The organism is Nocardioides sp. Soil_C_8 (assembly GCF_057656315.1).
Map to the genome: position 1 here is coordinate 111,042 of NZ_JBDGKQ010000003.1, position 227,443 is coordinate 338,484.

The window sequence follows — 227,443 nt, forward strand, 5'->3', positions numbered from 1 at the left end:
AGCTGCGCGACGTCGTCAACTGCCACTGCGACCGGTGCCGTCAGTTCACCGGGCACCACATGGCCGCGACGTCGGCGGCGGTGGCGGACCTCGCGCTCACCGGCGAGGAGGAGCTGAGGTGGTTCGCGGTCCCCGGTGCGGAGTACGGCTCCTGCCGCGCGTGCGGCTCGTCGCTCTTCTGGCGGTCGACCGAGGCGCCCGAACGCTGGTCGATCTGCGCCGGCACCCTCGACCCGCCGACCCGACTGAGGACGGTCGAGGCGTGGTGGGTGTCGCACGCGAGCGACTACGCGACCCGCCCCGATCTACCGGAGCGCGACACCGAATGAGTCAGGCGCCGCCTGCGGGAAGCGCCTCGAGCATGATGTCGGGGTTGTCGCGGGCGGTGACCTGGGCGCGCCACTGGTCGACGAAGAGCGCAAGACGGGTGCCGTCGCTGCGCTCGAGCACCTCGACACCCCGCTTGCCGGCGAGGGCGGCCGCGCCGTCGGCGTCGGTGCGGCGGGCGACCTGGTAGTCGAGCCGCGAGAAGCGGATCGGCGCGTTGAACTCGTTGGTCATGCGGTCCTCGACGACCTCGAACTGCATCGGGCCGACGGCGGCGAGGACCGGGTTCTGGTCGCCGCGGAGGTCGGAGCGCAGCACCTGCACCACGCCCTCCTGGTCGAGCTGCTCGATGCCCCGGCGGAACTGCTTGTAGCGGCCGATGTCGCCGGCGCTGGCGGTGACGAAGTGCTCGGGCGCGAAGCTCGGGACGGGCGGGTACTCGATCGGGTCCCCGACGTAGACCGTGTCGCCGACGCGCAGGGCCTGGGCGTTGACGAAGCCGATGATGTCGCCGGGCTGGGCGCTCTCCACGGCGGCGGTGTCGCGGCCGAAGACCGACTGCGCGAACTTCGTCGCGAACGGCCGCCCGCTGCCGGCATGGGTCACGACCATGCCGCGCTCGAAGGTTCCCGACACGACCCGGGCGTAGGCCAGCCGGTCGCGGTGGGCGTTGTTCATCCCCGACTGCACCTTGAAGACGAAGGCGCTGAAGTCGTCGCTGGTCTGGCGCACCGACCCGTCGACGCCCTCGGTGGCGCTGGGGTCCGGCGCGATGTCGAGCAGCAGGTCCAGCAGCTGGGCGACGCCGAAGTTCTGCAGGGCCGAGGCGAACATCACCGGCGTGGTCTCGCCGGCCAGGAAGCGCTCCTGGTCGTGGTCGGCCTCGTCGAGGGTGAGCAGCTCGTGCTCCTCGAACGCCGCGTTCCACTGGAAGGCGTCGTCGTCCTCGACCTCGTCGGCGGTCATCCGCCGCTCGGGGGCGCGGGTCGCGCCACCAGCGGTGCGGGTGTACTTCACGAACTCGCCCGTGCGCCGGTCCAGCACGCCGCGGAAGTCGCCTGCCTCGCCCACCGGCCAGGTCAGGGGAGTGGGACGGAGCCTGATCTTCTCCTGGATGAGGTCCATCAGCTCGAGCGCCGACAGCCCGGGCCGGTCCCACTTGTTGATGACCGTCAGGACCGGGATCCCGCGCAGGGCGCAGACCTTGAAGAGCTTGAGCGTCTGCGGCTCGAGCCCCTTGCCGGCGTCGACCAGCATCACCGCGGAGTCGACGGCCGAGAGCACCCGGTAGGTGTCCTCGGAGAAGTCGCTGTGGCCGGGGGTGTCGACGAGGTTGATGACGTGGTCGCGGTAGACGAACTGCAGCGCTGCCGACGTGATCGAGATGCCGCGTGCCTTCTCCATCGCCATCCAGTCGGACACGGTGGCGCGCCGGTCGCCCTTGCCGTGCACCGCGCCGGCCTCGGTGATCACCCGCGCGTGGAGGGCGAGGGCCTCGGTGAGGGTGGACTTGCCGGCGTCCGGGTGGCTGATGACGGCGAAGGTACGGCGGGGGCGGGTGTCGGGCACCGCGGCAACCTACCCGGAGGACCGGGCGAGGACTCACTCCTCGTGAAGGCCGACGATCACACGTGCCAGCCGGACGACGGGTACGCCGGCCCGGCAGGCGGCGTCCTCGAGCTGCCGCTGGGCCTCGCGGACCGGGATGTCCCGGGCCTCGGCGATGATGGCGGTGGCCCCGTCGAGCAGCGCGAGCTCCTCGAGCTGGACCGGCGCCTGCTCGGCAGCGTCGCGCGTCGAGAAGGGCAGGTCGGCGTTGGTGACCGCACCGGGAGCCCAGGCGCCGAACACCTCCGCCAGCTGCTGGTGCCGACCCTCGAACGTCTCGGGGCTGCTGCCGTAGAGGTCGACCGTGGCCACGACGCCGCCGTCCGGTCCGACGACCGGGAGGGTGAGGGTGCTGTGCACGCCCCGGGCCGCGCTGGCCCGGGCGAGCTCCTGCCACAGCTCCTCGCTCAGCAGCCCGTCGGGCGAGGCGGTGGTGCCGTGGCCGACGGGGGGCACCGCGTCAAGGGTCGCGATCTCGTCGTCGGTGGCGACGACGGTGAAGGTGACGTCGAGCTGACGCAGCGCGAGGCTGACCGCGACCAGTCCGGGAGCGACCGATCGCGCCCGCTCCGCCGTCCCGACCAGGCTGCCGGCCCAGGCGGCGGCGCCGACGTCGGCGTCGATCTCCTCCAGCGCCTCGAGCGTCTCGGGAATGGGTTCCACAGGCCGTCGGTACCCGCCCCGGCCTCGTCGCATGCCGTCCCGGGGGCTACCTCGCCAGGGCCGCGTCGACGGCGCGTGGGGAGAGCACGGAGTCGAGGGCGAGCCGCACGCAGCCGACCAGCCCGGCCCGGTCGCCGTACGCCGCCGGGACGACCTGCAGGTCCCGGCCGGCCAGCGCCGTGGTGGCGCTGAAGACGCCCTCGCGCAGGCCGGCGGAGAAGGTGTCGAAGGCGCCGGCCATGTCGCCGCCCACCACGACGGTCCGCGGGTTGAGCACGGTGACGGTGGCAGCGAGCGCCTCGCCGATGTGGCGGCCGGACTCGCGCACGACCGCGCGGGCCCGCCCGTTGCCACGGCCCGCGGCGGCGACCAGGTCGCGCACGTGGTGGACGTCGTCGCCCGCGGCCCGCAGCTGCTCGACGAGCGCCCAGCCGCTCGCGACCGTCTCCAGGCACCCGGTCTCGCCACAGCGACAGCGCAGCCCGTCGGCCGCCGGGACCTTGACGTGGCCGAGCTGGCCGGCGGCGTTGCGGTGCCCGCGGACCAGCTGCCCGTCGGCCACGATCGCGAGACCGACGCCCGTCGACGCCTTGAGCACCAGCGCCTCGTCGTGCTCCTGCACGGTCGGCTCGACGTCGGCCCGTGCGGTCGGCATCTGCGACCGCGCCATGACCCGCATGTCGTTGTCGAGGGTGAGGGGGGCGTCGGTGACGTCCCGCAGGTAGGGGGCCAGCGGGACGCCGTCCCAGCCGGCGAGGGCGGGGGAGTCCACGCTCATCGCCCGGGACGGGTCGACCGTGCCGGCCAGCGACATGCCCACCCCACGTACGTCGTCGCCGTCGCGGCCCAGCTCCCCGAGCATCCGGTCGAGGTGCTCGACGAGGAGGGGCATGAGCGCGTCAGGTCCTTGGCCGGTCTCCTGGTCCAGGCTCACCGCGGCGAGCTCCGTGCCGTCCAGCGAGCACACCGAGAGCTGCGAGCGGCTGCGACCCACCGCGATCCCGAGGACCAGGCCGGCCGCACTGTTGAGGACGAGCGTCGTGGCGGGTCGTCCGCCCGTCGCGGACTCCTCCTCGCCCTCCAGCACGAGACCCGCGTCGGCCAGCGCGGTGAGGCGGGCGTTGACCGCGGTGCGGGAGAGGCCGGTCGCCCGGCCGAGGGCGCCGCGGGTGGCTGCCTGGCCGGAGCGGATCAGCGCGAGCACCTCGCCGGCGGTGGCCGCGGGCAGGGCCGGCGGCACGGGGGGCGGGGTCTGCGTCATGGTGCGCCGATTGTGGCATCAGCAAATATGTCTTGAAAAGACGTAAGTTCCGTTGCATCGGGACTGAACGGTCCGTACGGTGGTGCGCCATGGACTCGATCACCCCCGTCGACGCCTGCGACTTCACCGTCTTCGGTGGCACCGGCGACCTCGCCCTGCGCAAGCTCCTCCCGGCCCTGTACCTGCGCGACCGCGACGGGCAGCTGCCCGACGGGTTCCGCGTCATCGGCGTGTCCCGCGCCGACATCGACGACGACGGCTACCGCTCGCTGGTGGCCGGCGCGCTGACCGAGCACGTCCCCGCCGAGGACCTCGACGCGCCGGTCGTCGAGCGGCTGCTCGCTCGGCTGCACCACGTGCAGCTCGACGTCGCCGACATGGCGGCCTGGCACCAGCTGCACGACCGGCTCAAGGACGGCGCCGCCTCCGACGACGTCATCCGGGTCTTCTACCTCGCGGTCGCGCCGGGCCTCTTCGGGACCATCTGCGAGCACCTCGACGAGGCCGGACTGGTGACCGAGCGCTCGCGCGTGGTGCTGGAGAAGCCGATGGGCACCGACCTCGCCACCGCCCAGCAGGTCAACGCCGCCGTGGGTCGCGTGTTCGAGGAGTCGAGCATCTTCCGCATCGACCACTACCTCGGCAAGGAGAGCGTGCAGAACCTGCTGGTCACGCGCTTCGCCAACACGTTCCTCGAGCCGCTCTGGAACAGCCGGTGGGTCGACCACGTGCAGATCACCGTGTCCGAGTCGATCGGCGTCGGCGACCGCGGCTCCTACTACGACCGCTCGGGCGCGCTGCGCGACATGGTGCAGAACCACCTCCTCCAGCTGCTGTGCCTCGTGGCGATGGAGCCGCCGACCTACGTCGACCGCGAGACCGTGCGCGACGAGAAGCTCAAGGTGCTCCAGGCGCTCCGACCGATGACGCCCGAGCTCGTCGACCGCGACACCGTCGCCGGGCAGTACGCCGCGGGGCTGTGCGAGGGCAGCCCCGCGTCGTCGTACGCCGACGAGGTGGGCCACGCCAGCAGCACCGAGACGTTCGTGGCGCTGCGCACCGAGGTGCAGAACTGGCGCTGGGCCGGCGTGCCGTTCTACCTGCGCACCGGCAAGCGGATGCCCGAGCGGTTCTCGGAGATCGTGGTGGTCTTCAAGGAGCCGCCCCACCCGATGTTCCCGCACAGCGAGGGGCCCACCGAGCCCAACCGGCTGCACATCCGCGTCCAGCCCGACGAGGGCATGCGGCTGCACATGACGGCCAAGGAACCCGGCCCCGGCGGCATCCGGCTGCGCCCCGTGTCGCTGGACCTCAGCTATGCCACCGCCTTCGGCGGCCGCTCGCCCGACGCCTACGAGCGGCTGCTCATGGACGTCGTGCGCGGCAACACCACCCTCTTCATGCGCCGCGACGAGGTCGAGGCCGCGTGGACCTGGGTGGCCCCCATCCTCGAGCGCTGGTCCCAGCCCTCGCACCGGCCGCGGACGTACCCGGCCGGCACGCACGGTCCCGTCGCCGCCGTCACGCTCCTCGAGCGCGACGGCCGATCCTGGCAGGAGGCAGAATGAGCACCAGCGCACCCAAGGTCCCCGTCCACCCGGCGGTGGGGGAGGTCACCGAACGCATCGCGCGGCGCAGCGCCGCGACCCGGTCCGCCTACCTCGCCCGCGTCGACGCGGCGACCGACAAGGGGCCGGCGCGCGGCAAGCTCGCCTGCGCCAACCTCGCGCACGGCTTCGCCGCGGCCGACGAGCCGGTGAAGTCGGGCCTGAAGTCCGGTCGCAAGCCCAACGTCGCGATCGTCTCGTCCTACAACGACATGCTCTCGGCGCACCAGCCCTTCCGCGACGTGCCCGAGGTGCTGAAGAAGTCGATCATCCGCGCCGGCGGCCTCGCGCAGTTCGCCGGGGGAGTGCCCGCCATGTGCGACGGCATCACCCAGGGCCGCGCGGGCATGGAGCTCTCGCTCTTCAGCCGCGACCTGATCGCGATGTCGACCGCGGTCGCGCTCTCCCACGACATGTTCGACGCCGCGATGATGCTCGGCGTCTGCGACAAGATCGTGCCGGGCCTGCTCATCGGCGCCCTGTCGTTCGGCCACCTGCCGACCGTCTTCGTGCCGGCCGGCCCGATGACGTCCGGGCTGCCCAACGGCGAGAAGGCCCGCGTGCGCCAGCTCTACGCCGAGGGCAAGGTCGGGCGCGAGGAGCTGCTCGAGGCCGAGTCCGCGTCGTACCACTCCAAGGGCACGTGCACGTTCTACGGCACCGCCAACAGCAACCAGATGCTGATGGAGGTGATGGGGCTGCACCTGCCGGACGCGACGTTCGCCAACCCCGAGACCCCGTTGCGCGCGGCGCTCGACCGCGCGGCCGGGGCGCGTGCCGTCGCCATCACCCATGCCGGCGGCGAGCCCACCCCCGTCGGGCACCTCGTCGACGAGAAGGCGGTCGTCAACGCCTGCGTCGCCCTGCTCGCGACCGGCGGGTCGACCAACCACACCATGCACCTCGTCGCGATCGCCGCGGCCGCCGGCATCACCCTCACCTGGGACGACCTGTCGGACCTCTCGGCGGCCGTCCCGCTGCTCACCCGGATCTACCCCAACGGCTCGGCCGACATCAACCACTTCGTCGCCGCCGGTGGTACGCCGTTCCTCGTCCACACGCTGCTCAAGCACGGCTACCTCCACGACGACGTCCTGACCGTCTCGGGTCGCGGGCTGTGGCGGCACACCCGCGAGGCACGGTTGGACGGTGAGCAGGTCACCTGGGAGGAGGGCCCGAAGCGGTCGCTCGACACCGACGTGCTGCGCCCGGCCGACGACCCGTTCGCCCCCGACGGTGGGCTGCGCATGCTCTCGGGACGCCTCGGCCGCGCGGTCGTGAAGACCTCCGCGGTCACGCCGGAGCACCGCGTGGTCACCGCGCCGGCGATGGTCTTCGACGACCAGGCCGACTTCCTCGCCGCCTTCGCCGAGGGCCGGCTCGACGGGCGCGACCTCGTGGCCGTCGTCCGCTACCAGGGACCCGCGGCGAACGGGATGCCCGAGCTGCACAAGCTGATGCCCGCCCTCGGCGTGCTGCAGGACCGCGGCCAGCGGGTCGCGGTCGTCACCGACGGCCGGATGTCCGGCGCCTCGGGCAAGGTGCCCGCGGCCATCCACGTCACCCCCGAGGCCGCCCTCGGCGGTCCGCTCGCACGCGTCCGCGACGGCGACCTCGTGACCGTCGACGCCGACGCGGGGGTGCTCGAGGTCGAGCTCCCCGACGCCGAGTTCGAGCACCGCGAGACCACCGGCCGCGCGCCCCGCGACGTCGAGTGGGCCGGCACCGGCCGGGAGCTGTTCTCCGGCTTCCGCGCCATCGTCGGCACCGCCGAGACCGGCGCCAGCGTCATCCGTCCCCTGCCCGCCCCCACCGAGGAGGCCCCACTTGTCCAGCCCGTCTGACGTCCAGCCCGCTAGCGACCTGCTCCGCGACGGCTCGGGGTCGCTCCTCTCGCTGGTGCCCGTCGTGCCGGTCGTCGTGCTCGACGACCTCGACCACGCCGTGCCGGTCGCGCGGGCGCTCGTCGCCGGTGGCCTGCCCGTCATCGAGCTGACCCTCCGCACGCCGGTCGCGCTCGACGCCATCGCCGCGATCGCCGCGGAGGTGCCCGAGATCCTCGTGGGCGCCGGCACCATCACCTCACCCGAGCTCGTCTCGCGTGCGGTGGAGGCCGGGGCGCAGTTCCTCGTCTCGCCGGGCACGACTCCCGGGCTGCTGCGGGAGATGGCCGGGTCCGGGGTCCCGTTCCTCCCGGGTACCGCCACCGTCTCCGAGGCGATGGCCGTGCTCGAGGCGGGCTTCTCGGAGATGAAGTTCTTCCCCGCGGAGGCCTCGGGCGGGGCCGCGTACCTGAAGTCGCTGGCCTCGCCGCTCCCCGCCGCCCGGTTCTGCCCGACAGGTGGCATCTCCGCTGCCACCGCGCCGTCGTACCTCGCCCTGCCCAACGTCGGCTGCGTCGGCGGCTCGTGGCTGACCCCGGCCGACGCGCTGCGCGCCGGTGACTGGGACCGGGTCGCCGCCCTCGCCCGGGAGGCAGCCGCGCTGGGGTCCTGAGCCCCGACAACCAACCGGGGCCGGTCAGCGTCCCAGTCGCGTGCCGAACCGACTCCGCCTCTGCGCCGCGACCGCGCTGCTGCTGCCCGCCTCCCTGCTCGCCTGGGCGCAGCCCGGGGCCGCCACCGGGTCGGTGCCCGCCAGCACCCAGGTGGTCGCCGACGAGGTGCCCGCGCACGTGTCCGTGCGCGCCACCCGCCACCAGCGGATCCGGCTCGAGGCCCTCCCGCAGGTCGTGCAGCAGGGCCGGGCCGTCGCCGGCGCCGACGCCGCTCGCTCCGCGGTCGTCGCCACCCTTCGCCCGGTCCGACCCGGTCGCCGGGTGCAGCTCCAGGTGCAGGAGGGCGAGTCGTGGCGGGCCGTCGCGTCACGGCGCCAGGACGGCCTGGGTCGGGTCCAGTTCGCCACCGCGGCCGCTGTGGACGGCAGGCCGCTGACCTACCGGGTCAAGGCGATGCCGTCGGCGTCGACGAGTCCCTTCACGAGCGCGCCGGTCAGCACCGCCCGCTGGCTGGAGGCGACCTGGACCGACGAGTTCGACGGCTCGCACCTCGCGCCGGTCTGGAGCAACCGGGGGCTGGAGTACGCCCACGAGAGCCGCCGCTCGTGCGCGAAGGGCGACTCCCGGGCGGTCCGCGTGGGCGGCGGCGCCGTACGGCTCAGCGTCATCACCGACCCGGACGCCACGACGCGGTGCCGGATCCAGGGCCGCGACGCGCGTGCCGGTCGGTTCGCCTACCGGCTCAACGGCCACATCGGCACCCAGCACGCCTTCTCGTTCCGCTACGGCGTCGCCGCCGCGCGGGTGAGGTTCCACCGCCTGCGCGGGCAGCACGGTGCCTTCTGGCTGCAGCCCGTCGGCGGCATGACGGCCGGTGCGGTCGGCAACGAGATCGACGTCGTCGAGTACTTCGGCGACCACCACCCGCAGGGCGGCCTCGCCTCCTTCATGCACCGCTACGAGGGCAAGCGCCGGATCGCGTCGGGCGGCTGGATCCCGAACTCACGGTCCTTCCTCGCGAGCCGGAACGACGGCTGGTCGAGGAACTACCACGTGTTCTCGGTGGAGTGGACGCCCCGCATGCTCGTGTTCCGCATCGACGGCAAGGAGACCGGCCGGCTGCGCGGGCGGATCTCGGCCGTGCCGCAGTTCCCCATCCTGAGCCTGATCGCCGCCAACTACGAGATCCCGAAGATCGAGGAGAAGCGGCTGCCCCAGCACATGTACGTCGACTGGGTGCGGGTCTGGGAGACCGGGGCGCCCGGCTCGGAGTAGGCGGCGCTAGACGGCCGCGGGCGTCCGGGAGTCGACGGGCGCCGGCGGCTGCTCCGCCGCCGTGCGCAGCCGACGCTGCTGGGTGGACATCAGCGCGACCGCGAGCACCGTCGCGCCGACGGTCACACCGAAGGCCGCCGTCGCTCCGGAGGCGTCGGCGAGGCGCCCGGCGAGGCTCGAGCCCAGCGCGTAGCCGAGGCCGGTCGCGCTGGCCAGCGTCGTCATCGCCGCACCGACCCGGGCGGCGGGCACCGCGCGCTCGGCGAGGGAGAAGACGGCGATCATGTAGGGGGCGACCGCGAGCCCGAGGACCAGCACGGTGGCGGCGGTGCCGGCGAGGGAGCCGACCACGAGGAGGGGCAGCGACAGCACGAGGAGCGCCCACGCGGCCACCAAGGCGCGGCGCTCGTGCCCGACGCGTTCGGGGACGTACGCCGTGGCGAGACCCGCGAGCGCGCTGCCGACCCCCAGGGTCGCATGCACCAGGCCGGCCACGCCCGGCGTGCCGGCGTCGGTGGCGAGCACCGTCGCACCGGTCTGGGTAGCGCCGAAGAGCATCCCGATGGAGACCTGGGCGCCGACCAGGACCACGAACGCGGCACCCAGGAGGCGCCCCGCGCCGACCGGGTGGTCGGTGTCGTGGGCGAGCCGGGCGGACGGGTCGAGGGCGAACGCCGACCCGAAGACCGCCAGCAGCGCCGCCGCGAGGAGGAGCGCCCCGGAGGGGGAGACGAGCGCGACGGACAGGCCGACCAGCGCCGGACCGATCGCGAACGAGGCCTCGTCGGCCGCGCCCTCGTAGGAGAACGCCGCGTCCACCAGCCGACGCTGGTGCGCGCCGGTCGCCCGGGTCAGCGGCCGCCACCGCACGCGGGCGAGCGGCCCCACCTGCGGGAGGACCAGACCGGTGGCTGCCGCGGTGAGCACGACCAGGGCGTCCGCCGACCCGCTTCCCACGACCGCGACGAGGGTGGCCAGCCCCGCCGCACCCAGCAGCGACTGGACCAGGACGACGGGGCGCTGGCCGACCCGGTCGGCGAGCGAGCCGGCGACCGGCGCGCCGACGGCGTTCGCGACGGCGAGCGCGCCGGCGCTGAGGCCGCCGAGGCCGTAGCTCCCCGTTGCGGTGGAGACGAGGAGGAGCGTGCCGAGCTGGCTCATCGCCAGCGGGAGGCGTCCGACGAACGCCACGAGGACGTAGGTGGGGCCGGCGATCGACAGGAGGCGTCGGTAGGAGGCGAGCGGAGTCACGAGGGTCCTTCGGGTGCGTCGGTACGACGCGCCGAACCCACCTCCAAGGACGCGTTGAACCCTCTGCGACGCCCATCCTAGGAGAGCCCGCGACTCCCTGCGGAATCGCGGCCGGCGGGGTTCCGGCGCGAGCGGTCCCGGGACTACGCTCGAGGAGCCGCGGGTCGGAACGTCGGGGGAGGACGAGTGCACGCGAGCGACGAGGGCGGCGACGAGCCGTCCGACCAGGGATTGGCGGCGGTCGACTTCGATCGGCTCCTCCGGGAGGTCCTGACGCGCGTGCAGGGCGTCCTCGACGAGCAGGCCAGGCTCCGGCTCCTCCTCGACGCGGTCGTCACCATCGCCTCCGAGCTCACCCTCGACGGGGTGCCGACGCGCATCGTCCGGTCCGCCAGCACCCTCCTGGGCGCGGGGTACGCCGCACTCGGTGTCCTGACCGAGGGGCCCGAGCACGTGATGCGCACCGTCGTGCACCGGGGGCCGGACAGCGAGGTGGCCGAGCACGTCGGCGAGCTGCCGACCGGTCACGGCCTGTTCGACCAGCTCCTCGCCGAGCCGCGCGTCCTCCGCCGGCAGGACGTCGCCGAGCACCCGGAGTCCTACGGGTTCTCCGGGCACCACCCGGCACTGACGTCGTTCCTGGGCGTCCCCGTCCGGACGCGGGAGCGCCTGTTCGGCTACCTCTACCTCACCGAGAAGGTGGGCGGACAGGACTTCACGGAGGTGGACGCGTCGGTCGCCGTGGCGCTGGCGGCAGCCGCCGGCGTCGCGATCGAGAACGCCGCCCTCTACGAGGAGGCCGAGCGGCGCCAGGCCTGGCTGAGCGCGACTGTCGAGATCACCTCCCTGCTCTCCGAGGACACGCCCACCGACCGCGCGCTGCAGGCCGTGGCGGACCGGGCCCGGTCGGTGTCGGGCGCCGACGTGGCCTGGGTCGTCAGCGGCTCCGACGCTCGCGAGCTGCACCTCGAGGTGGTGGCGGGCGCACCGGTCGACCGGGAGGCCATGCACGCCCTGCCGATGGAGAAGTCGCTGGCGAGCCTGGTGGTGCGCACGGGCGTGCCGGTCTCCGTGGACGACCTCGCCACCGATCCGCGCGCCGTCGACCCGTCGTCCCTGGACGGCTGGCCGCATCTCGGTCCGATGATGGCCCTGCCGCTGCGGTCCGGCTCCGGGATCGAGGGCGTCATCTCGCTGGCGTGGACGCCCGAGCGCATCGACGCGTTCCGGCGCGTCGACCCCGGCCTGCCCACCAGCTTCGCCGAGCAGGCAGCCCTGGCCCTGCAGGTCGCCAGGAGCCGCGAGGACCGGAAGCGGATGTCGCTGCTGGAGGACCGCGACCGCATCGGGCGGGACCTGCACGACCTCGTCATCCAGCGGCTCTTCGGCGTGGGTCTCGGGCTGGAGGCGACGGCGCGGATCGTGCCGGACGAGGAGTCGGCGCGACGCGTGCGGCAGGCCATCGTGGAGATCGACGACACGATCAAGGACATCCGTCGGGCGATCTTCGCGCTCGGGACGCTCGAGGGCTCGACGGACCTGCAGTCCGAGGTCGAGAAGCTCGTCGACCGGGCCGCCGCGACGATGAAGCTGCGCCCCAAGCTGCGTCTCGAGGGGCCGATCCGCACCACCGTGCCGGCCGCCTTCGCCCCGGACCTCCTCGCGGTGGTGGGCGAGGCGCTGACCAACGTCAGCCGGCACGCGCATGCCTCCTCGGTGGAGGTGAGGGTGGTCGTCGACCACGACGCGCTCGACGTGAGCGTCGCCGACGACGGTGTCGGGATGCCGTCGGACGTCCTGGAGAGCGGGCTGCACAACATGCGCGAGCGGGCCGCTGGGCACGGCGGCGAGCTGAGGGTGGACTCCGAGGCCGGTGCGGGCACCACGGTCACCTGGCGGGTCCCGCTCGTCGAGCCTGACTGACCCACGCGACCGCCGTCCCGGGACGAGGTCCCGAACGCACTGGGACCTTGGTCCGTTGCGCACCTCACAGCGCGGCACCGCTAATGGAGGCGCACCGGGGGTCGCCCCGGGTGCCCCGCCCCACCGGCGCTCAGCAGCCGTACGCCGCGCTGCCGCACACGAGGGTCGGACGGGGCACCCGGGCGGGGGTGCAGCTGACCAGGAGGGAAGAGCATGGTTCCGCAGCAGGGCGAGGAGCAGGGATGACCAACGCGACGGTGGGAGTGGCCGACCTGACGTGGACGCCCGGCCTGACCAACCAGGACCTCAGGGAGGCGGCCGACCGGCTCGTGCACGACCGCCGGGACGTGCCACCGGGCTCGGTCCTGCGCACGTTCTCGCGCTCGGTGCGCGCTGCCCTGCTCGACGGGTTCCTGACCTCGGAGGTCGTCGCGGAGGCCGAGCGCAGGACCAGGGACCTGCTGGCACAGCGTCCGGCGACGGGCGGGCACGTCCCGCTCCGCGCCTGGGCGGGCGTCCAGGGTCCCGAGGTGCCCCGGCCTCGGAGGTCGCGGTGAGCGCCCGCGAGAGGCGGCGGGGCGGCAGCCACGCCGGTCCCCACACCGACCGACGCTCGTGGCGGACGTGGCGCGCCCGGTCGGCCGTGCGGGCCGCCCGCATCGTCGCCGGCACGGGGAGGCACCGCCTGCCCCCCAGGAGCGTGACCTAGGACCCCCGGAACGCGGACAAATATGGGCAACAAGTCCCGGGCCATGCGGTCCGGGGCGGAGTACCGTTGTCCCCATGGACGGACCAGCTCACGTCCCGGTCGCAGACGACCCGATCACGGTGTTCCTGCTCGACGACCACGAGCTCGTCCGGCGAGGAGTGCGGACCCTCCTGGAGTCCGAGCCCGGCATCGAGGTGATCGGTGAGAGCGGGTCGGCCGTGGAGGGCGAGGAGCACATCACGACCCTGCATCCGCGCGTCGCCATCGTGGACGGTCGGCTGCCCGACGGCTCGGGCATCGAGGTGTGCCGCCAGGTCCGGTCCGCGGACCCCGGCGTCGCGGTACTGGTGCTGACGTCGTACGACGACGACGACGCGCTGTTCGCCGCCATCCTGGCCGGCGCCTCCGGCTACGTGCTGAAGCAGATCAGCGGCGGCGACCTCGTCACGGCCGTGAGGCGGGTGGCGGCGGGCCAGTCGATGCTCGACCCGACGGTGACGACCCGGGTGCTGCACCGGCTGCGGCAGGGGTCCGACAAGGACGCGCTCACCAAGCACCTGACGCCGAAGGAGGAGCAGGTGCTCGGCCTGGTGGCCGAGGGGCTGACGAACCGCCAGATCGCCGAGCGCCTCGGCGTCGCCGAGAAGACCGTGAAGAACTACGTCTCGACGCTGCTGGCGAAGCTGGGGGTCGAGAGCAGGACCCAGGCCGCGGTGATGGCGACCCGCCGCCCGATGACCGACGACCGCCGACCGGGACACCCTGCCTCCTAGCCGCACCGGCACTCCGTAGGGTGTCCGCGTGCCCCCTCGCCCCGACCGGTCCGACGGTGACCGACCCGGCGGGGTCTCGCGGCTGCGGGCCATCGACCCGCTGGTGCCCGTGGTGGCGCTGGTGTCCTTGGTCGTCTACGTGCTGCACGGCTCCCACGGGATGCTGACGCGCGACCTCGGTCTCTACGCGTACGCCGGCCAGCAGGTGGCCGACGGCGTCCCGCCCTACCTCGGGGTGCTCAACCGGGCCGGGCCGCTCGCGCACGTGCTGCCGGGCGTCGGTGCGCTCGTCGCACGCGTCGGCGGCCTCGACGACGTCGTCACCATGCGGGTGCTCTTCATGCTGGTCGCCGTCGCCGCCGTGTGCGTGTCCTACCTGCTCGGGCGCGACCTGTTCCGCTCCCGGGGCGCCGGTCTGGTGACCGCGAGCACGATGCTCGCCATCCACGGCTTCATCCAGTACGCCTCCAACGGGCCGCGCGAGAAGACCCCGATGGCGCTCTTCGTGATCGGCGCCCTCTGGGCGGTGACGCACCGACGGTGGTTCACCGCGGGCGTCCTGACGAGCCTGGCCACCCTGTGCCTGCAGACGGCGTTCTTCAGCACCGTCACGGCCGTCGTGGTGGGCGCGCTCCTGCTCGCGGACGGGATCGGCGGCCGGCTCCGCGCGCTGGGTCGCATCGCCCTCGGCGGTCTGGTCCCGGTGGCGGTGCTCGGCACCTGGTTCGCCCTCTCCGGGTCGTTGGGTGCCGCCTGGGACGGCTTCTACGCCATCAACCGGCGCTACACCGTCCCCAACCCGCTCGACGGCGCCCGCGAGCTGGTGTGGGACGACCTGTACGCCGCCTACGGCGTGACGACCTGGCTGCTCCTGGCCGGGACCGTGCTGCTCCTCGTGGTCTCCCTGGCCGCCGTCTCCCGCCGCGCCCGCGCCGCCGTGCCGGGTCTGCTCGCGCTGCCCGCCATGGCGGCGGGCCTCCTCGCCGGTCTCGCCTGGATCCGCGAGGAGTACGACGCCTGGGCCGACCTGTTCCCGGTGCTGCCCTTCGCCGCCCTCGGCCTGGGTGCCGCCTTCGCGGTCGCCACGCACGGGCTCGCCCGCCGGGGCCGGGGCGTTGTGGCGGGGGCCCTCGCCGTCGCCGCGGTGGTCGTCGCCCTGACGTACTCGGTCTCCACCCGTGACGACTCGCTGGAGGAGCAGCGCGCGTCCACGGACGCGGTGCTGTCGGTCCTCCCGGACGGCGCGACCATCACGTCGATCGAGGCGCCGCAGCCGCTCGTGCTGACGGAACGGACCAACCCCACGCGCTACCAGATGTTCCGCAGCGGGCTGCAGGACTACATGGAGGACACCTGGCCGGGCGGCCTCGACGGCTTCAAGCGCGACCTCGTCGCAGACGGCCCCGACCTGGTCGCCGTGGGGGAGACGGTCTCCCAGCGCTGGCGGGCGTCGATCCAGCCCGACTACGTCTACGTCGGCAGCGCGCCGCTGTGGGACTGGTACGCCCGCGCGTCGCTGGGGGACGAGACGATCGCCGAGCTGCGCGACGCAGCGGGCTACGACGCCGACGACCCGCTGGCCGAGCCGCTCGTGCCATGACCGGCCGCCGCGCCCCGCTCCTGCTCGCCGCCGGCTCCGTGGTCAGCGGGGTGCTGGCCTACGTCCTGTTCGCCCTCGTCACCCGTGGGCTGGGCGCCACCGCCGCCGCGCCGGTCTCGGTGCTCTGGACGGTGTGGGCCCTCGCTGGCGCTGCGTTCACCTTCCCCCTCCAGCACTGGATCACGCGGTGCCTCGTGGCCGGCCGTGAGGGCGACGTCCGCAGCTCGGCCGGGCGGGTGACCGTCGTGGTGGCGATCGCCGCCCTCGCCACCGGCGGTATGGCCTGGGTCTTCCGCGACCGGCTCTTCCACCGCGACGACGCGTGGTTCCCCGTCCTCGTCGTGCTCGTCGTGCTCGGTTCAGCGGCGGTCGGCGTGCTGCGGGGCGCGCTGGCGGGACGCGGGCGGATGGGGGCCGTGGCCGGGAGCCTGGTGGCGGAGAACGCCGTGCGGTGCGTCCTCGTGGCCCTGCTGCTCGTGGCGCAGGTGCACGACCCGGTGGCCCACGGCCTGTGTCTGGTGGCCGGGTCGCTGATCGCGCTGTGGCCGGGCGCCTGGCGGTTCGGTGGGGTCGGCGCGGGCGGTGCCGGCTCGCTGTCGTTCCTGGGGGGTGCCGCCTCGGGACAGCTGCTCGCGCAGGGGGTGCTGACCGGGGGAGCGGTGGTGGTGGCGCTGCTCGACGGCTCGCCCGCGGAGGTCACGGCGATGTTCGCCACGCTGGCGCTGTTCCGAGCGCCGTACATGGTCGTGCTGGGCACGCTGCCGCAGGTCACCCACCACGTCACCGGCCTCGTGGTGGCGGGCGACCAGCCGGCCCTCCGCTCGCTCGCGGTGCGCCTCGCGGTCCTGGGGGTCGCGGTCGTGGCGCTCGGCGCCGCCATCGGCGGCACAGCCGGTCCGGCGCTCGTCCGTGCGGTCTTCGGCGACACCGTCGACATCGGCCACGGCGACGCCGGAGTGATCGCGGCGGGCTGCGCACTGGCCCTGGTCAACGTCGTGCTGATGGTGGGCGCCCTCGCCCTCGATCGTCCGGGACGCGTGGCCGTGGCGTGGGGGCTGGCCGTCCTCGCGGGGGCGGCCGTGCTGCTGCCGACGACCTGGTGGCTGCCCGTCGAGCGCGTCGCCTTCGCGTTCGTCGCGTCCGAGGCCGTCGCCACGCTGCTCCTCGCCGTGGTCGCCTCGTCTGTGCTCAGCGCTGCGCGGACGACGGCTTGAGGGCCGCGACGAACACCGACGAGCCGAACGGCAGGTCGCGCCCGCGCAGGAGGCGTGACTCCGCCCGGCAGACGCCCATGAGGGCGCGGTCGACGGTCGGCGAGACCTCGGGCAGGCGCGAGTCGGTGCCGGTGGCCGGGCGCACCCGCCGTCGGATCCGCTCGGCGGCGAAGAGCGGGAACACCCCGCCGAATGCGTACGTCGCCCGCAGCACCTCCATCCCGGCGCCCTCGACCACCCCGACGATGCCTCCTCGCGTGTAGCGGCGGTGGTGTCCGGCCTGGACGTCGTGGTCGCTCCACGCCCACTGGTAGGCCGGGACCGAGAGCAGCATCCGACCGCCGGGCACCAGCACCCGCCGCAGCTCCGACACCGCGCGCGCGTCGTCCGCGCAGTGCTCGACGACGTCGAACGCCGAGACGACGTCGAAGCTCGCGTCCGCGAAGGGCAGCTCGGTCGCCGACCCGACGACACCTTCGCCGGGACGCAGGCCGTCAGGGAACAGGTCCAGGCTCACGTGCTGCTGCTCGCCCCGCATCCACCCCACGCTGGGCGCGTCCGCACTGCCGACGTCGAGGGTGCGGCCCGGGGTGGCGAGGTGCGGCGCCATCACGGCGGCGAGCAGGTCGGTGCGGGCACGGTGCCACCAGTAGCCCTCGCGCCCCAGTGACGACGAGCCCGGCTGGGCGAGGCTCACCGCGACGGGAGGGTGGCGGTGCTCGCCTCGAGGAAGGCGGCCACCACGCGGTCGAGCTCGGCGTCGGACAGGTTGTTGTGGAAGGGCAGGCGGAGCAGCCGCTCGCTGACGTCCTGCGAGACCGGGCACTCGGTGACCCGCACCGCGAAGGCGCGACCGGCGTCGGAAGCGTGCAGCGGCTGGTAGTGGAAGGTCGCCTGCACCCCGGCCTTCCGCATCAGCTCGAGCACGTCGTTGCGCCGGTCGCGGTGCGACAGCAGGACGTAGAACATGTGGTGGGCCGGGCCCCGGTCGTCGGGCACCCGCATCACCTCGAAGCCCAGCTCGTCGGCGTACGGCGCCAGCGCGGCGGCGTAGCGCTCACTGACGCGCTGCCGCTTGGCCTGCACCGCCTCGCGCTGCTCCAGCTGGCCGAGGAGGTAGGCGGCCAGCACGTCGGAGAGGCCGAACGAGGAGCCGGTGTCCTTCCAGGTGTACTTGTCGACCTGGCCGAGCATGAAGGCGTGGCGGTTCGTGCCCTTGTCGTAGAGCACGCGGGCGCGGTCGACGTCCTCGGGGTCGTTGAGCAGGAGCGCGCCGCCCTCGCCGCACACGAAGTTCTTGGTCTCGTGGAAGCTGAGGGTGGCGAAGCGTCCCAAGCTGCCCAGCGGCTCACCGCGCCACGTTCCGAAGAGCCCGTGCGCGTTGTCCTCGACCAGCTGCACGTCCGGCCAGTCGGCGAGGACGTCGCGGATGCCCTGCACGTCGCAGGCGACACCGGCGTAGTGCACGATCACGACCGCTCGCACGTGCTCGTCGAGCAGGGTGGCGAGGTGCGCGGGGTCGAGGCCCAGCGTGTCCGGCTCGACGTCGCAGAACAGCAGGCCGGCGCCCTGCCGCGCGAACGCCAGCCCCGTGCTGGTGAAGGTGAACGACGGGACGATGACCGTGTCGCCCTCCTGCAGGTCCATCAGCATCGCCGACAGCTCGAGGGCTGCGGTGCACGAGGTGGTCATCAGCACCTCGGCGGAGCCGGTGTCGGCGGCGAGCAGCTCGGCCGTGCGCCGCGCGAAGTCACCCCCGGACGACAGGTGACCGCCCCGCACCACCTCCTGGACGTAGTCGAGCTCGCGTCCCTCCACCGACGGGACGTTGAACAGGACGTCCGGCAGCTCAGCCGCGGGTACGTCCTCGAGCTGCTGTGCCTGTGCCATGGCGGGCACCTCCCTCTCGTCGTTCGTCTCCTCGTGGGTCACCACGGCAGCCTCCGGCCGAGCCGGTCGGCCAGGCGTGCGTTGCTGTCCTGGAAGTACCCCTCCAGCATGCGCGTCAGTCCCACGTCGAGCACCGGCGCCTCGACCGGCGCCGCGTTGACCACCGCGCCGTCCGGCACCGGCGTGCGCGCCGGGTCGAGGCCGAGGTCGGCCACGAGCCCGCGCAGCACCGCGGGGTCGGACAGCAGCTCCTCGGTGAAGAGCACGTGCGTGGTGGTGGGGAACGTCGCGGACCAGTGCTCGACCTGCTCGTCGTAGCGGCCACGCCGCAGATAGGCGAAGGGCGACACGGACGAGCGCCCGGGGTCCCACTGCTGGTCGTCGTCGAGGTCTGCGAGGAGGGCGTCCTCGAGGGCACGGGTCTCGAAGCCGTTGGCGGTGCTGAACCGCCAGTTCGACACGGCACGGCGCACGGGGTCGCGCAGCAGCACGACGACCTCCGGCTCACCGAGCACCTCGGCCGCGCGTCCCGGCGCCAGCGGGTCCTCGAGGTAGCTGGTGCTCTTGTCGCCGAGCAGCTCCTCGTCGCGGGCGTGGGCGAACCAGGTGCGGTGGTAGGACTCCAGTCCTCGGGCGGTGAGCTCGGGGTCGCAGAAGACCTTCGGCTCGGGGGACGAGGGCCGCGCCATGGTGATGTCGGGGTGCGCGTCGAGCGCGTGGTGGAGGTAGGTGGTGCCGCTCCGCTGCGCCCCCACGACCAGCAGGTGCCGGTGCTCGCAGCCGCCGCTCACGACGACACCCGGCGCGCGACGTGGTAGGTGGTGACCGCGCTGACGGCGTTGAGCGTGCGGACGACGTACTCGCCCAGCATGGACAGCAGCATGATGACGAAGCCGTTCATCAGCGCCAGGAGCACGGCGATCGTCGTCCAGCCGGGCACGGTCGAGTCCACGAACAGCGCCCGCACCAGGTAGAAGAGGCCGAGCAGGAAGCTGCCCCCGGCGACCGCGAACCCCACGCCAGCGGCCAGCCGCAGCGGGAAGACCGAGTAGCTGAAGAGGATGGCCAGGACGAGCGAGGCGATGCGGCGCAGGCCGTAGTTGCTGCTGCCGACCGGGCGCGGGTCGTGGCGCACCAGCACGTCGGCGGGGTCGCTCGAGAACATCAGCGCCTGGCCGGTGATGTAGGGGTGGGCGGTGCGGGAGCTGCAGATGCGGTCCACCACGTCGCGCCGCAGGATGCGGAAGTTGGACACGGCCAGGCCGGGAGGCTGGTCGAAGACCCGCCGGTTGATCATGCTGATCGCCTTGCTGCCCAACCTCCGGTAGCGCCGCGCCTGCTTGCGCTCGAAGCGGCCGAAGACCACGTCGTGGCCCTCCATCGCCTTGTCGATGAGCAGCAGGGCCTGGTCGGGAGGGTTCTGCAGGTCGTCGTCGAGGGTGATCACGTAGTCACCGGTGGCCTCGCGCATGCCGGCGACGTTGGCGTGGTGCTGGCCGTAGTTGCGCAGCAGGTCGAGGGCGACGACGTGGGGGGAGGTGCGCGCGCGCTCGGCGATCACGTCCCAGCTGCCGTCCCTGCTCCCGTCGTTGACCAGCACGACCTGGTAGCGCAGCCCGGCTGACTCGAAGACCTCGACGACGCGGTCGATCGTCGCTCCCACGACGTCCTGGCTGTTGTAGACAGGGATCACCAGGGAGTACGAGCTGGCTGACCGGTCGGCGGCCGACGGCACGGGAGCGCTGTGGTCGTCGCCCACCATGCCTCCCGATCGTCGTCCGGTCGTCGCCGCAGGGCGGCTCGCGTCGAGCATATGGCCCATCGACCTACCGGGGGGAAGGGCGGCCCTGTCGTCCCACCCGCGCGGGCGACCGGGGATATCCTCCCCGCACCCATCCGCAGCGGGGCGACGACAGGAAGTGGCCATGACGGGCTCGCGATCCCCGCGCGCGCACGCGTGGTCGCCCGTCCGGCACGCGTGGCGATCGGCCTGGCGCCACCGGCGCGGCCAGGCCCTGGCGCTGGTTGCGATCTCCGCGCTGATCACCGCCTGCACCGCCTTCGCCCCCGTGTACGACCGGGCGATGCAGCAGTCCCTGGTGGACACGCTCCTGGCGCGGGCGACGCCCGCCGACGCGTCGGTCGCCGTCGTGTCAGAGGGCAGCGACTTCGCCGGTGGGACGGACCCGCGCGACCCGCGTGAGCTCGCGGCGCTGGTCCCCGACGACCTGGCCGCGCGTCTCGGGCCGGTCGTGCTCGGCCGGACCTCGATCGTCGTGCCGACGACGGGCGAGGTCCCGCCGTCCGGGCTGCTCCTGTGGCGGGACGGTGCCTGCGAGCACGTTCGCGTCCTGAGCGGCTCATGCCCGGAGGCGCCCGGTGAGGTCCTGGTGAGCGAGGCGGACGTCGACAACTTCGGACTGCGGCCCGGCTCGGTCCGCACGGTCGGCTCCTCGGTCACCGACCAGCCCGACGTCCGCCTCGAGGTCGTCGGGACGTACGCCCCGCTTCCGGACGACGCGTGGTGGCAGGGCCAGCGCACCGTCGGCGTCTCGAGCATCGTGCGCGGGACCGACCCCTCGGCCAGCCACGACGCGTGGCTGACGAGCGAGGCGACCTTCACCGACGGCTCCATCATGACGGCGGAGACGTCGCAGGCGGGTGCCCCCGTGCGCACCGACGACGCCGACGTCGACGGCGTGCTCGCGCTGGGCGACGGCGTCCGGCGGGTGGGCGACGACCTCGACGTGCATGGCGACGATCTGGCGCTCCGCACCGGCATGGACGAGCTGGCCGATGCCTTGCGCGCCCAGGTCGACCGGGCCCACCGCACCGTGCCGCTGCTCCTGGCGCCGTTGGGCGTGCTGTCGCTCTTCGTGCTCTGGTTGGTGCTCAGCGCCGCCACCTCCTCGCGGCGCGGCGAGGTCGCGGTTGCGCGCCTGCGCGGACACGGCCCGGCCGGGGCCGCCGGAGTCCTCCTGCTGGAGCTGCTCCCGGCGCTCCTGCTCGGCGTCGTGCCGGGCGCCCTCCTGGCGCTGACCGGTGGGCTGGTCGTGCGACGAGTGCTGCCGGGGTCCGCTCCGACCGAGGCCGGGCCCGGGTTCGGCGCCGCGCTCCTGGTCGCGGTGGCGGTGATCGTGCTGACCACTGTCGCCGCCGCCGTACGCACGGCTCGGGAGCCCCTGCACGACGTGGTGCGCAGCGGCCCGACAGCGACCGGTGGGTGGGCGCTGGGTGCCGTCGAGGCGTTCGTCGTCGCATGCGTCGCCACGGCGGTGGTCGCCTTCGTCACGGGAAGCCTCCAGGGTCCCCTCGCCCTCGCCGGTCCTGCGCTGCTGGCGCTGCTGGCGGGCCTGCTGCTGGCGCACCTGGCCGGCCCGGCCGGCCGGCTGCTCGGCCGTCGCCTGCTGGCGCGCGGCCGCCTGGTCCGTGGCACGAGCCTGCTGGAGCTCGGGCGCCGGTCGGAGGGGCAGACGGTGATCGTCGTGCTCACCGTCGCGTGCGCCCTCGCGGTCTTCTCGATGGACGCGCTCGCCGTCGGCGAGCGCATCCGCGCCAACGCCAGTGAGCACGAGGCCGGCGCCCCGGTCGTGCTCCGGGTGGCGGGCGGCGACCTCGACGGCGTGCGTTCGGCGTTGACGGCGGCCGGCGCCGAGGGCCGGGCGACGGCAGTCCTGGTCGGACGCGACACCCTCGCCGTGGAGCCGGACGAGTTCCGTCGGATCGCGTTCTTCCCGCGCGGTGGTCCCACGCCCGAGGAGTGGCAGGCGCTCACCCCGCCCGACGATGAGCCGACGGAGATCGCCGGGACGCGCGTCTCGCTCGACGTCGATCCCGGCGCCGGGATCACCTCCGGGGACATCTTCGGCAGCGAGGTCGACGTGCGGCTCGGGCTGGTCGTCACCTCCGCCACCGGCGTGCGCCGCACCATCCCGCTCGGGACCCTGCCGCTGGACGGCTCGCGCCGGCGACTGACCGGCCGGGCCGATGCTTGCGCCGGCGGCTGCCGACTGGCGGCGCTGCAGCTGACGGCCGCCCAGGGCGCGCTCGTCCGGGGGGAGCTCGCGCTGTCCGGCCTGCGCGTGGACGGCCGGGAGGTCGCCTGGCCGACCGCGACCTCGGACTGGAACACCACTGACGACGAGGACACCCTCGTCACGCCGGTGGGCGGCGGCGACGGCACGCTGCGGCTCGCGATCGATGCCGGCGGCTTCTACCCGGTCGAGGTCTCCCCGGCGTGGGTGCCGAGGTCGCTCCCGGCGCTGCTGACCGAGGAGCCCCCGGACGCTTCCGCGGAGCCGCTGGTGCTCGAGGGCGTCGACGGCACCGACCGGTCGGCGGCGGACGCCGGTTCGCTCGTCCTCGTGCCGGCCATGCCCGACGGATCCAAGATGGTCGACCTCGACGCCGCCACCCGCGGTGCGGCGATCACCCGCGACACCGGCGTCGAGGTCTGGACGGAGGACGACGCGGACCTGGTGGCGGACGTGCAGGCGGAGCTGCGCGAGCGGGCGATCGCGGTGACCGACGTACGCCGCCACGCGAGCATCCGTCAGTCGTACGACGACAGCGTCGCGAGCTGGAGCCTGGCGCTCGGCGCCGCGGTGGCGCCGGCGGTGGTGGTCCTCGCGCTGCTCGTCCTCCTGGTGCTCGCGGCGATCGGCTGGCGGACCCGCGCCCGTGACCTCGCCGTGCTGCGGCTCAACGGCGTGGACAGGCGGACGACCCGCCGCCTCGCGGTGTGGGCCCGGCTGCCGGCCGTCGCGCTCGCCGTCGTCGCCGGGGTCGCAGCCGGCCTCGCGGGTGCTGCGCTGGCGATGCCGGACGTGGCGTTCCTCCCCGGACCACCGGAGGTGCCGGTGATCGACACGTCGACCTCGTGGCCGGCCGTCCTCGCGGTCACCGCGACCTGCGCCGTGGTGCTGCTCGCGGTGGCCGCCGTCGCGGGCCTCGTGGTGGCCCGCCGAGCCCATGTCGAGCGCGTGAGGGAGGGCGACTGATGCACGGACTCGCGATCCGCACCCGCGGCCTGGTGCACATCTACCACGCCGAGGGCCACGACGTCGCGGCGCTGTCGGGGGTCGACCTCGACGTCGCGGCGGGGGAGGTGGTCGGGCTGCTGGGCCCGTCGGGGTCGGGCAAGTCGACCCTGATGAGCCTGCTGGCGGGGATCTTCCGACCGAGCGCCGGCAAGGTGTTCGTCGGGGGGACTGAGATGTCGACGGCACCGCCCCGCGCGCTCGACCGGCTCCGGGCGACCGAGGTCGGCCTGGTGCTCCAGGGCGCGGGCCGCAACCTGCTGCCCCACGCCACCCCGGCCGACAACGTCCGCTTCGCCCAACGCCTGGCCCGTCGGGCCGGTCGCCCGCTCCCCGACCCGGCCGAGGTGCTCACGGAGCTCGGGCTCGTCGACCACGCGGACGAGCCGCTGACCGGGCTGACCCTCGGCGACCTGCAGGTCACTGCGGTCGCCGTCGCGGTCTCCACCCGCCCCGGCCTCCTGCTGTGCGACGAGCCCACCAGCCAGCTCGACCATGCCGCGCGCGACCGGGTCCTCGACGCGCTGACGCACGTGAGCGCCACCCACGGGACCACCGTCGTCCTGGTCACCCACGACCCCGACGTCGCCCGCGTGCTGCCCCGCACGGTCACGATCCGCGACGGCAGGATCGGTGGCGAGGGGCGCAGCGGCGACGAGTACGCCGTCGTCACCGCCGACGGCTTCCTGCCACTCCCCGGCCACGTCCGCGACATGCTGCCGCCGGGCACTCTCGTGCGGCTCGACGAGGTCGGTGACCACATCGAGCTCAGGGCGCAGGCCGATCAGGAGGACGGATGAGCGACCTCCGGTGCACCGGTCTCGAAGTCGCCTACGGCGAGCTCGTCGCCGTACGCCGCCTCGACCTGCAGGTGCCCGCCGGGCGGATGCTGGCGGTCACCGGTCCGTCGGGTGCGGGCAAGTCGTCGCTGCTGTGGGCGCTGGCGCGTGCCCTGCGCCCGGCAGCCGCGACGGTCGTCGGCGCGGTGGAGGTCGGCGGCCGCGCGCTCGGCGACCGGGACGACGCCGCGCGGGCGGGGGTGGTGCTGGTGCCGCAGGGCAACGGCCTCAGTGCGACCCTCTCGGCCGAGGAGAGCATCCTCGTGCCGCTGCTCGGGACCGGCGTGCCGGCCCGCGAGGCATCGAGACGCGTGGCCGAGCAGCTCGACCGCGTCGGGCTGGCGGAGTTCGGCCGCCACCTCGTCGACCAGCTCTCCGGCGGCCAGCAGCAGCGTGTCGCGCTCGCGCGTGCCTTCGCCCTGCGGCCGCGGGTGCTGCTCGCCGACGAGTCCACGAGCGACCTCGACGCCGGCAACCGCGAGCTGATGCTCGCCGCCCTCCGCGAGGAGGCCGCAGGCGGGGCGGCCGTGGTCCTGGCGACGCACGATCCCGAGGCCGCCGACCGGACCGACGCGGTGCTCGCCCTCGACGAGGGGGCGGCGATTTGGGTACGCCGGCTCACCTGAAGTCGCGTGACGACGCCCGCGCCTGCAGCACCGCTCCCGCGCCCGGCACCACGACGTCGATCGCCTCGACCCGGTCGGCGATCAGGTTGGTGACGCCCTCGTTGCGCTCGAGCTTGCCGCGGACCACGACGGCGACCCGGTTGCGGGCGGCCTGCCGGTGGGCCTTCATCACCCCGACCGAGCAGACGACGTTGAGCATGCCGGTCTCGTCCTCGAGGTTGAGGAAGGTGACCCCCATGGCAGTTCCGGGGCGCTGCCGGTGGGTGATGAGGCCACCGACGTGGACGCGCCGGTTGGGCTCGGCGGTGGCGAGCTCCTCGACCGATCGGATCCCGGCGCGGCGGAGCTCCTCGCGGAGGTGCTCGACCGGGTGTCGTTCGGGGGAGACGCCGGTGGCCCACAGGTCGGCGAGGGTCAGCTCGGGCTCGCTCATCCCCGGCAGGGCCGGCGCAGCGGGCGCCGGCGTCGTGCCGGGGAGGTGGTCGGACCCCTCGGCGAAGCCGGCCGCCCAGAGCGCGGAGCGCCGGTCGAGCCCCCACCCGTCGAAGGCACCGGCGGTGGCGAGCGCCTCCAGCTGCGCGGACGTCAGCCCGGCGCGGCGCGACAGGTCGGTGATCCCGGTGAACGGCGCCTCGTCGCGCGCGGCGACGATCCGGCGCGCCACCTCGAGCCCGATGCCGCGCACCGAGTCCAGCCCGAGGCGTACGGCGAGCGCGCCGTCGCGGCGGTGCGCGGGCACCGGGTCGGGGGTGCCCGGCACCCACTCGACGCGGTCGAAGCGAGGCCGGCAGCACTCCTCGAGCCCGGTCGCGACGACCGGACCGTCGACGGCTGCGTCGACCGGCTCGAGGTCGGCCTGGGCCGCGGACCGCGTCACGTCGGGACGGCGTACGTCGACGTCGTGCCGTCGGGCGTCGTGGACCAGCGACTGCGGAGAGTAGAAGCCCATCGGCTGGTTGCGCAGCAGCCCGGCCAGGAACGCCGCCGGGTAGTGCAGCTTGAACCACGAGGAGGCGTAGACGAGGAGCGCGAAGGACAGTGCGTGGGACTCGGCGAAGCCGAAGTTGGCGAAGGACAGGATCTTGACGTAGATCGAGTCGGCGAGGTCGCCCGTGATGCCCCGGCGCTCCATGCCGGTGTAGAGCTTCTGCTTGACCGACTCGATGCGCTCGACGCCCCGCTTGGAGCCCATCGCACGGCGCAGCAGGTCGGCGTCGTCGCGGCTGCAGTCACCGAGGGTGACCGCCATCGCCATCAGCTGCTCCTGGAACAGCGGCACGCCCTTGGTGCGCTCCAGCACCGGCACCAGCTCTGGGTGGTCGTAGGTCACCGGCTCCTGGCCGGTCGCGCGCCGGACGTAGGGGTGGACCGCACCTCCCTGGATCGGGCCGGGACGGATCAGGGCGATCTCGATGGCCAGGTCGTAGAACTCTCGGGGGCGCAGCCGGGGGAGCGTGCCGATCTGGGCGCGGCTCTCCACCTGGAACACACCGATGGAGTCGGCGCGACACAGCATGTCGTAGACCGCCGGCTCCTCCTTGGGCATCGTGGCGAGGTCCCACTGCTCGCCGAGGTGGTCGGCGACCAGGCGCATCATGTGGTCGAGCGCGCCGAGCATGCCCAGGCCGAGCAGGTCGAACTTGACCAGCCCCATGGACTCGCAGCCGTCCTTGTCCCACTGCAGGACGGTGCGCCGGTCCATCCGCGCGCGCTCGATGGGGCAGACCTCACCGATGGGCCGCTCGGTGAGCACCATCCCGCCGGAGTGGATGCCGAGGTGGCGGGGGGCGCCCATCAGCTCCTCGGCGAGCGCCACGACCGCTGCCGGCACGTCGTGGGCCGCCGGGTCGCCCATGTCACCGGCCACGACCGACTTCCAGCCGTCGATCTGCTTGGACCAGGCGTCCTGCTGGCCGGGGGAGAAGCCCAGAGCCTTGGCGGCGTCGCGCACCGCCATCCGCGGCCGGTAGGCGATCACGTTGGCCACCTGGGCGGCGTTGCGGCGCCCGTAGGTGTCGTAGACCCACTGGATCACCTCCTCGCGCCGGTCGGAGTCGAAGTCGACGTCGATGTCGGGCTCCTCGTCGCGGTGGGCAGAGATGAACCGCTCGAAGGGCAGCTTGTAGAAGACGGCGTCGACCGCGGTGATGCCGAGGGCGTAGCAGACCGCCGAGCTGGCGGCCGAGCCCCGGCCCTGGCACAGGATCCGGCGCTCGCGGGCGAAGGCCACGATGTCGTGGACGATGACGAAGTAGCCCGCGAAGTCCTTCTCGGCGATGATCCGCAGCTCGTGCTCCAGCCGCTCGCGCGCCTCGCGCTCGTGGGGGACGCCGGCGTACCTCTCGGCGAACCCGCGCTCCGCGAGCACCCGCAGCCACGAGTCGGCGGTGTGGCCCTCGGGGATCTGCCGCTTGGGCAGCGCGGGTGAGGCCTTGCGCAGGTCGAAGGCCAGCTCGTCGGCCAAGGTGACGCTCCTGGCCACGGCGTGGGGGTACGACGGCAGCGCTGCGGCCGTCTCCGCCCCGCTGCGCAGGTGGGCCGAGCCCGACAGGTCGAGCCACCCGTCGAGCTCGGCCAGGCTGCGGCGCGCCCGCACGGCCGCCATCGCCGAGGCGAGCCGGTGCCGCTGCGGGGTGGCGTGGTGGACGTTGCCGGCGGCGACCACGTCGAGCCCGTGGACGGCGGCCAGAGCGGCCAGCGCGGTGTTGGTGACGTCGGCGCCGGGGCGCGGGGAGAGCTCGACGAGCACGTGCTCGAGCCCGAACAGCGACGTCAGCCGGTCGAGGGCCTCGGCTGCCGCCGACTCACCGCCCGTGGCGAGCGCCTGCCGCACCGCGCCCTTGCGGCAGCCGGTGAGGACCGCCCAGTGGCCACGCCCCTGCTCGGCCAGCTCGTCGAGGTCGTAGACGGGCCTGCCCTTCTCGTCGCCGCGCAGGTGGGCCTCGGTCATCGCCGCGGCGAGGCGGTGGTAGCCCTCGACGCCACGCGCCAGCACGAGCAGGTGGCTGCCCTCCGGGTCGGGGACGCCGTTCTGGGGACCGGTCAGGCCGAGCGAGAGCTCGGCGCCGAAGACGGTGGGCAGGCCGTAGGCGGCCGCCGCCTCCGCCAGCATCGGCGCGCCGTAGAAGCCGTCGTGGTCGGTGACCGCCAGCGCGTGCAGGCCCAGCCGCACCGCCTCCTCGACGAGCTCGGCCGGAGAGGACGCGCCGTCGAGGAAGCTGAAGTGGCTGTGGCAGTGCAGCTCGGCATAGGGGGTGACCACCGCGGGTCGCTCGATCTCTCGGGCCTCGGTCGAGGCGCGCTTGCGACGCGACACCGGGGCGTCGTCGGCGCCGGGCAGGCCGCTCAGCCGGCGCTCGAGCTCCTTCCACCGCATGGCGGGGTTGTTCCAGCCCATCAGGGCCCCCACTCAGTCATAGCCCGCCTCCAGGGACCAGCCCCCCGGCGCCCGCAGCAGCAGCCAGGCCCGGCCGTCGGCGCCGACGACCTGGAACCGCGCGCTCGGCCCTGCCCCGCCCGACCACCAGCCCTCGTCGGTGGGCCACGGGCCCGCCCACGCCGTCACGGGCTGCCACGGCAGGCCCTCGGCCTGGCCGGTGACCCGGAAGTGCCGCGGCTCGCCGCTGACCACGCCGCGGTCGGTGACGCACACCTCCCGGCCGCTGTCGTCGACCACCTCGGCGATCCGGGGAGGGGCGAACACCCGCACCGGCGCCGGTCCGGGAACGCGACCCGGCCACGGGCGGTCCACCGGGCGGAGGTCGACCGCCCGCTCTCCCCACGGCACCAGCGCCTGCCGGGCCGCCGGGCTGCGGCCGCCCTGCAGGACCGGGCGGCGTACGGCGTCGAAGCCGACCATGCCCTGCACCCTGGCCACACCCCGCTCGACGAGGTCGTCGGAGGCCGAGCCCCAGAGTGCCTCGCCGTGCGCGGCCGCCGGCTCGACCAGCTCGGGCACGAAGCGGACCCGGTCGATCGGGGCCCGCACGACGCCCACCTGCTTGCGGGCCCGCAGCGAGCCGCCGGACCCGCTCGTCGACCCGGCCGACTGGAGCTGCCAGTGGACCCGGTCCACGAGGTCGCGCGCGTTGAAGTGGCGTGGGTGCAGCCAGGCGCGCGAGGAGCACACGACCCCGTCGGACTCGGCCTCCACCCGCACGCCGGTGGCGACGAGCTGGTGGTGGGCGAGCTGGGCGACGAACCGCTCGGCCGTCGTGCGCACGCTGAAGGTGATCGCCTCGACGGAGTCGAGCGGCGGCTCGAAGGGGACCTCCGCGTGGAGCTCGGGTGGCGGTGTGCGCGCCGCGAACAGGGTGGGGTCCTCGCCCCGGGCCCGTCGGCGCACGGTGGCGCCGTAGGCGCCGAGCCGGTGCTCGACCGCGTCGCCCGGCAGGTCGGCGAGGTCGCCCAGGGTGCGCATGCCGAGGCGCTGCAGCAGGCCGACGAGCTCGCGACCGCGGGCGCCGTCGTCCTGCAGCACCTGGACGGGGAGGCCGCGCAGGAACGACGGCGACCCACCAGGAGGGACGACCGTCCACGACTGCACCTCCGCCACCCGCGCGGCCTGCTCGGCGGTGAACAGGTCGTCGGCGATGCCGACCCGCACGTCCCACACGCCGGTCTCGACCAGGGCCTGGCAGGCGGTCGCCGCCGCCGCGGTCTCGCTGCCGTACCAGCTGCCGGGCGCCCGCACCGCGAGCAACCCGGGGCGGAGGGCGGCCACGCCCGGGCGGAGCTCCTCGACGACCGCGAGCACCGGCTCGAAGGCGCGGGCGTCGCGGTCGGGGTTGGCCGGGAGCAGCAGCAGGTCGGGGCACCGCGCCTGTGCGTCGCGGCGGCGCTGACCACGGCGTACGCCCTCGGCGCGGGCGGGGCCGTTGCACACCTCGACGATGTTGGCCGACAGCACGGCGGCAGGGGAGCGGAGCGACCGGTCGGCCTCCTCGAGGGCGGCGACCACCGACCAGTCGGGGCACCACACGACCATCACCCTCATGCGCGGCGGACCTCACGGACCGCGTGGACCCCACGGTCGGGATCGACCCGTTGCACGCCCGGCCAGGCCAGGTCGGCACGCAGGGGCGGCCGCGCGCCCCGGTGGACCGCGACCCGGGCCCGCCGCTCCCGCAGCTCGCCGGCACCCGCCGTGGGGCCGGTCCACGTGGACTCCTCGATGCTCAGCCGGGCCGACGCGCGCGGCCACTGGCCCTGGACGACCAGCACGGCCGACCTGGTGCGCAGCCGGGAGTCGAGGATCCCCGCCGTGCGCTCGTCGACGGAGGCCGGCGGGCGGAGCACGACCACGCGCAGCACGTCGACGAGCGCAGCAGTCACCTCCAGCCAGTGCTCGCCGGGATCCGGCACCAGCACCGTGCGGGAGAGCTCGATCCCGAGCTCCGCGGCCGCCTCGGCGCCGAAGTCGGCACAGCCCGCGAAGCCGACCCACTCGCCGGCCTGCGAGGCTCCCGCCGCGAGCGCGAGCGCCAGCGACGCCGAGTCGACGGCATAGGACGAGCCCGCGTGGAGGGGGACCAGGTCGGCCAGCCCGGGGAGCGTTGCCACGGGCTCGCCGGCGGGCCTGCGCTCCATCGCGGCGACCCGCTCGCGCAGCTGCTCGACCACGGACCGACCCGGGTCGAGCGCGGTGACGGAGCGGGCGGACGACATGCCCCCATGATCGAACACGTGTTCGAACCAGTCAAGCGAGAGGTCACGCACTCCGCCCTGTGGGTGGGACATCAGACCACGCCGCTCGACTCGCTGCGAGACGCGGTCCGATGCGCGGCCCGGAACGGCGCGGGTCTGCTTATGCTGGCCGGACGCGTTCGACGGAAGGTGGGGGTTCGTGTCCAAGATCTCGAGGCTCGTGGGGGGCCTGTGCCTGGTCCTGGTGGTGTCGCTGGGCCTGGTGGCTCCGGGGCAGGCAAGCGGTGTCGTGTCGTCCACCGCCCCAGTCGCTGCCAAGCCGAAGCCGAACAAGTGGGAGGCGTTCAGCGGGCCGTTCTTCAACGACCCCCACCTCGCCAAGGGGCACTTCCAGATCGAGCGCCGGGTGATCAAGACGATCAACAACACCCCCAAGGGCTCGTCCATCAGGATCGCGATCTACTCCTTCGACCGGCTGCCGGTCGCGCACGCGCTGGTGGCCGCCCACCGTCGCGGGGTGCAGGTGCAGATGCTCCTCAACGACCACTGGGAGACGCCTGCAATGAAGGTGGTGCGCGCCGAGATCGGCAAGAACCGCAAGAAGGGCAGCTTCATCTACAAGTGCAAGCAGAGCTGTCGGGGCGCGGCCAACGAGTTCAACAACCTGCACTCGAAGTTCTACCTCTTCAGCCAGGCCGGGAAGTCCGAGGACGTCATCGCGGTCGGCTCGGCCAACATGACCCGCAACGCGGCGATCCACCAGTGGAACGACCTCTACTTCACCGATGGCGACCACGAGCTCTTCCGGCAGTTCGTCACGCTCTTCAAGGACATGAGCAAGGACTACGACACCCGCCAGGAGCCCCTCGTCTTCTGCGGGATCCCGGACAACGGCGTCGCGTGCGACGACTCGGTCGACAAGCACACGGCAGTCGCGTTCCCCCGCGTCTCGCGGCCGAAGGACGACCTGGTCGTGCAGATGCTCGACCGCATCCAGTGCCTGACGCCCGACCCCGTCACCGGCAAGGTCAAGCGCACGCGCCTGGCCCTGTCGATGCACACGATGCGCGGCGCCCGGGGTGACTACCTCGCCGAGGCGATCCGCCAGAAGTGGGTCCAGGGGTGCGACGTGCGGGTCACCTACGGCCTCATCGGCTACCACACGAAGGGGGTCATCGCCGCCCCGACCAAGCGCGGCCGGATCCCGCTGCGCTCGACGGGCATGGACTACAACCTCGACGACAACTTCGACCTCAACAACGACGGCATCGACGACCTGATCCTCGACTACTACAGCCACCAGAAGTACTTCATCATCCAGGGCACCTACAACGGGGTCCCCGACACCAACATGGTGATCACCGGGTCGGTGAACTGGTCGAGCCTCAGCACCGCCAACGACGAGGTGTGGTTCACCGTCAAGGGCGCGGTGGTGGCGAAGAAGTACCTCCGGAACTTCGACTACCAGTGGAACAACACCCGCAACACCCGCAACGCCTATACGACGACGTACGCCAACTTCCGGGTCCGTCGCGAGGTCCGTCAGCCGGACGGCTCGACGCGGACGGTCTGGCGCACGGTGCGCCGGCCCGTCACCACCGTGGAGCCGGACCACTACCGGAAGGGTCCCTACTGGGAGGGCGACTGACCGGAGCGCCCGTGCTCGACGGCGATGACGGCGAGCGCCACGGCGACGCCGAGCAGGGTCTCGACGCCGCGGTCGACGAGGAGGCCGGCCGCGTCCTGTGACGACCCGAGCTGCCCCATGAGCAGCGCCATCGGGGTGATGAAGAGCATCGCGATGCCGTAGTTGCGGCCCACCACCAGCTCGGTGACGACCTGGAGGACGACGACCACGAGCACCAGGGGCACGGGATCGAGCCCGAGCAGGAGCAGCGGCGCGGCGGTGAGCAGCCCGAGCACGGTGCCGACGCTGCGGTGGGCGGCGCGCAGTGCCTGGTGGTCACGACCGCTGACGCTCAGCGGAGCCACCGCTGCGACCATCGCCCACCACGGGTGGCCGATCCCCGCCGCGGTCGCCGCTCCGCCGGCCAGGAGCGTGACGAGGAGGTAGCGCAACGGGTCGACGTACCCCGGCACGCCCTGCAGCGGCGGGGAGGGGTCCACGGCGTACGACGTGTGAGGGCGCCGACGTTGCCGATGACGACGGCGACGGCGGCGCTCGCCGCCGACACGGCGACGGCGACCGGGACGTCGGCCGTCGTCGCCGGTACGGCGGACACGGTGCCGAACGCGAAGAGCAGGAACAGCGGGCCCGAAGGGTGCCAGTCGAAGACCGTGGATGCCACCGAGCCGGAGGCGGCCACGAGGGCGCTGAGCAGCACGAGCGTCCACGGGCCGACCCCGACTGCCGACGCCAGCGCACCCAGACCGACGGCGGTGACGAGCGACAGGCCCGCGGTGCACTGCATGACGGCGCGGGGGAGGTGGACCCGGCTGCGGCCGTAGAGCGCGGTGAACGCGCCGAACGCCGCGTAGACCGCCCACGCGGTCCGGTCCGTGGCGACCAGGGTGAGCAGGGGCACGGCGACGCTGAGCCCGGCGCGCAGGGCCACCCGGTGCTGCCCGGGCGGGACCGGGTTCAGTCGGAACAGGTCGCGGACGAGCGCGCGCGGACGGACCCGGGAACCACTGGTCCCGGGTCCGTCCGCGCCGTGGGTGCTGGTGCTCGGCGAGGTGATCAGGCGTTCTTGATCGCGGAGATGTCGAGCTCGAGCTTGATCTTCTCCGAGACGAGCACGCCGCCGGTCTCGAGAGCCGCGTTCCAGGACAGGTCCCAGTCCTTGCGGTTGATCGTGGTCGCGCCCTCGAAGCCCACGCGGGTGTTGCCGAACGGGTCGATCGCGGTGCCGGTCTCCTCGAAGGGGATGGTGACCGATCGGGTCGTGCCCTTGATCGTCAGGTCGCCGGTGATGGTCCACTCCGTGCCGTCGCGCTCGACGGAGGTCGAGGCGAAGGTGATCGCGTCGTGGTTCTCGACGTCGAAGAAGTCCGCGGAGACGAGGTGGCCGTCGCGGTCGGCGGTGCCGGTCGAGATGCTGGCGGGGCGGATGTTGATCGACACGCTCGAGGCGGCGGGGTTCTCGGCGTCGACGTGGGCGGTGCCGTCGAAGTCGGCGAACTGGCCGCGGACGGTGGTGACCATCGCGTGGCGGGCCGAGAAGCCGAGGCGCGAGTGGCTGGCGTCGATGGTGTAGTCACCGGTGAGCGCGTCGCGCTCGGCCACGGCGACGGGGGCGGAGGACTGGTCGGCGGCCGCGGGGGCGGCGACGTGGCTGGCGGGCTTGGACTTGCGGCGGAAGAACGACATCGGGGCTCCTGAGGACTTTTTGGTTGAGGTTTCAACCAATCCAACCAGCGCGACGTCCCCTCCATTCCCCTCCGGGTGTGATCCGCGCCTCACGCTTCCGTGGCGCGCCGGATCGGCGCATCCTGAGCCCATGGCCGACCAGCCGGCAGCCCGGACCTCCGCGAGCATGACGGTCCCGCTCGCGGCGTTCGCGGCGGGTGCCGTGGTGGCGGTCCTGCTGGGCGTGTTCGGCCGGGTGCACGACCCCACCCTCAGCGGGACCACCGACCTCGGGTTCCGCACGGTGATCGAGATGAAGGTCGTGCTCGCGACGGTCGTCGGCCTGCTGGTCCTGCTGCAGCTGCTGAGCGCGCTCTGGCTCTACGGTCACCTCGGCGGCCGGCCGCCGTCCTGGCTCGGCACGGCGCACCGGGTGTCGGGGGCGGCCGCGCTGCTGCTGACGGTGTTCGTCGGCTACAGCTGCCTGTGGGCGCTCGGGCTGGAGGTGGGCACCCTCCCTCACGGTGAGGCGGTCCCGCTGCGCGCCGTCGTCCACGGGGTGCTCGGCTGCGCGGTGTTCGGCGCCGTCGTGGTGAAGGTCGTCGCGGTGCGCGCCCGCCGCGCCCCCGGCTGGTTCCTGCCGGTGGCGGGCGGGCTGCTCTTCACCCTGCTGCTCGTCGTGGTGCTGACGTCGGCGGCCTGGTACGTCGCTGCGCGCGGCTGGCCAGGCGCCGGCGGCGGCTACTGACCCCGGCGGGCCGGGATCACCAGGCGCGCCACCACTCCGGCGTGGTCGGAGGGCCACAGGCCCGAGGCGGTCATGTCAGCGGGGTCGTCCCCGACGATGTGCGCGCGCGCCGCCTTGATGTCCGGGCTGTGCAGGACCAGGTCGATCCGCGAGGTGAGCGGGTTGTCGGGATCCGTCAGCGTCGCACCGAGGCAGCACGTGAAGCCCGGGTCGCCCGGGTGGTTGCGCGGCCACGCGTCGGCGCCCACGCCGGCGAGGAGGCGCCGGTACGCCGGCGCGTCGGGGGCGTCGGAGTTGTAGTCGCCGACGTAGACGATCGGCAGGCTGCCGACCTGGGCGGCGATCGCGGCCTGGGCTGCGAGGAGCTCGCCGACCTGGGCGACGCGCACCTGCTCGCCGTCGACGCCGGGGATGCCGAAGGCCTCGAGGTGGGAGTTGACGAAGCGGAACCTCGCCTTGCCCACCGTCAGGTCGGCCGAGCCCCAGCCCCGGGCCACGGGCAGCTGGGCGCCGCCGATCGGGAAGCTGATGATGTTCTGGTAGGTGCCGGTGCGTGCGTTCGTCGTCGCGACGTCGTCGCGGACGATGATCACGTCACGGTCGGCGAGACGGACCGCCCGCGTCGGGACGGTGGCGGTCGGGCTGGCCAGGTAGGGGATCGGCGGCGAGGAGAAGTTGTGCGCCGTGGCGCCGGTGACCTCGTGGTAGCCCGCACCGCGCTCGGCGAGGGCGTCGAGCAGCAGGTCGAGGAAGTCGTACGCGACGGTCGGGTTGCTCGTCGTCCCGTTCGCAGGGTTGTAGGCGAAGGTCGTCCAGGTGGTGACCTCCTGCAGGCCGACGGCGTCGGCGTCGGCGGCCACGATCTCGTCGGCGATCGCCCCCATCCGCTCCGCGGGCCGGGTTGCCTGGACGGCGGCCCACGTCTGCGTCGCCGCTCCCACGATGGCGGCCTGGTTGCCGCTCGCGAGGGCCACCAGCATCGGCGTGAGGTCCGCGCCGAGGTAGAGGTTGCGGGTCATCACCGTGGCCGTACGGGCCGGTGTGCCCGCTCCGGCGCCCGGTGGTGGACTCGCATGCGCGCCCGCGCCGGGCGCGAGCGCGGCGCCCAGCGCGAGGGTCGAGGCGAGGAGGCCGGTGAGGACCCGGCGGAGGGCGCGGTGGCGGGGGGCTCTGGTCATCCTCGGACCGTCGCACCCCGCTCGCGGTGCGGCAACCCCCAATTCAGGGCAAAGGCAGACGGCGCCGCAGCGGGTTCACGAGGCGACGCGCTCGAAGACGGCCGCGAGGCCCTGGCCGCCGCCGATGCACATGGTCTCGAGGCCGTAGCGCGACCCGCGACGCTGCATCTCGTGGGCCAGGGTGGCGAGGATGCGCGCACCGGTGGCGCCGACCGGGTGGCCGAGCGAGATGCCGGAGCCGTTGGGGTTGAGCCGCTCGTCGGTCGGGTCGACCTTCCACTCGCGCAGGCACGCCAGCACCTGGGCGGCGAACGCCTCGTTGAGCTCGATGAGGTCGAGGTCGTCGAGGGTGAGGCCAGCGCGGTCGAGGGCGGCAGCGGTCGCAGGCACGGGGCCGATGCCCATCACCTCGGGCCCCACTCCGGCGACCGCCCAGGACCGGAGCGCGAGCAGCGGGCGCAGGCCGCGGCGCTCGGCCTCCTCGCGCGTGGTGACGACGCACATGGCGGCGCCGTCGTTCTGCCCACTGGCGTTCCCGGCGGTCACCGTGGACGCGGGGTCGAGCTTCTCGCGGACGGGCCGCAGCGCAGCAAGCTGGTCGAGGGTGGTGTCGGGTCGCGGGTGCTCGTCGCGGTCCACGACCACGTCCGGCCCGCCGCGGCGGCCCGGGACGGTGACGGGCACGAGCTCGGCGTCGAACCGGCCGGCTTCGTGGGCGGCGCCGGCCCGCTGCTGCGAGCGGACCGACAGCTCGTCCTGCTCCTCGCGCGAGATGTCATACAGCTCGCGGAGGTTCTCGGCGGTCTCCAACATCCCGCCGGGGACCGGGTGGTCCTTGCCGCCGGCGGTCTCGCGGGCGCGCACCAAGCGGTCCATCAGCTCGACGCTGCCGCTGCGCACACCCGTGCGCAGGCCGAGGGCGTAGTGCTCGACGTTGGACATCGACTCGGCGCCGCCGGCGACTATCAGCGTGCCCCCGCCGCTGGCGACCTGCGAGGCGGCGTGGAGCACGGCCTGCAGCCCGGAGCCGCAGCGGCGGTCGAGCTGGAGCCCGGGCACCCCGGTCCCCAGGCCGGCGTCGAGGGCCGCGATGCGGCCGATGGCGGGGTTCTCCCCGCTGGGGTAGCAGTTGCCCAGGATGACGTCGTCGACGTCGCCCTCCTGGAGGCCCGTCCGACGGACCAGCTCGGCAAGGGTGGTCGACGCCAGGTCGACGGCTGACAGCGAGGCGAACGCGCCGCCGTAGCGGCCGACCGGGGTGCGTACGGGCTCGCAGATGACGATGTCGGGCATGGAGCGAACCTAGTCGTGTGGTCGATACGCTACGATAAGTGTATCGAAATTCGAGGGCCGGTTGCCGGCCCGGGAAGAGGTGGCACATGGGTGTCGAAGTGGTTGTCTTCATCGTCGCGGCGTCGATCGCGGGCGGGCTCTCGATGGGCGCCGTCACCTGGATCTACTTCCTCGACAAGTGGCGCAAGGATCCGGAGGAGTCGTCGGCCGCCCCGCCGCGCTCCGTGTTCGAGGAGCCCGGCGACCGCCGGCTCGACGAGGCGGCGTGAGCGAGATGCACCCGCTGCTCGTCCTGCTCGCGTTCACCCTCGCCGGGATCCTGACGTACGTCCTCGTGCTCGGGCTGCTCACGGCGCTGTCGATCCCGAGCAAGGACCAGACCGAGCCGTCCTCCGACCCGGCCGCGCGGGGTGAGCATGCCCGCCGGTGAGGGGGCAGCCCGTCGCCCCGGGCGTCCACGCGAGGCCTCGGTCGACCAGCGCCTCCACGCCGCCGTCCTCGCGTTGCTCCGCGAGGGCGGCCCCGGGGCCGTGACGATGGACCGGGTGGCCGCCACCTCGGGCGTCGCCAAGACGTCCATCTACCGCCGCCACCCTCACCGCGGGCACCTGCTGACGACCGTGCTGTCCGCGGCCATCGGCCTGCCGGACGTGCCCGAGGAGGGCGAGGTCCGCGACAAGATCCGCTTCGCGCTCGAGCAGGCGTGGCACCAGATGGGCGTCGTGCTGGGGCCGGGTGGTCTCGCTGCCATCGTGGGCGACAGCGACCCGGAGTTCACCGGGCTCTTCCGCGCCGCGCTCGAGCCCTACGTCGACGCGCTCGTCCAGCGGATCCGTGACGACGTCGAAGCCGGGCTCCTGCGCGGCGGCCTGGACGCGGACGGCGTGGTCAGCCTGATGGTCGGCGCCTACCTCGGCGAGCTGGTCCGGCACGGCGAGGTGGGGGAGGAGTGGATGGACCGGGTGCTCGAGCTCCTCTGGGTGCTCATGGCGCGCGGCTGAGCGCAGCACGCCGGTCTGTCCGATGCGTGCGCGAGACTGCGGGCATGGCCGACCTCGGGTACGACCCCCGCTTCCTCGACACCGACCTGGCACCCCCGCAGGCGCCCGCTCCCGGTGCCGGCGACGACCCCGCGCTGGCGACGCCGCTCGACTACGCGCACTTCACGGTCCGCATGCACCCGCAGCGCCGGCTGGCGTGGTGGGTGGCGTGGAACATCGACGGCCTGCGCCTGTTCCCCAGCGAGAGCATCAGCCGTTCGGGCGAGCGGTTCCGGCTCGACCCCCGCATCCCGGCCGACGCGCAGACCGGTGAGGAGGTCTACGCCGACAACGACCTCGACCGCGGACACGTCGCGCGCCGCTCCGACCTGCTCTGGGGCACGCTCGACGAGGCGAGGCTCGCCAACTCCCACTCGTTCTGCTTCACCAACATCACGCCGCAGCACCAGGACTTCAACCAGTCCGGCCGGGGCGGGGTGTGGGGCCTGCTCGAGAACGCCGTGCTGGCGCTCGACGGCCTGGTCGACCGGCGGCTGACCCTGTTCGCCGGGCCCGTCCTCGACGCGGACGACCCTCCCTACCGCGGCGTCCAGCTGCCGGTCGAGCACTGGAAGGTCGTCGTCTACCGGCTCGAGGGACGGCTGAGGGCCAAGGCGTTCGTGCTGACCCAGGACCTCGACGGCCTCGAGGGCGCGGTCCCCGACTTCCTGGACGACTTCGACACCTGGCTCGTGCCCCTCGACCTGGTCGAGGAGCGCACCGGCCTCGCGTTCCCCAGCCTGCGGGAGGCGGTGGAGCCCGACGAGCTCCGGCCCGCCGGTCCCGTCCTGGTGACCGACCCCGAGCAGGTCGACTGGTAGTCGACGGGCTCGCCCTTGCCTCGCGGGTCCAGTGGGGCCACAGTGGGCTGACAGTTCTCGGAGCGTCGTACGAGTGAGCGGGAGCCGTCACGGTGAGCAGAGATTCCGGTGGTGGTGCCGGGCAGGCGGGCCCTCCGGTCGCGACCCGGCCCGACGCGATCCGCAACGTGGTGGTCGTGGGCGCGGCCGGTTCGGGGAAGACCACCCTCGTCGAGCGGCTGCTGGTCGCGGCCGGGGTGCTCAACAGGGCCGGCAGCACCGAGGACGGCACGACCGTGTGCGACTTCGAGGAGGTCGAGCACCGCCAACGGCGCTCCGTCGCGCTCGCGCTCGCCCCCCTGGTGCACGACGGAGTGAAGATCAACCTGCTGGACGCCCCCGGGTACGTCGACTTCGTGGGCGAGGTACGAGCCGGCCTGCGGGCCGCGGACTGCGCGCTCTTCGTCGTCGCCGCCAACGAGGGCGTCGACGAGGCGACACGGGCGCTGTGGCGCGAGTGCGCGGACGTGGCGATGCCCCGCGCCGTGGTCGTCACCAAGCTCGACCACGCGCGCGCGGACGTCGACGGGGTGGTGGCGCAGGCGCAGGACGCCTTCGGCGAGCGGGTCCTGCCGGTCTACCTGCACGAGGGTGGACGCCTGGTCGGCCTGATCACCGGCGACCACGGGCACGACGCGCAGCGATCGGCGCTGGTCGAGGGCATCATCGAGGAGTCCGAGGACGAGACGCTGATGGAGCGCTACGTCGGCGGCGAGGAGATCGATGCCGGACTCCTCCTGCGCGACCTCGAGCTCGCGGTCGCGCGGGGCTCGCTGCACCCTGTCGTCCCGGTCGACTCCACGTCCGGCGCCGGAGCCTCCGAGCTCCTCGACCTGGTCGCGGCGGCCTTCCCCTCACCGCTCGAGCACCCGATGCCGAAGGCCTGGACGCCGACGGGAGGACCTGGCCCGGAGCTCACGTGCGACCCCGCCGGACCGCTGGTCGCGGAGGTCGTCAAGACGACGACCGACCCCTACCTCGGTCGGGTCAGCTTGGTGCGTGTCTTCTCGGGGACCGTGCTGCCGGACGCGACCGTGCACGTGTCCGGCCACCGCTCGGCGTGGACAGCGGGCGGCGACCCGGCCTCCAGCCACCCGGACCACGACGAGGACGAACGGATCGGCTCCCTCTCCGTGCCGCTGGGGAAGTCGCAGCGCACCGCCCCGGCCGTGGTCGCGGGCGACCTGTGCGCGATCGGACGGCTCAGCCGCGCCGAGACCAGCGACACCCTCACCGACGTCGACACGCCGCTCGTGCTGGAGCCCTGGCGGGTCCCCGACCCGCAGCTCCCGGTGGCGATCCAGGTCCGGACGAAGAGCGACGAGGACAAGCTGGGCTCGGGACTCCAGCGGCTCGCTGCCGAGGACCCCACCCTGCGCGTCGAGCAGGACGACGAGACCCACCAGGTCGTGCTGTGGACGATGGGCGAGGCCCACGCGGACGTGCTGCTCGACCGGCTCGCCGGTCGCTACGGCGTGGACGTCGACGAGGTCGAGGTCCAGGTGCCGCTGCGGGAGACGTTCGCCGGCCCGGCCACCGGCCACGGCCGGCACGTCAAGCAGAGTGGTGGGCACGGGCAGTACGCCGTGTGCAGCATCGAGGTCGAGCCCCTCCCGCAGGGCGGCGGGTTCGAGTTCGTCGACCGGGTCGTCGGAGGTGCGGTGCCGCGGCAGTTCATCCCCTCGGTCGAGAAGGGGATCCGGTCGCAGATGATGCGCGGCGTCGTGAACGGCTGTCCGACGGTCGACCTCAGGGTGACCCTGACCGACGGCAAGGCCCACAGCGTCGACTCGTCCGACATGGCGTTCCAGACCGCGGGCGGACTCGCCCTGCGCGACGCCGCCACGCGAGCGGGGACCTGCCTCCTCGAGCCGGTCGACGAGGTGGAGGTGCTCGTCGCCGACGCCCTGGTCGGCACCATCATGGGGGACCTCTCCGCACGCCGGGGGAAGGTGCTCGGCAGCGAGCCGGCCGGCGAGCCGGGCAGGGTCGTCGTCCGGGCGCACGTCCCCCAGCTGGAGCTCCGTCGCTACGCCACCGAGCTGCGCTCCCTCGCCCACGGGTCGGCATCGTTCACCCGGGCGTTCGCGCACTACGACCGGGTGCCGGACCAGGTCGCCGTCACGGCAGGTCGTGGCTCCCCTTGATGACGAAGTAGCTGCCTCGGACGGTGCCGGCGAGCTTGGACTTCTGCCGGACCCACTTGAAGGCGCCCAGCTCGCTCGGCGGCTCCATCCCCTCGGAGAGCTTGAACCCGACGGCGCGCTTGCCGCCCTCGGCACGGGTCCAGAGGACGTTGACCGCCAGGCCGGACTCGTAGAACACGTGGGCCCAGGAGATGCCGTCGACGTCGCAGAGGGTCGCCTCCAGCGGTCGCGACGAGATCACGATGCCGCGCTCGTCCGCGAGGATGCCGTGCACCCATGCGACCAGGTCCGCCGACGCGTCGGCCGGCTCGGTGACGAAGTCGTGGTCGTACTTGTTCTTGTAGTAGCGAGCCTCGTTGGCCCGCAGCCCGGCGAGGGCCTCGGCGACGGGCGAGGACTCCAGGCCGGTCGTGGAGACCTCGGTGAAGTCGACTGCGTAGGTCATGGCTGACACCTTCCGTTGGCCGCACGCGCTGAGTTCGGTGCGTCATGGTGACGACGGACCAGCTCACGGAAGTGTGACGCTCCCGGCCCCCCTCCACGCCGCGTCGGTGCCCTTTGCGATGCTTGCGCACCGCACACAGGCGGGGACGAGGCAGCTGGGACGAGGCGGGAGACCGAGTGGTGAGCGAGATCGCCGGCGAGCTCGCGCGCGTGCAGGGCGCGTTCGCCCAGCCCACGCTGACCCTGCTCCACCAGCGACAGGCGCCCGTGGTGATCACCATCTTCCGCGCGGCGTTCGGTCGCAACAACAACCCGATCCCGACGGCCCGGCTGCACACGCAGGTTGACGAGCACCTGGCGCAGATGCGGCTGGCGGGGGAGCAGGACGTCCCGACCGGCACGGGCAGGGAGGTCTGCCAGCGCTGGATGCGGGGGCAGTGGCTGGTGCGGTCGCTCGACGAGGCGGGCAACGAGGTCTACGCGCTCACCTCGCACGCGCAGCAGGCGCTGGAGCTGGTGAAGAACCTCGCCCGCGACCGGGCCACCCTCAGCGAGCACCGGGTCGCCACCATCCTCGGCACCGTCCGCCGCTTCAACTCCGAGGCCAACCCGGACCGTACGGCCCGCGTGACGATCCTCAACGAGGAGATCGCACGGCTGCAGGCCGAACGCGACCGGCTGGTCGACGGCGGCGAGCTGGAGGGAGCGACCGAGGACTACATGCTCGAGGGGTTCACCGAGCTGCTGTCGCTGATCTCGGCGCTGCCCAGCGACTTCGCCCGGGTCGAGGAGCGGTTCGCGACCATCCGGGCGGAGATCCTGTCCGCGTTCCGGGCGGAGGACCGTCCGGCCGGCGAGGTGATCGACGACTACCTCGCCCGTGCCGACGCGCTGATGACCGCGACGCACGAGGGCCGGGCGTTCGAGGGCGCGTTCGCGCTGCTGCGCGACGACGCCCTGGTGACCCAGCTGCGCGAGGACCTGACCGACCTGCTCGAGCACCCGCTCTCGGACCGGCTCCTCAGCGACGCCGACCGTGCCGAGCTGCGCGGCACCGTGCGGCTGGTGCGCGACGGTCTCGACCGGGTGCTCGCGCAGCGCTCCCGGGTGACGGCCACCCTGAAGGAGTACATCGTCTCCCACGACGCGGCCCGCGACCGCGAGCTCGAGCAGACGCTGCGCCAGGTGGAGTCCGAGCTGATGACGTGGATGGCGACCACCGGACCGCGCGCGTCCCACGACGTCGCGCTCCTGCCCGCCCGGACGAGCGTCGACCACCTGCGCGAGCGCTTCCACGACCCCGCCGACGACGTGCTGCCCGAGCGCATCAGCACCCCCGACCCCGACCTCGCGCCGCCGGTCTCGCTGGCCGACCTCGTGATGCAGGGTGGACCCAAGCTGGCGAGCCTGCGCGAGCGCCTCGACGCGGCGATGGCCTCCCTGTCCCCGGTGGCGTCCCTCGGAGCCCTGTTCGACGAGCTGGAGCCGTCGCTCCGGCGACCGGTCGAGATCTTCGGGCTGCTCCACCTCGCAGCCGACCGCGAGTGGCGCGCCGAGGACGCCCTCGAGCACTACGAGGCAGTCCGACCCGACGGCAGCAGGCGGGCCTTCGCCGTGCCGCGGACACCGCTGCCCGACCCCGACCTGGACGAGACCCACCCGACGGAGGCTCCCGCATGAGCGTCGACACGCATCCCGAGACCGAGCTCGACGCGATCGACGAGATCGACGACGACGAGCTGCTCGACACCGGCTCCGTCTCGCTGTTCGAGGGCGACGAGGGCGGGCTCGAGTACGCCCAGCGCCGCGCGCTGGTGACGTTGCTCAAGCAGCGTTTCATCAGTGCCCGCACGCACCCGCGTGACTGGACGGTGCTCGTCGAGCACGAGCGCCTCCTGCGCTCACGTCTCAACGACCTGTTCCTGGACCTGGCGGTCGACCGTGTCCGCGAGGTCGCGTGGAAACGGCAGGCGACCTCGGAGACAGGGACCCGCTTCCCGACGATGCTCTACGACGCCGCGTGGTCACGGGAGGAGACGCTGGTGCTGGTGCACCTGCGCGACCGGTTGCGAGCCGGTGTCGCGAGCGGGGACACCCGCGTCTTCGTCGACCGGGAGGACATCGTCGGCTACGTCTCGAGCTTCCGGCCGTCGCACGCGACCGATGTCGCGGGCGACGAGAAGAGGGCCCGCAACGCGATCACCAGCCTCGTGAAGTCGGGTCTGCTGATCGCCACCGCCTCGGAGGAGCGCTTCGAGATCAGCGACGCCGTGGAGCCGCTGATCCCGCTGGAGGTCCTGCAGGAGCTCCTCGAGGCGCTGGTGACCGCCAACGAGAGCGGGGCCGCGTCCGAGCCCGACGACGCGGCCGACCTGTTCGACGACGAGGTCGATCCCGCCGTCGCCGACGACCCAGCAGAGGAGCAGTGAGCATGTCCATCGACGAGATCGAGCACCCGACGGTCGACGGACTGTTCGAGCGCAGGGACGTGGCCACACCCTCCGACGACACGATGCAGTGGCGAGCGGCGCTGCTCCAGCTGGTCAACTGGGGCGGCTTCGGCGGCCTCACCGTCGTACCCCTCCGCGGTGACGCGACGATGATCTCCGGCGCCTCGGGCGTCGGGAAGAGCACCATCCTCGACGCCTACACGGCGCTGATGATGCCGTCGGACACCAAGTTCAACGGTGCCTCGAACGACGCCGTCGCGGGCCGGGCCCGCGGTGCCGGGCAGCGCAACCTGTTGTCCTACCTGCGCGGTGCCGTCGACGTCGTCGACGACCCCCGCACCGGCAGACCGGTCGAGAAGCTGCTCCGCGGCAAGGGTTCCGACACGTGGGGCGCCATCGCGATGACGTTCGTCAACGACCAGGGTGGCCGCTTCACGGTGCTCCGCACCTACTACGTCCCGCGGCGCGCGACCCGGTCGGCCGACGTGCAGATGCAGCTGGCCACCCAGGACGGCGCACTGCCGCTCGACACGCTCGAGGTCGCCGTGCCCGAGCGGTTCCACGCCACCACCCTCAAGAAGCTGTTCCCCGGCATCCGGGTGCACCGGACCTATGCCGAGTTCGCCGCCGTCCTGCACGCACGGCTCGGCATCGGCGCCAACGGCGACGGCGCCAAGGCGCTCCGGCTGCTCGCCCGCATCCAGGCCGGCAACCAGGTGCGCAGCGTCGACGAGCTCTACAAGGACATGGTCCTCGAGCGCCCCTCGACCTTCGCCGCCGCCGACCGGGCCATCGAGCACTTCGACGACCTCGACACCGCCCACACGGCCATGCGCACCGAGGAGCAGAAGCTCGAGCTCCTCGCGCCGATCACCGACCTCCACGACCGCAAGGTGACCGCCACCCGCCGGCTCGCGGAGCTCGACTCCTACGGCGTGACGCTCGACGGCGACACCCCGCTGCGGATGTGGCTGCTGCGCACCCACCTCCGCCTCGTCGAGTCGGCGGTGGTGGACAACCGTGCCGAGCGTGCGTCGGCCGCGGACGAGCTCGGCACGACGACGTCCGCGGAGCGCACCCACCTCGCGGACCTCGAGGCCGCCAAGGAGTCCCACCGCGCTGCGGGAGGATCGACGCTCCAGTCGCTCGCGCTGTCGCTGGAGCAGGAGCAGGTCGTCCGCGACGACCGGCTCCAGCGCCGGGAGGTCCTGCAGGAGCGGCTGCTCCCGCTCATCGACGCCACCGACGCCCAGGCGCCCGACGTCGACTCCGCGCTGCTGTCGAGCGAGTCGTTCGCCGTGCTGCAGATGCACGCCCAGCAGTGGCTGTCCGGCTTCCAGCGGGAGCAGGAGCGCATCCGGCGCGATCGCGACGCCGCGCTTCGCGACCAGTTCCCGCTCAGCCAGCGGCAGGCCGAGCTGCGCCGTGAGCGGGCGTCGCTGGAGAGCCGGGCCGGCCGGGTGCCGGCCCGGATGGACGAGCTGCGCGCCGAGGTCGCGCGGGCGAGCGGGCTCGGCGTCGACGAGCTGCCCTTCGTCGCAGAGCTGGTCGACGTCGCGCCCGACGAGGCACGGTGGCGCTCGGCGATCGAGACGGTGCTCGGTGCCAGCGCCCGCACGATGCTCGTCCCGCTCGACCGGCTGGACGACTTCTCCTCGGCGATCGACGGGCTGCGGCTCCGTGGCCGGCTGACCTTCGAGGGCGTCGAGCTCGACCTGCCCGACCTCGGCCCCGCCGACCCGGAGCGGGTCGCCGGCAAGCTGGTCTTCCAGGACTCGCCCTTCTCGGGCTGGGTGCAGGCACACGTCAGCGAGCCGTCCCGCAACGCGCTGTGCGTGGAGACCGCCGACGGGCTCGCCGGCGCAGGGTTCCGCGTCACCGTCGCGGGCCAGACGCGCAACGGGCGCCGCGGTGCCCACGGCCGCAACGACACCCGCAACATCATCGGCTTCTCCAACGCCGACGCGATCGCCGAGGTCGACGCCGAGCTGGCCGAGCTCGAGGAGCGGCTCGACGGCGTCGGCGCCGAGGTGGCCTCGCTCGACCGGAGGTCACGCGTGCTGGAGCAGCAGCGCACCTCCTACGACGTCGTGGCCGCCGCGCGCTTCGACGACCTCGACGTCGACGGGAGCGACCGACGCATCGCCGACCTCGAGCGTCGTCGCGCCGAGATCCTCGAGTCCGACGACGGGCTCCAGGCGCTGGAGGCGCAGATCGCCGACCTCACCGCGCGCCTGGAGGAGACGCGGCGGGCGCGCTACGCCGTGGAGCAGCGCCAGCGCGAGCTCAATGCCGCCCACGGCGAGCTCGTCGACGCCGAGGACGTCGTCAAGGACCGGCTCCAGGCGATGGAGGACGCCGGTCGGGTCGTGCTGACCCCGGAGCAGGAGACCGCGCTCGCCGTCGACTTCGCGGCCGCCGCCGCGCCCGCCGATCCCGACGACCTCGACCGCTTCGCCGAGTCGTCGCAGCGCCTTGCCGAGCGGCTCCGCACCGCGGTCGGTGACGCGGAGGCCGAGGTGCGCCGGGTCGACGACGACCTGGCCCAGGTGTTCCGGCTCTACAAGCTCCAGTGGGACTCGCCCAACCTGGGTGCGACCGCCGACTCCTACCCCGACTACGCGCGCATCCTCGACGACATCCGGGGTGAGGGGCTTGCCGCCCGGCGGGCTGAGTGGCGTCGCCGGCTCACGGAGTGGAGCGGGCAGGACCTGGTGCCGCTCGTCGGCGCCATGGCCGCATCCGTCGAGGAGATCGAGGACCGGCTCGAGCCGATCAACGCGATCCTGCGGCGCCTGGAGTTCGGCGCGTCGGGCGACCGGCTGCGCATCCGCCTGCGCCGCCTGGCCCCGGCCCACGTGCAGACGTTCATGAAGGACCTGCGCAGCCTCTCGTCCGGCTCCGCGACCGACCTGGACGAGGACGCGCTCGAGAAGCGCTTCGCCGAGCTCAGCCGCTTCATGCAGCAGCTGCGCAGGCCGAGCCAGGTCGGCGACGCGGCGACGTCGCTGACCGACCGCGAGCGCCTCCTCGACGTACGCCGCCACGTGGAGATCAGCGCCGAGCGCTACGACCACACCACCGGCGAGCTCCGCGCGACCTACCGGACGCTGGGCGAGAAGAGCGGCGGAGAGAGCCAGGAGCTGGTCGCCTTCATCGTCGGCTCCGCGCTCCGCTTCCGGCTCGGTGACGAGATGCGGTCGCGGCCGCGGTTCGCCCCGGTGTTCCTCGACGAGGGTTTCGTGAAGGCCGACTCCGAGTTCGCCGGACGTGCCGTCCAGGCGTGGCGCGGCCTCGGGTTCCAGCTGATCGTCGGCGTCCCGCTCGACAAGGTCACGGGTCTGGAGCCCCACATGGACGAGCTGCTGGCCATCACCAAGAACAGCGCCACCCACGAGTCGTGGATCACGCCCATCTCCGACGCCGCACGGTCGGGTTCCTAGGTGCTGCTCGCGCCCGTTGCGCGGGGGTCGGGTCCGGGCGCGAGCAGCGTGTCGTAGCCGACCAGACGGACCACACGCTGGTGCCTGTGGGAGGCGGCCACGACGTCCAGGGCGCCACCGGTGGCGAGCAGCCGGCGCTGCTGCTGGCGCAGCACGCCGAGGTTCGACGCGTCGATGAAGCTCACCGCGGCGAGGTCCAGCTCGATGCGCTCGTAGCCCGTGTCGCGCAGGTCCTCGATGACCTCACGGAGCCGGTCGCGCGTGGCCAGGTCGAGGTCGCCCATGATGCGCAGGCGTGCGGACGGAGGGCTGCCGGAGATCAGGAAGGCCGTGTGCACGCGCGACCTCCTTGCTCGTCGAACGTCGGTGCTTCCCAGTGTCCTCCGCGGACCTGCGCCCGGCGCACCTGTGAGCGAAGCGCTGCGGACAGAAAACGAAGCCGTGGGCTCGCGATGCGCCGCTCAGGAGGCCGTGCGCTCGCGCAGGACCTTCTCCATCTGCGCGGCGGCGGAGTCGCCGAGCACCTTGAGCGCCGCGGGCAGCAGGGGAGTGGCGAGCTTGAGCGCGCCCTGCGGGTGGAAGTCAGCGCGGTAGGTGACGCGCACGAGGTCGCCGTCCTGCTCGACGCGGATGGTGTCGTGCATCTCCATCGACGACGTCGTCCCGTCGAGCTCGAGGCGACGCGGAGGCTCGTGCACCACGACGGTGTAGAGGATCTCGGTGTCGCTGCCGAGCACGCTCGACACGTTGCGGTAGCGGGTGCCGACGCCACCGTCGCCGGCGATGCGCTCGGTGGTGCGGGTCGGCGGGTCCCACTCCATGGTCGTGGTGAAGTCGGCCAGGAAGGCGAAGACGTCCTCCTGACGGCCGGGAACCGTGACGGTGCGTTCGACGTGCGGCATGTCAGGCAGCCGAGAGGGGGTCGGAGAGGTCGGTGCGCAGCCGGCCCAGGATCCGGGTGAGGGTACGCGACACCTGGGCCTGCGTCAGCCCGACCAGGTCGGCGATCTCCTGCTGGGTGCGCTCGTCCTCGAACCGCCAGCGGAGGATCTGCTGCTCCCGCTCGGTGAGGCCCTTGAGGGCGGAGTCGAGCACGAGCCTGGCCTCGAGCGACGCGAGCCCGCGGTCCTCGTGACCCAGGACGTCGGCAATGGTGCCGCGCTCCTGCTCCTCGCCCTTGCTGTCGAGGGAGGCGGGACGGAAGCACCCGTCGGCCGCGAGCGCCTCGACGACGTCGTCGATGTCGACGCCCAGGCGGGCTGCGATCTGCGACGGGCGGGGGGAGGACCCGAGCTCCGCCTCGAGCTCGTGCTGGACGTCCCTGATCCGCGCCTGCATCTGCTGCACCCGGCGGGGGACCCGGATCATCCAGCCGGAGTCGCGGAAGTGCCGGCGCAGCTCGCCCCGCACGGTGGGGACGGCGTACGACATGAAGTCGTGGCCGGCAGTGGCGTCGAAGCGGCGGGCGGCCTTGACGAGCCCGATGAGCGCGACCTGTTCGAGGTCGTCGATGTCGATGCCGCGGTTGCGGTAGCGCGCCGCCATCGAGCGCGCCGCGGCGGCGTTGACCTCGATCAGCTGGTCCACCAGCTCGCGGCGCCGCGACTCCGGGACCCCCGCACGCAGCTCCTCGACGACGAGGCTCGTGCGGCGGGCGCGCTCCTCGCGGTCGCGATGGCTGCGGGTGCTGATCGGGGCAGGGGGCTGCGGGGGCATCGCGAGGGTGGTCACGAGCGTCTCCTTCGGGCCATGGGCGGTCACTGGTCGGCGGCGCGGCTGCGGGCCTGACCAGATCCTCTCCGCGCGGCACGGGGGCCCGACAGCCGAAATGCGAAACGTTGGACAAACCATGGACAGCGTGCAGCCACCGCTAGGGTTCGGGGCATGGCACGCAGCGTCTACGTGGCCGGCGTCGAGGGGTTCACCGGCAAGTCCGCCGTCGCGCTCGGAGTGCTCGAGCAGCTGTCGCGCCGGGTGGCGCGGGTCGCGGTGTTCCGACCGGTGGTCAGGGCGGAGGCGTCGACCGGTGAGGTCCACGACTACGTCCTCGACCTGCTCGTCTCGCACGACGCGGTCTCGTTGTCGTACGACGAGTGCGCCGGGGTCAGCTACGACGACGTGCACGCCGACCCGGACGGTGCGATGGACCGCATCGTCGCGCGCTACCACCAGGTCGCCGAGCAGAGCGACGCCGTGGTCGTCGTGGGCAGTGACTACACCGACGTCGGCGCCCCGGCGGAGTTCGCCTTCAACGCCCGCGTGGCCGCCAACCTCGGCGCCCCCGTGCTGCTGGTGCTCAACGGCCACGGGCGGGCCGTCGACCAGCTCGGCGCAGCGGCGGCGATGGCGCAGGCCGAGCTCGCCGCCAACCACGCGACGCTCTTCGCCGTCATCGCCAACCGGGTCGACCCGGAGGCCGTCGAGCGGACGGCGACCGCGCTGCGCCGCGACGGTGTGCCCGCCTTCGCGCTGCCCGAGCAGCCCCTGCTCAGCGCGCCGTCGGTGGGTGACCTGATGGCCGCCTGCGAAGGCCGCCTCGTGCGAGGCGACGAGTCCCAGCTCGCGCGCGAGGTGCCGGGGCTGGTGGTCGCGGCGATGACGCTGCCCAACGTGCTCGACCGGCTCTTCGACGGCGCTCTCGTCGTCACGCCGGGCGACCGCCCTGAGGTGGTGCTGGGCGTCCTCACCGCCCACCAGTCGGCCAGCTTCCCGCAGATCTCCGGCATCGTGCTCAACGGCGGGCTCGACCTGCCCGAGCAGGTGGACCGGCTCCTCGACGGGCTCTCGGTGGCGCTGCCCATCATCGCCACCGACCTCGGCACCCACGCCACCTCGACCACCCTGACCAACCGTCGCGGACGCCTCGACAAGGACTCACCCCGCAAGATCGCCACGGCCCTGACGCTCTTCGCCGAGCACGTCGACGGCGACGAGCTGATGAGCGGCCTCGAGGTGGCCCGCACCTCGGTCGTCACGCCGTTGATGTTCGAGCACCAGGTCCTCGACGACGCGATCGCCGACCGCCGGCACATCGTGCTCCCGGAGGGGGAGGAGGAGCGGATCCTGCGCGCCGCCGACGTCCTGCTGCGACGCAACGTGGCCGACCTGACGCTGCTCGGCGACCCGATGATCGTCCGGGCCAAGGCGGCCCACCTGGGCATCGACGTCTCCGCCGCCCGGGTGCTCAGCCCCTACGACGCGGAGCTGCGTGAGCGGTTCGCGCAGGAGTACCACCAGCGCCGCGCGCACAAGGGCGTCGACCTCGAGGCGGCGCGCGACATCGTCGTCGACGTGTCCTACTTCGGCACGATGATGGTCGAGCTCGGCCTCGCCGACGGGATGGTGTCGGGCTCGGTGCACACCACCGCGCACACCATCCGGCCGGCCCTCGAGGTGATCCGCACGGTGCCCGAGGTGTCGGTGGTGTCGTCGGTCTTCTTCATGTGCCTGAGGGACCAGGTGCTGGTCTACGGCGACTGCGCCGTCAACCCGGACCCCACGGCCACCCAGCTGGCGGACATCGCGATCGCGTCCGCCCGCACCGCTGCCGCCTTCGGCGTCGAGCCGCGCGTCGCGATGCTGTCGTACTCCACCGGCACCTCCGGCAGCGGCACCGACGTCGAGAAGGTCACCGAGGCGACCGCCATGGTCCGCGAGCGCGCGCCGGACCTGCTGGTCGAGGGCCCGATCCAGTACGACGCCGCGATCGACGTCGCGGTCGCGCGGACCAAGCTGCCCGACTCCGCCGTCGCCGGGCGGGCGACGGTGTTCGTCTTCCCGGACCTCAACACGGGCAACAACACCTACAAGGCCGTGCAGCGCTCGGCCGGCGCGCTCGCGGTTGGCCCCGTCCTGCAGGGCCTCCGCAAGCCGGTCAACGACCTCTCCCGGGGCGCGTTGGTGCGCGACATCGTCAACACCGTGGCCATCACCGCGATCCAGGCGCAGGGGCAGTCGTGACCGCGCGGGTGCTGGTCCTCAACGCGGGCTCGTCGTCGCTGAAGTACCGCCTGCTCGACGGCAGCACCGGTGCGGCCGAGGCGTCCGGCACGGTGGAGCGGATCGGGGAGGACAGCGGCGCGCTGACGCACTCGGTCGGCGGCGAGGACCACACCGAGGAGCGCCGCTTCGCGGACTTCGAGGACGCGCTGCGCTCGGCCCTCGACGCGTTCGACCGGCACGGTCCGGCGATCGACGAGGGCGCGCTCGCGGCGGTGGGGCACCGTGTCGTGCACGGCGGCGACCTCTTCGCGGAGCCGGTGGTCGTCGACGACCGCGTGCTCGCCACCGTCGAGGAGCTCGTCCCGCTCGCGCCGCTGCACAACCCGGCCAACCTCGAGGGGCTGAGGGTCGCCCGGCGGCTCTTCCCCGACGTGCCGCAGGTGGCGGTCTTCGACACGGCCTTCCACCAGACGATGCCCGAGCACGCCTACACCTACGCCGTGCCGGTGGCCTGGCGCGAGGAGCACCGGATCCGCCGCTACGGCTTCCACGGCACGTCGTACGCCTTCGTGTCCCGCCGCGCGGCCGAGCTGCTCGGCCGCCCGGCTGAGGACACCAACCTCGTCGTGCTGCACCTCGGCAACGGAGCCTCCGCGGCCGCGATCCGGGGCGGGCGCTCGGTCGACACGTCGATGGGGCTCACGCCGCTCGAGGGGCTGGTGATGGGCACCCGGTCCGGCGACCTGGACCCGGCGATCCACGGCCACCTGCACCGCGAGCTCGGCTGGTCGCTGGACGACATCGACCGGGCGCTCTACCGCGACTCCGGCCTGCGCGGGCTGTCAGGCGTCAACGACTTCCGCGAGGTCACCGAGCGGCGCGCGGCGGACGACGAGGCCGCCACCCTCGCCTTCGACGTCTACGCCTACCGCGTGCGCAAGTACGTCGGGGCGTACTACGCCGCGCTAGGCGAGCTGCACGCCGTGGTGTTCACGGGCGGGGTCGGCCAGCACAGCGCGGTGCTCCGGGACGCCGCCCTCGGCGGCCTGTCCCGGCTCGGGATCGAGCTGGACGCCTCGCGCAACGAGGCGAACCGCAACGACGCGCGGGTGATCTCGGTGGACGGGTCGGAGGTCGCTGTCCTCGTGGTCCCCACCGACGAGGAGTGGGAGATCGCCCGCCAGGCGCTCGACGTCGTGCGCGGCTCATCTCCCGCGTGATCGGCGGGGGACCAGGGCGTCATCGCCACCCGGGGCGCCGACGTCCCGGATGGTCCGGACGGACTACTCCGGCGCACTCCGCCGTGGGCAGGTCGGGTCATTTCGCGGCCCAGGGAGACCATCGATCAGGCGAGGTCTAGACCAGTGGTCCACGCTTCTCGCAGCGTTCGGGTCGCACGATCCGGTGCACCCCGCCCCTCTGGGCGATGACTCAGCATCCTCTTCTCGGTTGGAGACCACACCCATGCGCAAGCCCACCCGGCGTACCCAGAAGCTCCTCGCCGCCGCCACCACCCCGATCGCGGTCGTCGCCGCCGGCGCGATCGTCTACCAGGCGTCGTACGCCGCGTTCACCGGCCAGACCCGCAACTCGGGCAACGAGTGGTCGACCGGCTCGGTGAACCTCACCGACGACGACAACGGCCAGGCGCGCTTCCGCGTCAACAACATGCTCCCGGGCCAGACAGAGAGCAAGTGCATCACGGTCACCGCCAACGCGAGCGTCCCCAGCACCGTCAAGGGCTTCGCGATCAACCCGGTGACCTCGGTCCAGGGCCTCGAGAACCGCATCCTCATGTCGATCGAGGCGGGCACCGACGGCAGCTTCGCCGACTGCGCCGGCTTCACGCCGCTGCAGGACGGCGCCAACGGCGTGATCGTGGCCAACGCGCCGCTGTCCGCGATCGCGCAGAAGAACTCCTTCGAGACCGCCTTCGGCGGCTGGGACGTACCGAAGGGCACGAACTCACGCACCTACCGCCTCACCTGGAAGTTCGACACCACCGGGATGACCCAGTCGCAGATCGACCAGCTGCAGGGGGCGAAGACCGGTGTCGACATGCAGTGGGAGATGCGGACCGCCGAGCCCACCTCCTGACACCTCCCCTGATCACCCCTCCTCACTCTCGGGAGCAGCGCGTGAGCGAGCGCGACGACGTAGCCGGGTCCGGGTGGACCCGGCTGCTCGTCGTGCTCGGGTGCCGGGCCTACCGGGCGGTGCTGCTCACGCTCGCCGCGACCGCGGCGCTGCCCGTCGTCGCGGGATGGGGCTCGTACGTCGTGTCCTCGGACTCGATGCGTCCCTCGATCGCCGTGGGCGACGTCGTCCTGGCCCGTCCCACGTCGGACGACCACGAGGTCCGCGTGGGCCGTGTGTACGTGTTCGACGACCCGGCGGTGGACGGCCGGCTGCTCGTCCACCGCATCGTCGAGCGGCGTGACGACGGAGAGTTCACCACGGCAGGCGACGCCAACGACGTGACCGACCTGGCGCCCCTCGAGGCCTCCGGCATCCGGGCGCAGGCGATCCTGCTCGCCCCCACGGTCGGCCTGCCCGTCCACTGGGCCCGCACGGACCAGTGGCTTCGCCTGGGCCTCTGGCTGGTCCTCAGCGGTGCAGCCTTCGCCCTGGCCGCCGCCCGGCTCGACGGCGAGCGGCCGCGCCGTCGGCGCCGTCGGCGGGCGGCGGTCGCGACCGCCGTCGCGGTGGGTGCGGTCGCTGCCGGGACCAGCGGTGCGGCAGGTGCGGCGTTCACCGCGCGCACGCTCTCGTCCGGGTGGACCTGGACGGCCGGCGCATGGGTCCAGCCCTACGTCGGCGCCGTGCTGGCCGACCAGCCGCACGGTCTCTGGCTGCTCGACGAGCCTGCCGGCAGGCAGTACGCGACCGACCGGTCCGGCAACAACCGCACCGGGGAGTACCTCGGCTCCCTCACCACCGGCGGCGCAGGCGGGCTGCCCAAGAACCCGGGCACTTCCGTCCGCGCGACCGGAGGCAGGGTCGTGCTCGGCACGCAGGCCGTCAGCGCGCCGTCGGCGTACTCCATCGAGCTGTGGTTCCGCACGACGTCCACCGCACGTGCCTACCTAGCGGGCTTCGAGGACGACCGTGACGCCAGCTACTCGCTTCTCGGCAGCGAGGCCGACCGATCGGTGACGATGGAGTCGACGGGTCGCCTCACCTTCGGCTCCTGGCCATGGAGCAGCCAGACCATCACGACGCCCCGTGCCTACAACGACGGCGCGTGGCACCACCTCGTCGTGACCAGCACCTCGGCGCGCGCGACGACCATCTACGTCGACGGCGTCGCAGTGGCCGCCGGCACCACCTCGGCCGTCGGCAGCTACACGGGTTTCTGGCGGGTCGCCCAGGGCAGCATCGGTTGGCTCAACACACCGGCCTTCAACGGCGAGCTCGACAACGTCGCGATCTACCACTCCACGCTTCCAGCCGCGCGCGTCGCGGCCCACTGGGCCGCCCGGTAGGTCAGCTGACAACAGGCCTGGTAGTCGTCGCATTGCAAGCGCAGAAAGGCATGCTGGCTCGGTATCCACAGGAGGCGTCGAACGGGGCGCAGTGTCGGTGTGATGTCTCAGGACGTCGGTGACAGTTCTGCATCAGGACATCGGTGACAGGTGGTGTCTCAGGACTTCGGTGACACTTTGGGGGGCTGGGTGGCATGCCCGGTGGTCCCGCCATGCAGTGTGTGTGGGGTGACCCGACCCGGCAAGCCTTGGTGAGGACGCTGGGTGTCGTAGATGAGGTCGAAGGCGTCGACCTGGGCCGGCAGTTCGGCCAGCGTGCTGGCCGGGGGCTGCACGTCGAGGTGACGGAACAGGGTCTGGTGGAAGCGCTTGTTCTTTCCTTGGGTGGTCGGCTTGTAAGGCTTGCCCGTGATCGCCTCGACACCCAACGAGGAGACGTGCTCCACGAGCTGGCCCAGGTGGCCGCGACGTGAGGGATTGGCGCCGCTCCGTTGTCGGACAGCAGCCGCTGTGGCACACCGTGGGCAGCCACGGCCTTGTCGAACGCCACGATCGCGTCCGCCGCGTTCTCGCTCCGCGCGACGTGTGAGGCCACCGCATAGCGGGAGTGGTCATCGACGAGCTGGAAGATCACACACCTCCGGCCGCCGGTCAGGACGTACTCGGCTGCGTCGAGCTGCCAGCAGGCGTTCGGTGCCGGGCAGACGAACCGGCGCCATGCTGAGCGGGGCTTCTTGCGCGGCTCGAGTCGGGCCATGCCCGCATCGCGGAAGATTCGGGCCAACGACGCAATCGAGGGACCGGGGTCAAGCCCATCGTCTGCATCTTGTCGTGCACGCTGATCGGTCCATGGTCCAGTCCCGAGGACTCCAACGCGGCTCGCACGTCGAGGGCTTGCGCCTTGACGCTCTCGGTCAGCTTCGAGGGGCTGGTCCTCGGTCATCGGGTCCGGGGCTCGAGCACCGCCGCCGGCCCATCATCACGAGCGCGCCTGCGTAGCTCGTAGAACGTCTTGTGGGAGATGTCGTGCTCGGCACAGAAGGTCGACACCGCGCCGCGCGCCGCATCATCTGGCCACTGCGAGATGGCGAGGCGGACACGGGGATCGATGGGTTCGTTCACTGCCACCCCCGCAGACTCGGGCCAGAAGTGTCACCACCGGCACAGTCGGAGGCGTCACCTATGTCCTGATGCAGATTCGTCACCGATGTCCTGAGACATGACAGGCGCAGTGTCGGTGGTCGCCGGTAGAATCGAACACATGATCGAGACGCTGGCAGGCCGTGGAGCAGGTGGGGTCGAGGACCTCGCCGCCTCCGGGCTGCTGCGTGCGATCCGCGATCGCCGGGCCGTCGAGGAGCGTGCGGCGGCCGATCAGCTGGTGCTCGCTGCGCGGTGGGCGGACCTGCATCCGCCGGAGTCGATCCACGACGCGGCTGCGTTCGTGGTGCCCGGTTCGGAGCACGAGGAGCCGATCGCGGGTGAGGGTGCGCCGCTGGTGGCGGAGTTCTGCCTTGCCGAGCTCGGCGGTGTCCTCGGGGTGTCGACGACCGCGGCGAAGAAGCTCGTCGGCCACGCCCTCGAGCTGCGCCACCGCTTGCCGCGACTGTGGGACCTCGTGCAGGCGGGTCGGGTACCGGCGTGGAAGGCCCGCGCGGTCGCGGAGGTCACCATCCACACGTCGCCCGCGCTGACTCGTGACGCGGCGGCGTACGTCGACGCGCAGGTCGCAGCAGTGGCGGGGAAGGTCGGGCCGGCGCAGCTGGACCGGCTCGTCGCGGAGGCGATCAAACGCTACGACCTCGCCGAGGCGGACCCGGCGGCGGACCCGGAGGACGGCTACCTGTCGGTCGACCCGCGCCACGTCACCATCCACGACGACGACGTGCACTACGCCGGCACGATGCGGATCGAGGCCGAGGTCGACATCGCCGACGCCATCGACCTCGACCGCACCCTCGCCCACGGTGCGGCCACGTTGAAGGCCCTCGGGTCGGACGCCTCGCTCGGAGCGCGCCGCTCGGCTGCGCTGGGCGACCTCGCCCGCATCCAGACCGCGCTCGACCTCCACACCCAGGACGCCGGGGCGGGTGCCGACCGTGATCGCCTGCCCGCTGCGCGGGAGGTGGTCCTCCACGCGCACTTCGACGCCGGCCTCTCCGGAGACGCCACGGTCTTCGGTCCCGCCGGTCGGATGGAGGAGGGCCAGCGGATGATCCTGCTCGACCAGATCCGCGACTGGTGCGGCGACTCCCGCACGAAGGTCACGATCAGGCCGGTCATCGATCTGAACGCTCAGCTTCAGACCGATGCGTACGAGGTTCCGGACCGGATCCGGGAACAGGTCGTTCTTCGGGATCGCACCTGCGTGTTCCCGTGGTGCACCCGTCCTGCCCGGGGCTGCGACATCGACCACGTCACCGAGTTCGACCATCAGGCAGAGGCGGAAGGCCGCCCACAACCCGGGCCAACCATCACCTGCAACCTCGCGGCACTCTGCAGGTTCCACCACCGGTTGAAGACCCACACCGCCTGGCACTACCGCACGACCGCGCCAGGCGTGTTCGAGTGGACCAGCCCCCACGGCCACGCCTACCGACGCGACCGCACCGGCACCACCGCGGTCGAGCGATCAGCGGTCGATCCACCCGACCCGCTCGACGTCCCGCGCCCTCGCCGACCATGACCCCGCCCCACACCCCGCCCCAGCACTGAGGGCGGGGGCACAGGCACGTCCGAAAGCCTCCGGACGTGACACGCGGCCCGCAGCACCCGGAGACTGATCAGTCTCCCTCCGGGTGCCGCGAGCCGCGTGGCTCGGGCAGGCGCAAGGGTCAGCCGTTGACGGCGTTCTTGAAGGCAGCGGCCGGCTTGAAGGCGGGCGCCTTGCTGGCTGCGATCTCCATGGTCTCGCCGGTCTGCGGGTTGCGGCCGGTGCGAGCCGAACGCTCACGGGACTCGAAGGTGCCGAAGCCCGGGACGGTGACCTTGTCACCGCCGGCGACGGCGTTGGTGATGGAGGTGATGACGGCCTCGAGGGCCTTGTCGGCCTGGGCGTTGCTCAGCTCGGCGTGCGACGCGATGGCGTCGCGCAGTTCAGTCTTGTTCACGTAGAGCTCCTGCTCATCGGGTTACGGACAGCCGCCATTCAACAGCCCCGGTCCGCCTCGGTGCGCGGTGGCCCAACCCCAAGGGGTGAAATCGATCGCGCGCCGTCGCTCGAGCGGCAGGACCGAGGTCGCCGGATACCGTGGGCCGAGGGAGGCGAGATGGGTTCCTTGCTCGCACGTGCCATGGGCTTCGACCGGGTTCGACCGAGCGCTGCGGAGGTCGCCTCGGCGATGCCCGGAGACGGCCTTCTCATGAGTCCCGACGTGGTCATGGACCGTGCGTTCACCCTCCGTGCGCCGCCGGAGGACGTGTGGCCGTGGCTGGTGCAGCTGGGCAAGGGTCGCGCCGGCTGGTACATGACGCACCGCGTCGAGCGCTTCGTTCCCAGGTCACGACGCGCGTCGCGGCACGTCGACCAGCGGTGGCAGCACCTCGTCGTCGGCGCGGTGATCCCCGACTACGGCGGCCGCGACGAGACCTTCACCGTGGCGGAGATCGACCCGCCACACACCCTCGTCCACACCTCGCGCCGCGGCCGGACGGACGTGACGTGGGCGATCGCCGTCGTGTCGCAGCACCCTGGGTCGTCCCGGGTCCGCCTGCGACTGCGGGTGGGACACGTCCGAAGGAAGCGGCTGGTGGCCGTCGCGGGTGGGGCGGTCGACCTCGTCACGATCTCCTGGCTCGCCGGTGGCCTCCGCGAGCGGGTGGAGCCCGCACGCGCCCGAGGCGTGGGTCAGTGGCCCTGACCGAGCGTGGCCGGATCCGTGTTGGCGCCGCAGACGACGACCGCGACCCGCTCGCCGTCCTCCGGCACGTACCTGCCCGAGAGCAGCGCGGCGTACGCCGTGGCCGCCCCGGTCTCCGACGGCACCCGGTAGTCGCTCCACAGGGTCGACCTGGCACGAAGGATCTCGTCGTCCGTGACGAGCACCGAGGTCGGCGGCTCCACCTGCTGGGCGGCGAAGGCGAGGTCGCCCAGGCGCCGCGCGCCGAGCGCGTCGGCGGCCACCCCGGACACCGCGACATCCACCGGGCGCCCGGCCTCCATGGCGCTGTCCAGCGTGGGGCAGCGCTCCGGCTCGACCGCCACGACGCGCGCACGTCCCCGGGCCGATGCCGCCACTCCCGCGTAGAGGCCGCCACCGCCGACGGAGACGATGATGGTGTCGATGGACGGTTCGTCCTCCAGGATCTCCTCGGCGAGGGTGCCCGCTCCGGCCGCGACCTCGGGCTGGTCGTAGGCGTGGGCGAAGGCCGCCCCGGTCTCCTCGCCGAAGCTCAGGGCTGCTTCGTACGCCTCGGCGTACTCGCTGCCGACGTGGCGCACCTCCGCGCCGTAGGCCCGGATGCGTTCGACCTTGACCTCGGGTGCGGTGTGCGGCACGAAGACGGTGGCGCGGATGCCCAGGTCCCGGGCCGCGAAGGCCTGCGCCAGGCCCGCGTTGCCGCCTGAGGCCACGACGATGCCGGCGTCCCCGATCTCGCCGGACTCGAGCCCGACCAGCTGGCGGTTGAAGGCTCCTCGGGTCTTGAACACGCCGCAGTGCTGGAGGAACTCGCACTTGAGCCACACGGCGTCGCGGCCGGACGGACGCAACAGCGGCGTCCGCCGCACCCGCCCGGCGATCCGCGCCTCCGCTGCCTGGACGTCTCCTCGGGTGAGCATCACACCCGGATTATCGCGGCCCCCGTTGTCGGAGGTCCGTGGTGGGATCCATGCATGGTGGAGGTCGTCGTCGGCGCGCTGGTCCGGGAGGGCCGCGTGCTGCTCGGGCACCGGAGCGCGAGCAAGCTCGCCCATCCGGGCGTGTGGGACCTGCCAGGCGGGGTCGTCGAGGCCGGCGAGTCGGAGCTCGAGGCGCTGGGCCGGGAGCTGCACGAGGAGCTCGGCGTGCGCATCGCGACCGGTTCGACCTCCTGCATGTGCCGGGTCGTGGCCCGACCCGCCGGAGAGCCGGTGGAGCTGAGCGCCTGGCTGGTGACCGGGTGGGAGGGAACGCTCGCCAACCTCGCCCCCGACGAGCACGACGACATCGCGTGGTTCGGCCTGGCGGACCTGCCGACGCTCGCGCACGACGTGGTGCGCCAGCGCCTGCTCCGCGTCAGGACGTGAGGTCCTGGCAGGCCGCCGTGTCCGTGAAGGCGTCCTCCAGCTCCTGGGCCCCGTCCAGCGCGCGGAGGTCGGTGACGGCCGCCTGGGAGTCGGAGATCATCTGCGCCACGGCGCCGCTGACGGTCGAAACGGCCGACAGCAGCTCGCCCATGCCCTGCGGCTGGTCGCCGGACGCGTCCTCGACGACGGCGGCCTGCTCCTTCAGCTGGTCGGACAGCGACGAGATCCGCTCCTCGGCCTCGTCGCCAGCGTCGGTGTCGGGGACGCCCAGGTCACCCAGCTCGTCCACCAGCGTGGACGTGGCGGTGCGGACCTCGGCGAACGTCGACTCGATGTCGGCGGCACTGAGGTCGCGTGGCGTGCTGAGCGTGTCCTTGGCGTCCTTCAGCGTGGTGGTCCAGGCGCCGACCGTCGTGCAGACGTCGGAGGCCCACGACTCGGCCGCGCTCGGCTCGCTAGCGGAGTCGTCGTCGGACTGGCCGCACCCCGACGCGACCAGCGCCAGCACGGCGGCGAGCCCGGCGAAGGCAAGAGGGCGCACGTCGACTCCTCCAGGTCCCGACAACAGGTGCTGGCTCGATAGTCGCCCGGGCAGGCCGGTCGGACCCCACCCGCAACGGGTGGTTCGAGCCGGGCCCTAGGAGCGCAGCCTGCGCGGGATGCCGGTGTCGAGCTCGGGCGGCTCGGCGATGCGGAGCTTGACGTCGACGCAGAAGAGGCCGTGCGCGTTGACGACCACGGGCTCGAGGGTGAGGTCGGAGACGTGCGGCACGTCGACGGCGAGGCGCCCCACGGACGTCACCAACGCCTCGAGCGGGGCGAGGTCCACCTCCTCGAGACCGTGGTCGCCGACGAGCTGGGGCCACAGCCGCAGCGCGCGCACCGCGCGCGCGGCGTCGGCCGCTCCGACGGGCGGCAGCAGCAGCACCTCGTCGGCCCAGCTGCCGACCGGCCCTGCCGCGCCACCGGCGACCCGGACCAGGGGGCCGAGCTGCGGATCGCGCACCAGGCCGACCGACGCGAGGTGGCCGAGCACCAGCGGCTGGACCAGCACGTCCACCCGGTCGTGGCCGAGCTCGTCGGCGAAGCGTCGTACGGCGTCGGCGACGTCGCTCCCGGTGCGCAGGTCGATCCGCACCAGACCGCGGTCCGACTTGTGCAGCACCGTCGGGTCGGCCACCTTCACGGCCACCGGGTAGCCGATCTCCGCCGCCACCGCCTGCGCCGCCTCCGGCCCGGGCGCGATCCGGCCGACGAGGTGGATGCCGTACGGCGCCAGCAGCTCGGCCTGCGCGGAGGGGGCCAGCCACTCCGGCTCGCCGTGCCGGGCGGCCAGCCGTGAGCGCACCCACGTGCGGGCGTGCACGCCCCTGGTGCCGAGCTCGACCTCGGGCTGGTCGGCCGGCACGCGGCGCCACGCGGCGTAGCGCATGGCCCGCCCCAGCGCCCCGATCGCCGCGTCCGTCGTCCGGTAGACCGTGACGCCCGGGAGCCCGCGCGCCGCGTCGAAGGCGGCGCCGGGGGTGACCAGGACGAGGGGTGTGCCGGCACCCGCGGGCCGAGCCCGGGCGACGGCGTCGAAGAGCGCGTCACGGTCGGCCAACCGGTTGGCCACCAGCATGACCAGGACGGCGTCGGCCTCGCCCGCGTCGAGCACGGCGCGCAGCGCGGCCGTGAGCTCTGCCGGGGTGACGTCCGCTCCGAGGTCCACCGGGTTGAGGACGTCGACCGCACCCGGGACGGCCGCGCGCAGGGCGGCGGACAGGTCGTACGACGACGGCGCGACGACCATGCCCTGGCCGTCGGCCCGGTCGGTCGTGAGGGCGCCCACGCCTCCGGTGTTGGAGACGATGCAGACCCGTAGCCCGGACGGCAGCGGCTGCTGCACCAGCAGCAGGGCGGTCTCGGTCAGCTCGGCGCCGGTGCGGCAGGCAATGACACCCGACTGGTCGAGCAGGGCGTCGACGCCGACCCCGACGGTCGAGGAGGCCGACGGGTCCTGCCGCGCCCGCGAGCGGCCGCCGACCACCGCCAGCAGTGGCTTCTGCTCGGCGAAGCGGCGGGCGGTTCGGGCGAACTTCAGCGCGTTGCCGAAGGACTCGAGGTAGAGCGCGCCGGCCGCGACCGACTCGTCGTCCATCCACGCCGCGAGGAGGTCGTTGCTCGAGACGTCGACCTTGTCGCCGAGCGAGACGAAGGCCTGCACGCCGAGGCCGACGTCGCGCGCGAGGTCGAGCAGCGCGAAGCCCATGCCTCCCGACTGGGAGGCGACGGCGAGGCCGCCCACCTCGGGGACGTCGTGGAGGAGCGTCGCGTTGAGGCCGGCGCCGTTGGCCAGCACTCCCTGCGAGTTGGGCCCCACCAACCGGAGGCTGTGCGCACGAGCCAGGGCGAGCAGCTCCTGGCGACGCTCGTCGCTCCCGGTGCCCGAGAAGCCCGACGAGATGACGACCGCCGCCCCGGCTCCATTGGCGGCGGCGTCGCGCAGCACGTCGGCGACGCCCTCGGCCGGCACCGCGACCACGACCAGGTCGACGGGGCCGTCGAGGTCGGCCAGGCTCCGCACCGTCGGCAGGTCGTCGATGACGTCCGCCTCCGGGTGCACCACGTGCAGGGCGCCGGCGTACGACGAGCCGCGGATGGCTTCCAGCACGCCGTGCCCGAAGCCGCCCGCCGACCGGCGTACGCCGACCACCGCGACGCTCGTCGGGTGCAGGAGCGGCCGGAGCGACCGGGCGGCAGCGCGCCACTCGCGCCGGTCCGCCGCCTCCACCGCCTCGCGGGAAGCGTCGGTGCGCAGCTCGACCTCCACCTCGCCCGCCACTGTGCGGCGGGTGGCGCCGAACCCCGCCGCGCGGAAGACACCGAGCATCCCGTAGTTGTCGCCGAGGACCTCGGCGGCGAAGCGGCTGACCCCGTGGCGCCGGCCGAGGGCGGCGAGGTGCTCGAGCAGCAGGCTGCCCAGCCCTCGGCCGCGGTCCTCGTCGGCGACGAGGAACGCGACCTCTGCGGTGTCCGGCGACAGCAGCTCGGCGGTCGCCAGCCCCGCGACCCGGCCCCGCACGAGCGCCACGAGCGCGGCCGACGCCGTGTTGTCGGGTGCGAAGAGGTGGTCGACGTAGCGTCGACCGGCGTCCCGGCTGGGAGAGAAGAAGCGCAGGCGGAGCGTGTCCACCGACACCGACTCGTGCAGGTCGAGCACCGCGTCCCGGTCGGCCTCGCGCAGCGAGCGGATCACCGCGACGGTCCCGTCGGCCAGCAGCACGTCCGCGGGCTCCGCGCTCCAGTCCCGCGGGGCGGGTGTCGGAGCCGCCGAGTCGGTCACGTCCCCAACGTGCCAGAGCAGATCACGACGTGCCAGCGCCTGACGAGGCGAAAGGTGCGCGGTCGGCGCTTCTGTGAGGCTGGCGAACCCCTTCTGCCGACAAATCGTGGAAAGTACCCCACCTTGTGTGTTGACGCCGTCGAATGCTGCTCCCTACTGTGACGCACATCACGGTGGCCCCGCGGCCACGGGTTCGCTCTCATCCCCGCAAGGCCATCGAGAAGGCAGGGCAGCATGAGCTGGTTCCGTTCACCCTCGGCACATGTCAGGACAACCGTCGCGGGGGTGGCGGCCGCGGCCGTCGCCGCCGGCGGCATGGCCAGCGTGCCCGCTGCTGCTGCGGCGGCGCCGCCGCCGGCTCCTGCGGCGTCGAAGGCAGCAGCGAGCGCGACCCCCGCCCAGGCGGCCGCGGCCCTCGCGCCACCGACGTACGACGTCCTCGTCTTCAGCAAGACGACCGGCTTCCGCCACGACTCCATCCCCGCGGGCATCCGGGCGGTCGAGCGACTCGGCGCGCAGTACGGCTTCAACGTCGACGCCACCGAGGACGCCACGCAGTTCAACGACGCCAACCTCGCCCAGTACGAGGCCGTCGTGTGGATGTCGACGACCAGCGACGTGCTCAACGCCTCGCAGCAGACGGCCTTCGAGAACTACATCAAGGCCGGCGGCGGCTACGTCGGCGTCCACGCCGCCTCCGACACCGAGTACACCTGGCCGTGGTACGGCCAGCTCGTCGGCGCCTACTTCCAGAGCCACCCCGCCGGCACCCCCACCGCGACGATCGACGTCGAGGACAAGACGACGCCGTCCTCGTGCGCACTGCCGGACCGGTGGGAGCGCACGGACGAGTGGTACAACTTCCAGAACCCGGTCAACCCCGTGGTCAACGGCGGCGGGCCCGACTACAGCCCGCGCACCAACAGCAACATCAACGTCATCGCCTCGCTCGACGAGTCGACCTACGACGAGCAGGACGGCGCCCCGGGCGACGACGACCACCCGATCGCCTGGTACCAGGAGTTCGACGGCGGCCGCAGCTTCTACACCGGCGGCGGGCACACCCAGGCGTCGTTCTCCGAGCCGCTCTTCCGCCTCCACCTGCTCGGCGGCATCCAGTACGCCGCGGGCGAGGCCCCCGACGCCTGCACCCCGCCGGCGCCCACCGACGCGTCGTTCGAGCAGGTCACCCTGGCCAAGGGCGTCGACAAGGTCGGCGAGCCGATGAGCATCTCCGTCCTCCCCGACGGGCGCGTGCTCCACAACGCCCGCGACGGCCGCATCTTCCTCACCGACCTCGAGGGCAACACCACGCTGCTCTACGACGTGCCGATCTACTCCCACGACGAGGACGGCCTCCAGAGCCTCACGGTCAGTCCGACCTTCGAGGACGACGGGTGGGTCTACCTCTACTACGCGCCACCGCTCGACACCCCGGCCGGCGACGCCCCCAACGACGGCACGGCGGAGCAGTTCGCGGCGTGGAAGGGCTACAACGTCCTGTCCCGGATGAAGATGGTCGGCGACGACCTCGACCCGTCCACCGAGCAGGAGCTGCTCAAGGTCGATGCCGACCGCGGCATCTGCTGCCACGCCGGTGGCGCCATCGACTTCGACGCCGACGGCAACCTCTACCTGTCGACCGGTGACGACTCCAACCCGTTCGTCTCCGACGGCTACGCGCCCCTGGACGAGCGCACCACCCGCAACCCGGCCTACGACGCCCAGCGCAGCTCGGCCAACACCAACGACCTGCGCGGCAAGGTCATCCGCATCACGCCCGACCCCACCGCGGCGTCGTACACGGTCCCGGACGGCAACCTCTTCCCGGAGGCGGACGACACCCAGGGCAAGACCCGCCCCGAGATCTACGCGATGGGCTTCCGCAACCCGTTCCGGATGACCGTCGACAAGCGCACCGGCTACGTCTACCTCGGTGAGTACGGCCCGGACGCCGGCGGCGCCAACCCCAACCGCGGTCCCGGCGGCATCGTGGAGTTCAACCAGATCCGTGAGGCCGGCAACTTCGGCTGGCCCTACTGCACCGGCTCCAACACCGCGGCGGAGACCTACAACGAGTGGGACTTCGCGACCAACTCGACCGGTCCCAAGTTCGACTGCACCGCTCCGGTCAACAACAGCCCGCACAACACGGGCCTGACCAACCTGCCGCCCGCCCAGCCTGCCTGGATCAAGTACGACGGCGGCAACGTCACCTACAACGGCGTCACCACCAACGAGTTCGGCGGCGGCGGCGAGGGCCCGATGGCCGGTCCCGTCTACAACTTCGACCCCGACCTCGACTCGGACGTGAAGTTCCCGGCGTACTTCGACAACCACTTCTTCGCAGGGGAGTGGACCCGCGGCTGGATCCGCGACATCACGATGGACGCCGAGGGCGACGTAGCCGGCATCGACCCGTTCTTCGACTCCATGACCCTCTACGCCGCGATGGACATGGAGTTCGGCCCCGACGGCTCGCTCTACGTCCTCGACTACGGCAACGGCGGCTACTTCACCGGCAACGAGAACTCGGCCGTCTACAAGATCAACGCGATCAACGAGGGCGCCCGCTCCCCGTCGGCGTCGGCCTCCGCCACGCCGGACTCTGGCGTCGCCCCGCTCACGGTGGAGTTCTCGAGCGAGGGCTCGCGGGACCCCGACGCGGGCGACTCGATCGTCAAGTACGAGTGGGACTTCCAGAACGACGGCAGCATCGACTCGACCGAGGCCAACCCGACCTTCGTCTACACCCAGAACGGCGTGTACGACGCCCGACTGACCGTGACCGACTCCACCGGGCGCACCGGTGTGGCCACCGCGGTCGTGACGGTCGGCAACACCCGCCCGGTCGTCGAGATCGAGACGCCGCCCAACGGCGCGTTCTTTGAGTTCGGTGACTCGGTCCGGGTGAAGGTCGACGTCACCGACCCCGAGGACGGAGAGATCGACTGCTCGAAGGTCGAGATCGACTACGTCCTCGGCCACGACTCGCACGGCCACCCGCTCAGCTCCCGCACCGGCTGCGACGTCGTCCTGCCGACCGTGGCCGACGGGGGCCACGACCCCTCGGCCAACCTCTTCGGGGTGATCAACGCCAGCTACACCGACGAGGGCGCGAACGGCGTGCGGACCCTGACCGGCGAGGACGAGGTCGTCCTTCAGCCCAAGCGCAAGCAGGCCGAGCACTTCACCACCCAGCAGGGCGTCCAGACCGAGGCGACGACCGACCCGCTCGGCGGATCGCGCAACCTGTCCAACATCGACGCCGGTGACCACGTGTCCTACGCGCCGATCAGCCTGTTCCAGGTGCCCAAGCTGCGCTTCCGGGTCGCGTCCGGCGGGGCCGGCGGCACCATCGAGGCCCGCCTCGACAGCCCGACCGGCCCGCTCGCCGGATCCGTCGCCGTCCCGGTGACGGGTGGCTGGCAGCAGTGGCAGTTCGTCGACATGGACATCGCCGAGTCGGCACGGGAGGGCTCGCACGAGCTGTTCCTGGTGTTCACCAACGCCAACCCCGCGGCCACCGGCCTGTTCAACGTCAACTTCTTCGACGCCGCCGGCAAGGGTGTCTCGGTCAACTCCCGGCCGCAGGTCGGCGCCGAGGGCACGCCGCGCCAGGGCACGGCGCCGCTCACGGTGGACTTCACCGGTACGGCAACGGACTACGACGGCGACGAGCTCACCTACACGTGGGACTTCGGCGTCCCCGGTGACGGTGACACCGCCAACACGCTCGACGCGGAGTACACCTACGCCGAGCCCGGCACCTACAACGCGCGACTGACGGCGACCGACCCCTCGGGCGCCACCGGCTCCTCCACGGTTCCGATCCGGGTGCTCAACGCCTGCGGAGTGCAGCAGTCAGACGAGTTCGACGGCACGTCGCTCGACGGCAAGTGGGACGTGATCCGCGACAGCGGCGAGTGGAGCGTGGAGAACGGCGGCCTGCAGCTGCCGATCAACAGCGGGAGCCTGTACGGCGTCGGCGGCAACGCCGAGGACATCATCGTGCAGGACGCGCCCGACGGGGCGTTCGAGGTGACGGCCAAGATCACCGCCGAGGTCACCGAGAACTACCACCAGGCCGGCCTCCGGCTCTACTCCGACGACGAGAACTGGGCCTCGGTCCACCTCATCTCGGCCGGTGGCAACCGCGACGTCGAGTTCATCTACGAGGCGGCCGGCAACCCGCGCAACGAGGGCGCCGACAAGCTCGGCGGCGTCCCCGCCGGCTTCCCGTCGACCTACTACGTGCGGCTGATCTCCGACGGCACCAACCTCACTGCGGCGTACTCCGCCGACGGCGAGACGTTCTCCCCGGTCGGTCGGCCCGCGCCGCTGAGCACCTTCACGGCGCCGAAGATCGGCCCGGCCGCCGTGTCGGGTGGCGCGACCAGCACCCCGACGGCGACGTTCGACTGGATCCGCTTCGACCCCGACGGCACGAGCGGCGCCACCGACCCCAGCGACGAGTTCGACGGCACCTCGCTCGACGAGTGCCGGTGGAACGCCATCGTCCGTGAGGACCCCACCAAGTACGACGTGGCCGACGGCGAGCTGACCATCACCACCACGGAGGGCGACATCTACCAGACGCCCAACGCGGCGGGGGCGACCAACTTCATCCTGCAGTCGGGCGCCGGCCTGCCCGAGGACTACACCGCGGAGACGAAGCTGTCGACGACGTTCACCGACGGGTACGCCCAGGCCGGCCTGCTCGCCTACGGCGACGACGACAACTACGTCAAGCTCGACGTCATCTCCGACACCGGGCAGGGCCGGATCAACCGGGTCGAGCTGCGCTCCGAGCTCGGTGGGGCCATCCAGGAGCCGCAACCCCAGGTCGACCTGCCTGCCAACGTGACGTCGTACCGCCTGCGGCTGACCAAGGACGGGACGAGCTACGTCGGTGAGGTCGCCGTCGACGGCGGTGAGTGGCAGCCCGTGGGCACGGTCGCGCACCCGACGGCCGACCTGGACCTCGGCCTGTACGCCCTGGGCGTGCAGCAGCCCAACCGGGAGGCCTCGTTCGACTACTTCCGGCTCACCCCGGCGGCGGCCGAGAACCGTCCGCCCGTCGCCGACGACGACACCGCCACCACCTCGGCGGGTCGACCGGTCAACATCCCGGTGCTGGTCGGAGACACCGACCCCGACGGCGACACCCTCACGGTCGAGTCGGTGACCACCCCGGGCCACGGCACGGCGACGATCAACGCCAACGGCACGGTCCGCTACACGCCCGCCGCCGGCTTCGTCGGCACCGACACCTTCGACTACACGGTGACGGACGGCAACGGCGGCAGTGACACCGGCACCGTGACGGTGACGGTGACCGAGGCCTGCGAGCTCGAGACGCCGGACGACACGTTCGAGGGCACCAGCCTCGACACCTGCCGGTGGAACGCGATCGTGGCCGGTGACGCTGACAAGCGCCGGGTGGCAGACGGACGCCTGTTCATCACCACGACGCCCGGCGAGATCTACCAGGGCGGTACGGGCAAGTCGAACCTCGTCCTGCAGTCGGCCGACCACGCCGGCGAGGACTGGGTCATCGAGACCCACGCCGACGTGTCGAAGCTCGACGGCGGCTACAGCCAGGCCGGGCTGATGGCCTACGGCGACGACGCCAACTACGTGAAGATCGTGGTGATCTCCGACGACGGCAGGGCGACCCCCAACCGGGTCGAGCTGCGGTCGGAGGTCAACAACGTGATCGTCGGGACGAACCCGCAGCCGGAGCTCGCGATCCCCGCCAGGACCGACCTGACCGACATGAGGCTCCGCCTCACCAAGGCAGGCACGTCCTACGAGGGTGAGGCGTCCTTCGACGGCGGCGAGACGTGGGTGGACCTGCCCCGAGCGGTCGACAACGCGATGGTCGAGCCGAGCTTCGGCGTCTTCGCCGCGGGCGTGCTGCAGGAGGGTGACGAGGTCTCCTTCGACACCTTCCTGGTCGACGGCGAGGACCCGGTCGACCCGGTCAACGCGGCCCCGAAGGCGGTCGACGACACCGCGACCACGACGCAGGGCACGCCGATCGACATCGACGTGCTGGCCAACGACACCGACGCCGACGCGGGCGACGAGCTCTCCGTGGCATCGGTGACCAAGCCGGCGCACGGCACGGCAGTGGTGGCGGCGAGCGGCAAGGTGACCTACACGCCGGACGCGGGCCACTCCGGCACCGACACCTTCGACTACGTCGTGACCGACGGGACCGACTCCGACACCGGCACGGTGACGGTCACGGCGACGAAGAAGCCGGAGGAGCAGCCCGTCCCGGACACGACCATCACGGGTGCGCCGCGTGAGGGCACGCGCGCGAAGACGGCGACCATCAGGTTCGTCGCCACCGGTCCGGGCGCCGCAGGAGCGACGTTCCAGTGCTCCCTCGACGGGGCCGCCTGGCAGGCGTGCACGTCACCCCAGACCTACCGCGACCTGGCTGACGGCCAGCACGAGGTCCGGGTCCGCGCGGTGGGTGTCGGCGGCACCGACGCCACGCCGGCGGTGGCCACCTGGACCGTCGACCGCACCGGGCCGCGGGTCCGGAAGACCACGCCGAAGGGCTCGACCCGCGACCGCACGCCGAAGGTCGGCGCGTTCATCACCGACCGGCTCTCGGCGGTCCGCGCCGGCGACCTGAAGCTCTTCGTCGGCGGGGAGCGGGTCCGGGGCGTGGAGTACAACGTCCGCAAGGGCCGGATGACGTGGACGCCGAAGCGGGCCCTCGCTCCGGGGCGCTACGCCGTGCGCCTCGTCGCCGAGGATGCGCTGGGCAACCGCACGGTCGAGACGTGGAGGTTCACCATCCGCCGCTGACACGCCCGCACCACACGATCGCCGGCCGCCGGGGGAGCCCCCCGGCGGCCGGCGCCGCTGCGCACGCGTACCGCACGACATCACCCGCAGCGGGTGATCGTCCCCCGCCGGGTCCGATCTAGCGTCGGGACACGACCACGACCGACGAGGGGGCGAGGATGCACGTCGTCCGCGGCCCCGTCCTGCGACCGCGCAGGTCGACGTGGTTCGGAGCCGCGATGGCAACCGTGCTGGGCGCGGCCTGCGTCCCGGTGCTGGTCCTGTCGACCGCCGCACCGGCGCGAGCGCTCGACCCCGTGAACCCGGTGACCGTGCCGCTCAACGGGCACCCGGCCAACAGCGGCTTCCTCGCCTTCGTGGAGGGTGACGTGTCGGTCACCGCGGACGAGTCCGAGGGGACGATGGCGATGGGGGGCGACCTGATCATCGGCCGCAACTACAACGTCGCGGCCGGCTCACCTCCTAGCCAGCCGACCTTCACTGCCCCCGGCGACGCGCGCCAGACCTACCTCTACGTCGGCGGCGGCGTGCAGTGGCCCGCTGCTGGAGTGCAGGTGTTCGTCGAGAACGGCGGGTTCACCAAGGTCGCTGACACCAGCACGTACGACGCCTTCAACACCGACAACAACGGCGCCACGGTGAACTACCGGCTCGTCCCGGAGGGCCAGCCCTACACCTCGGGTCGCTTCATCGATGGTCGGACTCCGCTCCAGGCACCCGCCTCGGTGGGTGCGCCGGTCCCCAGCTCACTGATCGACATCCCAGCCGCGTTCTCGACCTACCGAGGACTCACGCAGGAGATGGCGGACTGCCCCGCGACGGTCGAGCTGACCGACACGAACGGTACGCCGCTGCCGACGCCGATACCGCCGGGCGCCCAGGGACGACTGGCCCTCGTCCAGGGACAGACGAACGTCCTGACCCTCAGCGCGGAGGACCTGGTGAACCTCTCCGAGATCACCTACCTGACCGCACCGTCGGCCAGCACGCCGTTGTTGGTCAACATCACCGGGAGCACCTACGTCGGTGACATCCCGAACCAGGCGGGGATCGGTGGTTCGCAGGCCCCGTACATCCTGTGGAACTTCGCTGACGCGACCACCGTGACGGTGACGAGCGGGGCAACCCTGGAGGGGACGCTCTACGCACCGAACGCCGTCCTGAACTGGCTGCCCAGCCAGAACATCGAGGGCAACATCATCGCCGCCGAGTTCAACCACGGCCCACGGCCTGTCCGAACAGCACCGCGAGAGCTGCACGACTTCCCGTTCGCCGCCACCCTGTCGTGCGTGGCCGCGGTGCCGAGCGCGGAGCTCACCTTGGTGAAGAACGTGGTCAACGACGACGGTGGGACGGCGACGGCGGGGGACTGGACGCTGACGGCGAGCGGGCCGACGCCGGTGACCGGGGCCGGCGACAGCGCGGACGTGGTGGACCGGACGGTGCAGCCGGGTGACTACGTGCTGTCGGAGTCCGGTGGGCCGTCGGGGTACGCGGCGTCGTCCTGGACGTGCGACGGCGGCACGCTCGACGGGGCGACCCTCACCCTCGTCGACGGGGACGACGTGGTCTGCACGATCACCAACGACGACGTCACAGTGCCGAGCGCGGAGCTCACGCTGGTGAAGACCGTCGTGAACGACGACGGTGGGACGGCGACGGCGGGGGACTGGACGCTGACGGCGAGCGGGCCGACGCCGGTGACCGGGGCCGGTGACAGCGCGGACGTGGTGGACCGGACGGTGCAGCCGGGTGACTACGTGCTTGCGGAAACGGGTGGAGCGCCGGGGTACGCGGCGTCGTCCTGGACGTGCGACGGCGGCACGCTCACCGGGGCGACCCTCACCCTCGTCGACGGGGACGACGTGGTCTGCACGATCACCAACGACGACGTCGCTGCTCCGACGCCCACTCCGACGCCCACTCCGACGCCCACTCCGACGCCCACCCCGACGCCCACCCCGACTCCCACCCCGACTCCCACCCCGACTCCCACCACCGCCCCGACCACCGCGGGTCCGGAGGTCGCGGACGCAGACGACCAGACCGAGGTCTCGGCGATCCTCCCGTCTACAGGTGGTCCGCCGGCGGCGGGACTGGGCCTCTCCCTCCTGCTGCTGGGCACCGGGGGGCTGCTGATGTGGTGGGGACGCCGCGGTCGGCCACGTGGCCGGCACGCGCCGCGGTAGCTCGGTGCGGCGGAGTCCGGGGCCCGGCCTCACCCAAAGGGGGCAGGAGCGCGCAGGAAGTCCTGACGACGGACGAGCCGACGGCTAGCGTGGAGGTTCCGACCACGCGACGGGCGCGTGGCCGAGCCCGAGCGCGGGAGGACCCGGGTGCTGACGCTGCTCGCGACCCTGATGGCCGGCGCCGGGCTGGTGCTGGCGGCGCTGGCGGCATACGTCGCCTGGCGTCGCGGCACGGCCATGGGCTGGAGCCTGGCGGTGCTGCTGGTCGCCGTGGCGTGGTGGGGGACGGCGTACGCCGTGGAGCTCACGGTCGACGACGTGGCGACCAAGAGCCTGTGGGGCGACCTCAAGTACGTCGGCATCGTCACGCTCGCGCCCGCCTGGCTGGTCTTCTCGCTGCAGTACACCGGCCGGGGCCGGCTGGTGACGCGTCGACTGGTGTTGCTGCTGGCGATCCCCGCGGTGGCCGCGCTGGTGGTGCTGGCGGTCCCGGCCACCCACGACCTGGTGCGCTCCTACTCCCCGACGGCCCGTGCGCACGACCTGCCGGACGTCGACTCGGGCCCGGTGTTCTGGGCGATCTTCGTCTACAACAACGCGCTGCTCGTCGGAGCCACGGTGCTGTTCGTCGCCAGCATGGTGCGGCTGGCGCGGACCTACCGCCGGATGGCTCTGGTGCTGCTGGCCTCCGCGTTGCTGCCGTGGGCCGCGAACATCCTGCACAACCTCGAGGTCGGCTGGTTCGCGCTGATCGACCTGACGCCGTTCGCGTTCACCATCACCGGCGGGCTGCTGGTGTGGGGCCTGTTCGAGGAGCGACTCGTCGACCTGGCCCCCCTGGCGCGCAGCGCGGTGGTCGAGAGCATGACCGACGCGGTCTTCGTCCTCGACGCCTTCGAGCGGGTGGTCGACGTCAACCCGGCAGCCGTCGCGCTCGCGGGCCGGCCCCGCGGCGAGCTCGTCGGCAGGCGCGTGAGCGACCTGATGGACACCTCCGAGATCGTGGACGTCGGCCCGGGCGGGCTGGTCCTGGCCAACGCCGCCGGCGGCCACCCGCGGACCTTCGACGTCAGCCAGCAGCCGCTCACGGACGTGGCCGGGCGCACGGCGGGGGAGCTCGTCGTGCTCCGCGAGGTGACCGAGCGGGTCCGCGACCAGCAGCGCCTCCAGCAAGTCCTGGACGACCGTTCCCGGGTCGCTGCCACGCTGCAGGCCAGCATGGTGCCGACGAGGCTCCCGGCCGTCCCGGGGTGCGAGCTCGCCAGCCGCTACGTCCCGGCGGGCGACGGACGTGAGATCGGCGGCGACTTCCTCGACGTCTTCGCGCTGGACGAGGACACCTGGGCGTTCGTGCTGGGGGACGTCAGCGGCAAGGGGGCCGAGGCGGCCGCGGTCAGCGCCGCCACCCGCTACACGCTGCGTGCCCTCGCCGACCCGGCGCTGTCGCCCGCGGCGACGCTGCACGAGGTCAACACGGTGCTGCAGGCGCAGACCGAGTCCGAGCGGCACTGCACGCTCGTGCACGGGCACCTGCGTCCGCCCCACGAGCACGATCCCTCGCAGGCTCCGCTGCACATCACCCTCACCCTCGCCGGCCACCACTGGCCGCTGGTCCTGAGGGCGGACGGCGAGGTCGAGGAGGTCGGCACGCTCGGCACCGCGCTCGCGCTCTTCGACGACCCCGAGCTGCACGACGCCGCGGTCGACCTCGCGCCGGGCGAGGTGCTGTGCGTGTTCACCGACGGGCTCCTGGAGGCGCGCCACGGCCGGGACCAGTTCGGCTCCGAGCGGGTCGCAGGGCTGATGCGCACGCACCGCGACCGCTCCGCCGACGCGCTGGCCGGTGCAGTGCTCGACGCCGTGCGCGCCTTCCACGGTGAGGAGCTGGTCGACGACCTGGCCATGCTCGTGGTCCGGTACACCGGCAGCGAGCTCCTACCCTCCGGGAGGGAGCAGGACCGACACGACGCTGCCACCGTCGGGCCCGCCGTCGACCCAGATGCGGCCGCCGTGCCGCTCGACGATCCGTCGGCAGGTCGCCAGACCGATCCCGCTGCCCGGGTAGTCGGTGGCCTCGCGGTGGAAGACGTCGAAGACGCGCTCCCGTGACTCCGGCGCGATGCCGATCCCGTTGTCGCTGAAGCGGAGCGTCCACGCCTGCGTGGCGGGGTCGTGCTCCGCGCTGACGTGCACGAGCGGTGTGACGTCGGGTGCGACGTACTTGAACGCGTTGCCGATCACGTTGGTGACGACCTGCCGGAAGAGCACGGCCTCGACGTGCAGCGACGGCAGCCGGTCCCGGGTCACGCGTCCGGGCCGGTCGGCCGCGATGGCGAGCTCCTCGGCGACGTCGTCGACCAGGGCGGCGAGGTCCACGCACTGGCGACGCAACGCGGCGCTCTCCGCGCGCGAGTAGACGAGCAGGCCCTCGATCAGCGAGTTCAACCGCCGGGCCGATCGTGAGATGGCTGCAGCACCCCGGAGCGGACTCCCGTGCCCGTGCGACTCGACCAGCAGGTCGGCGTGCATGAGGATCGCCATCAGCGGTGACTTGAGGTCGTGCGCGACAGCGGCGGTGAAGCGGTCGAGCTCCGCGTTCGCCGCGGCCAGCTCCTCGTTCGTGCGTCGCAGCTCCTCGTTGAGCCGGACGAGCTGCTGCGCGGCGGCCAGCCGCTCGGTGATGTCCACCAGCTGGTGGATGCTGTGCATCGGCGCGCCGTCGATGTCACGCACGACGCTGGCGCTGAAGGCCACCCACACCGGCCGACCGTCGGGCCTGACGAAGCGCTTCTCGTACTGGAGCTTGTCGACCTCGCCGCGCAGGAGCCGGGGGACGAGCTCGGCGTCCAGGTGCGCGTCGTCGGGGTGCGTGATGTCGCTGGACGACATCGACCGCAGGTCGTCGGCCGGGCGGCCGAGCATCTCCGCGGCGGCGGGGTTCGCGGACACCACGAGGCCGAACCCGTCGTCGTCGACCGCCGTGAGGAGCATGCCGACCGGCGCGTTCTCGAACGCCGTGCGGGACCGGTTCTCGCTGAGCTCGAGGGCGCTGCGGGCAGCTTCCCGGTCCGTCACGTCTCGGATGAAGGCGTGGAAGCGCGGACCTCCCTGCCACTCCAGCTCGCCGACGCTGAGCTCGACCAGGATGCGGCTGCCGTCTCGGCACAGCGCCTCGACCTGCACCGGGTCGGCGCCCAGCCGCGGACGCCCGCCGGTCGCGCGTCGGCGAAGCCCCTCGTGGTGCGCCACCCGGTACTGCTCCGGCACGACCAGGTCGGTGAGCAGCTCTCCGGCCGCCTCCTCCACCGACCAGCCGAAGAGTCGCTCGGCGGCACGGTTCCACCACTCGACCCGGTCCTCGTGGTCGAGGACGACGAAGGCGTCCGGCGACGTCTGCATGGCCGCGACGAGGAGCGGGTCGTGGGGGGCGGCGGGTTCGCCGTTCATCGGCTCAGTATGTGAGCCCGGCGCCGGTTGGAGTGAGTGGTCACACCCCTCGGGGTGGTGGGCGTTTCACCCTCGCCGGGGGAACCGCGGGGGAGTCCGACGGACCACGATCGTCGTACTCTGACCACACCGAAGGGACCACCCATGGCAACGCTCACCGTCTGGAAGTTCGACACGGCCGATGGCGCCGACAGGGCGACCGACATCCTGAAGGACATGGCGGCCCAGCGGCTGCTCAACATCCACGACGCCGCCACGGTCCGGTGGGAGGAGGGGAAGAAGAAGCCGCAGACCCGGCAGTTGAACAACCTCGCCGGCGCCGGAGCCCTCGGGGGTGCGTTCTGGGGGATGCTCTTCGGACTGATCTTCTTCGTCCCCCTGCTCGGCGCGGCGATCGGCGCGGCCTCCGGCGCGCTGGCAGGCTCGCTGTCCGACGTCGGCATCGACGACAAGTTCATCAACCGCCTCCGCGACGAGGTCACACCCGGGACGTCCGCCCTGTTCATCATGACGTCGGACGTGGTGGTCGACCGGGTGCACGAGGCGTTCGCGGACTCGAAGCCGGAGCTGATCTTCACCAACCTCAGCGACGACCAGGAGCGCGCGATCCGTGAGGTCTTCGAGGAGGCCTGAGCACCGCTCGGTGCCACACCGTCAGGTCCGGTCCTCGTGCCGGCCCTGACGGTGTGGTGCTATGGCACCCCGCTGGGTGCCACCGCCGGGTCGGTGCGGCTCCGGCGCCTCGAGGAGGCGCGTGCCCTCGAGGTCATCGACGCGATCATCGTGTCCTGGGCGCCCGGCGCCCACCGCCCCCGCGTCACGCGGCTGTGGCCTCCTGCGGAGGTCGGCGCGCGTGAGCCGTCGGTCCTCGTGGCGCTGCTCCGAACGGCGCTCCGTGCCGCCCAGGACGGCGACCATCTCCCCTCGGACGTCGCAGACCGGCTGGCCGCGACGGGCGTCGACCCGGTCCTGCTCGACGAGATCACTGCACGGCTCGCGCCCCGCACCTCGGCGCTCATGGTGCTGTCCGGCGCGGCGGACCTCTCCGTCGTCGTCCCGGCCGTGCGGCAGCGGGTGGTCAGCGGCGAGGTCACGCTGCTGAGGGCTGACCTCCCCGGCGACGGGCCGGCACTGCTCCGCACGGCGGTCGGCCTCGAGCCGCCGCCGACCGACTAGTGTCGGCCCGGCTCAGACGGAGCTGCGGCGCTTGTCGAACCAGCCCCACGCGAGGGTGAGCAGCAGCGCCCCGACGAACGAGCCGATCAGGCCGCTGGCGCGCAGCTCGAGACCGTCGCCGGCGAGCAGGCTCACCAGCAGGCCCCCCACGAACGAGCCGATCAGACCGGTCACGATGGCGATCGTCCAGTTCACGTCGCGCATCGACCGGCCGAGCGCCATCTGCGCCAGGCCGCCGGCGATCATGCCGAAGAGGATGATGGCGAGGATCAACATGCAGGGAGCGTAGTGCCTCGCGCGCGCCTACGGTCGGATCTCGGGGGCGTAGTGCACAGTCCGGTCGCGCCCGGTCGACTTGGCGCGGTAGAGCGCGAGGTCGGCGCGCTCCACGACCTGGTCCAGGGGCAGGTCCGGGTCGAGCTCGGCGACGCCGAAGCTGACGGTGGGCAGGGGGAGGTCGGGCTGGGAGCGCTCGGCCAGACCCGTGCTGATCGTGTGGGCGACGAGCTCGGCCCGCGCCGCGTCGGCGCCGGGGAGGAGGATGACGAACTCCTCGCCCCCGTAGCGGGCCACGAGGTCGGTCGAGCGCACGGCGGCGCGACAGCAGTCCGCGAACGCCACGAGGGCGCGGTCGCCGGCCGGGTGCCCGTACTGGTCGTTGAGCTGCTTGAAGTGGTCGAGGTCGGCCATGACGAGCGACCCGGCGACACCGTCCGACGCGGCGGAGCCGGCATGGCCACGGGTCGCCCGGCGTGCCGCCTCGGCCAGCTGGTCGAACGCTCGCCGGTTCAGCAGCCCGGTCAGCCCGTCCCGGGCCGCGGTGTCGCGGAGGGCCTCCTTCTGCTGCTCCTCGCTCAGCGTCGACATGCTGAACGACACCGTCGCGAGGAGGACGGTCGTGGCGAGCGTCGTCACCTGCTCGCCGAAGAAGGTCGCGAACAACGGCTGGTCTGGCCCGACCGCGAGGAAGGCGATCCAGCGCGCGAGGTAGAAGGCGGCCACCGTGCAGCACGCCAGCAGCAGCGCCCACACGGTTGCGCGGTAGCCGTGCCCGTCGGGGTCGGCAGCGGCGATAACGCTGCCCAGCAGGCCGCGCAGCTCCACCCCCGACAGGCCGAGCTGGATCCACATGGCCGCGAGGAAGAACTCACCGCCCGACCAGACGTCCGTCGCCGGGTCTCCGAGCAGCGACATCGCCCCCACGACGATCGGCGCGATTGCCAGCAACCCGCGGGGAAGGGCAGGCCGGTCCCGTCGCAGTGAGCGGCTGCCCGCCCACACGCAGCCGGCGCCGAGCGCGATGAGGGTGTTGCCGAGCGGGTTGGCCCACACCTGGTGCGTGGTGCCGGACAGGAGGTAGGCCGAGGCGCCGACGAGGAACATCGTGAGGGAGATGCACCACCACGCGGCGTAGGCCGACCGGCCGTTGCGGTACGTGATGACGTAGAACAGCAGCACCAACGTGAGCGCGACCAGCGCGAAGGACACACGGAGACTTCCCGTGTCGAGCGTCATGGCCGTCCCTCCGAGTCGGGTACGTCGGAATCCTTGCAGGTCGGACCGGCAAACGGCAGCCGGGTGCTCGTCACCGGAGCCCGATCAAGCCTCGAGCACGACCTCGGAGTGGTCGAGGCGGGGGAGCCGGTCGTACCACGCGTTCTCGCCCGGTCGGCCGAGGTTGACCACGAGGAGCGACTTCAGGGACGTGTCGGCGAAGAACTCGGCGTCGAGCGCGCCGGCGTCGAAGCCGCCCATGGGTCCGGCGGCGAGGCCGGCGGCGCGAACTCCCATGAGGAAGTAGCCGATCTGCAGGGTCGCGTTGAACCGGGCGGCCTGCTCGCGGGCGGCCGGGTCTGCGAACGCGTCCTTCGCGCCGGGGAAGTGCGGGAACGTGCGGTGGAGGTGCTCGTGGAAGTCGGTGTCGGCCGCGAGGATGGCGACCAGCGGAGCCTCGGCGGTCTTGTCGCGGTTGCCGTCGGCCATGACCTTGAGCAGGCGCTCGCGGGCCTCGCCACCTCGCACCAGGACGATTCGGAGCGGCTGGTTGTTCATCGCCGTCGGGCCGTACTTGACGAGGTCGTAGATCGCCGCGACCTGCTCGTCGGTCACGGGCTCGTCGGTGAAGGTGTTGGCAGTGCGGGCGTCCCGGAAGAGCAGCGCCTGGGCTTCGGGGGACAGGGCGAGGGTGTCGGTCATGACCCGCTCAACAACGGTTGAGGATTCAATCAATCCCCCGTCGGACGTGACTGCGCCCACACCGGCCGACGCCGGGATCGTCGGTCCGGAGACCCCGGCCGGGCGGCCCGCCGTCAGTTCTGGGTGAGCCTCCCCTCGACGCGCGGGTCGACCGGGCTGTTGGCCGTGACGTAGTCGGTGGCGATCTGCATCAGGTCGTCGCCGGGCTGCTGGACGTCGGTGCCACCCGCGAAGACCGTGTAGCCGTCACCGCCGGTGTACATGAAGTCGTTGGTGACGAGCCGGATGCTGTCGCCATCGGCGATGGGTGTCTGCGTGCCCCCGATCCCGTCCGGGGTCTTCCACATGCCGTCGACGACCGCCGTGGTGCCCTCGCAGTGGAAGGTGGCACGGAGGCCGGAGACCTGCGGGAAGCGCCCGGTGGCGATGGCCGGGTTGCAGACCGGCGAGAAGCCGTTGAGGAACGCCTGGCGCAGCTGGGCACCGGTGAGGGTGAGGATCGTGGTGCGGTTGCCGAACGGCAGCACCGCGAACATCTCGCCCCACGTGATCTCGCATGGCGCCTCGCCGGCGCTGGGCGGCGAGCAGACGAGGTCCTGCCGCAGCCCGCCCGAGTTGGTGTACGCCGCGTCGATCCCGGGGTACTTCCCGCGCATCGCGTCGGCGACCATGTTGCCCATCTCCGACTCGAGGAGCCGGGTCGGGGCCCGGAGGATGTCGTTGGCCTGCGTGCCGATCACCTGGTTGCGCAGCACCGCGGTCGCCGCGTTGGCCTGGTCGACGATCGCCTGCACGTCCGCACGACCCGTCACGCCGAGGGTCTTGGCGACGCGGGTCGCGCCGCCTGCCCAGGTGACGTCGCCCTTGTGCACCATCAGCTGGAGCACGGAGTAGGACGCACCGGCGTTGATGCCCTCGGTGATGAGGATGTCGCCCCGCATCAGGTTGGAGACCCGGTGCGTGTGGCCCACGACCATCGCGTCGACGGTCGTGTCCTGCAGCTCGTCGGCGATGCCGAGGATCGGGCCCTCCCAGGCCACTCCGGGCGTGGTGCCGACCGGGTTGCTGCCGAGCGCCGTTCCCTCGTGGATGACGACCACCTGCACCTTCACGCCCTGCCGGCGCAGCCGCTCGGACTCGGCCTTGATCCGCGGCCCCTCGTCGAGGAACTCCAGGCCCTCGGTGGCACCCGCAGCGACCAGCTCGGGCGTTCCCTCGAGCCCGGCGCCGATGACGCCGACCTTCACGCCGTTGACCCGGAACACCACCGACGGCGTCACCCAGTCCGGTGCCTCTCCGGTGTCCTCGTCGACGATGTTCGTCGCGAGGAACGGGAAGTCGGCCCGGGCCTGGTGCTCGAGCAGGCGGGCGACGCCGTAGTCGAACTCGTGGTTGCCGTACGACGTCGCGTCGAGGCCCCACGCGTTCTCCACGTCGATCGCGGGCATGTCCTCCAGCAGCGCCGAGTTCGGGGGAGAGGCGCCGACGTTGTCGCCGCCCGCCAGGATCAGGCCCTGCCCCGGGAGCGCTGCGAGGTCCTCGTCGAACATCGTCGCGAGGAACGACGCACCGCCGACCCGCGCGTTGATGGCGTTGTCGTACGCCCGCGTCGTCGGGTCGAGCTGGCCGTGGAAGTCGTTCAGCCCCACGATCGACACGGGGGTGTACCGCTTCCCTCCGTCGGCCACGTCGAGCAGGACCTTGCCCTGGCTGTGCTGCGGCTCGGGGATCCCGAGCAGGAACGCCAGCGTCGGGGCGAGGTCGATCGATCGCGCATCGACCTTGCCGCGGCCGATGCCCTCGCCGCCGGCGAGGAACGTCGCACGCATGTTGATGTTGGCCGCCAGGTCCTGCACGTCGGGGACGTAGCCGTGCTGCCCGAAGAAGTGCGAGGGCGCCACGAGCGTGCCAGGCGTCGCCGCGTCGAACTGGTAGGGCGGGTAGGAGAAGACCACCAGGTCACCGGTGCGGGTCGGGTGCGCCATGTCGGCGGTGCTGCCCGGACCGTTGGGGATGTAGCGGGACTCCGCCTTGGTGAAGGCGCGGTCGATGACCTTCCAGCCCTCGGGGTTGCCGTCGTGCGTCCAGTCGTTGGGGTCGGACAGGGCGAGGTACTTCGCCTTGATCGCCGCGACGGTCGACGCCTCGTCGGCCGCTGCGACCTGCTGGAGGCCGCCTCCGGCCGGGTCGCGCCCGGCGAGGTTGAGGTAGACCTGCAGCGCACCGCCGGCCCAGCAGGCCTTGGCCTTGCCGATCGTCTCGCCGGTTGCCGTGCGGCAGTTCGAGGTCTGCGGCCGCGACAGCAAACCCATCTCGACCAGCGGCAGGCTCGCGTCGACCGCGAGGAACTGCGGCGCGAAGCCGTGGTCGGAGCCGACGAAGGTGGTCGGGTCCTTCCCGACGAGCTTCCGTGCCAGGCGCAGCGTCTGGTCGGACTCCTGGTAGGCCTCGCGGATGAACGCCGAGCGTTGCTTCACGCGTCCGTCCTTGACGCCGTCGAGGTCCACGTCGTCGTACGCCGGGTTGGCTGCGCCGTTGGGCAGGCGCTTGCTGACCAGTCCCAGGAACTGGTGCTGGAACTCGTCGGTGGTGGGCATGCCGACCATGAGCAGGTCGGGCTGGTAGGTCTCGGCGATGTACTCCAGCATCGGCCAGTGCCCGGTGGACCAGTAGAGACCCTGCTGGACGTAGGTCTCCTCACTGGTCACGCCCGCCTCGAGGATCGCGAAGTCGGCCGCGGTGGACGTCGGGAACTCGGCGGCGAGGTACTCGTCGAACTCGGTGTAGCCCGGCTCGCCCGGCCACGTCGGCCAGCTCGCGATCGCGCGGGTCACCGAGGTGTGGAACAGCCGGACGCGGGACAGGTCGGGGGAGAGGGTCTCGACCTTGACCAGCATCCCGGCGGTCTTGCCGGCGAGCGCGCCGCCGACGATCTTCACCTTCACGTCGGCCCACTCGCCCTGCTCCAGGTCGCCGACGGCGTCCGCGCCGTTCTTCGTGGGCGAGAGCAGCACGCGGTCGTACTTCGTACGGCCGTCGTTGCGGCTGTCGTAGATGTAGGCGTTCAGGCCGTACTTGTCGACGCCCGCGTCGAGCACCCGCATCCGCATCTCCCGTGCCGGGCTGTACGACCTCGGCACCCCGGTCCATCCGGTGGCCGGGGCGGGGGCGGCGGCCGGGAACGGGGCCTGTCCCGCGTAGCCGGCCGGGTGGTCGAACTGCAGCCCGAACGAGGCGATGAACGGCGCGTCGTCGAAGAGCACGTCGCCCTTCTGGCCGATGAAGTTCGTGGTCACGCCCCGACCGGAGGAGAAGGTCTGGAAGTCGATCGTCGGCCCCTGGATGGAGGCGTTGCGCCCGCCGGCCCACTCCATCTGGGCGACCTTCAGGCCACCGCGCTCGGCCGCCTGCGCGATCGACTCCGCCTGCAGCACGCCGGGGTCGAACGCAGCGGTGCGGGTGGTGCCGAACGGGTCGCCGTTCTTGTGGAACGTGTTGTTGGTCGAGCCGGTCACCCCCGGCCACGCGCCGGTCGCCATCGTGTACCAGCCCGCCCCGGTGTTGGGCGGCGCCTGGGTGAGCATGCCGTCACCGCGTGCCTTGACGCCGTTCTTCAGGAACTTCCGCATCGTCGGCATCACGCCCTGGTCGGCGTACTTCTCGACCAGGTCCTGCCGCAAGCCGTCCGAGGCGAAGAAGACCGCCTCGTCCGACGTGGAGTGGGGTGACGGATGGTGTCCGCCGCCCTTGTGGGCCGACGCGGCTGGGGGGCCCACAGCGAGGGCTGCGACGGCGGCGGGGGCCACGAGGGCCAGGGCTGCGACGGCGATGACGGGACGACGGTCTGTGCGGTTCACGGCACCCTCCAAGGCGGGGTGGGAGCCCATCCCTTGAGGACCGTGCTGCGCCCGGGCGCGGCTCCCCGGGGATGGATCGAACCTCCACCCGCGCCCGGGTGGCGTCAAGGCACCGATTTGGGTATGTCCGTGCCGCAGCGGTGCAGGACGGGCGGCACCAGGCGCCTGTCAGCTGTCGGCCCGGAGGCGGAACCCGGTCGCCGGAAGCTGTGCGGGGACGACGGTGATGGACGCCCTGCCCGTGTTGTTCGAGGGATGGGGCTCCCCGGGCACCCGGACTCGCGCAACGTTCACGACGCGACCCGCGACGGCACTCGTGGTCCGGGCGACCACGAACACCGGGGCTGCCCTCCTCCCGGCGCCGACGCCCTTCCGGAGCACGCACCTGGCCGTGTCATCTGACCTGCGGGCCGTGCACGACCACCCCTTGCCACTGGAGGAGACCAGCTCGAGTCCCGCGGGCAGCCGGTCGCTGACCGTGATCGGCCGGGCTGCGGGGTCCGCGCCCCGGTTCCGCACCGACAGCCGGTAGCGGACGGTTCCGCCGACCGGGGACACCGCACCGGAGACGGCACTCTTGCTGAGCACGAGGTCGACGTCCGGGACCGACGGTACGGGCGTCACGGGCGTCACGGGCGGCACGGGGGGCACCGGGGGCACGGTCGGCACCGGCGGCGCGGGTGGCACCGTGGTCGTGAGGATGAAGTCCTGACCGCCGCGGATCTCACCGGCGGTGGTGATGGTGACGGTCCGGGTGGTCGGGCCGATGGCCGAGGCGCCGTCCGGCGCGACGGCGGAGATGGCGTACGTGCCGGCCGGCAGCGTGTCGAGGAAGTACTGCCCGTCCGCGTCGGTCTGCAGCGTCCGGGGCCCGCCCGGGCCGTCGACCGTGATGGACACACCTGCCGCGGGGGCGCCGTCGAGGGTGACGGCACCACCGAGGGCGCCGGGCCGGGTCAGTGGGAGGTCCTGCCCTGTCAGGCCCGCGGCCGGCACGGCCACGGTCCGCGGTGGGGGAGCGGTCCATCCGTTGGGCGCGACGACGGCGAGGGTGTAGTCGCCGGGCGGGAGGCCGTCGACCTCGTACGTGCCGTCGCCCGTGGTCACCGCAGTGAACGTGGCCCCACCGCCGACGGGGGTCAGCACGACCTGGATGCCCCCGACACCCGCGCCGGCGCCGGTGACCGTGCCGGTGACCGCGGGCAGGTCGACGATCGTGAAGTCCTGACCGGTGACGGGCGTGTTCGCGACCGTGATGCCGCCGATCTGGGTCCCGGCCGGACCGGCCGCGTAGCCGTCCGGCACGGTGATGGTGATGGTGTAGTCGGGTGCGGTGGCGTTGTCGTCGAAGAGGTAGGCGCCGTCGGCGTCCGTGGTCGTCGTAGCGGTTCGGCCGGGGCCGTCGAGGGTGACGGTGACACCTGCGACGGGTTCTCCGGTGACCTCGTCCAGGACGGTCCCGCTGATGGGTTGGGGGACGACGGCCCGCACGGCGAACGCGGCTCGGCTGGCGGCGTCGTTGTCGTTCCCGCGGTTCGACACCGTCTGCTCGGCGGGCCCGAGGACGACGCAGCCCTCGGGGACGTCGAGACGCACGACGTAGCCGCCCTGGGTGGCGAACTCGCCGAAGCCGTAGGCGCCGCCCGGCGCGGGGGTGGTGGTGGCGAGCACGTCACCGGCCGGGGACAGCAGCGACACGCTGGTGCCGGTGGGCGAGCAGGACCCGACGGTGGAGACGTCGGTGACGGTGCCGCCGACCGGACGGGCCCGGCTGACGAACCAGGTCTGGTAGACGGGGAACCCGGCGCGGCGGGTGAAGGTCATGGTCAGGCTGGTGAGCGGGATGTCGGGCTCGAACCAGCCGGATGCGCCATCGGTGTCGATGGCACCGGCGTTGCCGGTGAGCGTGGCGGTGGTGGGGCTCCACGTCGGCTGGTCGGTGCCGCCGGCGTAGTTGAAGGTGCCGCGGAACCACGTGTCGACCTCGCTCGACGGCACCGCTGCGCCGACGGCGTCGGTGGCGGTGAGCGAGACCTGATCGGCATCGATGTCGCCCAGCACGAACGCCCACCCGGTGTCGGGTGTGGGTGCGTCGAACGTGTAGGTCGTGGTGGACCCAGCGGTGGAGGTGTCCGCCCGGGGCCGCAGCACGAGGTAGGGGTTGGCGGCGCTGCTCCCGTACTTGGCTCCTGGCGGGGTGCCCGTGCCCAGGAAGGTCGCGGCTCCCGCCGCGACCTGGACGGGCGAGCGGGAGTCGGTCGCCACGGTGGCCGCAGGGAAGCCGGGAGACCGCTGTGACATCGTCAGGCGGAACGAGTTCGAGGCGCCTTCCACCGGTGACCATGCCGCCCACCGGTCCGTGACCGCGAACGCCGGAGCGGCGACCAGCAGCGCCAGGAGTCCCACCAGCACCGGTGAGGTCTTCCACCACATCAGATTCTCCCGCCCCGAGAAGCCGCCCGTCGAACAACCCCTGTCGAACCTTCCCTCGGGCACAGTACCGACGCGACGCGGCCGCCGACAGGGGTGCGGGTCAGCGGGCGCATCACCCTTCTCAGGTGACCCGATCGGCCGCGCGCGGGCCTAGCGTGCCCGGTGATGGTGAGTGCGAGCTCCCGTCGTGGTCTGGCCGGTCCGCACGACCGGCGGCGTCCGGACGACGTCGTCACGGGGCGACCGGACTGTCCGGGGTCCACGTTGATGGAGGAGAGTGACATGGCAGTCGCGCCCAGCATGAGCAAGCGTCTCGCGGCCGAGTTCCTCGGCACCTTCGTCCTCGTCTTCGGCGGGTGCGGGACGGCCGTGCTCGCCACGACCAACGAGCAGGTCGGTGTCGGCTGGCTCGGCGTCTCGCTCGCCTTCGGCCTGACCGTGCTCACGATGGCCTATGCGGTCGGCCACATCTCGGGCGGTCACTTCAACCCTGCCGTCACGCTCGGCGCGGCGGCCGGTGGTCGGATCCCCTGGAGGGAGACTCCGGTCTACCTCGCCACGCAGGTGGTCGCCGGGCTCGCGGCGGGTGCGGTCCTGCTCGTCGTGGCCAACGGACTGGACGGCTTCTCCGCGCAGGAGAGCGGCTTCGCGTCGAACGGCTACGGGGACCGCTCACCCATGGGCTACGACCTGCTCGCCTGCCTGGTCATCGAGGCCCTGCTGACCGCGGTCTTCCTGTGGGTGATCCTCGGCGCCACCGACAGTCGCGCGCCCAAGGGGCTCGCGCCCTTGGCCATCGGCCTGGCGCTGACCCTGATCCACCTGATCAGCATCCCGGTGACGAACACGTCGGTGAACCCGGCGCGGTCGATCGGCGTCGGCGTGTTCGCCGGCAGCGACGCGATCGCACAGCTGTGGCTGTTCATCCTCGCTCCCGTGGTCGGCGGCCTCGTCGCCGGTTTCTCCTACGCAGTCCTCCTCGGCGACGAGGATGCCGTCAGCCTCCCCGAAGCAATGGAGACCTGACGGGGCGTTGCGGTCGCTCACTCCTGGTCAGCTGATGCTCACCCTCCGCGGGTGAGCGGCGACCACGACCGGCGGTGCCACACTGCGGAAGACCGGTCGCCCGACCGGACCTGCGAGAAGGGCGCTGCCATGGACTCCAACATCAACGGCTTCGGGGACGTGCTCCTGTGGTCCTTCTGGTTCTTCATCTGGATCGCCGCACTCATGGTCTGGTTCCGGTGCCTGTTCGACCTGTTCGGTGACCACACGCTCAGCGGCTGGGGCAAGGCCGGATGGGCGCTGCTCCTCATCCTCGTGCCCTGGCTGGGCGCCCTGATCTACCTGATCGCCCGCGGCCGCAGCATGAACGAACGGCAGCTCAGCAGGGCAAGGGAGATGCAGGCCGCGCAGGAGCAGTACATCCAGCAGGTCGCCGGCACGTCGACCTCACCTACCGACCAGATCGCCAACGCCAAGGCGCTGCTCGAGTCCGGCACCATCGACCAGCGCGAGTTCGACACCCTGAAGGCCAAGGCTCTCGCCTGAACCCACGCCCGCAGTCGTCGAGTGCGACCGGTGGGCAGGGAAGCGATGCCGACGCGCGCCTGTGGGGTGCAGATGGTACGCACTTGCCAAGCCGTGGTCCGCTTCGCACTCAACGCGGCGACAGAGTCCAGCTCCACGTGTCGGTCTTCTCGTCGCTCGGGTGCTTCTCCTCGGTGCCGGCGATGGCGAACGTGTCCGGGTCGTAGCTGCGTCCCGTCACGTACCCCGCGAGGTCGACCGGGGCGAGGTGCTCGAAGTCGCCGTTGGGGCAGTGCCACACGGTGGGGAGGGCCGGCTCGAGGTTGTTGACCGACAGGTCGTAGGTGTTGTTCTCCGTGACCAGGCGCAGCATCGCCATGGACGAGGACATGGTGAACGACTCCTGCTCGTGGAAGGTGCACTCGTAGTTGTGTCCGTCGATTGCGTACGAGCCGCTCCCGCCCTTGACCTCGTAGTAGACGTCGGTGCCGACCGTCCCGGCCGTCCTCGCCAACGTGAAGGTCATGGACCAGGTGCCCTCGGCGCGGTGGCTTCCGGCGGGCACGGTCCATGGGGTGTAGAGGTCGCGACCGGTGACGGTCACGAAGAACTCGTTGGGGGCGCCGCCCTCTTTGCAGGAGGCCTTGGTCTCGACTGAGTCGTCGCACACGTCGACGTCGTCGGGGGTGTTGTCCTCGGGTCCCGGGGACCCGCCGTGGCAGTAGTCGGTGCCTGCGTCACCGCGGCAGGTGTCGGCGCCCTCGTTGCCGTGCATGGTGTCGTTGCCGTCCCCGCCGTGGAGGGTGTCGGCCATGGCGCCTCCGGTGAGCAGGTCGTTGCCGGCTCCGCCGGTCAGCAGCGCGCCGTTGACCTTGGACATGATCTTGTCGTCGCCGTCCTCCCCGAGGCCGGCGGCGCCGGGCGCCTCGAGGGTGATGACGTCGTTGTCGGGACCGCCGAAGACGAAGTCGTTGGATCCGGGGCCGCTTGTCAGCGCGTCCGCGCCCTGATCGCCCTTCACCTCGTCACGGTCGGCGCCGCCGTCGATGGTGTCATTGCCTGCCTCGCCGAAGAGGCGGTCCTTCCCGGCCCCGCCAGTGACGTGGTCGTCGCCGGCGCTTCCGTGGGCCTCATCGGCGCCGGGCCCGCCGATGATGGTGTCGTTGCCGTCGTGGCCCCACGAGGAGCGAGCTTGCGGAGGACGACGTGAGGGTGTCGTTGCCGGCGTCGCCGGTTGCGATGCCCTGGTCGGCCTGGATGGTGATCGCGTCGTCGCCTCCTCCGCCGTAGGCGGCGTCCTTCACGCCGCTGCCGGTGGCGAGCTTGTCGTTGCCGCCGTTGCCGTAGATCTTGTCGCGGTCTTCCTGACCGTCGAGCCGGTCCTTGCCGGCGCCGCCGGTGATCTTGTCCTCACCGTGCCCGCCGTCAACCTTGTCGTTGCCCTCGGCGGCGTCGATGACGTCTCCGCCTGGCCCGCCCGCGAGGTGATCATTGCCCGGGCCGCCGTCGAGACGGGTGTCCTTGGCGTGCGACTTGACGGTGTCGTCACCATCGCCGGCGAAGGCGGAGGAGCTACGGGCGTGAAGGGAGATCGCGTCCTCGCCGGGGCCGCCGAAGGCGTAGTCCTTGTCGCCCGCGCCGGTGTCGAGCATGTCGTCGCCGGTGTCACCGGCAAGCTCGTCTCGCCCGGCCCCGCCGTCGAGGTCGTCGTCACCGGTTCCGCCGCAGATGGTGTCCTGGCCGCCGGCGCCGGTGATGACGTCGTCTCCACCGAGCCCGACGATCACGTCCTTGCCGGGGGTGCCGTGCAGTCGGTCCGGTCCCTTCGTGCCGACGATGGTCGCCCGCTCGCCGCGGCAGTCGGGGTGCGCCGCGTTGGCGGCGCTGAGACCCGCTTGGACGAACAGCGCTGTTCCGAGGACCGTCAGCAGCGCAAGGATTGGTGTCCGCAACGCCCGGGCGGCGGCTCGCCGCCTGAGTGATCGTTCGCCGCGGCTCGTGTGGGTCCTGCTCGGTCGCAGGGAGGGCTTCATCATGGGGTTCCTTTCGGTTCTCGGGTGCGAGTGGGTCGGGTGGCGGGCTGCTCCCGGGGCGTTGGCAAGCGCGCGGTTCAGGGGGCGGTTCGACAGACCGCTCGGGGGCAGCCTGTGGGGAGTACGGCGTTGGTCGTGTCGACCGCGAGGGGCGGGTGGGACGGTCCGATCCGCCGCCGTCGCTGTGGGAGCCGGGCGAGGCGTGCGACGCCTGAAACCCTGGCCGTGACGCCGGGCTGCCGCGGATCTTCACCTTTTCTCCTTTGTTGCTGGTATCGACTGGCGACGAACCCTTGATCCGCGGAATGGCGGGACGGACGGGCGCGTGGCGGCAGGCCGACGAGGCGCCACGGGTTGCGCGGCGCGGGTTCGTCGCGTGGCGGCCGGTGCCGCCGGCCAGCCGCGCGGGTTCGTCGCGTGGCGGCCGGTGCCGCCGGCCAGCCGCGCGGGCCGGACCTGGGTCAGCCGACGAAGCCGTCGAGCTCGCGCAGCAGCGCGGACTTGGGTTTCGCGCCGCGGATCTGCCGGACGAGAGCGCCGTCGGAGTACACGTTCAGCGTCGGCATGCCCGTGATGCGGTACTCGGCGGACTTCACCGGGTTCTCGTCGACGTTGAGCTTCACGATCCGGAGCCTGCCCTGGTTCTCCTCCGCGATCTGCTCCAACAGGGGCGCCACCTGCAGGCACGGGCCGCACCACGGGGCCCAGAAGTCCACGAGCACGGGGATGGGCGAGTTGAGGACGACCTCCTCGAAGTTCGAGTCGGTGACGTGGTCGATCTTGGTCATGCTGGATTCCTTGATGGCAGTAGGGACTGCGGCGCGCCGCGAGTGGCAGGCCGCGCGAGACGGGTCGAGCCCGTCAGCACGTTCAGGGGCCGGCGACACTTCGGTCGCCGCCGGCGGCCCGGCGCCTTGCAGCCTCGCGGTGGTCCTGCAGACGCTGCAGTTCCGCGCGCTGGTAGCTCTGCAGGGCCTCCGGGAGCGTCGCGAACGACAAGACGAGGGCGGCGTTGGCGCGATGCCGCTCCATCTGCCCGTCCGCGCCCGCAGCGGCATCCGCCACGACCACGCCGGTCCCGGATAGCAGGGCGTCGGCCGCCCGCGCGCCGAAGTCGGCCAGGGCGGCGTCCTCACGCGGGTCGAAGTGAAGCGTCAATAGAGCGGTCACGCCCGTTCCTCCCTCGGTTTCGGCAGGCGCCTCGCGCCTCGACACCCCACAGCCTCGGCGCCACGCGTTGGGTGAGCGTTGAGCCGCCGTGCGGACCGCCACCGCCCGAGGAAGCGGGACACGGCACGGAAGCCGGTGGTGCCCAACACAGACGCAACACGAGGGGCGTGTGATGGCGACAGCAGACGAGCCGGACCCCCGCCGGCAGACGGACCACCGGCGGACCCGACGCGCTACCGGTCCCGCCGCGCAGAGAAAGACAACAGCATGAACTTCCCCGACGCCGCCGTCGGACACCGGACCATGGAGTCGACGCCCCCCACTGAATCCCGCGCTGAATGCCGCGCTGAATGCCGCCCCGAATCCCGGGCCGAATCCCGGGCCGAATCCCGAGCCGACACCGGCGCAGGCTGGGAGCTCACCGTCCCAGTGCACACCGAGAGGACGCTGCTGCGGCGGCACTCGCGCCACGACGCCGACGACCTGCTGGTGTTCCACTCCGACCCCGCCGTGACCAGGTACCTGCCGTGGCCCGTGCGGGACCTGGAGGCCGTCGTCGCCACTCTGGAGGACAAGCTGCGCCAGACCAACCTCGACGCGGATGGCGCCTGGCTCAGCCTGGCGGTCGAGGAGAGACACACCAACCGGGTCATCGGTGAGGCCCTGCTCAGCAGGACGAACAGCGACGACGGGACCGCTGAGGTCGGCTACGCGCTGGCTCGCGACGTGCATCGGCGCGGGCTGGGCTCCGAGATCGTCGCCGCGCTGCTCGAGAGCGCTTGGCGGCAGCTGCCCGTGAACCGGGTCCTCGCGCACGTCGAGGCGCACAACGTCCCTTCGAGGCGCCTGCTGGAGAAGCTGGGTTTCCGCGAGCACGGGCGCAAGGGCGACGACCGCGACTCGACGCTGGTCCGGTACGTCATCGACCGGCCCGCAGAAACGGCCGCCCGGTCCATGCATGACGCATCAGTGACCGGCCGCACCTCACCTTCCCGTGCCGCCGTCCCGCAGTGCACCGCGACGTCGGCCCGGAGATCACAGCTTGAACACACACCCGGAGGAGAGTCGATGAGCACGCTGGACCTGCTGGAAGGCGTGGTCGAGTTCGAGGCTGAGCAGCGCCGACGTTGCGCGGAGCTCGGGCTCCCGGTCCCCGACGAGGTCAGCCACCTCGCCGTGCGCACACGCACTTGGGCAGACTACGTGGCCGCCAGGGACCGACTCGAGCGCTCCTGCCGCGCGAACCTCGAGAACGTGTGGAACGGTCGCCCCATCTCCAAGATCCTCCTCGCCGAACCGCTCACGCTCGAGGCGGGGCGAAGCGTCGACCTCGTCGAGCTCATCCCGCCGCCTCACCAAAGGGTCTACAGGATGGGCCTGGAGCACGTCGGGTACGTCGTCGGCGACGCGTTCGAGCAGTTCCGCAGCGAGCACCTGGCCGTGCTGACCGGCCAGCAGTTCCAGACCGTTGACTGCGCCCCCGTCTACGTCCTTTTCCCCGACTACACGCACGTGAAATTCTACGCCCGCTCCCTGATGCAGTACTGCGTGAGGGAGGGCGCGTCCTTCTCGGGCATCACGCACGCGGCGTGGACGCCGACGGGCGAGCAGGACGGCCCGTATGCGGTCGGCTGACGGAGCCGGCGTCGTCTACGACCTGAGTGGCGTCAACGTGCTCATTACCGGCGCGGGAGGCGGTCTGGGGTACTCGCTTGTCGACGGGTTCCTGCGCGCAGGGGCTTCTGTCGTCGCGCACCACCGCTCGCCGTCCCCGACGCTTCGCGATCTGGCAGCGCGGCACCCCGCGCTCCGCGCCGTGGCGGGCGACCTGCGCGAGGTGGAGACGGTCGAGCAGATCACCGACTCGGGCTACGACGGGAACCCGTTCGACGTCCTCGTGAACAACGCCGGCTCCTATCCCGTCACCCCCATCCTGCACAGTCCGCCCGAGACGTTCAGCCACGTCGTCGAGTCGAACACGCTCACGGCCTTCCACTGCCTCCACCACGCGGCCCGCCACATGCGAGAGGCAGGCGGCGGGTCGATCGTGAACATCGCCTCGCTCGCCGCCAGCCGTACGTCTGGGCAGCAGGCCGCCTACGACAGCGCCAAAGCCGCCGTCGTGCGGCTCACGAGGAGCGCCGCCGCCGAGCTCGCGCCCTACAACATCAGGGTCAACGCGGTCTCACCAGGCCTGCTGCACCGTCCCGGCATCGAGTCTGCATGGCCCGAGGGAGTGACAAGGTGGCGGCAGCGCTGCCCGCTGCGACGGCTCGGCACCCACGATGACGTGGCCCACGTCTGTCTTTTCCTCGCGGCTGGCGCGTCGTCGTGGATCACCGGTCAGGAGCTCGTGGTCGACGGCGGGATGAGCGTGGCGCCGTCCTACTAGTCGAGGGAGACGCCCCCGGTGGGTCCTCGTCGCTGGTCGAGCAACCGATCGACTTGTCGCTGCAGGCCGAGTCGGTCGAGCTGGATCCAGTACTCGACGATCTTGCCCTGGGCGACGCGGTAGACCGCCGACCCGAGGTCGGTGACGGGTCGGCCCGTTCCTTGCTTCCCGGTGTCGGTGAGGAGGTGGTGCCCGTCTTGGCGCCACCGCACGTACACGCGGTCGTCGTCGACGAGGAACTCGGTGACCGTGTAGCGGAATCGCCCGAAGGCCGCGAGCATGTCGCGCACGTGCTCGGCGTACTGCGCCGGCGTTCGTCTGACTGTCTCAGGGGTCTCGGAGACCATCTGGTGGCAGTCCACGAGGGGGGCCATCACCTCGACGGCGGCCGCGGGGTCGCCAGTGACCCGCACGCGGCCGAGGAAGGTCGCGACCACGGCGGCAGTGTCGGTCATGTCCGGCCATCGCGGCACAACTCCGGGCTCGACCTCGAACTGCCTGGTCACGCGAAGTCACCCTCGTCGTACGGCGACAGGGCCAGCCGGATGGCGGTGCCGCTCACCTGGACGCGGGCGTCGTCGGCGGCCACCTCGACGACGAGGCGGCTAGGCGCGCCCATGTGGTGTCCCTGCAGGATCTCCACGAGCCCGGGGACGGCGGGGTGGCCGATCGCGCGCAGGTAGCCGCCGAAGGCGGCGGCGGCCGCGCCCGTGGCCGGGTCCTCCACGACGCCGCCGGGCGGGAACGGGTTGCGGGCCTGGAAGCGCGCACGCGCCTCGGGCCAGAAGACGTTCGCCGTTGTCCAGGACTGCTGGTCCATGAGCCGGGCCAGCGAGTCGTAGTCGTAGGTCAGTCCCGCGAGCGTCTGCTCGGAGCGAAGTCCGAGCATCAGGTGGTCGTTGCCGGCGAAGGCGACGTGCGGGGGGAAGTCGCCGGACAGGTCGGAGCGGTTCAGCGCGAGCGCGTCGAGCGCACGGGCGAGTACCTCGTCCCCGAGTGGGCGGGAGCTGGCGGGCGGTGAGGTGAGCGTGGCGGTCACCCCGTCCTGGCCGTCTCGCGTGACGACGCCGATCTTCCCGGCCATCGTGGAGAAGAGCATCTCGCCGGCGCCGTGGCGGTGGGCGAGGGCGACGGCGGTCGCGACGGTGGCGTGGCCGCAGAACGCGACCTCGGCCAGGGGGCTGAAGTAGCGCAGCTGCGCGCGCAACGGGTTCTCGCTGTCCGGGATGACGAACGCGGTCTCGGAGTAGCCGATGGCCTCCGCGATCGACTGCATCTGGGCGTCGTCGAGGCAGTGGGCGTTGAGCACGACCCCGGCGGGGTTGCCGCCGCGGCCGTCGCGGGTGAAGGCCGCGTACCTCAGGGTCTCAGTGGTCATCTGCGGGCTCCAGGTGGTGGGACGTCCGGCTCGCACGGTCCATGCGACCCCGGCCGTAGGCATGGCGGGCCGGCGTCAGGAGGACGGCGGCGCCGAGGACGAGGGTGACCCCGTAGCGCAGCACGTCGTACTCGGGCTCCACGAGCTCTGCCGCCGCGTTGAAGGACGCGTGCAAGACCGCGATCGTGAGGATGCTGCGTCGCGACCACACGTCGAAACCGGCGATCAGCAGGCGCAGGCCGACGCCAGCCAGCAGGAGGTAGCCGACGTTGAGGACCCCCTCGCCGATACCTGCCGCGCCGTCGAACGCCAGGGGCAGATGGATACCGGCGAAGAGCACGGCCGTCACGAGGCTTCCCCACGCCATTCCCCATCGAGCCATCGCCCGTCGCTGGAAGAAGCCGGTCCAGGCGAGCTCCTCCCACAGGTTCACGATGAGGACGCTGGAGACGACGTTCACTGCCAGCCCGGCGAACAGGCTCGCGGTCAGCGGCGTGCCCACCCCGAGCGCGTGGGCGGCCAGGGCGGTCAGGCCGGGGATGAGCAGCAGCGCGGGAACCGTCAGCAGGATCGGCCGCGAAGGCCGGTAACAGTCGCGCCACAGTCGGCGCCCGTCGGTCTTCGGGTCCCTGCGCACGAGCAGGATCGCGGGAACGAGGAGGCCGACGAGGAGCGTGCCGAGCACGAACGGCTCCTGGGGCAGGCCCAGCAGCTGGTAGGCGGTCAGCAGGACCCACCCGACCGGCACGGCGATGCCGGCGAAGACGAGGAGGGGGCCGAGGGCGGGGTTATCTGGCTCGGCGGGGCGGGGAGCGGGTGCATTGTGGTCCGACATGCCCCCAGCCTGAGACCCGTGGATTGGGCCGGGGTTGGGGCGTGGTGGTGTGCTCATCACGCGTCCTGCGCGTTGTCAGCAGCAAGGGCCCACGCCTCGATCTCGACGGTGGCACCGCGGGGCAGCGCTAGCACGGCGACGGCGGTGCGTGCCGGCAGCACGTGGTCGGCGAAAGCGGACGCGTACGCCCGGTTCATGTCGGCGTAGTGGCCCATCGAGCTCAGGTACACGTTCACCTTGACGACCGAGTCGAGGGACGCCCCCGCCCCGGCGAGCACGTCGCTGAGGTTGCTCAGCGCCTGCGCGGTCTCGGCTTCGGCACCGCCGGCGACGAGCTCGCCGTCCTTCAGGCCGAGCTGACCCGACACGGCGATCCAGCCGCCGGCGAGACGGTGGGAGGAGAAGGGCAGGGCGTGACTGTCGTGCGCTCGCTCGGTGGCGAGGGTCTGTGTGGAGCTCATCGAAGGACCTCTTCCGGTCGGTTGACGGTACGGCGAGTCTCGCGACGCGGTGTTGGAGCCGAGTTGTCCCCGTGTGGGGCGCGTCGAGATCCTCGCGGCGAGGTGAAGTGCGAGGTGAAGTGCGAGGTGAGGTGCGAGGTGAGGTGCGAGGTGACGCGCCGGGGCGCTGGGACGCGGCCCGGTCGCGACCGCGGGTCATCGCCCGGGTCACCGGTCCCCGGTCAGCTCCTCGCGCCTCTTGGTCACGTGCGCGGCGAACAGAGCGCGGTACGGGCCTGGGTCGAGGACTAGGTCGTCCAGCAGCCGAGCGGCCTCATCGGCGCGCCCGGCGAGCGCGTATGCGTCGGCCAGCAGCATCCGGAGCGTGGGCGCCGTCCCAAGTCGTCCGGCTTTGACCAGAGCGGCGAGGTTGTCCTCGATCTCCCTGATGCACTCCTCGCTCGAGCCCGTCTCGTGGGCCGAGGACCATGCGAGAACGCTCGAGGTGACCGTGCCGAGCCAGCCGAACCCGTAACGCCCGTTGAGCTCGGTGCCAGCAGCCGCGAGCTCCCCGGCGTACCCTGGGCCCGCTACGTATGCGGCACTCACGGCGGCGAGGCTCCTGGCGACGGCGCGCGGGAACGGCCGGCCGTCAGCGTCGGCTAGGGCGACCGCCGCTCCGGTCGTGGACATGTGCTTGCTGGCGTCGCCGTTCAGGGCGGCCCAGTAGCCCTCGATGAGGAGCAGCATGACGTGCAAGTTCTCGTCGAACGCCCGCAACTCGCTCAGCGCGGCGGAGTCGACGTTCGCGCGCGCGCGCGTGAGCTGCTCCTCAGCCGCGTCGGCGTCTCCGACGGCCAGGAAGCGGAAGAGGTTCATGAGGTTGATTGCCGCCGCCGCTGCCGGTCCCGGTATCGGGGGAGTGTCAGTCGCACGCACACGGGTGACGGCCGGGTACAGCGAGCGCGCGACGTCGACGTAGGACTCGGCGTCGTTGCGATCCATCAACGCGAAGAACAGTGACCACCACAACACGGCCGTCTGGTCGTCGTAGGTGGCTGCTGTTGCCAACGCCCTGGCGCGGTCAACGACGACCAGGGCGTCCGGGTCGCCCCACCCGCGCTCGGCGGCGATCAGCCGGAACAGCCGGAGCAGCAGCTGCGCCTCGAGCGTGGGGTCGTTCGGCACGGCGTGACGCACCAGGTCCAGCGCGCGGCGCAGGTGCACCTCCGCCTGGTCGTAGGCGAAGAGCTGTGCCGCCGAGTCCGCCGCCGCCAGCTGCGAGGGCACCGCGTCGGCCCCCACGACGTCACGGGCCTCCCACATGTGTCGGGCCAAGGTCTCGGGGGCGGTGCCGGGGGCGCCCTCGAGGTGTGCTGCGATGGTGGCGTGCAGTCTGGAGGCGCGCCCGCGAGGCAGCGCCTCGACGAGCGTCTCCTGGACGAGGGCATGGGTGAAGCGCCGGGTGCTGCTGCCGGCGCTGGTCACCTCCACCAGCCCGTGCCTGGCCGCCTCGTCGAAGGCGTCGAGAGACTCCTCGACGCTCATGTCGACGACCCTGCCGGTGGCGGCGACCTCGAAGTCGCGGCCCATGAGCGCGGCCGCGTCGAGGATGTCGCGCGTGGACTCGCTCAGGGCGCTCAGCCGGCTGTTGATGACGTGTCGAACCCCGGCGGGCAAAGGCACGAACGCCTCCTCGGCGGTCTCGGGCCGCGTCTCGGCGAGCAGTCTGGCGAGCTGGCGGATGAAGAACGGGTTCCCGCCCGTCCGGTCGTGCACCAAGCCAGCGACTGACTCGCGTGTGGACGCGTCGGTGATCCGGGGGAGCGATTCGCCGGGGGCGTCGAAGAGCAGCGACTCCACTGCGCGCAGCGACAGGCCTGGAACGGTGATCTCGTACACGTTGTCCTCCCGCGAGACCGTCGCGAGCGAGGCCTCGAGCTCCGGACCACGGTCTGAAGCCAGGTTCCGGTATGCGGCGACGATCAGCAGCGGGCGCGAGCTGAGTGTTCCGGTGAGGTAGGACAGGAGCTCCAGGCTCGGGCCGTCGGCCCAGTGGATGTCGTCCAGCATGCAGACGGTCGGCCTGTCCCCGGTGGCCTGTCGGATGAAGGTCGAAACCGCCTCGTAGAGCAGGAACCGCAGTGACTGGGCGTTGTCGCCTGTCATCGGCAGCGCCTGGCCGAGACGGTCGGCGACACCGGGCGCGAGTCGCACGACAGACCGGGCTGCGCCCGCGGTGGCCTCAAGCAGCGCCTCGTCGTCGAGTGAGGCGGCGATCGACTCCACGATCTGGGTCCACGGCCAGAACGGAGGGGCACCGGTCACCGCGGCGGGCGCGCGGCCGGTGTGGACCGGGAGCCCGGCCCCGCGCGCGCGTCGCTCGAGGGACTCCAGCAGTGACGTCTTGCCGATCCCGGGTTCGCCGGCCAGCAGCAGCAGCGCGCCGCTGCCCGCTCCCGTGAGGGTGTCGAGCCTGGCGAGCATCGCGGCCAGCTCCGTCTCGCGGCCCACGAGGCGCCTCTCGCCGGTCGGCGGGCCGGCTGCGCCGCCCGGGCGGCCGGCCGGGGCCGGCTCGGTCGGGGGCTCGGTGGCGGGCTGTGCAAGATTTCCGTGTACGGCGGCGGTCGCCGCCTCCGGTGCTGGTGGCAGGTCGAGCGTACGGTCTTGGTTCAGGATCTTCTGCTGAAGCTCGTCGAAGTGCGTGGACGGGTCGATGCCGAGCTCGTCGTTGAGCAAGACGCGGAAACGCTGATGGACCGTCAGGGCGTCGGGCGCGCGTCCGGACCTGTACAACGCCAGCATGAGCTGGGCTCGAGGCCCCTCCCGCAGGGGGTGCTCGGCGACGAATGCGTCGAGCGCGGGCAGTGCGTCGAGATGGCGGCCGGAGCGCAAGAGTGCCTCGAAGCGACCCTCGGCGGCCCCGAGGTACGTCTCGTGCAGCTGCGTGATCGTGCTCTGAACCGCCTCGTGGTCCGCCACGTCGGCCAGCGGGTCGCCCGTCCACAGGTCCACCGCCGCGTCGAAGGCGGCCAGCGCGTCCTCGGTGCGCTCCGCGCGCAGGAGCTCGCGCCCCCGGGTGGCCAGTGTTCCGAGGCGGAAGGCGTCAACAGCCTGGGCCGGGACCTCGATGGCGTACCCCTGAGCCCGGGTGACCAGGACGCCACCAAGGCCCTCCGTGCCGCCGAGGGCCTGGCGGAGGTTGGACACGTACGACCGCAGCGTCACTGCCGCTTGAGGAGGCGGGGCGCCGTCCCAGAGTTGGTCGATGAGGCGCTCTGCGGGCACGGCGCGGCCGGGAGCGAGAAGCAGGAGCACCATCAGCGCGCGCATACGGCGGGTGGTGATCCGCAGCTCTACCCCGTCTGCGATGACCACCAGGGGACCGAGCACGCGGAAGTCCGCGCCGCTCCCGTCGGAGGTTCCTGTCACCATTCGACCGTTCCTTAGTCGTGCGTTGGGTGCAAGCGAGGGTGGAGCCGATGACGGTCCGGACGCTTGGGTCCGCTGTCGCCACGGTGCTGCTCGGGGTTCTGCTCGGGGTTCTGCTCGGGGTTCTGCTCGGGGTGCTGTTCGGGGGTGAGGCCATCTTGCAGCGTGGGCGCCGATCGCGGGCGCGAAGGCTCGACCGCCTTGGCCCGCGACCCTTCTTGGCCCCGGGCGGCGTGCGCGCCGCCCGGGGTGGGCTCTCAGTGGTCGCGGCGCGCGATCAGCTGGCCGAGGACGGTGTAGCCGACGAGGAGGTGGACGACCGACACGACCGTGCCGGCGCTGGCCCCGGCGGCACTCATGACCGGGATGGTGACGACTGCCCAGCTCTCGGCGATGAGCGGCCACCACCGCGCCTTGCCCCGCCAGCGGCCAGCGACGGCGACGCGGATGCCGAGGAGGAACATCCCGAGCATGGACAGCGGCCAGGTGGCGTCAAGCAGCGCCCACCCGGTCTTGTCGAGGTCGCTGATGGCGAAGGCGTCGACGAGGGTCGAAGTGAGGGCGAGAATGACCAGGGCGGCCTCGACGCGCAGCACGGCGCGCGCTACGCGGCCCGAGCCGATCGCGCCGGAGACGTACAGGACGCGCAGGAGCGCGAGGAGGCCAACCTGGAACAGGGCGGACCCGGCGCCGTAGACGAGGAGGTCGGCGGTCGCAACCGGGTCGAGGTCGCCGACGATCAGCTGGGAGACGGCCCAGGCGACGGCGCCGACGCTGAGCATCGTGCCGTGGCGGAAGTACGGGCGAGCGAGCACGCTGGGCGTGACCTCGCGTTGGGTGTCAGGGGTTGCGGTGGTCATGAGTGGGTCTTTCTTCGTCGTTCTGGTTCGGTCGCGTGAGTTCCACTGTCTCGGGGTGCGTGTGTGGTGGGTGACGAGGTTCCGACGAACCCGTTGCGAGGACGTTGCGCGGCGGTGGTGCGGGGTGTTCGGGCCGTTCCAACCGTCGACCCGAGCTGGGTCGATCACTCGGGCTGACCCGGGCTGACCGGGCTGCCTGGGTCACTCGCCCGGGCGACGGTCGGCGGCGTCAGACGGTGAGCGTCTGCTCGATGGGGTTGCCGGCCCCAGACCAGTCCTGGATGCCTTCGCGGTACTTCCGGACGTTGGTGTAGCCGAGCCGCTCCAAGCGGTTGGCGACGGCCTGGCTGTTGGGGCAGGCCTCGTTCGAGCAGTAGGTGACGATCGCCGCGTCCTTGTCCGGCAGGACCTCGGCGGCGAAAGCGTCGACATCGGACTCCACGAGGTTCAGTGCGCCGGGCAGATGGGCCTTGTCGTAGTAGGCGGCCGGGAGGGCGTCGATGAGCGTCACGCTGTTCTCGGCCACGGCGGCCTCGAGCTCGATGCGGGTGATGAGGGCGGTCATTGCTTCTCCTTCAGGGCGGGTTAAGTGCGGTTGCACGCACATAACTCTGACGACTGCCGCCGTGGATGTCAAATGTGGCGCCCTCGAGGTGTTTCCAGCGCAGCGATGACCTTGCGCCGGACGGGTGCGGCGCTACCGCGCGGCGCGTGACTGGGGATCGAGGCGGGCAGACCGAGGGCGACGGGTCCGGGTCGGGCGGTGGAGGAGGGGGTAGCGCTCGCTCTCGGCGGGGCACCACCGCCTCGCAACGAGTGCGCAAGGGCTTGGAGAGACGCTACGACTGGAGCGCGGCGCGGTCGTGCCGAGGAGGTATGGATGATTCAGAGTCCCGCTCGAGCGGTCGACGACCGGCGCGTACCGCGACGCCGGTTGGGCCGATGGGAGGTCCGATCTGTTGTAGTAGCGGCCGCGGTGAGCATCGTCCACGTGCTCGATGAGCACGTCTTTCGGCCGCTGGCGGGCGTGGAACGTGCAGCATCGCCGACGCTGGGCCTGATGGCACTCACGACCGCGGTAGTCCTTGCGTCGCTGAGGCTGCGACCGGCGGTCGTGGCGCCGGCACTGGCTCTGGTCGGGGCGATCTTCCTGGCTGACGGTGGGACTCACGTCGTGCAGCTCATGGGCGCCGACGATGGAGCCGCGGGTAGCACCGACGTCACGGGCGCACTCGTGGTCCCGGCCGGAGCGGTCCTCCTCCTTCTGGCGCTGCTCGGTGCTTTCCGGCGCCCGCGAAGCGACCGCAGTGCCTGGTGGCGCTGGTGCGACCGCGTCGCGACACTCGCCGCGGCTGCGGCGTTGACCGTCTACCTGATCATCCCGGCGACGATCGGCATGGTCCAGGTCCATCTACCCAGGCGTGCGCCGGCTCCGCCGCCGACGCTTGGATTCAGTCCGGTGACGCTGCACGCTGCCGACGGACCGGACCTCCTTGCCTGGTACCACCCATCACGCAATGGCGCGGCCGTGATGGTGCTCAACTCCGCACGCGGCGACCACGGCGGACGTGGCCCTGCAGGCCGCGGCGCAGGACGGGCGGATCGGGGCGGTCATCGCCGATGGGGCGACATCACAGAGCTTCGCCGACCGGCCGGCCGGCGTCGAGAGCGCGCTGTCGTCGTGGCCGATGTTCACGATGTCCGAGCTGGCCGGCGGGGCGAGCCCCTTGCCGCCACTGGACGCGGCGATCGTCCAGCTCGGGTCTCGCCCGGTCCTCCTCATCGCGGGAGGGTCCATCCCGACGGAGATCTCGCTCAACAAGCGTTATCTGGCGGCCGCTGATTCCGCGGAGCTCTGGGCGAACCCCGATGTATCTCACACCTCGGGGTTGGCGTCGCAGCCCGAGCAGTACGCCAGCCGGGTGTTGCGTCACTTCGACGCCGCGCTGCTGGCAGACCAATGAGACGTCGTCCTGTACGACGGGTCGCGCTCGGACGTCGCCCCGTCAGTTGGGAGGCGCGGACGCGGGCTCGCCGTGCACCTCAAGCTGAAGGTCGACGTAGACGTCGAGCCCGTCGACCTCGCGAAAGCCGAGGCGCGAGTAGACCCGCGCCGCGGCGTCGGAGTCCGGGTGGAGGTGCGCGAGGCGGCCGGGGCCGGCCTGCTGGACCAGCCAGGCGGACATGGCGGTTGCCACACCGCGGCGCCTGAAGGAGGGGTCGACCCCGATGCCTGCCACGTAGACCGCCGGACCCGCACCGCCGTCTGACGTGACTGCGTATCCGGTGGCGACGGGGTCGTCGCCCCAGTACGCGAGAGCGACGATGACGCGGTCGCTGTCGAGCAAGGGCTCGATCCACGGGGCCTGGTCTGCTCCGTCACCGCCGAACGCCGAGACGTCGAGATGCACGACGGTTGCGAGGTCGGCGGGTCCGGCGAGTACGAGGCGGATGCTGTCATCGGGCACTGGGGGGTGAAGGTCGTTGCTCGAGAGGGCCATGAGGCGCTTGCGGAACAACCTGCGGCCTGCGTGCCATGTCGCGTTTGCGGGTACGCGTGCCCCCCATGGAACGCCGAGGTCGGCGTACCACTGTGTCACTCGCCCCATGTCGATCGTGTCGGGGTCTAGGACGTCGACGTTGTTGTACTGCGGATGGGGGAGCCCGCTCGCCATGAGCATGCCGCCGGGTACCTCGCTGAACCCGCCGCCTCGATTGCGGTGGATCCAGCCGAGCACCTGCCAGGCGTCAGCATGGGCGAGCCGAGCTCGCCGCGTGAGGTCTTCCATGAGATTCACCTCTCCAGATGTCGGGATTGTCGGAGGACATGCGGCTCGGCTGGCGTTTCGCCACGGCGCCTCAGACGGCGCGCGGCAAACGCGGGCGCGGGAGCCCAGTGGTGGGCCGGGTCCTGTCTCAGGGGTGCGATTCGGTCATCTCGGGGCGTCGGTCGCGGACGATACGACGCACATCCTCGAGAGCTGTACTGATCCCGGCGCGTGCGCGCTCAGCGAGATCCCGGGCACCGGCCGGGTCCGCGTCCACGGCGTTCGTCAGAGCTTGGAGCTGCAGTGCCACGCCCGCAAGCAGAGAACCCAGACCGTCGCGCAGCTCGTCGCAGATCAGGTGCCAGTCTTCCTCGCGCCTGGCCTCGAGACGTTCCCGCTCACGTCGCAGGCGCTCGAGTGCCGGTTGCCCGAACGCGGCGAGCGACTCGGGGTGCGTGACGTCGACGACGAAGGCGGACCGCGGTGTGGTGGCTCGCAGGCGCTCCCCGACGAGCGTTTGGTACTCCTCGGACTCGTAGCGGCGCAGGGCCTCGACCGTGGTCCGGTACGACAGCACGACTGTGTGCGTGCCCGTTGGGTTTGGAGACTCGCACAGGGGCAGCGTCTCATCGGTGCTCGTCACGAGACGAGCCGTGCCGCCGAGGAGAACCTGCGCGGCCTCATCGCGGTACCGCGCAAGCGCCTCGCGGTCGTGCACGTCGTAATTGAGCACCAGCAGGACAGGCATCGGGTCGTCCTCTTCCAGGTTGTCGGTCGGGTCGTCGTAAGGGGTACCGGCGGCGTCACGTGGGGGGTGACGCCACCGGTGCCAGGCGCCGCGAGACGCCCCGGGTCAGGGCGGCATCTGGGGAGACGTCTCCGCGTTGGGATCTCGCGGTCCCCGCAGGGAAGGTCAGTTGCCCGCGAGGACGGTCTCGAGGTCGATCTCGATGTTGACGTCCTTGCTCACGAGCAGGCCGCCGGCCTCCAGTGCCACGTTCCACGTGATGCCGAAGTCCTCGCGGTTGACCTTCGCGCGTGCCGAGAAGATCGCGCGGTCGCCGCCCCACGGGTCGCGGACGTAGCCCTCGAAGGTGACCTCGAGGGGCACCTGACGGGTCACGCCGTGGATGGTGAGGTCACCAGTCACGGTGCCGTGGTCCTTGCGCCACTCGACCTCGGTCGACCGGAACGTGGCGGTGGGATAGGCGGCGACATCGAAGAGCTCCGCGGAGCGGATGTGCTCGTCGCGCGCGTCGCTGCCGGACTCGACGCTGGCCATGTCGATGGTGACCTCGACCTTGGAGTCGCTCATGTTCTCGGCGATGGTGACTGCGCCGGTCACACCGGTGAAGCGGCCGCGGACCTTGGTCACCATGAAGTGGCGGCCGATGAAGGCGACGTCGGTGTGCCCGGGGTCGATGTCCCAGGTGCCGGGGGCGGGGACGGTGGTGCCGTCGACGGTGCGGGTCGGGCTGGAGGAGCTGATGGTCATGACGTTCTCTTTCATGCGAAGGGCTGTGACGGTGGGAGTGGCTGGTCCCGGCGGGGGACGTGCCGGAACCAGCCACGGAGATCGTCACGAGACGGCGTTGTGACGCCGTTGCGGCCACGTGGGCTTCCCCCTTCGCGGCCTCCACGTGAAGCGGCCGGCGCCCGGCCAGAGCGGATGCCGTCGACACGACGGAAGGACCGTCCGCACTACGCGCGCTGAACGCCGGCACCACCCAGACGCAACCGCGCGGCCCCAACATCGAGGCATGAGTGAGACCAACCAGGCGCCTCCGTCATCGCTGGCACCGGACCGAGACCGCGCCCGTCGCGGTCTGACGATCTACTTCGTCGTCGTCGCGCTGCTCTCCGCGCCCCTCTACATCGGCATGGTGCGCACCGGCGCGTTCGACGGCGATCGGACCGGGCTCGCGTGGCTGATCCCGTTCATGGCCGTGCCGGCGACGGCCTCATCGGTGGCGCGCGCGCTGATGCGTGAGGGGTTCGCGGACCTCTCGCCTCGACGCCGCACGGCGCTGAGCCGACGGGTGACGCGACGCGCGATGTTGCTGCCGCTGGCAGTCGGCGCGCTCGCGTACTCGGCGGCCGCGGGCGCCGGACTGGTCGAGCTCGTCGTCCCGCCGGTCGTGCCCTGGGTGGCGCTGATCGTGGTGAACGCCGCACTCAACGCCGTCCTGGTGCCGGGCGAGGAGCTCGGCTGGCGCGGCTACATGGTCCCGCGACTGGTCGCGGCTGGCGCGCCGGCTCCGCTCGCCCTGGGCGGTCTGATCTGGGGCGTGTGGCACGTGCCGCTATGGCTGTGGGCCGACGTCGTGGAGGGCGGCCCGCACCCGGTCGCGCAGACGCTGCTGCTGCTGCTGCTGACGACCGCCCTGGGCTACGTGCTCGGCCGGATGCAGCTCGTCACGGGGACCGTCTGGGCGCCGGTGGGTCTCCACGTCGCATGGAACGTCGTCATCCAGACGGTGTTCGACCCCCTCGTCCGCGGGACCGACAAGTACCTGTGGATCGGCGAGGTCGGCGTGCTGACCGTCGTCGTCACGGTGCTTCTCGCCGTGTCCTATCACCTCCGCCCGTGGGGCACCGACCCCGACGCGCGCCGGACCCGTCGCATCACTTCCCACGACATGACCGTGGGCTGACCCCGCCTGCTTCACCTCAACCCATCGAAAGGGGAATGCCATGTACGCCCTTGTGACTCTCGTCCTCCTGAGCGGCATCTTCACTGCGTTGGCCGCCTGGGCGCGCCGGGACCGGTTCTCCGGAGTCCCGCTCGCACCTGCGCCCGCCGGACGGCGCACAGAAGCCGGTTCCCGAACCGTCCACCACGCGCTGAGCCGTTCCGAGCGCGATGTGCGATTGGCAGCGGGTCGATGCACCTGCTGAGCGCCGCGACGGCGGTCGTCGTCCTCGCGACGGTGTGGGTGGTCATCCTGGCCCTTGCCGGTCGCTCGCAGACTGCGCGGGCCGAACGTCGACCCCTGCGGGAGTGGCTGCTCGCCGACCCGGTCGCCGACCTACCCCGCGGGGCGGAGCGTGTGCGTGACGCCTGGAGGCGCGCCGAGGCGTTGGAGCGCAGGCGCCTGCTGCACCTCCAACCGTGGCTGCTGCCCCTGGACCCCGCCGAGAAGCCCGAGGGCGACCGCCGCGCTGGTTGATGCGTGCGTGCGCACTCAAAACGGTATGCTCGTGGTGTGGATCGACCGGACGACATCAGGGCCTGGGCAACCCTGCTTCGGGCGCACGCGGCGGTGCTCCCCAAGCTCGAGCGCGCGCTCGCCCAGGCGGGCCTGCCCATCACCTGGTATGACGTGCTGCTTGTCGTCAACGCCGCCCCCGAGCGCCGACTGCGCATGTCGGAGCTTGGCAGGCAAGCCGTCGTCAGCCGCGAGCGAGTGAGCCGGGTTGTCTCCGAGCTGGAACGCGTCGGACTCATGGAACGCCAACCGAACCCCGACGACAAGCGGTCGTCCTTCGCCGCGATCACGCCCGAGGGGCGCCGCCGGCTCAAGGCTGCCGCACCGACGTACCTGCAAGCGGTGGCCGAGCACTACCTCGCACACCTGAGCGCCGAGGAGATCGAGGTGATCTCCTCGGCGCTGTCGCGCGTCTTGGCCGCCGAAGAGGGCCAACCGAGCGAAGCACGCGGGTGAGGGGCGGACTCAACAGCTCCGCAACCGACTCACAATCCGGCCCGGCGAGAGTAGGCCCCGACGGACCCCCAGACCGAGAAGAAGGGCCCGTGCCAGCCAGGAACGGACCCTTTCCATGATTCTCGCTCACCGCCTTTCGCCCGCAGCCGCCCCGCTCCGCCCTGCCGTCACCGTCCAGCTGGACCGTCGCCTACGCCTGGGTCCGCCGCTGCAGCCCCAACCGGTCACGACGTCACTGCTGCTCGAGGACGTCCGTCCCGGGCGCGCGACCTTCTCGTCCACGGTGGCGACCGGAGTCCTTGACCGCGACGCAGAGCGGCTTTGTCGGACGCTTGCGCGGTTCGCCGCAGAAACCGCCGTGCAGTCGACTCTGAAAGCCGGCGCCGAGTTCCGTCCCGCGGCATTCCGGCTGACCCTCCTCCGGCACGACGCGCCAATCCCAGTTGGCCGCCTCGAGGCGACCGCCGAACTCATCAGCCGACAGAGCCGCGTCCTTCGATCCGCCGCCCTGGTACGCGACTCCGACGGCAACCTACGCATGCGCGCGACGCTCGTGGCGATGTCGTCCTATCAGACCGGACTCGCCAGCGACGGCGCGGCAAGACCACGACACCTGACCTCGCATCTTGGGGCAGACCGTGCCTGACGCCGTTCATGAACCACAGGAGTACCAATATCGAGCCGCGCTGATCGTCGTCGACGCGCAGGAAGGTTTCCGCGACTCCAAGTGGGGTCGCCGCAACAACCCCGCATGTGACGGGAACATCGCGGCATTGGTGAAAGCCTTCGCCTCGTCACCGCACGCTCTCATCTACGTCCGACACGACTCGGCCAACCCTCTGGGCTCGCTCTACCCCGGCAACCCCGGAAACGCCTTCAAGCCCTACCTGGCACCCGGTCCCGACCTCGTCGTGAGCAAGCAGGTCAACTCCGCCTTCCACGGATCGCCCGATCTCGACAGCTGGCTGCGTGCCTCCGACGTCGACACCCTCTACATCTGCGGCATCACCACGAACCACTGTTGCGAGACGACAGCACGCATCGCCGGCAACCTCGGGTACGACACCTACTTCATCCTCGACGCCACCCACACCTTCGACCGCACAGCACCGGACGGGACCCCGGTGACGGCCGATGAGCTCGCGCGTGTCACGGCCACGAACCTGCACGGGGAGTTCGCGACGGTGGTCTCGACCCGCGACGTGCTGGCCTCCCTCGCCGACGCCTTGCCCCGCACGTCCGGCTGACACAAGCCGCACTCAACGGCGCTCCCACGCTGGGACGCGACAGTGGGTGGACGACGCCGGTGCACGACCTCGCACCTGTCACAGCGTCCGAAGGAGTCAGCGATGCCCTACGTCACCGTCCACACCACCGCGCCGCTGCAAGCCGAGGAGGTGCGGGCCCTGTCCCGCGACCTCATCGACCTGCTCGCCTCAGACCTCGGCAAGGATCCCGGGCTTTCGCTCGTGCGGGTCGAGCAGGGGGCGGCGGCGATCCACGCGCACGAGGGCGCCGACGAACCCGAACCCGCCGCCCGCACAGTTGTAGAAGCCCACATCACCGCCGGCACCACCGACGAGACGCAACGAGCGCGGTTCGTCCGTCACGTCCGCGAGCGGTTCGAGGCTGGGGGCGTGAGCTCGCGCCTCGGATACGTCATCGTGCACCAGCACGACGCCACGTCCTGGGGCTTCGACGGATTGACACAAGCCGAACGAATCAACGTTGACCGTCGGTGAAAGGCACCAGGTGAGGCTTCCAGGTCGTAGTGGTGATGCGCTCAGGTAGCTGACCTGCGGAAACAGGGACTCTTCGGTTAGTTGGGGCAGTCCGTACGCAGTACGACAGGGCAACACACCCATCCTCTGTCTTGGGGACGATGAAGCCAGGTGTTGCAGGCGCGCCACCGATGAAGCCATGTGTTGCAGGCGCGCCACCGCGCCGTCGTCGACTGCGTCAGGACGGGCGGTATGTATGCAGACGCCCGAAGCTGGCATGGAGAGATCCGTGCACGGCTCCTCCACGTGGAGACCCAGAATTGGTCATTCGACGTCGGCTTCAACACAGGTTCGGAGAGAACCGCTTCGGAACCTCCCCCCGTCGAGTTCGTACATCGACCTGACCTGACCGAATTCGGCATCATCCCGCCCGACGAGTTGGCGGGAATGAAAGCCGACGCCCGCGTACCGGGGTGCGCCCCAACGTCGAGACGGCGGCTGACATCGCGACTGTTGTCGCAGGTCAGCCGCCGCTCTCGCGATCTTTTCGAAGTCTGAGTTCGATCAGATCTCCTATATCTAGTTCTAGATGTCGTAGTAGAGCTCGAACTCGTGCGGGTGCGGCCGCAGCTGGACCGGAGCGATCTCCTGGGTGCGCTTGAAGTGGATCCACGTCTCGATCAGGTCGTCGGTGAAGACACCGCCGGCCGTGAGGTAGGAGTGGTCCGCCTCGAGGGCGTCCAGCACCGCGCCGAGACTGGTCGGGACCTGCGCGATGTCGGCCATCTCGTCCGGCGGCAGCTCGTAGATGTCCTTGTCGATCGGGGCGGCGGGCTCCGTCTTGTTCTGGACACCGTCGAGGCCGGCGAGCATCAGGGCCGAGAAGGCGAGGTACGGGTTCGCCGACGGGTCGGGGAAGCGGGTCTCGACGCGCTTGGCCTTGGGGTTGGCGCCCGTGATCGGGATGCGGACCGAGGCGGAGCGGTTGCGCGAGGAGTAGACCAGCGAGATCGGCGCCTCGAAGCCGGGGACCAGGCGGTGGAAGGAGTTCACCGTCGGGTTGGTGAAGGCCAGCAGCGACGGGGCGTGCTCGAGGATGCCGCCGATGTACCAGCGGGCGGTGTCGGACAGGCCGGCGTAGCCAGTCTCGTCGAAGAACAGCGGCTCGCCGTCCTTCCACAGCGACTGGTGCACGTGCATGCCCGACCCGTTGTCGCCGAAGATGGGCTTCGGCATGAAGGTGACCGACTTGCCGGCCTCCCACGCGGTGTTCTTGATGAGGTACTTGAACTTCATCACGTCGTCGGCAGCCTTGAGCAGCGTGTCGAACTTGTAGTTGATCTCGGCCTGGCCGGCGGTGCCGACCTCGTGGTGGGCCCGCTCGACCTCGAGGCCGCACGCCTCGAGGTTCTTGACCATGTCGGCGCGCAGGTCGCTGTAGTGGTCGTAGGGCTCGACGGGGAAGTAGCCGCCCTTGAGGCGGGTCTTGTAGCCCTTGTTCTGGCCGTCGTCCTTGCCGGAGTTCCACCAGCCCTCGACGGAGTCGATGTGGTAGTAGCCCTCGTTGACGCCCGTGCTGTAGCGGACGTTGTCGAAGATGTAGAACTCGGCCTCGGGGGCGAAGAAGGCGGTGTCCGCGATGCCGGTCGAGTCGAGGTAGGCCAGCGCCTTGCGGGCGATGTTGCGCGGGTCGCGGCTGTAGGCCTCGCCGGTGATCGGGTCGTGGATGAAGAAGTTGACGTTGAGGGTCTTGCTGCGGCGGAACGGGTCGACGTACGCGGTGGTCGGGTCCGGGAAGAGCGACATGTCCGACTCGTTGATCGCCTGGAAGCCGCGGATCGAGGAGCCGTCGAAGCCGAGGCCGTCGTCGAAGACGCTCTGGTCGAACGCCCCGGCCGGCACCGTGAAGTGCTGCATCACGCCAGGCAGGTCGCAGAAGCGGACGTCGACCATCTCGACGCCCTCGTCCTTGATGAACTTGAGCAGCTCATCCGAGTTGTTGAACATTCGGTTCCTCCTTGACGGCGGTGTGCGCACGTCGAGTTTGCAGCGTTCGGGAGCGGAGCCTCGTTGCACCGTGCCGCCACGCTAGGTGGGAGCAGTTTCCAGACCGTATCCCGTTTGTTTCGCCCGTGTTACGGGTGACCGGTCGCTGGGCCGCTCCCGGACGCCTCCTAGGGTGGTCGCGTGACCAGCGCTGTAACACCGGAGCTCGCGTCGGCCTCCTGGGGGCGCCGCATCCTGGCCCTCTTCGTCGACTGGGTGGCGTGCCTCGCGGTGGTCGAGGGCCTCGTGGCCGTCGACGTCCTCGACGGCAACCCCAACGGCCTCGGCACGCTGGCGCTCTTCGTCGTCGAGTCGGCCCTGTTCACCGCCGTGGCCGGCGGGTCGTTCGGCAAGCTCGCGACCCGGCTCCGGGTGGTCCGGAACGACGGCTCCGGCCGCCCGGTCTCGCTGCTGCGGGCGCTCGGCCGCTCTGTGCTCGTCGCGCTCCTCGTGCCGCCGCTGCTGACCTTCGACGGCCGTGGCCTCCACGACGTCGCCGCCGGCACCCGCACCGTCGCGGTCTAGTCAGGACTAGTCAGGTCCGCGCGTGCGCCCGCCGCCCGGCGTAGCGTCGAGGGCTGGCCACGGGGGACCTTCGGGCTGTCGGAACTCTCTGAGGAGGACCGATGACGACAACCTCGAGCAGACATGTTCTTGCGGCGCCGGCAGGGCGCGCGGGTCGGCGGACGGCATCGGCCGCCGCGACCGCGCTCGTCGTGCTGCTCGCGCTCCTCGCACTCGGCGGCAACGCCGAAGCGACCGATGACGGGGGCTCGCAGGACGCCCTCGCCCCCACCACCACCTACCACCACCACCACCCGACCACGACCAGCAGCGACGTCGTCGTCGACTGGAGCCGCATCGCGTTCGAGGCGGGGATGACGGACGACGGTTTCGTCTCCTTCCTGGGTGCGCGGCACCAAGCGATGGCGCACATCGCGATGCACGACGCGCTCAACGCCATCAGGCCGCGCTACGAGCAGTACGCCTACTTCGGCCGGTCGTACGGCGCGGACCCGGTCGTGGCCGCGGCCGCCGCGGCGCACGACGTGCTCGCCACCGTGTATCCCGCCCAGCGGGCGACGCTGGACGCCGAGCTGGCGCCCTGGCTCGCCACCGTGCCCGACGGCCCCGCGAAGACGAGTGCCCTGACCCTCGGCGCAGCGGCTGCGGCGGCCATCGTGGCGCTGCGGGAGGGCGACGGCACGGACGTCGACCTCTTCAGCTCGACGTACGTGCCGGGCACCGAGCCCGGCGACTACCAGTTCGTCCCGCCGTACCCCTTCACCTTCGCCGAGGACTTCCGCTACGCGACGCCCTTCGGGCTGACGTCGCCCGACCAGTTCCGGGTGCCGCCGCCCCCGTCGCTGAGGAGCCGCGGCTACGCCCGGGCGTACGACGAGGTGAAGTCGGTCGGTGCCCTCGGCAGCACGACCCGCACCGCTGACCAGAGCAACTACGCCAGCTGGTGGTACGAGTCGTCGGAGATCGGCTGGCCCCGCATCGCCCGCGTCACCACGACGAGCGAGCACCTGGAGCTGTGGCGCGCGGCGCGCATGTTCGCGCTCATGGACATGTCCCTGTACGACAGCTACGTCGCGGGCTGGGACTCGAAGTTCCACTGGGACTTCTGGCGCCCGTACACCGCGATCCGGGCAGGCGACACCGACGGCAACCGCCGCACGGTCGCCGATCCGGCGTGGCTGAGCTACCTGGAGACCCCGCCGGTCCAGGACTACCCGTCGACGCACAGCGTCCTCGGTGCCGGGGCGGCGGAGGCGCTCAAGAGGGCCTTCGGCACCGACCACGTGCCGTTCTCGATGGGCTCCACGACAGCGCTGCCGGCGAACCCGGTGCGCTCGTTCGAGACCTTCACCCAGGCAGCGGACGAGAACGCCGACTCGCGCGTGCGGGCCGGGATCCACTTCCGCTTCTCGACCGAGATGGGAAAGGCGCTCGGGCGGAAGGTCGGCGCCTACATCGTCAAGAACCACCTGAGGCCGCTGCGTCACTGACGCCGGCAGCCGTGGCGAGCAGCAGTGCGGTCAGCGACCGCGCTGCTGTGAGCGCATCCCCTTCATGGAGGTCGGGATCGGCCCCTTGGGCAGCGGCAGCTTGCCGCGCTGGGCGTCGAGGGCCTTGAGGCGCTGGAGGATGTCGGTCATCTCGGCGGGCTTGACGTTGCGGCCGAGCTTCTGGACGTGCTTCACGAGCTTGGGCAGCGGGACCTCGCCCTCGCCGCGGCCGCAGACGACCTCGTGGATCGGGACCCCGTAGGCCACGCGCTCGTGCTTCTTGCGCTCCGTCGCGAGCAGCTGCTTGACCCGGCTGGGGCTCGAGCCCTCGCCGACCAGGACGATCCCGGGCGGGCCGACGACGCGGTGCACGACGTCCTGCTGCTTGGTGAAGCCGACGACCGGGTCGACCTTCCAGCCGCGGCGGAGCATCTGCAGGGCACCCGCACCGGCGGCCGGCTGGCCCTCCATCTGGGTGTACGCCGCGCTCTGGGCGCGGCGACCGAAGACGAGCAGCGCGCAGAGCGTGCCGATCAGGAGCGCGCCGACGACCGAGAGGATCCACCCGAGCAGGCCCTCACCGGGAAGCACCCACATGAGCGCGAAGCCCAGGGCGGCGCCGAGCACGAAGACGCCCATCACGATCAGGCCGATGCGGGGGTCGCTCCGCTTGGCCATCTGGTAGGTCTGCATGATCTGCCCGCGGCGCGAGCTGGGCGTGGTGGCGGGGGTCGACATCGTGTGGCCTTGTCCGGTCAGGTGTTCAACAGGTGCTGGGTGCAGGGGTGGTGCGGGTCAGGCGGTCGCGGCGGCGCGCGCGTCCATCGCCTGACCGTACAGCCGGCCGGCGCGGTAGGACGAGCGGACCAGCGGCCCGGAGAGCGCTCCGGCGAAGCCGATCTCGTCGGCCTCGGCCTTGAGCTCGACGAACTCCTCCGGCTTGACCCACCGCTCCACGGGGTGGTGGCGCGGGGAGGGGCGGAGGTACTGGGTGATGGTGATCAGCTCGCAGCCGGCCTCGTGGAGGTCGCGCAGCGCCTGGCTGACCTCCTCGCGGGTCTCACCCATGCCGAGGATCAGGTTGGACTTGGTCACCAGACCGAAGTCGCGGGCCTGCGTGATGACGTCGAGCGAGCGGTCGTAGCGGAACGCCGGGCGGATCCGCTTGAAGATCCGGGGGACCGTCTCGACGTTGTGGGCGAGGACCTCGGGACGCGACTCGAAGACCTCCTGGAGGAGGTCGGGCTTGCCGTTGAAGTCGGGGATGAGGTTCTCGACGCCGGTGCCGGGGTTGAGCTCGTGGATCGCGCGGACCGTCTCGGCGTAGAGCCAGGCGCCGCCGTCGGGGAGGTCGTCGCGAGCGACACCGGTGATGGTGGCGTAGCGGAGCTGCATCTTCTGCACCGACTCGGCGACGCGGCGCGGCTCGTCACGGTCGAGCGGCTGCGGCTTGCCGGTGTCGATCTGGCAGAAGTCGCACCGGCGCGTGCACTGGTCGCCGCCGATGAGGAAGGTCGCCTCGCGGTCCTCCCAGCACTCGAAGATGTTGGGGCAGCCGGCCTCCTGGCAGACCGTGTGGAGCCCCTCGGACTTCACGAGGTTCTGCAGGGAGGTGTACTCAGGGCCCATCTTGGCCCGGGTCTTGATCCACTCCGGCTTGCGTTCGATCGGGGTCTCCGCGTTGCGGATCTCCAGTCGGAGAAGCTTGCGTCCTTCGGGTGCGGGAGCAGTCGTCACACCCGCCACTCTACGACGGGGCGCCGAGCGCCCCCAATCAGCCTCCGCCCCGCTCAGGCCGGGGCGTCGACGTAGTCCGGCTGCGTGCTGTCGAGGCGCTCGTGGGCGCTCGTGAGGTGGCCGGACCCCCGCTCGAGGGAACCGACCGCCCGCGCCAGGCCGAACTCGGGCATGTTGCCGTAGAGGGACTCGATCCGGTCCTTCGGCACGACGTACGTCTCGTGGAAGATGCCGACGTCGCCGGTGGCGGCCGCGCGCTTGTTGAAGGCGCCCCAGGCCGGCGCGTGCGACATCGAGGCGTCGCGCGCGAAGGCGCCGAGCTCCTCGGCGCTGCGCCAGTACTGGACGGTGAGGAAGACGCGGCCGGCCCAGAAGGTGTGGACGCCGAGGAGGCCGCGGTCGGCCCGCGCGAGCTCGCTTAGCATCCGGGGCATGGCGACGAAGGCCGGCCACCAGCTGCGGACCTTGCGCAGCCGGTTGATGCGCATCCCGATGACGAACAGGACGATGTCGTCCGCCTGGAGGTCGGCGACGTACTGCCCGCCGCGCACGCCGGACGGCGTACGACCTCGGGCGGAGGCGTAGGCGCGGGGGACACGCCGGGTGGTCGGGTCGGCCATGGATCCTCCCTTGGATAGTTATACTGTCGTCTACGACAGTGACACTATCTACACGCCGACGTCAAGGGGGTGGCCGTGCGGATCTCCGAGCTCTCGGAGCAGACCGGGGTGCCGGTGCCGACGATCAAGTACTACCTGCGCGAGGGCCTGCTGCCCGAGGGCGACAAGCGCACGCCGCGGCTCACCGAGTACGGCGATCCGCACGTACGACGCCTCGAGCTGCTCCGGATCCTCCGCGAGGTGGGGGACGTGCCGGTCGAGGGCCTCAAGCGCCTGGTCGCGGCCACGGAGACACGGGGCACCGTGCACGACCTCTTCGCGGTCGCTGCCGACGCGCTGGCGCCGACGCCCCCGCCGCCCGGGGCGGGCCGGGAGCCGGCGCGGGCGATCGCCGACGCGATCATCGAGCAGGCGGGCTGGGACCGGGTGCGCGAGGACTCGGTCGACCGCGACAACCTGGCGGCGACGCTGGAGCTGGTGGCCGGGTTCGACACCCATCCGCGGGGCCCGGCCGAGATCGCGCCCTACGTCGCGATGGCCGACCAGCTGGCGCGCCACGAGATCGCCAACCTCGACGACGGGAAGGACCGCATCGGCCTGCTGGAGGAGATGGTCGTGGGGCAGGTCGTCTTCGCGACCGTGCTCACGACGCTGCGACGGCTCGCGGAGGAGCACCACTCGCACGAGCGGTTCGGGGAGGACCGGCGGGGCTGACCGGTCGCCGGTACGTACGCGTTGACCACGGCCGCCGGCGGGTGGACGCTGAGCAGGTGGGCACGTCACGACGTCGCCTCGCGGCGACGGGCAACAGGATCGGCGTCTTCCTGCACCGGGCGGCAGGCGGGCGACTCGACGCCTTCGGCGACACGACCGTGCTCATGATCACCTCGCCCGGGCGCCGTACCGGCCTGCCCCGGTCGACGATGGTGCGCTACCTCGAGCACGACGGCGGCTACCTGGTGTGGGGCACCGGCAGCGGCTCGCCCCGGGATCCCGACTGGTTCCGCAACCTGCGGCACACGCCGCGTGCGCAGGTCGAGATCGGGCGGGAGGCGCAGGACGTCGAGGTGGTCGAGCTGCACGGCGCCGAGCGCGACCGGGTGTGGCGCGACGTGGTGCTGGCCCGCGCGCCGGGAGTGGCGCGCTACGAGGCCAAGGCAGGTCGCGTGATCCCGGTGGCCGTGCTCAGGCCGGTGCGCCGGGCCTGACCAGCTCGATGCGGGGGCCGCGGCCCGGCTCGGGGCGCGCGTCGTAGTCGGGCGTGGCGTCGTAGGGCTGCCACGACAGGTACGTCGCCAGGTGGCGCCGCACGTTCGGCAGCACGTCCTCGACCGTGACGTCGCGACCCAGCTCCTGCGAGAGCGAGGTGACACCGGCGTCGGCGATCCCGCACGGGACGAAGCGGTCGTACCAGCCCAGGTCGACGTCACAGTTCAGCGCGAAGCCGTGCATGGTCACGCCGCGGCTGACGCGGATGCCGATCGCCGCGATCTTGCGCTCGGGCCCGCGCTCGTCCTCCCGCAGCCACACGCCGCTGCGGCCGGGGATGCGGGCGGTGGTGACGCCGAAGTCGGCGCAGACCGCGATCAGCGCCTCCTCGACGCGGCGCACGTAGTCGACGACCTTGACGTGGTCGGGCAGCCCGACGATCGGGTAGCCGACCAGCTGGCCCGGGCCGTGGAAGGTGATCTTGCCGCCGCGGTCGACGTCGATCACCGCCGCGCCGCCGGGGTCGAGCGGCCGCTCGTGGGGGTCGGTGCGCTTGCCGGCGGTGAAGACGGGCGGGTGCTCCAGCAGCAGGACGGTGTCGGGCCGTGAGCCCGCGACGACCTCCTCGTGCACGTGTCGCTGCAGGTCCCACGCGGCCAGGTAGTCGACGGCGTCGTCGCCGAGTCCGGCGACCTCGACGTCGAGCGGGTGCGTGGTGATCTGGTCCGACGACATGTCCCCGAGCGTACGCCGCTGGGTCACCGACACCGCCGCGGGTGGGGTGGGCCGACGGCCTGTGGATGACGCCAGCGGCCGCCCGGCGGATCGGCGAGGGTGGCGGGGTGGACCCGCGACGACTCCTCCCCGGGCTGACCGCCGCCGCCTGCGCCCTGGTGGTGGCAGTGCTCGTGGTGGTCGTGGCACGACCCGACCCCGCGCCGCGCCCACGATCGACCGTCCCGGCCGCGCCGGCATCCGCCGAGCAGCCCGCACGCTCCGGGGCGGCTGCCGTGCTGGCGGCGTGGGACGAGCGCCGGTCCGCGGCTTGGGCCGCCGGCGACGCCGGAGGGCTCGAAGAGCTGTACGCCGACGGGTCCGGGGCGGGAGCGGCCGACGTCCGCCTGCTGCGCGACTACCGCCGGCGCGGGCTCCGGGTCGATGGCATGGCGACACAGGTGCTGGCCCTGCGTGTCGCGGACCGCTCGCCGGACCGGCTGGAGGTCGTGGTCACCGACCGCGTCGTGGGTGCGGAGGCCGTCGGATCCGGGGCCCCGGTCGCGTTGCCGGTCGGCCGGCCGTCGACGCGGCGCGTGGTGCTGGTGCGCGAGCGCGGGACGTGGCTGGTCGCCGAGGTGCGCGGTCAGGACAGCGCGGTGGCCAGCACCTCGCGCACGTCCTCGTCCTCGAAGTCGTAGCCGGCCCGCTCGAGCGCCGCCGGCTGGGCGTTGACCGAGCCGAGCACCTCGGGCGCGAGGTCGCCGGCAGCCAGCCTCATCAGCGGTGCGGGGACGGCGAGGAAGGCCTTGCGGCGCACCGCGGCCGCCAGCGCCCGGGTGAACTCGGCGTTGGTCGGCGTGCTCGGGCAGCAGAGGTTGAAGGCGCCGGAGACGTCGCGCGACTCGATCAGGTAGCCCACCGCGCCGACCCAGTCGCGCAGCGAGATCATCGGCATGAACTGCTCGCCCGACCCGAGCCGGGCGCCGCCACCGACCTGGAACAGCAGGCGCAGCTGCTTGAGCGGGGGCGAGGTGCGGTCCATGACGGGGGAGGTGCGCAGCTCGCACACGCGCGCGCCGGCCTCCCGGGCCGGGTCGGCCGCTGCGGACCACTCGTGGGAGACCTTCGTGAGGAACGCGTCGCCAGTGCTGGGGGTGGCCTCGGTGACCGGCGACGTGCCGTGGTCGCCGTACCAGGCGATGCCGTTGCCGGCGAGGAAGGCCGGTGGTCGCTCGGACTTCGCGATGGTCTCCGCGAGCAGCCGGGTCGTCGAGACCCGCGACTCCAGCACCTCGTCGGCCCACTTCCTCGAGTGCGGGTTGCCGGCGATGGGCGCCCCGGCGAGGTTGACCACCGCGTCGGCAGCCTCGATGACCGCGGCGTCGATGCGGCCGACGGCCGGGTCCCAGCGCGACTCCTGCGGCGAGCCGGGCTCGCGCCGGACCAGGGCGGTGACGTCGTGCCCGTGGGTGCGCAGGTGCTCGGACAGGTGGGTCCCGAGGAAGCCCGAGGCACCAGCGATGACGACGCGCATGTCCCCACCCAACCATGCGGCCCAAGTGGCCGCGGGTGGTTCAGCCGGCCAGGTGGGCCCACCGCGACGACAGCTCGTGCCAGGGCCCGTCGTCGACCACGCGGCCGGAGTCGAGCACCACGACCCGGTCGGCCTGAGCGAGCGCCGCCGCCTTGCTGGTGGCGCCGATGACGGCGGTGCCGCGGGCGCGCAGTGCCTGCCACAGCTCGATCTCGGTCGCGGCGTCGAGCGCTGATGAGACGTCGTCGGCCAGCAGCACATCGGCGTCGGTCGCCAACGCCCGGGCCAGCGCCAGCCGCTGCACCTGGCCGCCGGAGAGGCGTACGCCGCGGTGGCCGACGAGGGCGTCGGGGCCACCCGCCTCCGAGACGTCGCGTCCCATGCGGGCCGCCTCGAGCGCGGGCACCACCGAGCGGTCGACGTGGTCGAGGGCGACGTTGCCGGTGAACGTGCCGGACAGCACCCGCGGCACCTGCGCCACGTGGGCCACCCGGCCGGGCCGGAGCGTGGTCTGCGGGTCGTCGACGACATGGCCGTTCCAGCGGATCTGCCCGGTGCTGGTGACCAGGCCCGCGAGTGCGCTCAGCAGGCTCGACTTGCCCGACCCGACCTGGCCGAGCAGCAGGACGAGCTCACCCGCCTGCACGTCGAGGTCGACGTCCTCGACGCCGACCGTGCCGTCGTCGTGGACCGCGGCGAGGTCGCGGATCGCCAGGGTGCGCAGCGGGTCGCGGTGGGGGGTGGGGGGCTCCGGGCCGGTGCCACGGACGAGGTCGACACCGGGCGGGAGGTCCATCAGGTCGCCACCGCCGGCGAGCTCGCTGGTGGCCCTCATCCAGGCGCGGGTGCCGGGGGCCTCGGTCACGACCGTGCCCGCGACCCGGCCGAACCAGTCGAACCCGCTGACGGCGTTGGCGACGAGCAGCGCGGTCGCGAGCTCCCACTGCCCGGCGAGCAGCCCGCCCCATGCGGCGACGACGCCGCACTGGACCATGACGACCGGCACGCCCTCGAGCAGGGCCTGCACGCGGTGCTCGCGCACGGCGGCGTCCACCCGGCCGCCGTCGACGTCGCGCAGGTGCTGGTGGACCTGCGGCGTCGCGGCGGCGAGCTTGACGGTGCGCACCGACTCGAGCGCGGACACGAGCGACTGCCCGAACCTCGCGCGCGCGGTGGACGCGGCAGCGGCCGAGCGTCCGGCGACGCGGCGGCCCAGGGTCGAGGCGAGGGCGGACGCGACCATGACGGCCAGCAGGACCGCGCCGGCCACCCACGTGCGGGCGATCAGGGCGGTCACCGCCGCGATGATCAGGCCGTTGACGAAGTCGACCCAGCGGTCGGTGTAGCGCGCGAGGCGGTCGGCGTCCATCGTGCGGGCGACGACCTCGCCGGGCGGGGTGCGGAGCAACCGACGCTGGGAGGTCTGCCCGTGCAGCACGGCCGCGCGCACGCGGAGGCGTACCTCCACCCACCAGTGGGGGTAGGTGCGGAACGCCTGGGCGAGCAGGAGCGGCCCGATCAGGAGGGAGACCACCAGGGCGAGGACGAGGAACCCCGGACGCTCACCCGACTGCAGGTCGGTGACGATGTGGCCCCACACCCAGCCGGTGACGGCGCCGAAGGCGCCGGTCAGCGAGGAGACGAGGAAGAGGAACGCACCGACCAGTCCCCACTGCGGCTGCATGCTGATGGTGTGGAGCACCTGCCGGGCCAGGCTCGGCGTGGGCGTGAGCTCGGGCGGCGGCGGGGGAGTGGTGCTGCGACGCACGGACCCGATGGTGGCGTCGTCGTGGTGGTGCTCCTCGACCGCCACCTCGTGGGCGGCCGCGTCGAGGAGGTCGCGGAACCGGCCGGGCTCCGCGGCGAGGCGAGCGCGCGGGCCCTGCTGCACCACCCGGCCGGACTCGAGGACGGCGACCTGCTCGGCGCGCTCGGTCGTGGAGAGGCGGTGGGCGACGAGGATGCCGGTGCGACCCGAGATCAGCCGGTCGGCGGCGCGTACGACGCGGGCCTCGGTCACGGGGTCCATCCGTGCGGTGGCCTCGTCGAGGACGACGACGCTGACGTCGCGCACGAGGAGTCGGGCGAAGGCGACCAGCTGCTCCTCCCCGGCGGAGAGGCTGGTGCCGCCGGGGCCGAGGACCGTGTCGAGGCCGCTGGGCAGCCCGGCGACCCACTCCGTCAGGCCGAGCTCCGCCACCGCCGCCTCGACGACCGCGCGCGGGACGTCGTCGAACAGGGTGATGTTGTCGGCGAGGGTGCCGGCGAGGACCTCGGTGCGCTGGGTGACGACACCGACGGCCGAGCGCAGCTGCTGCAGGTCGAGGTCGAGGACGTCGACCCCGCCGAGGAACACCATGCCCCGGGGCGGCTCGACGGCCCGGGAGAGGAGGGAGGCGAGGGTCGACTTGCCCGACCCGGTGCGACCGACCAGGGCGCAGGTGTGGCCCGCGCTGAGCAGGAGGTCGACGTCGCGGAGCGCGAAGGTGCCGGTGCCGTAGCTGAACTCGAGGTGGCGGAACTCGACGTCGAGCGGGCCGTCCGGCACGGGCAGGCCACCGGTCGGCTCGGCGGGCGAGGCGAGCATGCCGCGCAGCCGCAGCACCGCGCCGAATCCCTCCTGGAGGTCGGGCAGGTGGCGCGCGAGCATGTCGACGCCGCCGACGAACATCGTCGTGACGAGGAACAGGGTGACCAGCCGGGCGGTCGACAGGTCACCGGAGATGGCCAGCGCGACGCCGACGACGCCGACGGCGGCCAGGGCGCCGTGGAGCAGCCCCCCGCTGCGACGCGTGACACGCACCTCGACCGCCAGCACGGCGTCGAGGGTGCGGTGGACGACGGACGCCAGGTGTGCGTTGCGGCCCAGCACGTGGGCCTGGCCGAGCGAGGTGCGGAGGTCGTCGCGCGCGGCGACGCCCTCCTCGGTGGACGCGGCGTGGTCGGTCCAGGCCGCCTCCTCGACGACCTTGCGCTCCGCGATCTGCGGGAGCAGGCGGCGGATCGCGAGGTAGGTGACGACCGCGGTCAGCGGGAACAGGAAGGCGGCCGGCCACCACGTCAGGGAGGCGACGACCCACAGCGGGCCCGAGGCGAGGAAGGTGCGGGCGGCCTGCCACACGCCCCAGCGCATCAGCTGGCCGACCTCCCACGTGTCGTCGTCGATGCGGTCGAGGACCTCGCCGACGGCCTGCTCGGAGAGCTCGGACAACGGCTGCGCCATCGCGGCGTCGAGCAGGTCGGAGCGCAGCTTCCCCTCGGCGCGGTCGCAGATGGTGGCCCAGATCGTCTTGGCGACGGTGTCGATCACCGCCCCGCCGACGACGCACAGCGCGAGGAGGGTCAGGAGCGTGCTGGTCGGGCCGTCGGCGAGACGACCGGCGACCATCGAGCCGAGGGACGCGGCGACGGCGCCGAGCAGCGACATCGAAAAGCAGAGGTAGGTCAGCGGACGGCGTACCCGGCGCCAGTCGACAGGCACCCGGCCCGGCGGCAGCCCGTCGGTCGCGGACGTCGTCGCCGGTGCCGTGTGGGTCTGCGTCTCGGTCACCGTCACAAACACCAGACGTTACGTGCCGGCACCGACACCGCGCGCCCGATTTTCGTGTGACCCCGACCGCTGTGACGCCGGGTTACGTGCTGTACCCACCCCCGTGCAGCCCAGTGGGTACAAGCACCAACCCGGCATTGCAGCGCGAGGCGGCTGCGGGGTGGGACGGACGTACGACGACGCCCCGCTCGGCGCGCCGCCGCCGGACACGCGCATGGGCGGCGCGACCCTCGCCTTCCACGGCTGGCGGAGGTGGCTCACACACCGACGCACAGCGCGTCGCCGTGCGACAGGTGCGAGGGCGGGCCGGCCACCGGCGTCGTGGGTCCCGAAGATCATGGAACATCTGCGTCACCAGGTGGCTCGGTTCTTCCACGTTGTCGTGGGAGTCACCGGATATCCGGTGACCGCCCCCGCCATGCACCGCTCGGCCGCAGGTGGGACGGACGTACGACGACGCCCCGCCCACCAGGAGTGGACGGGGCGTCGTACGTCAGGTCGTCGGGTTACGGGACGACCGGTTGCTCAGACCTCGAACTGGCCGGCCTCGAGGCGCTTCTTGACCTCCTGGAGGAAGCGGCCCGCGTCGGCGCCGTCGACCAGGCGGTGGTCGTAGGTCAGCGACAGGTGGACCATGTGGCGCACCGCGATCGTCTCGCCCAGGTTCGGGTCGTCGATCACGACGGGACGCTTCACCACGGCACCGGGGCCGAGGATGGCGACCTGCGGCTTGTTGATGATCGGGGTGTCGAAGAGCGCCCCGAAGCTGCCGAGGTTGGTGATGGTGAACGTGCCGCCGGACAGCTCGTCCGGGGTGATCTTGTTGGTGCGGGTGCGCTCGGCGACGTCGGCGATCTTCTTCGCCAGCCCGGCGATCGAGAGGTCACCGGCCTCCTTGACGACCGGCGTCAGCAAGCCCTTCTCGGTGTCCACGGCGAACGCGATGTTCTCGCGGTCGTAGTAGGTCACCTCGCCCTTGTCGGTGTCGATCGCCGCGTTGAGCTTGGGGTGCAGCTTGAGCGAGTCGATCGCGGCCTTGGCGAAGAAGGGCAGGTAGGTCAGCTTCACGCCCTCACGGGCCAGGAAGTCGGCCTTCGACGCCTCGCGCAGACGGGCGATCGCGGTGACGTCGACCTCCATGACCTGCGTCAGCTGGGCGGCCTCCTGCAGCGACTCGACCATGCGCGAGGCGATCACCTTGCGCAGGCGCGAGAGCGGCTCGGTGGTGCCACGCAGCGGCGACGGCGACGCCGACGACGGGGCGGCAGCAGCCGGGGGAGCGCCGGCAGCGGCGGGCGCGGCAGCCGGAGCGGCCGCAGCAGCCGGGGCCGAGGCGGCCTGCTGGGCGGCAGCGGCGGCATCGAGGACGTCCTGCTTGCGGATGCGGCCACCGACGCCGGTGCCCTGCACCGAGCCGAGGTCCACGCCGTGCTGGTCGGCCATCTTGCGCACCAGCGGAGTGACGTACGCCGACTGGTCGCGGCCGCCCTCCGTGGAGCCGGAACCGGAGCCGGAACCGGAGCCGGAACCGGAGCCGGAGGAGGCAGGGGCCTGGGCGGCGGCGTCGGTGCGCTGCGGCTCGGGCTCGCCCTGCGGGGCCGGGGCGTAGGGCGCCTCGCCCTTCGCCTCGGGCTCGGCCTGCTGCGGCTCGGCGGACTCCTGCTTGTCCGACTCCGGGGTCTCGTCGCCGGCGGGCAGCTCGCCCTTCTCCTCGGCGATCTGCTGCTCCTGCTCGGCCTTCTTCTCGGCGTTCTCCTCGTCCTTGGGCCGCGCCTCGGCGGACTGGGGCTCTGACGTCCCACCGGAGCCGGCGTCGCCGGAGCCGATGATCGCGAGCTCGGCGCCGACCTCGACCGTCTCGTCCTCCTCGGCCTTGATCTCCAGGAGCGTGCCGGCCACGGGTGAGGGGATCTCGGTGTCGACCTTGTCGGTGGAGACCTCGAGCAGAGGCTCGTCGACGGCGACCTCGTCGCCGACCTGCTTGAGCCAGCGGGTGACGGTGCCCTCGGTGACGGACTCACCCAGCGCCGGCAGCGTGACCGGCGTGCCGCCGCCACCACCGGACGAAGAGCCGCCGCCGGAGGACGATCCACCGGACGAGGCCTGCTCGGCGGCGGGCTCGGACTGCGCCGGGGCGTCGTCCTTCTCCGACTCGGGCGTCTCGTCGCCCGCGGGGAGCTCGCCGGTCTCCTCGGCGACCTGTTCCTCCTGCTCGGCCTTCTTCTCCGACTCGCCCTCGTCCTGGGGCTGCGCCTCCGGCTCGGCGGAGTCGGTGGCGTCACCCGCGGACTCGCCCTCGTCGCCGACGACGGCGAGGACCGCGCCCACCTCGACGGTGTCGTCCTCGTTGGCCTTGATCTCGAGCAGGGTGCCCGCGACCGGGGAGGGGATCTCGGTGTCGACCTTGTCGGTGGAGACCTCCAGCAGCGGCTCGTCGACGGCGACCGTGTCACCGACCTGCTTCAGCCAGCGGGTGACGGTGCCCTCGGTGACGGACTCGCCGAGTGCGGGGAGGGTGACTTCGGAGGCCATGTGGTTCCTTCGCTCGCTTGGTTGGGGAGATTCTGTGGAGTGGTTCAGGAGTGCGCGTGGAGCGGCTTGCCGGCCAGCGCCAGGTGCGCCTCACCGAGAGCCTCGTTCTGCGTGGGGTGGGCGTGCACGAGCGGCGCGACGTCGTCGGCGTGTGCCTCCCAGTTGTAGATGAGCTGGGCCTCGCCGATGAGCTCGCCGACCCGATCGCCCACCATGTGGACGCCGAGCACCGGACCGTCGGCCAGGGCGACCAGCTTGACGAAGCCCTGGGTCTGGAGGATCTGGCTCTTGCCGTTGCCGCCGAGGTCGTAGGTCAGCGTGGTGACCGCGTCGCCGTGGAGCTCGCGGGCCTTCGCCTCGTCGAGCCCGACCGACGCGATCTCCGGGTGGGAGTAGGTCACGCGGGGGATGCCGGCGTCGTCGACCGGCCGTGGGTCGAGCCCGGCGATCTCCTCGGCGACGAAGATGCCCTGCTGGAAGCCGCGGTGGGCCAGCTGGAGGCCGGGGACGATGTCGCCGACGGCGTAGACGCCCTCGACGTTGGTGCGGCACCGCTCGTCGGCGAGCACGAACCCACGGTCCATCTCGATGCCCTGCTCGGCGTAGCCGAGGCCGTCCGTCGACGGGCCACGGCCGACCGCGACGAGGAGCACCTCGGCCTCGATCACGTCACCGCCCTCGACGGTGACGGCGACGCCGGTGTCGGTGGTCTTGACGCTCTGGAACGGGGTGCCGGTGAGGAAGTTGATCTTCCGCTTGCGGAACGCGCGCTCGAGCGCCTTGGACGAGGCCTCGTCCTCCGCGGCGACGAGCCGGGGGAGGGCCTCGACGATCGTCACGTCGGCGCCGAACGACTTCCAGACGCTGGCGAACTCGCAACCGATCACGCCGCCGCCCAGCACGATGGCGGACGCGGGGACCCGGTCGAGGCGCAACGCGTGCTCGGAGGTGATGACCTTCTCGCCGTCGACCTCGAGGCCGGGCAGCGACTTGCTGTAGGAGCCGGAGGCCAGCACGACGGCCCTGCCGGTGTAGGCGGTGCCGTCCACGGTCACCTCACGGGGACCCGTCAGCGTGCCCGCGCCCTGGATGACGGTGATGCCGCGCGACTTGATGAGGCCGGTGAGGCCCTTGAAGAGCCGGTCGACGACCTTGTCCTTGTAGGCGTTGACGCCGGCCATGTCGATGCCGTCGAGGGTGGCGGTGACGCCGAACTGCGCGGCCTCGCGGGTCGAGTCGGCGACCTCCGCTGCGTGCAGGAGGGCCTTGGTCGGGATGCAGCCCACGTGGAGGCAGGTGCCGCCGAGGTTGCCCTTCTCGACCAGGCCGACGCTCAGGCCCAGCTGGGCCGCTCGCAGGGCACAGGCGTAGCCGCCCGATCCGGCCCCGAGGACGAGGACGTCGAACTCACCGTCCGCCACTGACTTCCTCCACACGCTCGACTCGCACCGACCACCTCGGGGCGCGTCCATCTTTGCACTCTTCACGACGCTGTCCACACCGGGTCTGCCGGGCCGAACCGGCGATCCGCGCGCACGATGCGGAACCTCCCGGCAGAATGTGCGCCATGGGCCTGTTCGACCGATTCCGCCGCAAGGGACGCACCAGTGGTCCGGCGCGGGACGCCACCCGCACCGGCTCGACGCGCGTGCGTGCCTCTGACAGCGAGGACGTCCGACACCTCGAGGGCTTCGTCGCCACCCGGCAGGGTGTCGAGGGGTTCGTCGAGCCGCGCACGGCGGTCAACGACGTGACCCTCCTGCTGGTCGCCCACGACGGCGAGTGGACCCGCCGGCGCGTGCCGAGCGTGAAGTGGGCGCACGACTTCGCCAACCGGCACCGCGTGCCGTCGTACGACGCCGCGGTGGTCGGCGTGCCGCAGCGGATGCGCGACTACAACCGGCGCAAGAAGGCCGGCGGCATCTAGGACGCGTCGGGCGGCAGCCGCCACCGAAAGCGTCAGGCCTCGGGCCGGACCTCGGCGAGCGAGCGCGCGACCTCGACCAGCGTGGTGACCCCGAAGCCGGTCGCGCCCGCCGGCACGTGGCCGTAGGCGCCGCCGAGGTTCATCTCCTTGCCGGCGATGTCGAGGTGCGCCCACGGCAGCCCACCGGTGAACTCGCGCAGGAACGCCGAGGCGTACAGGCCGCCACCCCAGCGCACCCAGTCGTGCTGGAGCAGGTCGGCGACCTTGGAGGAGCCGATGCGCTCCTTCATCTCCTCGGGGATGGGCATCGGCCAGTGCTGCTCGCCGGCGGCCCGGCCCGCGGCCAGCACGACCTCGACCTCCGCCTCGGTGCCCATGACGGCGCCGACCTTGTCGCCGAGCGCGAGCTGCATGTGGCCGGTGAGCGTGGCGATGTCGACGAGCAGGTCGGGCTCCTCCAGCACCGCGAGCGACAGCGCGTCGCCCAGCAGCATCCGGCCCTCGGCGTCGGTGTTGGCGATCTCCACCGTCGTGCCGTTGTGCATGGTGATGACGTCGCCGGGCCGGGTGGCGGTGCCGGACACCATGTTCTCGGCCATCGGTGCGAAGGCGGTCACCTTGACCGGCAGGCCGAGTCGCGCGATCGCGAGGGTGGCGGACACGACGCTGGCCGCGCCGGCCATGTCGCCCTTCATGTTGACCATGCTCGAGGACGGCTTGATGGTGAGGCCGCCTGAGTCGAAGGTGACGCCCTTGCCGACCAGCGCGAGGTGCGCCACAGCGTCCTGCGGAGCCCACGTCAGCTTCACCAGGCGCGACGGCGCCTCGGAGGAGTCGCCGACGCTGAGGATGCCGCCGCAGCCCATCTCGGCGAGCTGCTCGTGGTCGAACACCTCGAGCTTCACCTTCGGCGCACCCCGGCCCTTGGTGACCTCCTTGTGCGCGGCCGTGACGAGCTCGGCCAGCAGCGGCGGGGTGCAGTCGCGGGGCGGGGTGTTGACCCAGTCGCGGGTCAGTGCGACGGCGTCGGCGAGGACCTCCGCGCGCTCGAGCGCGGCCACGGCGTCGCCGCGGCGGGCGATGCCGGTGAGCACGACGACGTCGTTGGGCTCGGTGGTCTCCGACTTCGCGGACTTGTAGGCGGTGAACGTGTAGCTCCCGAGACGGTGGCCCTCGACCACGGCCGCGACCAGCTCGGGCGTCTCGCTCGGCAGGGCGAGGGCGACCGAGGCGGCGTTGGGGACGTTGCGGGCGGCGACGCCGGCTGCACGGCGTACGGCGATGGGGTCGGTCGGGTCCTCGCCGAGCCCGACGAAGACCAGGAGGGGCGCGTTGACCTCGTCGCGCGACGGGGTCCGGACCGCCTCGCCGGCCTTGCCGGTCACGCCCATCGTGGAGAGGAACGGGCGCAGGCGGCGGCCGTACGCCGCGCTGACGTCCGCGGCGGCGTCGCACAGCCGCGGGCCCTTGGGGCCGGCGACCACTCCCACGACGACGGCGTCGGCTCGGGTCTTGGCGGGACTGGCGCTGCGCAGGGCGTAGGTGGTCACCCGCGGCATGTTAGGCGAGGCCTGACGCGCGTACCGCTGCGGTAGGTTCGCGACATGGCCGGATCGCTCAAGCAGTCGCCCCTCCACGACCGTCACGAGGCCCTCGGTGCGAAGTTCGCCGAGTTCGGCGGGTGGTCGATGCCGCTGGAGTACCCCACCGGTGTCGTGAAGGAGCACACGGCTGTCCGCGAGTCCGTCGGGATCTTCGACGTGAGCCACCTCGGCAAGGCGATGGTGTCCGGCCCGGGCGCCGCGGACTTCGTCAACGCGACCCTGTCCAACGACCTCGCGAAGATCGAGCCCGGCAAGGCGCAGTACACCCTCTGCCTCGACGAGTCGGGCGGGATCGTCGACGACCTCATCGCCTACTGGCACGACCTCGAGCACGTGCTGCTGATCCCGAACGCGGCCAACACCGCCGAGGTCGTGGCGCGTCTCGCCGCCGCCGCGCCGCCGGAGGTGAAGGTGCGCAGCCACCACGAGGACTACGCCGTGCTGGCCGTGCAGGGCACCCGCTCCGACGAGGTGCTCGAGAAGATCGGGATGCCGACGGGCCACGACTACATGTCCTTCGTCGAGGCCGAGCTGGGCGACACCGGCGTCGGCGTCGTCGTGTGCCGCACCGGCTACACCGGCGAGCGCGGCTACGAGCTCGTCGTCGCCAACTCGGTCGCCGGTCGGCTCTGGGACGACCTGATGGCCGCGGGCGAGGAGTGGGGGATCACGGCGTGCGGCCTCGGCGCCCGGGACACGCTCCGCACCGAGATGGGCTACCCGCTGCACGGCCAGGACATCAGCCTCGCCACCAACCCCGTCGAGGCGGGGCTGTCGTGGGCGGTCGGGTGGAGGAAGAACACCTTCTGGGGCCGCGACGCGGTGGTGAAGGTCAAGGAGGACGGGCCCAAGCGGCGCCTGCGCGGGCTCGTCGCAGTCGGGCGCGGCATCCCCCGCCCGGGCATGGGCGTCACCCTCACCCACGACGTGCCCCTGGCCGACATCACGTCCGGCACCTTCTCCCCGACGTTGAGGAAGGGCATCGGCCTCGCCCTGATCCCGACCATGGTCGCGGAGGACGCGCAGGTCGGCGTCGACATCCGTGGCCGCCGGGAGATCTTCCAGCTCGTCAAGCCGCCCTTCGTCGACCCGTCGGTCAGGGAGTCCTGATGCTGCCCGGCCAGCCCCCGACGTTCCGCCAGCCCTCGGCCGCCGAGCGGCCGTGGTGGTGGCGGCTCGAGGACGCGTCCGGCGAAGCCGTCGAGGTGATCGGCCACTCCGACCAGCGCTTCGCCACCCAGGGCGACGCGGAGTCGTGGGTCGGCGAGATCTGGGCCGACCTGGCGGAGCAGGGCGTCGCCGCGGTGACGCTGTTCGAGCACGACCGCCAGGTCTACGGACCGATGTCGCTCAGCGCCTGAGTCGTGACGGACCGGTCCGACTTCGCGGCGTACGTCGACGCGCGCTGGGCCGACCTCGTCGGCGGGCTGGAGGACGACGGCGTCGCGGGCGACCGCGCGCGGCTCGCGGTCGCGGAGACGCTGCTCGCCGCCCGCCGGTCGTGGCGGCGTCGGGTGCGCGACGAGCAGGTCGACGTGACGCTGTGGTCACAGGCGCGGGAGGCGGCCGGGCTCCCCGTCCGGCCGGGCGAGCCGGTGCCCCACGCCGTACGACCCCGTGACCCGCGCGACGGCCCGGACGAGTGGCTCGAGCGCGCCGGCCGGGTGCGTGCCGCACGTCGACGCCGGGGCACCCGTCGCACCCTCGCCGGGCTCGCTGTCGTGGCGCTGCTCGCCGCGGGGTGGGCGTGGTGGGCGGCGCAGCCGGAGCCGCCGGAGGTCCGTGAGGAGGCCAACCGGCTCCCGGTCGCGTGGTACGCCGAGGACGAGCTGCACCTCCAGGACGTCGTGGTGGAGCTCCCGGACGTCGAGGTGTTCGTCGCCGACTTCGCCGACGGTGCGTCGCGTGCCGCCGTGGTCGCGCGGCTGCGCTCGGGCGACGTGGTGCGGGTCGACGCTGACGGCGAGGTCGGGCCGGTCGACGAGGCACCGAGCGCCCTCGACCTGGTCCCCGTGGCGCCGCCCGTCCGCGGCCTCGGCATGTACGACGTGTGGGTGGAGAGCGTGCCGCTGGCCGGCGGGGGATGGGCCCACCTCGTCGACTCCGCCCGTCGCGCAGGGTCGGAGGACACGCTGCGGCAGTCCGAGACCGGGCGTCGGGCGGTCGTCGCGTGCCCGACCGAGTGGACGTGCCAGGCGCCGGTCACGGTCCCCGCGGGCGGCACGGTCCGGTTGCGCTGACCTGCCAACGTCGGCCGCTAGGGTCGCGCCTCGTGGCGGAAGCACTCTGGAGCGGCGTGGCGAAGGCCTACGCCCGCAGCTTCGCCGGCCTGTGCGCCGGCGCCGAACCGATCCTGCTCTCGGGCCTGCCCAGCGGCGGGCGGCTGCTCGACGTCGGGTGTGGCACAGGAGCGCTCGTGCTGGCGGCGCGCGAGGCCAGGCACGACGCCATCGGGGTCGAGCCGGACCCGGAGATGGCCGCGCTCGCCTCGACCGCGCTCGGCGCGGACGTGGTCGTGGGCGGTCTGCCCGACCTGCCCCTGGCCGACGACGGCTTCGAGGCGGTGACGGCGTCCTTCGTTCTCAACCACGTCGACGACCCGCGCGCCGGGGCGCGGGAGCTGCGGCGGGTGGCCGCGCCCGGCGGCACCGTGCGCGCGACGATCTGGGGCAGCACCCCTCCGCCGCAGGCGGTGATGTGGAGCGGTCTGCTCGACGCAGCGGGCGCCACCCGCTCCCCGTCACCGCGGCTGCCGGCGGAGCGCGACTTCGAGCGCTCGCCGCACGGGCTCGCCGGCATCCTCGGCGAGGCGGGACTGGCCGTCACCCACGCCGGCACGCACGCCTGGCAGTGGCGCATCGCCCCCGACGACCTGTGGGCGGGGCTGACCTCGGTCGGCAACTTCGGCGCCCTGTGGCGCGAGCAGTCCGACGACGTGCGAGCCCGCTTGCGGGCGGCGTACGACGACCTGGACGCGCCGTGGCGCGACGGCCCCGACCTCGTCTTCGACGTCGAGTGCGTCGTGGGCGAGGCGCGGGTGCCCCGGTCGTAGCAGGTCGTAGAGTCGTCCCGTGCGCGCCTACCTCGACCTGCTCCAGCGGATCCTCGACGAGGGAGTGGAGAAGACCGATCGCACCGGCACCGGCACGCTGAGCGTCTTCGGCCACCAGATGCGCTTCGACCTCTCCGAGGGGTTCCCGCTGGTCACCACCAAGAAGGTGCACACCCGCTCGGTGTTCGGCGAGCTGCTGTGGTTCCTGCGCGGCGACACCAACGTGAAGTGGCTGCAGGACCGCGGCATCACGATCTGGGACGAGTGGGCCGACGACAACGGCGACCTCGGCCCGGTCTACGGCTACCAGTGGCGCTCGTGGCCCACTCCCGACGGCCGTCACGTCGACCAGGTCAGCCGACTCGTCGAGGGCATCCGCACCAACCCCGACTCGCGCCGTCACATCGTCTCGGCGTGGAACGTCGCCGACGTCGACGACATGGCCCTCCCGCCGTGCCACACGCTGTTCCAGTTCTACGTCGCCGACGGCAGGCTCTCCTGCCAGCTCTACCAGCGCTCGGCCGACACCTTCCTCGGCGTCCCGTTCAACATCGCGTCCTACGCGCTGCTGACGCACATGGTGGCCCAGGTGACCGGGCTGGAGGTGGGCGACTTCGTGCACACGATGGGCGACGCCCACCTCTACCTCAACCACGTCGAGCAGGCGAAGCTCCAGCTCTCGCGAGAGCCGCGGCCGCTGCCGCGCCTCGTGCTCGACCCCACCGTCACCGAGATCGACGGCTTCGACCTCGAGCACATCGCGGTCGAGGGCTACGACCCCCACCCGGGCATCAAGGCGCCCATCGCGGTCTAGCGTCGTCGGACGCTAGCGGCGCTCGAGCGCCTGGCTGACCGCCTTCGCGACGTCGGCCACCAGGCGCGTGTGCCACCGCTCGTGGGCGGCGAGGTCGGCCACGACGGCGTGGCAGTCGGGGCAGGTCGTGCTGTCTGTGGTGCTCATCGGAGCCTCCGGGGTCAGGATGGTTCCTCCCACGGTGGCACGGCCAGAACGCCGCGAACAGGGTCCGGCCGCGATCGATAGGGTCGGCCCGTGCTCCGTCCCGACCAGCGCATCGTCCTCGTCGCCGCCCACGCCCGCAACCGCGTCATCGGCAACGGCCCCGACATCCCGTGGCGCCTCCCGGGTGAGCAGGCGCAGTTCAAGGAGCTCACGTGGGGCCACACGCTGCTCATGGGCCGCACCACCTTCGAGTCGATCGGCCGGCCGCTGCCCGGGCGGACCACGATCGTCCTGACCCGCCACGCCGACTGGAGCCACGACGGCGTGCTCGTCGCCCACACGGTCGAGGAGGCGCTCGGTCTGGCCGGGTCGCAGCCCGGCGACCTCATGGTCGCGGGCGGGGGAGAGGTCTACGCCGCCCTGCTGCCGCACGCCACGCACCAGGTGCTGACAGAGGTCGACCTCGAGCCCGAGGGCGACGTCCACTACCCGCAGTTCCCCGCCGGGGAGTGGGTGGAGACCCGGCGCGAGGCCTTCGACGGCTACGAGCGGGTGTGGCTGGAGCGGATGGACCCGGCCGCGTGAGGCTCGCCGTCGACCCGTCCTCCGGTGTCCCTCCGTTCGAGCAGGTGCGTGACGGCATCCGGGCCCAGGTCGACGCCGGCACCCTCGACCCGGGCTTCCGGCTGCCGCCGGTGCGGGCCCTCGCCGACGACCTCGGCCTCGCGCCCGGCACCGTGGCCCGCGCCTACAAGGAGCTCGAGGCGCTCGGCGTCGTCGAGACGCGTGGCCGGGCCGGCACCTTCGTCGCCGGGTCGGGCGTGCAGCGGTCGCTGCGCGAGGCCGCGTCGTCGTACGTCGCCTCCGTGCGCGGCCTCGGGCTCTCGGACGCCGAGGCCCTCGACGCCGTCCGCCGGGCGCTGGGGTCGTGACCATCTTCCGGCCGACCCGCCGGCCGACTTCTCGCACACGTGCGGCGGTGGTGGTGCAGACCACACGCGACCATCGGGAATGAACCCGGCCGGGTCACCGTTGTGGAGGGCAGCTGGCTCCGCATCATGCCCCCGGGCCTCACCACCTGCCGCTACGAGCGGCCCATCGCCGAGAGGCGGCTGACGGACCAGCGAGCAGCATCACGCAGCCACCCGCCGGGTAAGCCCCGGTCAGGGTGGCTGCGTGCTGTCCGGGGTGACCTGCGATCCTCGGCCCATGGAGGTCGACCGGGACAGGCACATCGTGGTCGCGGCCGTCGCGCTCGTGCGCGACGGGCACGTGCTGACGGTCCGCAAGCGGGGGACCGAGCGGTTCATGCTGGTCGGCGGCAAGCTGGAGCCCGGTGAGTCGGCGCGCGACGCCGCACTGCGGGAGACCTACGAAGAGGTCGGTCTGGAGATCGAGTCGGCCATCTTGCTGGGGGAGTTCCTCTCCGAGGCGGCCAACGAACCCGGCCACTCGCTGCACTCGACCGTTTTCTGGGTGGAGTCCGACGCCGACCCGGTCGCGTCCGCCGAGATCGCCGAGGTGCGCTGGACCCCGCTGCACGACCCTCCCGACGACCTCGCGCCGATGCTCGAGCACCACGTGCTCCCGGTGATCCGGGGCACACGGCACTGAGGAGGTCCTGTTGCCGAAGGGTGCTCCAGGCGTGGAGATCCGGGCGATAGGAAGTGAGGACTCCCCGGTCGGGGAGCCCACTCCCTCTGCAAGGACACCCTCGTGCGACTCCGTCATCGCGCCCTCCTCAGCCGCGTCCTGGTGGCGTCGGCCATCGGCCTGGGCGCGCTCTCGGGCGGCCCGGCAGCGGCCGGCCAGGCGGACGTGACCGGCGCGAGCTGCGTGGAGACCTCGGTCGACCGTCCGACGCGTCTCGGCGCCGCGCTCGACCACGGCCTGAGCGCCTCGGAGGTGCGAGGTCACAACGACCTGACTCGCGAGGAGCTCACCCACCTCGCCGGCGACGACACGTCCTGGCTGGACGAGTGCGGTCGCGTCTTCGTCGTCGACGACGCCGTGCCCGCGCGGCACCGGGACACCGCAGCGGCCACCACGCAGGACGTGCCCACCGACGTCTTCGACCTGTCGTCGCGGCCGGGTTCCGACCGCACGGTCTTCCTCGACTTCGACGGAGCCACCTACGTCGGCACCCACTGGGACGGTGGTCGGGAGGTCGTCTCCCCGGCCTACTCCGTCGACGGCGACACCACGACGTTCAGCGACACCGAGCGCACCCAGGTCTTCTTGGCGTGGCAGTCCGTCGCCGAGGACTTCGCCCCGTTCGACGTCAACGTGACGACCCGCGAGCCCGCCCCGTCCGCGCTGACCCGGACCAGCAGCAGCGACCAGACCTACGGGGTGCCCGTCGTGGTCACGTCCACGAACGTCGTCGGCTCCGGTTGCGGGTGCGGTGGAGCCGCGTACGTCGGCGTGCTGGGCGCAGTCGGGGCGAGCGCCTACCAGCCGGCGTGGGCCTTCACCGACGGCGCCGGGACGAGCGGCCTCAACGTCGGCCAGGTCGTCAGCCACGAGGTCGGCCACACCTTCGGGCTCAGCCACGACGGCACCAGCACGGCCTCCTACTACACCGGGGCCCGGGGCTGGGCTCCGATCATGGGCGCCTCCTACGGCAGGCGCGCCTCGCAGTGGTCCAGCGGCGCCTACCCCGACGCCGACAACCTCGAGGACGACGTCGCCGTCATCGCCCGGACCGCTCCCGTGCTGGCCGACGACCACGCTGCGTCGGCATCGGCCGCCACCCCGATCGCCCCAGGCACCACGACGGGGACGATCACCTCGCGCACCGACGTCGACGCGTTCTCCTTCATCGGCGTCGGCGCCACGACGGTCGCCGTCGGCGGACTCGCCGGTTCCTCCGACCTCGACGTGGGGCTCACCGTCCTCGATCCGCGGGGCGTTCCCGTCGCGACCGTCGATCCGGTCGCCGAGACCGCCAGCGACGCCTCGATGTCGGCCACGTGGACCGCCGACCTGGGGACCTCCGCCGGGACCTGGACGGTCCTGGTCGACGGGGTGGGTTCCGGCGACCCGGGCGAGGCCGGTCGCTACGACGACTACGGCTCCCTCGGCCCCTACACCCTCACCCTGGCGACCTCGACCACGACGGGTACGCCGCCCCAGACGCCGACGTCCAGCCCGGCGCCCGCGACCGCCCCGACACCGACTCCGCTCCCGGCCCCGCTCCCGACGTCGCCCACGACCGTAGGCGCGGCACCCGGGGTCGCGACGCCGGCGCAGCGGCCGGCGTTCGTCACCACCCGGCTGCCTCGGGCGCACATGGGCCGGGCCTACCGGGCGACCATCCGCTTCACCGGCCCGGTCGTCGAGGCGCGGGTCGACCGGCGGCTCCCGAGGGGCCTGAGGTGGCAGGTGAGGGGCGACCGCATCCTGGTGCGCGGCACCGTGCGCGACGCCGGGCTGACGCACTTCACGGCGTCACTGTCAGGCCCGGGCGCCAGTGCGCGGATGCGCTTCCGCCTCGTCGTCCGCTAGCGAGGCTCGAACAGCCGCAGCTCCTCGCCCCACCCCTCGACCATGTCGGTCGTGCGCGTGTGCCCGCGCGAGGCGTCGTACGACGAGCACGCCGGGCGCACCCGGGCGAAGGTCTCGCGGATCGCGCTGACGTCACCGTCTAGCGTGCGCTCGACGAGCCCGAGCAGGTCGTCGGCCGGCCAGCCGTCGAGCGGGTGGGTGCGCAGCTCCCAGGCGAGGTACTTGTTGTAGGGCCGCACCCGGCCGGCCATCGCGAACAGCACGTCGAGCAGCCACGGCACCGACTCGGCCGCGTCGAGCCTCGTCTCCAGCGGGCGGCCGTCACGGTCGCCCTTCAGCGCGCGGTAGGCGAAGTTGAGCCAGCCGTCGAGCCGGTCGTGGTCGATGAGGACGCCGTCAGCCTCCGTCGGGGACAGGGTCGCCTGGCGGAGCACCGCATCCGTGACCTGGCCGCCGGTGCGGTCGAGCAGGACCGGGGCCCAGGCGTAGGACCAGCGGTACCACCAGTCCTCGGTGCCGAAGGCGCCGACGGCCTGCAGCTCGGACCAGGAGTCCACGATCTCGTCGACCTCACGGGACTTGGCGGTCGAACGCCCGGCGGCCGCCTCGTCGGTCAGCACGACGATGACGTCGAGGTCGGAGTGCTCGGTGGCGAGGTCGCGGGCGGCGGACCCGCTGAGCACGAGCCCGAGCAGGTCGTCGCCGTGCGCGGCGTGGTTGCGCTCGGCGAGCGAGGCGATCGTGGAGCGCTGTGCCGGGGCGAGCCCCTCGGGGAGCACGAGGTCGAGCACTACTTCTCCTTGGGAGGCAGGGTGCGGACGTGTCCCACGCCGCGGTCGACCCAGAGCCGGAGCTGCTCGTCGTCGACGACCGCCTCCGCGGCGACGAGCAGCCACCCTGTCATGGGCCGGCCGCGCATCTCCATCGGATTCACGCCCTGGCCGTCGATCCACCGCTCGCCGTCGGCCGGGTCGGCGCGCACCATCAGCGCGCCACCGCTGCCCGCGGCGACCGCCATGTGTCCGTCGACCATGAAGCCGAGACCGCCGAACATCCTCTTCGACGTCACTCCCGGCTCGCCGTCGAGCAGATCGTGGATCCGCTGCGCCAGCACCTCGTCGTACGCCATCCGCTGACCGTAGACCACGCGTCCGACACCGGTCCGCGGCTCGGCGACGACGGTGGCAGGACCGATGGGCGATAACCTTCGGTCATGAGCTCCGCTGTCCCGTTCGGCCGCCTCCTCACCGCGATGGCCACCGCGTTCCACGAGGACGGCAGCGTCGACCTCGAGGGCACCGCGCGGATCGCGGCGCACCTCGTCGAGCACGGCAACGACGGCGTCGTCGTCAGCGGCACGACCGGGGAGAGCCCGACCACCTCGGTGGCCGAGGACGGCGAGATCCTCCGCGCCGTCCACGACGCGGTGGGCGACCGGGCGAGCGTCATCGCGGGCGTCGGCACCAACGCCACGGCCCACTCGGTGGAGCTGGCGCGCCAGGCGGAGAAGGTCGGCGTCGACGGCGTCCTGCTCGTCAGCCCCTACTACAACAAGCCCGGCCAGGTCGGCCTGCGCCACCACTTCACCTCGGTGGCGGAGGCGACCGACCTGCCCGTCATGCTCTACGACGTGCCCGGGCGCACGGCCAGCCTCATCGAGCTCGACACCTACGAGGCGATGCGACGCTACGACCACGTCACCTCGGTCAAGGACGCCACCGGCCTGTTGCCGCGCACGGCCCAGCTCGTGGAGATGGGCTACTCCGTCTACTCCGGCGACGACGTCGCCACCCTGGGCTACCTCGCCTACGGCGGCGTGGGGCTCGTCTCGGTCGTGGCCCACGCCGCGGGCGACCAGCTGGCGTCGATGATCGACGCCTGGGTCCGCGGCGACCACGCCGAGGCCCTGCGCATCCACACGACGCTCGTCCCGGCCTTCGACGCCGTCATGGGCGTCCCCAACTACGGAGCCACCACCGCCAAGGCAGCCCTCGAGCTGCTCGGGGTGCTCGACAACCGCCGCGTGCGCGGCCCGCTCGTCGCGCTGGACGACCACGAGGTCGCAGCGCTCCGCACGGGCCTGGCCGCCGCCGGCCTCATCTGAACCACTGACAACGAACCCGAGGATCACCTTGAGCCATCCCCATCCCGACCTGAGCGCGCCCGCCCCCCTCCCGGCCGGAGGCCTCCGGGTCATCCCGCTCGGTGGGCTGGGCGAGGTGGGACGCAACATGACCGCGTTCGAGTACGACGGCCGCCTGCTGCTCGTCGACTGCGGCGTGCTGTTCCCCGAGGACCACCACCCGGGCGTCGACCTGATCCTTCCCGACTTCGAGCCGATCCGGGACCGCCTCGACGCCGTCGAGGCGCTGGTGCTGACCCATGGCCACGAGGACCACATCGGCGCCACGCCCTACCTGCTGCGCGAGCGCGGCGACATCCCGCTCGTCGGGTCCAAGCTGACCCTGGCCCTGCTCGGCTCCAAGCTCCGCGAGCACCGCCTCAAGGAGACGGTCCACTACGAGGTGGCCGAGGGCCAGACGATCACCTTCGGCCCGTTCGTCCTCGAGTTCGTCGCGGTCAACCACTCGATCCCCGACGCGCTGGCGGTCGTCATCCGCACCGGTGCCGGCGTCGTGCTGCACACCGGCGACTTCAAGATGGACCAGCTCCCGCTCGACGGTCGGATCACCGACCTGAACGAGTTCGCGCGCCTCGGCGACGAGGGCGTCGACCTCTTCCTCACCGACTCCACCAACGCCGAGGTGCCGGGCTTCACCACCTCGGAGAAGGACATCTCCCCGGTCCTCGAGCGCGTCTTCGCCAAGAGCGACCAGCGCATCATCGTGGCCTGCTTCGCCTCCCACGTGCACCGCGTCCAGCAGGTGCTCGACGCCGCGGTCGCCCACGGTCGCAAGGTCGGCTACGTCGGCCGTTCGATGGTGCGCAACATGGCCATCGCGCAGGAGCTCGGCTACCTCACCGTGCCGCCCGGCGTGATGGTCGAGGCCAAGGAGCTCGCGGACCTGCCGCCCCACAAGCAGGTGCTCATCTCGACGGGGTCGCAGGGCGAGCCGATGTCGGCGCTGAGCCGCATCGCCCAGCGCAGCCACAACTTCGTGCACCTCGAGGAGGGCGACACCGTCGTCCTCGCCAGCTCGCTGATCCCGGGCAACGAGAACGCGGTCTACCGCGTGATCAACGGGCTGTCCCGGCTCGGCGCCAACGTCGTGCACAAGGGCAACGCCCTCGTCCACGTGTCCGGCCACGCCAGCGCCGGTGAGCTGCTCTACTGCTACAACATCGTCAAGCCGCGCAACGTGATGCCGGTGCACGGCGAGGTCCGCCACATGCGGGCCAACGCCGACCTGGCCCGTGCCACCGGCGTGCAGAACGTCGTGCTCGCCGAGGACGGTGTCGTGGTCGACCTGGTCGACGGGGTCGCGAAGGTGACCGGCAAGGTGGAGGTCGGCTACGTCTTCGTCGACGGCACCACCATCGGTGACGTGTCCGAGGCGTCGATGAAGGACCGCCGCATCCTGGGGGAGGAGGGCTTCCTCTCCGTGATCGTGGTCGTCGACTCGGTGACCGGCAAGGTGGTCTCGGGCCCGGAGATCCACGCCCGCGGCTTCGCCGAGGACGAGTCGACGTTCGACGAGATCCGCCAGCCCATCATCGACGCGATCGACGCCGCTGTCGCCGACGGCACCAACGACAGCTACCAGCTGCAGCAGACCGTCCGCCGTGTGGTCGGTCGCTGGGTCAACCGCGCGCACCGCCGTCGTCCGATGATCATTCCTGTGGTGATCGAGGCCTGACGGCCCTAGCATCGACGCGGGGACGACGGACCAGCAGCACCAGCAGGACCAGCAGCAGTTGCGGCCGTCAGGCCTGGGTGGGGAGGTGGACATGCCGCGCAGCCAGGGCGCGCTGAGCCGGTTGGCCGAGCTGATGCGGCGCGTCAACTCCTCCACCGACACCGAGGTGATCCTGGAGGAGATCGCCCACGGCGTCGTCGACGTGCTGGGCTACGGCGTGGCCGCGATCGCCCGCCTCGAGGGAGACGTCCTGGTGATGACGCACGTCGCCGGCCCGCCCGACGTGGTCGCCCAGATCCTCCACCGCCGCACCCCGGCCGAGCAGATCCTCGACGAGTTCCGCGAGGCCGACAAGTGGGGCATCCTCCGCTTCGTGCCCGCCGGGCGGATGTCGGCCGCGCGGCTGCAGGCGGCCTGGGTCCCCGAGTTCCAGCCGACCGGCGACCCGGACGCGTGGCACCCCGAGCACGCCCTCTACGCCCCGCTCTACTCGGCGGCCGGTGAGCTCCTCGGCAACATGGCGGTCGACCTCCCGGCCGACGGGCGGGTGCCCGACGAGGCCGACCGGGAGCTGCTCGAGATGTTCGCGGTGCAGGCGGGCGTGGCGCTGTCCAACGCCCGGGAGCGGGAGCGCCTCACCGACCGGGTGCGCCTCGACCGGATGCTCACCACGGTGGCCGGCGCCGCGACCGCGCAGAACCTGTCCCAGACGCTCGGCGCGGCCGTGGTGGCGGTCGCGGAGTCGCTCGGCACGGTGCAGACCGTGGTCCGCACCTTCCCCACCGACGCCCAGGGCAGCCAGCTCGGCGTGGGGACGCCGTACGCCTTCACCGCCGAGCACGACGTGCCCGAGATCCGCGAGGACCTCACCCGTCTCGAGGACCTTCCCGTGCTCATCGAGCTCGGCGTCGACGACCCGTCCTCGCCGCAGCTGCCCCGCAGCGCCGCGCGGGTGCAGGAGCTGATGCGCGGCATGCGGGTCGACCGCGCTCTCGTGTCACCGCTCGTGTCCCAGGACGACCTCGTCGGCTACCTCGTGCTGGGATTCGCCCGCCACGCCCGCTCCGTGACCGCCAACGAGGCCGACGCCGTGCTCGAGGTGAGCCGGCTCCTCGCCCAGACCGTTCGGGCGTCCCGGGTCCTGGAGACCGAGCAGCGGCTCGTCCAGGAGCTGCGCGAGCTGGCGCGCTACCGCAGCGAGCTGATCGCGACGATCTCCCACGAGCTCAAGACGCCGCTCACCGCGATCCTCGGCCACGCCGAGCTGATCGCCGACCGGCACCCCGACCTCTCCTCGATCGACGCGATCATCCGCAACGCAGGCCGGCTCAACAACCTCGTCGCCAACCTCCTGCACTACTCGCGGATCCAGGGCCGGCGCGAGACCGTCCGCCGTGCCGTCGACCTCGCCGAGCTGTGCGAGGCCAGCGTCGACCTGCTCAGCATCCGTGCCAAGCAGGCCGGGGTCGGGCTCCACTTCGACCGGCCGGAGGCGACACCGGTGGTGGTCTTCGGCGACCCCGAGGAGCTGGCCCGGGTGATCGACAACATGGTCGACAACGCGGTGAAGTACACCCCCGAGGACGGGTCGGTGTCGGTCGCGATGACGGTCGGGAGCGACGAGGTGAGCGTCGAGGTCACCGACACCGGGATCGGCATCTCGACCGCCGACCAGCAGCACGTGTTCTCCGCGTTCCACCGCTCCACCAACCCCAACGCGCTGTCCGTGCCCGGCACCGGGCTCGGCCTGCCGATCGCGCAGCGGATCGCCGAGTCGCACGGCGGGACGCTGTCGGTCGCCTCCGAGCTGGGTCAGGGCAGCACGTTCACGTTCACGCTCCCGCTGCGCTCGCCGCGAGAGCAGGCCGACTGACCGACGCGGTCCCCGCGTCGAGGTGCACCACCCGGTCCATCGCATCGAGCCCCACCGTGCCGTGGGTGATCCACAGGATCGACCGGCCGACGCGGGCCGCCGAGTCGAGCATCTCGTCCGCGACGGCTCGCGCCGTCGGCCCGTCGAGGTGGGCGGTCGGCTCGTCGAGCACGAGCACCGGCGGGTCCGCCAGGAGCGATCGTGCCAACGCCAGGCGCGCGCGCTCGCCGCCGGACACCTCGCGGCGACCGGCACCGACGTGGGTGTGGATGCCGGCGGGCAGCGCGTCCACCCACGTGCCCAGGCAGGCCCGGTCCAGGGCCGCACGCACCGCGTCGTCGTCGGCGTCCGGACGGGCGAGCCGGACGTTCTCCGCGACCGTCGACGCGAAGACGTGGGGGTCGTCGTCGACGAGCCCCACCCGGCTGCGTACGTCGTCGAGGGCGAGTCGCCGCAGGTCGGTCCCGCCGAGCAGGACCTCACCGCTGACCGGGTCGACGAAGCGGACGAGCGTGGCGGCGAGGGTCGACTTCCCGGACCCGGACGGGCCGGTGATCCCGAGGTGCTCGCCCGGCCGCAGGACGAGGTGGTCGATCACCAGCACCGGCCGGTCGGTCCAGCCCAGCTCGGCACCGCGCACCTCGACGGCGTGTCCGTCCGGCAGCGGCAGGGGAGAGGCGGGGTCGGTGACCGCCGGGGTCGTGACGGCGAGGCGGTCCAGGCGCTCGCGGGCGGCACGGGCGCGCACCGAGAGGGCACCCGCGTCGGCCAGCCCACCGGTGGCGTCTGCGAGGGCCAGCGGCACGAGCAGCAGGAGGGCCAGGCGGGCGGGCGTCGTGGCGGCGGGGTCGACGAGGGCCGCCACGGCGACCACGCCCAGCCCGGCGGCCGCGCTGGTGAGGGCTGCGCCCGCTGCGACGGCCCGCGACGACCGTCGTACGGCCCGGGCCAGCCCGGCGGACTCCTCGGCGACGGTGGTGAGGGCCCGGTCCGTGGCGCCCCACTGCTCGAGCTCGCGCAGCCCGTCGGCGAGCTCCTCGACCCGGGTGCCGAGGCGGGCACGTCGGGACACGACGAGCGGCTCGGCGGCAGCGGTGCCCCGGCGGGCGAGCACGAAGGCGAGCGCTCCCGAGCCGGCGACCAGCAGGACGACCGCGCCCGCCGTCGGGGCGACGAGGGCGGTCAGCACCGCGGCTCCGGCGCCGACGATCGCCGCGGTCACGAGCGGCTGGCGGACCCGCAACCGCTCGTCGAGCAGGGCGTCCACGTCGTCGACGACCCCGGTGAGCAGGTCCCCGCGACGCGGCCCGAGGCGTCCGGGCACCAGCGGGACGAGGTCGGCGAACACCTTCGCCCGGCGCTCGGCGAGCTCGCGGAGGACGACGTCATGGCTCAGCACGCGCTCGGCGTGGCGGAGCACCGGGCGGGCGAGGCCGAAGAGGCGGACCCCGACGATGGCCACCATCAGGTAGAGCACCGGCGGCTGCTCGCTGGCCCGGGTGATGAGCCAGCCCGCGGTCGCGGTGAGGGCGACGCCGGACGCGGTGGACAGGGCGCCGAGGAGGGTGGCGGTCCGCATGCCCCACCGGGGACGGGGGTCGTCGTCGACGTCGGGGACGAGCGCAGCAGCCGCCGCAGCCCGGGGGCGTACGACGTCCGCGGCGGCCGGCCGGTGCTCGACCGTCGCCGTGGTGGTCGCCGGGACCAGCTCGACCACGCGGTCGGCAGCCGCGAGCACGGCGGGACGGTGGGCCACCACGACCACCAGGCTGCGCTGCGCCAGCAGGGCGAGGGTGTCGAGGAGGACCTGCTCGGTCTCCTCGTCGAGGTGGGCGCTCGGCTCGTCGAGCAGCACGACCGGGCGGCCGGCGAGCACGACGCGGGCCAGCGCGACGCGGGCCCGCTGACCCGCCGAGAGCCCGGCACCGTCCTCGCCGAGCGGCGTGTCGAGGCCGCGGGGGAGGGCGCGGACGACGTCGGCCATCCCGACGCTGCGCAGGGCGTCGCGGACCTCGTCGTCATCGGCCGACGGGCGGCCGACGCGCACGTTGGCCCCGACGGTGTCGGCCAGCAGCCACGGCCGCTGCGGCGCCCACCCGACGAGGCTGCGCCACCAGCCGGGGTCGAGGTCGGCGAGCGGGGTGCCTCCCAGGAGGACCTCGCCGCCGAGGGGCGCGAGCTCGCCGCGGAGCGTGGCCAGGAGCGTCGACTTGCCGCAGCCGGAGGGCCCGGCGATCGCGACGATGCCGCGGTCGGGCAGCTCGAGGTCCAGGGGGCGGGTCAGGGCAGCGCCGGGGACGTGGCCGACCTCGAGGCCGCGCAGCGTCAGGCCGGTCGCGGTGGGCAGCGCCGTGCCGGCCCGGACCGACCCCGTCCGTGCCAGGAGCTCGTCGGCGTCGGCGAGGGCGGCGGTGCCCTCGGCCGCGGCGTGGAACTCCGCGCCCACGCGACGCAGCGGCCAGTAGGCCTCGGGGGCGAGCAGCAGGACGGTGAGGGCCACCTCGAAGTCGACGCTGCCCGACGCGAGCCGCAGGCCGACCGTCACCGCAACCAGGGCGACGGACAGGGTCGCGACGAGCTCCAGGACCGACGAGGAGGCGAAGGCCACCTTGAGGGTGTCGACGGTGGCGCGCCGGTAGCGGTGGGTGACCGAGCGGATGGCGCCGACCTGCGCCTCGGCCCGGCGGTGGGCGACCAGGGTCGGGAGTCCGCGGACCACGTCGAGGAAGTGCCCCGACAGCGCCTCGAGCGCCCGCCACTGTGTGCGGGCGCGGTCGCGGGTGGTGAGCCCGACGAGCACCGCGAAGACCGGCACCAGCGGCAGCGTCAGGGCGACGACGAGGCCGGAGAGCGGGTCGAGCCAGGCGATCGCGGCGAGGGCGACGAGCGGGAGGACCGCAGCCGGGACGAGCGCGGGGAGGTAGCGGGCGACGTAGGGCTCGACCCCGGCGACGCCGCGCGTGGCCAGCACGACCAGCCGGGCGGGGGACAGGTCGTCGCTGCGGCGCGCGGCGTCCAGCAGCCGCTGCCGCAGCGCGCCGGAGACCTCGCCCGCCGCACGTGCCGCCGCGCGCTGGCCGACGTACGACGCCGCCGTCCGTAGCAGGACGAGGCCGGCGAACGCCCACGCGGCGCCCGTCCAGCCACCGGCCGGCGGGGTGACGGCCGCGACGACGAGCGCGCCGAGCGCGAACGCCTGCGCCACCGTCGCCAGCCCTCCGACGACCCCGCTCGCGACGACCACGGCCAGGGGGCCGCGCGCGGGACGGAGGTGCGGGAGGACCGCCGGGTCGAGCGGCTTCACTTCGCGGCGTCCGCGAGGACCGGCGTGGGGATGTGGTGCACCGCGATCCGCTTGCGGAAGACCCAGTAGGTCCACGCCTGGTAGCCGAGCACGATCGGGGTGAAGACGACCGCCACCCACGTCATCACCTTCAGCGTGTACGCCGTCGCCGCTGCGTTGGTGGTGGTGAGCGAGTAGGCGGGGTCGGTCGTCGACGGCATCACGTCGGGGAAGAGCGCCAGGAACAGGCCGATGACCGCGAGGCCGATCGTGACGAACGTGCCGACGAACGCCCAGCCCTCGCGGCCGCGGGCCGCCGCGACGAGGCCGCCGACCAGCGACAGTGCGGCGACCCCGAAGGCGACCGCCGAAGCGGCAGTGCCGGTCTTCACCTGGGTCCAGACGAGGAAGACCACGGCCAGCACGGCGGCCACGGCACCGATGCGCACCGCCAGGTCGCGGGCGCGGTGGCGGATGTCGCCGTCGGTCTTGAGCGCGACGAACATCGCGCCGTGCGTGGTGAAGAGCGTGAGGGTGACGAGACCGCCGAGCAGGCCGTAGGGGTTGAGCAGCGTGAGGAGGGTGCCGGTGAACTCCTTGTCGGCGTCGATCGGCACGCCGGCGACGATGTTGGCGAAGGCGACGCCCCACAGCAGCGCCGGCACGAAGGAGCCCCAGATGATGGCGAGGTCCCACCGTCCCTTCCAGGTGTCGTCCTCGCGCTTGTGGCGGTACTCGAAGGAGAGCCCCCGCACGATCAGGGCGACGAGGATCAGCAGCAGCGGCAGGTAGAACCCGCTGAAGAGGGTGGCGTACCACTCGGGGAAGGCGGCGAAGGTCGCGCCGCCCGCCACGAGCACCCAGACCTCGTTGCCGTCCCACACCGGGCCGATGGTGTTGATCATGACGCGTCGCTCGGTCTCGTTGCGGCTCAGCACCGGCAGGAGCATGCCGACACCGAAGTCGAAGCCCTCGAGGCAGAAGTAGCCGACCCAGAGCACGGCGATCAGGGCGAACCAGACGGTGGTCAGTTCCATGGTGTCTCTCTGGTCTCTCTCGGGTCGATGTCGTGGTCAGTCGGTGTGGCGGGTCAGTAGGCGAAGGTGAGCGGGGCGTCCTCGTCGTCGGAGCCGCCGATCTTGACGCGCGGTGGCTCCACGTAGGGCTCGGCGCCCTTGTTGACGTAGGTGACGAGGAGCTTGACCTCGATGACCGCGAGCACGGCGTAGAGCGAGGTCAGCACGAGGAGGGACGTGGCGGCCTCGAAGACCGAGACGCCCGGTGAGACCCCGGACTCGGTGGTCATCAGCCCGAAGACGACCCACGGCTGCCTGCCCATCTCGGTGAAGATCCAGCCCCACGACGACGCCAGGGTGGTCGCGATCGGCAGGCTCAGCCCGAGGACGCCGAGCCACCGGACGCCGGGCGTGCGCCCCTTGCGCGTCAGCCACAGGATGAGGGCCGCACCGGCTGCGGCGAACATGCCGAGGCCCATCATGAAGCGGAACGACCAGTAGGTCACCGGGATCACCGGGGTGTAGTCGCCGCCCTCGGCGTAGGCCTTCGACGTCGGGTCGGAGCCGTAGGTGTGGGCGTACTCCTCCTGCAGGGGGTTGATGCCCTCGACGGTGCCGTCGATGGAGCCGGTGCCGAGGAACGACAGCAGGCAGGGGATGGTGACGGCGAACTTCTCCTCCTTCCCGTCGGGTGTGCCGACGGTGAAGACGGAGAACGGCGCGCAGCTCTCGCTGGTCTCGTAGAGGCCCTCGGCCGCCGCCATCTTCATCGGCTGCACCTCGGTCATCACCTTGCCCTGCAGGTCGCCGGTGACAGCGACGCCGATGCCGGCGAGCAGGGTGATGACGGCGCCGATGCGGATGGCGCGGTGGTACATCGGGCGGTCGGCCTGGTGCTTCCTCTTCATGTAGAGGTAGGCCGAGACCCCGAGGAGGAAGGTGCCCGCGGTCATGTACGCCGCGAAGATCACGTGCGGGAAGGTCACCACCTGCACCTTGTTGAACATCACCGCCCAGAAGTCGGTCAGCTCGGCGCGACCCGACTCGGGGTTGAAGCGGTAGCCGACCGGGTGCTGCATCCAGGAGTTGGCCGCCAGGATGAACCACGACGACGCGAGCGTGCCGAGGTGGACCAGCCACATGCAGGCGGCGTGCAGCCCGCGGGGGAGCTTGTCCCAGCCGAAGATCCAGAGGCCGAGGAAGGTCGACTCCAGGAAGAAGGCGAGGAGTCCCTCGACGGCCAGCGGGGCGCCGAAGACGTCGCCGACGAAGCGGGAGTAGTCCGACCAGTTCATCCCGAACTGGAACTCCTGCACGATCCCGGTCACGACGCCGATGGCGAAGTTGATGAGGAAGAGCTTGGCGAAGAACTTCGTCAGCCGGAGGTAGTCCTCCTTGCCGGTGCGCACCCAGGCGGTCTCCAGCCCGGCGATGACCGCGGTGAGCCCGATCGTCAGCGGCACGAACAGGAAGTGGTAGACGGTGATGATCCCGAACTGCCACCGGGCGATGTCGAGGACGTCCATGGGACCCTTTCGGCGAAGGAGTTACTACGCAGTGTAGTAGATACTACGCGGTGTCGTAATTCCTCGGTCAGGGCCTCTAGACTCCCGTCCCATGAGTCCAAGGTCCCGGATGGGAGAGCTCGAGCAGGCCGTCCTCGAGGCGCTGTGGGACCTCGACGGCACCGACCCCGAGCGCCCCGGCGCCAGCGGGCGCGCCGTGCACGACCGGCTCCAGGGACGTGACGGTCGCGACCTGGCCTACACGACCGTGATGACGGTGCTCGACCGTCTCGCGCGCAAGGACGTCGTCGTCCGCGAGCGCGACGGACGCGCGTTCCGCTACGCGCCGCGGCGCACCCGGGCGGCGATGACCGCCGAGCTCATGCACGAGGCGCTCGAGGGCACCCGTGCCGACCGCGAGCAGGCGCTGGTGTCGTTCGTGGGGGAGGCCAGCGCCGAGGACCTCGCAGCCCTGCGGCGCGCCCTCGACGACCTGTCCTGACAGGGCGCCGCCATGCCGACTCCCGCCGTGCTCGGCGTGCTCGCGGTGCTGCTGGCCGGTCCGCTCCCCTGGGTGCTGTCGCGGTGGACCCGCCTCCGCCGTACGCCGGCCGCCGCCATGCTGCTGTGGCAGAGCACCGCGCTGGCCTCTGTCCTCGCCGCTCTCGGAGCCGGGCTGTCGCTGGTGACCACCCACCTCTGGGACGACCCGGCAGGGCCCGGCGACGTCGTCGTGGCCGCCCTGGCCGGTGCGGTGACCGTGGTCGTGCTCGCCCGGCTGCTGCTGAGCGGGCACCGCACCGGCACCTCGCTGCGGCGGATGCGACGCCTGCACCGCGAGCGGGTCGACCTGGTGGCCCGGGTCGACGGGGGAGTCTCGGTCCTCGACCACGACGTGCCGGTGGCCTACTGCGTCCCCGGCATGAGCGGGTCGCGGATCGTCGTGTCCCGGTCGACGCTGACGCGGCTCGGGCCGGCTGAGCTCGGCGCGGTCCTGGAGCACGAGCGGTCGCACCTGCGAGCGCGCCACGACCTGGTGCTGGAGGCCTTCACCGTGCTCCACCTGGCCTTTCCCCGCTGGGTCGCCAGCGCCTCCGCCCGTCGCGAGGTCGAGGTGCTCGTCGAGGTGCTCGCCGACCGCGCGGCCTGCCGCAAGGGCGAGCGGCGGGCGCTGGTGTCGGCCCTCGCCACCCTCGCCGGGGCGCCGACGCCGGCCGGGTCGCTGGGATCGGCCGGGTCTCTCGCGTCCCGGGTCGAGGTGCTGCGTGACACCCGCCCGCACCCGTGGCAGTCGATGGCGGTCACCGTGCTCGCGGCGGCCATCCTGGCGCTGCCCACGCTCCTGGTGGTGCGGCCCTGGCTCGCCGGCCTGGTCTGAGTGCTCCGCACGGCGAAGGGCCCCGGCGGATCGCTCCGCCGGGGCCCTCGCTCGTTGCTGGTGGTGCTGTCAGCTGGTGCTCAGGTCAGCGACGTACGACCTTGAACGCCAGCTTGTCCGTGCTTCCCTCGACCGAGTCCGAGCCGCGGTAGCGGGCGACGAGCCGGTGCTTGCCCACCTTGAGGTTCTTGGTCACCTTGATGACCACCCGGCCGTCGTCGAGGCGCTCGGCCCCGACCTTCCTGCCGTCGATGCGGACCACGACCCGGCCAGTGGGCGTCGTGCCCTCGGCCGCGACCTTCACGACGACCTTGAAGTCCTGCTTGAAGCGGGGCTTCGCAGGCTTGACCTTGGCCTGCGTCGTCGATGCGGCGACGCCCTTGCCGACCACCGTGGCGGTGAACGCCGCCGTGGAGGTGGCCAGCGAGTCGCTGCCGGTGTAGGTGGCGGTCAGCTTGTTGGCACCCACCGGCAGGTCGGCCGGCAGCGGGACCGAGGCCTTGCCACCGGTGAGGGTGGCCGAGCCCAGCTGCTTGCCCGATGCGTCGGTCACCGTCACGGTGCCCTCAGGGGCGCCACCGACGGAACCGGCGCGCTCCACCGCGACCTCGGCGGTCGAGGCGGTGCCGAACGTGGACGGCTCGGGCCGGTGCGTGGCCGTCGTCCTGGTGACCAGCTTGCAGTCGACGATCTGCACGTTGTCGACGTACCAGCCCTCGTTGCCGCCGCAGCCGTCACGACCGATGTCGAAGCGCAGCTGCACGGTGTCGCCCGGCTTGGCGCCCGCCGCGGCGATGTCGACCTGCGACTCGCCCCAGCTGCCCTTGGTCTGCCCACCGTCGGTGCCCGTGAAGCCGGGCTGGCCGGCGAGCGGGCTGGTGTTGGTGGCCGGACCGGTGAGCGTGGTCGGCTTGTTGTAGAGGTAGGCCGCCGCCGGGATCGCGGTGAAGGCGCCACCGTTGATGCTCATCTTCACGTTGCCGCCGTCGTAGCCGATCTCCGTCGCGACGTAGTGCTCGAAGGTGAGCTTGGCCGACCGGAGGCTGCCGGGCAGCTGGACGACCGGACCGGTGATCGAGTCGCGGCTGGAGAAGTCGCCCGCGCCGTTGGAGCACTGGCCCTCGTCGGGGGCCGGGCCGAACGCCACCTTGCTCGGGTGGGCCGCGCCGGTGCCGGCCGGAGCCGACGCCACGGACCGCCAGGGCTCGTGGATGCCGCCCGCGAACACGACCTCGTTGCTGGCGGTCCAGCCGGCCAGGCCGTCCTCGAAGTCCTCGCTCCACAGGACGTCCTCGCTGAAGCCCTCGCCACAGGTGGCCGGGGCGTCCTTGGCGAGGAGCGCCTTGAAGTTGCACTTCACCGGCTCGGTGCGCATCTCGGTCGCAGCCGTGGCGGCCTGGACCGAGGCGCAGTCGCCGGCCGCGATCGGGGTCGCCGCCACAGGCGTGGCGCCCGGCTCCGTCGTGAGCTTGTTGATGGGCTGACCGACCAGGTCGACGCAGGACTGCTCGAACGCGTTGGCGGCGTCGATGAAGTTGGACTGCGGCGTCAGGTAGGCCGTCTGGGCGCGCCACCAGATGGCGGCGGCCTTGTCCAGGCCGAGGCCGGTGACGGTCTGGCCGTTGGAGGTGCCACCGTCGACGACCAGCGCGTAGGCGTGGTTGGGCACGCCCGAGTTGCTGTGCACGCCGCCGGCGTCGGCGCCGGTCGGGTCGCACTTGTACTCAGCGTCGGTCACCTTGCCGGGGTCGCCGTAGCAGGTGGGGTTCCACATGTCGCGGATGGCGCCACCGAAGGCGGTGGACTTCTCACCCATCAGCCAGCGGGTGGTGTCGGGACGGGAAGAGACGTCCTCGGCGGTGACCGAGACGCTGACCGGGCTCGTGGTGCTCTTGAACTTCGCACCGTCGGCCTGCGAGACCATCACGCCGTAGAGGGCCGCGTCGCCGGTGAAGCCGGCTGGCGGGTCGACGTTGTTGTTGCCGATCACGATGCCGGTGGCACCGGCGGCCTTGGCGTTGGCGACCTTGTCGGCGAAGCCGCAGGTGCCGCGGTCGACGTAGGCCCACTTGCCGGAGACCGCGGCGGCGTTGGTGAACGCCGAGCAGCCGTCGGTCGTGGTCGGCCCCGCGGTGTTGGCGGCGTCGACGGCCACCAGGACCTGCGCGGTCGTGGCGGTGGTGGTGAACGGCTTGGCGCCGGTCGCCGCCACGGCGACGCACGGGCCGGCGAGGTTGGCCGGAGCGGTGATCTGCATGTCGAGACCCGGGGGAGCGGTCTTGTCGCAGTCGCCGACGGCGCGCTTGGTGGTGTACTGCTCGTCCTCGTCCTCGCGGCCGTTGATGAGGTCGAGCGTCTCGCCCCACACGTCGGAGTAGGACTCGTTGAGCGCGCCGGACTGGTACTGGTAGATCAGGCCGGAGGTGTACTCGGTGTAGGCGTGGCCCCACTCGTGCGAGACGACGTCGTCGGACGTGACGCCGTTGCAGTAGTTGGTGGTGACGCCGTTCCAGTTGGCGTTCGGGCAGTTGATGCGCGGGTCGTTGTTGACCGTGCGCATCGTGGCGCCGGCGCCGTCGTAGGAGTCGCGACCGAAGGTGTTCTTGTAGAGCCAGTAGGACTCGCCGGCGGAGTTGACGAGGTTCTGCTGGTCGGCGTTCAGCGTGCCGGGGAACGCGTCGCCCTCCTTCCACACGCGGGTGAGGACGGGGGCCGTCCGGGTGCCGGTGGCCTCGTAGAGCTCACGGTCGAGGGCGTCGTGCACCATCGACCAGCGGTTGAGCGCCTTGCCGGTCTGCGCGTCGATGAAGACGGCGTCGCGGATGTTGTCGTCGTTGGTGACCTCGACCTGGTAGGCGAGCACGGCCGTGCCGGCCTCGCCGCGGGTCGCACCCATGCGGTAGACGACGAGCTCGCTGGTCTTCGGGGCGATGCCGGTGAGGTCGGCCGCCTCGCCGTCGTGGGCGGGCGGGTCCTCGCGGACCAGGCCGACCGCGCGCTTGCCCGCGTCGCCCGCGCTGATCCGGGGCTGGACGGAGAGCGACAGGTCGGGGGCGGCGTACCCGTTGACCGAGGTCAGGTCGCCCTCGCGGTCGACCTGCACGCGCAGCATGGAGCCGAAGACGTCGACGCCCTTGTAGGACTGTGTGTAGGTCGCGGTCCAGCCGGCCGCCGACGCCGCGACGTCGGTGCGGACGAGCTCGTCCGGTCGCGCGCCGAAGTTGGCGGCGTACTGGTCGAGGTAGGCGTCGGCCTTGTCCTTCGCCGCGCCGAGGGAGCTGCCGTCGACGGACGGGAGCAGGTCCCCGTCGCCCTTGACGCGGATGAAGCCGACCTTCTTGGTCGCCTCCTCCCGCGTGACGGCGACGTCGCCCGTGGCCCGGTCGGCCATGGCGGCGATGCCGTTGGGGTCGGCCTGTGCGGCCGGTGCTGCTTGCACGCCGATCGTCGGGAGCGCGGCAAGGCCAGCCCCCACGACCGCGAGTGCAAGCCCTCTGTTGAGGAGCTTCACTCTGTTTCCTCCGATTCCGAGACGCACCCGGAAGCTTGGACGCCCGAGTGACCCGGGTCACCTTAGGTAGGACGTCCGACAATTGGGAAGAGAGGGTGGGCGATTGCCCCCCTTGGGGTGCGCTCCCACGACACGCACTCCTGTGGTCCCTGTGACGGGTGTGACGTGGCCGTAGGGTCGGACCATGGCGACCCGTACGTCTTCCCCGCCGGGGTCGCGGAGCTCGAGCACGTCTGGATCCAAGCGCACCACCAAGGGTTCGAGCACCCGATCACGGAGTACCAGCAAGCGCCCCGCCCCTCGCTCGTCGGCGAAGGGGCGGAGCGGCTCGAGCGCGCGTCCGGCACCTCGCGCCGTGCGGAGCGGACCGGGGCCGGTGTCGCTGGCCTTCGGCCTGCTCGGACGCGGCGTCGCGGCCATCTGGCTCGGCATCGCCCACGCCGTGGGTGCGGTGGCGCGGTCGATCGGCCAGTCCGCCCGCGACCTCGACCCCGAGCACCGCCGCGACGGCGTCGGGCTGTTCCTCTTCGGGCTCGCCATGGTGGTCGCCGCCGCCGTGTGGTGGCAGCTGCCCGGTGGCGTCATGGACTTCGCCCGGTCGGTGACGTCGGGCGCCGTCGGCAAGGTCGGCTGGTTCGTCCCGCTCTTCCTCGTGTACGCCGGCTGGCGCACCCTCCGCGACCCCGAGCGCAACGGGCCCGCAGGGCGTCAGGTCATCGGCTGGGCCGCCTTCACGCTCGGGCTGCTCGGCATCGTGCACATCGCCAACGGCAACCCGCAGCCGGTGCTGGGCGACGCCACCAACCTCCAGGAGGCCGGCGGCGCCGTCGGCTACGTGACCTCGAGCCTGCTGCTCGACCTCATGCAGACGCCGTACGTCGTGGTGCCGCTGCTGGTGCTGCTGGCGGCCTTCGGGATCCTGATCATCACCGCCACCCCCGTCTACCAGGTCCCGGTCAAGCTCGCCGCGCTCCGCGACAAGGCGCTCGGTCGCACCCCGGTCGACGAGCCTGCCGCCGACGAGCCGACCAAGCCGGTGCGCACGCGCCGGCGCTCGATGCTCGACGACGACATCGACCCGGAGATGGGCGACCCCGCCTACGACAGCCCGGTGCTCTCCGACCGCGAGCTGAAGAAGCGTCGCCGGAAGAAGGAGGTCGAGCCCCAGGAGGACTACGGGATCGACCTGTTCGCCGACCCGATCGGGTCGGGCGACGCGTCGGCCGACGCCCCCACCGAGGTCACGCCGGCCGTGGCCGGGGCCCCAGCGGGCAAGGACGACACCGGGCCGGTCGAGCCGCCGCCCCACACGCCGCTGCCGGCTCGCGTGGAGCAGCTCGCGCTGTCCGGCGACATCGCGTACTCCCTGCCCGACAACTCCTCGCTCAAGCCGGGCTCCCCGCACAAGGCGCGCTCGAAGGCCAGCGACGCGGTCGTCGAGCGGCTGATGCAGGTGATGGACGAGTTCGGCATCGACGCTACCGTCACCGGCTACACCCGCGGCCCGACCGTCACCCGCTACGAGGTCGAGCTCGGCCCTGCGGTGAAGGTCGAGAAGGTCACCGCGCTGTCGAAGAACATCGCCTACGCCGTCGCGTCCGCCGACGTCCGGATCCTCAGCCCGATCCCCGGCAAGTCCGCGATCGGCATCGAGATCCCCAACACCGACAAGGAGATCGTCTCCCTCGGCGACGTGCTCCGGTCCGGCACGGCCCGCTCCGACCACCACCCGATGGTCGCCGGGCTCGGCAAGGACGTCGAGGGCGGCTTCGTCGTGGCCAACATGGCGAAGATGCCCCACCTCCTCGTCGCCGGTGCGACCGGCTCCGGAAAGTCGAGCTTCATCAACTCGCTGATCACCTCGATCCTCATGCGGGCCACGCCCGACGAGGTGCGGATGATCATGGTCGACCCCAAGCGGGTCGAGCTCAACGCCTACGAGGGCGTGCCGCACCTGATCACCCCGATCATCACCAACCCCAAGAAGGCCGCCGAGGCGCTGGCGTGGGTCGTGCGTGAGATGGACATGCGCTACGACGACCTGGCCAACTTCGGCTTCCGCCACATCGACGACTTCAACAAGGCGGTGCGGGCCGGCAAGGTCGAGGTGCCCCCGGGCAGCGAGCGCACGCTGACGCCGTACCCCTACCTCCTGGTCATCGTCGACGAGCTGGCCGACCTGATGATGGTGTCGCCGCGCGACGTCGAGGACTCGGTCGTCCGCATCACCCAGCTCGCCCGCGCGGCCGGCATCCACCTGGTGCTCGCCACGCAGCGGCCCTCGGTCGACGTGGTCACCGGCCTGATCAAGGCCAACGTGCCGTCGCGGCTCGCCTTCGCGACGAGCTCGCTGGGCGACAGCCGCGTCATCCTCGACCAGCCCGGCGCCGAGAAGCTCGTCGGCCAGGGTGACGGCCTCTTCCTGCCGATGGGCGCCTCCAAGCCGGTGCGCGTCCAGGGCTCCTGGGTCACCGAGGCGGAGATCCACCAGGTCGTCAAGCACTGCAAGGACCAGCTCGAGCCGACCTACGTCGAGGACGTGACGGCGCCGAAGGAGTCCAAGCGCGAGCTCGACGACGACATCGGCGACGACATGGAGCTCGTGGTGCAGGCCATCGAGCTGATCGTCTCCACGCAGTTCGGCTCGACCTCGATGCTCCAGCGCAAGCTGCGCGTCGGCTTCGCCAAGGCGGGCCGGCTGATGGACATCCTCGAGAGCCGCGGGGTCGTCGGCCCCAGCGAGGGCTCGAAGGCCCGCGACGTCCTGGTCAAGCCGGACGAGCTCGATTCCGTGATCGCCACGTTGGAGGGGGGAGCCTGATGGGCGCCAGGTCAATGCACGCAGCAGCGCACGAGGACGACACCTGGACCGAGTCCGGGGAGCAGGAGTCGCTCGCCGTCGCGCCCGACGCGGTGGAGGTACGCCGCAGCGCGGCCGTCGCCGCGGGCGTCGGGCTGACCGCCTCCGCGGTCGCCATCGCCTACCTCGGTCGCGCCACCCAGACCGGGTCGGCGCTCGACTGGGCCTTCGTGGTCGCGATGGGCCTGCTCGGTGCCTACTGGCTCGTCGGCCTCGTCGACGCGCGCACCCCGCTGCTCGTCGCCGACGCGCAGGGCATCCGGATCCGCCTCGGCCGCACCTGGCGCGGCCTGCCCTGGACCGCGGTGCACCACGTCGAGCACACGCCGCGACAGGGCCTGCTGCGTGACGGCCGCCTGGTCGTCGTGCCCCACAACCTCGAGCTGATCGAGGCCGAGCTCACCGGCACCGGCAAGCGCCACACCAGCATCTCCCGGCTGCTCCACGGTGCGCCGTTCGCCGTGCCGCTCGGGCTCTCCACCCGCGTCACCGGCGCCGACGGCGACCTGACCGAGGCCCTCGGCCGGGTGGCCCGCGACGCCAGCCAGATCGTCGTCCTCGAGCCGGTCGTCGAGGACGCCGTGGACTCCGAGCCCACCGAGACCACCGAGGTCACCGAGGCCTCCGAGGCTGCCGAGGCTCCCGATGACGCCCCGGTCGTCCGCGAGCCGGAGCCGGTCGTGGTCGCCAGTCCCACGCCGGCTGCGCTGCGCGAGACCGGCGCCGCCCGCCGCTCGGAGGTGCGGCGCGACGTCGTCGTCGACGAGGACGAGCCGGAGGGCCGCGAGCTGCGCCGGCCCGGCCGCGTCAGCCTCGTGGAGGAGACCCAGTCCTGGGGCGACCGCGTCCGGGCGATCGCTCGTCCGGGGGAGCCGGTGGAGCCGCTGGTGCTCGACGACTTCGAGGTCGAGCCCGCCGAGGACCCGGTCATCGGACCGGAGCTCGCCGCGGCCCGTACCCGCCTCGGGCTGACCGTCGACCAGCTGGCCGACCGCACCCGCATCCGCCCGCACGTCATCGAGGCCGTCGAGGTCGACGACTTCGAGCCCTGCGGTGGCGACTTCTACGCCCGCGGACACCTGCGCACGCTCGCCCGCGTGCTCGGCATCGACGTCGCGCCGCTGCTGGCGTCGTACGACGAGCGCTATGCCCGTGCTCCCATCAACCCACGACGGGTCTTCGAGGCCGAGCTGGCCACCGGAGCCCACGGCTCCATCCGCGGCACACGCGGCGGCCCGAACTGGTCGGTGCTCGTCGCCGTCGTGATGGCGCTCGTGCTGGCCTGGTCGATCGCCCGGCTGGTCATGGACACCCCGCCCGAGCTGCGCGGCGCGACCCCGGTCCTCAACGGCTCGGGTGGTCCGCAGGGCGCCGGCAACGCGCCGGTGGCGGAGCCCGTGTCGGTCGTCGTGACCGCTGCCTCGGGCGGCGCCAGGGTCGTCGTGCGTGACGGGGCGGGGGAGCAGGTCTTCAAGGGCAGCCTCTCGGTGGGGCAGACCCGCGAGCTCAAGGCCTCCCCTCCGGTGCGGGTGGACTCGACCGACGGCGCCGTCACGGTCTCCCTCGCCGGCGGCGAGGCCCGCCCGGTCGGCGAGCCCGGCGTCGCCGGTCAGGGAACCTTCGTCGCGGACTGAGTCCCTCCACCTCCTCTCGTCAACGGGGAGGATCGTCCTCGACATGTCAGGACGATCCTCCCCGCTGTCGTCGCCCGGGTGTGAGAGGCACCTCATCCTGACCGCGTTGCGGCTCCGGAGGCCCCGACCCGTCATACTCACGAGTGCGATGACGACTGACACCGACCTTTCCCTGACCCCGCTGAACGTCGCTGTGGTGACCCTCGGGTGCGCCCGCAACGAGGTCGACTCCGAGGAGCTGGCCGGCCGGCTCGAGGCCGGTGGCTTCGTGCTCGTCGACGACGCGGAGGACGCCGACACCGTCGTGGTCAACACCTGCGGCTTCGTCGAGGCCGCGAAGAAGGACTCGGTCGACACGCTGCTCGACGCCGCCGACCTCAAGGCGTCCGCCGGCAACGGCGGACGCGCGCAGGCCGTCGTCGCGGTGGGCTGCCTGGCCGAGAGGTACGGCAAGGACCTCGCCGAGTCGCTTCCGGAGGCCGACGCCGTCCTCGGCTTCGACGACTACCCGGACATCGCGGCCCGCCTGCGGGCGATCGTGGCGGGGGAGACCCACCACCCGCACACCCCGTCCGACCGCCGGCGGTTGCTGCCGATCTCGCCGGTCGAGCGCGACGCCTCGGGCATCTCGGTGCCGGGGCACCAGGACCAGCCGGAGGTCGCGGACCTGACCGAGATCGGTGCGGGTGCTCCCGCGACGGGCCCGCGCGCCGTACGCCGTCGCCTCGACGCCGGCCCGATGGCCCCCCTCAAGCTGGCCAGCGGCTGCGACCGGCGTTGCTCGTTCTGCGCCATCCCGAGCTTCCGCGGCTCGTTCGTCAGCCGCCGTCCCAGCGACGTGCTGCAGGAGGGCCAGTGGCTGGCCACCCAGGGCGTCAAGGAGCTCTTCCTCGTCAGCGAGAACTCCACGTCCTACGGCAAGGACCTCGGTGACCTCCGGCTGCTGGAGACCCTGCTGCCCGAGCTGAGCGGCATCGACGGCATCGAGCGGGTGCGCGTGTCCTACCTCCAGCCCGCCGAGACCCGCCCGGGCCTGGTCGAGGCGATCGCCTCGACGCCCGGGGTGGTGCCCTACTTCGACCTGTCCTTCCAGCACGCCAGCGCCTCGGTGCTGCGACGGATGCGCCGGTTCGGCGACCCCGGCAGCTTCCTGGGCCTGCTCGAGCAGATCCGCTCGCTGGCCCCGCTGGCCGGCGTACGGTCCAACGTGATCGTCGGGTTCCCCGGCGAGACCGAGGACGACCTCCAGACGCTGTGCGACTTCCTGGTCGCGGCCCGGATGGACGTCACCGGCGTGTTCGGCTACTCCGACGAGGACGGCACCGAGGCCGCCGGCTTCGCCGACGACGTCAAGCTCGACGACGACGAGATCCGCGCCCGGACCGAGCACGTCAGCACCCTCGTCGAGGAGCTCAACGCGCAGCGCGCCGAGGAGCGCATCGGCGAGCAGGTGGTGGTCCTGGTGGAGTCCGTGGAGGACGACGTCGTGGAGGGCCGCGCGGCCCACCAGGGACCGGAGGTCGACGGTACGACGATGCTGACCGGTGCCGGTCGCGTCGCCGTCGGTGACATGGTGGCGGCGACCGTCACGGGCACTGACGGCGTGGACCTGATCGCACGCACGGACGGAGCCCCGGCATGAGCAGCGACCCCGCGGGCACCGAGCAGCAGGCGGTGTCGAACTTCAACATCGCGAACGTGCTGACGACGCTGCGCATCGTGATGGTGCCGTTCTTCGGCTGGGCCCTGCTGCACGACGGTGGCAACGACCCGACGTGGCGCTGGGTCGCCTTCGCGATCTTCGCGGTCGCGATGATCACCGACAAGATCGACGGCGACCTCGCACGCAAGCACAACCTGATCACCGACTTCGGCAAGATCGCCGACCCGATCGCCGACAAGGCGATCACCGGCATGGCCTTCATCGGCCTCTCGATCGTCGGCGACATCTGGTGGTGGGTCACGGTCGTCGTGCTCCTGCGCGAGTGGAGCGTGACGCTGCTGAGGCTGTCGATCCTCAAGGACGTCGTGGTCGCCGCCGCGCAGAGCGGCAAGATCAAGACGGTCCTGCAGGCTCTTGCTCTGGGGATGCTGATCTGGCCGCTTCCGCACGGCGACGCGCACGGCGGCGCCTTCGACTTCTGGCCGGGCATCCTCGGTGAAGCGCTCTTCTACCTCGCCCAGGTGATGCTCGCCGCCGCCGTCGCGATGACGATGTGGTCCGGCTACGAGTTCTTCCGCGACGTCCGCCGGCAGAGGGGCCACACCCACGGGTGAAGGCTGTCGAGACTCGACAAGCGACGGCGTGACATTTCGTCACCACTTGGACGACATCCGTTCGTCCCGTCCTGCCCCAAATGTCGGCGCCATGGGTTTAGATCTGCGGGTCACATCAACCTGAAGACTCGGAGCACCCATGCGCGCACCGCTCCCCTCGCCGCGTCGTATCGCGGCAGGAGCTGGTCTGGCTGTCCTGGCAGCCGGACTGACACCGATAGCAGTGGCATCCGCCAATCCGGGCGGCACCGACCTCGTCATCAACGAGGTCTACGGAGCTGGCGGCAACGCCAACGCTCTCTTCAACGCCGACTTCGTCGAGCTGAAGAACCCGACCGCGGCGTCGATCAGCCTCACCGGCAAGTACCTGCACTACCGGTCGGCCTCCGGTGGGTCGGGCGGTACGCCGTTCGCCTTGTCCGGCTCGGTCCCGGCCAACAGCACCTGGCTGGTCCAGATGTCCGCAGCGGGTGCCACGGGCGCCGCACTGGACGCTGACCAGACCGCAGGCACATTCAACATGGCTGCCGGAGGCGGACAGGTCTTCCTGCTCAACCAGTCCACGCCCATCGCCACAAACGGCAACATGGCCGCCGCCACCGGTGTCGTGGACATGGTCGGTGCCTCGGGCGCGACCAGCTTCGAGACTGCTCCGACCACGGGCGCTGCAACGACCGGATTGTCGCTGAACCGCACCCAGGACTCCGACGACAACAGCAAGGACTTCACCACCGCCGCACCCACGCCGACCAAGTCGTCGAGCGGCACCGCCAACGGCCCGAAGGTCGACGCTGTCGGTGCGAAGAGCTTCGTGGTCGACCAGGACATCACGCCCTTCACCGTCAGCGCGACCGGCGGCAAGGAGCCCTACACCTGGTCGGCACCGAACCTCCCGGCCGGCCTGTCGATCAACGCGACCACCGGTGAGGTGACCGGCAAGCCGACGGCGACCGGCACCACGTCGGTGACCGTCACCGCGACCGACGCCGACGACGCGAAGGGCTCCGCGACCTTCGACATCGCCGTGACCCCGGCGGCCGGCGCTGTCACGCCGATCGCCCAGATCCAGGGCACGGGCGCCACGACCCCCCTCGACGGCCAGACCGTCACCACGCAGGGCGTCGTCACCGCGTCGTACCCGACCGGCGGTCTCAACGGCTTCTACATCCAGACCCCGGGTGCCGACACGGCCAACGCCTCGGACGCGATCTTCGTCTACGGCGGCACCTCCGGCTTCGCGAGCTACCCGGCAGTCGGCGACTCGGTCAAGGTGACGGGTACTGCGGCCGAGTTCTCGGGTGCCACCCAGATCGTCTCGACCAACTCGGGCGTCACCTCGGTCCCCTCGCTGGGCACCGTGACCCCCAAGACCGACATCCCCGGCACGGACTGCGCCCTGCCCGGCACCACCTGCCTCACCGGTGCCGCGCTCGATGACGCGCGCGAGGTCGTGGAGGGCGAGCTGTTCCAGCCGACCGCTCCGTGGACCGCGACCGACGTCTACGACGGTGGGCCGTACTACAACGACGGTTCCAACTCGACGGCCTTCCGTGGCGAGCTCGGGGTGGTGGCCAACAGCAGCAAGCCGCTGGTCGCCCCGACCGAGATCATCGACGCCCAGGCGACGGCCCAGATCACCGAGCGCAAGCGCTACAACGACGCGCACCGGATCATCCTCGACGACGGTTCGTCGTGGACGTACTCGACCAGCCAGAACGCCGACAAGCCGTTCCCGTGGTTCACCAAGGACCACAGCGTCCGGGTGGGCTCGCAGATCACGTTCCCCAAGCCGGTCGTCTTCACGTTCGGCTTCAACGCGTGGCGCATCCTCCCGCAGTCGCAGGTCGTCGGTGACCCCACCGGCACGATCAACTTCAGCCAGACCCGTCCGGCCGCCCCGGAGAACGTCGGTGGCGACCTGAAGCTCGCGACGTTCAACGTGCTCAACTTCTTCCCCACCACGGGCCAGGAGTTCGTGTCCTCGGGCCTGGGCACCTGCACCTACTTCCGCGACCGCGACGGCAACAACATCTCGAACAACCGTTGCGACCCCAACGGTCCCCGGGGTGCGGCGAACGACGCCAACCTCGCGCGTCAGCGCGACAAGATCGTCGCCGCCATCAACACGGCCGACGCCGACGTCGTCTCCCTCGAGGAGCTCGAGAACTCGGTGAAGTTCAACAAGCCGCGCGACTTCGCGATCAACGAGCTCGTGAAGGCGCTCAACGCGGACGCCGGTGACGGCACCTGGGCGGCGGTTCCCTCGGCGACCACGCTTCCGCCGGTGGACGAGCAGGACGTGATCCGCAACGGCTTCATCTACAAGCCGGCGAAGGTCGCGCTGGTGGGCGAGTCGGTCGTGCTGAGCGACCAGTCGTCGACCGGTGAGGCGTTCGAGGACGCCCGCGAGCCGCTCGCCCAGGCCTTCAAGAAGGTCGGTCAGGCGGACAGCGGGGCGTTCGGCGTCATCGTGAACCACTTCAAGTCCAAGGGCTCCGGCACGCCGGACCCCGATGGCCAGGGCAACGCCAACGACCGTCGCAAGCTGCAGGCGCAGGGCCTGGTGGCCTTCGCCGACCAGTTCAAGGCGGCGCGCAGCATCGACAAGCTCTTCCTGGCAGGCGACTTCAACGCCTACTCGGAGGAGGACCCGATCCAGATCCTCGACGCGGCCGGCTACACCAGCCTGAGCTCGACCAGCAACCCCGACGAGGAGACCTACAACTTCGACGGCATGGTCGGCTCGCTCGACCACGTGCTCGCCAACGACGCGGCGCTCGCGACCGTCGACGGGGTCGACGTCTGGGACATCAACGGCTACGAGTCGGTCTACTACGAGTACGCCCGCTACAACACCAACGTCACCAACCTGTACGCCCCGAACCCGTACCGGTCGTCCGACCACAGCCCCAAGGTCGTCGGCATCAACACCGGTCCGGCAGCCGCGGAGCCGGTCGACATCCAGATCCTCGGCACGAACGACTTCCACGGCCGTCTCCTGGCCAACGGGGCCGAGGCAGGCGCCGCGCAGTTCGCGGGTGCCGTGGCGCAGCTCGAGTCCGAGAACCCGAACACGATCTTCACCGCCGCAGGTGACCTGATCGGGGCGTCGACGTTCGAGTCGTTCATCCAGCGGGACAAGCCGACGCTCGACGCTCTCAACGCTGCCGGGCTCGACGTCTCCTCGGCGGGCAACCACGAGTTCGACGCCGGGTACGACGACCTCGTCGAGCGAGTCATGGCGCCCTACGACGCCACCGACAACCCCGAGGGCGGCGCCAACTGGCAGTACATCGCCGCCAACGTGCGCAAGAAGTCTGACGACTCCTATGCGCTCCCGGACGTCACGGCCCGCACCCCCGATGCTCATGACCACTCGGACGGTGGCACCTGGACGACCACGATCGACGGCGTCAAGGTCGGTTTCATCGGTGGAGTCACCGAGGAGCTGAGCGCGCTGGTCAGCCCGGCCGGAATTGCCGACGTCAAGGTGTCCAGCATCATCGAGGAGACCAACGCGGCCGCGGACGCGCTCAAGGCGGACGGCGCGGACGTCGTCATCCTGCTCGTGCACGAGGGCGCACCCGACACGACGCTCGCCTCGGCATCCAGCAACGCCAACGCCTTCGGCCGCATCGTCAACGGTGTCGACTCCGACGTGAGTGCGATCATCTCCGGTCACACGCATCTCGCGTACAACCACGTGATCGACGGGCGACCTGTGGTCTCGGCGGGTCAGTACGGCACCAACCTGAACAAGCTGGTGTTCACCGTCGACCCCGACAAGGGCACTGTCGCCCTGAAGTCGAACGAGGTCGTGGCGGCGGCGACGCTTCCGCTGACGGCACAGTCGGCCGTCGACAAGAAGGCCGAGGTCAAGGCCATCGTCGACGCTGCGGTGAGCAAGGCTGACGTCCTGGGCGCGGTGGAGCTGGGCAAGGTCGCCGGGCCGTTCAACCGCGCGAAGCTGGCGAACGGCACCGAGAACCGAGGTGGCGAGTCCACGCTCGGAAACCTGGTGGCTGAGGTGCAGCGCTGGGCGACCGAGAGCCCCGAGTCCGGAAGCGCGCAGATCGCGTTCATGAATCCGGGTGGTCTGCGCCAGGACATGGTGGGCAACCCGGGTGGCTACCCGGCCACGCTGACCTACAAGCAGGCCGCTGTGGTCCAGCCGTTCGCCAACACGCTGGTCAACATGCAGCTGACGGGAGCTCAGATCAAGACGGCTCTCGAGCAGCAGTGGCAGCGCGACGGGTCGGGCAACGTCCCGACGCGTCCGTTCCTCCGGCTCGGCACGTCGAAGGGCTTCACCTACACCTACGACCCGACCCGCCCCGAGGGCGACCGGGTGCTGAAGATGTGGCTCAACGGCACCCCGATCGGCGCGAGCACGTCGTACTCGGTCACGGTGAACTCGTTCCTGGGCTCCGGCGGTGACAACTTCCGGGTCTTCGCCGAGGGCGCGCAGAAGCGCGACACCGGCAAGGTGGACCTGCAGGCGATGGTCGACTACATGGACGAGTTCGCGAACGCCGCCGACGGCGACGCTCCGCTGGCTCCCGACTTCACGCAGCACTCGGTGGGTGTGAGCCTGCCGAGCGGCAGCGAGTTCGAGGTCGGCGAGCAGGTCAAGGTGAACCTGAGCTCCCTCGCGTACTCCACGTCGGCCGACGTCAAGGACGCGACCGTGGAGGTTGAGTTCGACGGCAAGGCGGTGGGCGAGTTCCCCGTGGACAACACCATCGGGTCCGCGGTGTTCGACGAGTACGGCACCGCCACGGTGACCTTCCCGGTCCCCGCGGTCGCTGCCAGCGGCTCGTACGACATCGTCATCACGGGCACAACGACCGGCACCAGCATCACCGTCCCGGTCACCGTCACGGCGGCGGAGCTGATCGCCACGACGGTGAAGGGCACCGACGTGACCATCGAGGAGGGCTCGGCCGGCGCCGTCGCCGTCCAGGTCACGCCGGGCGACGCCACCGGCGACGTCATCCTCGGCCTCGGCCAGATGACGCTGGAGACCACCCTGGTGGACGGCAAGGGCTCCATCGAGCTCGCTGCTGGTGCCCTCCCGGTCGGTGTCCACACGCTGCCCATCACCTACACCGGCGACGACCGCCACGCCTCCTCGAGGGGCACGGTCGTGGTCACGGTGACGGCCAAGCCGACGACGCCTCCGACGACGCCTCCGACGACGCCTCCGACCACGCCTCCGACGCCCGCCCCGGCGCCGGAGAAGGTCGAGCCGACCCTCAAGGCGGTCGACGCCACGGGCAAGGTCGGCGAGAAGGTGCGCTTCAAGGTGAAGGTCAAGGCCGGTGACGAGACGGCCACCGGCTGGCTCAAGGTGAAGGTCAAGGGCGCCGACAAGGCGTACCGCTTCAAGGTGAAGAACGGCAAGGCGATCGTGAAGCTGCCCGCCTTCAAGCGCCCGGGCACCAAGAAGCTGGTCGTGCGCTACCTCGGTGACGACACGGTCAAGCGAGACAAGATGGTGGTCAAGCTGAAGATCAGGCGCTGACCTGACACCACCGGCAACGGCCCCCGCCCTGCGCGAGCAGGACGGGGGCCGTTCGCCCGTTCCCGGTGCATCTGCTACCGGGGGGTGCTGCGACCCGGGGTTAGGGTGATGCGTCTCACCCACCCTGCCCGAAAGGCCTCAACACGTGCCAGCATCACGGACCGGTCGCCGACTCGCCCTCGCGATCTCACTGACGGGGCTGCTCGCAGCACCGCTCGCCGTCATCACCACAGCCCCGGCCCACGCGGCCGAGGTCGACATCCAGATCCTCGCCACCAACGACTTCCACGGGCGGATCCTGCCCAACACCAGCAGTGGTGCCCAGGAGGCCGGCGCAGCCCAGCTCGCGGGTGCCGTCAAGCAGCTGGAGTCCAACTACCCCAGCACCACGGTCTTCACCGCTGCCGGTGACCTGATCGGCGCCTCGACCTTCGAGTCGTTCATCCAGCGCGACAAGCCCACCCTCGACGCGCTCAACGCGGCCGGGCTGGACGTCTCCTCGGCCGGCAACCACGAGTTCGACGCCGGCTACGGCGACCTGGTCAACCGTGTGATGGCGCCGTACGACGCCACCAGCAACCCCGAGGGCGGCGCGAACTGGCAGTACATCGCCGCCAACGTCCGCAAGAAGTCCGACAGCTCCTACGCCCTCCCGGACGTCACCGCTCGCACGCCGGACGCCAACGACGCGTCCGACGGCGGCACGTGGACGACCACCGTCGGTGGCGTCAAGATCGGCTTCATCGGTGGCGTCACCGAGGAGCTGCCCAGTCTGGTGAGCCCCTCGGGCATCGCCGACCTCAAGATCTCCAGCATCATCAACGAGACCAACGCCGCCGCTGACGCGCTCAAGGCCGGTGGCGCCGACGTCGTCGTGCTCCTGGTCCACGAGGGGGCGCCGGACACGACCCTGGCCTCGGCCTCGAGCAACACCAACGCCTTCGGCCGCATCGTGAACGGCGTCGACGGTGACGTCAGCGCGATCATCTCGGGCCACACCCACCTGAAGTACAACCACCTGATCAACGGGCGCCCGGTGGTCTCCGCCGGCCAGTACGGCACGAACCTGAACCGGCTCGTCCTCGGCGTCGACCCGGTCACGGACGCGGTGACGGTGAAGACCAACGACACCGTGCAGGCGAACACCGTCGCCCTGACCGACCCGACCGCGGTCAGCACCAAGGACGCGGTCCAGAAGATCGTCGACGACGCTGTCAAGAAGGCCGACGTCCTCGGCGCCCGTGTGCTCGGCAAGGTCGCCGGTCCGTTCAACCGTGCCAAGCTCGCCGACGGCTCCGAGAACCGCGGCGGTGAGTCCACCATCGGCAACCTGGTCGCCGAGGTGCAGCGCTGGGCCACCTCCACCCCGGAGGCCGGCGGCGCGCAGATCGCCTTCATGAACCCCGGCGGTCTCCGTCAGGACATGGTCGGCAACCCGGGTGGCTTCCCCGCCGACCTGACCTACAAGCAGGCCGCCGTCGTCCAGCCGTTCGCCAACACCCTGGTGAACATGAAGATGACGGGCACGCAGATCAAGACCGTCCTCGAGCAGCAGTGGCAGCGCGACGACAAGGGCGCCGTCCCGACCCGTCCGTTCCTCCGCCTCGGCGTGTCCGACGGGTTCTTCTCCACCTTCGACGCGACCCGTCCCGAGGGCGACCGGATCACCGGGATGTGGCTCAACGGCAAGGCCATCGAGCCCGCGACGACGTACTCCGTCACGGTGAACTCGTTCCTCGCCGGCGGTGGTGACAACTTCCGTGGCTTCAACGCGGCCACCGGCAAGCGCGACACCGGCAAGGTCGACCTGCAGGCGATGGTCGACTACATGGCCGCCAAGGCAGCCACCACGCCGCTGCCCGTCACCAAGCAGCAGCGCCAGGTCGGCGTGCACTGGCCGGCCGACAAGCCGCGCTTCTACCGCATCGGCCAGGACGTCGAGGTGAGCCTCTCGTCCCTCGCGATGAGCACCGCCGCCGACGCGAAGGACACCGTCCTCAACATCAAGGTCGGCGACAAGGCCCTCGCCCCCGCCCGGGTGGACAACACGATCGGCGCTCAGCCGTTCGACGACTACGGAACCAGCGCCGTGTCGGTGAAGCTCAAGGGCAAGGTGAAGACCGGCAAGCAGCTGCTCACCTTCACCGGACCCACCACGGGCACGTCGTTCTCGCTGCCGATCGACGTCCGCAAGGGCAAGGCGGCGGTCAAGGTCCGCACCAAGCCCGGGCGCATCGTCGCGGGCAAGACGCGCACCCGGGTGAAGATCAAGGCCTCCACCCTCGGCATCGCGCAGACGACCGGCAAGGTCATCGTGAAGGCGGGTGGCAAGAAGTACACCGTCAAGCTCAAGAAGGGCAAGGCCTTCGTCCGCCTCGACCGGTTCGCCAAGAGCGGCACGAAGCGGATCGTGGTGAAGTACGCCGGCAGCCGCAAGGTCCGGAGCACCACGGAGTTCGTCAAGGTCAAGGTGCGTCGCCGCTGACCTGCGACCACTGAGCCTCGCGGCCCTCGTCCTGCTCAGCGCAGGGCGAGGGCCGCCTGCACGAGGGCGAGGTGGCTGAACGCCTGGGGGAAGTTCCCCGCCATCCGGTCGTGGGTGGCGTCGTACTCCTCCGACAGCAGGCCGACGTCGTTGGCCAGGTCGCACAGCCGGTCCATCAGCTCGGTGGCCTGCTCGCGGCGACCGGCCGCAGCCAGCGCCGACACGAGCCAGAACGAGCAGGCGAGGAACGGGTGCTCGTCGCCCGAGATCCCGTCGACCCCTGTCTCGGTGCGGTAGCGCAGCAGCAGGCCGCCGGCGTCGAGGTCGGCGACCACGGCGTCGATCGTGCCCAGGACCCGCGGGTCGTCGCCGGGCAGGAAGCCGACCAGCGGGATGGTGAGCAACGAGGCGTCGACGGCGGTCGTGTCGTAGTGCTGGGTGAAGGTGCCTCTCTCGTGGTCGAAGCCCTTGTCGAGGATCTCCTCGCGCACCCGGTCGCGGAGGTCGCGCCACCGGTCGACGGAGCCGTCCAGCCCGTGGCGCTCGACGGCCTTCACGGCGCGGTCGAACGCGACCCACACCATCACGCGGGAGTGGGTGAAGTGGCGCTGTGGCCCGCGGATCTCCCACAACCCGTTGTCCGGCTCGTCCCAGTGGTCGGCGAGCTCGTCGACCAGCGCCCGCTGCAGCGACCAGGAGTTGTGCGTCTCCTCGAGGCCGGCATCGCGGGCCAGCTCGAGCGCGATCATCACCTCGCCCAGCACGTCGTTCTGGCGCTGGGACACCGCGCCGTTGCCGATCCGCACGGGCCTGCTGTCGGCGTAGCCGGGCAGGTGCGGGACCTCCATCTCGGGCAGCTGGCGGCCACCGTCGACGGTGTACAAGATCTGGAGGTCGGCCGGGTCTCCGGCCACCGCACGCAGCAGCCAGTTGCGCCAGTGGAGTGCCTCCTGCGCGTAGCCGGCGCCGAGCAGCGACTCGAGGGTCAGCGCCGCGTCGCGCAACCAGCAGAAGCGGTAGTCCCAGTTGCGCTCGCCACCGAAGTCCTCCGGCAGCGACGTGGTCGGCGCCGCGACGATGCCGCCGGTCTCGGCATGCGTCATCAGCAGCAGGGTGAGCAGGCTGCGTCGCACCAGGTCGGCGTGCGGCACGTCGTCGGGCGAGCGGGCGGACCACTCCCGCTGGCGCCGGGTCGTGGCGTCGATCCGCTCGTCGAAGCCGAGCGGCCGCGGGATGTCGCGCCACGAGCGCACCCAGGTCGTCGAGAAGGTCACCTCGTCGCCGGCGCTCATCTCGAACTCGTCGCTGTGGTGTCCGTCGTGGCCGTGCGGGAGGCGCGGGCCGCGCAGCACGAGCTTGTCCGGACCGGCCACCGCGACCACGACCTCGTGGCCGTGCGCCTGCTCCCGGCTCACCCACGGCCGCACGAGCCCGTAGTCGGTGCGCACCACCCAGTCGTGCCGGATCCGGACCGTGCCGCGCGTGCACGTGAGGCGGCGTACGACGTCCGCGCGGTCGTCGCCGACCGGCATCACGTCCAGCAGCACGACCTCACCGTCGGCGACGGTGAAGGTGGTCTCCAGGCACGCGGTGCCGTCGACGTACTGCCGCGACACCGCCAGCACCTCGTCGGCCGGGGCCAGGAGCCAGCGGCCGTTCTCCTCGGTGCCGAGCAGTGCGGCGAAGCACGCGGGGGAGTCGAAGCGCGGCAGGCACAACCAGTCGATCGACCCGTCCTTGCCGACGAGCGCCGCCGTGCCGCGGTCGCCGATCAGTGCGTAGTCCTCGATGGGGAGAGCCATGACGCTAGTGTCGCCGACATGTGGGAACAGGGGCGGCTCCTCGAGTCCCTGGCGGCGCGTGGCGAGACCGTCGCGACGGCCGAGTCACTCACCGGGGGGATGCTCGCGGCCCGGCTGACCGACGTTCCGGGCGCGTCCAGGGTCTTCGTCGGCGGGGTCGTGTCCTACGCGACGCGGCTCAAGGTCGAGCTGCTGGGCGTGCCGGCACGCGTCGTCGAGGCGTACGGCGTGGTGTCGGGCGAGTGCGCCTGCGAGATGGCGAAGGGAGCCCGTGACCGGCTCGGCGCGACGTGGGGAGTGGCGACGACCGGGGTCGCAGGTCCTGACCTGCAGGACGGCCTGCCGGCAGGAACGGTGTGGGTGGCGGTGGCGCTGCCGGGTGGCGGGGCCGAGGGACGCCGGCTGTCGTTGAGCGGCGATCGTGCCGCGATCCGGTCAGCGGCGTGTGACGGCGCACTGGCCCTGCTGGCCGACCTGGTGCCGGATCTCCGGCGGGAAGAATGAGCCCTCGGGTAGCGTTGGGACACACGACCCCACCTCTTCACCCCCCCTCGACCAAGGAGTCGCGCATGATCCTCTTCCGACGACTGCTCGGTGACGTCCTGCGCAGCGCGCGGATGCAGCGCGGAATGACCCTGCGGGAGCTGTCGGCGGAGGCGCGGGTGAGCCTGGGCTACATCTCCGAGATCGAGCGCGGCCAGAAGGAAGCGTCGTCCGAGCTCCTGGCGTCGTTGTGCCAGGCGATGGACCTGCCGCTCTCCGACGTGCTGCGCGACGTCGCCGATGCGGTGTCGATCGAGGAGGCCGCCGTCGGCCTCGTCGTGACCACCCCGATCGGCGCCGGGCGACCAGCCGGCGACGTGGTCGCCTCCGCGGCCTGACCCGTCAGCGCTCCGGCTGACAGCTCGGGCACCAGTAGGCCGCGCGCTCGCGTCCGGGGTCGCCGAGCATCGCGACCGCGATGGGAGTGCGGCACCGGCGGCACGGGGACGTGTCGCGGCGGTAGACCCACATGCGCTCGCGCTCGCGGAGGTCGCCCGTGGTCGTCTGGATCGCCCGCTCCTTGTTGACCTCGAGCATCTGCTTCCCCCGCCGCACGAGCCGGGGCAGCTGGTCGACGGTGGCGACGGCGCTGGCCGGGTGGACGCCCATGGTGAAGCACAGCTCGGCCATGTACATGTTGCCGATGCCGGCGAGGTTGCGCTGGTCGAGCAGGGCCTGCCCGATCGGCCGGCCCGGCTCCTCACGCAGGTTGGCGAGCGCGCGCTCCTCGTCCCAGTCGGGGCCGAGGAGGTCGGGTCCGAGGTGGGCCACCAGGCCGGCCTCCTGCTCGCGGGGCACGAGCTCGACGATGCCGAGCTGGAAGCCGACCGCCTTGCGTCCCTCGATGCCGAGCACCAGACGTACCTGGGTGTCAGGGCGACGCCACCGCTCGCCGTCTGGGTAGACGTGCCAGGAGCCCTCCATCTTGAGGTGGGTGTGGATGGTCCAGGCGCGCTCGTGGTCGATACGGGTGAGCAGGTGCTTGCCGCGCGACAGCGTGCGGATGACGGTGCCCTCGCGGAGGTCGACCGTGGCGAAGGCGGGCACCCGGAAGTCGGTGAGGGTCAGGCGGTGACCGGTGAGCGCGCGGTCGAGCTTGGCAGCCGCGCGATAGACGGTGTCTCCCTCAGGCACGAAGCCTCAACCCCTTCGGCGTCGCCACGAAGCCCGCCGCCGTGAGCGCGAGCCGGATGGGCGTCTCGCCGCCGCTGCCGATGAGCGCCTGGCCGTCGGCCTTCTCGACCGTGAGCCGGCCCAGCGCGCCACGGCGGGCGGCGTCGGCCAGCGCCGCCATCGCCGGGGTCAGCACGTCGAGGTCGTCGCTCCACGTGAGGAGGGTGCGCCCGCCGCGCTCGACGTAGACGGTGAGTGCACCGTCGACCAGGACGACCAGCGCACCCGCCTTGCGGCCGGGCCGGTGCCCGGTGCGCTCGGGGTCGCCCGCGTCGGGCCAGGGGAGTGCGGCGCCGAAGACGTTGGCGGGGTCGGTGGCGGCGAGCGCGACGACCGACGGCTTGGTGCCGGGCCTGGCGCTCTCGGGCTCGGCGAAGGTGCGCAGCCGGTCGATCGCCCCGGCGCTGCCGAACTGCGCCGCCCCGAGCCCCTCGATGAAGTAACCGCGGCGACAACGGCCGGTGTCCTCGAAGGCGCTCAGCACCTTGTAGACCCCGGCGAACCCGCCCGCGACCCGTTCGCTGACGACGGCTCCACGGGTGACGACACCGTGGCGCTCGAGCAGGTGCTCCGCGCGTGCGTGGGCGCGGCGGGTCGGGTCGCCGTCGCGGTCGGGCAGCAGGGCCCACCGGCCCGCCGTCTCCGGTGGACCGGTGCGCACGGGCATCCGCCCCCCGGTCGTGCGGCCCAGGCGCGGCGGCGTGCGACGGGTGCGGTGGGACGGTGTGCCGCTGCGGACCAGGGCACGCAGCGGCGCCAGGGTGTCGTTGGTGACCAGGCCCTTCCAGACCAGCTCCCACAGCGCGCTGCTGAGCTCCGCGTCGGACGTCGAGCCGACCCGGTCGGCCAGCTGGCGGAAGAACCACGCCCCGCCCGGGTCGAGCGCGTCGAGCACCGCGCGCTGCAGGCCGTCGGGCTCGTCGCCCTCGACCTCGGGAAGGGTCAGGTGGGCCTGGTCGGCGAGGTGGAGGCTGACCCAGCCGTCGCTGCCGGGCAGTGGTGCGTGACCGGTCCAGATGACCTCGCCGGACGCGGTCAGCTCGTCGAGCATCGACGGCTCGTAGTCACGCACGCGAGCGGCGAGGACCAGCGGCTCGAGGGCGCTCGCCGGCACCGGGCACCCGGCGAGCTGGTCGATGGCGGCGACCACCCCGTCGACGCCGCGGAGGGAGCCGCCGACGCGCTGCCAGGCGGGCAGGAAGCGGGCGACCGCGTCGTGGCTGACGGGCTCGATCTCCTGCCGCAGGCGTGCGAGGGAACGGCGGCGGAGCTTGCGCAGCACCTCTGCGTCGCACCACTCGGTGCCGGAGCCCGAGGGTCGGAACTCGCCGTCGAGCACGCGGCCGCGGTGGGCGAGGCGCTGGAGGGTCTGGCGCGCGACGGCCTCACCGAGCCCCAGCCGTGCGGCGACCTCGGCCGTGGTGAACGGTCCGTGACTGCGGGCGTAGCGCGACACGAGGTCGCCGAGCGGGTCCTCGGGGAGCTGGAGGAACGCGTCGGGGGTGCCGACGGGGACGGGCACGCCCAGCCCGTCGCGCAGCCGGCCGATGTCCTCGATCGCCGCCCATCGGTCGTCGCCGGCCATCCGCACCGGGGCGACCCGGCGGTCGAGCGTGGCCAGCCACGCCTCGACGTCGGCCCCCTCCACCGAGCGCTCCCGGATCTCCTCCACGGCGAGTGGTCCGACGAGGCGCAGGAGGTCGGCGACGGCCTCGGCGTCCCGGGCGCGTCGGTCGGGCGCGAGCCACTGCAGCTCGGCCTCGACCTCCGTCAGGACCTCGGGGTCGAGCAGCTCGCGCAGCTCGGCGCGCCCGAGCAGCTCGGCGAGCAGGCCCTGGTCGAGCGACAGGGCGGCCGCACGCCGCTCGGCGATGGGGGAGTCGCCCTCGTAGACGAACTGGGCGACGTAGCCGAAGAGCAGGCTGCGGGCGAACGGGCTGGGCTGGGTGGTGGCGACGTCGAGCACGGTGACCTCGCGACGCTGCACGCGGCCGAGCAGGGTGGTGAGCGCCGGCAGGTCGTAGACGTCCTGCAGGCACTCGCGGACCGCCTCGAGCACGATCGGGAACGCAGGGTACTGCGAGGCGACCTCGAGGAGCTGTGCGCTGCGCTGCCGCTGCTGCCACAGCGGGCTGCGGCGACCGGGGTCGCGGCGGGGGAGCAGCAGGGCGCGGGCGGCGCACTCGCGGAAGCGGCTGGCGAAGAGCGCGGACCCGCCGACCTCCTGGGTGACGATCTGCTCAATCTCCTCGGGCTCGAAGACGATCACCTCGCCGGTGGGCGGCTCGGCGTCGGTGTCGGGGATGCGGATGACGATGCCGTCGTCGGAGGCGACGGCCTGCCCGTCGACGTCGAAGCGCTCGCGCAGGCGGGCGTTGATCGCCAGGGCCCAGGGCGCGTGGACGGGGGTGCCGTAGGGGGAGTGGACCACCAGGCGCCAGTCGCCCAGCTCGTCGCGGAACCGCTCGACCACGATCTGGGTGTCGTTGGGCACGACCTGGGTGGCCTCGCGCTGCTCGCCGAGGTAGGTGACCAGGTTGGTCGCGGCGTTGGTGTCGAGGCCGCGCTCGCGGACGCTGTCGATGGCCTTGGCGGCGGGCTTGGCGGCCAGCTCGCGGGTGAAGGCACCGACGGCCGCCCCCAGCTCGGCGGGCCGCCCGAGGGCGTCACCCTTCCAGAACGGCAGGCGGCCGGGGATGCCCGGCGCGGGCGTGACGAGCACCCGGTCGTGGGTGATGTCCTCGATCCGCCAGCTGGTCGCGCCGAGGGCGAAGATGTCGCCGACGCGGGACTCGTAGACCATCTCCTCGTCGAGCTCGCCGACGCGACTGGCCTTCTCGCCGACCAGGAAGACGCCGAAGAGTCCGCGGTCGGGGATGGTGCCGCCACTGGTCACCGCGAGCCGCTGGGCGCCGGGCCGGCCGCTGAGCTGTCCGGTCACCCGGTCCCAGACGATGCGCGGGCGCAGCTCGGCGAACTCGTCGCTCGGGTAGCGGCCGCTGAGCAGGTCGAGGGTGGCGTCGAACGCCGAACGCGGCAGCTGGGTGTAGGAGGCGGCGCGGGTGATGAGGGAGAACAGCTCGTCGACCTGCCACTCCTCCATGGCGAGCGCGGCCACGACCTGTTGGGCCAGGACGTCGAGGGGGTTGGCCGGCACCGCCATCCTCTCGATGGCACCCGAGCGCATCCGCTCGACGGACACGGCCGTCTGCGCCAGGTCGCCGCGGTGCTTGGGGAAGAGCACCCCGCGGCTCACCTCGCCGACCTGGTGGCCGGCGCGGCCGACCCGCTGCAGGGCGCTGGCGACGCTGGGCGGCGACTCGATCTGGACGACGAGGTCGACCGAGCCCATGTCGATGCCGAGCTCGAGGCTGCTGGTGGCGACGACGCAGGGCAGGCGACCCCGCTTGAGGTCGTCCTCGATGACCGCCCGCTGCTCCTTGGACACCGAGCCGTGGTGGGCCTTCGCGATGACCGTCTCCGCGCCGCTGCTCTGGCCGGACTGGGCCATCACCTGGGCGGGCGGGCTGCCCGGCGCGCTCGTCTCGTCGACCCCGCCCGTCGCCCGCTCGGTCGCGATCTCGTTGAGCCGGGCCGTGAGCCGCTCGGCCAGCCGTCGGGAGTTGGCGAAGACGATCGTCGAGCGGTGCTGCTCGACGAGGTCGACGACGTGCTCCTCCACGTGGGGCCAGATGCTGGTCGAGCGGCCGGGGTCGCCGGACTCCTCGTCGTACTCCTCGGGCATCGTCATGTCCTCGACGGGGACGACGACGCGCAGGTCCCACTCCTTGGTGCTGGGCGGCGCGACGACCTCGACGGGCTGGGTGCCGCCGAGGAAGCGGGCGACCTCCTCGAGGGGCCGCACGGTCGCGCTGAGCCCGATGCGCTGGGCCGGGCGCTCGAGCAGGCTGTCGAGGCGCTCGAGGCTGATGCCGAGGTGGGCGCCGCGCTTGGTGCCGGCGACGGCGTGCACCTCGTCGATGATGACCGTGTCGACGCCCCGGAGCGTCTCGCGCGCCTGGCTCGTCAGCATGAGGAACAACGACTCGGGCGTCGTGATGAGGATGTCGGGCGGCGTCGTGCCGAGCTTGCGTCGATCGGCGGGGCTCGTGTCGCCCGAGCGCAACCCGACCGTCACGTCGGGGACCGTGGTCTCGAGCCGCTCGGCGGTGTTGCGGATGCCGGTGAGCGGGGCTCGCAGGTTGCGCTCGACGTCGACGCCCAGTGCCTTGAGCGGGGAGATGTAGAGCACGCGCGTGCGCGTCGACTTGTCGTCGGGCCGCTCGGTGCTGAGCAGCCGGTCGATGGCGTGGAGGAAGGCGCTGAGCGTCTTGCCGCTGCCGGTGGGGGCGACCACCAGGGCGTTCCTGCCGGCGGCGATGGCGTCCCAGGCGCCCTCCTGGGCCGGGGTGGGGCTGGCGAACGACGCCTCGAACCACGCGCGCGTGGGCGCGCTGAAGCGATCGAGGGCGGTCATGCCCTGCAGTCTTGCACCGACGTCCGACAACGGTCCCGCTCCGAGGGCCGGCGGCTTCTTCCGCCGTGGCCTGTCGCTGTCACGAGATCTTCCCGCGGGGTGGGCCGCTGCCACCAAATCGGGCATGTTCGAGCGGGATGCGCGAAATCGCACCCCCACGCGTGCATCCTGTTGAGATGACAGCGGTGATGCTCGACGAGACGGCCACGGTGATCCGTGAGCTGCGTCGCGCCGCCGAGGTCTTCGCGCAGCGGGCACAGGAGCAGGAGACCTGCCGCGACCGCGCGCGGCCCGGCACCGCCGTCCAGCACCGGCACGCGCACTCCGCGACCCTCTGGCGGCTGGCCGAGTCGAGCCTGCGCGCACGCATCAGCGAGCTGGAGGCCGGGCCCGGCGCGTGACGGACGGCGCCTCAGTCGTCCTCGTCCGTCGCGCCCGCCAGGGCGACCTGCGCGACCTCCGCGTACGTCGTCGCGCCGTTGGCGAACGACGTGCGGACGAGCGTGACGTGGGAGGGCGACCAGCGCGCACCTGCGTGGGCGACCGCCTTTCCCGCGAGGTCGGCAGGGACCGGCGCCGCCTCCGGTGCGTCGACGGAGCCGAGGGCGAGCTCGGCGCGGAAGCTCCGCCGGTCGAGGAAGAACCGCTGCTGGCGCGCTACCTCGTTGACGTTGCGGTAGATGTCGCGCAGCGCGTCGACGTCGCCCTCGAGGTCGGCGGTCACCTCGTGGGGCGAGTCCTGCGTGACCCGCAGCCCGCTCGCCTGCAGCACGGGCGCAGGCCACGTGCCGGCCACCGAGCCGAGGGCCTGGGCGAGTGAGCTGGCGTCGCTGCCCGTGACGTTGCCGAACTTGGCGAGCCGCACGAACACGGCCTCGGGCGCCGCAGGAAGCAGGACGGCACGCGCGGCGGTGGGCGCATGACGCCTCCGGCCGCGGATGCGGTCGAGGAGCCCGTGGCCCGGCTGGTCGGTGGCGGCCTCTGCCCCCGAGCACAGCTCGTGCGCCGCGTCGAGGACGTCCTGGACGACCTCCGCCGGCGGGACGACCACGGCGAGCAGCTGCATCGTTGCCTCCTTCGGCCTCACCCTAGGTGAGGGCGTGCCTGCGCACCCGGCGAACGCGCGGAGCGGGCCGTCAGTCAGGCACCACCGCGACCAGCTGAGGCAGGAGCCACGGCGCGATCCACCCCTGGACCCCGGAGGGCGTGAGGTGCAACCCGTCGGAGCGGACCTGGTAGCCGCCGGCGGTCCACGAGAAGCGACCCTCGGGGGAGATGCGGGCACCGAGCTCGACGACCTCGACGTCCGGGTGGTCGCGCGCCACACCGCGGAGCAGGTGGTTCCAGGCGGTCACGCGCTCGGGCTCGTCCTCGGGGTAGAGGCTCCCGTCGAGCTGCTCCCAGCGCCGGTTGTAGGGCTCGGTGGCGAGGACCACGTGCGCCCCGCGAGCGCCCGCGAGCCGGATGGCCAGCTCGAGCTCCGCCCGCAGGTGCGCGTCGAACGCCGGCTCGCCGACATGGGTCCACCGCCCGTCGAGGACCCGGTCCATGGTCTCCCACCGCCCGACGAGGATCAGCGCGACGTCGGGGTCGTCGCGGGCCACGGCGTCCTGCCAGATGCGCGGCCAGCTCCGACAGGAGGGCATCAGCCCGGCGTAGTGGCGTCCGGCGTAGCGGAACGGCGCGGTCCGGCTGATGCCGCAGCCCATCAGCGTGCGGTCGCGCACGTCGAGCTCGGGGTGGCGCGGCAGGTAGGTGACCAGGGTCCACGCGACCGAGTCGCCGAAGACGTCGACGACGATCGGCTGGCCGGGCCGTCGGTGGTGGAGCCGTGGTGTCCTGCGGGCCTCCGGCGACGGGCTGGGCTCGGTGGCCCGCTCCGGCGGGTCGCCCCAGGCGTCACCGGAGAGGCCGCCCGCCCGTCCTCCGCCGGCCAGCAACCGGTCGACGGCAGCGGACACTGACACGTCGCGGGCGACCGCGGGCGCGGGCGGCACGGCCGTCATCGACACGATGACGGCGGAGCCGGTGGCGATGGCGAGGCCCGCCCCGGCGGCGGCCAGGACTGGGCGCCGCGGCCGGACGCGGAGCTGCACGGGCCGTTCGACAAGCCGGTACGACAGCGTCGCGAGGGCCAGCGTCGCGGCGCAGCGGGCCGCGAAGAGTGGAAGTCCCTCGAGGCCGGTCCGGTCCGCGTTGGCGGCGATGAACACCGGCCAGTGCCAGAGGTAGACGCCGTACGAGATGAGCCCGAGGGCCGGGAGCGGCGGGATGGACAGCAGGCGTGCCGACCACCCCGTGGGGACGAGCACCACGTGCGCGACCACGACGGCGACGGCGAGCGCCACGGCGGCCATCCCGCCGTCGTAGAGGCCCCGGTCCCCGCCGGACACGTGCGTCGCGGCCCACGCCAGGCCGACCGTGGCGACCGCTGCCAGTCCGCCCAGGGTCCTCAGCCCCCACCGGGCCAGACGTGACGAGGACGCCGTCACCTCGCCTGCCCCGGCGCCGCGCCGATCGCGGATCGCCAGCAGTGCTGCGAGCCCGGCACCCACCAGGATGGCGGCTCCGCGGGTGTCGGTGCCGTAGTAGGCGCGGCCGGGGTCGAGGACGTCGTACGTCGCAGCGAGCGCGGCCGCCGACGCCGCGGCACCGACGACGCAGATGCCGACGAGCGCCCAGAGGCGGGTCCGCACCGCGGCGCCGGGGCGACGGCTCCAGATGACCGCGCACAGCACCAGCGGCCACAGGAGGTAGAACTGCTCCTCGATGCCCAGCGACCAGGTGTGCTCGAGCGGAGACGGGGCCGCGGTCTGCGCGAAGTAGTCGCCGCCGCGGAGGATCATCCGCCAGTTCGCAATGTAGAAGAGGGCGGCGATGCCGTCCCCGCGCAGCAGCCGGACCTCCTCCGGCGGCAGCAGGGCACGCGCACCGATCGCGACAGCCGCGACCACGAGCACCAGCGCCGGGAGCAACCGCCGCGCGCGGCGCCCCCAGAAGGCCGCGAGGTCGATCCGTCCGCCCGTGCGGGTCCACTCGGCCAGCAGGAGCGCGGTGATCAGGTAGCCCGACAGCACGAAGAAGGCGTCCACGCCGAGGAAGCCACCGTCCGCGCCGGGAAGCCCGCCGTGGAAGGCCAGCACGGCGATCACGGCCACGGCCCGGACGCCGTCGAGGGCGGGCACGCGCGTCGTGCTGCTCCGACGCTCCTGCTGCCGGTGGTGGGCCATCACGACCTCCCGGGGGACCCGTGCCTTCGGTCCCTCCACAGTGGCCGCGAGCGGTGCACGTGTCATGGGTCACCAGTCCCGGGCGACCCGGGACGAAACGCCCGGTCCGGCGGTTTGCATGCGCGCCGCGTCCGAGCAATGGTGAAGGGGACACATTCTCCCTACGGAAGGAGAGCCCGTGCTTGCTCTCACCGAGAACGTGACCGACATCGTCAAGCAGCTCGCCGACGAGGTGCCTGAGATCACCGCCCTCCGGATCGCCACCGAGGCTGACGGGGAGTCCCTCTCCGTCAGCCCTGCCGACCACGCCGAGAGCGACGACCAGGTCATCGAGCAGGACGGTGCGACCGTCTACGTCGACGGGCCGGCCTCGGAGTTCCTCGCCGACAAGGTCCTGGACGGCGGCGTGGACGAGGACGGCAACATCCAGTTCGCGCTGGGCCAGCAGGCCTGAGCCGACACCGACCGGCGGAGTCCTGGGCCCATGGGGGTCCAGGACTCCGCTTCGTCTCCCGTCGTCCCGCCCGGGCAGGTGAGGTCCGGTCAGCCGGCCGGCTGACAGCATCGGAGAGGTGACCGACCACGCCCTGCAGCTCCCGGACCAGACCCTCACGCTGACGAGCGGGACGCGCATCCCGCTCCTCGGCTTCGGCACTTGGCAGATCACCGGTGACGACGCCGTGCGAGCGACCGCCGCCGCACTCGAGGCCGGCTACCGGCACCTCGACACAGCGACGGTGTACGGCAACGAGGCCGAGGTGGGGCGGGCGCTGGCCGAGAGCGGCGTTGCGCGCGAGGACGTGTTCGTGACGACCAAGTGCCCGCCCGGTCGCGCCGGTCGCGAGCTCGACACCCTGCGCGAGAGCCTCGACATGCTCGGCACCGACCACGTCGACCTGTGGCTCGTGCACTGGCCGGGCAAGGGATCGACGAACGTCGACATGTGGCGCGCGTTCGTCGCCGCCCGCGAGCAGGGGCTCGCCCGCGAGATCGGCGTGAGCAACTTCGACGCCGCGCTCATCGACGAGGTCACCGACGCGACCGGTGTGCGGCCGGCGATCGACCAGGTGGAGTGGAGCCCGCTCCTCTTCGACGCCGCGACGCTGCGCGAGCACCGCGAGCGTGGCGTGGCGGTCGAGGGCTACAGCGCCCTGCGGGGCGGCACCCTCGACCATCCCGAGATCGTCGCGATCGCCGAGCGGCTCGACCGCACCCCCGCGCAGGTCATCATCCGCTGGCACCTCCAGCACGAGGTCGTCGTGATCCCGAAGTCCGTGCACCCCGAGCGCATCCGGTCCAACGCCGACGTCGGGGGCTTCGTCCTCGGGGACGAGGAGATGGCGGTCCTCGACGGACTCGGGGGCCGCTGACCTTCAGGTAGCGCGCTCACCGCGGCGGGTCCCGATGTCGAGGGCGCGGGGAATAGTCCTCGGTCGCGCGTGTTCACACTGGTCGTGCGCGCCATCGACCCTTCTGCCGCCGCTGTGACGCGGGTGCTGGCTGAGCTGAGTCGGTTCCTCACAGTGGGGGGCGTCGCCACGATCGTCGCTCTCGTCATCTTCAACGGGCTGGTCCACGGCTTCAGCACCGGGAGCGAGGCGCTCCTCGGCGATCGACCGATCCTTGCCTACGTGCTGGCCAACACCGTCGGCATGGTGATCAGCTACCGCGGCGCCAGGAGCTGGGCATTCCGGGACCGCCCACCTCACCAGGCGGACGGCGGCCGGTCGGCGTACGTGCTGATCAACCTGGTCACGATGTCGCTCCCCATCGCGTGCCTCATCGTCAGTCGCGACGTACTGGGCCTCGACGACCCGTTGTCGGACAACATCTCGGCCAACGTCATCGGTCTCGTGCTCGGCCTCGGTGCGCGGTTCTACCTCTTCCGCCGGTTCGTCTTTCGACGTCCCGTGGCGGCGCGCCACCCCTTCGTACGCAAGTCGGACCTCGTCGACGCGCCGTGAGTTGTCGCCGACCGGCGCACACGAGACGTGCTCGGAGGCGATCTACGGGCAGCCCCCGGCTACGCGTCCAGCACGTCGCGCCAGGAGTGCTGCGGCTCGAAGCCGACGAGCTCGCGGCGGTCACCGGTCTGTACCACCTCTGGCGTGCCCTGACTCCATCTCCCTAGAGTCAGCGGGTGGCGAGCGCTGAGCGTCTCCTCGGCCGGCACGCCGAGCGCGAGCGGGTGCGTGCCCTGCTCGGGCATGCCCGCAACGGGCGCGGTGGTGCACTGCTCGTCACCGGGGAGCCGGGGATCGGCAAGACCGCCCTGCTCGACGCCACGACGTCCGACCAGGCAGGGCTGCGCCTGTTGCGGGTGGACGGGTACGAGGCCGAGTCGATGATCCCGTTCGCCGGCGTGCAGCGGCTTGCCATCCCGCTGCGGAGCTACCTCGAAGAGCTTCCCGAGAGCCACCGCCACGCCTTGCGGGTGGCGGCCGGCGCAGCGGAGGGCGACCCGCCCGACCGGTTCCTCGTCGGCCTCGGCGTGCTGGGCCTTCTCGGGGCCGCCGGCGAGGTCGAGCCCGTGCTGTGCGTGATCGACGATGCGCACCTGCTCGACCCGGAGTCGCTCGACGTCCTGGGCCTGGTCGCGCGTCGTCTCGAGGCGGAGTCCGTGGCGCTGGTGATGGCGGGTCGCGACACCGCCCCTGTCGCGACCCAGCTGGCCGGCGTACCCGGTCTTCCCCTCACCGGGCTCGAGCCGGAGTGGGCGCTGCGGCTCCTGTCGGCGTCGCTCCCCGAGCCCATCGACCCGACCGCCGCGGCGCAGGTCATCGCCGCGACCGGTGGCAACCCCCTCGCCCTCGTCGACCTGGCACGGGAGCTGAGCGTACGGCGCCTCACCGAGGTGAGCCTGGCCGACGAGCCGCTGCCGATCGGCCCCCACCTCGAGGCGCTCTACCTGAGGCGGATCCGCCACCTCGCTCCGGACCTCCAGACGTGGCTCCTGATCGCCGCCGCCGACTCCACCGGCAACATCGACCTGATCCGGGCGGCCGGCCAGTCGTGGGGCCTGCCGGACGACCCGGTCGAGGAGGCGGAGTCGGCGGGACTGGTCGAGATCGGCCCCACCATCACGTTCCGCCACCCGCTGGTGCGCTCAGCGGCGTACAACGCGGTCCAGGGCTCCCGGCGCAGGCGCGCCCACCGTGCCCTCGCGGAGGCAGCGGAGCAGCTCGGGCTGGCCGAGGTGGCGGCGTGGCACGCCGCCAAGGCGACGCTCGGCACCGACGCGGAGGTCGCGGACCGGCTGGAGCAGGTCGCGGACGCGGCCGGCAGGCGGGGCGGCCTCGCGTCCCGCGCGCGAGTGCTGGCCCAGGCGTCGGCGCTGACGCCACCCGGTCGCGTGAAGTACGCGCGCCTCGTCGACGCCGCGGAGGCCGCGCTCGCCTCCGGCGCGGCCCAGCTCGCCAAGACCTACCTCGACGACGTGGACGAGGACGCGCTGGACCCCGTGTCGCGGGGCCGGCTCCTCTGGACCCGCGCGAGCATCTCGCTCTTCACCGCCGACCCTGCGCTCATGGAGGCGGGGGCGACCATGCTGTCGGCAGCCGAGTGCCTCCACGGCCACGACGCCGCCCTCGAGCAGGAAGCCCTGATCAAGGCGTTCGAATACACGCTTCCCGCGGAGCGCCTGGCCCGCGGACTGACGTTGTCGGAGCTGGGCGCCCGGCTGCGCAAGGGCGCCGAGCTCCGCGACGGCACGGCGAGCACCATTCTGCGCGGCCTCAGCGCGCACATCCTGCTGCCGTACGACCAGGCCGTGCCGGTCATGCGCACGGCGGTCGAGACGATCCTCGGCCTCGATGCCGCCGGACTGCTGCGCTACGGGGCCACCAGCGTGGCGCTGACGACGGCGCTGTGGGACGCCAGCGCCCGGCGTGAGTGCCTCGAGCGGACCGTGGCCGCGGCGCGCGACGCCGGCGCGCTGCAGCTGCTGGACACGACCTTGTGGATCATGTCGCTGGCCGAGCTCTCCGGCGGCACGCCCCGGAACGCGCACGAGTACATCGAGCAGGTGCGCGAGCTGCGCCGGGCCATCGGGTACGACGCCGAGCACGTCATCAACGTGGCACTGCTCGCGTGGGCCGAAGCGCCGCGCCCCCAGGTCGAGATGATCGCGGACGGCGCAGGCTCGATGGGCTTCGACGGCGTGCGGTCGGCCGGTCAGGCCGCCCTCGCCGTGCGTGACCTGGCCGAGGGCGAGTACGACGACGCGCGCCGCCGGCTCGAGCCCCTGGTGGCGGACCCCTTCCTGCAGGTGACGCCGCTGCAGCTGCCCGACTACGTCGAGGCGGCATGCCGCAGCGATCGCGCCGAGGAGGCGGTGCCCCACGTCGTCCACCTCGAGGAGCTGGCCGGCGTCAACGGGTCGCCGTGGACCGCCGGCGTCGCCCACCGCTCGCGCGCGCTGCTGGCGGAGCACCCCGAGCCGCACCACCGGGCCGCCGTCGAGGCACTGGCCTCGGGTGACCTCACCATCGAGCTGGGCCGCGCGCACCTGCTGTACGGCGAGTGGCTGCGGCGGGCGAGGCGCCGCCGCGACGCCCGCGAGCAGCTCCACGCCGCGCTCGACCTCTTCGAGCACGGCCGGGCTCCTGCCTTCGCCCGACGCACCCGCGCCGAGCTCGCCGCGATCGGCGACCAGCCGACCCCGACCGGCGAGCGGGCGCCGCTCGAGCTCACAGCGCAGCAGCAGACCGTGGCGCGCCTCGCAGCAGCGGGCCACACCAACGCCGAGATCGGGGCGACGATGTTCCTGAGCCCCAACACCGTCGACTACCACCTGCGCCACGTCTTCCACAAGCTCGGCATCTCCTCGCGGCGCCAGCTCGCCGAGCGGCTGGAAGGGACGGACTGAGGGTCCGGGCGGCGGTCGGACTACGTGGTGCACGTGGTCCGCGTGGAGGCCCCTCGCCTCCACGCTCGGAGGGTCCCCCACGACCTGTTCCGACCCAGGAGGCCCCATGCCCTACGTGACCGCCGACGACGGCGCCCGCATCTTCTACAAGGACTGGGGTGTCGACGGCACCCCCGTCATCCTCAGCCACGGCTGGCCGCTGAACGCCGATGCCTGGGAGGCCACAGCCCTGTTCCTGGCCGAGCACGGGCACCGCGCGATCGCCCACGACCGCCGTGGCCACGGCCGTTCGAGCCAGACGTGGGACGGCAACGAGATGGACACCTACGCCGACGACCTGGCCTGCCTGGTCGAGGCCCTCGACCTCTCGGACCTGACCCTCGTGGGCCACTCCACCGGCGGCGGCGAGGTCGTGCACTACGTGGGCCGCCACGGCACGGCACGCGTGTCCCGGCTCGTGCTGGTCTCGGCCGTGCCGCCGCTGATGCTCCGCACGGACGACAACCCCGAGGGCCTGCCGGTCGAGGTGTTCGACGGCATCCGGGCGGGGGAGAGGGCCAACCGCTCGCAGCTCTACCGCGATCTCGCCGACGGACCGTTCTTCGGTCACAACCGGAACCAGGACGTGGCCCAGGGGTTCCGCGACGCCTTCTGGCTGCAGAGCATGGCGTGCGGCCACCGGGCGGCGTACGAGTGCATCGCTGCCTTCAGCGCGACGGACTTCCGTCCCGACCTCGAGAAGGTCGACGTCCCCACCCTGGTCATCCACGGCGACGACGACCAGATCGTGCCGTTCGAGGTCGGTGGCAAGCGGTCGGCAGCCATGGTCGACGGCGCCGAGCTGAAGGTCTACGCCGGCAGCGGCCACGCGCTGCCCGACACCGACCGCGACCGCCTCCACGCCGACCTGCTCGCCTTCATCGACTCCTGAGAGGAACCACGCCATGACCGAGACACGACCCGAGACGATCGTGCTGGTGCACGGACTCTGGATGACCCCGCGCAGCTGGGAGCACTGGGTCACCCACTACGAAGCCAAGGGGCACACCGTGCTCACGCCCGCCTACCCGGGCTTCGAGATCGAGGTGGAGGCCCTGCGGGAGAACCCGCAGGTCATCGCCGACCTCACCGTCCCCGAGACCGTCGACCACCTCGCCTCGGTGATCGAGGGGGTCGGCACCCCGCCGATCATCATCGGCCACTCCTTCGGCGGCACCCTGACCCAGCTGCTCCTGGCCCGCGGCCTCGGATCGGCCGGGGTGGTCATCGACTCCGCACCGACCGAGGGCGTCCGGGTGAACCCGATCTCCCAGGCGAGGTCGCTGTTCCCGGCGCTCAAGAACCCGGCCAACCGGCACAAGGCAGTGGGGTTCACCCCCGAGGAGTTCCACTACGCCTTCACCAACACCCTCTCCGAGGAGGAGTCGCGCGCGGTCTGGGACCGCTATGCCATCGCGGCTCCCGGACACTGGGTGTGGGAGTACGGCCTGTTCGCCAACTTCAAGCCGGGGCACCAGGACACCTGGGTCGACTACTCGGCCGACCGGGCCCCGCTGCTGTTCATCGCCGGCTCGGAGGACCACATCATGCCGCCGTCGGTGAACCGCTCGAACGCCAAGCACTACGCCAAGTCGCCGGCCGTGACCGACTTCCACGAGTTCGAGGGCCGGGACCACTGGACGTGTGCCGCCCCCGGCTGGGAGGCGGTGGCCGACCACGCCCTGGACTGGGCGCTCGAGCACAGCCGTACGACGTCGACCCGCGCGGTCGAGTCCTGACGATCGCGTCGACACGGGCCGGCCCGGCTGCACCAGTCGGGCCGGCCCCGTCGGCGTCCGGGAATCCGGTCCCGCGGCGGAGAACTACAGTGGCGAGGTGTCGATGAAGCTCGAAGGTGCGCTCGCGCTGCGCGACAACCTGCCGGTCGGCACCTACTGCCCGATCGAGCGCACGCTGGCGGTGGTGGGCACCAGGTCGGCGATGCTGGTCATGCGCGAGGCGTTCTACGGGGCGTCGCGCTTCGAGGAGTTCGCCGCACGGGCCGACCTGACCGACGGCACCACGTCGGCCCGGCTCCGCGACCTGGTCGAGGCAGGACTCCTCGAGAAGCGGCTCTACCAGGAGCCCGGCCAGCGCAGGCGGCACGAGTACGTCCTGACCGAGGCCGGGGAGGACCTGATGCCGGCGCTGTTCGCCCTGCTCCAGTGGGCCAACCGCCACGACCCGCCGCCGTACCCGCCACGGCTCACCCACGTGGGCTGCGGCCGCCCGGTGACCATCGAGGCGCGGTGCGACGCCGGCCACCACGTCACGAGCGACGACGTCACGGTCACGGCGGCCGGGCCGTTCGGCCTCGACGCCCCGTCGTCTCCCGCTGAACGACGAACGGGGCCGACCGCCCGAGCGGCCGACCCCATCACGTCATCGGTCAGCGAGCGGCCTCCCTGATCACCTTCGCGACGGCCCGCGGGTGGCTCATCATCACCACGTGGGAGCTGTCCACCTCCACGACCCGGGCACCGGCCCTCTCGGCCATGGCCCTCTGGGCCTCCGGCGGGATGATTCGGTCCTGCGTGGCAACGACGTACCAGCTGGGGATCTCCGCCCAGGCCGGGGGACCGGACTCCGTCTGCAGGGCGGACAGGGCGCCGGGACGCTGGCTCGCCGCCATGAAGCGGGTGGTACGGGCAGGCAGGTCCTGGGCGAACAGGCGGCCGAACCAGGCCGGGTCGATGTAGGCGTCGGCGTTCGTGGGCTGGTCCGGGATCGGCCGGATCACCAGGTGGTCGGTCACGGTGGTGTGGCCGCCCCCGAGGAGGTTCGCCTCGCCCACGTTCTCGCCCTCGTCCAAGGCGTAAGCCGCCACGTAGACCAACGAGCGGACCGAGGGGTTGCCCGTCGCCGCGTTGGTGATGACGGCACCGCCGTAGGAGTGCCCGACCAGCACGACCGGTCCCTCGATGGTGCTGAGGAAGGCGCGGAGGTAGGCGCCGTCGCTGATCGGGTCGCGCAGCGGGTTGGAGAACGCCAGCACCGGGTAGCCCTGGTCCATCAGCTGGGTGGCGACGGCCTCCCAGCCGCTGGAGTCTGCGAACGCACCGTGCACCAGCACGACGGTCGGCCGGTCACCGTGGCCGGAACCGTGGGGATGGGGGTGGCCGCGCCGGTCGGCGTGTGCGGCCGGGGCCGCGGACTGGCCCGGCGGCGAGCCGGAGGTGGAGGTGGCGAGCAGGGTGCCGACCAGTGTCAGCGCCAGTGCCAGTGGCAGCAGGACGGCCGACAGCGGGCGGCTCAGGAACCGGTGTCTCATCAGGGGACTCCTCGTCTCGTGGGGTTCCCCGATCGTCGGGCGGCTCGCCGTCCGTACGGACCACGTGGCCCTCGTAGTCGGCGGCCCGCCACCCGTCCGGTCGGCGACTCAGCCGCCCGATCGCGTTCGGTTCTCCTCCGCACGCCGCAGCAACACCATGCGCTCGCCCTCGTTGCGGGTGAGGGCGGCCGCCTCGTCGAAGGACGACGCGGCGTCGGCGTGGCGGCCGGCCCGCTCGAGCAGGTCACCGCGCACGCTCGGCAGCAGCGGGGAGGCGCCGAGCCCGGACGGGTCCACGGCGCCGAGGACCGCGAGCCCGGCCGCCGCGCCGTGCGCCCGGCCGTGGGCCACGGCCCGGTTGACCTCGACGACCGGCCCGGGTGCCGCCTGCGCCAGGACGTCGTACAGCGCGGCGATGCGGCCCCAGTCGGTGTCCTCGGCACGTGGCGCGGTGGCGTGCTCGGCGGCGATGGAGGCCTGGAGGAAGTAGCGGCCGACGGACCGGCCGCCCGCGGCGAGACGCGAGGCCGTCCCGAGCGCCGCGAGGCCGCGCCGGATCGACAGCTCGTCCCACAGGGCCCGGTCTTGGGCGTCGAGGAGCACCGGGGTGCCGTCGGGGGAGAGGCGGGCCGCGGTCCGCGAGCCCTGCAGCTCCAGCAGCGCCTCTAGGCCGAGCACCTCGGGTTCGTCGGGTGCCAGGTCGGCGAGCATGCGCGCCAGCCGGGTCGCCTCCGCGGCGAGGTCGGGGCGCATCCAGTCGTCGCCCGCGGTCGCGCTGTAGCCCTCGTTGAAGACCAGGTAGACCACCGCCATCACGTCGTCGAGGCGCGCGGTCCGCTCCTCGCCCGTGGGCAGCTCGAGCTCCGCGCCGGCAGCGGTGAGCGTCTTCTTGGCCCGTGAGATGCGCTGGGCCATCGTGCTCTCGCTGGTGAGGAAGCCGCGGGCGATCTCAGCGGTGGTGAGACCGCCGACCAGTCGCAGGGTGAGCGCGGCACGCGACTCGGGGGTCAGCGAGGGGTGGCAGGAGAGGAAGACCAGTCGCAGGACGTCGTCGTCGATGTGGTCGACCTGCTCGTCGAGGTCGGGCACCCGTGCCTCCTCCCCGCCCGCGGCGTGCTCGATCTCGGCCACCTTGCGTCGCAGGGTGTCGGCGCGCCGGAAGTGGTCGACGCCGCGGCGCTTGGCGGTCGTCATCAGCCAGGCGGCCGGGTTGTCGGGGACACCGGACACCGGCCACTGCTCGAGCGCTGCGACGAGCGCATCCTGCGCGAGGTCCTCGGCCAGGTCGACGTCGCGCGTCATCCGGGCGAGGGCGCCGACGAGGCGGGCCGACTCGGCCCGCCACGTGGCGATCACGACCCCCGAGGAGTCGTCGTACGTCCCTGCCGGCACGCCGCCAGCGTAGTGAGGCCGCGTGTGGTCGGGGTCAGTCGCCGGGCGCCTCCGGGCCGTCGGAGACCTGGCGCAGCGTGGCGACCACGGTGACCTCCGGCCAGTGCTTGGCGTGCAGCTCGGCGAAGAGCCGCTGGTCCGCCACGGCCTCCTCGAGGCTGGCGTACTCCATCAGCGACCAGCCGCCGACGACCTCCTTGCCCTCGGCGTAGGGCCCGTCGACGCGGGTGACCTCGCCCTTGCGGACGACGAAGTTCACGGCGTCCTCGGTGCCGAAGAGGCCGCCGCCGTCGAGGAACGAGCCGCTGGCGGCCCGTTCGCCGATGAAGACGTCCATCGCGTCGAACAGCGACTGGGGCGGCATCCCGATGCCCTCTTCCATCCTGACGAATCCCATGAAGCGTGGCATTGCGATCGTTCCTCCTGTTGTGGGTGGGTTCTCGCACGTACGTCGAACGGGTGCGGCGCGGCTCGACATCGGGGCCACACGTTTCTCCGACGACTTTCCGACATCCTTCTCCGACCCGTGACGCGCTTGCCACCCCCGCGCACCATGGGTCCATGAAGCCCCTCGCCCCGGCGCTCGCCGGACTGCTCGCCGCGCTGGCCACCGCCTGCTCCGGGGACACCGCCGCCTCCGGTTCCCTCGGCCCGGCGACGGGGGAGGGTGAGGAGGGCTGGCCGTTCGCCGTCGAGGAGCTCGACCGGCTCGACGATCCCTGGGCGATGGCCTTCCTCCCGGACACCGGCGACCTGCTGATCACCGAGCGCAGTGGCACGCTCCACCTGCGCGACGCCGAGACCGGCGACCGCGTGCAGGTCGGGGGCGTGCCCGAGGTGGTCGACGCCGGCCAGGGCGGGTTGGGCGACGTCCTGCCGGCGCCGACGTACGAGCAGGACGGGATCGTGTACCTGAGCTGGGTCGAGGCGGGTGAGGGCGGCACCGGCGCCGTGGTCGGCCGTGCGGCGCTCGAGACCGACGGAGGCGGGCCGCGGCTCGAGGGCCTCGAGGTGGTGTGGCGCCAGACGCCGAAGGTCGAGGGGGACGGGCACTTCAGCCACCGCCTCGCGTTCTCCCCCGACGGGGAGCACCTCTACGTCTCCTCGGGCGACCGCCAGCTCGGCGACCCCGCCCAGGACACCGGCAACACGCTCGGCACGATCGTGCGGCTCACGCCCGACGGCGCGCCCGCTCCCGGCAACCCGCTCGCGGACCGGGGCGGGGTGAGCGCCGAGATCTGGAGCTGGGGCCACCGCAACCCGCTCGGCCTCGAGCACGCCCCGGACGGCACCCTCTGGTCCTCGGAGATGGGGCCCCAGGGCGGCGACGAGCTCAACGTGGTCGAGCTGGGCTCCAACTACGGCTGGCCCGAGGTGTCCGACGGCAGCGACTACGACGGCGGGGAGATCCCCGACCACGCGGACGGTGACGGGTACGCCGCTCCCGCACGGTCGTGGAACCCCAGCATCTCGCCGGGCAGCCTGATGGTCTACGACGGCGACCTCTTCGAGGACTGGCAGGGCGACGCCTTCCTCGGGGCGTTGTCGGGGGAGGCGCTGGTGCACGTCGAGCTCGACGGCCGGACCGCCGGCGAGGCGGAGGTCTTCGACATGGGCGCGCGGATCCGCGCCGTCGAGGAGGGCCCCGACGGCGCGATCTGGGTGCTCGAGGACGAGGGCGCCGGACGCCTGCTCCGCCTCACTCCGGCCGGCTAGCGGGGCTCTCCACAGATCGTCCGGACCCGGTTTCCGGCCGACGGCGCGCGGGCACCTGAGCGCCAGGCGCACCAAGGCGCCGACGGCGGCAGGAGACGCACCCATGTACGGAGACACCGCGGCCATCCGGCGGCTCGCCCGGAGGATGAGCGAGCAGGGCGACGACATCCGGCTGGACGCCGACCGGCTGGTGGGCGCGTCGCAGCAGGTGCTGTGGGAGGGCCGCGCCGCGCAGGCGATGCGGGAGCGGATGGCGGAGCGCGCTGTCGCGCTGCGGCGGACCGCCGACCGTCACGACGACGCCGCGCGGGCGCTGCGGCACCACGCCGACGAGGTCGACCGGCTCAAGGACCTCATCCGGGAGGTCGCGCAGCGGGTGCGCGGCCTCGTCGAGGGCGCGCGGGCGCGCCTGGCGGACCTCGCCGGCCGGGTGGTGGACCTCGCCGGGTCACTCACCCCCGACCCGGCGGACGAGCTGCTGGCGGCGTTCCGGCCGCCACCCGACGGGCACCGGGACTGGCTCGACGTGCGGCTCCCGGGCGGCGGTCGGTGATGCCGGTCGTGGTCGGTCCGGACGGCACCGAGCTCCAGCGGCGCTACGCCGCGCCTCGCCGTGACGTCGTCTCCCGCGCGGCGCTCGACCGGCTCGGCGAGCTCACCGGCGCCCCGTCGCCCGTCGCGGCGCTGTGCGCCGGGATCACGACGGTGGCCGGGTTGGGAGCTCGGCTCGGAGCCGAGACCCGGCCGGTGGGAGGAGCCCCCGCTGACGGCGATGCCGACGAGTCCCTGGCCTCGGCGGGCCTCCTCGACTCCCGCGTCCTGACCGAGGAGGGGCGGGCCGTGATCGCCGTGTGGCACGCGCCGGTGCTCGCGGTCGACCTCGAGATGGTCGTCGCGCTCCGCGGCGGCACGGTCCGGGTGCGCAGCAGCCACCGCAACGCGGCTGGCCGGGTGGTCTGCCTGTCCACGACGGACGGCCACACCTACGAGCTCAGCCGGCTCGCGGCCGACGACTGGTGGCTCGAGCTCGCCCGCGCTGCCCACGTCGACACCCGGACGCTGCGTCCCGCGTCCGCCGTCGAGGTGGTCCCGGACGTCGTCGAGACGCCGTGGGAGCTCCTGCTGGCGGCCGGGGAGGCCGTCGCGCGCCGACGTGACGACCTCCTCGACCAGCTGGTGTCCGACCATGCGGGGACGACGCTCGCCGGTGACGCGCCCGACGCCGTCCGTGTCGCCGACGACCGTGACGTACGCCGGTGGCACGAGCGGCTCGAGACCACGTCGCGCGGACGGCTGCACGCCGCCGTCATGGGCCGCAGCGGGCGTGGACGCCCTGGCGCGGGCGTCGTGGAGTGGGTGCTGTTGCACGACGGGTGGCGGTCGTTGACGCCGTTCACCCGCGACGGCTGGGCCATGGTGCGCATCGAGCGCAGGGAGCCGGCGGACCTGCCCAGGGACCTGTCGGTGCGAGCAGCGGCGGTGACCTCGTGAGCGGCGACGTCCTGCCCCCGATCGAGTCCGTGTCGGGCGGCTCCCACGGCGTCCGCGCCGGCTACGAGCAGATGCTCGCGATGGCCGCGCGCTACGAGCGGCAGGCCGGCGACCTCGCCGAGATGGCCGCGACGGGCGCACGCGTGATGGCCGACGGAGACCTCCTCGAGTCGTCCGTCCTGTCGCCGCTGTCCTTCGCCGAGGCGGAGGTGCAGGTCCTCGACGCCACCACCGGCGCAGACGGGGTGACCGTCCGGGTGGTCGGCATCGAGGCCGACGCGCTGGGCGTCCGCGCGGTGGTGGCCGCGTTCCGGGCGAGCGACGACCTGGCACGACACCTGGGCGAGACGATCGACAACACCCTGGGCCGGCTGGTGGGCCAGTCCCTTCCGCGCGCCCTCCCGGCGCTGCTCGTGGCAGGAGGGATCGGCTACGCCTGGTGGTCGACCCTGACTCCCCAGGAGCAGGACGCCGTCGGCGACGGGCTCGTCGAGGACCTGGGCCGGCTCGTGCACGACCACCCCGACCTGGCCCAGCACCTCGTCAACAGCGGCGGCGGTCTCCTCGACGGCCTGACCGGCGGCGTGGTCACCGGCAGCGCTGCCTTCCTCGACGCCGGCGACGGGCCGGTCCGCGGCGCCACCACCAACGACGCCGCCCGGTTGATGGCCCTGCTGCTCGGCAACGACACGGACGTCACGGTGACCGCGTTGCCCCGCGTCGAGGGTGGCGCGAGCGAGGCACAGCCCGACAGCATCCGAGGACTGGTCGAGCAGTTGGCCGCGACCAACGACCTCGACGCCGGTCGCGACGGGGCCGGCCTGCACGGAGCGATCCAAGTGCAGCGCGTGGGACAGGAGCCGGACGAGCGCTACATCGTCTACCTCCCCGGCACCGACGACATGGGGCCGGTCCCCGGACCGGGTGGCCCGGTCCGCGACATGGAGACCAACTACCAGCTCATCGGCGGGATGGACAGCGCCTATGGTCGCGGCGTCCAGCAGGCGATGCTCGACGCCGGCCTCGAGGGCAAGGACGTCATGCTCGTCGGCCACTCGCAGGGTGGCATGGTGTCGGCGTCGCTGGCAGCGGACGCGGAGTTCGCCCGCCACTTCACCGTCCAGCACGTCGTCACCGCCGGGTCGCCGACCGCCCAGGTCGAGGCGCTGCCGTCCGGGACGTACGCCCTCCACCTCGAGAACCGGGGCGACGCCGTGCCGCTCCTCGACGGGGAGGACAACCCGGACCAGCCGCACCGCACCACCGTCCTGTTCGACGGCGGCACCCACGACCTGGCCGACAACCACTCGTTGGACCACTACGTCGACGGAGCGGCCGCCGCCGATGCCTCGACCAACGGGTCGATCCGGGACCAGGTCGAGCGGATGCGCGCGGACGGCTACCTCGGCAGCGGGTCGGGCCCGGTGCAGACCTTCGTCCTCACGCGAAGCACGGGCGGATGATCTAGGGTCGACGCCTGTGACAGAAGCCATGATCTCGGCACGGGGACTGCGCAAGTCGTTCGGCGACTTCGAGGCCGTCAAGGGCATCGACGTGGAGGTGCGACGGGGCGAGGCGTTCGGCTTCCTCGGTCCCAACGGCGCGGGCAAGTCGAGCACCATGCGGATGATCGCGTCCGTGAGCCCGGTGAGCTCCGGCGAGCTGCGGATCCTCGGCATGGACCCCGCCACCGACGGCCCGGCGATCCGCGGCCGGCTGGGCGTGTGCCCCCAGGAGGACACGCTCGACAACGAGCTCAACGTCTTCGACAACCTCTACATCTACGGGCGCTACTTCGGCATCGACCGCGCCACCTGCCGTGAGCGGGCCCAGGAGCTGCTCGAGTTCGCGCAGATCACCGAGAAGGCCAAGGCCAAGGTCGAGGACCTGTCCGGCGGCATGAAGCGTCGCCTGACGATCGCCCGCAGCCTGATCAACAACCCCGACCTGCTGCTGCTCGACGAGCCGACGACGGGCCTCGACCCGCAGGCCCGCCACGTCCTGTGGGACCAGCTGTTCCGGCTCAAGCAGGCGGGCGTGACGCTCGTGATCACGACTCACTACATGGATGAGGCAGAGCAGCTGTGTGACCGTCTCGTCGTGATGGACAAGGGCCTCATCGCGGCCGAGGGGTCGCCGCGCCAGCTGATCGACGCCCACTCCACCCGTGAGGTCGCCGAGCTCCGCTTCGGCGTCGGCGAGCACGAGGCGCTCGCGGAGAAGATCGAGGACCTCGGCGAGCGCGTCGAGGTGCTGCCGGACCGGCTCCTCGTCTACAGCGACCACGGGGAGGACGTCGTCACAGCCGTCCTCGACCGCGGCCTGCACCCGATCGCCACCCTCGTGCGGCGCTCCACCCTCGAGGACGTCTTCCTGCGCCTCACCGGCCGGAGCCTGGCGGACTGATGGGATCTCAGGTGGTGCGGCCCACCGGCTCGCTGTCGGCGTGGGAGGGCATGGCCCGTCAGTACGACTACTGGCTGACGGTCCTCAAGCGCACGTGGCGCGGGGGAGTGGTGAGCAGCTTCCTCACCCCGTTGCTCTACGTCGTGGCGATGGGCGTCCTGCTCGGCGGGTTCATCGAGGGCGACCCGGACAAGCTGGAGGGTGCGACGTCCTACCTCGCCTTCGTGGTCCCCGGCCTGGTCGCCTCGCACGCGATGACGATCGCGGTCAGCGAGTCGACGTACCCCGTCATGGGGTCCATCAAGTGGCACAAGACGTTCTTCGCGCAGCTCGCGACGCCGCTGGCCGTGCGCGACCTGGTCAACGCCTACATCGCGTTCGTGATGTTCCGGGTGGCCACGGCGTGTGCGGTGTTCATGCTGGTGATCGCGCCGTTCGGCGTCTTCGCCACGTGGTGGGGCCCGATCCTGGCGTGGCTCTCGCAGGTGCTCGTCGGCTTCGCGTTCACCACGCTGGTGTTCGCCTACAGCGCGCGGCTGAAGTCCGAGGAGGGGTTCGGCCTGCTCTTCCGCCTCGGCGTCATCCCGCTGACGCTCTTCTCCGGTGCGTTCTTCCCGATCAGCAACCTCGGGCCGGTGCTGGAGTGGATCGCCCGGCTGACCCCGCTCTGGCACGGCGTCTCGCTCTCCCGGATGTTCTGCGTCGACCGGGTCGACTGGGCGCTGGCCGCGTTGAACGTCGTCGTGCTGGTCACCCTCACCGTGATCGGCTGGTTCCTCGCCGTGCGCAACCTCGACCGCCGGCTGGAGGTCTGACGTGGCGCTCCTCGACGGGATCCCGGCCCCGCTGACGCCGGCCGCCGCCACCAAGGTGCTCGTGCTGCGCAACTACGTCGTCTACAAGGACGCGTGGAAGCTCTTCATCACCGGCTTCCTCGAGCCGGTCTTCTACCTCTTCTCGATCGGCATCGGCGTCGGCCAGCTGATCGACACCTTCGAGTTCCACGGCGAGGCGATCCCCTACGCCGAGTTCGTCGCGCCCGCGATGCTCGCGACGTCCGCCTTCAACGGCGCGCTGCTCGACTCGACCTACAACGTCTTCTTCAAGATGAAGTACGAGAAGCTCTACGACCAGATGCTGGCCACGCCCCTCTCGACCGGCGACATCGCGCGCGGGGAGATCACCTGGGGCCTGATGCGCGGCTCGGTCTACTCCGCGGCGTTCCTCGTCGTGATGGCGCTGATGGGCCTGACCCACTCGTGGTGGGCCGTGCTGGCGCTGCCGGCGGCGATCCTCATCGCGTTCGCCTTCTCCGCCGTGTGCATGGCCGTGACGACGTGGATGACGAGCTGGCAGGACTTCGACAAGATCACGCTCGCCCAGATGCCGCTGTTCCTCTTCTCGGCCACCTTCTTCCCGGTCGAGGCGTTCGGCGACGGAGTGCTGCGGTGGGTGGTCGAGGCCACCCCGCTCTACCGCGGCGTCGTGCTGTGCCGCGAGCTCACCACCGGCGTGATCACGTGGGAGTCGGCGGTCTCGGTGGTCTACCTCGCCGTGATGGGCGTCGTCGGGCTGCTCGTCGTACGCCGCCGCCTCGACAAGCTGCTGCTGACCTGAGGCGCCCGACCAACCTCTGGCCAACGCGACCGAGGCCGTCCTAGGTTGCCGACATGGATTCCTACGCCAGGGGCGAGACCACTCCGGCACTGCTGGAGGAGACCATCGGGGACAACCTGGCGCGCACCGTCGCGTCGTACGCCGACCGCGAGGCGCTCGTGGAGTGCGCGAGCGGCAGGCGGTGGACCTGGGCGGAGCTGCAGGCCGACGTCGACGCCGTGGCGCGTGGGCTGGTCGGCGCCGGCATCCGCACGGGCGACCGCGTCGGGATCTGGGGCCCCAACAGCGCCGAGTGGACGCTGGTTCAGCTCGCCACAGCGAAGGTCGGCGCGATCCTGGTCAACGTCAACCCGGCCTACCGCACGCACGAGTTCTCCTACGTCGCCAACCAGTCGGGCATGCGGTTGCTGGTCGCCGCGACGTCGTTCCGGACGAGCGACTACCGCGCGATGGTGGACGAGACCGCCGCGGAGAACCGTGCGCTGGAGCGCGTGGTCTACCTCGACGACGAGGAGAGCTGGGGCGGCCTGCTGGCCGACGGCGAGGGCGTCTCCGCCGACGACCTGGCCGAGCGGGCCGCGAGCCTCGTGCCGGACGACCCCATCAACATCCAGTACACCTCCGGCACCACCGGATTCCCCAAGGGCGCCACGCTGAGCCACCGCAACATCCTCAACAACGGCTACCTCGTCGGCGAGGTGTGCCGCTACACCGAGGTCGACCGCGTCTGCATCCCCGTGCCCTTCTACCACTGCTTCGGCATGGTCATGGGCAACCTCGCGTGCTCCTCGCACGGGGCGGCGATGGTGATCCCGGCGCCCGGCTTCGACCCGGCGCTGACGTTGAAGGCCGCAGCGGACGAGAGGTGCACCTCGCTCTACGGCGTCCCCACCATGTTCATCGCCGAGTGGGCGCTTCCGGACTTCGAGTCCTACGACCTGTCGTCGGTGCGCACCGGGATCATGGCGGGCTCGCCCTGCCCGGCCGAGATGATGAAGAAGCTCATCGACGCCGGCATCGAGGAGATGACGATCGCCTACGGCATGACCGAGACGTCCCCGGTCTCGATGCAGACCCGCACGGACGACTCGTTCGAGCACAAGGTCGGCACGGTCGGCCGGGTCTGCCCCCACCTCGAGGTGAGGATCGCCGACCCGGTGAGCGGCGAGACGGTGCCGCGCGGCGAGGCGGGCGAGTTCTGCACCCGCGGTTACTCGGTGATGCTGGGCTACTGGCCCCTGCACGATCCAGAGGGCTCGGAGAAGACCGCCGAGGCGATCGACGCCGACGGCTGGATGCACACCGGTGACCTCGGCGTGATGGACGACGACGGGTTCGTGCAGATCACCGGGCGGATCAAGGACATGGTGATCCGAGGTGGCGAGAACATCTACCCGCGCGAGATCGAGGAGTTCCTCTACACCCACCCCGACATCGAGGACGTCCAGGTGGTCGGCGTGCCCGACGAGAAGTACGGCGAGGAGCTCTGCGCCTGGCTGCGGATGCGCCCGGGCAGCGAGCCGCTCGACGCCGAGGCGGTGCGAGCCTTCGCGACCGGCAGGCTCGCCCATCACAAGCTCCCGCGCTACGTGATGGTCGTCGAGGAGTTCCCGATGACCGTGACCGGGAAGGTGCGCAAGGTCGAGATGCGCGAGGTGTCGACTGCGCGCCTCGGGTTGGGCTGAGCCCGGGTCGTCACCGGAAGACGTCGCGGTAGACGGCGTCGAGAGCGGCCGTGTCGAGATCGGTCACGACGCGCACCGTCCCGTCGCCCGTCCGCGTGAGTCGGCCGCGGTCCCGGGTCGTGTCGACGGTCCACGTGCCCGACTCGGTGGTGGCAGCCGAGCCGTCCACGAAGGTGCCGGCGGTCGCGAGGTCCCAGTACCTCGGCGACTCGAACCCGGGCACGCGGCCGAGCCCGCCCACGACGGGACCGGCCAGCCCGTCGGGCGCGCCCGGCGGCACCGGGTCGTCGGGCACCACCGTCACCGGGACCGGGCCGGCCAGGACCTCCGCGAACGGCACCGGGTCGGCGCCTGCGTTCCACTCGCCCACGCCGTCGGCGTGCGACGCGCTGTCGACGGTGCCGGCCATGGTGGTGACGCCGCCCAGCGTGGCGTAGGCCGCCGGGTCCTCGCGCAGCACGGCCGCGACCTCGGTCAGGGGTGCCAGGGCGACGACCTGCAGCCCGGGATGGCGCCGCGCGAGCCGGGCGATGAGCTCGGCCGCCGGCGTGCGGACGGGGGTGAGGTCGTGGCCCGCGCCGTCGCGCGGGAGGCCGCTGCTCATCAGGGCGCCGGCACCCCACTCGGGCGGGAACATCACCCCGTCCTCGCCGCGGGGCGTCGCCCCGCACGCCACGGGCGGCGGCTCCGTCTCGAGCGCGTTAAAGAAGTCGCCCAGCAGGTCGGTGCCGCGGCAGTCCAGCTCGCCGGTCTGCGGCACCGTCACGGCGACGACGCGCACACCGGGGTGGCGCAGCAGCAGGGCGAGCGCGGCCAGGTCGTCGGGCGCGAGGTCCGTGTCGACCACGACGGGCACCGCGTCGGGACGCTTGTCGGCGGCCGGCGCCATCGGGCCGCGGGCGAACACCTCGCCGTCGACGTCGGAGGCCGCGGGGCTGCAGGCGGCCAGGGCCGCGACGACGAGCGGCACGAGGAGCGTGCGACGCCTCACGGGATCACCACCTGCTGGCCGACGACGCCGGCGACCGCGAGGACCACGCCGACGGCGAGCAGGGCCCGGCGACCGCCACGGGGCCACGCCACCGCGAGCAGCAGCACTGCGATCCCGAGCAGCCACAGGTCGTGCCACCACGCGAGCGCTGAGGACACCCACTGCCGCTGCCAGCCCTCGCCCGTGTGCGGATGACCGACGAGGAGCCAGTCGGACGGGAAGGACAACGGGTCGGCCGACGCCGGGCCCACCGTGATGTTGAGCGGCTGGACCTGGATGATGGAGAACGGCGACACGGACGGCATGCCGAAGAGCCAGTAGACGCTCACCACGAACCACAGCACGAAGAGGGCAGGGACCAGGGCCACCAGCCGTGACGCGCGCCGGCCGAGAGCGGCGCCGAGCGCGACCGCGACGAGTGCGAGGGCGACCGGCTGCGCCAGCTCCGCGGTGGTGTGGAACGCCTCGGTCGTGCGACCGGGCTCCATCCCGAGCCACAGGCCGCCGAGGTCCCGCTCGCGCCACGCCACCAGGACGGCGTACGCCGCTGCCACCACGACGAACGGCAGCGACGCGAGCAGCCGGGCGAGCGTCCGGCGGGCCTCCGGGACGGGTGCGGCCGGGGCGACGTCGTGGCGCGCGCGGTGGAAAGGTACGGCGACGGCGACCGAGATGCCGAAGAGCAGGGGCGCGACGGCGGGCGTGATGCCCTCGTAGGACGATCCCGGCCACTCGCCCGGCTCCGGCCTGACGGTCCACATCGCCCAGATGGTGAGGGCCAGGCAGACCCAGGGCACGGGGTTGCGCAGCATGCGGCGCGCCTCGACGACGACCAGCGCGCGGGTCGCCGTCGCTGGTCGTGGCGCGGATGCGGTGGCCCGGGGCCTGACCGTTGTCGCGCTCATCGCCGCCGCCCCGCGATGCAGACCAGGGTGGCGCCGAGGAGCACCCACCACGGATCCGTCAGCCACCAGCCGACGACGTCCGAGAGGGGTCCGTCCGGCAGGGACTGGTGGAGGGCGAAGAGGACGACCGGGGTGGACGCCCCCAGCAGCACGCCACGCCGGGGCGGTGCCCAGAGCGCGACGGCCACACCGCACGCGGTCACGGCGAGCAGGGGACCCGGCCCGGATCTCTCTGCGGGCGTCAGCGAGTCGAGCAGGAACCACACCGCGAGGCTCGGGACCCCGAGCAGGGTGAGCCGCAGCAGTCGACGCTGCATGGCCGACACCGGCACCGCAGCGAGCATCGCGGCGGCAGGGTCGTGCAGGCCCGACACGACGGTCGCAGCGAGACCGGCTGCTGCGATCGCGAGGACGACGTCCGCTGGCCGGCCCGACGACCGGGCGAGCAGGGTGGCGGCCACGAGCACGCCGGCGAGGCAGGCGGCGGGTGCCCAGCGGATGGCTCGAGCGGTGGGCACGGCGGCCTGGGCGAGCGCGGCGCTCATCGGGCCAGCCTCGTCACGAGCAGGTAGCCGTCGTCGACCGTCGGGACCGCTGGTGCGGCGCCGTCCGGGAGGGTGCCGACGTGGCGGCGCGTGCCGGGGCCGGTGAGCCACGACCGCAGCGCGGTGGGCTCCTCGACGTCGGACTCCCAAACCCGTCCCTCGGCCTCGGCGGCCAGCGCGGCGGGCGTGCCGGACCAGCAGATCCGGCCGCGGTCCATGACGAGGACCTGCTGGCACAGGGCCGCGACCTCGGCGGTGTTGTGGGTCGACAGCACGACGCAGCCGAGGTGCGCGGTCTCGGCGAGGACGGACCGGAGCGCGATGCGCTGCTCGGGGTCGAGGCCGGTGGCGGGCTCGTCGAGGACGAGGAGCTCCGGCGTGCCGACGAGCGCGGACGCGAGGGCGACGCGCTGCTGCATGCCGCCCGACAGCGTGCGGATCCGCTTGTGCATCGCGTCGCCGAGCCCGACGGCCTCGAGCATCGCCACCGCCTCCCGGCGTCGCCGGCCGGTGTCGGTCTGCTCCTTGAGGATGGCGACGTAGTCGACCATCTCGAGCGGGGTGAACCCGCCGTAGAGCCGGGGCGACTGCGGGAGGTAGCCGAGCCGGCGCCGCACCTCGGTGCGGGCGTTCGGGTGTGCCGGGTCGAGTCCGAGCAGCGACAGCGTGCCGCGGTCGGGGGCGAGCACGGTCGCGAGGATGCGCAGCAGCGTCGTCTTGCCGGCGCCGTTGGGTCCGAGGACGCCCACGATGCCGCGTCCGAGGCCCAGGTCGACGTGGTCGACGGCGGTCTGGGCGCCGAACGCCTTGGTGATGCCGGCCGCGCTCAGCAACGTGCCGGTCGGCGCGTGGGTGGCGGCGTCGGTGCGGGTGGTGCTCATGCGGTCCTCCGGTAGGCGACGGTGTCGCGACGGGCGACGGTGAGGGCGACCGCGGCGAGCGCGACCACCAGGGCGGTGAGCTGGACGGGGGCCGAGGCGACGGCCTGGCTCACGACGTCGGCGGGCAGCCGCCGCGAGGCGGCGGGCCACGAGACCGCCACCGCCCAGAGCGAGCCCAGGGACGCGGCGACGACCGCGGGATCGAGCCGGGTCGTGCCGGCGAGGGCCACCAGCGACGCGAGCGCGGCACCGGGCAGCAGCCAGCCGAGGGCCACCGTGGTCGGGAGCCCGAGCAGCAGGGCCGCGCCGACGCCGACGGGCACGGCGGGCAGGGCCACGAGGACGGCCCGGGCCGCCACGACGCGCAGGCCGGCCGTCGGGGCGGCGAGGGCGAGCTCGCCGGCCGGCTCGGCGCCGCGGCCGTAGGCGAGCGCCACCGCGCCGAGCGGGGCGACGGGAGCCAGCGCCATGAACACGGGCAGGCGGACGTCGAGCACGGAGACGACGACGGGGAGGGAGAGCAGCAGCAGCATCGAGGTGAGCCAGGCGGCGCGCAGCCCCGGCGTGGCGAGGCCGAGCCGCAGGAGCGGGTTGGAGCGCGGCCGGTCGATCCGGTCGGCGAGCGCGTCCCACCGTCGTACGACGTCGCTGCCCGGCGTGGACGGTGCGAGCGTGGCCATCCGCCGCCGGCACTCGTCGCAGCGGAGCAGGTGCGCCTCGAGCGAGGCGGCGGGGACGGGCGCCGTGGAGCCGTCGGCCCACGCGCGCAGCGCCTCCTCGTCGGCGTGCCAGGTCTGCGTCACAGCAGGGCCTCCCTCAGCTCGGTGCGAGCGCGGCTCATCCGGCTCTTGACGGTGCCGCTCGGGATGCCGAGCAGCGCGGCGGCCTCACGTGTGGTGAGCCCGTCCAGGACGGTGGCCTGGACGACTGCCTGCAGGTCGGGGGAGAGGCGCGCGAAGGCGACACCCACGTCGCTGTGCTCGACACGCGCCAGCACCTCCTCCTCCGCGGACGTCGCCGGGTGGCTGCGCAGGTTGCGCAGGCGCTCGAGGACGTTGGCGCGGGGCCGGAGCTGGTGCAGCAGCGACCGCACGGCGATGCCCCACAGCCACGCCGCCACGTCACCCTCGCCGCGCCACCCCTGGGGCTTGCGCCAGACTGCGAGGAACGTGTCCTGCACGGCCGTGTCGACCAGTGCGCGGTCGGCGCACCGCCGGGACAGGCGGGTCGCCAGCCACGGCTCGTGGCGCACGAACAGCTCGTGCAGCGCGCCACGGTCGGACGCCCCGACGGCGTCGACCAGCTGCGCGTCGCTCCACGCGGCGTACCCTCCTCGGGGCTCCAGCCGTCGTGCACCTCTCCCATCACGTCTCCTAGTGGCACCGAGGCCCATGATCGGTTCGCCCGTGCCGCGAAGTCTTGCGCCGGTCCAGACCGGCGCGAACCGGACACGCGGTTCGGAGCCACTCCTGGGGCCACTACCAGCACTCCACCGACCCGAGCGTGCCGCTGGCGCAGCGTGAGGTGTGGCTCGACGTGACCTCCGACGCCAACGGTCGCGGCGTCGCCACCACCACCGTGCCGTGGGCCTTCACACCCGGCAGTGCCGGGTCGGTCGTGATCCACGAGCTGCCGACCAACTCGGCCACCGGGGCGGCGGGAGCCCGCCTGGCCTGCACCAGCGTGGCGTTCGGCGGCTGACCGCACGACCGAGCGGCGTCAGCCCAGTAGCTTCTGGAGCCAGGCGATGTCGACCCACCGGCCGTGCTTGAAGCCCACCTCACGCATCACACCGACCTCCTCGAAGCCGCAGGAACGGTGCAGGGCGAGGCTGCCCGGGTTGGGCAGGGCGACCGCCGCGACGGCGAGGTGGATCCCGTCGCCGGCGAGACGCGCCAGCAGGTCGTCGTACAGGGCGCGGCCGGTGCCCCGCCCCTGCTGTCCCGCAGCGACGTAGACGGTCGTCTCGCGGGTGTGGGCGTACGCCGGCTTCGGCCGGAACGGCGACGACGTGGCATAGCCGGTGACCTGTCCGCCGTCGTCGGCGACGAGGAAGTGGTCCTCCTGCCCGCGCAACCTCGCCTCCCACACCTCCATCGGGCGGGGCTCGAGGTCGAAGGTGGCGTGCCCCTCGCGGGCCTCGCGACCGTAGATCTCGGCGACGGCCGGCAGGTCGGCGGGAAGTGCGCGACGGATGTCCATTCCACCCATTGTCACCGCAGCCGGGACTGGTTGGATGACGGCCATGAGCATCGCGCCCGACACGAAGGACTGGACCTGGGTGCTGGAGCGGCCGTGCCCGGAGTGCGGCTTCGAGGCGTCCGCGCACGACGTGTCGGACCTGCCCGACCTCCTCGGGGCGACGGCGTCCTCGTGGTCGGAGGTGCTGGACCGCGGCGACGTCGCCGACCGCCCGCGTCCCGAGGTCTGGTCCGCGCTGGAGTACGGCTGCCACGTCCGCGACGTGCACGTGCTCTTCGCCGAGCGCCTGCGGCTGATGCTCGCCGAGGAGGGACCCACCTTCGCCAACTGGGACCAGGACGCCACCGCGATCGAGCGCGACTACGGCAACCAGGACCCCGCGACGGTCGCGGCCGAGCTCGTCGAGGCCGCCCGCGTCGTCGCGGACCTCTACGCCTCCGTCACCGACGCCACGCGCGGTCGCCGGGGGCTGCGGTCCAACGGTGACGAGTTCACGGTGGAGACCCTGGGTCGCTACCACCTGCACGACGTCGTCCACCACCTCCACGACGTGGCGGTGCCGTGACGGACGAGGCCGTGACGAGCGAGACCGTCCGGTCCTACGACCGTGACGCAGCGGCGTACGCCACCCGCACCGCGACGGTGCCGGCGTCCGTGCGCGCCGCCCTCGAGCAGCTCGCCGCACGGCTCGGCCAGGGCGCGCGCGTGCTCGAGATCGGGTCGGGCGGCGGTCGCGACGCTGCGCTGATGGAGCAGCTCGGGCTCGCCGTGCGGCGCACCGACGTCACGCCCGCCTTCGTCGCGCTGCTGCGAGAGCAGGGCCACGCGTGCGACCGCATCGACCCGCTGGTGGACGACCTGACCTCGCCGGAGGGGCCGTACGACGCCGTGTGGGCGAACGCGTCGCTGCTGCACGTCGCGCGGGCCGACCTGCCCACGCTGCTCGGCCGGCTGGCGGAGGTCACCCGGCCCGGTGGGCTGCTGCAGGTCTCGCTCAAGGAGGGCGACGGCGAGGGCTGGTCCACCCACGGGACGATCAGCGGTCCGCGACACTTCACCTACTGGTGGGCGGCCGACGTCGAGGCCGTGGTCCGTGCCTCGGGCTTCGGCGACGTCGTGGTCCGACAGGGGATCGGGGGCGACCGGGGGGAGACCTGGCTCGAGCTGTCGGCGGTCCGTGATGGGGTGTCGTCATGAGGCACACGGAGTTCTGGGCGCGGCTCGACGAGACCCTCGGGCGGGCCTACTCCCGCACGTGGGCCGAGCTCACCGTCGTGCGCGACCTCGACGGTCGCACGACGCAGGAGGCACTGGACGCCGGGGTGCCGCCCAAGCAGGTCTGGGCCGCCGTGCGCCGACAGCTCGAGCTGCCGGACAGCGAGCGGTGACCACCCGGCTCGCCGCGGGCCAGACAGTCGCGGACGTCCAGCGGCGCACGGTCCGCACCCTCGTGGTGTCCCAGGCGGTGGGCGCCGTCGGGGTGACCATCGGCGTCGCGACGGCCTCCCTGCTCGCCCGCGACATCTCCGGCAGCGAGACGATGGCCGGCCTCGCCCAGACGTTCCAGGTGCTCGGCACGGCAGCCGCCGCCTACGGCCTCGCGCGCGTCATGCGCCGCCGCGGGCGACGGGTCGGGCTGGTCGCGGGTTACCTGATCGGGGCGACCGGCGCGGTCCTGGCCGTCGTGTCCGGCGTCGTCGACTCGATGGCGGTGCTGCTGCTCGGCGCCCTCATGCTGGGTGCCACGACGGCGGTCAACAACGGGTCGCGCTACGCCGCCACCGACCTGGCGACCCAGGAGCACCGTGCCCGTGCCCTGTCGCTCGTCGTGTGGGCGACCACGATCGGCGCCGTCGCCGGTCCGAACCTCCTCGGTGCGGGGGCGGCCGTCGCCCGTGCCATGGGCGTGCCCGAGCTGACCGGGGGCTTCGCCATCGGCTCGGTCGTCCTGGTCCTCGCCGCCGGGTGGGTCTGGTGGCGGCTCCGCCCGGACCCGCTGCTGCTCGCGCAGGAGACGGCCGGCGTCGTGCCGAGTGCGGGCCCCGAGCCCCGTGGCCGGTCGTGGGCCCGCTTCGTCGCGGTGGTGCGCGACGTGCCGGCGGTCGGGGCCGCGGTGGTGGCGATGGCCTGCGCCCACGCCGCGATGGTCACCGTGATGATCATGACCCCGCTCCACATGGAGCACGGCGGTGCTCACCTCGAGGTCATCGGGTTCGTCATCTCGATCCACGTGCTGGGCATGTTCGCCTTCTCCCCGCTCGTCGGGTGGGCCGCCGACCGCTTCGGCCGGTCGGTCGTCCTGGTCACCGGGGGAGTGGTGCTGCTGGTGTCCCTGGCGCTGTGCGGGCTCTCGCCGCAGGGCACCTCGTGGCAGATCTTCGCGGGGCTGTTCCTCCTCGGCCTGGGCTGGTCGTGCGCCACTGTGGCCGCGTCCACCGTGATCGCCGACCGCACGCCCATCGAGTCCCGCACCGACGTCCAGGGCACCTCCGACATGGCCATGTCGCTCACCGCCGCCGGGGGTGGAGCCCTCGCCGGGGTCATCGTGGGCGCGCTGGGATACGCCGCCCTGGCGACGTTCGCAGCGCTGCTGGCGGTCGCGGTCGTGGTCGCCGGCACCGTCACCCGCCGGCACTCCTGAGCCGCACCTCGCCCCGCCAGGTCTCGGCGGCGACACGCCGGGACCGGAGCGCGCGTCGAACACCTGTTCGGGCTACTGTTCATCCACAGGTACGACGAGGGGCGAGGTTGTCCACAGCGTTCGACCGTCCTGATCAGGGACTGTCGGTGGCTCGCCCTAGCGTCGCAGACGTACCTCACACGACACGACGACAAGACGGGACACAGCAATGGCTGGTGCAGACCGCGAGAAGGCCCTCGACGCCGCGCTCGCACAGGTGGAGAAGCAGTTCGGCAAGGGCTCGGTCATGCGACTGGGCGACGAGACGCGTGCGCCGCTCGAGGTGATCCCGACGGGGTCGATCGCCCTCGACGTGGCCCTCGGCCTGGGCGGCCTGCCGCGTGGTCGTGTGGTGGAGATCTACGGTCCGGAGTCCTCCGGCAAGACGACGGTCGCCCTCCACGCGGTGGCCAACGCCCAGGCGGCCGGCGGCATCGTCGCCTTCATCGACGCCGAGCACGCGCTCGACCCCGACTACGCCAAGGCCCTCGGCGTCGACACCGACGCGCTGCTGGTCTCCCAGCCCGACTCGGGTGAGCAGGCGCTCGAGATCGCCGACATGCTGATCCGCTCCGGCGCGCTGTCGCTGATCGTCATCGACTCGGTGGCCGCGCTCGTGCCCCGCGCCGAGATCGAGGGCGAGATGGGCGACAGCCACGTCGGCCTCCAGGCCCGCCTGATGAGCCAGGCGCTGCGCAAGATGACCGGTGCCCTCAACAACTCCGGCACCACCGCGATCTTCATCAACCAGCTGCGCGAGAAGATCGGCGTGATGTTCGGCTCGCCGGAGACCACGACCGGTGGTCGCGCCCTGAAGTTCTACTCCTCGGTGCGCCTCGACGTGCGCCGCATCGAGACGCTCAAGGACGGCACCGACATGGTCGGCAACCGCACCCGCGTCAAGGTCGTGAAGAACAAGGTGGCCCCGCCGTTCAAGCAGGCCGAGTTCGACATCATGTACGGCAAGGGCATCAGCCGCGAGGGCGGCCTCATCGACGTCGGCGTCGAGGCGGGCCTGATCCGCAAGGCCGGCGCCTGGTACACCTACGAGGGCGACCAGCTCGGCCAGGGCAAGGAGAACTCGCGCAACTTCCTGCGCGACAACCCCGACCTCGCCAACGAGATCGAGAAGCTCATCCTCGAGAAGCTCGGTGTCACCCCTGCCGTCGACAAGCCCGGCGACGACCTGAGCGACGAGCCCATCGGGGTCAATGACTTCTGAGGGTGAGACCCGTCCCGCACCCGACTGGGTCGGCGACGTCGCGCTCGGAGTCGAGGCGTGGGTGGGGGAGACCCCACCCACGCCCGCCGAGCGGCGTCCGTCCCGCCCAGGCGGTGGCGGCGACAGCGGCGGCGGCGACAGCGGGGGCGGCAGGAAGCGCCAGGCCGGCAAGGCCGGCAAGGGCGGCAAGGGCGGCAAGGGCGGCAAGGGCGGCAAGGGCGGCCGCCGCACCCGCACCTGGGAGGAGCGCGAGGCAGCCAGGCTCGCCCGCGAGGAGGCCGCGGCCGCCGAGCTCGAGGCCGATCCCGAGGCCGTCGCCCGCAAGATCCTGTTGGACACGCTGACCGGGCAGGCCCGCTCCCGCAAGGAGCTGGCCGACAAGCTGGCCAAGCGCGGCGTGCCCGACGAGCTGGCAACCCAGCTGCTCGACCGCTTCACCGAGGTCGGCCTGATCGACGACGCAGCCTACGCCCGGCAGTGGGTGGAGAGCCGGCACCGCAGCCGTGGGCTGGCTCCCCGCGCGCTCGCCCAGGAGCTGCGCCGCAAGGGCATCGACGACGAGGACTCCAAGACCGCGCTCGAGCAGATCGACGAGGCCGACCAGCGGCTGGCCGCCCGGGCGCTCGTCGACAAGAAGCTGCGCTCCATGCGCGGCCTCGATCACCAGGTGGCCACCCGCCGCCTGGCCGGGCTGCTGGCCCGCAAGGGCTACGCCGCCGGCCTCGCCTTCTCGGTCGTCCGCGAGGCCCTCGGCGAGTCCGAGGACGACGAGGGGCACCCCGACTTCTGAGTCCGGTCCACCCGGCCTGGTCGGGCTCCGCCGGGGGGTGGGACCGGGCCGCCCTTCCGGCGCGCGGCGACCTCTGGTGGGATGGTGCCGTGAGCAGCGAGCGCGAGGTCCTCACGTACGACCTCTTCGGCACGGCCACCCGCGAGCTGGCGCAGGAGGTGGCCGACTCCGGGTTCCGCCCCGACATCATCCTCGCGATCGCGCGCGGCGGGCTCGCCCTCGGCATGGGGCTCGGCTACGCGCTGGCGGTCAAGAACATCTCGGTGGTCAACGTCGAGTTCTACACCGGCGTCGACCAGCGCCTCGACGTCCCGATCATGCTGCCGCCCACGCCGGCGGCGATCGACCTGTCGGGCCTCAAGGTGCTCATCGCCGACGACGTCGCCGACACCGGCCGCACCCTCGAGCTCGTGCACGAGTTCTGCGAGGGTCATGTTGCCGAGGCCCGCACGGTGGTGATCTACGAGAAGCCCCAGTCGGTCATCCGGCCCGACTACTCCTGGCGCACCACCGAGCGCTGGATCGACTTCCCGTGGTCGGTGCTGCCGCCGGTCGTGGACCCGGACGCACTCGCGCACTGACTCGCGCGGCCTCCCGACGGCGTACGCCACCCGGCGTGCGGTGGTGGGCCATGATGACCCCATGAGCCCAGCCATCCGCGACGCGCTCCGCCTGCCCAGCGGTCCCGTCGACCTGACGACCATCGAGACCGACGCGGCCCCCGGCTTCGACGGCGGCAAGTCCGACGGCAAGGCTGCCCTCGCCGAGATGGGGACCGAGCTCGCCGACCTGCAGGAGCGGCTCTGGGCCGAGCGCACCGCCGGGTCCGAGCGGCGCGTGCTGCTGGTGCTGCAGGGCATGGACACGAGCGGCAAGGGCGGCGTCCTCCGCCACACGATCGGCCTCGTCGACCCGCAGGGCGTCCGCATCACCAGCTTCAAGGCACCGACGGACGAGGAGAAGCAGCACGACTTCCTCTGGCGCATCGAGAAGGGCCTGCCAGACGCCGGCTACATCGGGGTCTTCGACCGCTCGCACTACGAGGACGTCCTGATCGCCCGGGTCCGCAACTTCGCCGACGCCGACGAGCTCGAGCGTCGCTACGGCGCCATCAACGACTTCGAGGCCCGGCTGGCCGGGAAGGGGTTCTCCATCATCAAGTGCATGCTCCACATCAGCGCCGACGAGCAGAAGACTCGGCTCGCCGAGCGGCTGGCCAACCCCGAGAAGCACTGGAAGTACAACCCCGGTGACCTTGACGAGCGCGCGATGTGGGCGGCCTACCGCGATGCCTACGAGATCGCCCTGGAGCGCACGAACACCGACGCGGCGCCGTGGCACGTGGTCCCGTCGGACAAGAAGTGGTTCCGCAACCTCGCCATCGGCCACCTCGTCCTCGACACCCTCCGTGGCCTCGACCTGAAGTGGCCCGTCGCCGACTTCGACGTGGAGGCCGAGACCAAGCGCCTGACCGAGGAGACGCCGGTCCAGTGATCATCGCCGGACTTCCCACCGTCACCGTCACCCGTTACGTCACGCCCCTCCGTGAGGGCGGCAGCCTGCCCGGGGTGGTGGAGGGCGACGACCTCGGCACCTATGTCTGCAAGTTCCGCGGCGCAGGACAGGGCGCCAAGGTTCTCGTTGCCGAGGTGATCGTGAGCGCCCTCGCCACCCGCCTCGGGCTGCGCACCCCACGCCTCGTCGTCCTCGACCTCGACCCGGAGCTCGCCCGCTACGAGGCCGACGAGGAGGTGCAGGACCTCCTCAACGCGAGCGTGGGGCCGAATCTCGGCATCGACTTCCTCCCCGGGTCGTTCGGCGTCGACGGCCAGGTCAGCGCTGCGGACGACGAGGGCGCCCGCGTGCTGTGGCTCGACGCCTTCACCGCCAACGTCGACCGCTCGTGGCGCAACCCCAACCTGCTGCTCTGGCACGGCGACCTGTGGGTCATCGACCACGGCGCGTCCCTCTACTTCCACCACGGCTGGCGGTCCGGGGTCACCGACCCGGCCAGGTTCGCCGCGCAGCCGTGGGACGCGAGCGGTCACGTCTTCGAGGAGTGCGCGGGCCGCGCCCGCGAGCTCGACGAGGAGATCGCGGCACCACTGGGCCGCGACGTCTTCGTCGACGTGCTCGCCGAGGTGCCCGACGTCTGGCTCGAGCCGGTGCCCGGCGCGGAGACGCCGGACGCCCTGCGCGCGGCGTACGTCGACTTCCTCGTCGCCCGCGTCGGCACCCGTCAGTGGCTCCCGGGAGCGACACGATGACCGCCCGCCGGATGGCCTACCAGTACGTCGTGCTCCGCTGCGTCCCGCGCCCCGAGCGTGAGGAGTTCGTCAACGTCGGCGTCGTGCTGCACTGCCAGGCCGACGACTTCCTCGACGTGTCGTGGTCGGTCGACGCCGACCGGCTCCGCGCCATCCACCCCGGCATCGACGTCGACCAGGTGTGCGACGCCCTCGCCTTCACCGACTGGGTGTGCCGCGGCGACGAGCGCGGCGGCGAGGCGGCGCGGCAGTCCCTCGGCCAGCGCTTCGGCTTCCTCAAGGCGCCGCGCAGCACCGTGCTCCAGCCCGGCCCGGTCCACGGCGGCCTCACCGACGACCCGGCGCGCCAGCTCGAGCACCTGCGCGAGCGCCTGGTCGGCTGACGCCGGTGACGTACGTCGGCGCGGTCCGGGCCGCCCTCGTCGGAGTGGGCGACCCGGAGCGAGCCGCACAGCAGCGGGCCTACATGAAGTCCGAGCTGCCCTACGTCGGCCTCGGCTCACCAGCTCTCAAGGCGCTGCTCCGGCCGCTGCTGGTCGAGCACCGCTTCATCGACCGCGCCCAGTGGGAGGCAGCGGTCCTCGAGCTGTGGGAGGACGCCGAGCACCGTGAGGAGTGGTACGCAGCGATCGCCCTGCTGCGTCACCGGACCTACCGCCCGTGGCTCGACCCCGGCCTGCTGCCACTGCTGGAGCAGCTCGTGCGCACCGGCGCGTGGTGGGACGTCGTCGACGAGATCGCCGCCCACCCCGTCGGCCAGGTCCTCCTCGACCACCGCGCGCACGCCACGCCGGTCATCGAGCGGTGGGCGGTCGACGCCGACAGCCTGTGGGTCCGGCGTACGGCGATGCTGGCCCAGCTGCGCCACCGCGAGGACACCGACACCGACCTGCTGGAGCGGGTGCTGGTCGCCAACCTCGACGACACGACGTACGGCCGGGAGTTCTTCGTCCGCAAGGCGCTCGGCTGGGCACTCCGGCAGCACGCGCGCACCGACCCGGACTGGGTCCGGTCCTTCGTCGCCACGTACGACGACCGGCTCAGCGGGCTCTCCCGACGCGAGGCCCTGAAGCACCTCTAGCCGAGTCGGCGCATGTGTTCGCAGATTGAGGGCCGAGTCGGCGCATCTGTATCAGGACGCGTGTACAGATGCGCCGACTCGAGCGGTATCCCGCGCACAGATGCGCCGAGTCGATCAGACGGGAACCAGTTCGACGGCACCGACGGCGTAGCGGGCGAGGATCGCGCGGGCGACAGCGGGGTGGGCCCCGAGCGGGTCGGAGACCGCCACCGCACCGGCCTCGACGGCCAGCTCGGTCGCGCGGTCGGGCAGCCGGCCGGGCGCGAGGAAGAACGAGGCCACGGCGATGTGGCGCTTGCCCTCGGAGCGGAAGGCGCGCACCGCCTCGCCGGCGGCCGGGGGAGCGGCCGAGGCGAACGCCGCGGTGACCGGCAGCCGGTGCCGCGCACCCCAGGTGCGGGCGATACGGGCGACGGCCTGGTTGGCCAGCGGGTCGGAGGAGCCGGCGGCAGCGAGCACGAGCGCGTCGAGCTCGCGCACCCGGGCGGCCTTGAGCGCGTCGCGCAGGCGGACGTCGAGCACCTCGAGGAAGGCAGCCTCCATGCCGAGGATCCGGCTGGCCTGGATGCGGACGCCGTCGTGGCGCGCCATCGCCGCGGCGATGGCCTCCGGCACGTCGACCTTCGCGTGGTAGGCCTCGGTGAGCAGGAGCGGGACGACGACGATCTCGTCGTGGCCGGCCTTGACGAGGCGGTCGACGACCGTGTCGAAGCTCGGCTTGGAGAGGTCGAGGAAGGCCGTCTCGATCCTGAGGTCGGGGCGCATCGCCTTGACCTCGGCGACGAGCGCCTTGATCGTCGCGGCCGAACGCGGGTCCCGGCTTCCGTGGGCCAGGGCAACCAGAGCAGGAGCAGCCATCAGGGGTGCCTCCGATCGTGTGTCGTGCTGTTGTGCTGGGGATGTGCGACAACGCTGTCGCGGGACTGGGGTGAATTCATGCGTGGATCCCGCACTCCGTCTTGGAGGTGCCGGCCCAGCGCCCGCTGCGCGGGTCGTCGCCGGGAGCGACGCGGCGCGTGCAGGGCCAGCAGCCGATGCTGGGGTAGCCGTCGTGGACGAGCGGGTTCACGAGCACGCCGTTGTCGAGGACGTACTGCTCGACCTGCTCGTCGCTCCACCGGGCCAGCGGGGAGACCTTGACCTTGCCCTTGCGGGCGTCCCAGCCGACGACCGGGGCGATGACCCGGTTGTGGGTCTCGGCGCGGCGCAGGCCGGTGGCCCAGGCGTCGTACTCGGCGAGGGTGTCGGCGAGCGGCTTCACCTTGCGCAGCGCGCAGCAGAGGTCGGGGTCGGTCTTGTAGAGGTCCTTGCCGTACTGGGCGTCCTGCTCGGCGACGGTGAGCGAGGTGCTGACCGTGCGCAGGTTGACCGGCAGGGTGGCCTCCACGGCGTCGCGGGTGCCGATGGTCTCGACGAAGTGGTAGCCGGTGTCGAGGAACACCACGTCGATGCCGGGGGCGACCTTCGAGGCGAGGTGCGCGAGCACGGCGTCGCCCATCGAGGAGGTGATCGCGAACCGGTCGCCGAACGTCGCGACGGCCCACTCGATGATCACCTCGGCCGGGGCGAGCTCGAGCTCGGCGCCGACGTGGGAGACGAGCTCGCGGAGCTCCTCCGGCGTACGGCCCTCGGTGTGGGTGCCCTTGAAGGCGCGGGCGGCGCGGGTGGAGAGGCTCATGACGTGCCCCCCTCGACGGCGGGGCCTGCTCCGGGGTGGGGGATCATCCCGGTCATCTGCACGGTGAAGCTGCGCAGGCACGAGCGGCACTCCCAGGCCCCCGCACCCTCGCGGGGGAACAGGTTCTCGTCCCCGCAGTAGGGGCAGTGGAAGGGAACGGCTCGCTCGGACATCAGACCGACACCGGCTCCCCGCGCAGCAGGACGTCGTCGGCGCGGGCGACCCAGGCGGCGAACCGCTCGCCCTCGGTCCGGTCCTGGAGGTACGCGCTGACGACGGCCGTCACGTAGTCGTCGAGTCCGGCGCTGGTGACCTTGTGGGCGCGGAGCTTGCGGCCCATGGCGGGGTTCAGCCCGAGCGCGCCGCCGAGGTGCACCTGGAAGCCCTCGACCTGCCGGCCGTCGGCGTCCATGACGAGCTGGCCCTTGAGGCCGATGTCGGCGACCTGGGTGCGGGCGCAGGCGTTGGGGCAGCCGTTCACGTTGACCGAGATGTCGGTGTCGAGGTCGGGGAAGCGCTTCTCGAGCTCGGTCACGAGCCGGCGGGCGCGCTCCTTGGTGTCGACGATGGCGAGCTTGCAGAACTCGATGCCGGTGCAGGCCATCGTCGAGCGGCGCCAGTTGCTCGGACGGGCGGTGAGGCCGATCTTCTCGAGGTCGTCCGCGAACGCCTCGGTGTCCTCGGCCGCGACGCCGATCACGACCAGCTTCTGGTACGCCGTCAGCCGGGCGCCGCGGGCGCCGTAGCGCTCCACGAGGTCGCCGAGCGCGCTCAGCGTGGTGCCGTCGATGCGACCCACCACGGGAGCGGCGCCGACGTAGAACCGGCCGTCCTTCTGCTCGTGGATGCCGATGTGGTCGCCCTGGGCGATCGGCGCCTCGGGGGAGGGGTTGTCCACGAGCGGGCGGTGGAGGTACTCGTTCTCCAGGACCTCGCGGAACTTGTCCTTGCCCCAGTCGGCGAGCAGGAACTTCAGGCGGGCCTTCGAGCGCAGCCTGCGGTAGCCGTAGTCGCGGAAGATGCCGGCGACGCCCTCCCAGGCGTCGGCGACCTCGTCGAGCGGGATCCAGACGCCCAGCTTGTGCGCGAGCATCGGGTTCGTGGACAGCCCGCCGCCGACCCAGAGGTCGAAGCCCGGGCCGTGCTCGGGGTGGACGGTGCCGACGAACGACACGTCGTTCACCTCGGGCGCGACGTCGTGGCTGGGGTGGCCCGTCAGCGCGGTCTTGAACTTGCGCGGCAGGTTGGAGAAGTCCGGGTTGCCGAGGATGCGGCGCTTGATCTCCGCGAGCGCCTCGGAGCCGTCGATGATCTCGTCCTTGGCGATGCCGGCGACCGGCGAGCCGAGGAAGGGGCGCGGGCTGTCGCCGCATGCCTCGAGCGTGGTGAGGCCGACCGCCTCGAGCCGCTCCCAGATCGCCGGGACGCTCTCGATCTCGATCCAGTGGTACTGGATGTTGTTGCGGTCGGTGATGTCAGCGGTGTTGCGGGCGTAGGCCGTCGACACCTCGCCGAGCGCCCGGAGGGCGGCGGCGTCGAGGATCGCGCCGTCGGTTCGCACGCGCATCATGAAGAAGCGGTCGTCGAGCTCCTCCTCCTCGAGCTGGGCGGTCTTGCCACCGTCGAAGCCGGGAGCGCGCTGCGTGTAGAGACCCATCCACCGGAAGCGGCCGCGGAGGTCGGCCGGGTCGATGGAGTCGAAGCCCCGGCGCGAGTAGGTGTAGAGGATGCGGTCGCGCACGTTGAGCGGGTCGTCGTCCTTCTTGGACTGCTCGTTCTTGTTGAGCGGCTCGGTGTAGCCGAGCGCCCACTGACCCTCGGCGCGCTTGGGGCGCGGGATCTCGGTGTGCTGGGCGGCCTGGGGCGTGAACCGGAGGTCAGGCATGGTCAGGAGAGTCCTGTTCGCTGAGGAGTGCCGCGCGCGACGTTGAGCGCGGAAGGGGGTGCAGGGGCGGCGTCAGCGATGCCAACAGGTCGCGCTGCCCACGCGCATGAGGTCGACGTGACGTCGAACCACAAGGTGTGCGTGGGTGGAAGCGGTGACCATGTCAAGAAGTCTCAGGGCTTGGACACGCGTTCCACAAGCCGAAATCTCGTCATGTGGGATTGGGCGCCACGATGTGAGACGACTGTTGGAGGTCCCGCCCGGGGTGGGCACGGAGTGCGGCCCAGGTCACACTCTCGTTACGCATGAGTACGCCGCTCGCAGGACGCGATGCCGAGCCAGGTGTGCCGGTTGCCCCACCAGCACCAGCCCAGCTTGGGGGCGTGGCGGCGCTCGCGGCCGTCCCGTCCGGTCCCGTTGCTGATCCACAGTGCCGGCGTCCGGGCGTCGTACGTCCCGTCGGCCCGTCGCAGCCGCGTGCCGGGCGTCATGAAGCAGGCGTTGCGCTCGAGCACGTCGGGGTCCTGCAGCACCCAGTGCAGACCCTCCGCGAGGGTCAGGGGCGCGCGGCCGGCCGCCACGATCTCCGGCACCGATTCCTGCGGCGTCCGGTTCGAGAAGTCGTCGCCGCGATCGAGCCCCTCGACGACGTACGGCGTCGCTGGCACGTCCACGGTCGGAGCGAAGTCGTCGACATCGGTCATGTCCTCGACGACGAAGCCGGACCGGTCGCCGAGGCGGAGCATCGGGGCGAGTGCGGAGGCCGGTGCGGAGGTCACCAGCAGGGAGCCTGGGTGGGCGGAGGAGGCCGCCTGGTGCAGGCGGTCGGCCGGGATCCCGGCGAGGACGTGGACACCGAGGCGGACGAGCCGCTCGGCCTGGTCGGGGAGGGAGGGGAGGGCCACGAGGCATCAACGGACCGGACTCGACCGGCGTTCCCGCTGGGTGGTGTCCAGCGGCTGCAGGCCCGGGCGCGACGGTGCCCGGTGACCTCTAGGCTGTGGGCCATGACGGACTCCCTGATCAGCAGTGCGTACTCGCAGGCCCTCGAGGTCATCGCCTCGGTCGAACCCCGCATCGCGGAGGCGACCCGCCAGGAGCTCGCCGACCAGCGGGCCTCGCTCAAGCTGATCGCGTCGGAGAACTACGCGTCGCCCGCCGTCCTGATGACCATGGGCACCTGGTTCAGCGACAAGTACGCCGAGGGCACCGTCGGCCACCGCTTCTACGCCGGCTGCCAGAACGTCGACACCGTCGAGTCGCTCGCCGCCGAGCACGCCCGCGAGCTCTTCGGCGCCCCCTACGCCTACGTCCAGCCGCACTCCGGCATCGACGCCAACCTCGTCGCCTTCTGGTCGATCCTCGCCCACAAGGTCGAGTCGCCGTACCTGGAGAAGATGCAGGCGAAGAACGTCAACGAGCTCACCGAGGCCGACTGGGAGACGCTGCGCCACGAGTTCGGGGACCAGCGCCTGCTCGGGATGTCGCTCGACGCCGGCGGGCACCTCACCCACGGCTTCCGCCCCAACATCAGCGGCAAGATGTTCCACCAGCAGCAGTACGGCACCGACCCGGAGACCGGCCTGCTCGACTACGACGCCGTCGCCGCCAAGGCCCGCGAGTTCAAGCCGCTCGTCCTCGTCGCCGGCTACTCCGCCTACCCGCGTCGCGTGAACTTCGCCAGGATGCGCGAGATCGCCGACGAGGTCGGCGCCGTGCTGATGGTCGACATGGCCCACTTCGCCGGTCTCGTCGCGGGCAAGGTGTTCACCGGCGAGGAGAACCCGGTTCCCTACGCCCACATCACCACGACCACCACCCACAAGTCCCTGCGTGGCCCGCGAGGCGGCATGGTGCTGGCGCAGGAGGAGTTCGCGGCCGACGTCGACCGCGGCTGCCCGATGGTGCTGGGTGGCCCGCTGTCGCACGTGATGGCGGCCAAGGCCGTCGCCCTCGCCGAGGCCCGCACCACCGAGTTCCAGGACTACGCCCAGCGGATCGCCGACAACGCGAAGTCGCTGGCCGAGGGCTTCCTGACCCGCGGCGCCACGCTGGTCACCGGCGGCACCGACAACCACCTCGTCCTGCTCGACGTGTCGTCCTTCGGCCTCACCGGCCGGCAGGCCGAGTCGGCACTGCTCGACGCCGGGGTCGTCACCAACCGCAACTCCGTCCCGGCCGACCCCAACGGCGCCTGGTACACCTCCGGCATCCGGCTCGGCACCCCTGCGCTCACCACCCGCGGCTTCGGCCACGACGAGTTCGACACCGTGGCCGAGCTGATCGTCGACGTGCTGTCCAACACCGAGGCCGGCACCACCAAGGCCGGCGCGCCCAGCAAGGCGTCGTACGTCCTGGGCGACGGGGTCGCCGACCGCGTCACCAAGCGCTCGGCCGAGATGCTCGACAAGCACCCGCTCTACCCCGGGCTCGTCCTCAGCTGACCTCGCCGTCGGGTGACTGCGCGGGAAAGCGTGTGTGGGCGGGGTCGAGGTTGACCTGCCAGGCGCGCCACCCGAGCCAGATCCAGGCGGCGAAGTGCGCCCCGCCGACCACCGTCGCGGCGACAGCGGTGACCCACGGGCCCGCGGGCCACAGCACGAACGCGGTGACCCCAGCGGCCACCAGCGTGTTGACGACGACGATGAACATCGCCGAGCTCGCCAGGACCTGACTGGCATTGCGCCGGGGCGCGCCCATCCCGTAGGTCTGCAGGATCCCGGGGTGGTCGTCGGTCAGGCCGGTGATGAAGTACGGCGCCAACGTCGGGTCGATGTCGACGTACGCCGCCCGGAGCCGGTTCATGCCCTTGAGGAACATGTAGTCCTCCTGGCTGGCGTTGTGGACCCGGAACGCGGTGAGCGTGCCGGCGACCAGCAGCGTCAGCCCGAGCGCGATGGCCAGCAGCCGGAAGGTGGGCGAGTAGGAGAGCGCCTGCCCGGCCAGGGCGAGGAACAGCAGCGTGGCCGAGGTGAACATCAGCTGCGAGGTGATCCGGCCCATGACCTCGCTCCAGGTCTGGCTCCGCACGGCCAGCAGGCCCCAGTGCTCGGTCGCGAGGATCTGCGCCCGCACGGCGGGCGGCACGGGCTCGGGGCTCGGCTGGCTCATGGCGCCTCCTGGTCGATCCACGGTAGACCCGCCGCGGGTCGACCGGCATCCCCGACCTGCCGCAGGCGACCGACCGTCGTACGGACCGAACATCCCCTGCCGGGCCTCCGTCACGCAGGGGCGGTGCGCGCCAACGCTCGTTCGGTCCGTACGACAGTCGCAGCCAGGACCGCGCGAACGAAGTCCTGGTCGTGCATGACGTCCTCCCACGAGAAGCGCAGCACGGTCCAGCCGTTGGCGACGAGCAGGTCGTAGCGCCGGGAGTCGCGCCGCAGCGCAGTCCGGTCGCCGTGCCACTCGAAGGAGTCGGCCTCGAGGACCATCCGGAGGCGGCGGTCGACCAGGTCCGCCCTCACGCGCAGGCCGAGGTCGCCGGAGATGCGGACCTGCGGCTCGACGTCGAGTCCAGGGACGTCGATGGCGAGGGCCCGGAGCACGGACTCGAAGGGATTGTCCGACCGACCGTCCGCATGGGCAGCCACGCGCCGGAGGCGGGCCGAACCGGGGCCGCGCGCTCCGGCCGCCAGCTCACGGAGCCGGTCGACGGGGAAACCGTCCCGCAGTGCCGAGTCAGCGATGGCCAGGGCCTCGTCGAAGGGCAGCCGGCGCCCGCACATCGCGAGCGTGGTCGACGCGTTCGTGGCGAGTCCCTCGACCTGGGTGTCGTGCAGGTCCGTCCAGGCCACGGCCATGCGGGTCCGGACGGCGGCGTCGATCCGGCGGTCCTTCGGTACGGCGATCTGCGGCACGTCCGGCACGACCTTGACCTTCCAACCGTGGGCAAGGGCAGCGGAGACCAGGCACACGTGGCCCGTCACCATCAGGGCGAGCTCGGTGCCCTGGTGGACCCCGGGGACGGCGTACCTGCCCCGGTTGACCTTCACGACCTCGCCGGCGGCCAGTGCCGACTCCAGTGCGCGTCGCGAGGTCAGGCGCACGAGCATGTCGCGTGTAGCCACTCCACCGAGCACGGGCATGAGGTCCGAGATCTCCATCGGTCCAGCGTGGTGCAGACCCAGGGCGTCAGGGCGGTTCTCCACAGGCCGTCGTACGGACCGATGGCGTCGGCGCAGACGATCGCGCGCGGGCCGGACGGCCCCGGACGGTCGTTCGGTCCGATCGAGCGTCAGACGAGCGAGGAGTAGAGGTCGAGGGTGCGGGTGGCGATCGAGCCCCAGCTGAAGGACTCCTCGGCGCGGCGGCGGCCGGCGATGCCGTAGGCGCGGGCGCGGTCGGGGTCGCTGACCGCGTCGGTCAGCGCGGCGGCCAGGTCGGCGACGTAGCGCTCGGGGTCGAGCGGGGTGCCGGTGCCGTCGGTGGCCTGCTCGATGGGGACCAGCCAGCCGGTCTCACCGTCGACGACGACCTCGGGGATGCCACCCGTGGCGGTCGCGACGACGGCGGTCTCGCAGGCCATCGCCTCGAGGTTGACGATGCCGAGCGGCTCGTAGATCGACGGGCAGGCGAAGACGGTGGCGGCGGTCAGCAGGGCGACGACGTCGGGGCGGGGCAGCATCTCGGCGATCCACACCACGCCGGACCGCGTCGCGGCGAGGTCGTCGACCAGGCCCCGGACCTCGGCCTCGATCTCCGGGGTGTCGGGCGCGCCGGCGCACAGCACGAGCTGGACGTCGGGCGGCAGCGCGGCCGCGGCCCGCAGGAAGAGCGGCAGGCCCTTCTGCCGGGTGATGCGGCCGACGAAGATCACGCTCGGCCGGTCGGGGTCGACGCCCAGCTCGCGCACCCGGTCGGGATCGGCCACCGGCGCCCACTCCGTGGTGTCGATGCCGTTGTGCACCACGTGCACACGCGCGGGGTCGACGGAGGGATAGCTGCGCAGCACGTCGTCGCGCATCGCGGCGCTGACGGCGATGATGCCGGCGGCGCCCTCGTACGCCGTCCGCTCGGCCCAGCTCGACAGTGCGTAGCCGCCACCGAGCTGCTCGGCCTTCCAGGGCCGCATCGGCTCGAGCGAGTGGGCGCTGACGACGTGGGGGATGCCGTGCATCAGCCCGGCGAGGTGGCCGGCCATGTTGGCGTACCAGGTGTGCGAGTGGACCAGGTCGGCTCCGGCGCAGTCGTCGACCATCGCGAGGTCGACGCCCAGCGTGCGGATCGCGGGATTCGCCCCGGCCAACGACTCCGGCTCGGCGTACGCCGTCGTGCCGGGCTCGGAGCGCGGCGCCCCGAAGCAGCGCACCCGGGCGTCGACGTCGGGCAGCACCCGGAGGGCACGGACCAGCTCGGCCACGTGGACGCCTGCGCCGCCGTAGACCTCCGGTGGGTACTCCTTGCTGAGGACGTCGATGCGCATGGGCCGAACCTAGCCCCAAACACAGGTCCCGAGGGAGGTCGACCGCGCCCCGGCGGACGGCTAGTTTCATGACATGTCAGTCACGCCGAGTCGCAAGAAGGTCCTCGCCGTCGTCCTGGCAGGGGGTGAGGGCAAGCGCCTGATGCCGCTCACGGCCGACCGGGCCAAGCCCGCCGTCCCGTTCGGCGGGATCTACCGGTTGATCGACTTCGCCCTGTCCAACGTCGTCAACTCCGGCTACCTCAAGGTCGTCGTGCTGACCCAGTACAAGTCGCACAGCCTCGACCGCCACGTCACCACGACCTGGCGGATGTCGCAGCTCCTCGGCAACTACGTCACCCCGGTGCCGGCCCAGCAGCGCGTCGGCAAGCGGTGGTACCTCGGCAGCGCCGACGCCATCTACCAGTCGCTCAACCTGCTCACCGACGAGCAGCCCGACATCGTCGTCGTGGTGGGTGCCGACCACGTCTACCGGATGGACTTCGCGCAGATGGTCGCCGACCACGTCGAGTCCGGTGCCGGCTGCACGGTCGCCGCGATCCGCCAGCCGATCGACCTCGCCGACCAGTTCGGGGTCATCGACGTCGACCCCGCCAGCCCCCGGCGGATCCGGGCGTTCCTCGAGAAGCCGACCGACCCGGTGGGCCTGCCCGACTCGCCCGAGGAGGTGCTGGCGAGCATGGGCAACTACGTCTTCGACGCCGACGCCCTGCGCGACGCCGTGACCCGCGACGCCGAGCGCGAGCAGTCCAAGCACGACATGGGCGGCGACATCGTGCCGTGGTTCGTCGACAAGTCGGAGTCGGCGGTCTACGACTACAAGGACAACGAGGTGCCGGGCGCGACCGACCGCGACCGCGGCTACTGGCGCGACGTCGGGACGATGCGGTCCTACTACGCCGCCCACATGGACCTGGTCTCGCCGCTGCCGGTCTTCAACCTCTACAACACCGCGTGGCCGATCTACACCAGCTACGGCCCGCACCCGCCCGCCAAGCTGGTCGAGGGTGCCAGCGGCGCGAAGGTGTCGACCTACAACTCGATCCTCTCGCCCGGCACCGTCGTCAGCGGCGGCACCGTCAACCAGTCGGTGCTCTCGCCGGGGGTGTGGGTCAAGGACGGCGCCGAGGTCTCCGACTCGGTGCTGATGGACGGGGTGCGCATCGGCGAGGGAGCGATCGTGCGCAACGCGATCCTCGACAAGGGCGTCGTCGTCCCGCCCGGGGTGCAGATCGGCGTCGACCAGGACGCCGACCGCGCGCGCGGCTTCGTCGTCGACGAGGGCCTCACCGTCCTCGCCAAGCAGCAGCCGGTGCCCGAGCAGTAGGGACCGGCTGAGGGGTCTAGCGGGCAGGCAGCGAATCGCGCTGCGCGACGAGGAACGCCGTCTCCACCTCGTTGCGGCAGGCCGCGATGGCCTGGTCGTACGCCGCTCGCGCTGCGTCGACGTCCCCCGCGCGGGACAGCAGCTCGGCCCGGACCGCCGCGGGACGGTGGCTCTCCGGGACCTCCAGCCCCTCCAGGGCGTCGAGGCCCGCCGCCGGCCCGTGCTGCTCGGCGACCGCGACAGCGCGCGCCAGTCGGGCCGACGGGGTGGGCGCGACCTGCAGCAGCACGTCGTACAGCCCCACGACGCGGTCCCATCGCGTGTCCTGCGCGGTCGGCGCGGTGGCGTGCTCGGCGGCGATCCGTGCCTGCAGGACGTACGACGCCGCGAGCGGGGTCAGCGGTCCGGCCAGGTGCGGCCGGGCGAGCAGCCCGGTGGCCTCGGCGACCTCGTCGTGGTGCCACCGAGTGCGGTCCTGGTCGGCGAGGAGCACCAGGCGTCCGTCGCTGACCCGGGCGTCGCGTCGCGAGTGCTGCAGCAGCATCAGCGCCAGCAGGGCCACGAGCGCCGGCTCGTCGGGACGCAGGCCCAGCACGACGCGCACCAGCCGGATCGCCTCGCCGGACTGCTCGGCGCGCAACAGGTCGGGACCGGTGCCGGGGGAGTAGCCGGCGGTGAAGGCGAGGTAGGCGGTCTGCGCCACCGTCTCGAGGCGCTCCGGCAGCACGCCGGCGTCGGGCACGGCGAACGGGATGCCGGCTCCGACGATGCGCTTCTTGGCGCGGGTGATCCGCGCCGCCATCGTCGGCTCCGGCACCAGGAACAGCCGGGCGATGTCGGCCGTCGGGACGCCGAGGACCAGCCGCAGGCTGAGCGCGCTGGCCGCCTCGGGCGCAAGTGCCGGGTGGGCGCACATGAGCACCAGGCGCAGCACGTCGTCCTCGACCAGGCTGCCGGCGTCGGCCATGGTGCGTGCTCCTTCCTGGCGGTGCTCGGCGTCGACGCGCAGGAGCGGCTGCGTGCGCCGGGCGACGTCCTCGGTGCGGAGCCGGTCGAGGACCCTCCGGCGGGCCGCGGTCATCAGCCAGGCCGGTGGGTTGGTCGGCACGCCGTCGGTGGGCCAGGTACGACTCGCTGACTCCACCGCGTCCCCCAGCGCGTCCTCGACGAGGTCGAGGCGGCGGAACTGCGCGAGGAGGAGGGCCACGAGGCGGCCCCACTCCTCGCGCACGACGTCGGTCAGCGCGTCGGTCACGTCGGGGTCGGCGTCGGTCATGTGCGGCGGTCAGCCCACGTCCACCGCGGGGGACACCTGGATGTCGTACGCCGGCAGCACCCGCAGCAGCTCCAGGAGCACGTCGAGGTCAGGTGCCTCGACCAGGTAGAACCCGCCCATCCCCTCCACCGCCTCGGCGTAGGGCCCCTCGGTGACCTGCACACGTCCGTCACGGGTGCGCACGGTGGTAGCGGCCTCGGGGCCGGCCAGCGCCTCGCCAGCGAGGATCTCGACCCCCTCGCGAGCGGCGCAGGCCGCGTCGAAGTCGCCGAACCTGGCCATGGTGGCGGTCTGCTCCTCCGGCGTCTGCTCGGACCAGAGCTTCTCGTCACCGTCGTCCATCAGCAGCACGAGGTACCTCATGACGCGGCCTCCTCTCCCGTGAGCTTGCGTCGCACCTCGACGGCGTCCCCGGTCGCCGACAGGATGCGGCACACGTCCATGAGGTCGTCCAGGTCGTCGGTGCTGACCTCGTAGTAGCCGCCGAGCTGCTCGGTCGTCTCGGCCCACGGGCCGTCGCTCACGCTGTCGGCGTGCGGCGCGAGCGTCCTCGCCTCGGACGCCCGCGGCAGCTCCGCACCGCCGGTGATGGTGTGGCCGCGCCTGGTCAGCTCCTCGGTGAACCTCCCGTGGACGTCGTAGGTCGCCTTCTTCTCCTCCTCGGGCGTGTCCCACCACGCCTCCGTGTCGCCGAACAGCAGCACGATGTAGTCGGTCATCACGTTCCTCCTCACTCCGCCAGCCGGCGCAGCTCGATGTGCTCGCCGCGTGCGGCGAAACGCTCGCACGCCGCTCGCAGGGCGTTGCCGTCCCGCGAGTCGACGAGGTAGAACCCGACGACCTGCTCCGCCGTCTCGCTGAAGGGCCCTTCGGTGACCAGGGCGCCGCCCGCACCGTCGGGACGCATCGACGTCGCCTGCGCCGAGGGCTCGAGCGGGCTGACGGTCACGAGGGTGTGCCCCTCGGCCTCGAGGTCGCGCTGGAACTGCTGGTGGGAGCGGTGTCCCTTCTCGTGCTCCTCGGGCGGCAGCTCGGCCCACTCGGCCTCGGGGGCGGGCAGCAGGATCAGGTATCGGCTCATCGCCGGTGACTCCTTCGGGTCGCGGACCGCAGGGCTGCGGCCTCACCACTGTGACGTGTGGATCCACCGCAGTTCGACACCCCACCCCGAGGTTTGTCGACGGAGGCAGGCGGACCCGCCAAGATGGGCGCATGGCCACCCACGAGAGAGCCGGACAGCCCGCCCGCACCGAGGACCTGGTGGACGTCTCCCACCTGGTGACGGCCTACTTCGACCTCGAGCCCGATCCCGACGACGTCTCCCAGCAGGTCGCGTTCGGCACGAGCGGCCACCGCGGCACCTCGCTCACCACGTCCTTCAACGAGGTCCACATCGCCGCGACCACGCAGGCCATCTGCGACTACCGCCGGGAGCAGGGCTACGACGGTCCGCTCTTCATCGGCCGCGACACCCACGCGTTGTCCGAGCCCGCCTGGGCCACGGCGCTCGAGGTGCTGGTCGCCAACGACGTAACGGTGCTGGTCGACGACCGCGACGGCTTCACCCCGACGCCCGCGGTCAGCCACGCGATCCTCCGCGCCAACCAGGGGCGTACGACCGGGGCCGGCCTCGCCGACGGCATCGTGGTCACTCCCTCGCACAACCCGCCCCAGGACGGCGGCTTCAAGTACAACCCGCCGCACGGCGGTCCGGCCGACTCCGATGCCACCAGCGTCATCGCGGCCCGCGCCAACGAGCTCATCCGCGGCAACATCGCAGGGGTGCGCCGGGTGGCCTTCGCCAAGGCTCGCGCTGCTGTCGGGACCTACGACTTCCTCGGCACCTACGTCGACGACCTGCCGACGGTGCTCGACATCGACGCGATCCGGGACGCCGGGGTGCGCATCGGCGCCGACCCGCTGGGAGGGGCGAGCGTCGCCTACTGGGGCGAGATCGCCGAGCGGCACCGCCTCGACCTGACAGTGGTCAACCCCCTGGTCGACCCGACGTGGCGGTTCATGACGCTCGACTGGGACGGCAAGATCCGCATGGACTGCTCCTCGCCCCACGCGATGGCCTCGCTGGTGGGTCGCAAGGACGAGTACGCCATCGCGACCGGCAACGACGCCGACGCCGACCGTCACGGCATCGTCACCCCCGACGCCGGCCTGATGAACCCGAACCACTTCCTCGCCGTCGCGATCCAGCACCTCTTCGGGGGAGCGCGCCCCGGCTGGCCGGAGTCGACCCGCATCGGCAAGACGCTCGTGTCGAGCTCGATGATCGACCGCGTCGCCGAGTCGATCGGCAAGCCGCTGGTGGAGGTGCCGGTCGGCTTCAAGTGGTTCGTGCCCGGGCTCATGGACGGGTCCTTCGGCTTCGGTGGCGAGGAGTCGGCCGGCGCGTCCTTCCTGCGGCGTGACGGGTCGACCTGGACCACCGACAAGGACGGCATCCTGCTCGCGCTGCTCGCCAGCGAGATCCTCGGCGTCACCGGCCGCACGCCCAGCCAGCACTACGCCGAGCTGGTCGAGCGCCACGGCGACCCGGCCTACGCGCGCATCGACGCCCCGGCGGACCGCGAGCAGAAGGCGAAGCTCGCCGCGCTGTCGCCCGACGACGTGTCGGCGACGACGCTGGCGGGGGAGGAGATCACCGGCAAGCTCACCGAGGCGCCCGGCAACGGCGCGAAGATCGGCGGGCTCAAGGTGACGACCGGGTCGGCGTGGTTCGCTGCGCGCCCGAGCGGCACGGAGGACGTCTACAAGATCTACGCGGAGTCGTTCCGCGGGCCCGACCACCTTGCCCAGGTGCAGGACGAGGCGCGGGAGGTCGTCAGCGCGGCGCTGCGCTGACGCCCTGCAGCATCCCGACGTGCTGCTCGCCCCGCGAGGGGTGCGGCACCGTCACCGGCCCTGCCTCGATCGGGCCGCGCTCGGTGGCCCCGTGCGAGTGGACGTCGGCACCCTCGGCGTGCTCCATCTGGGCGCGGCGGAACCTCACCGCCGTGACGGCGTCGAGCCGGACCAGGGCCTGGCCCTCCCCGTCGTCGAGCACCGCGCCGAGGCCGTCGCAGCCGATCACGCGTCCCCGGAGCCAGCTGCTCGCCACCAGGACGCTCACCTCGGCACCGGAGTCCTCCGCGCGTCGCAGCAGCGTCCCCACGCTGAGCATCGTGCTGGAGATCTTCGTCATTCCCCCACCTCCCCACAAGGCACACCCACACGGTGTGGGTGCGGCGAACCTAGGGCCGGTGGCCTCCGCCGTGCGACGCCTGGGACCGAGGTGGGACGAGGGTGGGGAAGGCCTTCGACGAACCTGCGACGAGCCTGCGGGACAGGCCGCCGACTGGTGTGGACCAGTCAGCCGCCGACCGGACCGGCCTCGATCGGGTCGCGGCGCCGACGTCCGTGGGGCCGGGCGGCCTCGTCGCCGGCCTCGGAGTCGGGGTCGTCGATGTCGGCCCGGGAGAAGCTCACCGCGACGATCGCGTCGAGGCGGACGAGCACCTGCTGCGTGTTGCCGTCGTCGAGCACCACCCCGAGCCCGTCGGCGCCGACGATCCGGCCGTCGAGCCAGGTGCCCTGCACCAGGAGGCGCACCGGGGCGCCGGCGTCCTGCGCGTGCCGCAGCAGGGTGCCGACCGTGAACAACGTGCTTCCCTTGCCCGACATCAGGACTCCTCTCGGGGCGTGGTCCTCGCCACGATCTCACGCAGCGACCCGCTGTCCAGCATCCCGAAGGTGCCGCCGTACGACGTCCCGAACCGGCTGCCGCAGAACGCGTCGGCGACCTCCGCCGGGGCGAACCGCACGAGGAGCGAGCCCTGCAGGCAGGCGGCCATCCGGCCGGCCAGCCGCCGGGCTCCCGCCTCCAGCCCGGCCCCCTCGCCGAGCAGCACCAACGTGTCGTCGACGGCCCGGTCCAGCCGGCTGTCGGCCCCGCGAGCCGCGCCGACCTCGGTGATCCAGGCCTGCAGCACCTCCGGCTCGCGGCCCAGGGCGCGCAGCACGTCGAGGGCGTTGACGTTGCCCGACCCCTCCCAGATCGAGTTGAGCGGTGACTCACGGAACATGAGGGGGAGCCCGGAGTCCTCCACGTAGCCGTTGCCGCCGAGGCACTCCAGCGCCTCCGCGACCATCGCCGGGGTGCGCTTGCAGACCCAGAACTTCGCCAGTGGCAGGGCGATGCGGCGCAGCGCCACCTCGTGCGGGTCGCCGGGCCGGTCGACGGCGGCGGCGAGGCGCATCGCGAGCGCCGTCGCGGCCTCGGACTCCACCGCGAGGTCGGCGACGACGTTCTGCATGAGCGGCTTGTCGACGAGGAAGCCGCCGAAGGCCGAGCGGTGGGAGACGTGCCACGACGCCTCCGCCAGGGCGTGGCGCATGAGCGCCGCCGAGCCGATCACGCAGTCGAGGCGGGTGGCGGCGACCATGTCGATGATCGTCCGGACGCCGCGCCCCTCGTCGCCGAGGCGCTGGGCGAGCGTGCCGGTGAGCTCGAGCTCGCTGGACGCGTTGGATCGGTTGCCGAGCTTGTCCTTGAGCCGCACCACGTCGATCCGGTTGCGGGAGCCGTCGTCGAGCACGCGCGGCACGACGAAGCAGGTCATGCCGCCGCCGGCCTGGGCCAGCACGAGGAAGACGTCGTTCATCGGAGCCGACGTGAACCACTTGTGGCCGTCGAGCCGGTACCAGCCGTCGTCCGTCGTCGGGGTCGCGCGGGTCTGGTTGGCACGGACGTCGGAGCCGCCCTGCTTCTCCGTCATGCCCATCCCGGCCAGCGCCCCGGTCTTGGTCGGGCGACTGCGCACGCCGGGGTCGTAGGAGCGGGCCGCCAGCAGGGGCGCCCACTCCTTGGCGATGGCCTCGTCGGCCCGGAGCGCCGGCACGGCGGCGTACGTCATCGAGATCGGGCACCCGTGCCCCGGCTCGGTCTGCGACCACGCGAGGAAGCCGGCGGCGCGGCGGAGGTGGGCGTGCGGGTCTCCGGCCTCCTGCTGCTCCCACGGCGCTGCCTGCAACCCGTGGCCGACGGCGCGCTCCATCAGCCAGTGCCACGACGGGTGGAACTCGACCTCGTCGACGCGGTTGCCCCAGCGGTCGTACGGCACGAGCTCGGGGTGGTGCCGGTTCGCGAGCATCCCGTGCTCGCGGGCCTCCGCGCTGCCGGCCTCGGCGCCGAGCGGGGTGAGGTCCTCGACGAGCGCGGCCGTCCCGTGGCGGAGCAGCGCCTCGGTGAGGGCGAGGTCGGAGGTGACCACGTTGTGCCCGACGAGGGCGGGAGCCTGGTTGGTGGCGGTGCGGGCGTCGACGGTGGGGCGGTCGCTCATGCGGTCAACCGTAGGGCGCGTGCGGGCGGCGCGTGACGACGACCACGTCGTCGGTCGAACCGCCGCGCGGGTCCGGTCCATCCGGTCGCCCTCTGGATAGCGTGGTGGGGTGGTCGAGGCGCGCGAGGACACCCCCGCCCCGCGCCGCGCAGAGGTCCTGCTGCGGCGCGGGCGCGAGCACCTCTGGCGCATCATCGTGACGACCGTCGGCTCGTGCCTGCGACACCGCGTGACCGGGCTGGCCGCGGAGGCCGCCTTCTTCGCCGTGCTGTCCGTCCCGCCGCTCATCTTCGCCCTGGCCGGTGCGGTGGGCTTCGTGAGCGAGCGGTTCACCGCCACCCAGGTCGAGGACGTGAGCAACGCCGTCCTCGAGATCTCGCGCCAGGCGCTCACCGACCGCGCCGTCGACCGGATCATCGCGCCGACCCTGCAGGAGGTGCTCGACGGCGGGCGCTACGACGTCATCTCGATCGGATTCGTCCTCGCCCTGTGGTCGGGCTCCCGCGCGCTCAACGTCTTCGTCGACACCATCACGATCATGCACGGACTCGGCGGTCACCGCGGGATCGTCGCGACCCGGGCGCTGTCGTTCGTGCTCTACGCCCTGGCGATGGTGACCGGCGCGGTGAGCATCCCGCTCGTCGTCGCCGGGCCGACGCTCGTCGACCGGGTCCTGCCCGAACGGCTCGACTTCGTCAACAGCCTCTACTGGCCGGTCGTGCTCGTGCTGTGCATCTGCTTCCTGGCCACGCTCTACCACGTGTCGGTGCCGGTGCGGACCAGCTGGAGCTTCAACCTGCCCGGGGCGGTGTTCGCCCTCTTCTGCTGGATCGCCGGGTCCTACACCCTTCGCTGGGTGCTCACGGTGACCGCGGCGGAGTCCCGCTCGATCTACGGTCCGCTGGCGGCTCCGATCGCGGTGCTGCTGTGGCTCTACCTCCTCGCGCTGGCCGTGCTGATCGGGGCAGCGGTCAACGCCGCCTTCGACACCGTCTACCCGCAGAAGAGCACGACGCGCGCCCGGCTGGAGCTGGTGCAGCGACTCCGCGAGCGCATCAGCGTGCGAGACTCCTGACCGTGC

The 227,443-nt window shown here is 72.3% G+C and carries 198 protein-coding genes and 2 pseudogenes (2 of these 200 only partly in view); 107 read left to right on the forward strand and 93 right to left on the reverse strand.

Going from position 1 to position 227,443, the window contains the following annotated elements; all coding sequences use genetic code 11:
- Positions 1–329, forward strand: the 3' portion of a protein-coding gene (locus AC3A3L_RS14220; RefSeq protein WP_487640693.1) for a GFA family protein. Its footprint begins 70 nt before the window's first position; the window shows 329 of its 399 coding nt (coding positions 71–399); the start codon falls outside the window, past its left edge; it ends in the stop codon at positions 327–329.
- Position 330: 1 nt separating this feature from the next.
- Here AC3A3L_RS14220 and AC3A3L_RS14225 read toward each other — a convergent pair whose 3' ends face one another.
- The 3 genes from AC3A3L_RS14225 to AC3A3L_RS14235 are packed head-to-tail and all read right to left on the reverse strand — an operon-like array spanning position 331 to position 3,859.
- Positions 331–1,896 carry a peptide chain release factor 3 gene (locus AC3A3L_RS14225; RefSeq protein WP_487640694.1) on the reverse strand — a complete coding sequence of 522 codons (1,566 nt, stop codon included), beginning with the start codon at positions 1,894–1,896 and terminating at the stop codon, positions 331–333.
- 33 nt (positions 1,897–1,929) lie between these two features.
- Positions 1,930–2,598 carry a hypothetical protein gene (locus tag AC3A3L_RS14230; protein WP_487640695.1) on the reverse strand — a complete coding sequence of 223 codons (669 nt, stop codon included), beginning with the start codon at positions 2,596–2,598 and terminating at the stop codon, positions 1,930–1,932.
- 46 nt (positions 2,599–2,644) lie between these two features.
- Entirely contained in the window at positions 2,645–3,859 is a 1,215-nt protein-coding gene (locus AC3A3L_RS14235) for an ROK family protein (protein WP_487640696.1), read from the reverse strand.
- Positions 3,860–3,948: 89 nt separating this feature from the next.
- Here AC3A3L_RS14235 and zwf point away from each other — a divergent pair, with 89 nt between their 5' ends.
- Genes zwf through AC3A3L_RS14255 form a run of 4 tightly spaced genes read left to right on the forward strand, consistent with a single transcriptional unit; the run spans position 3,949 to position 9,238 of the window.
- Positions 3,949–5,427 (forward strand): glucose-6-phosphate dehydrogenase, encoded by a 1,479-nt coding sequence (zwf, locus tag AC3A3L_RS14240; protein ID WP_487640697.1) that lies wholly within the window; start codon positions 3,949–3,951, stop codon positions 5,425–5,427.
- Positions 5,424–7,310 (forward strand): phosphogluconate dehydratase, encoded by a 1,887-nt coding sequence (gene edd / locus AC3A3L_RS14245; RefSeq protein WP_487640698.1) that lies wholly within the window; start codon positions 5,424–5,426, stop codon positions 7,308–7,310. Before zwf ends, edd begins: the two co-directional genes overlap by 4 nt.
- Positions 7,294–7,962, forward strand: a complete 669-nt coding sequence (gene eda, locus AC3A3L_RS14250; RefSeq protein ID WP_487640699.1) for a bifunctional 4-hydroxy-2-oxoglutarate aldolase/2-dehydro-3-deoxy-phosphogluconate aldolase — start codon at positions 7,294–7,296, stop codon at positions 7,960–7,962. Before edd ends, eda begins: the two co-directional genes overlap by 17 nt.
- Positions 7,963–8,002: 40 nt before the next feature.
- Positions 8,003–9,238, forward strand: coding sequence for a glycoside hydrolase family 16 protein (locus AC3A3L_RS14255; protein ID WP_487640700.1), 1,236 nt, complete (start codon positions 8,003–8,005; stop codon positions 9,236–9,238).
- Positions 9,239–9,244: 6 nt separating this feature from the next.
- Here the strand turns inward: AC3A3L_RS14255 and AC3A3L_RS14260 are convergent, their stop codons facing one another.
- Complete coding sequence (locus AC3A3L_RS14260; protein WP_487640701.1) at positions 9,245–10,489, reverse strand: MFS transporter; 1,245 nt, start codon at positions 10,487–10,489, stop codon at positions 9,245–9,247.
- A 186-nt stretch (positions 10,490–10,675) separates the two neighbouring features.
- Between AC3A3L_RS14260 and AC3A3L_RS14265 the strand changes: the two genes are divergently transcribed.
- From AC3A3L_RS14265 to AC3A3L_RS14285, 5 genes are all read left to right on the forward strand, one after another.
- Positions 10,676–12,412 (forward strand): GAF domain-containing sensor histidine kinase, encoded by a 1,737-nt coding sequence (locus AC3A3L_RS14265; RefSeq protein WP_487640702.1) that lies wholly within the window; start codon positions 10,676–10,678, stop codon positions 12,410–12,412.
- A gap of 242 nt (positions 12,413–12,654) precedes the next feature.
- Entirely contained in the window at positions 12,655–12,969 is a 315-nt protein-coding gene (locus tag AC3A3L_RS14270; protein WP_487640703.1) for a hypothetical protein, read from the forward strand.
- A gap of 226 nt (positions 12,970–13,195) precedes the next feature.
- Positions 13,196–13,894 carry a response regulator gene (locus AC3A3L_RS14275; protein ID WP_487640704.1) on the forward strand — a complete coding sequence of 233 codons (699 nt, stop codon included), beginning with the start codon at positions 13,196–13,198 and terminating at the stop codon, positions 13,892–13,894.
- Positions 13,895–13,922: 28 nt separating this feature from the next.
- Complete coding sequence (locus tag AC3A3L_RS14280) at positions 13,923–15,494, forward strand: hypothetical protein (RefSeq protein WP_487640705.1); 1,572 nt, start codon at positions 13,923–13,925, stop codon at positions 15,492–15,494.
- Positions 15,491–16,708, forward strand: a complete 1,218-nt coding sequence (locus AC3A3L_RS14285; RefSeq protein WP_487640706.1) for a lipopolysaccharide biosynthesis protein — start codon at positions 15,491–15,493, stop codon at positions 16,706–16,708. The genes AC3A3L_RS14280 and AC3A3L_RS14285 overlap by 4 nt, the downstream gene beginning before the upstream one ends.
- On the opposite strand, the gene AC3A3L_RS14290 is transcribed toward AC3A3L_RS14285, so the two are convergent.
- Genes AC3A3L_RS14290 through AC3A3L_RS14305 form a run of 4 tightly spaced genes read right to left on the reverse strand, consistent with a single transcriptional unit; the run spans position 16,683 to position 20,360 of the window.
- Positions 16,683–17,405: a class I SAM-dependent methyltransferase gene (locus tag AC3A3L_RS14290; protein WP_487640707.1), complete on the reverse strand. Its 723-nt coding sequence runs from the start codon at positions 17,403–17,405 to the stop codon at positions 16,683–16,685. The genes AC3A3L_RS14285 and AC3A3L_RS14290 overlap by 26 nt on opposite strands.
- Positions 17,402–18,598, reverse strand: a complete 1,197-nt coding sequence (gene rffA, locus AC3A3L_RS14295; protein ID WP_487640708.1) for a dTDP-4-amino-4,6-dideoxygalactose transaminase — start codon at positions 18,596–18,598, stop codon at positions 17,402–17,404. Before rffA ends, AC3A3L_RS14290 begins: the two co-directional genes overlap by 4 nt.
- Before the next feature lie 38 nt (positions 18,599–18,636).
- Complete coding sequence (locus AC3A3L_RS14300) at positions 18,637–19,389, reverse strand: sulfotransferase family protein (RefSeq protein WP_487640709.1); 753 nt, start codon at positions 19,387–19,389, stop codon at positions 18,637–18,639.
- Positions 19,386–20,360 (reverse strand): glycosyltransferase family 2 protein, encoded by a 975-nt coding sequence (locus AC3A3L_RS14305; protein ID WP_487640710.1) that lies wholly within the window; start codon positions 20,358–20,360, stop codon positions 19,386–19,388. Before AC3A3L_RS14305 ends, AC3A3L_RS14300 begins: the two co-directional genes overlap by 4 nt.
- Positions 20,361–20,523: 163 nt before the next feature.
- On the opposite strand from AC3A3L_RS14305, the gene AC3A3L_RS14310 reads away from it, so the two are divergent.
- The 3 genes from AC3A3L_RS14310 to AC3A3L_RS14320 are packed head-to-tail and all read left to right on the forward strand — an operon-like array spanning position 20,524 to position 25,102.
- On the forward strand, positions 20,524–23,598 hold the full coding sequence (locus tag AC3A3L_RS14310) for an FtsX-like permease family protein (RefSeq protein WP_487640711.1): 3,075 nt from the start codon (positions 20,524–20,526) through the stop codon (positions 23,596–23,598).
- Positions 23,598–24,437 (forward strand): ABC transporter ATP-binding protein, encoded by an 840-nt coding sequence (locus tag AC3A3L_RS14315; protein ID WP_487640712.1) that lies wholly within the window; start codon positions 23,598–23,600, stop codon positions 24,435–24,437. Before AC3A3L_RS14310 ends, AC3A3L_RS14315 begins: the two co-directional genes overlap by 1 nt.
- A complete protein-coding gene (locus tag AC3A3L_RS14320) occupies positions 24,434–25,102 on the forward strand; it encodes an ATP-binding cassette domain-containing protein (RefSeq protein WP_487640713.1) in 669 nt (222 codons plus the stop codon). The genes AC3A3L_RS14315 and AC3A3L_RS14320 overlap by 4 nt, the downstream gene beginning before the upstream one ends.
- On the opposite strand, the gene AC3A3L_RS14325 is transcribed toward AC3A3L_RS14320, so the two are convergent.
- The 3 genes from AC3A3L_RS14325 to AC3A3L_RS14335 are packed head-to-tail and all read right to left on the reverse strand — an operon-like array spanning position 25,095 to position 30,769.
- Entirely contained in the window at positions 25,095–28,499 is a 3,405-nt protein-coding gene (locus AC3A3L_RS14325; protein WP_487640714.1) for an error-prone DNA polymerase, read from the reverse strand. The two genes, AC3A3L_RS14320 and AC3A3L_RS14325, sit on opposite strands and share 8 nt — an antisense overlap.
- Before the next feature lie 12 nt (positions 28,500–28,511).
- Positions 28,512–30,098: a DNA polymerase Y family protein gene (locus tag AC3A3L_RS14330; RefSeq protein WP_487640715.1), complete on the reverse strand. Its 1,587-nt coding sequence runs from the start codon at positions 30,096–30,098 to the stop codon at positions 28,512–28,514.
- Positions 30,095–30,769, reverse strand: a complete 675-nt coding sequence (locus tag AC3A3L_RS14335) for a hypothetical protein (RefSeq protein WP_487640716.1) — start codon at positions 30,767–30,769, stop codon at positions 30,095–30,097. Before AC3A3L_RS14335 ends, AC3A3L_RS14330 begins: the two co-directional genes overlap by 4 nt.
- 178 nt (positions 30,770–30,947) lie before the next feature.
- Between AC3A3L_RS14335 and AC3A3L_RS14340 the strand changes: the two genes are divergently transcribed.
- The gene (locus tag AC3A3L_RS14340) at positions 30,948–32,396 is read left to right on the forward strand and encodes a phospholipase D-like domain-containing protein (protein ID WP_487640717.1); all 1,449 of its coding nucleotides are present in this window, start codon (positions 30,948–30,950) and stop codon (positions 32,394–32,396) included.
- On the opposite strand, the gene AC3A3L_RS14345 is transcribed toward AC3A3L_RS14340, so the two are convergent.
- The 3 genes from AC3A3L_RS14345 to AC3A3L_RS14355 all read right to left on the reverse strand — a co-directional run bounded on the left by AC3A3L_RS14345 (position 32,378) and on the right by AC3A3L_RS14355 (position 34,079).
- Positions 32,378–32,740, reverse strand: a complete 363-nt coding sequence (locus AC3A3L_RS14345) for an FUSC family protein (RefSeq protein WP_487640718.1) — start codon at positions 32,738–32,740, stop codon at positions 32,378–32,380. The genes AC3A3L_RS14340 and AC3A3L_RS14345 overlap by 19 nt on opposite strands.
- Positions 32,728–33,324, reverse strand: coding sequence for a hypothetical protein (locus AC3A3L_RS14350; protein WP_487640719.1), 597 nt, complete (start codon positions 33,322–33,324; stop codon positions 32,728–32,730). Before AC3A3L_RS14350 ends, AC3A3L_RS14345 begins: the two co-directional genes overlap by 13 nt.
- A 125-nt stretch (positions 33,325–33,449) precedes the next feature.
- Entirely contained in the window at positions 33,450–34,079 is a 630-nt protein-coding gene (locus tag AC3A3L_RS14355; RefSeq protein ID WP_487640720.1) for a YceI family protein, read from the reverse strand.
- A gap of 130 nt (positions 34,080–34,209) precedes the next feature.
- Between AC3A3L_RS14355 and AC3A3L_RS14360 the strand changes: the two genes are divergently transcribed.
- Complete coding sequence (locus AC3A3L_RS14360; protein WP_487640721.1) at positions 34,210–34,806, forward strand: DUF6529 family protein; 597 nt, start codon at positions 34,210–34,212, stop codon at positions 34,804–34,806.
- Here AC3A3L_RS14360 and AC3A3L_RS14365 read toward each other — a convergent pair.
- Positions 34,800–35,984, reverse strand: coding sequence for an endonuclease/exonuclease/phosphatase family protein (locus AC3A3L_RS14365; protein ID WP_487640722.1), 1,185 nt, complete (start codon positions 35,982–35,984; stop codon positions 34,800–34,802). The two genes, AC3A3L_RS14360 and AC3A3L_RS14365, sit on opposite strands and share 7 nt — an antisense overlap.
- 75 nt (positions 35,985–36,059) lie before the next feature.
- Positions 36,060–37,277, reverse strand: a complete 1,218-nt coding sequence (locus tag AC3A3L_RS14370; protein ID WP_487640723.1) for an acetyl-CoA C-acetyltransferase — start codon at positions 37,275–37,277, stop codon at positions 36,060–36,062.
- An 86-nt stretch (positions 37,278–37,363) separates the two neighbouring features.
- On the opposite strand from AC3A3L_RS14370, the gene AC3A3L_RS14375 reads away from it, so the two are divergent.
- The 5 genes from AC3A3L_RS14375 (at position 37,364) to AC3A3L_RS14395 (ending at position 41,324) form a co-directional block, all read left to right on the forward strand.
- Positions 37,364–37,546 carry a hypothetical protein gene (locus AC3A3L_RS14375; protein ID WP_487640724.1) on the forward strand — a complete coding sequence of 61 codons (183 nt, stop codon included), beginning with the start codon at positions 37,364–37,366 and terminating at the stop codon, positions 37,544–37,546.
- Entirely contained in the window at positions 37,543–37,707 is a 165-nt protein-coding gene (locus AC3A3L_RS14380; RefSeq protein ID WP_487640725.1) for a hypothetical protein, read from the forward strand. The genes AC3A3L_RS14375 and AC3A3L_RS14380 overlap by 4 nt, the downstream gene beginning before the upstream one ends.
- On the forward strand, positions 37,694–38,278 hold the full coding sequence (locus AC3A3L_RS14385; RefSeq protein ID WP_487640726.1) for a TetR/AcrR family transcriptional regulator: 585 nt from the start codon (positions 37,694–37,696) through the stop codon (positions 38,276–38,278). Before AC3A3L_RS14380 ends, AC3A3L_RS14385 begins: the two co-directional genes overlap by 14 nt.
- A gap of 44 nt (positions 38,279–38,322) precedes the next feature.
- A complete protein-coding gene (locus AC3A3L_RS14390) occupies positions 38,323–39,138 on the forward strand; it encodes a DNA/RNA non-specific endonuclease (RefSeq protein ID WP_487640727.1) in 816 nt (271 codons plus the stop codon).
- A gap of 92 nt (positions 39,139–39,230) precedes the next feature.
- A complete protein-coding gene (locus tag AC3A3L_RS14395; RefSeq protein WP_487640728.1) occupies positions 39,231–41,324 on the forward strand; it encodes an elongation factor G in 2,094 nt (697 codons plus the stop codon).
- Here AC3A3L_RS14395 and AC3A3L_RS14400 read toward each other — a convergent pair.
- Positions 41,299–41,769, reverse strand: a complete 471-nt coding sequence (locus tag AC3A3L_RS14400; RefSeq protein WP_487640729.1) for a phage tail protein — start codon at positions 41,767–41,769, stop codon at positions 41,299–41,301. The genes AC3A3L_RS14395 and AC3A3L_RS14400 overlap by 26 nt on opposite strands.
- A 179-nt stretch (positions 41,770–41,948) precedes the next feature.
- Between AC3A3L_RS14400 and AC3A3L_RS14405 the strand changes: the two genes are divergently transcribed.
- Genes AC3A3L_RS14405 through AC3A3L_RS14415 form a run of 3 tightly spaced genes read left to right on the forward strand, consistent with a single transcriptional unit; the run spans position 41,949 to position 47,661 of the window.
- Entirely contained in the window at positions 41,949–43,448 is a 1,500-nt protein-coding gene (locus AC3A3L_RS14405; protein WP_487640730.1) for a DUF3375 domain-containing protein, read from the forward strand.
- The gene (locus AC3A3L_RS14410; protein ID WP_487640731.1) at positions 43,445–44,197 is read left to right on the forward strand and encodes a DUF4194 domain-containing protein; all 753 of its coding nucleotides are present in this window, start codon (positions 43,445–43,447) and stop codon (positions 44,195–44,197) included. Before AC3A3L_RS14405 ends, AC3A3L_RS14410 begins: the two co-directional genes overlap by 4 nt.
- 2 nt (positions 44,198–44,199) lie before the next feature.
- The gene (locus AC3A3L_RS14415) at positions 44,200–47,661 is read left to right on the forward strand and encodes an ATP-binding protein (protein WP_487640732.1); all 3,462 of its coding nucleotides are present in this window, start codon (positions 44,200–44,202) and stop codon (positions 47,659–47,661) included.
- Here the strand turns inward: AC3A3L_RS14415 and AC3A3L_RS14420 are convergent.
- From AC3A3L_RS14420 to AC3A3L_RS14430, 3 genes are all read right to left on the reverse strand, one after another.
- Complete coding sequence (locus AC3A3L_RS14420) at positions 47,658–47,999, reverse strand: STAS domain-containing protein (RefSeq protein WP_487640733.1); 342 nt, start codon at positions 47,997–47,999, stop codon at positions 47,658–47,660. The genes AC3A3L_RS14415 and AC3A3L_RS14420 overlap by 4 nt on opposite strands.
- Before the next feature lie 123 nt (positions 48,000–48,122).
- Positions 48,123–48,563: an SRPBCC family protein gene (locus tag AC3A3L_RS14425; RefSeq protein WP_487640734.1), complete on the reverse strand. Its 441-nt coding sequence runs from the start codon at positions 48,561–48,563 to the stop codon at positions 48,123–48,125.
- Position 48,564: 1 nt separating this feature from the next.
- Positions 48,565–49,392, reverse strand: a complete 828-nt coding sequence (locus AC3A3L_RS14430) for a sigma-70 family RNA polymerase sigma factor (protein WP_487640735.1) — start codon at positions 49,390–49,392, stop codon at positions 48,565–48,567.
- A gap of 153 nt (positions 49,393–49,545) precedes the next feature.
- Here AC3A3L_RS14430 and pta point away from each other — a divergent pair, with 153 nt between their 5' ends.
- The 4 genes from pta to AC3A3L_RS14450 all read left to right on the forward strand — a co-directional run bounded on the left by pta (position 49,546) and on the right by AC3A3L_RS14450 (position 55,088).
- On the forward strand, positions 49,546–51,621 hold the full coding sequence (gene pta, locus AC3A3L_RS14435; protein WP_487640736.1) for a phosphate acetyltransferase: 2,076 nt from the start codon (positions 49,546–49,548) through the stop codon (positions 51,619–51,621).
- Complete coding sequence (locus AC3A3L_RS14440; protein WP_487640737.1) at positions 51,618–52,823, forward strand: acetate/propionate family kinase; 1,206 nt, start codon at positions 51,618–51,620, stop codon at positions 52,821–52,823. Before pta ends, AC3A3L_RS14440 begins: the two co-directional genes overlap by 4 nt.
- Positions 52,824–53,067: 244 nt before the next feature.
- Positions 53,068–53,700: a hypothetical protein gene (locus AC3A3L_RS14445; RefSeq protein ID WP_487640738.1), complete on the forward strand. Its 633-nt coding sequence runs from the start codon at positions 53,068–53,070 to the stop codon at positions 53,698–53,700.
- Positions 53,701–53,741: 41 nt separating this feature from the next.
- On the forward strand, positions 53,742–55,088 hold the full coding sequence (locus AC3A3L_RS14450; RefSeq protein ID WP_487640739.1) for a signal peptidase I: 1,347 nt from the start codon (positions 53,742–53,744) through the stop codon (positions 55,086–55,088).
- A 158-nt stretch (positions 55,089–55,246) separates the two neighbouring features.
- Here AC3A3L_RS14450 and AC3A3L_RS14455 read toward each other — a convergent pair whose 3' ends face one another.
- Both AC3A3L_RS14455 and AC3A3L_RS14460 read right to left on the reverse strand, forming a co-directional pair.
- A complete protein-coding gene (locus AC3A3L_RS14455) occupies positions 55,247–55,534 on the reverse strand; it encodes an integrase core domain-containing protein (RefSeq protein ID WP_487640740.1) in 288 nt (95 codons plus the stop codon).
- 35 nt (positions 55,535–55,569) lie between these two features.
- Positions 55,570–56,031: pseudogene (locus AC3A3L_RS14460) on the reverse strand (DDE-type integrase/transposase/recombinase); the annotation flags it as partial.
- Positions 56,032–56,349: 318 nt separating this feature from the next.
- Between AC3A3L_RS14460 and AC3A3L_RS14465 the strand changes: the two are divergent.
- Complete coding sequence (locus AC3A3L_RS14465) at positions 56,350–57,774, forward strand: HNH endonuclease signature motif containing protein (protein ID WP_487640741.1); 1,425 nt, start codon at positions 56,350–56,352, stop codon at positions 57,772–57,774.
- Positions 57,775–57,922: 148 nt separating this feature from the next.
- Here AC3A3L_RS14465 and AC3A3L_RS14470 read toward each other — a convergent pair whose 3' ends face one another.
- Positions 57,923–58,198 carry an HU family DNA-binding protein gene (locus AC3A3L_RS14470; RefSeq protein WP_268111218.1) on the reverse strand — a complete coding sequence of 92 codons (276 nt, stop codon included), beginning with the start codon at positions 58,196–58,198 and terminating at the stop codon, positions 57,923–57,925.
- 252 nt (positions 58,199–58,450) lie between these two features.
- Here AC3A3L_RS14470 and AC3A3L_RS14475 point away from each other — a divergent pair, with 252 nt between their 5' ends.
- Entirely contained in the window at positions 58,451–58,948 is a 498-nt protein-coding gene (locus AC3A3L_RS14475) for an SRPBCC family protein (RefSeq protein WP_487640742.1), read from the forward strand.
- On the opposite strand, the gene AC3A3L_RS14480 is transcribed toward AC3A3L_RS14475, so the two are convergent.
- A complete protein-coding gene (locus AC3A3L_RS14480; protein WP_487640743.1) occupies positions 58,936–59,868 on the reverse strand; it encodes a threonine/serine dehydratase in 933 nt (310 codons plus the stop codon). The genes AC3A3L_RS14475 and AC3A3L_RS14480 overlap by 13 nt on opposite strands.
- Positions 59,869–59,922: 54 nt before the next feature.
- On the opposite strand from AC3A3L_RS14480, the gene AC3A3L_RS14485 reads away from it, so the two are divergent.
- Positions 59,923–60,315 (forward strand): NUDIX domain-containing protein, encoded by a 393-nt coding sequence (locus AC3A3L_RS14485; protein ID WP_487640744.1) that lies wholly within the window; start codon positions 59,923–59,925, stop codon positions 60,313–60,315.
- Here AC3A3L_RS14485 and AC3A3L_RS14490 read toward each other — a convergent pair.
- A complete protein-coding gene (locus tag AC3A3L_RS14490; RefSeq protein ID WP_487640745.1) occupies positions 60,305–60,856 on the reverse strand; it encodes a hypothetical protein in 552 nt (183 codons plus the stop codon). The genes AC3A3L_RS14485 and AC3A3L_RS14490 overlap by 11 nt on opposite strands.
- A 96-nt stretch (positions 60,857–60,952) precedes the next feature.
- Positions 60,953–63,640, reverse strand: coding sequence for a bifunctional acetate--CoA ligase family protein/GNAT family N-acetyltransferase (locus AC3A3L_RS14495; protein ID WP_487640746.1), 2,688 nt, complete (start codon positions 63,638–63,640; stop codon positions 60,953–60,955).
- Positions 63,641–63,925: 285 nt separating this feature from the next.
- On the opposite strand from AC3A3L_RS14495, the gene AC3A3L_RS14500 reads away from it, so the two are divergent.
- The 3 genes and pseudogenes from AC3A3L_RS14500 to AC3A3L_RS14510 all read left to right on the forward strand — a co-directional run.
- Positions 63,926–70,468, forward strand: a complete 6,543-nt coding sequence (locus AC3A3L_RS14500; protein WP_487640747.1) for a ThuA domain-containing protein — start codon at positions 63,926–63,928, stop codon at positions 70,466–70,468.
- A gap of 158 nt (positions 70,469–70,626) precedes the next feature.
- Positions 70,627–72,657: a collagen-binding domain-containing protein gene (locus tag AC3A3L_RS14505; RefSeq protein ID WP_487640748.1), complete on the forward strand. Its 2,031-nt coding sequence runs from the start codon at positions 70,627–70,629 to the stop codon at positions 72,655–72,657.
- A 171-nt stretch (positions 72,658–72,828) separates the two neighbouring features.
- Positions 72,829–74,565 (forward strand): annotated as a pseudogene (locus AC3A3L_RS14510) (histidine kinase N-terminal 7TM domain-containing protein); the annotation flags it as partial.
- 27 nt (positions 74,566–74,592) lie between these two features.
- Here AC3A3L_RS14510 and AC3A3L_RS14515 read toward each other — a convergent pair.
- Positions 74,593–76,104 (reverse strand): sensor histidine kinase, encoded by a 1,512-nt coding sequence (locus tag AC3A3L_RS14515; protein WP_487640749.1) that lies wholly within the window; start codon positions 76,102–76,104, stop codon positions 74,593–74,595.
- Between the two features lie 144 nt (positions 76,105–76,248).
- Between AC3A3L_RS14515 and AC3A3L_RS14520 the strand changes: the two genes are divergently transcribed.
- Together AC3A3L_RS14520 and AC3A3L_RS14525 are read left to right on the forward strand one after the other, a co-directional pair.
- Positions 76,249–76,737 carry a DUF1269 domain-containing protein gene (locus AC3A3L_RS14520; protein ID WP_487640750.1) on the forward strand — a complete coding sequence of 163 codons (489 nt, stop codon included), beginning with the start codon at positions 76,249–76,251 and terminating at the stop codon, positions 76,735–76,737.
- Between the two features lie 36 nt (positions 76,738–76,773).
- Complete coding sequence (locus AC3A3L_RS14525; protein WP_487640751.1) at positions 76,774–77,280, forward strand: hypothetical protein; 507 nt, start codon at positions 76,774–76,776, stop codon at positions 77,278–77,280.
- A gap of 12 nt (positions 77,281–77,292) precedes the next feature.
- On the opposite strand, the gene AC3A3L_RS14530 is transcribed toward AC3A3L_RS14525, so the two are convergent.
- From AC3A3L_RS14530 to AC3A3L_RS14550, 5 genes are all read right to left on the reverse strand, one after another.
- A complete protein-coding gene (locus tag AC3A3L_RS14530) occupies positions 77,293–77,556 on the reverse strand; it encodes a GlsB/YeaQ/YmgE family stress response membrane protein (protein ID WP_487640752.1) in 264 nt (87 codons plus the stop codon).
- Positions 77,557–77,583: 27 nt separating this feature from the next.
- Positions 77,584–78,795, reverse strand: a complete 1,212-nt coding sequence (locus AC3A3L_RS14535; RefSeq protein WP_487640753.1) for a GGDEF domain-containing protein — start codon at positions 78,793–78,795, stop codon at positions 77,584–77,586.
- Positions 78,796–78,879: 84 nt separating this feature from the next.
- The gene (locus AC3A3L_RS14540) at positions 78,880–79,476 is read right to left on the reverse strand and encodes a malonic semialdehyde reductase (RefSeq protein ID WP_487640754.1); all 597 of its coding nucleotides are present in this window, start codon (positions 79,474–79,476) and stop codon (positions 78,880–78,882) included.
- 113 nt (positions 79,477–79,589) lie between these two features.
- Positions 79,590–83,333, reverse strand: coding sequence for a 5'-nucleotidase C-terminal domain-containing protein (locus tag AC3A3L_RS14545; protein WP_487640755.1), 3,744 nt, complete (start codon positions 83,331–83,333; stop codon positions 79,590–79,592).
- A gap of 168 nt (positions 83,334–83,501) precedes the next feature.
- The gene (locus AC3A3L_RS14550) at positions 83,502–85,766 is read right to left on the reverse strand and encodes a carboxypeptidase regulatory-like domain-containing protein (RefSeq protein WP_487640756.1); all 2,265 of its coding nucleotides are present in this window, start codon (positions 85,764–85,766) and stop codon (positions 83,502–83,504) included.
- A gap of 282 nt (positions 85,767–86,048) precedes the next feature.
- On the opposite strand from AC3A3L_RS14550, the gene aqpZ reads away from it, so the two are divergent.
- Positions 86,049–86,792 (forward strand): aquaporin Z, encoded by a 744-nt coding sequence (gene aqpZ / locus AC3A3L_RS14555; protein ID WP_487640757.1) that lies wholly within the window; start codon positions 86,049–86,051, stop codon positions 86,790–86,792.
- A gap of 51 nt (positions 86,793–86,843) precedes the next feature.
- Positions 86,844–87,317, forward strand: a complete 474-nt coding sequence (locus AC3A3L_RS14560) for a PLDc N-terminal domain-containing protein (RefSeq protein ID WP_487640758.1) — start codon at positions 86,844–86,846, stop codon at positions 87,315–87,317.
- A 109-nt stretch (positions 87,318–87,426) separates the two neighbouring features.
- On the opposite strand, the gene AC3A3L_RS14565 is transcribed toward AC3A3L_RS14560, so the two are convergent.
- The 4 genes from AC3A3L_RS14565 to AC3A3L_RS14580 form a co-directional block, all read right to left on the reverse strand.
- Positions 87,427–88,452: a calcium-binding protein gene (locus tag AC3A3L_RS14565; protein WP_487641195.1), complete on the reverse strand. Its 1,026-nt coding sequence runs from the start codon at positions 88,450–88,452 to the stop codon at positions 87,427–87,429.
- Complete coding sequence (locus AC3A3L_RS14570) at positions 88,427–89,248, reverse strand: calcium-binding protein (protein ID WP_487640759.1); 822 nt, start codon at positions 89,246–89,248, stop codon at positions 88,427–88,429. The genes AC3A3L_RS14565 and AC3A3L_RS14570 overlap by 26 nt, the downstream gene beginning before the upstream one ends.
- A gap of 542 nt (positions 89,249–89,790) precedes the next feature.
- Positions 89,791–90,117 carry a thioredoxin gene (gene trxA, locus AC3A3L_RS14575; protein WP_487640760.1) on the reverse strand — a complete coding sequence of 109 codons (327 nt, stop codon included), beginning with the start codon at positions 90,115–90,117 and terminating at the stop codon, positions 89,791–89,793.
- Positions 90,118–90,199: 82 nt separating this feature from the next.
- Positions 90,200–90,499 (reverse strand): hypothetical protein, encoded by a 300-nt coding sequence (locus AC3A3L_RS14580; RefSeq protein ID WP_487640761.1) that lies wholly within the window; start codon positions 90,497–90,499, stop codon positions 90,200–90,202.
- Between the two features lie 267 nt (positions 90,500–90,766).
- Between AC3A3L_RS14580 and AC3A3L_RS14585 the strand changes: the two genes are divergently transcribed.
- Both AC3A3L_RS14585 and AC3A3L_RS14590 read left to right on the forward strand, forming a co-directional pair.
- The gene (locus tag AC3A3L_RS14585) at positions 90,767–92,134 is read left to right on the forward strand and encodes a VOC family protein (RefSeq protein ID WP_487640762.1); all 1,368 of its coding nucleotides are present in this window, start codon (positions 90,767–90,769) and stop codon (positions 92,132–92,134) included.
- Positions 92,121–92,891 carry an SDR family NAD(P)-dependent oxidoreductase gene (locus AC3A3L_RS14590; protein ID WP_487640763.1) on the forward strand — a complete coding sequence of 257 codons (771 nt, stop codon included), beginning with the start codon at positions 92,121–92,123 and terminating at the stop codon, positions 92,889–92,891. The genes AC3A3L_RS14585 and AC3A3L_RS14590 overlap by 14 nt, the downstream gene beginning before the upstream one ends.
- Here AC3A3L_RS14590 and AC3A3L_RS14595 read toward each other — a convergent pair.
- The 7 genes from AC3A3L_RS14595 to AC3A3L_RS14625 all read right to left on the reverse strand — a co-directional run bounded on the left by AC3A3L_RS14595 (position 92,888) and on the right by AC3A3L_RS14625 (position 100,401).
- On the reverse strand, positions 92,888–93,346 hold the full coding sequence (locus AC3A3L_RS14595) for an ester cyclase (protein ID WP_487640764.1): 459 nt from the start codon (positions 93,344–93,346) through the stop codon (positions 92,888–92,890). The two genes, AC3A3L_RS14590 and AC3A3L_RS14595, sit on opposite strands and share 4 nt — an antisense overlap.
- 47 nt (positions 93,347–93,393) lie before the next feature.
- Positions 93,394–94,269 carry a PhzF family phenazine biosynthesis protein gene (locus AC3A3L_RS14600; RefSeq protein WP_487640765.1) on the reverse strand — a complete coding sequence of 292 codons (876 nt, stop codon included), beginning with the start codon at positions 94,267–94,269 and terminating at the stop codon, positions 93,394–93,396.
- Positions 94,259–95,104 carry a CPBP family intramembrane glutamic endopeptidase gene (locus AC3A3L_RS14605; RefSeq protein ID WP_487640766.1) on the reverse strand — a complete coding sequence of 282 codons (846 nt, stop codon included), beginning with the start codon at positions 95,102–95,104 and terminating at the stop codon, positions 94,259–94,261. Before AC3A3L_RS14605 ends, AC3A3L_RS14600 begins: the two co-directional genes overlap by 11 nt.
- Positions 95,105–95,160: 56 nt before the next feature.
- Complete coding sequence (locus AC3A3L_RS14610; protein WP_487640767.1) at positions 95,161–95,565, reverse strand: RidA family protein; 405 nt, start codon at positions 95,563–95,565, stop codon at positions 95,161–95,163.
- Between the two features lie 207 nt (positions 95,566–95,772).
- Complete coding sequence (locus tag AC3A3L_RS14615) at positions 95,773–98,979, reverse strand: ATP-binding protein (RefSeq protein ID WP_487640768.1); 3,207 nt, start codon at positions 98,977–98,979, stop codon at positions 95,773–95,775.
- Positions 98,980–99,233: 254 nt separating this feature from the next.
- Positions 99,234–99,836: a hypothetical protein gene (locus tag AC3A3L_RS14620; RefSeq protein ID WP_487640769.1), complete on the reverse strand. Its 603-nt coding sequence runs from the start codon at positions 99,834–99,836 to the stop codon at positions 99,234–99,236.
- A gap of 229 nt (positions 99,837–100,065) precedes the next feature.
- Complete coding sequence (locus AC3A3L_RS14625) at positions 100,066–100,401, reverse strand: rhodanese-like domain-containing protein (RefSeq protein WP_487640770.1); 336 nt, start codon at positions 100,399–100,401, stop codon at positions 100,066–100,068.
- A 1,003-nt stretch (positions 100,402–101,404) separates the two neighbouring features.
- Between AC3A3L_RS14625 and AC3A3L_RS14630 the strand changes: the two genes are divergently transcribed.
- On the forward strand, positions 101,405–101,800 hold the full coding sequence (locus tag AC3A3L_RS14630; protein ID WP_487640771.1) for an alpha/beta hydrolase family protein: 396 nt from the start codon (positions 101,405–101,407) through the stop codon (positions 101,798–101,800).
- 42 nt (positions 101,801–101,842) lie between these two features.
- On the opposite strand, the gene AC3A3L_RS14635 is transcribed toward AC3A3L_RS14630, so the two are convergent.
- The 3 genes from AC3A3L_RS14635 to AC3A3L_RS14645 form a co-directional block, all read right to left on the reverse strand.
- Positions 101,843–102,625, reverse strand: coding sequence for a GNAT family N-acetyltransferase (locus AC3A3L_RS14635; protein ID WP_487640772.1), 783 nt, complete (start codon positions 102,623–102,625; stop codon positions 101,843–101,845).
- Positions 102,626–102,752: 127 nt separating this feature from the next.
- Complete coding sequence (locus AC3A3L_RS14640) at positions 102,753–103,352, reverse strand: DUF1330 domain-containing protein (protein WP_487640773.1); 600 nt, start codon at positions 103,350–103,352, stop codon at positions 102,753–102,755.
- A gap of 165 nt (positions 103,353–103,517) precedes the next feature.
- Positions 103,518–104,099 (reverse strand): YceI family protein, encoded by a 582-nt coding sequence (locus AC3A3L_RS14645; protein ID WP_487640774.1) that lies wholly within the window; start codon positions 104,097–104,099, stop codon positions 103,518–103,520.
- Between the two features lie 265 nt (positions 104,100–104,364).
- On the opposite strand from AC3A3L_RS14645, the gene AC3A3L_RS14650 reads away from it, so the two are divergent.
- The 6 genes from AC3A3L_RS14650 (at position 104,365) to AC3A3L_RS14675 (ending at position 108,011) form a co-directional block, all read left to right on the forward strand.
- Positions 104,365–105,258, forward strand: a complete 894-nt coding sequence (locus AC3A3L_RS14650) for a CPBP family intramembrane glutamic endopeptidase (protein ID WP_487640775.1) — start codon at positions 104,365–104,367, stop codon at positions 105,256–105,258.
- Positions 105,259–105,489: 231 nt separating this feature from the next.
- The gene (locus AC3A3L_RS14655; protein ID WP_487640776.1) at positions 105,490–105,774 is read left to right on the forward strand and encodes a hypothetical protein; all 285 of its coding nucleotides are present in this window, start codon (positions 105,490–105,492) and stop codon (positions 105,772–105,774) included.
- Between the two features lie 36 nt (positions 105,775–105,810).
- On the forward strand, positions 105,811–106,269 hold the full coding sequence (locus AC3A3L_RS14660; protein WP_487640777.1) for a MarR family winged helix-turn-helix transcriptional regulator: 459 nt from the start codon (positions 105,811–105,813) through the stop codon (positions 106,267–106,269).
- Positions 106,270–106,384: 115 nt separating this feature from the next.
- Entirely contained in the window at positions 106,385–106,915 is a 531-nt protein-coding gene (locus AC3A3L_RS14665; protein WP_487640778.1) for a hotdog family protein, read from the forward strand.
- Complete coding sequence (locus AC3A3L_RS14670) at positions 106,908–107,516, forward strand: cysteine hydrolase family protein (RefSeq protein WP_487640779.1); 609 nt, start codon at positions 106,908–106,910, stop codon at positions 107,514–107,516. The genes AC3A3L_RS14665 and AC3A3L_RS14670 overlap by 8 nt, the downstream gene beginning before the upstream one ends.
- Positions 107,517–107,618: 102 nt before the next feature.
- Complete coding sequence (locus AC3A3L_RS14675; RefSeq protein ID WP_487640780.1) at positions 107,619–108,011, forward strand: hypothetical protein; 393 nt, start codon at positions 107,619–107,621, stop codon at positions 108,009–108,011.
- Positions 108,012–108,575: 564 nt separating this feature from the next.
- On the opposite strand, the gene glnA is transcribed toward AC3A3L_RS14675, so the two are convergent.
- Entirely contained in the window at positions 108,576–109,997 is a 1,422-nt protein-coding gene (gene glnA, locus AC3A3L_RS14680) for a type I glutamate--ammonia ligase (protein ID WP_487640781.1), read from the reverse strand.
- A 180-nt stretch (positions 109,998–110,177) separates the two neighbouring features.
- Here glnA and AC3A3L_RS14685 point away from each other — a divergent pair, with 180 nt between their 5' ends.
- Complete coding sequence (locus AC3A3L_RS14685; protein ID WP_487640782.1) at positions 110,178–110,561, forward strand: RDD family protein; 384 nt, start codon at positions 110,178–110,180, stop codon at positions 110,559–110,561.
- A 101-nt stretch (positions 110,562–110,662) separates the two neighbouring features.
- The gene (locus tag AC3A3L_RS14690; protein WP_487640783.1) at positions 110,663–112,051 is read left to right on the forward strand and encodes a vanadium-dependent haloperoxidase; all 1,389 of its coding nucleotides are present in this window, start codon (positions 110,663–110,665) and stop codon (positions 112,049–112,051) included.
- Between the two features lie 30 nt (positions 112,052–112,081).
- On the opposite strand, the gene AC3A3L_RS14695 is transcribed toward AC3A3L_RS14690, so the two are convergent.
- Genes AC3A3L_RS14695 through AC3A3L_RS14705 form a run of 3 tightly spaced genes read right to left on the reverse strand, consistent with a single transcriptional unit; the run spans position 112,082 to position 114,408 of the window.
- The gene (locus AC3A3L_RS14695) at positions 112,082–112,789 is read right to left on the reverse strand and encodes a DUF4191 domain-containing protein (protein ID WP_487640784.1); all 708 of its coding nucleotides are present in this window, start codon (positions 112,787–112,789) and stop codon (positions 112,082–112,084) included.
- Between the two features lie 57 nt (positions 112,790–112,846).
- Positions 112,847–113,788 (reverse strand): lipoyl synthase, encoded by a 942-nt coding sequence (gene lipA, locus AC3A3L_RS14700; protein WP_487640785.1) that lies wholly within the window; start codon positions 113,786–113,788, stop codon positions 112,847–112,849.
- 53 nt (positions 113,789–113,841) lie between these two features.
- Positions 113,842–114,408 carry a DUF4188 domain-containing protein gene (locus AC3A3L_RS14705; RefSeq protein WP_487640786.1) on the reverse strand — a complete coding sequence of 189 codons (567 nt, stop codon included), beginning with the start codon at positions 114,406–114,408 and terminating at the stop codon, positions 113,842–113,844.
- Positions 114,409–114,483: 75 nt separating this feature from the next.
- Here AC3A3L_RS14705 and AC3A3L_RS14710 point away from each other — a divergent pair, with 75 nt between their 5' ends.
- Positions 114,484–115,122 carry a MerR family transcriptional regulator gene (locus AC3A3L_RS14710; RefSeq protein WP_487640787.1) on the forward strand — a complete coding sequence of 213 codons (639 nt, stop codon included), beginning with the start codon at positions 114,484–114,486 and terminating at the stop codon, positions 115,120–115,122.
- Positions 115,123–115,178: 56 nt separating this feature from the next.
- Entirely contained in the window at positions 115,179–115,616 is a 438-nt protein-coding gene (locus AC3A3L_RS14715) for a nitroreductase/quinone reductase family protein (protein WP_487640788.1), read from the forward strand.
- Here AC3A3L_RS14715 and lipB read toward each other — a convergent pair.
- Entirely contained in the window at positions 115,594–116,352 is a 759-nt protein-coding gene (gene lipB, locus AC3A3L_RS14720) for a lipoyl(octanoyl) transferase LipB (protein ID WP_487640789.1), read from the reverse strand. The genes AC3A3L_RS14715 and lipB overlap by 23 nt on opposite strands.
- 107 nt (positions 116,353–116,459) lie before the next feature.
- Here lipB and AC3A3L_RS14725 point away from each other — a divergent pair, with 107 nt between their 5' ends.
- On the forward strand, positions 116,460–117,032 hold the full coding sequence (locus AC3A3L_RS14725) for a hypothetical protein (protein ID WP_487640790.1): 573 nt from the start codon (positions 116,460–116,462) through the stop codon (positions 117,030–117,032).
- Here AC3A3L_RS14725 and AC3A3L_RS14730 read toward each other — a convergent pair.
- The 4 genes from AC3A3L_RS14730 to lpdA form a co-directional block, all read right to left on the reverse strand.
- The gene (locus AC3A3L_RS14730) at positions 116,978–117,868 is read right to left on the reverse strand and encodes a TIGR01777 family oxidoreductase (protein ID WP_487640791.1); all 891 of its coding nucleotides are present in this window, start codon (positions 117,866–117,868) and stop codon (positions 116,978–116,980) included. The genes AC3A3L_RS14725 and AC3A3L_RS14730 overlap by 55 nt on opposite strands.
- Before the next feature lie 40 nt (positions 117,869–117,908).
- On the reverse strand, positions 117,909–121,418 hold the full coding sequence (locus AC3A3L_RS14735) for an ATP-binding cassette domain-containing protein (protein ID WP_487640792.1): 3,510 nt from the start codon (positions 121,416–121,418) through the stop codon (positions 117,909–117,911).
- Positions 121,419–121,943: 525 nt separating this feature from the next.
- Positions 121,944–123,950 (reverse strand): 2-oxoglutarate dehydrogenase, E2 component, dihydrolipoamide succinyltransferase, encoded by a 2,007-nt coding sequence (gene sucB / locus AC3A3L_RS14740; RefSeq protein ID WP_487640793.1) that lies wholly within the window; start codon positions 123,948–123,950, stop codon positions 121,944–121,946.
- 44 nt (positions 123,951–123,994) lie between these two features.
- Positions 123,995–125,371, reverse strand: a complete 1,377-nt coding sequence (gene lpdA / locus AC3A3L_RS14745) for a dihydrolipoyl dehydrogenase (protein ID WP_487640794.1) — start codon at positions 125,369–125,371, stop codon at positions 123,995–123,997.
- A 146-nt stretch (positions 125,372–125,517) separates the two neighbouring features.
- On the opposite strand from lpdA, the gene AC3A3L_RS14750 reads away from it, so the two are divergent.
- Entirely contained in the window at positions 125,518–125,877 is a 360-nt protein-coding gene (locus AC3A3L_RS14750; protein WP_487640795.1) for a hypothetical protein, read from the forward strand.
- Positions 125,878–125,909: 32 nt separating this feature from the next.
- Here AC3A3L_RS14750 and AC3A3L_RS14755 read toward each other — a convergent pair whose 3' ends face one another.
- Positions 125,910–127,427 (reverse strand): leucyl aminopeptidase, encoded by a 1,518-nt coding sequence (locus tag AC3A3L_RS14755; RefSeq protein WP_487640796.1) that lies wholly within the window; start codon positions 127,425–127,427, stop codon positions 125,910–125,912.
- A gap of 54 nt (positions 127,428–127,481) precedes the next feature.
- Between AC3A3L_RS14755 and gcvT the strand changes: the two genes are divergently transcribed.
- Genes gcvT through AC3A3L_RS14780 form a run of 5 tightly spaced genes read left to right on the forward strand, consistent with a single transcriptional unit; the run spans position 127,482 to position 131,347 of the window.
- Positions 127,482–128,591: a glycine cleavage system aminomethyltransferase GcvT gene (gene gcvT, locus AC3A3L_RS14760; protein WP_487640797.1), complete on the forward strand. Its 1,110-nt coding sequence runs from the start codon at positions 127,482–127,484 to the stop codon at positions 128,589–128,591.
- Positions 128,591–128,842, forward strand: a complete 252-nt coding sequence (locus AC3A3L_RS14765) for a hypothetical protein (protein ID WP_487640798.1) — start codon at positions 128,591–128,593, stop codon at positions 128,840–128,842. The genes gcvT and AC3A3L_RS14765 overlap by 1 nt, the downstream gene beginning before the upstream one ends.
- 3 nt (positions 128,843–128,845) lie before the next feature.
- Positions 128,846–129,721: a hypothetical protein gene (locus tag AC3A3L_RS14770; protein WP_487640799.1), complete on the forward strand. Its 876-nt coding sequence runs from the start codon at positions 128,846–128,848 to the stop codon at positions 129,719–129,721.
- A gap of 32 nt (positions 129,722–129,753) precedes the next feature.
- Entirely contained in the window at positions 129,754–130,533 is a 780-nt protein-coding gene (locus tag AC3A3L_RS14775; protein ID WP_487640800.1) for a class I SAM-dependent methyltransferase, read from the forward strand.
- A 19-nt stretch (positions 130,534–130,552) separates the two neighbouring features.
- Positions 130,553–131,347 carry a thymidylate synthase gene (locus AC3A3L_RS14780; protein WP_487640801.1) on the forward strand — a complete coding sequence of 265 codons (795 nt, stop codon included), beginning with the start codon at positions 130,553–130,555 and terminating at the stop codon, positions 131,345–131,347.
- Positions 131,348–131,359: 12 nt separating this feature from the next.
- On the opposite strand, the gene AC3A3L_RS14785 is transcribed toward AC3A3L_RS14780, so the two are convergent.
- Positions 131,360–131,494: a hypothetical protein gene (locus tag AC3A3L_RS14785; RefSeq protein ID WP_487640802.1), complete on the reverse strand. Its 135-nt coding sequence runs from the start codon at positions 131,492–131,494 to the stop codon at positions 131,360–131,362.
- 90 nt (positions 131,495–131,584) lie between these two features.
- On the opposite strand from AC3A3L_RS14785, the gene AC3A3L_RS14790 reads away from it, so the two are divergent.
- The 4 genes from AC3A3L_RS14790 to AC3A3L_RS14805 all read left to right on the forward strand — a co-directional run bounded on the left by AC3A3L_RS14790 (position 131,585) and on the right by AC3A3L_RS14805 (position 135,001).
- A complete protein-coding gene (locus AC3A3L_RS14790; RefSeq protein WP_487640803.1) occupies positions 131,585–132,079 on the forward strand; it encodes a dihydrofolate reductase in 495 nt (164 codons plus the stop codon).
- Positions 132,076–132,426, forward strand: coding sequence for a GntR family transcriptional regulator (locus AC3A3L_RS14795; protein WP_487640804.1), 351 nt, complete (start codon positions 132,076–132,078; stop codon positions 132,424–132,426). The genes AC3A3L_RS14790 and AC3A3L_RS14795 overlap by 4 nt, the downstream gene beginning before the upstream one ends.
- A 277-nt stretch (positions 132,427–132,703) precedes the next feature.
- Complete coding sequence (locus tag AC3A3L_RS14800; protein WP_487640805.1) at positions 132,704–133,108, forward strand: NUDIX hydrolase; 405 nt, start codon at positions 132,704–132,706, stop codon at positions 133,106–133,108.
- 102 nt (positions 133,109–133,210) lie between these two features.
- Positions 133,211–135,001: a M12 family metallo-peptidase gene (locus AC3A3L_RS14805; protein WP_487640806.1), complete on the forward strand. Its 1,791-nt coding sequence runs from the start codon at positions 133,211–133,213 to the stop codon at positions 134,999–135,001.
- Here the strand turns inward: AC3A3L_RS14805 and AC3A3L_RS14810 are convergent.
- Entirely contained in the window at positions 134,998–135,792 is a 795-nt protein-coding gene (locus AC3A3L_RS14810; protein ID WP_487640807.1) for a nucleotidyltransferase domain-containing protein, read from the reverse strand. The genes AC3A3L_RS14805 and AC3A3L_RS14810 overlap by 4 nt on opposite strands.
- On the reverse strand, positions 135,792–136,130 hold the full coding sequence (locus AC3A3L_RS14815) for a TfoX/Sxy family protein (protein ID WP_487640808.1): 339 nt from the start codon (positions 136,128–136,130) through the stop codon (positions 135,792–135,794). The genes AC3A3L_RS14810 and AC3A3L_RS14815 overlap by 1 nt, the downstream gene beginning before the upstream one ends.
- Positions 136,131–136,214: 84 nt before the next feature.
- Here AC3A3L_RS14815 and dapA point away from each other — a divergent pair, with 84 nt between their 5' ends.
- From dapA to AC3A3L_RS14830, 3 genes are all read left to right on the forward strand, one after another.
- Positions 136,215–137,105 (forward strand): 4-hydroxy-tetrahydrodipicolinate synthase, encoded by an 891-nt coding sequence (dapA, locus tag AC3A3L_RS14820; protein ID WP_487640809.1) that lies wholly within the window; start codon positions 136,215–136,217, stop codon positions 137,103–137,105.
- Between the two features lie 28 nt (positions 137,106–137,133).
- Entirely contained in the window at positions 137,134–138,819 is a 1,686-nt protein-coding gene (locus AC3A3L_RS14825) for a ribonuclease J (RefSeq protein ID WP_487640810.1), read from the forward strand.
- 91 nt (positions 138,820–138,910) lie between these two features.
- Positions 138,911–140,692, forward strand: a complete 1,782-nt coding sequence (locus AC3A3L_RS14830; RefSeq protein ID WP_487640811.1) for an ATP-binding protein — start codon at positions 138,911–138,913, stop codon at positions 140,690–140,692.
- Here the strand turns inward: AC3A3L_RS14830 and cydD are convergent.
- The 3 genes from cydD to AC3A3L_RS14845 are packed head-to-tail and all read right to left on the reverse strand — an operon-like array spanning position 140,652 to position 146,517.
- Positions 140,652–143,996: a thiol reductant ABC exporter subunit CydD gene (gene cydD, locus AC3A3L_RS14835; RefSeq protein ID WP_487640812.1), complete on the reverse strand. Its 3,345-nt coding sequence runs from the start codon at positions 143,994–143,996 to the stop codon at positions 140,652–140,654. The genes AC3A3L_RS14830 and cydD overlap by 41 nt on opposite strands.
- Positions 143,993–145,012 (reverse strand): cytochrome d ubiquinol oxidase subunit II, encoded by a 1,020-nt coding sequence (cydB, locus tag AC3A3L_RS14840; protein ID WP_487640813.1) that lies wholly within the window; start codon positions 145,010–145,012, stop codon positions 143,993–143,995. The genes cydD and cydB overlap by 4 nt, the downstream gene beginning before the upstream one ends.
- A gap of 53 nt (positions 145,013–145,065) precedes the next feature.
- The gene (locus AC3A3L_RS14845) at positions 145,066–146,517 is read right to left on the reverse strand and encodes a cytochrome ubiquinol oxidase subunit I (protein WP_487640814.1); all 1,452 of its coding nucleotides are present in this window, start codon (positions 146,515–146,517) and stop codon (positions 145,066–145,068) included.
- 91 nt (positions 146,518–146,608) lie between these two features.
- Here AC3A3L_RS14845 and AC3A3L_RS14850 point away from each other — a divergent pair, with 91 nt between their 5' ends.
- Positions 146,609–146,998, forward strand: coding sequence for a BlaI/MecI/CopY family transcriptional regulator (locus AC3A3L_RS14850; protein ID WP_487640815.1), 390 nt, complete (start codon positions 146,609–146,611; stop codon positions 146,996–146,998).
- 12 nt (positions 146,999–147,010) lie between these two features.
- Complete coding sequence (locus AC3A3L_RS14855; RefSeq protein WP_487640816.1) at positions 147,011–147,874, forward strand: M56 family metallopeptidase; 864 nt, start codon at positions 147,011–147,013, stop codon at positions 147,872–147,874.
- A gap of 85 nt (positions 147,875–147,959) precedes the next feature.
- Here the strand turns inward: AC3A3L_RS14855 and AC3A3L_RS14860 are convergent, their stop codons facing one another.
- Positions 147,960–151,349 carry a M4 family metallopeptidase gene (locus tag AC3A3L_RS14860; RefSeq protein ID WP_487640817.1) on the reverse strand — a complete coding sequence of 1,130 codons (3,390 nt, stop codon included), beginning with the start codon at positions 151,347–151,349 and terminating at the stop codon, positions 147,960–147,962.
- Between the two features lie 220 nt (positions 151,350–151,569).
- Between AC3A3L_RS14860 and AC3A3L_RS14865 the strand changes: the two genes are divergently transcribed.
- The 6 genes from AC3A3L_RS14865 to AC3A3L_RS14890 all read left to right on the forward strand — a co-directional run bounded on the left by AC3A3L_RS14865 (position 151,570) and on the right by AC3A3L_RS14890 (position 166,165).
- Positions 151,570–154,206: an FtsK/SpoIIIE family DNA translocase gene (locus AC3A3L_RS14865; protein WP_487640818.1), complete on the forward strand. Its 2,637-nt coding sequence runs from the start codon at positions 151,570–151,572 to the stop codon at positions 154,204–154,206.
- The gene (locus AC3A3L_RS14870; protein ID WP_487640819.1) at positions 154,206–155,879 is read left to right on the forward strand and encodes a helix-turn-helix domain-containing protein; all 1,674 of its coding nucleotides are present in this window, start codon (positions 154,206–154,208) and stop codon (positions 155,877–155,879) included. The genes AC3A3L_RS14865 and AC3A3L_RS14870 overlap by 1 nt, the downstream gene beginning before the upstream one ends.
- Before the next feature lie 181 nt (positions 155,880–156,060).
- Complete coding sequence (rimO, locus tag AC3A3L_RS14875) at positions 156,061–157,521, forward strand: 30S ribosomal protein S12 methylthiotransferase RimO (RefSeq protein ID WP_487641196.1); 1,461 nt, start codon at positions 156,061–156,063, stop codon at positions 157,519–157,521.
- Entirely contained in the window at positions 157,518–158,156 is a 639-nt protein-coding gene (gene pgsA, locus AC3A3L_RS14880) for a CDP-diacylglycerol--glycerol-3-phosphate 3-phosphatidyltransferase (RefSeq protein ID WP_487640820.1), read from the forward strand. The genes rimO and pgsA overlap by 4 nt, the downstream gene beginning before the upstream one ends.
- Positions 158,157–158,379: 223 nt before the next feature.
- Positions 158,380–163,680 (forward strand): ExeM/NucH family extracellular endonuclease, encoded by a 5,301-nt coding sequence (locus tag AC3A3L_RS14885; RefSeq protein WP_487640821.1) that lies wholly within the window; start codon positions 158,380–158,382, stop codon positions 163,678–163,680.
- Between the two features lie 145 nt (positions 163,681–163,825).
- Complete coding sequence (locus AC3A3L_RS14890) at positions 163,826–166,165, forward strand: bifunctional metallophosphatase/5'-nucleotidase (RefSeq protein ID WP_487640822.1); 2,340 nt, start codon at positions 163,826–163,828, stop codon at positions 166,163–166,165.
- Positions 166,166–166,200: 35 nt separating this feature from the next.
- On the opposite strand, the gene AC3A3L_RS14895 is transcribed toward AC3A3L_RS14890, so the two are convergent.
- Positions 166,201–167,967 (reverse strand): glycoside hydrolase family 15 protein, encoded by a 1,767-nt coding sequence (locus tag AC3A3L_RS14895; protein ID WP_487640823.1) that lies wholly within the window; start codon positions 167,965–167,967, stop codon positions 166,201–166,203.
- A gap of 18 nt (positions 167,968–167,985) precedes the next feature.
- Here AC3A3L_RS14895 and AC3A3L_RS14900 point away from each other — a divergent pair, with 18 nt between their 5' ends.
- Both AC3A3L_RS14900 and AC3A3L_RS14905 read left to right on the forward strand, forming a co-directional pair.
- Complete coding sequence (locus AC3A3L_RS14900; RefSeq protein ID WP_487640824.1) at positions 167,986–168,471, forward strand: CinA family protein; 486 nt, start codon at positions 167,986–167,988, stop codon at positions 168,469–168,471.
- Positions 168,472–168,536: 65 nt separating this feature from the next.
- Positions 168,537–168,848 carry a helix-turn-helix domain-containing protein gene (locus tag AC3A3L_RS14905; RefSeq protein WP_487640825.1) on the forward strand — a complete coding sequence of 104 codons (312 nt, stop codon included), beginning with the start codon at positions 168,537–168,539 and terminating at the stop codon, positions 168,846–168,848.
- A gap of 4 nt (positions 168,849–168,852) precedes the next feature.
- Here AC3A3L_RS14905 and AC3A3L_RS14910 read toward each other — a convergent pair whose 3' ends face one another.
- Both AC3A3L_RS14910 and AC3A3L_RS14915 read right to left on the reverse strand, forming a co-directional pair.
- Positions 168,853–169,644 (reverse strand): DNA-formamidopyrimidine glycosylase family protein, encoded by a 792-nt coding sequence (locus AC3A3L_RS14910; RefSeq protein ID WP_487640826.1) that lies wholly within the window; start codon positions 169,642–169,644, stop codon positions 168,853–168,855.
- Entirely contained in the window at positions 169,637–174,160 is a 4,524-nt protein-coding gene (locus AC3A3L_RS14915; RefSeq protein WP_487640827.1) for an ATP-dependent helicase, read from the reverse strand. Before AC3A3L_RS14915 ends, AC3A3L_RS14910 begins: the two co-directional genes overlap by 8 nt.
- Before the next feature lie 176 nt (positions 174,161–174,336).
- On the opposite strand from AC3A3L_RS14915, the gene AC3A3L_RS14920 reads away from it, so the two are divergent.
- Complete coding sequence (locus AC3A3L_RS14920; protein WP_487640828.1) at positions 174,337–174,561, forward strand: hypothetical protein; 225 nt, start codon at positions 174,337–174,339, stop codon at positions 174,559–174,561.
- A gap of 11 nt (positions 174,562–174,572) precedes the next feature.
- Here the strand turns inward: AC3A3L_RS14920 and AC3A3L_RS14925 are convergent, their stop codons facing one another.
- Together AC3A3L_RS14925 and AC3A3L_RS14930 are read right to left on the reverse strand one after the other, a co-directional pair.
- Positions 174,573–175,226, reverse strand: a complete 654-nt coding sequence (locus AC3A3L_RS14925; RefSeq protein WP_487640829.1) for a 2'-5' RNA ligase family protein — start codon at positions 175,224–175,226, stop codon at positions 174,573–174,575.
- Between the two features lie 70 nt (positions 175,227–175,296).
- Positions 175,297–177,456 carry an acyltransferase family protein gene (locus AC3A3L_RS14930; RefSeq protein ID WP_487640830.1) on the reverse strand — a complete coding sequence of 720 codons (2,160 nt, stop codon included), beginning with the start codon at positions 177,454–177,456 and terminating at the stop codon, positions 175,297–175,299.
- Between the two features lie 112 nt (positions 177,457–177,568).
- Between AC3A3L_RS14930 and AC3A3L_RS14935 the strand changes: the two genes are divergently transcribed.
- The 7 genes from AC3A3L_RS14935 (at position 177,569) to AC3A3L_RS14965 (ending at position 184,705) form a co-directional block, all read left to right on the forward strand.
- The gene (locus tag AC3A3L_RS14935; protein WP_487640831.1) at positions 177,569–177,844 is read left to right on the forward strand and encodes a Fe-S cluster assembly protein HesB; all 276 of its coding nucleotides are present in this window, start codon (positions 177,569–177,571) and stop codon (positions 177,842–177,844) included.
- A gap of 118 nt (positions 177,845–177,962) precedes the next feature.
- Positions 177,963–178,760, forward strand: a complete 798-nt coding sequence (locus tag AC3A3L_RS14940) for an aldo/keto reductase (RefSeq protein ID WP_487640832.1) — start codon at positions 177,963–177,965, stop codon at positions 178,758–178,760.
- An 84-nt stretch (positions 178,761–178,844) separates the two neighbouring features.
- Positions 178,845–179,354 carry a GtrA family protein gene (locus AC3A3L_RS14945; RefSeq protein ID WP_487640833.1) on the forward strand — a complete coding sequence of 170 codons (510 nt, stop codon included), beginning with the start codon at positions 178,845–178,847 and terminating at the stop codon, positions 179,352–179,354.
- A 176-nt stretch (positions 179,355–179,530) separates the two neighbouring features.
- Positions 179,531–182,257, forward strand: coding sequence for an AAA family ATPase (locus tag AC3A3L_RS14950; RefSeq protein ID WP_487640834.1), 2,727 nt, complete (start codon positions 179,531–179,533; stop codon positions 182,255–182,257).
- 106 nt (positions 182,258–182,363) lie between these two features.
- Positions 182,364–183,188, forward strand: coding sequence for an alpha/beta fold hydrolase (locus tag AC3A3L_RS14955; RefSeq protein ID WP_487640835.1), 825 nt, complete (start codon positions 182,364–182,366; stop codon positions 183,186–183,188).
- A 13-nt stretch (positions 183,189–183,201) separates the two neighbouring features.
- Entirely contained in the window at positions 183,202–184,035 is an 834-nt protein-coding gene (locus AC3A3L_RS14960) for an alpha/beta hydrolase (RefSeq protein ID WP_487640836.1), read from the forward strand.
- Positions 184,036–184,138: 103 nt separating this feature from the next.
- Complete coding sequence (locus AC3A3L_RS14965) at positions 184,139–184,705, forward strand: winged helix-turn-helix transcriptional regulator (protein ID WP_487641197.1); 567 nt, start codon at positions 184,139–184,141, stop codon at positions 184,703–184,705.
- Here AC3A3L_RS14965 and AC3A3L_RS14970 read toward each other — a convergent pair.
- The 3 genes from AC3A3L_RS14970 to AC3A3L_RS14980 all read right to left on the reverse strand — a co-directional run bounded on the left by AC3A3L_RS14970 (position 184,686) and on the right by AC3A3L_RS14980 (position 187,341).
- Positions 184,686–185,567, reverse strand: coding sequence for an alpha/beta fold hydrolase (locus tag AC3A3L_RS14970; RefSeq protein WP_487640837.1), 882 nt, complete (start codon positions 185,565–185,567; stop codon positions 184,686–184,688). The genes AC3A3L_RS14965 and AC3A3L_RS14970 overlap by 20 nt on opposite strands.
- A 108-nt stretch (positions 185,568–185,675) precedes the next feature.
- Complete coding sequence (locus AC3A3L_RS14975) at positions 185,676–186,959, reverse strand: RNA polymerase sigma factor (RefSeq protein ID WP_487640838.1); 1,284 nt, start codon at positions 186,957–186,959, stop codon at positions 185,676–185,678.
- Between the two features lie 34 nt (positions 186,960–186,993).
- Positions 186,994–187,341, reverse strand: coding sequence for a YciI family protein (locus AC3A3L_RS14980; RefSeq protein WP_487640839.1), 348 nt, complete (start codon positions 187,339–187,341; stop codon positions 186,994–186,996).
- A 179-nt stretch (positions 187,342–187,520) separates the two neighbouring features.
- Here AC3A3L_RS14980 and AC3A3L_RS14985 point away from each other — a divergent pair, with 179 nt between their 5' ends.
- From AC3A3L_RS14985 to AC3A3L_RS15020, 8 genes are all read left to right on the forward strand, one after another.
- Positions 187,521–188,675: a PQQ-dependent sugar dehydrogenase gene (locus AC3A3L_RS14985; protein ID WP_487640840.1), complete on the forward strand. Its 1,155-nt coding sequence runs from the start codon at positions 187,521–187,523 to the stop codon at positions 188,673–188,675.
- 103 nt (positions 188,676–188,778) lie between these two features.
- Positions 188,779–189,228, forward strand: coding sequence for a WXG100 family type VII secretion target (locus AC3A3L_RS14990; protein WP_487640841.1), 450 nt, complete (start codon positions 188,779–188,781; stop codon positions 189,226–189,228).
- Positions 189,228–190,166 carry a hypothetical protein gene (locus tag AC3A3L_RS14995; RefSeq protein ID WP_487640842.1) on the forward strand — a complete coding sequence of 313 codons (939 nt, stop codon included), beginning with the start codon at positions 189,228–189,230 and terminating at the stop codon, positions 190,164–190,166. Before AC3A3L_RS14990 ends, AC3A3L_RS14995 begins: the two co-directional genes overlap by 1 nt.
- Positions 190,163–191,629, forward strand: coding sequence for a PGAP1-like alpha/beta domain-containing protein (locus AC3A3L_RS15000; protein WP_487640843.1), 1,467 nt, complete (start codon positions 190,163–190,165; stop codon positions 191,627–191,629). The genes AC3A3L_RS14995 and AC3A3L_RS15000 overlap by 4 nt, the downstream gene beginning before the upstream one ends.
- A 16-nt stretch (positions 191,630–191,645) precedes the next feature.
- Positions 191,646–192,572, forward strand: a complete 927-nt coding sequence (locus AC3A3L_RS15005) for an ABC transporter ATP-binding protein (RefSeq protein ID WP_487640844.1) — start codon at positions 191,646–191,648, stop codon at positions 192,570–192,572.
- Positions 192,572–193,387: an ABC transporter permease gene (locus AC3A3L_RS15010; RefSeq protein WP_487640845.1), complete on the forward strand. Its 816-nt coding sequence runs from the start codon at positions 192,572–192,574 to the stop codon at positions 193,385–193,387. The genes AC3A3L_RS15005 and AC3A3L_RS15010 overlap by 1 nt, the downstream gene beginning before the upstream one ends.
- A gap of 1 nt (position 193,388) precedes the next feature.
- On the forward strand, positions 193,389–194,189 hold the full coding sequence (locus tag AC3A3L_RS15015) for an ABC transporter permease (protein WP_487640846.1): 801 nt from the start codon (positions 193,389–193,391) through the stop codon (positions 194,187–194,189).
- Positions 194,190–194,242: 53 nt separating this feature from the next.
- Complete coding sequence (locus AC3A3L_RS15020; RefSeq protein ID WP_487640847.1) at positions 194,243–195,874, forward strand: AMP-binding protein; 1,632 nt, start codon at positions 194,243–194,245, stop codon at positions 195,872–195,874.
- A 10-nt stretch (positions 195,875–195,884) separates the two neighbouring features.
- On the opposite strand, the gene AC3A3L_RS15025 is transcribed toward AC3A3L_RS15020, so the two are convergent.
- Genes AC3A3L_RS15025 through AC3A3L_RS15050 form a run of 6 tightly spaced genes read right to left on the reverse strand, consistent with a single transcriptional unit; the run spans position 195,885 to position 200,589 of the window.
- Positions 195,885–196,865: a nucleoside hydrolase gene (locus AC3A3L_RS15025; protein ID WP_487640848.1), complete on the reverse strand. Its 981-nt coding sequence runs from the start codon at positions 196,863–196,865 to the stop codon at positions 195,885–195,887.
- A complete protein-coding gene (locus AC3A3L_RS15030; RefSeq protein ID WP_487640849.1) occupies positions 196,862–197,770 on the reverse strand; it encodes a hypothetical protein in 909 nt (302 codons plus the stop codon). The genes AC3A3L_RS15025 and AC3A3L_RS15030 overlap by 4 nt, the downstream gene beginning before the upstream one ends.
- On the reverse strand, positions 197,767–198,315 hold the full coding sequence (locus tag AC3A3L_RS15035) for a hypothetical protein (RefSeq protein WP_487640850.1): 549 nt from the start codon (positions 198,313–198,315) through the stop codon (positions 197,767–197,769). Before AC3A3L_RS15035 ends, AC3A3L_RS15030 begins: the two co-directional genes overlap by 4 nt.
- Entirely contained in the window at positions 198,312–199,196 is an 885-nt protein-coding gene (locus AC3A3L_RS15040) for an ABC transporter ATP-binding protein (RefSeq protein ID WP_487640851.1), read from the reverse strand. Before AC3A3L_RS15040 ends, AC3A3L_RS15035 begins: the two co-directional genes overlap by 4 nt.
- On the reverse strand, positions 199,193–199,999 hold the full coding sequence (locus tag AC3A3L_RS15045; RefSeq protein ID WP_487640852.1) for a zf-HC2 domain-containing protein: 807 nt from the start codon (positions 199,997–199,999) through the stop codon (positions 199,193–199,195). The genes AC3A3L_RS15040 and AC3A3L_RS15045 overlap by 4 nt, the downstream gene beginning before the upstream one ends.
- On the reverse strand, positions 199,996–200,589 hold the full coding sequence (locus AC3A3L_RS15050; RefSeq protein ID WP_487640853.1) for an RNA polymerase sigma factor: 594 nt from the start codon (positions 200,587–200,589) through the stop codon (positions 199,996–199,998). The genes AC3A3L_RS15045 and AC3A3L_RS15050 overlap by 4 nt, the downstream gene beginning before the upstream one ends.
- 110 nt (positions 200,590–200,699) lie before the next feature.
- Between AC3A3L_RS15050 and AC3A3L_RS15055 the strand changes: the two genes are divergently transcribed.
- Positions 200,700–200,897 carry a hypothetical protein gene (locus AC3A3L_RS15055; protein ID WP_487640854.1) on the forward strand — a complete coding sequence of 66 codons (198 nt, stop codon included), beginning with the start codon at positions 200,700–200,702 and terminating at the stop codon, positions 200,895–200,897.
- An 18-nt stretch (positions 200,898–200,915) separates the two neighbouring features.
- Here the strand turns inward: AC3A3L_RS15055 and AC3A3L_RS15060 are convergent, their stop codons facing one another.
- Entirely contained in the window at positions 200,916–201,398 is a 483-nt protein-coding gene (locus AC3A3L_RS15060; RefSeq protein WP_487640855.1) for an N-acetyltransferase family protein, read from the reverse strand.
- Between the two features lie 43 nt (positions 201,399–201,441).
- On the opposite strand from AC3A3L_RS15060, the gene AC3A3L_RS15065 reads away from it, so the two are divergent.
- From AC3A3L_RS15065 to AC3A3L_RS15115, 11 genes are all read left to right on the forward strand, one after another.
- Positions 201,442–201,963 carry a DinB family protein gene (locus AC3A3L_RS15065; RefSeq protein ID WP_487640856.1) on the forward strand — a complete coding sequence of 174 codons (522 nt, stop codon included), beginning with the start codon at positions 201,442–201,444 and terminating at the stop codon, positions 201,961–201,963.
- Positions 201,964–201,974: 11 nt separating this feature from the next.
- Positions 201,975–202,595 carry a class I SAM-dependent methyltransferase gene (locus tag AC3A3L_RS15070; protein WP_487640857.1) on the forward strand — a complete coding sequence of 207 codons (621 nt, stop codon included), beginning with the start codon at positions 201,975–201,977 and terminating at the stop codon, positions 202,593–202,595.
- Complete coding sequence (locus AC3A3L_RS15075) at positions 202,592–202,786, forward strand: DUF3046 domain-containing protein (protein ID WP_487640858.1); 195 nt, start codon at positions 202,592–202,594, stop codon at positions 202,784–202,786. The genes AC3A3L_RS15070 and AC3A3L_RS15075 overlap by 4 nt, the downstream gene beginning before the upstream one ends.
- Entirely contained in the window at positions 202,783–204,039 is a 1,257-nt protein-coding gene (locus tag AC3A3L_RS15080; protein WP_487640859.1) for an MFS transporter, read from the forward strand. The genes AC3A3L_RS15075 and AC3A3L_RS15080 overlap by 4 nt, the downstream gene beginning before the upstream one ends.
- A gap of 208 nt (positions 204,040–204,247) precedes the next feature.
- Positions 204,248–205,300, forward strand: coding sequence for a recombinase RecA (recA, locus tag AC3A3L_RS15085; RefSeq protein WP_268111092.1), 1,053 nt, complete (start codon positions 204,248–204,250; stop codon positions 205,298–205,300).
- Complete coding sequence (locus AC3A3L_RS15090; protein WP_487640860.1) at positions 205,290–206,090, forward strand: regulatory protein RecX; 801 nt, start codon at positions 205,290–205,292, stop codon at positions 206,088–206,090. The genes recA and AC3A3L_RS15090 overlap by 11 nt, the downstream gene beginning before the upstream one ends.
- An 89-nt stretch (positions 206,091–206,179) precedes the next feature.
- Complete coding sequence (locus AC3A3L_RS15095) at positions 206,180–206,671, forward strand: phosphoribosyltransferase (RefSeq protein ID WP_487640861.1); 492 nt, start codon at positions 206,180–206,182, stop codon at positions 206,669–206,671.
- A 61-nt stretch (positions 206,672–206,732) separates the two neighbouring features.
- Positions 206,733–207,584, forward strand: coding sequence for a PPK2 family polyphosphate kinase (locus tag AC3A3L_RS15100; RefSeq protein ID WP_487640862.1), 852 nt, complete (start codon positions 206,733–206,735; stop codon positions 207,582–207,584).
- Positions 207,581–208,357, forward strand: coding sequence for a HipA family kinase (locus tag AC3A3L_RS15105; RefSeq protein ID WP_487640863.1), 777 nt, complete (start codon positions 207,581–207,583; stop codon positions 208,355–208,357). The genes AC3A3L_RS15100 and AC3A3L_RS15105 overlap by 4 nt, the downstream gene beginning before the upstream one ends.
- Positions 208,354–208,740, forward strand: a complete 387-nt coding sequence (locus AC3A3L_RS15110) for a DUF3037 domain-containing protein (protein ID WP_487640864.1) — start codon at positions 208,354–208,356, stop codon at positions 208,738–208,740. Before AC3A3L_RS15105 ends, AC3A3L_RS15110 begins: the two co-directional genes overlap by 4 nt.
- A gap of 5 nt (positions 208,741–208,745) precedes the next feature.
- Positions 208,746–209,438 (forward strand): DNA alkylation repair protein, encoded by a 693-nt coding sequence (locus tag AC3A3L_RS15115; RefSeq protein ID WP_487640865.1) that lies wholly within the window; start codon positions 208,746–208,748, stop codon positions 209,436–209,438.
- A 114-nt stretch (positions 209,439–209,552) separates the two neighbouring features.
- On the opposite strand, the gene AC3A3L_RS15120 is transcribed toward AC3A3L_RS15115, so the two are convergent.
- From AC3A3L_RS15120 to AC3A3L_RS15140, 5 genes are all read right to left on the reverse strand, one after another.
- On the reverse strand, positions 209,553–210,296 hold the full coding sequence (locus tag AC3A3L_RS15120; RefSeq protein WP_487640866.1) for a sirohydrochlorin chelatase: 744 nt from the start codon (positions 210,294–210,296) through the stop codon (positions 209,553–209,555).
- Positions 210,297–210,372: 76 nt separating this feature from the next.
- Positions 210,373–211,116 (reverse strand): phosphoadenylyl-sulfate reductase, encoded by a 744-nt coding sequence (locus tag AC3A3L_RS15125; protein WP_487640867.1) that lies wholly within the window; start codon positions 211,114–211,116, stop codon positions 210,373–210,375.
- A complete protein-coding gene (locus AC3A3L_RS15130) occupies positions 211,113–211,289 on the reverse strand; it encodes a hypothetical protein (protein WP_487640868.1) in 177 nt (58 codons plus the stop codon). Before AC3A3L_RS15130 ends, AC3A3L_RS15125 begins: the two co-directional genes overlap by 4 nt.
- Positions 211,289–213,001, reverse strand: a complete 1,713-nt coding sequence (locus AC3A3L_RS15135; RefSeq protein ID WP_487640869.1) for a nitrite/sulfite reductase — start codon at positions 212,999–213,001, stop codon at positions 211,289–211,291. Before AC3A3L_RS15135 ends, AC3A3L_RS15130 begins: the two co-directional genes overlap by 1 nt.
- A gap of 299 nt (positions 213,002–213,300) precedes the next feature.
- Positions 213,301–213,906: a DUF5701 family protein gene (locus AC3A3L_RS15140; RefSeq protein ID WP_487640870.1), complete on the reverse strand. Its 606-nt coding sequence runs from the start codon at positions 213,904–213,906 to the stop codon at positions 213,301–213,303.
- A 102-nt stretch (positions 213,907–214,008) separates the two neighbouring features.
- Between AC3A3L_RS15140 and AC3A3L_RS15145 the strand changes: the two genes are divergently transcribed.
- Positions 214,009–215,445 (forward strand): glycine hydroxymethyltransferase, encoded by a 1,437-nt coding sequence (locus AC3A3L_RS15145; protein WP_487640871.1) that lies wholly within the window; start codon positions 214,009–214,011, stop codon positions 215,443–215,445.
- Here AC3A3L_RS15145 and AC3A3L_RS15150 read toward each other — a convergent pair.
- From AC3A3L_RS15150 to glgA, 3 genes are all read right to left on the reverse strand, one after another.
- Positions 215,438–216,112, reverse strand: a complete 675-nt coding sequence (locus AC3A3L_RS15150) for a hypothetical protein (RefSeq protein WP_487640872.1) — start codon at positions 216,110–216,112, stop codon at positions 215,438–215,440. The two genes, AC3A3L_RS15145 and AC3A3L_RS15150, sit on opposite strands and share 8 nt — an antisense overlap.
- A 110-nt stretch (positions 216,113–216,222) precedes the next feature.
- On the reverse strand, positions 216,223–217,107 hold the full coding sequence (locus AC3A3L_RS15155) for a DUF559 domain-containing protein (RefSeq protein WP_487640873.1): 885 nt from the start codon (positions 217,105–217,107) through the stop codon (positions 216,223–216,225).
- A gap of 131 nt (positions 217,108–217,238) precedes the next feature.
- Positions 217,239–218,426, reverse strand: coding sequence for a glycogen synthase (glgA, locus tag AC3A3L_RS15160; RefSeq protein WP_487640874.1), 1,188 nt, complete (start codon positions 218,424–218,426; stop codon positions 217,239–217,241).
- A 73-nt stretch (positions 218,427–218,499) separates the two neighbouring features.
- Here glgA and glgC point away from each other — a divergent pair, with 73 nt between their 5' ends.
- Positions 218,500–219,753 (forward strand): glucose-1-phosphate adenylyltransferase, encoded by a 1,254-nt coding sequence (glgC, locus tag AC3A3L_RS15165; RefSeq protein WP_487640875.1) that lies wholly within the window; start codon positions 218,500–218,502, stop codon positions 219,751–219,753.
- A 16-nt stretch (positions 219,754–219,769) separates the two neighbouring features.
- On the opposite strand, the gene AC3A3L_RS15170 is transcribed toward glgC, so the two are convergent.
- Genes AC3A3L_RS15170 through AC3A3L_RS15185 form a run of 4 tightly spaced genes read right to left on the reverse strand, consistent with a single transcriptional unit; the run spans position 219,770 to position 222,110 of the window.
- Positions 219,770–221,029, reverse strand: coding sequence for an RNA polymerase sigma factor (locus AC3A3L_RS15170; protein ID WP_487640876.1), 1,260 nt, complete (start codon positions 221,027–221,029; stop codon positions 219,770–219,772).
- Positions 221,030–221,038: 9 nt separating this feature from the next.
- Positions 221,039–221,392: a YciI family protein gene (locus AC3A3L_RS15175; protein ID WP_487640877.1), complete on the reverse strand. Its 354-nt coding sequence runs from the start codon at positions 221,390–221,392 to the stop codon at positions 221,039–221,041.
- Positions 221,389–221,748, reverse strand: a complete 360-nt coding sequence (locus tag AC3A3L_RS15180) for a YciI family protein (protein WP_487640878.1) — start codon at positions 221,746–221,748, stop codon at positions 221,389–221,391. Before AC3A3L_RS15180 ends, AC3A3L_RS15175 begins: the two co-directional genes overlap by 4 nt.
- An 11-nt stretch (positions 221,749–221,759) precedes the next feature.
- Entirely contained in the window at positions 221,760–222,110 is a 351-nt protein-coding gene (locus tag AC3A3L_RS15185; protein ID WP_487640879.1) for a YciI family protein, read from the reverse strand.
- 131 nt (positions 222,111–222,241) lie between these two features.
- Between AC3A3L_RS15185 and pgm the strand changes: the two genes are divergently transcribed.
- Positions 222,242–223,885, forward strand: a complete 1,644-nt coding sequence (gene pgm / locus AC3A3L_RS15190; protein ID WP_487640880.1) for a phosphoglucomutase (alpha-D-glucose-1,6-bisphosphate-dependent) — start codon at positions 222,242–222,244, stop codon at positions 223,883–223,885.
- Here pgm and AC3A3L_RS15195 read toward each other — a convergent pair.
- The 3 genes from AC3A3L_RS15195 to AC3A3L_RS15205 form a co-directional block, all read right to left on the reverse strand.
- Entirely contained in the window at positions 223,866–224,225 is a 360-nt protein-coding gene (locus tag AC3A3L_RS15195; RefSeq protein ID WP_487640881.1) for a hypothetical protein, read from the reverse strand. The genes pgm and AC3A3L_RS15195 overlap by 20 nt on opposite strands.
- Before the next feature lie 167 nt (positions 224,226–224,392).
- Entirely contained in the window at positions 224,393–224,704 is a 312-nt protein-coding gene (locus AC3A3L_RS15200) for a hypothetical protein (protein WP_487640882.1), read from the reverse strand.
- On the reverse strand, positions 224,704–226,362 hold the full coding sequence (locus tag AC3A3L_RS15205; RefSeq protein ID WP_487640883.1) for an acyl-CoA dehydrogenase family protein: 1,659 nt from the start codon (positions 226,360–226,362) through the stop codon (positions 224,704–224,706). Before AC3A3L_RS15205 ends, AC3A3L_RS15200 begins: the two co-directional genes overlap by 1 nt.
- 109 nt (positions 226,363–226,471) lie before the next feature.
- Between AC3A3L_RS15205 and AC3A3L_RS15210 the strand changes: the two genes are divergently transcribed.
- Positions 226,472–227,437, forward strand: coding sequence for a YihY/virulence factor BrkB family protein (locus AC3A3L_RS15210; RefSeq protein WP_487640884.1), 966 nt, complete (start codon positions 226,472–226,474; stop codon positions 227,435–227,437).
- 2 nt (positions 227,438–227,439) lie between these two features.
- Positions 227,440–227,443, forward strand: the beginning of a protein-coding gene (locus AC3A3L_RS15215) for a potassium channel family protein (protein ID WP_487640885.1). The gene runs 1,094 nt beyond the window's last position; only the first 4 of its 1,098 coding nucleotides appear in the window; it begins with the start codon at positions 227,440–227,442; its stop codon lies beyond the right edge, outside the window.

What these genes read in the sequence shown, in the direction of transcription:
- AC3A3L_RS15030 (WP_487640849.1), bottom strand. Translation starts at nt 197,770, where the DNA reads ATGAGCGCGACAACGGTCAGGCCCCGGGCCACCGCATCCGCGCCACGA.
- AC3A3L_RS15185 (WP_487640879.1), bottom strand. Translation starts at nt 222,110, where the DNA reads ATGAGCCGATACCTGATCCTGCTGCCCGCCCCCGAGGCCGAGTGGGCC.
- AC3A3L_RS14485 (WP_487640744.1), top strand. Translation starts at nt 59,923, where the DNA reads ATGGTGGAGGTCGTCGTCGGCGCGCTGGTCCGGGAGGGCCGCGTGCTG.
- AC3A3L_RS15120 (WP_487640866.1), bottom strand. Translation starts at nt 210,296, where the DNA reads ATGGCTGCTCCTGCTCTGGTTGCCCTGGCCCACGGAAGCCGGGACCCG.
- AC3A3L_RS14360 (WP_487640721.1), top strand. Translation starts at nt 34,210, where the DNA reads ATGGCCGACCAGCCGGCAGCCCGGACCTCCGCGAGCATGACGGTCCCG.
- AC3A3L_RS15125 (WP_487640867.1), bottom strand. Translation starts at nt 211,116, where the DNA reads ATGAGCCTCTCCACCCGCGCCGCCCGCGCCTTCAAGGGCACCCACACC.
- AC3A3L_RS14475 (WP_487640742.1), top strand. Translation starts at nt 58,451, where the DNA reads ATGAGTCCCGACGTGGTCATGGACCGTGCGTTCACCCTCCGTGCGCCG.
- AC3A3L_RS14905 (WP_487640825.1), top strand. Translation starts at nt 168,537, where the DNA reads ATGATCCTCTTCCGACGACTGCTCGGTGACGTCCTGCGCAGCGCGCGG.
- AC3A3L_RS14830 (WP_487640811.1), top strand. Translation starts at nt 138,911, where the DNA reads ATGCCGCGCAGCCAGGGCGCGCTGAGCCGGTTGGCCGAGCTGATGCGG.
- AC3A3L_RS15110 (WP_487640864.1), top strand. Translation starts at nt 208,354, where the DNA reads ATGACCGCCCGCCGGATGGCCTACCAGTACGTCGTGCTCCGCTGCGTC.
- AC3A3L_RS14410 (WP_487640731.1), top strand. Translation starts at nt 43,445, where the DNA reads ATGAGCGTCGACACGCATCCCGAGACCGAGCTCGACGCGATCGACGAG.
- dapA (WP_487640809.1), top strand. Translation starts at nt 136,215, where the DNA reads ATGAGCTCCGCTGTCCCGTTCGGCCGCCTCCTCACCGCGATGGCCACC.
- AC3A3L_RS14785 (WP_487640802.1), bottom strand. Translation starts at nt 131,494, where the DNA reads ATGAGCACCACAGACAGCACGACCTGCCCCGACTGCCACGCCGTCGTG.
- trxA (WP_487640760.1), bottom strand. Translation starts at nt 90,117, where the DNA reads ATGACCAAGATCGACCACGTCACCGACTCGAACTTCGAGGAGGTCGTC.
- glgA (WP_487640874.1), bottom strand. Translation starts at nt 218,426, where the DNA reads ATGCGCATCGACGTCCTCAGCAAGGAGTACCCACCGGAGGTCTACGGC.
- AC3A3L_RS15205 (WP_487640883.1), bottom strand. Translation starts at nt 226,362, where the DNA reads ATGAGCGACCGCCCCACCGTCGACGCCCGCACCGCCACCAACCAGGCT.
- AC3A3L_RS14645 (WP_487640774.1), bottom strand. Translation starts at nt 104,099, where the DNA reads ATGACCATCAGCTCCTCCAGCCCGACCCGCACCGTCGACGGCACCACC.
- AC3A3L_RS14635 (WP_487640772.1), bottom strand. Translation starts at nt 102,625, where the DNA reads ATGGAAGACCTCACGCGGCGAGCTCGGCTCGCCCATGCTGACGCCTGG.
- AC3A3L_RS14590 (WP_487640763.1), top strand. Translation starts at nt 92,121, where the DNA reads ATGCGGTCGGCTGACGGAGCCGGCGTCGTCTACGACCTGAGTGGCGTC.
- AC3A3L_RS14750 (WP_487640795.1), top strand. Translation starts at nt 125,518, where the DNA reads ATGGGCCTGTTCGACCGATTCCGCCGCAAGGGACGCACCAGTGGTCCG.
- AC3A3L_RS14865 (WP_487640818.1), top strand. Translation starts at nt 151,570, where the DNA reads ATGGCGACCCGTACGTCTTCCCCGCCGGGGTCGCGGAGCTCGAGCACG.
- AC3A3L_RS15145 (WP_487640871.1), top strand. Translation starts at nt 214,009, where the DNA reads ATGACGGACTCCCTGATCAGCAGTGCGTACTCGCAGGCCCTCGAGGTC.
- AC3A3L_RS15135 (WP_487640869.1), bottom strand. Translation starts at nt 213,001, where the DNA reads ATGCCTGACCTCCGGTTCACGCCCCAGGCCGCCCAGCACACCGAGATC.
- AC3A3L_RS14930 (WP_487640830.1), bottom strand. Translation starts at nt 177,456, where the DNA reads ATGACACGTGCACCGCTCGCGGCCACTGTGGAGGGACCGAAGGCACGG.
- AC3A3L_RS14285 (WP_487640706.1), top strand. Translation starts at nt 15,491, where the DNA reads ATGACCGGCCGCCGCGCCCCGCTCCTGCTCGCCGCCGGCTCCGTGGTC.
- AC3A3L_RS14815 (WP_487640808.1), bottom strand. Translation starts at nt 136,130, where the DNA reads ATGGCGTACGACGAGGTGCTGGCGCAGCGGATCCACGATCTGCTCGAC.
- AC3A3L_RS15200 (WP_487640882.1), bottom strand. Translation starts at nt 224,704, where the DNA reads ATGTCGGGCAAGGGAAGCACGTTGTTCACGGTCGGCACCCTGCTGCGG.
- aqpZ (WP_487640757.1), top strand. Translation starts at nt 86,049, where the DNA reads ATGGCAGTCGCGCCCAGCATGAGCAAGCGTCTCGCGGCCGAGTTCCTC.
- AC3A3L_RS14330 (WP_487640715.1), bottom strand. Translation starts at nt 30,098, where the DNA reads ATGAGGGTGATGGTCGTGTGGTGCCCCGACTGGTCGGTGGTCGCCGCC.
- AC3A3L_RS15100 (WP_487640862.1), top strand. Translation starts at nt 206,733, where the DNA reads ATGAGCCCAGCCATCCGCGACGCGCTCCGCCTGCCCAGCGGTCCCGTC.
- AC3A3L_RS14960 (WP_487640836.1), top strand. Translation starts at nt 183,202, where the DNA reads ATGACCGAGACACGACCCGAGACGATCGTGCTGGTGCACGGACTCTGG.
- AC3A3L_RS15075 (WP_487640858.1), top strand. Translation starts at nt 202,592, where the DNA reads ATGAGGCACACGGAGTTCTGGGCGCGGCTCGACGAGACCCTCGGGCGG.
- AC3A3L_RS14335 (WP_487640716.1), bottom strand. Translation starts at nt 30,769, where the DNA reads ATGTCGTCCGCCCGCTCCGTCACCGCGCTCGACCCGGGTCGGTCCGTG.
- AC3A3L_RS14445 (WP_487640738.1), top strand. Translation starts at nt 53,068, where the DNA reads ATGCGCAAGCCCACCCGGCGTACCCAGAAGCTCCTCGCCGCCGCCACC.
- AC3A3L_RS14390 (WP_487640727.1), top strand. Translation starts at nt 38,323, where the DNA reads ATGGCCGACCTCGGGTACGACCCCCGCTTCCTCGACACCGACCTGGCA.
- AC3A3L_RS14980 (WP_487640839.1), bottom strand. Translation starts at nt 187,341, where the DNA reads ATGGAAGAGGGCATCGGGATGCCGCCCCAGTCGCTGTTCGACGCGATG.
- AC3A3L_RS15195 (WP_487640881.1), bottom strand. Translation starts at nt 224,225, where the DNA reads ATGACGAAGATCTCCAGCACGATGCTCAGCGTGGGGACGCTGCTGCGA.
- AC3A3L_RS15040 (WP_487640851.1), bottom strand. Translation starts at nt 199,196, where the DNA reads ATGAGCACCACCCGCACCGACGCCGCCACCCACGCGCCGACCGGCACG.
- AC3A3L_RS14650 (WP_487640775.1), top strand. Translation starts at nt 104,365, where the DNA reads ATGAGTGAGACCAACCAGGCGCCTCCGTCATCGCTGGCACCGGACCGA.
- AC3A3L_RS14895 (WP_487640823.1), bottom strand. Translation starts at nt 167,967, where the DNA reads ATGGCTCTCCCCATCGAGGACTACGCACTGATCGGCGACCGCGGCACG.
- AC3A3L_RS14705 (WP_487640786.1), bottom strand. Translation starts at nt 114,408, where the DNA reads ATGGCCGACCCGACCACCCGGCGTGTCCCCCGCGCCTACGCCTCCGCC.
- AC3A3L_RS14540 (WP_487640754.1), bottom strand. Translation starts at nt 79,476, where the DNA reads ATGACCGACACCCTCGCCCTGTCCCCCGAAGCCCAGGCGCTGCTCTTC.
- sucB (WP_487640793.1), bottom strand. Translation starts at nt 123,950, where the DNA reads ATGGCCTCCGAAGTCACCCTCCCCGCACTCGGCGAGTCCGTCACCGAG.
- AC3A3L_RS14730 (WP_487640791.1), bottom strand. Translation starts at nt 117,868, where the DNA reads ATGCGCGTCGTCATCGCTGGTGCCTCGGGCTTCCTCGGGACCCACCTG.
- AC3A3L_RS14310 (WP_487640711.1), top strand. Translation starts at nt 20,524, where the DNA reads ATGACGGGCTCGCGATCCCCGCGCGCGCACGCGTGGTCGCCCGTCCGG.
- AC3A3L_RS15060 (WP_487640855.1), bottom strand. Translation starts at nt 201,398, where the DNA reads ATGGACATCCGTCGCGCACTTCCCGCCGACCTGCCGGCCGTCGCCGAG.
- AC3A3L_RS14900 (WP_487640824.1), top strand. Translation starts at nt 167,986, where the DNA reads ATGTGGGAACAGGGGCGGCTCCTCGAGTCCCTGGCGGCGCGTGGCGAG.
- AC3A3L_RS14615 (WP_487640768.1), bottom strand. Translation starts at nt 98,979, where the DNA reads ATGGTGACAGGAACCTCCGACGGGAGCGGCGCGGACTTCCGCGTGCTC.
- AC3A3L_RS14375 (WP_487640724.1), top strand. Translation starts at nt 37,364, where the DNA reads ATGGGTGTCGAAGTGGTTGTCTTCATCGTCGCGGCGTCGATCGCGGGC.
- AC3A3L_RS14870 (WP_487640819.1), top strand. Translation starts at nt 154,206, where the DNA reads ATGGGCGCCAGGTCAATGCACGCAGCAGCGCACGAGGACGACACCTGG.
- AC3A3L_RS15130 (WP_487640868.1), bottom strand. Translation starts at nt 211,289, where the DNA reads ATGTCCGAGCGAGCCGTTCCCTTCCACTGCCCCTACTGCGGGGACGAG.
- AC3A3L_RS14520 (WP_487640750.1), top strand. Translation starts at nt 76,249, where the DNA reads ATGGCAACGCTCACCGTCTGGAAGTTCGACACGGCCGATGGCGCCGAC.
- AC3A3L_RS14965 (WP_487641197.1), top strand. Translation starts at nt 184,139, where the DNA reads ATGAAGCTCGAAGGTGCGCTCGCGCTGCGCGACAACCTGCCGGTCGGC.
- AC3A3L_RS14515 (WP_487640749.1), bottom strand. Translation starts at nt 76,104, where the DNA reads ATGAACGGCGAACCCGCCGCCCCCCACGACCCGCTCCTCGTCGCGGCC.
- AC3A3L_RS14530 (WP_487640752.1), bottom strand. Translation starts at nt 77,556, where the DNA reads ATGTTGATCCTCGCCATCATCCTCTTCGGCATGATCGCCGGCGGCCTG.
- AC3A3L_RS14990 (WP_487640841.1), top strand. Translation starts at nt 188,779, where the DNA reads ATGTACGGAGACACCGCGGCCATCCGGCGGCTCGCCCGGAGGATGAGC.
- AC3A3L_RS14665 (WP_487640778.1), top strand. Translation starts at nt 106,385, where the DNA reads ATGATTCTCGCTCACCGCCTTTCGCCCGCAGCCGCCCCGCTCCGCCCT.
- AC3A3L_RS14270 (WP_487640703.1), top strand. Translation starts at nt 12,655, where the DNA reads ATGACCAACGCGACGGTGGGAGTGGCCGACCTGACGTGGACGCCCGGC.
- AC3A3L_RS14845 (WP_487640814.1), bottom strand. Translation starts at nt 146,517, where the DNA reads ATGGACGTCCTCGACATCGCCCGGTGGCAGTTCGGGATCATCACCGTC.
- AC3A3L_RS15020 (WP_487640847.1), top strand. Translation starts at nt 194,243, where the DNA reads ATGGATTCCTACGCCAGGGGCGAGACCACTCCGGCACTGCTGGAGGAG.
- AC3A3L_RS14425 (WP_487640734.1), bottom strand. Translation starts at nt 48,563, where the DNA reads ATGCCGCACGTCGAACGCACCGTCACGGTTCCCGGCCGTCAGGAGGAC.
- AC3A3L_RS14320 (WP_487640713.1), top strand. Translation starts at nt 24,434, where the DNA reads ATGAGCGACCTCCGGTGCACCGGTCTCGAAGTCGCCTACGGCGAGCTC.
- AC3A3L_RS14480 (WP_487640743.1), bottom strand. Translation starts at nt 59,868, where the DNA reads ATGCTCACCCGAGGAGACGTCCAGGCAGCGGAGGCGCGGATCGCCGGG.
- AC3A3L_RS14675 (WP_487640780.1), top strand. Translation starts at nt 107,619, where the DNA reads ATGCCCTACGTCACCGTCCACACCACCGCGCCGCTGCAAGCCGAGGAG.
- AC3A3L_RS14955 (WP_487640835.1), top strand. Translation starts at nt 182,364, where the DNA reads ATGCCCTACGTGACCGCCGACGACGGCGCCCGCATCTTCTACAAGGAC.
- AC3A3L_RS14315 (WP_487640712.1), top strand. Translation starts at nt 23,598, where the DNA reads ATGCACGGACTCGCGATCCGCACCCGCGGCCTGGTGCACATCTACCAC.
- AC3A3L_RS14800 (WP_487640805.1), top strand. Translation starts at nt 132,704, where the DNA reads ATGGAGGTCGACCGGGACAGGCACATCGTGGTCGCGGCCGTCGCGCTC.
- AC3A3L_RS14415 (WP_487640732.1), top strand. Translation starts at nt 44,200, where the DNA reads ATGTCCATCGACGAGATCGAGCACCCGACGGTCGACGGACTGTTCGAG.
- AC3A3L_RS15050 (WP_487640853.1), bottom strand. Translation starts at nt 200,589, where the DNA reads ATGGGCCTCGGTGCCACTAGGAGACGTGATGGGAGAGGTGCACGACGG.
- AC3A3L_RS14605 (WP_487640766.1), bottom strand. Translation starts at nt 95,104, where the DNA reads ATGTCGGACCACAATGCACCCGCTCCCCGCCCCGCCGAGCCAGATAAC.
- AC3A3L_RS14370 (WP_487640723.1), bottom strand. Translation starts at nt 37,277, where the DNA reads ATGCCCGACATCGTCATCTGCGAGCCCGTACGCACCCCGGTCGGCCGC.
- AC3A3L_RS14585 (WP_487640762.1), top strand. Translation starts at nt 90,767, where the DNA reads ATGAACTTCCCCGACGCCGCCGTCGGACACCGGACCATGGAGTCGACG.
- glgC (WP_487640875.1), top strand. Translation starts at nt 218,500, where the DNA reads ATGTCAGTCACGCCGAGTCGCAAGAAGGTCCTCGCCGTCGTCCTGGCA.
- AC3A3L_RS14355 (WP_487640720.1), bottom strand. Translation starts at nt 34,079, where the DNA reads ATGTCGTTCTTCCGCCGCAAGTCCAAGCCCGCCAGCCACGTCGCCGCC.
- glnA (WP_487640781.1), bottom strand. Translation starts at nt 109,997, where the DNA reads ATGTTCAACAACTCGGATGAGCTGCTCAAGTTCATCAAGGACGAGGGC.
- AC3A3L_RS14400 (WP_487640729.1), bottom strand. Translation starts at nt 41,769, where the DNA reads ATGACCTACGCAGTCGACTTCACCGAGGTCTCCACGACCGGCCTGGAG.
- AC3A3L_RS14850 (WP_487640815.1), top strand. Translation starts at nt 146,609, where the DNA reads ATGAGTCCAAGGTCCCGGATGGGAGAGCTCGAGCAGGCCGTCCTCGAG.
- AC3A3L_RS14640 (WP_487640773.1), bottom strand. Translation starts at nt 103,352, where the DNA reads ATGCCTGTCCTGCTGGTGCTCAATTACGACGTGCACGACCGCGAGGCG.
- AC3A3L_RS15090 (WP_487640860.1), top strand. Translation starts at nt 205,290, where the DNA reads ATGACTTCTGAGGGTGAGACCCGTCCCGCACCCGACTGGGTCGGCGAC.
- AC3A3L_RS15150 (WP_487640872.1), bottom strand. Translation starts at nt 216,112, where the DNA reads ATGAGCCAGCCGAGCCCCGAGCCCGTGCCGCCCGCCGTGCGGGCGCAG.
- lipB (WP_487640789.1), bottom strand. Translation starts at nt 116,352, where the DNA reads ATGTCGTCGGACCAGATCACCACGCACCCGCTCGACGTCGAGGTCGCC.
- AC3A3L_RS14695 (WP_487640784.1), bottom strand. Translation starts at nt 112,789, where the DNA reads ATGTCGACCCCCGCCACCACGCCCAGCTCGCGCCGCGGGCAGATCATG.
- zwf (WP_487640697.1), top strand. Translation starts at nt 3,949, where the DNA reads ATGGACTCGATCACCCCCGTCGACGCCTGCGACTTCACCGTCTTCGGT.
- AC3A3L_RS14855 (WP_487640816.1), top strand. Translation starts at nt 147,011, where the DNA reads ATGCCGACTCCCGCCGTGCTCGGCGTGCTCGCGGTGCTGCTGGCCGGT.
- AC3A3L_RS15035 (WP_487640850.1), bottom strand. Translation starts at nt 198,315, where the DNA reads ATGAGCGCCGCGCTCGCCCAGGCCGCCGTGCCCACCGCTCGAGCCATC.
- AC3A3L_RS14985 (WP_487640840.1), top strand. Translation starts at nt 187,521, where the DNA reads ATGAAGCCCCTCGCCCCGGCGCTCGCCGGACTGCTCGCCGCGCTGGCC.
- AC3A3L_RS14595 (WP_487640764.1), bottom strand. Translation starts at nt 93,346, where the DNA reads ATGACCGACACTGCCGCCGTGGTCGCGACCTTCCTCGGCCGCGTGCGG.
- AC3A3L_RS14620 (WP_487640769.1), bottom strand. Translation starts at nt 99,836, where the DNA reads ATGACCACCGCAACCCCTGACACCCAACGCGAGGTCACGCCCAGCGTG.
- AC3A3L_RS14625 (WP_487640770.1), bottom strand. Translation starts at nt 100,401, where the DNA reads ATGACCGCCCTCATCACCCGCATCGAGCTCGAGGCCGCCGTGGCCGAG.
- AC3A3L_RS14690 (WP_487640783.1), top strand. Translation starts at nt 110,663, where the DNA reads ATGACGACAACCTCGAGCAGACATGTTCTTGCGGCGCCGGCAGGGCGC.
- gcvT (WP_487640797.1), top strand. Translation starts at nt 127,482, where the DNA reads ATGGCCGGATCGCTCAAGCAGTCGCCCCTCCACGACCGTCACGAGGCC.
- AC3A3L_RS14465 (WP_487640741.1), top strand. Translation starts at nt 56,350, where the DNA reads ATGATCGAGACGCTGGCAGGCCGTGGAGCAGGTGGGGTCGAGGACCTC.
- AC3A3L_RS14995 (WP_487640842.1), top strand. Translation starts at nt 189,228, where the DNA reads ATGCCGGTCGTGGTCGGTCCGGACGGCACCGAGCTCCAGCGGCGCTAC.
- AC3A3L_RS14305 (WP_487640710.1), bottom strand. Translation starts at nt 20,360, where the DNA reads ATGGTGGGCGACGACCACAGCGCTCCCGTGCCGTCGGCCGCCGACCGG.
- pta (WP_487640736.1), top strand. Translation starts at nt 49,546, where the DNA reads ATGGCACGCAGCGTCTACGTGGCCGGCGTCGAGGGGTTCACCGGCAAG.
- AC3A3L_RS14535 (WP_487640753.1), bottom strand. Translation starts at nt 78,795, where the DNA reads ATGACGCTCGACACGGGAAGTCTCCGTGTGTCCTTCGCGCTGGTCGCG.
- AC3A3L_RS14600 (WP_487640765.1), bottom strand. Translation starts at nt 94,269, where the DNA reads ATGACCACTGAGACCCTGAGGTACGCGGCCTTCACCCGCGACGGCCGC.
- pgsA (WP_487640820.1), top strand. Translation starts at nt 157,518, where the DNA reads ATGAGCAGCGACCCCGCGGGCACCGAGCAGCAGGCGGTGTCGAACTTC.
- recA (WP_268111092.1), top strand. Translation starts at nt 204,248, where the DNA reads ATGGCTGGTGCAGACCGCGAGAAGGCCCTCGACGCCGCGCTCGCACAG.
- cydB (WP_487640813.1), bottom strand. Translation starts at nt 145,012, where the DNA reads ATGGAACTGACCACCGTCTGGTTCGCCCTGATCGCCGTGCTCTGGGTC.
- pgm (WP_487640880.1), top strand. Translation starts at nt 222,242, where the DNA reads ATGGCCACCCACGAGAGAGCCGGACAGCCCGCCCGCACCGAGGACCTG.
- AC3A3L_RS14765 (WP_487640798.1), top strand. Translation starts at nt 128,591, where the DNA reads ATGCTGCCCGGCCAGCCCCCGACGTTCCGCCAGCCCTCGGCCGCCGAG.
- AC3A3L_RS15175 (WP_487640877.1), bottom strand. Translation starts at nt 221,392, where the DNA reads ATGAGGTACCTCGTGCTGCTGATGGACGACGGTGACGAGAAGCTCTGG.
- AC3A3L_RS14610 (WP_487640767.1), bottom strand. Translation starts at nt 95,565, where the DNA reads ATGAGCTCCACACAGACCCTCGCCACCGAGCGAGCGCACGACAGTCAC.
- AC3A3L_RS14970 (WP_487640837.1), bottom strand. Translation starts at nt 185,567, where the DNA reads ATGAGACACCGGTTCCTGAGCCGCCCGCTGTCGGCCGTCCTGCTGCCA.
- AC3A3L_RS14915 (WP_487640827.1), bottom strand. Translation starts at nt 174,160, where the DNA reads ATGACCGCCCTCGATCGCTTCAGCGCGCCCACGCGCGCGTGGTTCGAG.
- AC3A3L_RS14235 (WP_487640696.1), bottom strand. Translation starts at nt 3,859, where the DNA reads ATGACGCAGACCCCGCCCCCCGTGCCGCCGGCCCTGCCCGCGGCCACC.
- AC3A3L_RS14325 (WP_487640714.1), bottom strand. Translation starts at nt 28,499, where the DNA reads ATGGGCTGGAACAACCCCGCCATGCGGTGGAAGGAGCTCGAGCGCCGG.
- AC3A3L_RS15065 (WP_487640856.1), top strand. Translation starts at nt 201,442, where the DNA reads ATGAGCATCGCGCCCGACACGAAGGACTGGACCTGGGTGCTGGAGCGG.
- AC3A3L_RS14275 (WP_487640704.1), top strand. Translation starts at nt 13,196, where the DNA reads ATGGACGGACCAGCTCACGTCCCGGTCGCAGACGACCCGATCACGGTG.
- AC3A3L_RS14655 (WP_487640776.1), top strand. Translation starts at nt 105,490, where the DNA reads ATGCACCTGCTGAGCGCCGCGACGGCGGTCGTCGTCCTCGCGACGGTG.
- AC3A3L_RS14505 (WP_487640748.1), top strand. Translation starts at nt 70,627, where the DNA reads ATGCACGTCGTCCGCGGCCCCGTCCTGCGACCGCGCAGGTCGACGTGG.
- AC3A3L_RS14920 (WP_487640828.1), top strand. Translation starts at nt 174,337, where the DNA reads ATGACAGCGGTGATGCTCGACGAGACGGCCACGGTGATCCGTGAGCTG.
- AC3A3L_RS15180 (WP_487640878.1), bottom strand. Translation starts at nt 221,748, where the DNA reads ATGACCGACTACATCGTGCTGCTGTTCGGCGACACGGAGGCGTGGTGG.
- AC3A3L_RS14385 (WP_487640726.1), top strand. Translation starts at nt 37,694, where the DNA reads ATGCCCGCCGGTGAGGGGGCAGCCCGTCGCCCCGGGCGTCCACGCGAG.
- AC3A3L_RS14365 (WP_487640722.1), bottom strand. Translation starts at nt 35,984, where the DNA reads ATGACCAGAGCCCCCCGCCACCGCGCCCTCCGCCGGGTCCTCACCGGC.
- AC3A3L_RS14925 (WP_487640829.1), bottom strand. Translation starts at nt 175,226, where the DNA reads ATGCAGCTGCTCGCCGTGGTCGTCCCGCCGGCGGAGGTCGTCCAGGAC.
- AC3A3L_RS15170 (WP_487640876.1), bottom strand. Translation starts at nt 221,029, where the DNA reads ATGACCGACGCCGACCCCGACGTGACCGACGCGCTGACCGACGTCGTG.
- rffA (WP_487640708.1), bottom strand. Translation starts at nt 18,598, where the DNA reads ATGGCACAGGCACAGCAGCTCGAGGACGTACCCGCGGCTGAGCTGCCG.
- edd (WP_487640698.1), top strand. Translation starts at nt 5,424, where the DNA reads ATGAGCACCAGCGCACCCAAGGTCCCCGTCCACCCGGCGGTGGGGGAG.
- AC3A3L_RS14550 (WP_487640756.1), bottom strand. Translation starts at nt 85,766, where the DNA reads ATGTGGTGGAAGACCTCACCGGTGCTGGTGGGACTCCTGGCGCTGCTG.
- AC3A3L_RS15155 (WP_487640873.1), bottom strand. Translation starts at nt 217,107, where the DNA reads ATGGAGATCTCGGACCTCATGCCCGTGCTCGGTGGAGTGGCTACACGC.
- AC3A3L_RS15010 (WP_487640845.1), top strand. Translation starts at nt 192,572, where the DNA reads ATGGGATCTCAGGTGGTGCGGCCCACCGGCTCGCTGTCGGCGTGGGAG.